Raw genomic sequence first — 190,845 nt, forward strand, 5'->3', positions numbered from 1 at the left:
TGGACGCTTGCTGGACCGTTAGCAGCGTTTATCATTCGCATCCCATTTTCCGCTACCCTTGGTGAGTTACTGGGAGCCTTCGTCGAGATGATCCTTGGCAGTCAGTGGGGAATTGCTGATTTGTTATCCGGCTTAATTCAAGGACTATCGTCTGAGTTAGGATTTGCCGTATTGGGATATAAACATTATGATTGGTTAGGAATCATAAGTACGACGATTACCACCACGGTAATTACGTTTGCTTGGGATATGATCAAAAGTGGATACGCAAATTATCATTTTGGATTTTTACTCCTACTGTTTCTAACCCGGCTTGTATCGGTCTTCTTATTCAGTGGAGTGCTGACTTATTTCATCAGTCGTTTACTAGAAAAAAGTCAGGTCTTAAGCAGATAAGTCGTACCCAATATTTAATTAGGAGATGACAAAATGTCTGATTATCGAATTGAAAGTGACACGCTTGGAGACGTCAAGGTGCCAAAGGATGCTTTGTGGGGTGCTCAAACCGAGCGGAGCCGGCATAATTTTCCTGTCGGTCCCAAGTTACCAGTATTGGTAATTCGCGCTCTCATAAACATTAAAGCAAGTGCCGCCGAGGTGAGCATCAAACAAGACACCATCGATCGAAAAAAGGGTGCGTTGATTGAGCAGGGTGCCCAAAAATTATTGAGTCTTTCCGATGATCAATTAATGCAAAACTTCCCGTTACACATTTACCAAACTGGATCGGGAACTCAGACTAACATGAACGTGAACGAGGTGATTGCCCACGTTGCTAATCAGATTAATCCAAAGATTAATGTTTTACCAAATGATGATGTTAATCATTCCCAGAGTTCAAATGATACGTTTCCAACGGCAATGAACATTGCAAGTCTGGTTGCCATCAATCAGCTGTTACCTGAGTTGGAGCACTTGATTGACGTTATGCATCACTTACAGAAAAAGTATTGGGATGTGGTTAAGATTGGGCGCACTCATTTACAGGATGCCACTCCAATGACATTTGGACAGGAAGTGTCGGGATGGGCTAGCACCATTCAACACGACCTTGATTTTGTGAGGGACAATTCGAAGTCACTCCTGGGGCTACCAATTGGCGGAACCGCTGTCGGAACCGGCCTTAATACGACGGAAGACTTTGATAAGGAAATGGTTCAAACCCTGGGTAATAAGTATCATGAGCCGTTTGAAGTTGAAAATAAATTTTATGGATTAGCTTCCCATTCGGCCATTACCATGACGCATGGGGCTGTGCGGACGCTTGCAACTGATCTGATGAAAATTGCCAATGACATTAAATTTCTAGCGAGTGGTCCTAGAGCTGGTTACGGTGAGATTAAAATTCCCGCTAATGAACCTGGGTCATCGATTATGCCTGGCAAGGTGAACCCGACTCAGGGTGAAGCCATGGATATGGTAGTAGCACGCATCATGGGAAATGATACGACCATCGAAGTTGCTAACACTCAAGGAAACTTTGAAATGAATGTCTATAAGCCAATTATCATATCCTGTTTTCTTGATTCCGTTCAGTCACTGACAGGCATCTTAAGCCACTTTACGGACTTGATGGTCAAAGGGATTGAAGTCAACCAAGATCGCATGGAGGAGTTGGTCCATAATTCTTTGATGACGGTAACGGCATTGTCACCACACATTGGCTATCATCGAGCAGCTGAAATTGCCAATGCTGCTTTAAAGGGAAAGACGAATCTTAGACAGGCGGCCATTGATTCAGGATACGTCACTGGTGATAACTTTGATAAATGGGTTGAGCCATTAAAAATGACTAATTATAAGCGCGAACAATGATCAAGATTATAAATAAAAAAGGTCCAGCAACTAACGTCTCCGTTATTGCTGGACCTTTTGGGTATTTAATTACTTTTTGGAATCATTGGAGTTATTGGCATCAGAATCTTTTGAATTTTGAGGAGCACCATCAGTAGTACTACCAGTTGATTGTGGATTAACGTTACCGTTTTTGCTTCGTTTCATCATTTCTGCCATCAACATTCTGTACTGGGTCCGGTAAGCATTGTAGGCCTTCTGTGAGTCTTCCATGTTCGTTTGGGCGTCGTGAAGACGAGTCCCTAACTGTTGATTAGTGTACCCTGATAAGTTCATCTGAACGTTTAAAGTGGCGTTGTAAGCATGGGTTAGATAATGGTACCCAGATAACGTCGCCTTAGAAATCGTGCTAGCGGCGTGTTTAACCGTTGGCTGTTCACTGAAGTCGTCAATTCCGTTAACAATGGGGTCACTAATGTGTTTGTTCCAGTAGGAAATTAGTGGACCGGCAAAGAAGGCAACGATGATTGATGCAAATCCAACGGGGCCACCAGCAAGGACAGCGGCAATCAAGAAGAGGATATCTTGGATCACACGAGCCGTCTTGTACTTGATGTGTAGTCGTGATGATACAATTGGAGCAATGGCATCATAGGGGGCAACACCCAGATTAGGAGCCATGTAGATTGAACTACCAGCCGTAAATAGGATTAGTCCCAAGAAGGCATTAGCAACGATTACGAAGAAGTTAATCCCCGACGGGAAGATTTGTTGGTAAAATTGAGTGAAAATTTGAATCTCAAATCCAACTAACACCATGTTCATGATGGTTCCAATTCCGATCATGTGACGGTCAAGGAACAAGACAAACACGAAGATTACCAGGTTAGCCAGTAACTGGTACAAACCAAGTGACATGTGCAGATGGTTTGACATACCAATATTAACGGCAGTAAAAGGATCAAGACCTAAAATCTTGCTTGATCGAAGTAACGTGGCACCAAGTGATAACATGGTGATACCAACAAACGACATTAAAACTTTAAGTAATATATTAAATGTTTTACCGTACCAAGTCATTTGTGGTGCGGCAGTATTGCCTGATTGGGTAGAATTACTCATTGAATAGACTTCCTTCTTAATTTGATATTTGTATTATAACTTATTGCATACAGGATTGTAAGGGCTGGGCGGCACAAACGTATTGATACGGGCAATAAATTACAAGAGATGACTAATTTTGAAATATGTATTATAATTCTTGTTAACTTGAACTAATCATTTAAGTTGATTTTGTATTTGGAGGGATTGCTTATGAATATTAAAGTATTAAACAAGCAAGGCGCTCTACCAGTCAAAGACTGGCAACAGCGTGAAAATAACCTTTTTCGAGTTCATCAGCTAATGCACAATAAGAAACTTCAATTGAGTAAATCAGCCAGAGCAATGATTGCACCCATCTTGAAACCGTTAACTTAGTAAATTTTAGTGATTTAATTGCAAGGTGCTGCGGTTTCAACTAAAATGCAATTGTCTAGGAAGTGAGTATAATGGTTGATTCAGATTTGAAACAACAGGTCAAAGATTTATTGGCTCGTAATAAAGAGCTTAAAAGTAAAATTCAAGCTTTGACAAGTGGTACTGACATTTCAGATAAGAGCACTAGTGATTTGAAGTCACAGGTGGTCCAGTTTCAAGACGAATTAAAAAATGCTCTAGATCGAGCTACTCAGTATGAAAATAAATATAATAAAATGAGTACTGAATATATGGAATTATCAAATCAGTATCATGAATTGCAAACGCAACTTGACTCGTTAAAAAATAAATAAGTGTGAGGAGAACATTCTTCACGCTTATTTATTTGCCAAGTTAATCTCTCATGTTTATGGTCGAATGGTGAAAATATGGCAAAAAAAGAAACAGCCAAAAAGAGAATAATTGAAGGAACGTTTGAGATGCTCCAAACTAAGTCTTATCAAGAAATTACGGTGAAAGACATTTCCAAACATGTTGGGGTTTCCCGGATGACGTTTTATCGTAACTTCCATACCAAGGAAGACGTCATCGTTGGTCAATTTCAGGAGACCTTTTCAACCTTTATTAATCGTTTATTAGCGCAAAAGGTCTCTAATTTTAACGGCCTAGCAACGACTTTCTTTACGATTATTAAAGAGAATAAGCGGATGATGGATGTAATCGTTGATAATGATCTGTCTTATTTGCTACTTAAAATCTTAAAAAAATACATTACGAATCTGGTTGACGACGATATATTAGAGTTGCGCGCCAATTCATCGAAAATGCTAATTGCGTTGATTTCAGGTGGTTTAACTGAAGTTTTACTAACGTGGACAGAAGACGGGATGGAAGAGCCCGTTGAAGAACTGGTCATCTTTGCATCGAAGTACATGAACTTTAAGGTTAACTAGTTTTTTAATTTAAAAATATGTATAAAAAAAGAGCTCTGCGATTGCAGAACTCTTTTTGTTTGGCTAAAATTAGTCCATTGGAGTAACGTTAGCAGCTTGGGGACCACGGTCTCCTTCTTCAACGTCCAAAGTAACCTTTTCGCCTTCGTCAAGGGTCTTGAAGCCATCCTTGTTGATAGCTGAGTAATGTACGAATACATCACCATCATCAGTAGTAATAAAACCATAACCCTTGTCAGCATTAAACCATTTAACAGTACCTTGTTTCATAATATGAAACCTCCTAGCGCATAGCGCAATAAATTTTTCAGTGTTGCTTAGTTTGAATCTTAAAAGGAAGTCATTTCATAATAATACAAAACAAGAAACCTTAGAAACTCGAAACCATTCACACATCTATTTAAATATAACATAAATTCTACTGATGTCAATATGATAGACTTATATTAATCAATTAAAAGAAGATGAAGGCATGAAAACATTAATAATCGTTTCACACCCCAAGTTTCAGGACTCAATTACCCAGGAATTTCTAAGAACCAGTCAAGCTGATTTAGCCGATGTTACATGGCACTGTTTAGATGAAATATATGGAAGTGATCCAATTGACGTGCAAGCTGAGCGTGACCTCTTAAATAAGGCTGATCGGATCATTTTTCAGTTTCCACTTTATTGGTATAGTGCCCCCTCATCGCTTAAAGTTTGGGAGGATGAGGTCTTAAGTCGGGCCTACACGTACGCTAATGAAGATGGCCGTTTAAAGGGCAAGAAACTCGGAATCGTGACGAGTGTGGGCTACCCTAAATCATCGTTTGCGGTGGGGGCTAGTCAATCCTTTAGTATTTCTCAAATTATGACACCATACGAAGCCCTTGCTAGACAAGCGGGTATGAAGTTTATGAAACCACTTGTAATTTCGCAATTCGGGTACATGTCGGATGATGAGAAAAAAAAGTTGCTTGTTGACTATCAGATGTATTTGACAGCTAAGTATCCCTTTAACTTTAACGAACGTGAGACGTGGATGGCTTTTCAACTAAAGAAATTGGCAACTGGAAGTATGAAATCACATAAGCAGGATCTGGATTTAATTATTAAAGAAGTGGAAACCAGTCAAGATAATTTAAATGACTTAAAGGAACAAATTAACCTAATTCGGAATCAGGAGGAAGACTAATATGGATGATAATGAAGAATGGACGACTAATAAGATTGATGAATTAATTAAGACCCAGACGTCATTTATTAATCGTGCACTGTTATATGGATGTAAACAGTTAGTTAGAGAACAGGCCAAAAGAAATGAACAGGCTGAAAATGAGATTGATGGAAGAAGTTGGAGTCCCGAAAAATGGTAAGGACTCTTTACGTTGATGGTATTGACAACAAAAGGGACCCGTCGTTAAAGACGAGCCCCCTGTGGGTAGTGTTTGATTTAAAAGCTCCGGTTTGGGAGCTTTTTTATTTATAATACTAAATTCGTTCGCTTCGGTCTGAAATAATGTATTGGTTTATTAAGGCTGCCAGAATCGAACCGACAAGTGGTGCTGTTAGATAAAGCCATAGTGATTTTAATGCTAATCCACCAGCAAAAATAGCGGGGAACAATGATCGGACGGGATTCATTGAAGCGCCGGTTAACTTACCACCAACAATTACCAAAACAAAGATGGTAAAGCCGACGGCAATTGGTGACTGAATGGCATACATATTTGTTTTAGAATGGTTTAAGACTAGGATCACAATTAACAAAGTGGTGGTCAGTAGAACTTCGGTGAAGAAAGCAATTGGAGCGGAGATGTGGGGGAAGACCGTTCCACCTAAATAATTAGTGCTAACTTCCTTGTTCCAACTTTCACCAGTCTTGTTAAGCAGTGAGACGTAGGTTAAAACGACACAAATTTCACCTAAGAGACCGCCGACTAGTTGACTAATTACATAAATAATCGCCTCTTTTCCGGGCATTCTTTTAGTTAAATACATGGTAAGGGTTACGGCTGGATTTAGATGAGCTCCTGAAAGTGGTCCAGTGGCATAAACCAGAATGGATAAGGTGAGACCCCATCCAACCGACGGACCTAACTGGTCAGCGTACGGTCCGCTGAAAATGATGAGGCCTGTTCCTAAATAGATTAATAAGGCAGTCCCAACCAGTTCACCAAAGATTTTTAATTTCATTATTAGGTTCCTCTTTGAACTTCGGCCACGTCATTGATGATTTTAAGAAAGGTATCTGAAGATAATGAGGCTCTTCCAATCAACAGTCCGTCGATATTTGGTGATGAAAAAATGGCTTTGGCATTTTCTGGGGTGACTGCTCCACCGTATTGAATCCTAATCTTTTCGGCAGTGTCATTTCCAAAAATAATCTTAAGGGAGGTGCGAATCACCCGTGCTGCATGTTCAATCTCCGCTAATGAGGCTGTTTTAGCGGCACCGATGGACCACGATGGTTCGTATGCGATGACTAAATGTTCAGCATCCTTTCTGTTGATGCCAGCAAATGAAACGGCAATTTCGGTTAAGGGTGACATCTCCAGATCATCAGGATTATAGGTTGAGGTATCCTCCGAGATTGCCACTACCGGAGTAAGGTGATTGCGAAAGCTGCCCATGATTTTTAATCCAATTGTACCGTTCGTTTCTTTAAACATCTTGCGGCGTTCATAGTGACCAATAATAGAACCATTGATTCCAAGGTCTGATAATGCAACCGGGGACGTTTCTCCGGTGTACGGACCTTCGTCGGCCCAGTGCAAATTTTCGGCAAAAACTTCGATGGGCTCTTTTTGGGATTGAATGAACTGAACCATTTTGTATAGGTAGACATTTTGAGCTGCAATGCCAACTTGAACGAGGTTTTTATCAGGCAACTTACCTTCTAATGATTTTAAGAAGTCCTCAATATTTTTGCTGGTTTTGTTCATTTTCCAATTTGCTAAAATAAGTGGAATTCGATTACTCATTGAGACTAGCCTCCTTTAGTTTCTTTAATTGAGACTGATGGCGGATCTTAAAGTATTCCCTGGTCATGTTTTCTTTAGTTGCTCGATCCCAGCCTAATTGGCGGCTCATTTCATCGATGACCGGCCGCTCGATTTGATCGGTTTTCTCAGAGTCAAATAGGAGGTAGTTCGTTCTTCTAAGTAAGAAGTCGATCGGGCGACTGATCATTTCGTGATCAATTGAGTAGTGAAGAACACTTGTTTCTGCCAAAGTTAAACCTGGCGCAGTGACGCCACTGGCAACGTAGTTAGCGATTAAGGGAGTGTTTGATCCAAACAGGTTAGCAATCGCCATGGCTTCCTTGGTGCTTAAGCCGCGGTTGACTAAGGTGGCAGCATAACTTTTAATGTTGCCGTTAACGTCGTTTGAATCGAAGTGGCCACCAGAGATTTGGTAATTTTTAGAGTCAATTAATGAAACAGGTTGATCAAATTTTTGTTCCAGTTCTTTTTTGACGAGTTTCATCGTGTCTTCGCCCATTAGCCGGTAATCAGTTAATTTACCGCCAGAGACGTTGATGACACCGTCGACCAGTTTGATTTCAAATCCACGTGAAACACTTGAAGCACTTTGGTCGTTTGAAACTACCGAATGAACGTAATTGTTAACGTCGTTGTGGTCAATCTGTTGGTTAAAGTATTGATTGATTTTAGTGTCTAAGTGGTGCAGATCGTCGTCATTTAAGTTTTTGTGCGTGGTATTCCCGTTATAATCACCGGATTCAATCAAAGGACGAATGCCAGCCCAGCTTGCTTCTATATCGTTAGTCGTTAAGTTAGCGTTTGGGAAGTGTTGGTTAACGGCCTTTAAGAGATAGTCAACATCTTTTTGATTAACGGTTGGGTTGCTGTAATCACCATCGTAATCCGTGTCCGTCGTTCCAAAGTAAGTTTTTCCAAATCTTGGGATGATAAAAATCATCCGACCGTCGTCTAACCCAGAGTCTAAGTAAACGGGGAGGGGCACCTTAAGTTTGCTTTGATCAACTACTAAGTGAACTCCCTTGGTAGGTCTGATTTTTTGCTTATGATCGTAATCAAACATTTTAACAATGCCATCGTACCAAGGGCCTGCCGCATTGATGACGATTTTGGATTTAATTGGAAATTCGGTGTTATCTTCTCTATCAATCACGTTTACAATCTTTTGATTGTGATCGTTTTCGATGTTGACTGCTTTAACGTGACTAACTGCAACGGCACCATCACTGACTGCTTGTTTAATGTTTTCGATTGTGAGGCGCGCATCGTTATTTTTGTAATCAAGATAGACTCCCATCCCAACTAAATGATTGTGGTTTAGGTTGGGTAATTTTTTCTCTGCATCCGCTTTTGACAATGTTTGGTGTGCAAAGGGACTGTCTTTTGAAACATTGGCTAAACGATCGTAAATGGCCATGGCGACTTCTGCGCTTAACGGGGTGAAGGTGTCATCCTTATTATCGTAAAGTGGCAGTAGCATTTTAGAAGGACGAGGGATGTGTGGAGCGATATGTTGCACAATGGCTCGTTCCTTGACGGTGTCGTTTACGACGTCAATATCAAAAGTCTTGAGGTAGCGGATTCCCCCATGAACGAGTTTGGTCGAACGACTACTGGTTCCTTCAGCAAAATCCTGCATATCAATTAAAGCGGTTTTGAGACCCGAAGCAGCGGCCTGAACGGCAATGCCTGCTCCAGTGATGCCACCGCCAATGATTGTGACGTCAAAATCATCATTTTTAAGTTGATCAATATCTTGGTTTCGGTTTTTATACGAAAAGTTATTCATTTTCATTCTCCTGAGGCTTAAATGATTCAGTTGCCTTAACTGCTTGTTTCCAGCCCGAATATAAGCTTTCTGCTTCATCTTTTTCCATGTTGGGATTGAAAATGGTTGGCTCAGGCTGAAGTTTTTTAAGTTCGTCAATACTCTTCCAGAATCCAATGGCTAGTCCCGCTAAATAGGCGGCACCACGTCCTGTCATTTCAATGTCTTTTGATCGCACGACTGAGGTCTCTAAAAGATCGGATTGAAATTGCATTAAATAGTTATTTAACGAGGCTCCCCCATCAACATGGAGGTTGGTGACTGGCATATTAGTATCATTTACCATGGCACCCACAACGTCCCGACTTTGATAGGCAATGGACTGTAACGTTGCCTTAACAAAGTCATTTTTGGTGGTTCCACGTGATAAACCGAAGACCGCACCACGCGCGTCTGGATTCCAGTATGGAGCACCTAATCCAGTGAATGCTGGGACGACATAAACCTCATTGTGATTATTAGACTTGTTGGCTAGATTTTCGGTATCGGGAGCCGTTTTAACTAACTGCATGCGATCCCTTAGCCACTGGATGGCGGAACCAGCAATAAACACGGATCCCTCCAAAGCGTAGGTAATTTGACCACCAATTCCATAACCAATCGTGGTTAATAAGCCGTTGTGTGAGTATTTGGGCTTTTTTCCCGTATTCATCACAATAAAGGAACCGGTACCATAAGTGTTTTTAACGTCACCGGAATCAACCGCTAGGTGACCAAACAGAGCGGCTTGTTGATCGCCTGCGATCCCAGAGATGGGAACCGAAGCACCAAAAAAGTTTTCCGGCAGACTCTTACCAAAGACTCCCGATGAATCTTTGACTTCTGGAAGCATGACTTTAGGAATATTGAGAATGTTCAGTAATTCAGGATCCCAGTCGAGATTTTCGATGTTATATAGCATGGTTCGAGAAACGTTCGAATAATCGGTCGCATGAACTTCACCGCCCGTTAGTTTCCAAAGTAACCAACTGTCGATCGTACCAAACAGAAGTTCACCATTTTCGGCTCGTTCCTGGGCACCAGAGACTTGATCCAAGATGTATCTGATTTTAGTGGCAGAAAAATACGCATCGATAATTAAGCCGGTTTTCTTTTGCACCATGCTTTTATACCCGGCATCAATCATTGTTTTGGCTATTGGGGCAGTTTGACGTGATTGCCACACAATGGCCTTAGAAATGGGCAATCCACTTTCTTTGTCCCAAATTACGGTGGTTTCTCGTTGATTAGTAATTCCGATACTAGCGATCTCATTCGGATTAATCCGGCCCTTGATAATGGCGGTTGCCATCACGGCTTGGGCGGTTAACCAAATTTCGTTAGCATCCTGTTCCACCCAACCGGGTTCCGGGAAATACATGGTTAATTCTTTTTGATCGCTAGATACCACGTTTGCGTTTTTATCGTAAATGATAGCGCGAACACTGGTGGTTCCTTCGTCAATTACTAAAATATATTTTTTCATTTTGTCTATCACTTCTTACTTTCACAAATAAACCATATTTCACATAATTATTAAATGTGCCATTTTCCTAGGATTAGCTTGATGGCAGCATTCATAAACTAAAGAAAACGTTTTCTTTAACGGTTAGTATACTACCAATATCAAATTTCACAATAAAAACATCCTGGATAATATCCGGCTTTGAGTAAGAAAATGAGTAATCACGTGGGTTAACATTCGTTAAACTTTATTCATTTTATTATATGTAGTTGATGAATGAACTGATGGAATAAAAAAAGGATTCACATTTTTAGATAAATGTGAATCCAGATGGATTAATTATTTTGATAACGGGTATGAATTAGGCTTTGTTTTCTGATCCAAAGACTCTAATCCGGTCTAGGCACATGTTTTTAAGCGCGTTGGTTCCAGCCTTTAAGAAGATTCGGGGGTCATAATTTTTTCCTTCGAGGTCTTTATCAGAGTGGACGTAGTCACGCATTGCTTGGTGGAAAGCTAATTGTCCCTCAGTATTGACGTTGATCTTAGAGATTCCTAATTGAATGGCCTTTTTGATTTGGTCATCAGGAATTCCAGAGCCGCCATGGAGAACCAATGGGATTTGCTTTCCCGTATTATCATAAAGGGCTTGGTCGATCTTTTTTAGATGAGCAAAGTTGAGACCCTTCCAGTCCTTTGGATACTTACCGTGAATATTACCAATACCAACTGCCAGCATGTCTACGCCAGTCTCGGCCATTTTGACGGCTGAATCAACTGGTGCAATTTCACCATCAGCAATTACTCCGTCCTCTTCACCACCAATGGTTCCGACTTCAGCTTCGACACTAACGTCTTCTGCGTGTGCTAACTTAATTAGGGTCTTGGTTTTTTCAAGGTTTTCGTCTAACGGGAGGGCAGACCCGTCAAACATGATTGAAGTGAACTTGATTCCAAGGGTTTTAATGGAGTCGTAGTAGTTTCCGTGATCGAGATGGATTGAGACCGGTACGGTGATGTTTAGTGCATTGTGCATATCCACGATCAAATCATAGGCTAATCTAAAACTGCCCATGTAGTTGGCCGCACCAGAAGTAACCTGCATAATGACCGGTGACTTGGCTTCTTCACATGCTTCTAAGATGGCTTTCGCCCATTCTAGATTATTAACGTTGAATGCCGGAACGGCATAGTGTTCTTTTCGAGCTTTATCTAACATTTCAGTACTGTTTGTAATCATTTTATTTTCTCCCTTATTCCCAATTTTCTTTTTGAAACGTACTTACATTTCCGTGGACGACGTATTTTGGATTTTGATCATTAGCCTGATTGACGGCATCAATCAACTGGTTAGTTTGATTGCCATATTGGGCAATTTTAATCAAGAATGGAACTAGATCATCTTTCCAAGTCAATCGTTTATCAAATCCGTATTGGATCCACACACTGTTGGTTTTGGTGTCGTTCCAAGCACTGGCACCATGATACGGACGATCATCGATCAGAATTCCACCAACGTAGTGAACGAGACTCTTATCGTGAGTCATTGTGATTTTTTTGTAAAAGGGGCTTCCTTTTTCTTGACCAAAGTAGCGTTGAATCCACGCTACCTTATCCTGCCAAGCACTTGGATTGCTCCACGGAGCAGTAGTGAGGATGTACAAATCATAATATTTTTTTAATTGATTAACACTTTCAATCGCATTTTCGGTCGGATCAAGATCCTTAAAGATGCCGGGGATCCGATCAGGACGAGCTCCGGTTGGTAATGATTTCGCCCGTTGGTTTAGAACAGGGATGGTATTAACTAACACGTTATCCATGTCTAAAAATAATTTTATTGGTTTGTTTGCTTTCATGAAACATAAGATTCCTTTCCTTTTTTGATCAATAAATTAATAATCAAAATTATTTAAGCTTGGATAATTAGAACATACCACATTATGATTAATTTGCCTCAAATGAAAATTGAGCTCAATCCAAAAAAGACGCAAACTCATCCCTTACGTAATGAATTTGCGTCTTACAAATATTAATTCCTAAATTATCTTGCCCAATGATTGATTGGACCATATTTATGACCAACTTGGATCTCGTCTTCGATTGCGCCATCAACGTATTGTTTGGCAATCTTAATGGAATCGGCAACAGTGTGTCCCTTTGCCAGTTCAGCGGTAATGCCAGCTGAAAGAGTATCACCAGTTCCGTTTTTACGGTCGGTAGTAAAATAAGGGCCGTCGATATTAAAATGTTTGCCGTCTTCAAGTAAAACGTAGTCAGAAACCTTGGTCTGACTAGGGTCATCATGGCGTCCTTTGACAATTACGTTACTAGCCCCCATGTCCTGCATGACTTGAGCTGATTTTGCCATAAAGTTGGGATCGTCAACGTCTAAACCAGTCAACTTTTGCGCTTCAAAAAAGTTCGGCGTGAGGACGGTTGCCATGGGAACCAGTTGGTTTTTCATGGCGTCAAAAGCATCCGTTTCTAAAAGCATGGTACCAAATTTGGTGGTGATTACTGGATCAACCACGAGGGGACCAAAGTCATAGAGCTGATAATCTTTTACGACCGTATTAATGATGTTAGCGTCTGATAACATGCCAGTTTTAGCAGCCAAGATGTGAAAATCATCACCGAGGTCTTTAAATTCCTGGTCAATAAAACTAGTCGGCATGTTAACACTATCGTGAATCCCATATGAATTACCCGATACACATGCTGTGATAATCGATGCCCCGTAGACCCGACGGGCAAAGAAAGTGTTTAAATCAGCTTGGACGCCAGCACTACCGTCGCTATCGCTTCCAGCAATCGTTACTGCTTGTGGATAATCTTTAGCCATTTTTTGCGTCTCCATTCTAGTTTGATTTGATTTTTACCTGTTCCATGTATTATAATACTAAGAGCTGATGTATTTAAGGAATTAGACTTAATTGGAAGGAGTTTTTCATCATGAGAATTTGTCATCCAAATGGTGTCCAAGGTCGTCGTCCGATCGACACTAAAAAACGTAAAGCAAAACAAAAAGAAGTAGCAGACTTACAAAAGTTTTTGAAACAAAAACCTGCTAAATAATTGAACTAATTAACTTTTACTAGACGTCTGATTATTGATTTATTTTGATAATTAGTGGTCTATTTTTTTGTGCTTTTTTATTGATAACCATTGAGCAAGGTGTGATAATGATGGTGAAAATTATGGGAATGGGATGATAAAAATGGGAGTTGTAGGTTTCTAACCTAAAATGATTTTTGTAAATGAGTTCTTAATAAAGGAGACTGAAAATCATGACTGATGTGAAAATTCCCGACTATGACAAAAATAATATGCCTAAGACCACTAAAAGTGCGGTCTTAGAAAAAATGTTTGATATTGATATGAAGGACACTAAGTTAAAGAAAATGGGTCCAACCGATGTTTTGATTAAAGTTGTGGCAGTTGGAATCTGTGGTTCAGATGTTCACTACTATGACCAAGGACACATTGGTGATTTTGTGGTTAAAAAACCCTTAATCTTAGGACATGAAAGTTCTGGTGTGATTGTAGCAGTGGGTGATCAAGTAACCGACTTTAAACGTGGTGATCGAGTCGCAATGGAACCGGGTGTTCCCTGTGGTCATTGTGAGGCTTGTCGAACGGGCCATTATAACCTCTGTCCTAACATGCAATTCATGGCAACCCCGCCAGTTGATGGTGATTTAACTCAATTCATCGTTTATCCACAAGACTTTGTTTATCACATTCCTGAAAACGTTTCTTATGAAGAGGCGACTCTAAATGAGCCACTATCAGTTGGCGTTCATGCCACTCAGAAATTGGAAGTTGACGTGGGATCTACTATTTTGATTTCAGGGATGGGACCAGTTGGATTGCTTGCGATCTTAGCCGCAAAGGCCCATGGTGCTGACACCATCATTGTCAGTGATACCGAGCAACTCCGACTTGATACCGCCAAGAAGCTGGGAGCTACTCATGCAATTAACATTAAAAATGCAGATGTTTTAGACGAAGTTAAGACCATCACAAATGGCAAGGGCGTTGATTACGCCATTGACGCTTCAGGATCAGTTCCAGGTGAACAAACTTCACTTCACGCGCTGAAGCGGGGTGGTAAAGTCGCCTACATTGGTGTCCCAACAACCGACCAAACGCCACTGGATGTTCCGTTCATGACTGATCATGAAACCACCATTATGGGGATCTTTAGATACTGTAACAACTACAAGACTGGATTAAAGATTTTAGCTAAAAACACTGATAAGGTTGATAACCTATTAACTAACTTTTATCCACTAGATGAAACGAAAGCGGCTCTTGAAAAATCAAGAACGGATAAATCGAACTCTTTGAAGGTTATCATTTACCCAAACGAACAGCTGCGAAAATAGATTAGAGTTAAGTTCTGCGTTTCTTTAGCGCAGAACTTTTTTTATTTAAAATAATTTGATAAAACAGTAGACAGTTAATTAATAACTGTGTATACTTGTGAACAACAAATTAAGTAATTCATTATTGCTGTGTAGTTCAGTTGGTAGAAACGCTTCACTGTTAATGAAGATGTCGCTGGTTCGAGCCCAGCCACAGCAGCTACAAAAAAGCACCACTCATTTGATTGAGCGGTGCTTTTTTGTGAATTTAGTTAATCAAAAACCCAAATTCAACTCGGGACTTTTGATATTAATGCTTTTTACCCTTTTTAGCTTTTTTTGGTTTACTTTTTTTAGGTTTTGGCATTTGTCTAAGCTGGTCTTTCATGCCTTCAATTTCTTTTGCATGCTCTTGTTTCCATTCTTTGAATGAAGATCCTGAATCAGAATCGGCTGGTTTAAGGCCGGTATCTAACCAGAATAATGCTTCTGATAGACTAGGGAAATTGTGCAACCAAAGCGTCTGACCATTCTCTGAATCGAAAGCAACGTATGAGCGGGAGCGCCGCTTTAAGAAAGTATGCTTTCTAATCTTAAACGCTTCCCTTTTTCTAGTTAAGAAGTAATCTGGTAGAATGTACTTACCGGGAGTCATTAACTTGGGAAAACGTTCATTTTTTTGAGCATGACGGTCCTTGAGCATTGCTAACGCTTGATCAACTGTAATTAATTTTGCAGCTATGTCAGCCATTGTATGAATCCCCTCCTGTATGTTATTTTCGCATAAATATTACAAAATGCAAAACGATATGATTAAATGTAATAATTAATTAAGATTTTAATTCAAATGGAGCTAAAATGGCAAAGAATAAGAAGTATTACGCGGTAAAGCAGGGGAGACACCCTGGAATTTATCCGACGTGGGAACTCACTAAAAAGCAAGTTGATGGATTTACGGGAGCTGAGTATAAAAGTTTTGCAACTAAAAGAGAAGCTGGGGCGTACTTATATGGGGTTCAATTTGAAAACCATCCGGTGAAAAGTAAAGTAGGTAAACGCCCAACCATCATTGTATTTACCGATGGTGGTTCCAGAAATCACGGTAATGTTGCTGGTGGTCACGTCAAATCAAACGATAAGGCGGCGTGGGCATACCTAATTGATGCTCCGACCGGTCAGCACGTTGATTCAGGCGGTGAGTATGGGGTGACTAATAATAGAATGGAGATTATGGCACTCGTGAAAGCTTTGAAATGGTTGTTTGATCATCAGCTTAACGACCAGAGTGTTGGGGTTGTCAGCGATTCAAGATACGTTTTAAACGCCATTACTAAACACTGGATTGACGGGTGGAAAAAGCGTGGATGGAAACGTAGTGGCGGAGAACTTAAAAATAAGGAACTCTGGCAACAATTGGATGATTTATTGAATCAGTTTCCTAACATCCAATTTGGTTGGACGAAGGGTCACGCCACAAATAAAGGGAACGTCTTCGTGGACGAGAAATTGAATCAAACTATGGACAAAATGTAAATTTTCCTAATAATAAGGTTAAGACCTAAAAGGAGTGATTCAATGACGAGTGAAAGAGAAAAAATGACTAAGGGAGAATCTTATAATCAATTTGATAAAGAACTGATTAGTCGAAGGATCCTTTGTCGAAAGCAGTTGCAGGAGGCTAATAATACCCCTAACAATGAGAGGCGGAACCAACTGATTCAATCATTGTTAAAAAAGAGCGGACCAAGATTCTTTGTTGAGACTGGGATGGAGTTTGATTATGGCTTTAATATTTACATCGGGGACAACTTTTACGCTAACTACGGATTAACGCTGCTTGATACGGCTCCAATCACATTTGGTAAAAATTGTTACATAGGTCCTAATTGTGGACTTTATACAAACGTCCATCCTTTGAATGCTAAGGAACGGGTTGCAGATGTTGAAATGGCGGCCCCAATTACAATTGGTGATAATGCCTGGTTTGGCGGTCATGTCACCATTGTTCCCGGCGTGACACTTGGAAACAATGTGGTGGTTGGTGCTGGAGCTGTTGTTACCAAGTCGTTTGGAGACGATGTGGTTTTAGTCGGCAATCCAGCTCAAGTATTAAAAAAGATTGATAATAATTAGTGAATTTTACTTATTATCTTAGTTGTGTATAATGATAGTGAAAGATAAGTAATTATCATTTGTGTGACCTTTACAACGCTATGCAAGTGGCTCTATGAGCACCATACATAGCGTTTTTTGTTGTGAAAAAAGCGTTTGGAGGGATTTCTTTATTTTTAAAAAATTTAATATTGATAAATTCGTCTTTATTCCAACCTTATTAATTTTTGGAATTGGTTCAATCATTCTGATTATTGGTGGTTCCAAGTTGCAAGGAGTACTAGCGGTAGCCTTAAATTGGATCACTAATCAAATGGGCTGGGCCTATATGGTGGTTTACATAATTAACTTCTTATTTTTTATGTGGTTAATCTTTTCAAAGTATGGTGCTATCCGCTTGGGTGAGCCCCACTCCAAACCAGAGTATAGTGATTTGCAGTGGGGCAGCATGGTCTTTGCGACCGCAATTGATGCCAGCATTTTAATGTTGAGTATGGTGGATCCGCTTCGATACTTGCAGCATCCTCCCTTTGGGGCTAAACCATTTTCACAGAGTGCTTATAATTATGCGCACATGTTTGGTCAGTTTAACTGGGGACCAATGGCATGGATGATGTTTGCTCCGGCTACGATTGCCATTGCTTATATTCTATTTGTTAAACACGGAAAGGTACAACGTCTTAGCTCTGCCATTGATTTTATTCAGGGTGAGGCTAGGTGGAAGTATTACACCAGACAGCTAGTTGATTTTCTGGTTGTCTTTGGAATTATGGGTGGTGTTGGATCATCGGTTGGAATGGAAATTCCCATTATTTCTAATGTTTTAAGTCGTTTATTAGGGATTCCAGATAATTTGGAACTTAAAACTGCGCTCTTTGCGGTGCTATTTGTGATCTTTGCCTGGACCGTTTATAAGGGATTAAATGGTGGAATTGATCGTTTGAGTGATGCCCATATTTGGACAGCCATTATTTTCTTAGCCTTTGTCCTGTTAGTTGGTCCAACTATTTATATCTTAAGTTCAGAGACCAACAGTTTGGGACTCTTGGCTGATAAGTTTGTTTCCATGTCGACTAATACCATTCCCAATGGAACTGCGGACGTTGCCAAACTGGAAACGATTTTCTACTGGGGCTGGTGGCTGTCATACATGCCGGTCATGGGACTGTTTATTGCTCGTATTTCTAAAGGACGAACCATTCGTTCCACTTTGATTGGAATGCTTGGTTATGGTTCAGTAGGATGTTTAAGTTTTTATGCAATTCTTGGTGGCTATTCGTTATGGTTACAAAGGACAGGCCAGATTAACTTGGTTCATATTTTGAATACGCAGGGGCAGGCTGCTGTCATTACTGCTGTATTATCCAGTTTGCCCTTTAAGGTAATTGTTTTTGTCGTTTACTGTATTTCGTGTTTTATCTTTCTGGCGACGACCATCTCGTCCTCAGCTTTCATTGTTTCCTCATTTACAAGTTTAGGGTTAAAGGAGGGACAGGAACCAACCCAGTTTAACCGAATGACATGGGTTGTTGTCTTTGTCTTATTCTCGTTTGGACTAGTAGTTGTCGGAGGATTTAGCACCATCCAGACCTTCTGTGCGATTGCTGGATTTCCATTAATGTTCGTATGTATCATGATATTGATATCGATTTACCACATGGTTAAAAATGATGAAGGAATCGTGCTTAAAAATAAAGCAATGGACAATCTAAGAATTAAACAAAAAAAGGAAAAGATGCGTCGTATTCATGCTAAAAAAATGGTAAAAAGTATTGAAGACGCTCAAAATGGTGCTGGTGAAGCGTCGCTACCTGATCCTAATAAAGAATAATGAGTTAATAATAATCAGTGGGTTGCTACTGATTATTTTTTTATTAAAAATCATAAAATTAATGATATGATGTTATTGAAAGGGGATGAAGACAATGGAAAAATTTAAACCATTGACATTTGAAAGGATTTTATTGACAGTTGATCCCGACGATAGTAAGTCAACGCAACGGGCTTTTCGTTACGCAGTTACTATTGCCATTAAGTTTCATGCGGCACTTGGAATTTGCTCGGTGTTAGAAAATAATGATATTAATATTTATGATTCTTTAACACCAAGTAAAATCGAAGCAAAACGGGATCACTTACGAGAAGTGGTTGGTAATTACACCGATCGAGCAAGTGACGCTGGCGTGGAGGACGTAACCCCCATTATTTCGGTTGGTGGGAACATTGACGATGAAATCTTGGATGCCATTGCTCCCAAGTTTAAGGCAGATCTCTTAATTTGTGGAGCTGATGCGACCGGTGAACACGGTAATCGTAGTATTAGTGTTAAACTGGTTAAGCAGTCTAAAATTTCAACGATTATCATTCGTTAGTCTAAAGTTTTTAATAAGAGGTAGGGTAGGTAAGGGTTTTGTCAGATAAGTTAAGAGATTTTTTTAATGAAGGTACCACCGATGAGATTACTAAAAAGATGCTTGGAACGTTACTGGTTTATCATTCTCCAAAGGGGTTGATGAGCGGATACGTTACCGAAGCGGAAGCCTACCTGGGACAAAGAGATTCAGCAGCGCATGCCTATCAGGGGAAAAGGACCCCATCGAACGAAGCCTTGTATGGTGTTCCTGGCACGATTTATATCTACTCCATTCATGGTCGACTTTGTTTGGACGTTGCTGCTCAGGATAAGGACGTACCAGAGGGAATCTTGATTCGTGGAATCGAACCCTACCAAGGGATTGACTTGATGAAACAAAATCGTAAGAAAAATGGTTTTGAATTGACTAATGGCCCGGGAAAATTAATGGATGCCTTGGGGATTTATGACAAGGATATGAACTTGATTGAGCTTGGTAACACCGCCCTTGACTTAGACATTGATCACGTGAAAGTCCCAAAAGAAGTGGTCGAATCGGGACGAATTGGGGTTAGTGACCGAGGAACTTGGACGGACAAGCCGTATCGTTTCTACGTTAAAGGAAACCCTTATGTGTCTAAGATACCTAAGCGTGATATGGATTTAAAAACATACGGATGGAAATAAGGAAGGGATGCTACTTTCATAAAGTAGCATCCCTTTAAAATTGTTTTATTTTTCATTGTACAGGTTTTTTAAACCATGAATGTCACTAAGACCAATCTGATTAGGATCAAGTGAATTATAGTAGGTGTCATTTGGGAACATGATACTTTCTTGAGCGTGATTGTGCTTAAGTCCCATTGCATGACCAAATTCGTGTTCGGTTGTTAGTAGTTGCTGCTTGTAAGTGTATTCCATGTTGCTCATTACCCGCGGATTGAGCGTGATTTTGGCACCTGACTGATAAGTGTGATTTTTAACGTTGACGGTTTTAGTGAGATTTAAAGTAACTCCAGCGTACCGATTGCCCTTCCAGAATCCAGTATTACTATTGGTAGTACCAATGGTTGTCGGAACTTTGGTTTTGGAACGAATCCAGGTAAAAGCATGCGTTTTATTCCAGTTTCTGGCAGCTTGTTCAATGATAGTTTGGTACGATTTGGGAGTCCCTCTCCGAATATAGTATTTGGCGGTGGGGTGTTCATAACGAAAACCAATGTTAGGGTCAACTTTCTGATCAGCTTCAGTGGTCGAGCTCGTGAGAGAACTAAAGGCAATCATTGAAACTAATAATACCATTAGGGTTCCCACAATTTTGATTGATTTTTTCATTTTTGGTCCACCTTTCATCCCTGATTTAGTCTGAAACAAATCCATATTAGCATAGCGAAACAGAATGGAGAACAAAAAAGAAATGGGTCCGAAACTCTTAATGATTTCGGATCCATTTTCATTACTTTTATTTTTTGAACATGTATTTAGCGTCAGCAACGTGATCCTGAGAAGTGAGAATTTTAGGACCATCTTCGGTGATTGCTAAGGTGTGTTCGTATTGAGCTGAGTATGAACCATCTTGGCTAACGTAATAGGTCCAATCGTCTTTTTTATCATAGTCATCTTTGATTTTCCAAGTACCGAGGTTAACCATTGGTTCAATGGTAATGGTCATGCCCGGTCTGAGACGCATTCCATGACCGGCAACCCCATAAGCTGGAACAGCTGGATCCTCATGAATGGAAGGCTGGATGCCATGTCCAATTAATTCTCGGACATCACCCATATGGTTTTCGTCTTCAACGTAGTGTTGAATGGCAGCACCAATGTCTCCAATTCGATTACCAACTTGAGCTTGGTCAATGCCAAGGTAAAGTCCCTTTTTTGTAACTTCCATGAGTTTCTTGATCTTAGGTGAGACTTCACCAACCGCGTATGACCAGCAGGAGTCACTTTCAAAACCATCTTTATTGACACACATGTCAACTTTGACAATGTCGCCTTCCTTTAATTTTAAGCCCCGACGCGGGATTCCATGGGCAACTTCATTGTTGATTGAGATGCAAGTCCCGTAGTTATATCCGTCAAAGCCCTTCTCTGATGGAGTAGCCCCGTGGTCGGTAATGTACTTGTCAGCGAATTCTTCAATTTCCCAAGTATCGACACCCGGCTTAATGATTTTTTTCAAACCATTGTGGACACCGGCTAGCACTGCACCAGACTCGGCCATTTTTTTAATTTCACGATCCGATTTTAAAGTAATCAAGTGAATATCTCCTTTTATTAGTTGGATAAATTGTTTTTTCTTCCATAATTAAAATTAAATAAAGCATAAAAATGATTTTTAATTACCAAGTTTAGTTAAAATCTCACACCTCTAATATATCACTACTGGGCCTATTATTTCTAATCATAAATTAACCGACGTCTTTGTGAAAGAACATCACATTTATTTTTATAAAATTTAAAGATTGATGGGGATCGTGTTACAATATCAATTAATTAAGTGATAAATTAATAATTATTCTAAAATATGAAGCAAGATATCTGGTTTAGTTAACAAGTTGTTGTTAAAGAAGATTACTTTTTATTCTTTGAGATAAAAGAGGCGACGAGTTTGGTAGCAAAAGTTAAATATGTAGGGCTTTTTCTATGCAGCATGGTTTTGTTAGTGTGCCTATTTTCCAGAGTTGTAAGAGCCGATGGGTTAGTTGATTACTCCCAAAATAATGATACCAACGTGGGCCTAAACGTGCAGGGAAGATTTAATGTTCCAATCATCAATCCCTTTACCCCAAGTGAAAATTCCAACATTGGTGCTAATGGAGCGGCTGGTGAGAATAATGATCAAGATGCCGTCGATTATGTCCCCAAAGATTTAACCTTTCAGGCTCTCAGTGACCCACATTTTGCGGATAATCCGTTAACTTCAAGTGGCTCTAGCACGTCTAAAGATGGAAGTCAGAATAACTTTGTGTTTGTCCAAGTTCATGACTTTGGTGATACCGGACCAATGGAGTTAAAGGCCACGCTTGAAGCCGATGGGAATGGAAACGGGTTTGTTAACGGTGATGGAGATGCCCTTCCCGGAGCGTACATTGAATTAAAGAATACCCGACTGTTTCAATATGACATTGGGGATGCTGTGTACAATAATATCTCACAACCAGCGTCACCAGACAACATTGGAACTACCACCATTACGACTGATGCAGATGCTCCGGTAATGTTGTCGAATACTAATAATGGCCCCGCTGATCAGTCAATGACTCCGGTTGGTTCGTTTGGCGTGTATGAATTAGCGTGGACGTTAGGAGATTTCCGCCTGGAAGTTCCGTTTAATAGTAGTAGTTTTACTGGCTATGATAAAGTCCCTAGTCAAGATAATGAATACAACGGCACAATTGATTGGAATTATGCTCCTCAGGTTCACTAAACAGTTAGGACCCTAATTATGAAAAAGTTCGTTAAATCACTATTAATCACGCTGATTGCTTTATTTATGGTGGTAGTCTTGGCCACTTTGACGACTTCGGCTGCTAGTATGAGCAGTACGGCCCCAATCCAGGTCAAGATTGATGACAATTATCATGTATCACATGATAATTCATACTACCAGATTATAACTAACCAAGCACGTGATTATCCAATTGCTTTCTCGTTAACTAACTTAAGTAAAACCAACGCTTGTCAGATTAGCACCCGAGTTGATTCTGCGTCCACATCATCTAAGTTGGCGTTATTTTTTAATAATAATCAAAGTCAGTTTCGTGGATTACCCGTTAACATGCGCCAAGTGGTCTCATTTAATGAGTTAAGTGATCGTGATTTTCAGTTAGCTCCCAGGCAAACTCGGATCGTGAAGATGTCCCTCAACTTAAATAATGATAAGTTTCGCGACTTTAATGGCGAAATTCTTGGCGCAGTGACTTTTACACAAGATGCGCCGGCAGTTAAAGGTGAGATTAATAATCAATTTTCTTACACCATCCCGATTGAGGTTAGAAAAGGGAAACCGCAAGGTAGTGAGATTGAGGCAACCAAAAACGATCTCAAGAAGGATGCCGTCAAGCATGCAATGTTTACTTTTGGACTAGTAAATAAAAAACCGGCCATGTTAGATGACGTGAAGGCTAATGCAACGTTGAAGAACGTGACGCTGAACCGAATTATGACGAGTACCGACGAGATTAGAAGGGGTCAGATAGCCCCCAACAGTGAATTTGCGATCAAACAACCACTAAATAAACAATTATTGCCCGGTAGGTACGTTGCCACCGTTAATCTCAGTGGTAAGAATTCAGTTAATGAATCACCTAGTCACGTTAAATTACAAAGGGAATTTATCGTTAGTCCGGTTGACTACATCAGGACATTTTCAGATCGAACACTCTTGATTATGATCGGAATTATAGTTGCGTTAGGCCTGATTGTCGCAATTTTGGCATCTCTAGTAATATTTAATCATCGAAAACACAAGGTGTAAGCCTTAAATCAGGGAGGAATGAACGGTGAAAAAGGATAAATGGATCCAACGAGTAATTCTCGGTGGAGTGACCATATTATTTATAGTGGCTTGTACGATCCTATTCTTATATACAACGAGTTCAAATCGTTCTGCTTCAGTAAAGGCCGAAAGTAATCCTCAAACAGCTAGTTCATCAGATAGTCATGTTCATTCTGCTAGTCAAAGTAGTTCGTTTAAAAGGACAAGTTCAACTAGTAATAATCCAGATCAGGCGTCATCTGGAAACGACCAGAAGACAAAAACCTTAAGTAACCATGATATGGACCAAAAGAATGGTAAGTACACACAATTAATGCAAGAAAGTCAGAATGACGAAAGTGATTTTAAGGCGGGTAAGTACGTGCCAGCCACCAAGTTGTCGGCTACGCAAATTAAAACGGCTGATTTATCGACTGTCTCGGTGGGCGACTGGAGTAGTTTTGTTGCGGCCATCCAGAATTCAAACGTCGATCATATTTTAATTGCAAATGATTTTGCCGCTCCTGATACCGGAATGCGACAGGTCCAGGCTGCTTCTCGTCTAAGTGGCAATCTGGTGGTCGACGGACAAGTTACCGCTTCTAATAGTAATCCGGACGATCAACACGTTAATGGTCCAACGGTTGATTTAGGCGGTAATAGTTTTGATTGGCATGGAAATAATAGAAGCAATTCGAATGGGACATCCCAGTTTCCAGACGTTCAGGTTAACAACTTGAACGTGTATGGTGGTAATTATTATGGTATGTTTTGTGATAGCAACGGTGGAATTCATGGTGATGTACAAACTTACACCAATTATTCGTATACTGGTTCCCAACCGTTTGTTAACTATGGTGGATTAGACGTTTTAAAGGGCCAAATCCGGTTGAACCAGGTTAATCGGTATTCAGCGATGGGGCGAACTAATACTAATATTTCCTTTGGTGGTCAACAACTGATGGAAGCATGTGCATTGTGGATTGCCGACAGTAATGACAGTTCCAATCCAACTAACGTTAAAACCACCAGTAATAACAATTCTTCTCTTCCTAATTTTGAAATTGGTGACTGGGGAGACGAACGATGGGATCAGCGGATTCAAAATGTTCCCACTAATCCTAATACTGGTCAACCCTTTAATCTGGGTCAGATTGCGATTGGTAACAATGTCAATGTCGATATGGATGCGACCGCTAAAAACTCAGTTGGTGGTGGTAATAGCAACAGTTCAGGTCAAACTTCTGGATTTGATCTGGGGCGTGGAAATAACCAAAATGACTTTAGTATTGGTAATTACTCCAAGGTTAATATTGATATGACGCCTGGTCATACGGCCATCACTTCTTATAATCGAGCAAATAGTAGTGCTCAATCTGGAATTAATATTGGGAGTTCAACCCTAACGGTCAATAGTAATCATGGTTACGGAAGCCCAGCAACTAATCGTCCAGGCATATTTGCTAACGGTGACATTACCTTTGCTCCTAATCAGGTTGCTGAACTTGACCCAGGTTCTGATCAACAGCCAACCTTAAACATTGATAAAAATGTTCAAAATAATGATTCAAGAATGGCAATTCAGTCGCTAACTGGGAACGTTGATTTACGTAAACTGGGGTATGGCGATCTGCGGATGAGTAATTATAGTCATCCGGTTAATGAACCAATTATTTCGGTTAATCGCGGTCGTACAACCGGGAGCGGACAAATTGAGTTTGGTGCTAATCAACCATTCTCAGCTTGGAACTTAATTAATTCTGATAATGACGGTTCGCCTCAGTGGAGTTGGGAACAATCACCGGCTAGTGGCTGGTCGTATCCAAATGATACCTTTCAACCCACTTCGTTTGATCCATATCAATATTCTCGTTTAAAGGTGGGGACTTCCCAGTCCGAAGGTAACCTGCAGTTTGACCATTCCTTAAATGATGCAAGGGATTCGAAGTACTCGTACCAGATTGACGGAACCGTCACGGATGACAACGGTGCTCCTTATGCAAATGCGTATGTTAGTTTAACTGGTGATCCGAATATCCAACCCAATGTTGGCAACAACGATAGTATCCCAAATGATGGTTACGCCTTTGGATATCCAATGTTTCAACCCAAAGCTCCTGATAATATTTCCAAAAGGGAGTACGTCGCTAAGACTGATTCTACCGGGCACTTCAAGTATACGTTGCCTAAAAAGAACGGACAGCAAACCTACCTGACTGCGAACGAAACCATTACGGCTTTTGCCGCTGGATATAATGATTCCAGTTGGTTTTACACGAAGGAGACCCCAGAACCAGTTGATGGTGTTAATAACCCTGGGGTGATTAATCCATATCAACCGCAAACACAGGATGACAATGGCTTTCCACAAAATGTCGATCCGGGTGACCAAGTTGCGGGAGCTAACAACCCTGCTGACAATAATGATCCGGCAATGTTAAGACTCGATGCAGTTCCGCAAAGCATGCAATTTAACATGAACGGTGGGAATGCGTCACCGATTAATGGGCATTTGGCGGTTCCAATTTCTGAGCAGGGGACCTCGTTAGCTTACAATCCAAATAGTTCTGATCCGGGAATCTTTACCCAGTTTACTAATTCTGCTGGTAGCGAAATAAATGATGACGGTTGGAACTTATCGGTTACGGCTACAGCAAATGATAATCAAGGAAACCTGTTAAATGATGCATCGTTACTTTTGGGTGGGTCCCCACTTGGTGATGGTTTTCTCCAAGAATTAAGTACCCCAAGTGGCATGGGACTTACGCAGTGGAATAAAACGGGAAACAATCTTTCCGACCTCATTAACTTTAATGGACAGGAAACCCCGATTGTCTCAAGTAATGATGTGAGTTTAGATAATTCAACCTATCAGACATTTTGGAATTTGGATAACATTAAATTGAACCTAGATGAAGAAGTTTTAAGGGATAATAAAGCGGGTCTTGGTGGCAATTCACAGAACTCTAGTGGAACGCTGACTTGGAACTTGTCTCACGGTCCTTCTGAGGGCGACTAATGATTAAGACGATGATAATTTAAGAATTGTTGTCGTCTTTTGTGCGTAATGAATGATTAAACTTGGAAATTGGAGTGGCGTTATAATGAAAGTAGTTCAAAGATTAATGGTGATGATGGTTGCACTCGGTGCTTTTGTTCTTTTCTTCTTACTTGGAAGTATTTTTACCCAGGCCGATACACAAAATCAGGTCCCACTGGAAGTTCTTCCTCAGATAAAAGATGTGAAAGGCCAACAAAAAAGGGCTGATTATTTCGATATTAAGGCAACTCCTGGGATGAAACAACAGCTAAAAATCCAGTTGATTAACCGAAGCACTAACATGCCATTAAAGGTTAAATTGGGAGTTAATCCCGCTACTACTTCTGGAGCTCCTACGATTAGTTACGCTAATAAAGAGAAAACTAATAACCGTCAATTTCCGATTGAGAAGTTGGTAACTTTTGCTAAAACTTCCGATCAGTCGGTTTCACTTCAACCGCAACAAAAACAAACCGTTGTTTTAAATCTAAATGTTCCAAGTGGAAGGCGATTTCAAGACTTCAAGGGAACAATTCTTGGTGGCCTTTACGTTGTCGAAGATAATGGCAACCAGTCGTCATCACCAGTCAATTCACTGTATTCATATTCGGTTGGAATTCAGTTAAAACACGGAAAACAACCTGCTAACATCAAAATGAATGGAATTAAGATGCTGAATGCTAGTAATCCTAATTTGATGGAAGTCAAGTTATCAAATGACAGGGCGGCGGTGCTTGGAAAAACCAAGATTAAGACTGACGTTACACCGATTAACAGTATGAATGCTTTAGACTCACATACAACTTTTGATGCCGTAATCGCGCCTAATAGTTCGTTTAATTACCTGGTTCCTAAGTCCGCTAACCAATTACCGAACGGACGCTATTTGCTTCACTTAAAAATTATTTCTAATGATCCTCAATTTAAGGGAACTAAGGTCTGGAACTTTACGCGTGGGTTTACTGTCAATAACCCAATTTCAGCGACTCATTCAATAAATAAAGCGGTTTCAAAGAGCATCTTCTGGTTGGTTATGTTAATATTGTTGTTGGGTATCATTGGTATCTGTCTTTATTTCTTTTTTGCCGGAAGAAAACAAGATGAGCTATAAATCTAATAAGACTATGTTTCATACACAATTGTGTATTATTATTTGGAAACCGGTGCTTGCGTGTTCCGGATTTTTTGTGCGGGATTTTTGTGTCACTGGGATTCCTAATTTATGAACAAAGGAAGAGTGATTTTTTGGAAAAAGCAGCAAAGAAAAACATTTTTTTATTTGCGATTGGAATTGCCATTGTTGTAGCTGGTTTTCTTTTTATTGAATTTGGGATCAACGTTGATGGTGTAAAGCGTGGCGAACACACCCCCATTTTATTTGTATCAGACCTAAATAAAACTTCCAAGGCTGCTAATCACCTTACGGTTACTTCTAGTCGTGAGGGCGGCGAGTATGCCATGAAGATTAACGTTTATCCGGACGGTAAGATTTATTACCATCCTAACGGAAATGTACACGCTAAGTATCCGATTATCAAGGTCAACTTTACCGACAATACTGCTTCAACGGTAATTCAGGCGAAGTGGCTGAATGAGATTCTCGTTCATTTAAATCATAAGTACCATTATCAACAATATAATGCTTTAGGATTTGGTTCTGGGAGTCTAACGATTTATCAGAACGCCGTGGCATATGGTCAAGAATCGAATCATATGCGACTGACCAAGTTCATATCAATTGGTGGACCATACAAGGGCATCATGCCGGTAACTGATGTTATGAACCATCGCTACCCGAAAGTTAGTGAATTAAAGGATGCTTCTAAGAGTTTTCCGAAAGGTGTGAGTGTCCTCAACGTTTACGGACAATTGAACAAGACAAATAAATCTGACGGACGAGTTACTACTTCGTCTGCTCGTGAATTAAGAAAGCTTGTCCCGGGCTCTGACTATCAGGAAATTAAAGTAAGCGGAAGATCAGGTCAACACAGTAAGTTATTAAACAATCAGATGGCTTCAAGAATTATTGAAAGATTCCTGTTCGCTGAATAAAAATTAGAAAAGGAGAACACATGAATTTGTGATCTCGCTTTTGTACTTTTTTATAAAAAAGTAACTTTTATGGTAATACAAAGTAAGGAGAATGTTACATTTGTGCAGTAAAGGGAGTAAAAGTGAAAGATTATAAGTATTATCATGGAACTTCATATCAAAGCGCATGTATCATAAAAGAAGAGAAATTTAAAATTTCTAATACGGTTGGTTCTCTAGGACGTGGTGCTTATGCATTTGCAGAATCAGAAAAAAATGCTGAAAGGTTCGCCAGACATCAATGTTTATATGGACATTATAAGAAAGGAAAAAATAAAAGTACAGATGATGTTTTTAAGACAGAATTATCAGTTATTAGTTTTAATATAAATAATTTTGAAAATGTTATAGATTTTAGTGACCCATATATACAAGAGTATTTTGATAAATTTATTCAAGAAAAATGGAAAGATATACAAAGTTATGACATGTATAAAAGGAAAGGTAATTTAGGGAAAGCTAAAAAATTAGATGGGGTTATTGTAGATGCTTTCGTAAAATATGTGCGTTATGATTTGAATCATGATGTTTGGGGAGTATTGGCACCAACTCGTAATATTCTAAATGAACATGCGGTTCCTAAAACACAAATTCCTAATTCTACTGAATTGTGCATAAAAGATAATAAACTGGTTAATTATGATACAATGACGATAGATTTGATACAGGATAGGAGTTGATTTTTATGAAATTTAATGTTTCTGTTGAAGAATTTGGCAAAATGCTAAAAAGTGATGCTTCGAATAAGATTCTTGATCAAGTAATGCATGAATATGGTTTTAAGAAAAAAAGTGTATCCAATATACCTAATTCTTTTATTAAAATATCAACAAAAAATGATTATTTTACTAATAGTGAATCTAATCTTTTTAGTTCCGAAGATTTTAATGGAATTATGAAGAATTTTTCATTAAATAAAAAAAATATCGTAAAGGAACATGTTCATTATTCAAATGAAACTAAATTAGAACATGCAGAAAAAGGGTACAATACTATTTCTAACTCTAACTATTTTAGTAATAAAAATAAATACGAGGGAGCCGCATAATTGAATTCTTCTATGTCAATGCAATTTAAGAATTATTTAGTTGAAAATGTTGAATATTTTAAAAATCCGAAATTCATTCCCCCAAAGAATAAAAATATTACTGTAGAAAATAAATTTCACTCTACGGTTTTGTTTCCTAAAAAAGGTTCTAATTCTAATAAGGGCATGGTAAATATTAAGGTACAAGCTGGAGATTTAGATATTGAGACAGCTCCATTTAGATTGAAAGCTAGTGTAACTGGATATTTTGAATTTTATTTTGATGAGAAATCTTCAAAAAATGATAATAGTGATGAAATAAAAAGAATGCTTGCATTAAATGGTAATGCAATTCTTTTCCCCTATGTTAGAGATATTCTTTCTCACCTGACACTTGATTCGAATGAGTTTCCTGCTTATATCTTACCAACTTTGAATTTTGTAAAAATATTGGAAGAAAAAGAAGAAATAGAATTTAAAGAATTGAATTAATTTTGTAAATATGTAATTAAAAATAAGTATATTAGTAAACTTAATATTTAAATCAAAGAATTTAATAATATGTTATATACAAGGGAATCAAAAAAGATTTGAAAATGTAATGAAACAAAATGATTTTAGAACATCTTTATTCCATAGAATATTTATATCTAAGAATGACTCAAACAATAAACTTGTATTGAAATATTTAAACTAAAAAAGCGAGCACACATTGTGTGCTTGATATGAACCCCTTAAGTTGGACAAAAAATTCAACTTAAGGGGTTTTATTATGACAAAATACAGTTACGAATTAAAAGTAGAAATTGTTAAGCAATATCTTAATGGAGACAGCTCACTCAAACTATGTCGAAAATATGGGATAGGATCATGTAGCTTGGTGCTTAATTGGGTAGATAGGTTTAAACGGTATGGAGCCAAAGGATTGACCGTTCGGTCAACCCCAAGAAAATATAGTAGCTCTGACAAGCAAAACATATTAAACTGGATGAAACTAAACTGTGCCAGTTATCCCGAAACAGCGTTACATTTTGATATCACTTCACCCTCAGTAATTCATCAATGGCAACGCTCGTTTGAATGCGATGGGATTTCTGGCTTAGATAAACAACCAGGGAGACCAATTATGAAACATAAGAAAAAAACTAATCAGCATAATGTCATAGAAGAATATCAAGAAATGAAACGGCTTAAAGACGAAAATATGATGTTAAAGATCCAAAATGAATACTTAAAAAAATTGAATGCCTTAGATCAAGACGAACAGCCCGACAAAAAGCACAAATAATTAATGAGCTAAGGCAGCAATTCTAAGTCAGCTTAACGTTGATTTTAAAAGCTGTTCAGATGTCACGAAGTACTTACTACTATTCGACGAAGTCGAATCAAAGTCAAAAGTTTGAGAGTCCGATTAAAAGAACTATCACGCAAATTAAACAATGTCACCCAAACTATGGTTATCGGCGAGTAACGTTAGCCTTAAAGAATTTAGGCCATCAAATTAATCATAAACGTGTGTTACGCTTAATGAATGAACTTGGCTTATTATCAACGGCGTTTACCAAGAAAAAACGAAAATATAATTCTTATAAAGGAAATGTTGGTCAAACTTGTAAGAATAAATTAAACCGAAGGTTTTTAACGGACAGACCTTATCAAAAATTGGTAACTGATACTACGGAATTACGTTATGGATCGAAGTCCATGTCAGAACGTCTTTATTTAAATCCGGTCTTAGATTTATTTTCGGGTGAGGTACTTTCATATAAATTGTCAGAACATTCAGACCTTAATTCAGTTCTTTTATCGGTAGACCAAGCTTTTAAAAGATTACCAAAATTAAACTACCGAACTACCATTCATACCGATCAAGGTTGTCATTATCAACATCAAAAATTCATTAATTTAGTTAAAAAAGCCACGTTATCAAGAGCATGTCACGAAAAGCAACTTGTCTTGATAACGCAGCTATGGAATCATTTTTCCATATTTTAAAAGCGGAAATGACCCAGTCATACAGAACTAAAGCAGAACTTTCCCAAGCCGTTAGGGCTTGGATTAATTATTACAATAATGATCGGATTAAAGAAAAACTAGGTGGCTTATCTCCGGTTCAATATCGGAAACAAGCCACCTAGAAAAAATTATATAATGTGTCCAACTTTATGGGTTCACATCAACTCGCTTTTTCTATTTACTTAATTAAAGTTGGTTAACGACACCTTTTTCAACGGCACGGCTTAATGCTTGAAGTTCGTTAATCTTTGATTCAATGAGGTATTGACCCTTAACTTCACTCTTGTCTTTAGCATCTTGTAATTGTTGGTCTAAGAATTGAATTTGTTTATCGATATAATCAGTAAGTTTCATATTATACACTCCCATCTGTTCTATTTTTCACTTACATCCTACCAGATTTGAACTCGTTTATCAGGTTTTAAGTACATCTGATCTTTGGCGGTTACGTCAAAAGTTGTGTAAAAGTCATCAAGATTCTTAACTTGAACGGATGCCCGAAGTGGGGCAGGTGCATGCACGTCAATTGATAGTAATAGATTCTGGTATTCTGGGGTGGCTTTCATCCGCCAAATCCGACCCCAGTTGGTAAAGAACTGGTATAAGTCAGTGTCATCACCATTTTTAGCGGCTTCTTCAGCACAGCTAAGACCACCCGCATCAGCGATATTCTCTGAGACGGTCAGTTTACCGTTAACTTTACCACCCGCAAATGGAATGCCGTTGAATTCGTCAATCATTTTCTGGGCTAACTTGGAGAAGTGTTCGTGATCGGACTTGGTCCACCAATTATTCAGGTTACCATACTGGTCGAATAAAGAACCATTATTGTCAAAGGCGTGTGAAATTTCATGAGCCATAACCGCTCCGATTCCGCCATAATTAGCGCTTTCGGGTTGATCTAAACTGTAAAATGGTGCTTGTAGGATGGCAGCCGGGAAGACAATGATGTTTTTAAAGGGATGATAGTAAGCATTCACGGTGTTGGCACTCATTTCCCAACGTTCTCGTTCCACTGGTTTGTTCCACTTTGAGAATTCGTCTTGGTTGGCAATTTTTTCAAAGTTAAGTAGGTTACTTAAAACCGTGCCACCATCTTTTTCCTCGGTAACGTGAAATTTCTTGTAAAGCGGATCTAGTTCATCAGGATATCCGACTTGAACTCCAAGGGTAGAAAGCTTTTTAGTTGCCATCTTCTTAGTGTCGTCGCTTAACCATTGGTTGTTTGAAAGTCGGTTTTTATATACGTCGATCATACTATCAACCATTTGATGAACGTCAGCTTTGGCTTTTTCACCAAAGTATTTTTTACCGTAGTAGTCACCAACCACTTGATCAAAAGTTCCTGATGCAAGGTAGTAGGCGGCCTTCTTTTTATTAGTGGCTTCCTTCTTGCCTGAGAGCGATCTACTATAGGTCCCACCAACTACCCGGAATTTGTCTGAGAGAGCGCCACTGTACCCATTAAGTGTCTTCACAAGCATCCAGTCCTTCATAAGCTGGAAGTGAGATGAAGTTAAAAGTTCGGAAAGATTACTAAAGAATTGGGGTTCGGTGACGATGATCTTTTCAGGAAGGGTACCCACTAATTGGTTAATGGCTTCCTTTAGGTTCAAGGCATTGGTTGACCGAGCTAATTCGTCGGTACTTTCTGGGTTGTACATTTTACTGTAGTCAGCAGCTTCTTCAGCTGACTTGACGTTTGGGGCGATTAAGCGATCAAATTCAACCGCATTTTCAACGATCTTTTGACTGTCGTTCTCACTATATCCAGCCATTTCAAATAACTTGGTGGTCATTTGAATGAAGATTGGCATTAAGGTTTTGGCCGCTTCATTATCTTTTTCGTAGTAAGTTTTATCTGGCATAAAAAGGGAAGGTCCACTCGCAAAGAGGGCGTTCACTTTCGCATTCTTCATGTCAGGATCAAGTCCCAATGAAAATGGGGTTGGGAGTCCAGAAAGGATCCAATCGGGGAGCTGATTGTTTAAATCATTGTAATTTTCCAGATTACTGATTCGGTCAAGGACTGGCTTTAAAGGCTTAACACCATCTTCATCACGCTTTTTGAAGTTATTAGTCATGTTATAGAACTTTTTGTATTCTTCGAGTTCGGGGGTTTTAGCAGGTAACTTTCCACTTGATAGGTCGGCTGAATCCTTCATTAAGGTCTTGTCGATATCATCAACTAGATCCATGAAACCACCGGTTGACGAGTGATCAGACGGAATGGTTGCTTGTTTAATCCATGCTCCATTAATGGCGTCATAGAAGTCGGTTTTTAGTTCCGACTTATCAATTGGAAATTCTTTGTTAGTCATAGTCATTGTCCTTTCGAATTTTTTCTCATAATTAAATGGTATCAAAAAAGTCCCATGAATGTTGTTCATGAGACTCATTTTTTTCGATTATTTATTTTTTTAGGTCTTCAATTGAGTTAACGTTCTTCATGTACTTCGGAACAGCTAAGCCAACTTTAGCCTTGTCAATACTGGTACCAACGATTTCAACGTTGTTTTTGTACTTCTTGTACATCGGTGCCATCGTTGTTGGCAACCAACCAGCAGTTGAAGCGTCGGCCGATCCAGTTGAAAGGGCCGTCCACATTGGTTGAGCTTCCATTGCTGAAAGGGTTGGTTTATAACCTTTCATCCGTAGCAGTTGAGCAACCACGTTGGATGATGACAATTCAGAATCCCAGGAAACGAGGACCAGTTTAACGGGTTGACCGTGTCCCTCAGGAACGCCGTTAAGCCACTGTTTAACTAGTTCGGGGTGTTTATTGATGAATTCTTTTGATGCTTTTTCAGCATTTTCACCCTTATCAATCTTAAACATGACTTCACTCATTAATTCGTCGTTCCAGTGGAATTGTCTGAGAAGTTTTGTTGCTCCAGGATTTTTCTTTTCAAATCCCTTGTGGATGATAGTTTGAATGTGTTCACCCTTACCATAAGCGTTCTTTGGATCTTTTAAGAACTTGATGGGATACTTTTGAAACATCCAGTGCGGGGTCCAACCAGTAATTACGATTGGTTGTTTGTACTTGAGCGCTTTATCAAGAGATGAAAGCATGGCAGCAGTAGAACTAGCTTGAAGTTGCCATTTTTCCTTCTTAAGTCCATAAGTGTTTAGCGCCTTGGTAGTTGATGACATGATTCCGGCTCCGGAATCAATTCCAGTTATTGTGTAGTTAACTTGTGGTCCAACTTTAGCGTTGGGATTGTACTTTGGTGGATTTACACTACATGCGGTTAGAGTTACCGCTAAAAGTAACGCGGAAGTGATTCCTAGAATCCATTTTGTAAATTTTTTATTCATTATTTATTTGCTCTTGCATCAGCTTTATTGGCACCACCAAGGCCTTTACTGATTTTATCAAGAACAATGGCAAGAATAACGATTGCGATACCCGCTGCAAAACCAGTACCAACATCATTTCTACCAACGGCAAAGTAAACGGCTTCTCCAAGCCCCATTGTACCGATCATTGAAGCAATAACTACCATTGAGAGGGCAAGCATGATTCCCTGGTTAATCCCTGACATAACGGTTGGTTTTGCTAGTGGAAACTGAACTTTGAAGAGTTTTTGCCATGCGGTACAACCAAATGATTCCGATACTTCAAGGTATTCACTTGGGACTTGTCTAATTCCAAGGTTGGTCATGTTGACGATTGGTGGAATTGAGAAGATTACGGAAGCAAATACACCAGGAACTTGACCGATTCCGAATAAAGCAACGGCAGGGATCAAGTAAACAAAGGCTGGCATGGTCTGAAGAAATGACATGATTGGACTCACAATGGTTTCCACAATTTTACTTTTAGCCATCCAGGTTCCAAGTGGAACTCCAATGATGACGATTAAAAGACAAGTTGTCAGAACCAAGTCCAAAGTTTGAGTCATGTCACGCCAGTATCCTTGGTTCCAGATTAAAAGGAAGCCAAGAAGTTCAAAGAGCATGAAGCCCCAGTGCTTTGTTTTGCGAAATAAGAACCATGTTCCAAGTAGGATAATGACAATAAACAACCAAATTGGGATAATGTCAAAAACCCATTGGATTCCGTTCATAACGGTATTTAAGAAAAGCGTAATTGCATTAAAGAAACCAGCAAATCCAGTTAACCAAGCAAAAAAGTCATTGACCCACTTGGCAATGGGAATTGCACCAATGCTAGCGATAGATAACAAACTATTCATTAGTTATCTCCTCCTTTCTTCGTAGCCATGGCATCAAGAACGGCACTTCTTAAAATAATACCCTTCAGATGTTTTTCGTCATCAACCACCGCGTATGGGATTGGTGATTTAGAGATGGCATTGAACAAGTCACCGATTGGTGTACTTGGAGCAGTAGTTGGAACATTTGTTTTTAATGCGATGTGAAGATCTTTTTCGTGTTTATCAATCATTTCGTTGACGTCATCAGCGTCGACAATTCCAACGAAGTGGTCTTGTGAATCAACAACAAAGATACTTGAGATTTGGTCTTCCTTCATCCGACGAAGGGCTAACTTAGGACCGTCTTTTTCGATATTAACGGTATTTGGCTTAACCATGACGTTGTATGCGGTAAGAATCTTAGAACGATCAACGTTTTCGATGAATTTCTTAACGTAATCATTTTTAGGATGATCAAGTAAGTCTTCTGGTGTATCAACTTGAATGACGTCGCCATCGTGCATCATCATGATCCGATCACCAACTCTTAGTGCTTCATTTAGGTCATGACTGATAAAGATAATGGTCTTATGCAACTTCCGTTGTAGTTCCAATAATTCATTCTGCATTTCCCGACGATTCAATGGGTCAAGAGCTGAGAAAGCTTCGTCCATCAAGAGAATATCAGGATCATTGGTAATGGCACGAGCTAAACCGACTCGTTGTTGCATTCCACCAGATAGTTCAGTTGGATAACTATCGTCGTATCCGTGAAGACCCACCATCTCTAGTGATTCATGGGCCTTTTTTTCACGTTCTTCTTTGTCAACGTCTTGAACTTCAAGTCCAAAAGCAGCATTTTCAAGGATGGTACGGTTAGGAAGTAAGCCAAAACCTTGAAATACCATACTCATTTTTTTACGACGGAGGTTAAGTAATTGTTTCTTATCAAACTTCATGATGTCTTCTCCATCTAAGTAGATGGATCCAGAAGTAGGGTCAATCAAGCGATTAAACATCCTTAACATGGTTGACTTACCAGAACCAGACAGTCCCATGATAACGAAAATTTCGTTGTTTTTAATTGAGAAGTTAGCATTATCAACTCCAACGGTACTACCAGTTTCTTCAAGAATTTGAGCCTTATCTTCTCCCTTAGATAAAAGTTCTTGTGCTTTTTTAATATGAGGACCAAAGATTTTAGTGATGTGATCAACTTTGATTTTTTCATTATTATTTTGAGCCACAGAACTCCTCCTTTCGATTAACACTGACAATTAAAGTAAAAATATCTACATTAACCAACTTAACAAGTACAACCGTATATGTCAACTTTTCTACCATTTATAAAGCGCGGCACACCGGTTTTTACGGGTTCTATGTCCTTACTCTGATGTAGGTTCTCGTAATGTAATTTTATTTTAAAATTAATGTTAAAAGATGAGAAATGTGTTAGAAGAATTGTCCGATCCCATAGTGAATGATCATGGTAATGATTCCCACGATGACGTTTCTAATTACCGCAATCTTCACCAGACCATTCCCAAGTTCGGCACTTAAGAATCCGGTGATAGCTACAGCAATGATGACAGCGATGATAGTTCCAGGCCACTGAAATCCGACGGGAAGCAGCGTCATGGCAAGTAGTGGGAGAATTCCACCAAGTGCAGCAGAACACAGCGACGAGAAAGCGGCACTCCACGGACTTAGATATTTCCCTAACTGAAGGTCATATTTGACGCTCACTACCGTTTCAAGCGGTTTTTTTGATAATAGATCCTTTGCAATTTCAGTTGCCGTTTCTTTACTAACCCCACGGCTCATGTAAAATTGAACGACACTTGCCATTTCATCATCGAAATTGGTTTTTAAAAGCTTGCTTTCGGTTTTAACGGCCGCTTCCTCAGTGTCACGTTGTGAACTTACTGAAGCATATTCTCCTCCTGCCATTGAAAAGGCACAGGCAAGCAGATCCGATAGTCCGGCAATGAAAATAGTGAGGGGATTCGTAGTAGCTACGGCAACTGAAAAAAGGACTCCAACGACGGTGAGAATTCCGTCATTTGATCCGAGAACGCCGGCACGGAGATTGTTCAATTTCTCATCCATGGTATTGTCGTTATTATCTTTTAGTTGTTTCTTTAAATGAAGACGCATCTGCTTACCTCCTAAAATGCTAATCCGACTAAACGACCAACAAGATAGGCAACGGTCATGGTTACTAACCCCGAAATGACGTTTCGTATTAGTGATTTAGTCCGGTTAGCGTTTCCAAGGATGGCAGCAACGTATCCGGTGATTGAAAGTGCCAAGACGATGGCAATGTAGGTCCCAAGCACGCGATATTGCGCTGGTGCAACGAAAATGGTTACCAGGGGAAGAATTGATCCAGTTGGAAACGAGATCATTGATGCGATGGCAGCGGCATAAGGATTAGTGAAATCATTTCGATCAAATGAATATTTTTCACGAACCACGGTAGTGAGGGGATCCTTTTGCATCATTTCGGAAGTAGCTCTTTCAGCCAGGGCGTTTGCCATTCCGGTTTTAAGGTACTTATTTTTAACGAAGTTAAACTCGTCATCATAATGATTTTTAAGGCCTTGTTTAACAAGATCAATTGCCTGACGTTGTGAATCTTTCTGGGTGTTAACCGAGACGTATTCTCCCATCGTCATGGATACCGTTCCGGCAAGCATTCCCGCTAAACCTGAAATTAGAATTGCCCAATTACTAGTTGATGCACCAGCGACCCCTAGGACAATTCCAGCAACCGATAGGATCCCATCATTGGCACCCATGACACTAGCCCGCAAAACGTTGATTTTCTGGGCAAGTGATGTTTTCATTTTTGACATAACTGACTCCTCCAGTTTATAATGATTATAATCTAGCTCAACTACTATTTTACCGCAATAACTTGACATAGTAAACACGAAAGAGAAATTAGGCATAAAAAAAGCACCATGAACAAATGTCATGGTGATCGATTTTTGAAATAAAATTAGTTTTTTAATTAGTCCTTTGATGAAGTTTTAGATATTTCAACAACTTTTTGGTTGTTGCTCTTGTTTTGACTCTGTTGGTCCTTTTCCTTTGCTTGACATTCTTTACAAATTCCATGAACTTCAACGTTTGAAACTGATGGATCAAATCCAACCTGTTTGGTTGCGTCCTGTAAGTCTTTATCAATTTGCTTGAACTTTGGATCATCAATATCAATAATTTTTCCACAGGTATCACAAATGGCGTGAAAATGGGGATGACTGTAAAAGTCATAGCGATATCCACCATCTGGATTTGGCAATTCAATCACGATTCTAAGCTTTTTAAATAAACGTAAGTTATTGTAAACAGTTGCCATACTTAGGTTGGGAAAGGTTTCTTCCAAAAAATGGAAGATGGTCTCAACTGAAGGATGGTTATTGTGATCGATAAGGTACTTTAAAATAATTTGTCGTTGCGGGGTAATTCGGACATTGTTACTTTTAAGAATGTCCATGGCTTTCCCATACGCTTCTTTCTTCTCTTTTTCATTCATAAATATGCACTCCCATACATTATAATGTTACTCTTTTATTTCAATAATCATTCTAGTAGCTTATGGAACACAATTCAACTGAAATCACTGAAATAATTGAAATCTAGCGGATTTCGGGGATCGGGCTACTTGAGAGAAACCTAATCTTTTTATTATATCTATAAGATTATGCTGATTATTATTTAATAGAATAGAGATGTTTGGCTGTTTTAATTCTTGAAAAGTAAACTTGATCATGTGATTTAATAATTCGGAAATTAGATCCGGAGCAATTCCGACCTCAAAGATAAAGTAAAACTGGGGTTGGTTATTGTCTAAATTACTGATGGCAAAGATTCCGAGTAGAGTGTGAGTGTTTTTGTCCAACACTCCCCAAATCAGAGCCTGAGATTTCATGATTTTACGCATGTCAAGATTAACTAGATCGGCTGTTCTAGTGGGGTTATACTCACCATCCAAGCGAACATTGGCAATTGTGCGACCATTTAAGAGTGAGGTTATTTCGCCAAGATTCATGGTAGTCAGCCAATCCATTTCAAGGTGAGCGGTAAAAATTGGGTGGTAACTTTCAAGTTTCGTCATGGTTTTTCTCCTTTATATTATTCCAAAATTGTTTGATGTCATGCTCGAGTTCATGAGGGTTGTGAGCAATCTGATAATTTTTCCATTGTTGAGGATAAAGGTTTGTGTACCTTTTCTGGGTAAATCTTTGATCCATTAATACAACGATTCCCTGATCATGTTTACCACGGATGAGACGTCCGGCAGCCTGAAAAACGTTGTTTAAGCCCGGTAGTTGATAAGCATATTCAAATCCGTGACCATTTTCTGCATCAAAGTAGTCCCGAATCAGGTTGGTTTCTGGGTTAAGTCCCGGAAGTCCAACCCCGACAATCCCAACTCCAATTAATTTATCACCGACCAGGTCAATTCCCTCCGAAAAGATGCCACCAAGAAGGGCAAATCCGACAACAGGATGGTCGTTTGGTTGATTGAATTGATTGATAAAGCTGGAACGCGCTGCTTCATTCATGCCAGCTTCTTGTTTGATTGTTTTAACCGTGGGGTGTTGTCTGTTAAATTCATCGTAGATTTTTTCTAGGTACACCCCTGATGGAACAAAGATCAGGTAGTTGCCGGCTTTTCCGCTGATCATTTTGTTGACGGTATCAACAATCTTAGGGATGCTTTGGTCACGTTTTTGAAACGTAGTATTGATGTAAGAAGTGATGATGATATTCTGATTTGCTTTTGGAAACGGGGAGGGCAGTTGATACTTCAAACTATTGTCTTCGTCACCGAGAACCTTGGCATAGTAGTTCATCGGTGAGAGGGTGGCCGAAAACAACACTGCTCCGCCACCAAGGTTAAAGGTCTCGGCTAGATTGTGACTTGGATCCATACAGAAGAGACGAACAGTCGTATTCTTACCATTGATGAGGATTCTCGTTTTGTAATTTGGACCATAGTACTCGTTGATTTTGAGGTATCCCGTACACTGAAAGAAAAAATCAAGCACCAAGTCCAGGTCATCACCGTCGTCTTGTTTTGCGATCCATTTCCGGAGGACCTTGACTACGTTAGTGACTGTTTTTGTAAATTTATCCAGTGGATCATCGAGTGCGACCTCGAATTGATGATCTTCCTTTAATGGTTTGGCAATTGCGTTAAATTGACGTTTGAGTGATCGTAACTTGGTTAAGACCTTTGCGTTTTGTTCCTTGTTCTTTGATAGAAGCTTGATAACTTTTTCTAATGGTTCAGATGATAGTTCGGTTGAGTACATGTCACGGGAACGATCGACTAGGTTATGGGCCTCATCAATCAGGTAAAAATTCTGATAGTCTTGCACCTCAAAGAAGCGTTGAAGGTGGACCTGTGGATCAAATAAGTAATTGTAGTCACCAATGATAACGTCACAAAAAAGGCTGATATCAAGCGAGAATTCAAAGGGATCAAGTGTGTATTTTTTTGCGTACTTTTCTACCACGTCACGCGTGATCTGGTGATTATTTTTTAAAATATCCTTTAGGGCTGGTTTTAAGCGATCATAGTAGCCAAGCATATAGGGATTATCCTCTGGTGATTTGTCACGTTCATCATCGAACGTAATCTTGTCCTTAGCGGTAAGGGTAATGCTTCGAAGTCGTAATCCATGATTACTCATGAGATTAATGGCGTCTTCAGCAACTCGTCTAGTACTTTGTTTGGCCGTTAAGTAAAATACCTTTGAAATGAGGTCATTTCCCATGGCTTTAATGGTAGGAAAGAGGGTTGAGATGGTTTTACCAGTTCCAGTGGGAGCTTCTGCCAACAGGTGGCGGTTAGAGGCGACGGTTTTATATACCGCAGCTGCCAGTTCATGTTGACCCGTTCGATACGTTTGGAAGGGAAATTGAACTTTTTTGGCGGTGATTCTTTTTTCTTCATTTAACTGGTCTTTAAGTTCAAGCCATTCCCCAAATTCGTGAATTAAGTTGTCAAAGAAACGTTTGGAATCTTCGTATGTAATGGAACGTTCCTTTTGTGTAATTTCTTCTTCAGGGGTCTGGACGTACGTCAGCCGCATGGTGACTGATTTGATTGAGGGATGTTCCGACATTAGTAAATAGGCATAAGCCTGTACTTGTCCCCAGTAAAGAATCATTTTGTTTTTTGGAATATCGTTAAACTCAATGTCAGAGGTTTTGATTTCTTCGATTGTGGCTGATTTATCACTCATGATGACACCATCGGCACGACCATGAACCATAAAATCAGTCTGATTAACCTGGACTTCTTTTTCTAGGTAGTACTCCTTTTCATAATTACTAGGACGATTTTTTTGAATTTTCCGGTGGATTTTAGTGCCAGCTTGAGCCGTGTTCAGACTACTAAGACTACTATTTAGATCTCCGCTTCGAAGTAAAAATTCAACGAGATCTCTGACTCCAACTTTGTTCACTATTTCCACCTCCTTTTTTCAATAAAAAAACAACTTCAAACGAAGTTGTTTTATTCTTCACGCCAACGATTGAACTCGTTTGCATGAGACCCTAAGTAATTCATTGCCTCTTTGGTTAGCCGATCAACCTCAGTTTTTGTTTGATCTGGCATTACGTGATAGAAATTACAAACATATCCTTCAGCAATGTCTTCGTATTGTTCTCTTCGTCCGTAGCCAGCATCGTTAAATAATTTATCTAATCCTTTGACGTCGTTTTTACCGGCTTCATAGACTTGCTGAGCTAGATTAGTTTTGTTTTCACCTAACATTGTAGCGGCATATTTTATGATAAAATCATTCATATCAATGATGATGTTTTGGCGTTGTTTACGTTCTATTTTCTTCTTCGACATATTTTCACCTCACTATTAGTTTAAAGCATTCGCCCAATAAATGAAAATAGAAAGTGAAAGCTTAAAAAGAACGCAAAATTTATGTTATGATAAGCGCACTAAACTTGGTCGAATCCATACATGTGATAAGATTAAACTGATGTTATTAGAGAAGCGGGTGATTGTTTGGATAATTCAGTTAATCAAGTTGTTAAGGACTTGAAGTATTCGATGAATAACAATTTATTGGTAAATTTGACCCAGCAAAATACAACGGTCTTCTATACTGGTGTGGTCGTTGCCCTTGATGCTGCTGGTGCGATTTTGATCACATACGATGATTACGGGCTTGCTAACGGACTGGTCTACGTCGTCTACGGAGATATTGATGATATTGACTTTCAAAGTGAGGACCTCACCAAGATGGAGGGACGTATCCGAATGTCTCGTCAATTAAAACTGAACGGAACTAAGCAGGAAGTAATGAAGCTTAATTCTAAAAATGATCTATTGACCCAGATTTTGGGCAATTCATTTGTCGACCAACAAGCGGTGATGGTGGTAACTCAAGACGGCAATTCCGTTGAAGGGTTCATTAATTCACTGTCGGACTTTGAATTTTCACTTTCCGTTGTTGATAAATTTGACAACGAAAATGTGACCCATAAGACTATCATTAAACCGTTGGTTCGTTCGGTTGAGTTTCTTGGAACCGAGTTAAAGTTATTAACGGATTCTAAGTCAGTTTTATTTGCCAAACACATTGCCCCAAAAGTCATCGACGGACAATTAGCCATTGAAGCCAACTTGTACTCGGCCATGGAAACAGGGAGAAGAATTGTGATGATACCGAAGATTCATTCTGATTTGTTTTTCATTGGTCAAGTGAAAGCGGTTAATTCTGATTCCGTTATGTTTTCGTTGGTTGATATGATGGGACGATTTGGTGGATATGAACTCATTAAGATTGATGAGATTGATAAATTAGTGATTAAAAGTGATTATTTGCGGCTAATTAATCACTTCGTGTCCATCAACTCGGCTAACGGGGTCTTCGTTCAACCCGTGTTAAATAATGATCGAAGTTTTGATTCGACGATTAATCTATTTGAAGCCACGATTCAAATGGCCATCAAATTTCAACGGGTGGTTAGAATAAAAATGAATGACGGCCAATCTTACCTCGGATTTCCCGTGAAGTACGAACGGGGTCAGATAACCGTTCAAATCGTTGACAAAGCGAAATTATTCGTCGTGAATAATCAACTCATTAATCTTGGAGATATTGACGAGATTGCTTTTGGCTACCTTGACTCATATCTAATTGAGCAACAAATCGGATAAAAAAACGATGGCTTTTATAAAAGTCATCGTTTTTATTTGTTATGAACAATAAACTGCTTAATTATTTTTACTTCATCCTGAGTAGGCTGAATTTGCATACTCTTGATGGCATGAAATCTCTCCACCGTCATGTGTAGGTCAACGGCCATTTGGTTGTCAGGGATGTCATGTTTTTCTTGGAATTTAATTAGATCGGTTGCTACCTGACTAAATTCTTCTCCAATTTTCATTTTGCTTCCTCCTCTACTTCGCTTACTTGACTCTATTATACATTAATTTATTTATTTGAGACAAAGAATACTAGAGCAGAAGCAGAACTACTTGAAGTAAGATGACGTTAAAAACAAAGACGAGCCAGTCCACCTTTGTGATTTTAATGGTCTGATAAAAAGTTCGGGTCTGACCTTCGACAAAACCATGTGATTCCATTCCTTGAGCTAAGTTTTCTGACCAGCGAATTGCTGATAAAATTGCTTTAAAGTATAGGGTCGGTGACCACCAGTGTAATTTAACTCCCCGCATCAAACTAGCAGTTTTAATCTTGTTAACTTCGGTTTGAATTTCTGGTAGAAGGTTGAAAGCCGCCATTGCCCCATAAACAAATTTACTTGGGAGCCGGAGATTTTGCTCTAACGAATTAACCAGTTCGTATAATTTAGTGGTTAACGTGAAGGCCGCTCCATAGACGATGTAAACGTAGATCCGAGTAAATAATAGGATTCCCGCGTGCGTGCTTTTAGCGTATAAAATCTGGGAGATCAGTAACCCGACAGCAGGAATGAAGGCAATAAGAAGGATCCACAAAAGATGCTTGAAGTTTACGTGTTTCACTATGAGATAGGCGAGTCCACAGACGATTAGCACACTGTTACCAACGATACTGGTAGTGAAAGAAACTTCTAGGGCAATGATCAATACCAGAACGAATTTTAGACTAGGATTCATGAACATCCTCCTTGTAAGTTAATCGATGATTGGCAAGTTCAATAAAGAAATCAGCATTTTCGACGAGGTCGGTTCGTTGATGGGAAGCAAAAATAATGGTTTTCCCGTTCTTAGCCTCGTTCTCAAGGATCCGCGAAATAATGACGGTTGATTTTTGGTCAAGACCAGCGAATGGTTCGTCAAGCATGAGGATGGGCGCATCCCGAATCAACATAATCACGATCTGGAGTTTCTTCTTTTGCCCACCACTTAGTGAATAGACAACCCGATTCAAGAGATTATCAAGATGTAGGGCCTTTAAGAGGTCGTTAATTCGGTCATCAGTCCATTGTTTGGTGATGGCATTTTTCTTGGCTAGAGTCAGTTCGTCTTTAAGCGTGATGGTTAAAAATTGGTCTTCTGAATTTTGAAAAATCAGGTTTTCGGACTTCATGAGAGAGGGAAGGGATGATTTTTTAATGTTATGATTCATAATTTTGACGACCCCGTTGTACGAATGGAGGCGAGACAGCGCCTTAAAGAAGGTGGACTTTCCACTTCCATTCTTCCCATTTAGGTAAGTGATTCCAGGATACAGGTCAATGTTTTCTGGTTCAATCAGATTTTGATTACCGTTCGTCATGGAAAAATTTAATAAATTAATCACGGGATCGTTGTCTGACATAATCTTGTAGTGAATCTCTTCTTTAGGGTCGTTTGCAAGTTCATTTTTAATCTGGTCAGCTGGAACCGCATGAACGGAGCCAGCTTGGACGTTAAAGAAATGATCAGCCACGTCGAGATAGTCAGAAAGATTGTGGTCAGAGATAATGATGGTCCGATTACTTTTTTTCTTTAACTGGACTAGACGTTCGATGATGTCTTTTTTGCTATCAACATCAACGTTACTAAATGGTTCGTCCAGTAAAAGGACGGGACGTTTCATCACAACTGTCATGGCTAAGGCAACTTTTTGCTTTTCGCCACCCGACAAGGTGGTAATGGCCCGATTTTTAAGTTCATTAATACCACAAAACTTTAAAGCAGAGTCAATCCGGTTGGGCATTTTAACAGGGTCAACGTGAAGGTTGCCAAGGGCAAAAATGAGTTCTTCTTTGACGGTCTTCATCGCAAACTGATGGTTTGGATCCTGAAATAACATGGCTGGTTTTTCATCCATGTCAATCTTTCCGGTTAGTTGGCCTTTGCTATATTTTGGATACAATTGAGCAATTAGTTTTAAGAGGGTGGTTTTTCCACTACCAGTTGGACCAAACAGGAGATTGATGCTATTTGGTTCGAAATTTAAATTGACTTGATTTAGAATCTTATCCTGTTCGGGATATGAAAATGAGAGATTTTTAATTGTTATCATTGGTTATTCTCCATAAAAAAAGACGTTTCAAGCGCGAGTGCGAGAACGTCCAGCTGATGTATCTAAGCTCAATCTTATCTTCCCTGCGCTGGCATTGTCCAAGTCAGGTTCAACGGGTATAATCTCAGCCACTCGGCACCCCTATGTTTAATTAAACTTAGTATATCAAAGATGGCATAAAAATCAATTTTCAATTAGAATAGGGAAGATAGGAAAATGAAGCGGAGGATACTTTCATGAATTCATGGTGGAATCTTATAGGTGTAGTTGCATGGATAGTTGTGTTAATCGTGTTGATCTTTATGATTAAAAATATTCGATCACGACGAATTAAGATGATTATCGAGGATAAAAAAACTTTTGAATGGCGTAATTTTTTGATATCAATTGGCGAAATTGTTTTTTTTGTTTTGCTGCTGACTTTGATGGTATATACGACTTTCTTCAGAAATATTACTAAAACCAATAATCGAAACGTGATTACGACGTCTCAAGTCGAACCATTGATTATTCAAAGTGATAAGAATGGCTCCTACTACGTAAAGGTTGAAGGTAATAGAGGACCGATCCAGCAGTATTCGTTCTGGCTAAAGAACATTAAGTATCAACTGCCAAGTACGAATGCTCAGGTAGTTACTACGCGTGGAAACGCTGAAGTCACTGGCCGTAGTTACAAGTTGAAGCATAAAAACATCAAGTTAAATGACGAGCATTTTCAAAATGCGTGGGCCAAGGTGGTTACCCTGAGATACAAAGGAAACTTTTGGAACGGTTTGGGGATGCATGCTGGTAAGGATGCTAACCAATTCATCTTAATCAGAGTTCCAAACAAGACATTTGTGCAAAAAGAAAAATAATTAACTAACCACCGATAAGCACGTATCGGTGGTTTTGTTTAAATTGAGGTGTTTAAAATGAGTGAAAAAATTCCAGAGACAATGGATGAAATTAAAAATTTGTTAGACGAACTAAAAAAAGATGGTAAAACGATTACACTGGATGAGCTGATCCTTGATAACATCGGGGAATTAGCTCAAGCCTATCTGGACGCAGCGGAAGAAGGCCATTATGACTCTGTAAAAGTGGTTGATGATAAGACAATTGAATTTGTTAGTATCACTGGGAGAACGGTTGGAAGATACGTTTCTAAAGGACAAAGTTTAATTGACGACTTTAAGGATAATTCGCTAAAGTTAGAGTTGGACCTTGAAGCAAGCGCAAATAAGGTCGCAAATGAATAATTTACTTGCAATTTACTGTGTTTATCGATAGCATAGTATTTGTTAAGCGCCCTTAGTGTAATGGATAGCACATGAGATTTCGGTCCTCATGATCCGAGTTCGACTCTCGGGGGGCGCATATATTATTTGCCGGTTATTTTCAAAACACCTATAGAAAGCAAATGTAAGGGCTGACAAAATTATTAAAACTGGTATACTTAGTTAACGGAGATTAAGTCGCAAAGGAGCCTCACTACTTTTGGTAGTGGGGCTCCTTTTGTGTTTAAATGATCACCCATTCCATTGATTAATTGAAATCTTTTCTAGTGATGATGGAATTGTATAAGAGTTTTTGTTCTTATTAATTTTACTACTATCAACATTTTGAATGCTATCACCAACGGACAAAATTAATGGAGTTTTGTCATCTTGGACTTTCCAGACATTTCCATCACTCATTGTTATGCTTTTATGAGGGTTAATCTTAATTTTACTCCAATTATCGTTATCGTTATCAATTGATTCAGTGATGTTGTTAGCATTATCATCGCTGGAATTCATCAGGGAATTAAAATCAAGTGCTTGACTTGAATCAGCAGGTTTTTTTGAATCGTTTAGTGACTGATATACATTAATTTGATTATCTTCTAAAATCTGGTTTGGTGATAATGGTTGGTTTGAGTTATTAGTAATTTTATACATAAAAATAACTCCAGTTTTTCCATCAGTAGTGTCCCCAGTTGCTTCTTTAATTACTTGTACGACACCCTTAGGAGTGACGATTTTATCCCCATCAAAATGAATCAAATTATTATTTTGCTTTTTAGAGATGGTCGCGTTTGTGTTTTTATTGATTTCTTTACTAATATGTTGGTTTACGTTATTTGAGGCATGATCATCAGATCCTGTCTGTGCTTTAGACACTAAAAAGAATGCGATGATAGATATAATAATTGCTACATATTCCCACCAAACTTTATACCAGACTTTTCTTAATGGGGTTTGTATAGGCTTAACAATTTTTTGCATGAAAGCAAATACTGCTGAAATGATTAAAAGAACTACAGAAACAATTGAGAGAAGTGGTGTAACGAAATAAATTGCATTTCCAATAATTCCTAGTATTGGGGAGACAATTGAATTACCCCAGCGACGATTTTGCTGTAATTGGACGATATGTAGAATTAGTCCTATTACTGCAAAAAGATTAAGTATAACTGCAGTAGTTCCAAGAGATTGTGTACCACCAAATGCATCTGCGAAAGAACTGCCAATTATTAGGAACATTGCACAAAATAGTACAATTGCATTTATAATATCGTCAATTCCTATCCAAACGTTTAATTTTAGTTTCATAAAGAAACCTCCTATAAAGAATTTAAGTATTCAGCTTTTATAGTCATCAGTATTTGGACTTTTGTACATATTATTCTAATTTGTAACATGTATAATATGTTAACATTTCGTTAAGATTATTAAAAGAAGCTTTAAAACTAAGCACAAACATTAAAAAGGTTTGTTTCCTCAAATGGTGGTAAACTTTTATTGAATCAACTTTAGGAGGGAATTTTATGAGTGAAAGTGTAGTAATTTTTGGAGTTGGAAAAGGATTTGGCTTTTCAATTGCCAAAAAGTTTGGTGAAGCTGGCAAGACACCGATTATGGTGGCTCGAGATGCTGCTCAGTTAAAGCAGTTTGTTAAAGATTTGGATCAAGAGGGGATTAAAGCTGATTTTATTGTTGCTGATGTTACCGATCCAGCTCAGGTAACAAACGTATTTAGTAAGATTAAAATGGCATACGGGATTCCTCAGACCATGGTTTATAACGTGGGTGACAAGACTTTAGATACACCATTCTCATTACCACTAGACCAAGTTAAAGAAATGTACAATACCAACGTCTTTGGTGCCGTTACCATCACCCGTCAGTTCGTTGGTCTTTCAGACGATCAAAAGGAAAACCGGAACATTCTGATTACTGGTGGTGGAGCTGCCTTTCATCCTACCAAAGGCAATGTCACTTTAGCAGCTACTAAAGCAGCTTTAAGTGATTACGCCTTTTCACTTCATGATGCGGTTCAAGATGATAATATCTACGTCGGTTTGATTACCATTCAGGGACTATCTGGTAGTAGTGAAGAGATGCAGCCTGATAATGTTGCCAAAGTATACGTGAAAGCCGCTGAAGATCGCTCTGAAAAAGAAATTAAATATCCCGAGAAGCCGTCAGATTTTTAAGAAAGAAGATTAAAAATGGCTGATAAAGAGAAAAGTGCGCTTTTAATCATTGATTACACCAATGACTTTGTTGATGATCAGGGGTCTTTGACCGCCGGGAAGCCAGCTCAAGCGTTAGACCAATCAATTAGCGACTTGGCTGAAAAATTCAAAAATGATGGTCAGTTTGTTATATTTCCAACTGATGTTCATAAAAAGGATGATCCATACAGTCCTGAGACGAAGTTGTACCCAACTCATAACGTGCGAGGGACCTGGGGTCGTGAGCTATATGGGAAGGTTGGAAAATGGTTTGATGAGAATCAAAAGTTAGATAACGTTTGGCAAATGGATAAGACTAGGTACAGTGCGTTTGCTGGCACTGATCTGGATCTTAGACTTCGTGAAAGAAACGTTAAGACTCTCCATCTTGTGGGTGTTTGCACCGACATTTGTGTGTTGCACACGGCAATTGCTGGCTATAACCTTGCTTATAACTTGGTTATTCATAAAAGTGGGGTGGCAACCTTTTCCGATTTGGGTCAGAAGTTTGCGATGAATCACTTTAAGACCGTCTTGGGTGCCAAAGTAGTTGATTAGGATTGTCATGCCAAATTTTAAGGAATATAATAAATTTAATTGAATAGCTGTATGAGGGGGTGCCAAGTGGCTGAGACTATACCCATTGAACTTGAACTGGTTAATACCTGCGAAAGGAATCGTGCGATCTTTAATTAAGAATATAATTGAAGGCTCCTCATTATTATGAGGAGCCTTTTTGTTTGGGAGATGTTAGTAGTTGATGACAAATAAATTCACCGATGAATTGATAAGTAATGCGACAACAATAATGAATCAAATCATGAATTGTGATTATGTTAAAGGAATTCAAAACGGGGAAGTGCCAGAAAAGGCACTAATTAACTACGTCCAACAAGACGAAATGTATCTAGACGGTTACGCTAAACAGTTTCAACAAATTCAAACGGAAACAAGTGATGTTAATTTGAAAAGATTTTTGGCAGGTTGCGTTGATGGAATTAAAAACGAAAGCACACCGCACGAGGTCATGTTAAAAATTGCAAAAGTGACTGATGATGAACTTCAAGATGCCCGCATGTTCAACGTTACCAAGGATTACGTTGAAAGTATGCGTGAAGCCGTGAGCACTAAGTCCATTCTAGTTGGATTGAGCGTGCTCGCACCGTGTATTTGGACTTACTATGTAGTTGCTACTGAACTAAATAAAACCAGTCTTATTAACAATCCATTTAGCGATTGGATCAAATTCTACGCTGATGCAGATGAGGTAAAACAAATTTTTGCTTTTATTGATCTCCAGGCAGAAATTCATCCAAACGAAAGGGCCACCGCAAATCAAGTTTTTCAGAATAGTTGTCATTATGAATTGGATTTTTGGAACAAAATGTATAACGCTTAGAACTTTTTAGGAGGGAACTATGAGTAGTGAAATAAATCAATATCCAGAAGCACTAACAATTGCTGGGACTGATTCTGGTGGTGGAGCAGGGATGGAAGCTGATATTAAAACGATGCAGGCCTGTCAGGTGTTTAGCACCAACGTAGTAGTGGGAGTGACGGCACAAAACACCATTGGTGTTCAGGATACGTATCCACTTCCGAAAAAAATTATTGATGAGCAGTTTGCTTCCGTTTGTGATGATTTTGATATTAAAGCAACTAAGACCGGAGCTTTGTTTGACGAAGCACACGTTCATTTAGTGGCAGATAACATTAAAAAATACAAGTTGGGTCAAATTGTTGTCGATCCTGTTATGGTAGCTAAGGGAGGGTCAGTGCTACTTGAAGCCGGCGCCATTAAAACCTTGATTAACGAACTGATCCCATTGGCCGATTTAGTAACACCAAACTTACCTGAAGCGGAAAAGATTACGAATCAGTCCATTGCATCTGATGAAGCAATCAAAAGGACAGCACGAAAAATTCAAATTGCTGGTGCTAAAAACGTCATGATTAAAGGCGGACATGGTACGGATAAGATCGTAAAAGACTATGTTCTTTTAAAGGATGGATCTGATTTTTGGTTGACTGCCGAGCGGGTGAATACGGTTCGGACTCATGGCACGGGAGACACGCTTTCTTCAGCAATTGTCGCGGCTTTAGCGCGTGGTGAAAGTATGGAAACTGCCATTCGCTTTGGGAAAGATTATCTGGATAAAATTATCAGGGAACCATTAATTATTGGTCATGGACACGGGCCCCTAAATCATGGAATGTGGGAGTAATAAAGATGCAATTTAACAAAAAAATGCTGCAAATATACCTGGTGGCGGGTACCCAAAATTTTGCTGGTTCTGAAACTGAATTTTTGGATCACATTGACCAAGCTTTAGATGCTGGTGTTACAGCTTTTCAGTACCGTGAAAAGGGTGTAGGTTCACTTACGGGTTTGAAAAGGATTGAGATGGGAAAGAAGCTTCGTCATTTAACCACTGAATATCATATTCCACTAATTGTGGACGATGACGTGGATTTGGCTAATCAGATTAATGCGGACGGGATCCACGTTGGTCAAAGTGATGAAAGCGTGCAAAAGGTGATTCATGATAATCCAGAAATGATAGTTGGATTGTCGATCAGTACCAAAGAAGAATTAGAGCGTAGTAAACCCTTCACTGGCATCGATTATTTGGGAATTGGACCGATTTTTCCGACTACTAGTAAGGCAGATGCTGAATCACCAATTGGCGTTTCCGGTTTAGTTCAGCTGCAAAGACAAGTAAATTTACCGGTAGTTGCGATTGGTGGAATTAATGCAGGTAACTGCCAGTCAATTTATCAGGTTTCAAACGCCGGAATTGCGGTAATATCAGCAATTATAGACAGCACTAACGTTGAAAAGACAATTAGTAAATTAGAGAGGAAATGATAGTATGACGTCGATTTTAGAAGAAATTAGAAGGGAAAATCCCGTTGTTTTGGACATTCCTAACATGGTGACCCCACAGAAAGTAGCGGATGCAATTAGTTATGTTGGTGGCTCACCAATTATGTGTGACTCTTCAAATGAGGGTCATGACTTGGTGGCAATTGCTAACAGTTTGGTCCTAAACCTGGGGACGATGAACGATGATAGTATTAAATTAGATATAATTGCTGGTCAAGCAGCTAATAATCGTCGTTTGCCGGTGGTGGTTGATCCAGTTGCTGTGAGTGCCTCAGAATTAAGAACGGAAGTTTTTAAGAAGATTAGTAGTGAAATTAATATTGATGTCTTGCGTGGCAACGTTGGTGAGATTGCCTTTATTGCCGGAATTGACTGGGGCAGTCGTGGAATTGATGCTGCTGATGGTAATGGTGATCGCGTTCAGGTTGCTAAAATGGCGGCCGAACAATTTCATTCCACGGTTGTCATTTCAGGAGTTGACGACGTAATTTCGAATGGAAAGGAAACGTATGTGGTCCACAACGGCAGTCATGAATTAGCAATCAACGTTGGATCTGGAGATGTTTTAGATGGTGTCATTGGCGTGGTTGCCGCTCACCATCAAAGTGTTCATGAAATTGCACTAGGGACGGCTATGGTTGGCATTGCTGGTGAACTGGCGGAGCAAAAATATCCGGATGAGCCGGCGTCATTTGAAGTCGAATTCTTCAATAATTTGTACCGACTGGATGACTATCATCTTTCCGATACAATTAAAATTGAAAAAAGCGATGATTAGAAAAAAGCGACCAATTGTTAACAATTGGTCGCTTTTATTTAGTTTTAAGTTAACGACGACGATGTCTTAAGAACGTAAAGAAGTGAAGCAAGATTGCTAGAAGAACATAGAAAATAACCACAAATGCTACGTAGAAGAGCCAAAATTCTCCGTTAAATTTCAGTCCAAAAACTAATCCTTCAATTAGCATTGTCACTAGTGACATTACTGCAATCATACAAAATAATTCGATATAACGTTTCAAAGTATTATCATCCTTTCGTGGCTTGTTGGCAATCTTTTGTCCCCATCGTTTACACAGTTCAATTTTTTTAGGATTAGGAATTCCCTTACTTCCCCAGGTGTGCGTTCCGATGACCTCTCCAAGTTTGATTAGACCGGCTGCGGTCATGATCTTATCAATGGTCCGAAAGGTTTGATCGGTTATACCGGTAAAGAAATTTTGAAATGAGGAGAGAAAGCAAGTGGTCAGACTAAGGTAGTGTTTGTTTTTAAACTTGCCGGGTAAGGTGTCACCAATACTGTTCATTTTAACCATCCGGTGACGCATGCAATCGAATAGATTTTTGGTAACTCCTGATAAATCAGCAAAATACGTCGGAGATGCAATGATCCAGACGTCCGCTTCTTCCATTTTCTTTTCAATCATGTCAAGCGTTGGATTGGGGTTTTTGAGATTATCTGGTTTAATGTCATAATCTTGCAGAAATAATGTCTCAACCTGCGCGTCCTTTGGAAGACCTGAGATAACTGCGTCAAGGTACTTAGCAGTCAAGCCATCCTTACTTTGTGAGCCTAAAAATGCTAGATAACGCAAATTTATGACCTCCTTTGAAATTAGTTAATTCTTTCTATTTCATGTTATATTTTTGTGAAACTAATATCAATTAAAAAACCCATCATTAATGATGGGTTTTGATTATGTGGTTTTAACGTGTCTCCCAATTGCCTGCTGATGAAAATGATCCGGCTGGATTACTCGGGCAAAAGCGTAAATAAACGGTGCAAACATGTAAGCATTAGTAAGTTGGGTTTCAATGATGCCTTGAACAGCAAGGGCAATTAAAATCACACAAAGGAAATAGTTATCGTCCTGTTTAGCCTTGTAAGCACTAGCAAGAAACAATGCCAGTAGCAACATTAAACCAATGAAACCGGTACTTAATAAGATGAATAGGAACGTGTTATCGACCCACAAGTTTGACCGGGCACCCAACAGAGGCATATTTTGTCCAATTAGCTTTGGCGAATAAAAATATTGAATGACGGTTAACTGTTGTCCGGGACGACCAGAAAGGGCACGATTCAACACGTTGAATAATGGCAGTGATGAACCCCAAGCGACCATGCCGATTCCTACTACGAAAGTCAATGAAACCAGGATCCAGGTGATTTTTGGTAGTAGGTGAGTGATTTTGGGAGCAAAGCTCAAAGCGAATCCGAGTACTAGGATAGCTCCAGCAACCATAAATCCGCGTGAACCAGTCAGGTAGGCAATGATTAAGTAACTAACGAAAATAAAGGCATATACGAAGTACGTCACTATTTTTCGACTGTGTTGTATTAACAAGAGGGCCGAACAGAAAATACTTAAGATGAAACCACTTAAGACGTTTGGATGAGTGAATCCAATTGCATATCTAGTGGATGAGCCTCTTGTAAATGAAATGGCATTTTGTGGTGGAAAGACGTGTAAAATCAAAAAGGCCAAAATTACGACTAGAACAACGAGTTTAGTTGCAAGGTCGATGGTCGCAAACGCATCTTGATTTAGTAAGTCAGCGTTGGCCATGAATAAGAACAATAAAAATAGGGTACTGGTAATCACATTTAAATGAAAAAGATATGACAAGATAAAGATGACTGCCATGATTATGATAATTGTCCACTGTTTAGGGTTATGTCTCCTGGTAAGTAATAGTACGATTTGGATTCCGATGACAATTAACGTGATTACCCCTGCGATTTGCCATTGCAAGAAACTTTTAGCGGAATATACGTTATTAAATTGACTGTTCAAAAGGATTACTGACGACGCCAGAAAAACAACGTAACTTAGCACATACACGAGCTGATATAAATGATTTTTATTGGTTAAAGCCATTAATTAAATTCTCCAATTATTGGGTCATCTTATCGGTGAAGAAGTATTCTGCGATGATCTTAACGATGGATGGGTTCTCGTGAAGCATTGTGTGCTGAGCTTGGGAACTGTTTCCGTGATATACGTAGAGCTTGTAACTTTTGACGTAGCCAGTCACAAGATTCTTCATTGGGATTTCACTTTTCATTGTAACTTCGCCATCCGTTCCAGAATGGTTCATATCGCCAACTAGATTAAGGATCTGAAGGTCTTTTGGTAGGTTTTTTACATCAGGATCGTTTGGAGCATAGTTCGTTGCAAGCGAGATGAACTTTTTAACCTTTGGAACGTTTTTAAGATTGGGATAATGAGCTAGGTAATAGTAAATAATGTTTCCCCCAGACGAATGCCCAATCATGTTAACTGAACGAATGTGGTACTTCTTGTACAGATAGCGCATTACGTTTGGCATTTGAGTTGATTGAAAATAAGGATGATGATTGTCCTGAAAGACAATTTGAACGGTCGGATTATCAGCACCAAACTTATGGAATTGTTTAGTGGTTTTAACGGTACCATCCTTTTTCACATACAGTTGTATGGTTTTGGTTGCTAGGTGGTAACGATTTAGGGTGTCAACCATGTAACCAGTCGTGATGTTATTTCCACCTAGTCCGGGAATGAACACAGTAGCGGTATCGCTTTGATTAACGTCTAATTTACTGAGAAAACTACCATGGTTATGCCAATAATAATAACCGCCACCGGCGAAGATGGCGATCACGATGACGATAAAGAGGGCAATGAATGATTTGGTGTGTTTTCTTTTTTTGATGTGCATTGCAAACATTCCTTTTAATTATTTTAAATTTGTACACTAACATCTAACATCATATAACAATTAACGTGATTCAGCTAGATGGTTGAAATGAATTGATCTTTAAAAGGCAATAAAAAATAGCCAAGCGCAAGGGCTTAGCTATTTTGTTTAAATAAGTCTTAACTATTTGATTGGGGTATTCTCCATGTTGGTTCTAACAATAATCACATCACAGGCGGCATGTGAGTTAACGTATCCTGCAACTGAACCCTCAAGCATGCGGTACAAGCGACCCTTACCAGTCGCTCCCATCATAATTAAATCGGTTTGATGGTCCTTGGGAAATTCGTAAGTAATTACTTCTCTAGGACTTCCAAACCGAGCATGGATATGAATATCGTCAATGCCAGTTTGGTCCTTGACTTTCTTAACCAAATCCTTTAAATAGTTAAGTTCTTCATTAACGATTTGGGTGATAACACTGCCATCAACAACTCCTAGGCTGTATCCATAATTAGTGGTGTTAATCACGTTTAAGACGTCAATTCGGCCTTTATTTCTTTGTGCTACCGCTGCCGCCTTGTATAAAGCAGCCTCTGCTTCTTTTGATCCATCAACTGGTACTAGAATGTGTTTGTATCCATTTAGCATTATGAAAGCCTCCGTTTTAGTTTTTCGCTGGTAAAATTTGTTCGGCACTGGCAAGGACGTGTCCTGCCATTTTTTTCTTTAGTTCATTAAGCCAAAAGCCGTTGGTTAAATCTAGTTTTTGATCCAAGGCGTAAACATGCAACTGATAATCGTGTGGTTTATCGGGAGGAGTAGGACCAATGTAGTGTTGATTTAATTTTGAATCAGTAACGTGTACTAGTCCACCAGCTAAACTATTTTTCCCCAAAGTCATGTTAATTGATTGATCTTGGCTAGCATTTTCTGGTATTTCAGATATATTTGGATCAATGTTAGCAGCCACCCAATGAATGTAAGTAAAACCACAAACTGGGATTGAATCGTCGTCCAATAGGATAACTACTAGTGACTTTGCGTTTTTTGGGATATCAGAGATTTTGATCGGGAATGAAATGATTGGATTACCATCTAACATTTCATCTGGGTCAGCGTGTTTAGTATACTTATCAGGTAAAAATCCATTTTGAAGTGGAGTATTAATTTTCATAATAGTGCCTCCTATACACTTCATTATACCAAATTCATTTGAATATAAAAAAATAAGGAACTATAAATAGTTCCTTATTTAACAAATTGCAAGGTGTAAAAGCCCTGACCATTCCGCTCAATTGTAAAGTTAGAGTAACCAGCTGCTAACCAACTGCTTTGAGTAGCGTGTGCATAGTTTTTAGCGTCTTGAACCGAGTCAAATGATTTTGGTGTAGCAAACATCGAACTAGAATCACTCGTTGAGTTGTTTCCATTGGAATTATTTCCGTTTGATGATTGTGACCCACTTTGATTTGTTGGTGCTTGTTGGTCCCTGTTTACTGACGCTTCCTTGTTGGTCGTGGCTTGTTCCGCCTTATTAAAGTGTTTTGCTTTCTTTTCTGATTGAATAGCTCTGCTACTCTGTTGACTTGTGGAGGATCCATTCATCCGATTCCCACTGCCGCTTGTCAGAAAGTGAATTCCAAAGACTAGCAGGATCACGATTACTACTAGTCCTAAAACCCATGGCCAAGCCTTAAAGTTTTTCTTTTGGTGCTTTGGACCATTTGCGGCATTAAAGTCATAACGTTCGTATCTCGAATCTGGATCTTGACTATTCATAAGAATCCCTCCATCCATTTCAAGAAAAACAAGATGCATACGCATTATAACAAAATCCTTATGATTTTGCATTAACTTAACTAATGGTTGACCTGATCATCATCGACCTGTTCATTGACGCTTTTAGCGTTAAGCATGTTACCAGTGCGCTGATAACTAAAGACACCCCAGTAGAAGAACAGTAATGCAACTACAATAATTACGATAAAATCATATGGGTAATGAATCCAGTTTTGACCACCGAATGGTGCGGATCCGATATACGAAAACGCTGACATAAAGATTAAATAGGCGACCATCCAAGCTCCGCCACGGAACTTGGTCAGGGTATTTTTCCAGCCGTTTTTGTTTTCGTAGAAGAAGTAAAACGGCAACCCCAGCATAATAACAAGGATGACTTCAATAGTAGTAGGCCACATTGCCCAATAGATTGCCAAACTAGCAAGAACAAAGGCAAGTGGTGCCATGATTCCAGCAAAACTAATTTTGACTGGACGTTTGAAATGAGGAGCGTGGAGACGTAATGATCCAAGGGTAACTGGACCAGTCAAATATGCAATTAAGGTTGACGTTGAGATAACACTGGCTAAAACAGCCCAGTTTCTGAACACTGAAACCAAGATACAACTGACAATCCAGTTCACGATCATTGCGATTCTAGGAGTTCCCCATTTTTGGTTAATCTTACCTAAAAACTTTGGCATATGACCATTTTCGGTCATTGCTGCTAGTGTCCGACTAGTTGAAGCAACAAATGATACTCCGGTCCCAAAGGGTGAAACAAAGGCATCTAAATAGAGTAGAATTACTAGCCAGTTCAAGTTCAACATAATGGCTAAATCAGCAAATGGTGAACTGAAATTAAGACCATGCCAACCGTATTTGGCTAAAGTTGACGGGTCAATAACACCAACGAAAGTGAATTGTAACATAACGTAAATGATGATACTGATTAAAAGTGAAATAACGATTCCCCGCCAGATGTTTTTCTTAGGATTGGTAATCTCATCACCAACATTTATAACCGTTTGAAAAGCATTATAAGAGAAGATGATTCCAGATACGGTGGTAGCCGCAAAGATTGGAGCCGTTCCGTATGGGAAAAACCCACCAGTTTGAATGTTGTTAAAGTTTCCGGGATGAAAACCAGAAGCAAGTAGCATAATAATGGTAAGAACAGGAACTACAATTTTAAAAATTGAAGTCAAAGTAGTGAAACGAGTCAGTAAGTTGACTGACCAGTAGTTTAACAAGGTGAACACTAAGATGAAGAGAAAAACGACGAATAACCCTTCGGTAGTAACCGTGCCATTGGCGTAAAACCCGTGAGTCCAGTTGGCCCATGACCAAGGCCATGAACTCATGTATTGAACGGCAGCGACCGCTTCAATTGGAAGCAACGTTACAAGTGAGACCCAATTAGACCATGATGAGATGAATCCTAGAAGAGGGCCGTGGGTATACTGGGCATACTTACTCATTCCTCCGCTTTCTGGGAACATGGTTCCTAATTCGATGTAGTTAAACGCAATTGCACCAATCACAACGGCACCGATGATCCACGAAATGATGGCAGCTGGACCAGCGGTTTTAGCACCCTCCCAGGCACCGAATAACCATCCTGAACCAATGATGGAGCTTAGTGCCAGCATCGTGACACTGAAAAGGCTCATTTTTGGTTTAGTAACATTTTGATTTGAATTGTCCTTCGAATTTTCTTTTTTCATAAGTATCCTTTCTTTTTGCGTATTCGACGAATATAACAAAAATGATTATGGTTGTAAAATTGAAAAACACTATTTGATGGGGATTTTAGCCGGGTTGTATTCCCTTTCATTCCTATCGTTGATACTCTCTAATTTCAATCAAATTTTTATCTGGATCATTGATAAATAGTGAATTCATTTTACCGTTATGTCCCTGACTTTCGATCGGTCCTGCAACTACTTCAATAAAGTAGTTGGCTAAATGTGACTGGATTGAGTCAAGTGGATCCCTTGCAACCACGCTGAAACTGGTAGAACCAGGAGTTGGATTTTCTGGTTTAACGTTATCTTCCTTGTTTGTGACACAAACGAGTCGTTGGTGACCCAGCTGAAATTCAATTCTAGAATCAGTTTCGATCACAACTGGTAAATCTAAAACCTCATGGTAAAAGCGCATCGATTTCTCGATGTCATTTACCAATAGGGTGATGTGATCAATATCTTTGATTTTCATAGGCACTCCTCTTTTTTAAAAATGTACATACAATTATACCACTCAAATTCACCTGATTGACGTTGATTGCGATTCGGTGTTACGGTATAAGTTATGAAATAATGGAGGGAATTATATAATGGCGTTATTAAGTGTATCTAATCTAAGTATGAGTTTTGCCGACAAAGACCTGTACTCGGATGCTACATTTCAGCTAAATAAAGGTGAGCACATGGGAATTGTGGGCCAAAATGGGGTTGGAAAATCAACTTTGATTAAGATTTTGACCAATAAGCAATTACCCTTATCTGGTGACATCAAATGGCAAAAGGGGACCAAAGTTGGTTACCTAGATCAGTACGTTAATATTCCAAAGGGAATGACACTGATTGATTTTTTGCATACTGCCTTTTCAGACCTCTACAACATGAATCAGCATATGAGCGATTTGTACGTAAAATATGCCGACAATATGGACGAAAAGTTACTTGAACAAGCGGGAAGAATCCAAGAACAACTTGAATCTCGTAATTTTTATGATATTGATACTGAAGTCGAACAGGTGATTAATGGATTGGGTCTTGACGACATTGGAAGAGATCAAACCATTTCTGAAATGAGCGGGGGACAACGCTCTAAGATTATTTTAGCGAAATTAATTTTGGAACATCCCGATGTGATTTTACTTGATGAACCGACTAACTATCTGGATACCGCTCACATTAATTGGTTGGAAGATTATTTAAATAGTTTTGATGGGGCAGCGATGATCATTTCCCATGACTACGACTTTCTAGAAAAAGTAACGAATTGTATCGTAAACGTTGCGTTTGGGAAGGTCACTAAGTACCGTGGTGATTTCAAGTCCGCCATGAGACAAAAAGACGAAAAAGAAATGACCCAGCAGCGGGAGTACGAGAAACAACAAGAAGAGATCTCCAAGGCCAAAACTTTTATTCAAAAAAACAAGGCCGGAAGTCATTCCAATATGGCTAAATCACGGGAAAAGATGTTAAAACGAATGGATGTGATTGAGCCACCTTCAAGTAACATCCAGGCTTCTTTTGACTTTCCGTATGCTGATACTGGATCCCAGAACGCACTAGTAGTTGACCAACTGTCAGTTGGTTACGATCAACCGTTACTTAAGCCAGTTACCTTTTCCGTTAATACTGATCAGAAAGTTGGGCTTCAGGGTTTTAATGGGGTTGGAAAGTCAACCTTAATTAAATCAATCCTCGGACAAATTCCGGCAAAGGGGGGAAAGGCTAACTTTTCTCCATCCGCGAAGGTTAACTATTTCAGTCAAGACTTGATCTGGCCGAATAGTAAGATGACACCCCTGCAAATCATTCAGGATAAGTATCCCAAGTTGACACAGAAGGAGATTCGTTCTCAGCTGGGTCGTTGTGGACTCGACGCTGCTAACGCCATGAAACCAATTGGTGAGCTTTCTGGTGGAGAACAAACTAAGGTCAAATTGGCTTTGATGGAATTTGTAAAAAGCAATTTCTTAATCATGGATGAACCGACTAATCACCTGGACGATGAGACTAAAAATGCTTTAAAACGGGCAATTATTAAATTTCCTGGGAATGCCATCATTGTTAGTCATGAAGCCAGTTTTTATGATGGATTGGTTGACAAGACCATTGACGTTGAAAAATTAAGTTTAAACCAAAAATAAAAAGGCACTTCATTTTGAAGTGTCTTTTCGTTTGCTTATTTTTGGTTGAAAGTTCCATTTTCAACTTGTCTAATGAAGTTGGCCAAATGGTCGTAGTAGACGGGGGCATTATCAATCATGTGGTGATGACCACCGTTTGGGGTTGAAACGAATTGAGCGTTTGGAATCATTTTAGCCATTCGTTTTCCGGTTTCCATTGGCATGGTTTCGTGTTCACCAAAAGTGACCAGTGTTGGAACTTTGATGTCCTTTAAATGATCAGTAAAGTTCCAGTCTTTTAACTTTCCAGTGATGACAAATTCGTTATCACCCTGAAAGGCGTTATAGATCGGTTTGCTCATGGTATCAATGACGTGGGCAATTGCAGGGGGTTGCTTTCGATCCACATATTCACGGTTTAAGAGTTCGACCAGTTCCTGATACTTATCGTTATCGTAATCGTTATTTGCTTCGCATTTTTTCATGTACGCTAATTGTTCGGGGGTGAGCGCTTTTTCTCTAATTTGAGCTAAATGGTCAGTATAGTCCCCGATCCGATCAACCATTGAAGAAATAATGGCACCTTTCAGGTGATCACCATATTTAGCGGCGTACATCTGAACTAAAGCACCACCCCAAGATTGACCAATCAAATAAAATTTATCGATTCCGAGTTTTTGTCTAACCTCTTCAACCTCGTCAAGGAAGTAGTCGTAGGTTAAAACCTTGTTAGCTACCTTCGGATCATCAAAATCGGGAGTGTCGGAGTACCACGAACCTAATTGATCGTACATGTGAACTTGGACGTTTAGTCCTTGTTTTTTCAGTTGTTTCGCAGTGTTTTCCCAGTATTCATGTGTTCCACCCGGGCCACCATGAAGGGCGAGAAGATGAATGTCTCCGGTCCCTTGAGTGTTAGTCCATAGGTGGTAACCATTATCTAATGTAATGATTTTAGTTCCTTGTTTCATAACATTCACCTACCTAATTAGTTTAATTATTATGATAACACTTTAAAATGGTAAAAAAAGTGTGGAAGAATCAACGTACCCGTGTGATACACGTTCAAACGTGTACATAACAATTATTCTAGGATATAATGGGAACGGTTTAAAAAGGAGTAGGATCGGAAATGGAGTTCCGTATAAAACGTTTCATTAAAAATGTAAACGTTTGTTATTTTTTGGCTTTTGTGGTCGTAGCCTTAATCTTTATTGGGATGTTTAGTTATGCATCCCCACTTTATTATTTTGATTATTCGCCCGACGTTAACTGTTTCTTTACGGTAGGCAAGGGTATGATGCACGGACTAGTTCCGTACAAGGATGTTTTTGAGCAAAAGGGGCCATACGTTTATCTGCTTTATGGGCTCGCTTATTTAATCAGTCACTATTCGATTATTGGAATTACCATAGCAGAAATAATTGCGTTAGCAACCTCGTTATTTTTGGTTTTTAAAACCGCTCATTTATACGTTAGTAAACCAACTGCTTCAATTTTGGCACTTATAACGCCCTTTTTCTTAATGTTTCAAGAGTATTTTACCTATGGTGGCCTGGCGGAAGAATTCGTCTTTCCGATGATTTTATCGGCTATTTATTTAACTTTTAAAGCATGCCACAATCATTTTGCGATTAGTAACGTGAACTGGTTAGTTCAGGGATTCCTAGTTGGGGTGGTTTTTTTATCTAAATACACGCTGTTGGGCACTTGGATTGCTTTTTACATTATTTTTGCGCTGGTTTATTTGTACCATAGAAAGTTTAGTAGTCTTTTTAAGATGATTCTTTCAAGTGGCGTTGGTTTTTTGGCCGCAATTGTACCATGGGGAATTTATTTTCTCGTTACTAACTCGTTTAAAGCCTTTTACGATGTTTATTTTGTTTCCAACATGACGGTCTATAGCACCTCAGCTAATGGTGGAATTTTCACGAAGATTGCTGGCTCACTAGCCATTTTTAGTGAATTTTTAATTGATAAACCGCAACTCTTTGTTTTGGGTGCAATTCCGTTAATTCTTTTTGTCGTCTTTAACCATGGGGCGGAAAAGAATATTTTTTTGTGTATGATGTTTGTGAGTGCTTTTTTTGCCGTTTACAGCTATACCCCAGACACCCTATACGTCTATTACCAATTAGCGTTTATGCCGTACGTTCTTGTAACGTTGGTCGTTTTAATTGCTAAGGGACTAAATTATAAGCAAATTACATTGCCTAATAAGCGACTTATTTCGACATTTGTTTTGATGACGCTTTTAGTCCTGTTCTTTACCATGGGGGTTAACGGCAATTTTCAAAAATCAAAATTATTTCCGAATAACAATCAGGAAACGCTGGATCCTAGTGATCCGCAGACCGCGCAAAAGAAGTTTGGCAAAATTATTAGAAAAGAGAGTAAGGGAACTCCAACCCTTCTCAACTACGGATATCTTGATCTTGGCATGTACACGGTTTCAGGAGCACTTCCCACGCAGTATTATTTCCAGATCAATAATATCTCGTATGATAAGAACCCTAAAATGGTCGAGTCACAAAATAAAGTTGTTAAAAAGAAGGCGGTTGAATGGATTGTCGTAAAGACCAATCAAGCTGATTCAATCAAAACATACTTTGGCAGACACGATTCTACTAGGCCAGCATCCAAAACCCTGTTAGAGAATTATCGGGTCGTATCCACTCATGAACAAAAGGCTCCCAATAATCGGAAGTCAGTATATTGGTTACTAAAAAGAAAAGCATAATCTTAAAATAAGGTTATGAAGTCTGGCGTCTCCGCGTTTGAGTGGAGGAATGTGGTATAATTGCTTTTATTATTGAGTGTGAGCTTAAATTCTTAATGATTGGAAGAACAATGTATGTTAAAAAAACTAAAAACTAAACCTTATTTATTTGGTTTAACGTTTGTAGTAATGAGTATTATCATAATTCTACTTTTGTCATTTGCTTCACCGTTCTATTATTTTGATACCTCACCCGACAGTAATAATTTTTTCACTGTCGGTAAAGCAATGTTTCACGGAATCATTCCATATAAGGATGTTTTTGAGCAAAAAGGGCCATTTGTTTATTTGCTTTACGGACTAGCCTCACTGATCACAAAACGATCGCTTGTTGGGATGGTACCGTTTGAGATTATTGCGATGATTATTATTATGACCATGTCTTACAAGATTGCTAGATTATACTTGTCACAAAATTGGTCATTTGTAATTTCATTGTTCATGCCAGTTTTTTCCGTGCTTCAGCCATTTTATGACTATGGTGGTTCGGTTGAATTCTTCGTGTTCCCGGCCGTTTTATATTTGATTTATGTTGCTTTAAAGGCTTGTCAAAATGATTTTGATATCAAATGGTGGGAATGGATGATTCAGGGATTCATGGTCGGAGTGGTCTTCTTTTCGAAGTACACTTTACTTGGTCCATGGATTGGATTTTATGTCTTTATGTTTGTCTTCTACGTTTACCATCGTCGCTTTAAAGAAATGTGGCGATTGATTTTCTTTAGTGGACTCAGCTTCTTAATCGCACTTATTCCATGGTTGATTTATTTCTTAGTAACAGGGAGTTTTAAGTCCTTTATCCACGTTTACTTTACCATTAACATGACCGTTTACGGTTCATCGGGAATTGTACCAACTAAGATTCTAATGGCAACTGGATTCTTTATGAAGTTTCTGACGCAGTATCCGATCACGGTGGTCTTTGGTCTCTTGGGCTTAATCTATGTTTTATTTGACCATGAAATCTTTAAAGATGGAATTTCAAAGTCGCTTTTCTTGTTCATGATGATTGTAAATGCGATTGTAGCCGTTTACGGTCACACCTTTGGTAAAATCTATCAGTACTATCAATTAGCTTATTTCCCATTTATCATGGTGACAACGATCTTTGTACTGGTGTTTTTTATCAGACACTTTGAATCTAACAGAAAGCTCGCTCTCCCTTGGACGTTTGTTTTCGTAACGCTATGTATGGCCTTAACCTTTGTCCTTGGATCAAACAATAACTTTATTTACTCGAAGTTGCATCCCCAAAACTTATACGTTACTCTTAATCCTAAGAAAGGTGAGTACCAACAGCCTGCTCAAGTTTCGTTTGGAAAGATTATTAGAGACGAAAGTAAGGGAACGCCGACCCTTTTAACTTACAGTCGTTTAGAAAATGGTTTTTACACCAGTTCTGGTGCATATCCAACTCATTACTTCTTCGAACGTAATAATATTCCTAGCCGCGCTTATCCTAAAATGATGAGATCAGCTAACAAGGTGGTTCGAAAGAAACAAGTTCAATGGTTGGTAATTAGGGTTGATAATACAAGCAACAAGAGTAATGATGAGTTGTACAAGTATATGAGCAGTGGCTCTAGAAAGGGCGGACGTGATGCGCTAATTAGAAATTACAAATTGCGTAGTAGTCATGCCCAAATGTTTGAGGAAAGACGTGCTACTTACTACTTGTTTGAAGCTAGGTCCAAGCCTAACCCCAATGCAAAGAAAATGATAAAAGAACATAAGTTTTATTAAATTAGTGGAGTTTGTCAAATTGGCAAACTCTGCTTTTTTTGAGGGATAACGGAGGTTATATGGAATATTTAGCAGCAATTGGATTGATTTTACTTTCAACGTTGATTTTAGGAGTTTTAAGTCAAAGGATTGGGATGCCGGTGGTGGTAGGAGAGATTTTGGCCGGCTTATTAATTGGACCCGCTGTTTTGCACCTAGTCAGTTTAAATCACCTGGTTTCGGTTGGATCCGAAATTGGGGTCATCTTTTTGATGTTTATCGCGGGACTAGAATGTGATTTCGAGTTGGTCAAGAAGTACTTAAAGCCGGCCGTTAGCGTTGCTATCTGTGGGGTCATTTTGCCGGTGGTCGCTTTTACCCTTTATGGTCAACTACTAGGCCAGGGAATTGAAAGAGCGCTCTTTTGGGGAGTAATCTTTTCGGCCACTTCAGTATCCATTAGTGTCGAAGTGCTTCAGGAGTTTGACAAGTTGAAATCGGTCGCGGGAGCAACCATTTTAGGGGCCGCGGTGGTTGACGATGTGATTTCAATTGTTTTGTTGAGTGTTTTTTCCAGTGTGTTTGGGACGGGATCAGGATCTAAAAATCTGGTTGTCCTGTTTACGTTTCAAATCTTGTTTTTTGGATTGATTTTTGTTGTCATTAAATGGATGGCGCCTTGGCTCATGCGGTTAGCCGACCTTCTTCCTGCCAATTCAGCGGTATCGATTGTGGGAATTAGCATTTGTTTGATCATGGCATATCTGGCAGAAGCGGCCAATCTGAGCACGGTGTTAGGGGCTTTCTTTGCTGGAATTGCAATTGGACGTACGCCGCTTCATGATCAGGTGATTCAAAGTGCTAATCGAATTGGTTATTCCTTCTTTATTCCAATCTTTTTTGCCGCAATTGGGATGGAGATGAGTTTTAAGGGGCTCTCTAGCACGTGGTTGATTGTTGTAGTAATGACGATCTTAGCGGTTCTTACCAAATGGATTGGGTGTGGAATTGGAGCGAAATTAACTGGATTGACCCTAAAAGATGCCAACGTAGTGGGTGCCGGAATGGTATCAAGAGGTGAAATGGCTCTCATTGTCGCTCAGATTGGACTAGCTAGTCATCTGCTTGCTTCTGAACTGTACTCCGAAATTATTATGGTAATTGTACTTTCGACGATTCTTTCACCAATTATGCTTAAGTTCAGTATTAAATCAGTGTAGTTTTTGATTTTTTGGTACAATGAAAGAAACAAATAAATGGGGCATTTTTATGATTAATGAAATTGATGGTGGAACGATTGTTTTTCAACTTAAGGAAAATCAACCACTATATTTACTTTTAAAAAGTGCAACTAGTGATTTTTGGGGATATCCCAAGGGGCACGTCGAGGGAAATGAGACATTACAACAGGCTGCTAAACGTGAATTAAGAGAAGAAACGGGAATTCATGCTGAAATTGATGATGGTTTTGATGTAAAGGTCGAGTATGACATGAAGAATGGCCACCACAAAGTGGTAACTTTCTTTGTGACGGAGGTTCCGGTTGACACTTCGGTTACCAGACAGAAGGAAGAGATTAGTGAAGATCGTTGGTGCACCTACGAAGAAGCTTTGAAGTTAGTCACATACGATAACTTACTTCCACCACTTAAAAAGGCCAATGAATACATTGAGGACCACTATGTCAAATAAACGATTTGTAATTGTGATTACTGGAGCCGCTGGCACTGGTAAGACCACCATCTCGGATTATTTAATGAAAAAGTATGGAATTCCTAAGGTGATTACCCATACGACCAGAGCACCACGGGATCAAGAGCAAGATGGAGTGGATTATTATTTTGAATCACCGACAAGTTTTAAAAAACTTCATCTTTTAGAATCAGTAAGATATTCGGGGCACTGTTATGGATCATCATACGAAGGGTTAGACCGTGCTTTTTTAAAGTCTTCCATTGTTTCAATTGTGTTAGACACGAAAGGTGCCATTACGTACAAGGATCGATTAGGAGTAGAAGCGGTTGTCATTTTTTTGAAAGTTAAAGATCCGGCTGAGCTTAAAAAGCGCATGATTGATCGCGGGGATACTCTGGCTCAGATTCAAGTTCGAATGGAAAGTAAAGAAGACGCGCGTGATTTAAAGCTTCCAGCTGCTTTAAAAAATCGATCCATTGTGATTGATAATGAGAAATGGAGTCAAACTAAGAATCAGATTGATCAAATTGTACTAAATTTAAAAAGACAACTTTAAAGAAATCTTTTATCGACTGGAATAAATTCTTTACTTTTAAGTGCAATAATTAAGTTTCACAAAAGAGAATATACGTTGAGAGGATGATTAAATGCCAAATCGAGTACCACCATTTCTTACTCCATTTGCCATTATTTCAATTTGTTTAGCGTTAGGAGCCACTAATATTGTTGTCAATAAAGCAACCAATACCCACGAGGGTGCTAAAGTCACTACCCATCAAAGCCAGAAACGTTCTATTTTTGACTTTAAGAAGAATGATGATAATAATAATAAGGGTACTAAGAACCAGAACTCGAATTCTAATGACGATAATAGTAAAAATGAATCCAATAGTTCTGGTGCTAAACAAGATAATATGAATAATAACAATAACGATGGCAATAGTAAGTCACCAAATAATGAACAAGGTAAAACAAATTTTGGTGGACAGGAGCAAAATAATTCGACCAGCACGAATGGAAATAATTCGGAGACTGGTAATAACAATCAAAAGACAACTGATAATAACGGTGGAAATGCCGAAAAATCAAGTCAGAGTATCGGAAATAACGGCAATGCTAATAACGGTACGGGGACTACTTCTAACAATACTCAGAATAATACCCAAGCCAATACGACTAATCCTGGGGGTGAACATTAATGTTTAGTTTTCTAGATATTATTAATCATTATCTTGGATATATAACGATTGAAACAAACACTAAAAGCCGAATTTACGTAATTTTAGGAATTCTAGGCGACTTTTACCTTTTGTACGTTGCCTACCGTTTTGTTGTAAATGGCTTTATGATTAGGGGGTTTCTGGTCTTCTTAGTTGTCTTGATTTTAGCGTACTTCTTGTACCTGAACATCATGTATTACTTTACTAAAAAACGGGCGAAGTTTGATGTTACCCCGGTCATTAATAAGGTCTTGCACATTCAGCCCAAGGAAACTGATCAGCAAACCGAGGCTCGTAGTGGAAGTCGTCGTTATCGTAATATTCCGGCCAACGGTTTATTTGATGAAAGAAAAACGATGCCAGCTAAATTGGAATCGACAATTAGTGAGCGCCATAACGTTCATCAGTTGGCCGATACCATGATTACCAAAAAAGTTGCAAGTGATGACTACAATGGATTAGGCGATCGGGCGCTTCTTTCCGAAATTAAAGCTAATCCTAAGCATCGCGTCTACGCTTTGGGTGATGGAGTGTTAATTCCTTACTTCGATTTAAGAGAAGAAAACGGAAAGTATGAAGTCTATGCCGGAATGAATCAGGTTAATTGTGAACCCGTTGGCCACATTGTTAAAGCTGGTTTTGAAGATATTCAAAAAATCGATAAGAATAAAGTCAAGTTGTATCTAGCTGAAGCCTTTTTGGTTGGAGGAAAATATAAGACTTCTGGTCGAGCAGGCTTAATTGATGGAGCTGACGACTATGCGGTTCAGATTAAAATTGCATATCAGAAAAAATAAGAGATCTCGTCTGAGATCTCTTATTTTTTAGCCTTATTTCTTTTGAGAGTAACTTCAAAGTAATAGATTGGAATCCCGAGTGCAACGATTCCCAGTGAGCAAACGACTCCATAGAAGTCTGATCCAATTTCTGAACAGATTACGAAAAGGGATGCCAAAATAGCTACGATTGGTGTAAATGGATATAGTGGAACTGAGAAAACTCGCTTTCGGTCGGGGTAACGTTTTCTAAGGATGAAAACGCCGAAGAACGCCATCACGTAAAAACAATAGACGGTAAAGATACATAGTTCTGAGAGTCGGTCGGCATCAAAGAAACAGATCATGATGATTACGATTACTAGAACAGCAGCAATTGATACCACTGGCGTTCTGGTCTTTGGATTGAGGTAAGCTAACTGCTTAGAGAACGGAAGTTGATTTTCTTTCGCCATGGCATACATGATACGGGGAAAGGTCATGATTTTTCCGTTCATGCAACCGATGATTGAGATGATGATACCGATACTTAAAATCTTCCCACCAATCATTCCAAAATCTTTGTTAGCCATGTATGGAATGGCATTTGTTCCAAGATCATGAATTTTCTCGGGACCAATGCTTTTTAAAACACCGTATGAAACTAGCATATAAATGGCAATGACAATTAAAATTCCGAAGGTAATAGCGCGTGGTAGCATCTTTTTAGGATTTTTGATTTCTCCACCAAGGTTAGCAACTAGGATCCACCCGTCAAAGGCAAATAGAGTGGCTAACATGGCAACTCCAAAACCACCAACTGAGGAGTGGACGTCACTAATACTTTGAGTAAAAGCATCGGCGTGACCAAAGAAAAGTCCGAAGATAATAAGCGCTGCGACTGGGACGAGCTTACAAATTGTGGTAATAATTGAAAAAGCAGCCCCAAATCGATTGGGAAAGGTATTTAATAGACCAACCGCAACAACTGCAATGATAGCTATCGGAATGTTCCATTCTGGTGAAATATGGAAAAAGTCACCTAATAGGATGGCAAGATAAGCTCCAAGTGAAGCGATCATTGCGGGACCATAAACAATAATCTGCATCCATCCAGATAAAAAGCCCCAAAACTTGTTATAAATGACTTCCATGTATGCATATAGTCCACCGGTTTCTGGAATTTGCGAGGCAATCTCGGCAATTGAAAGTCCCGCGGCTAAAGTCAGAAGTCCCCCGGCTAGCCAAGCCAGCATGGCACCATTTGCTGATCCTGCATCGTTTAGAACGGCAGCTTGTCTAACAAAGATTCCAACTCCGATGATGGTTCCAACTACAAGTGAGAGTGCGGACCAAATTCCTAAAGAACGGTTTAACTTTACATTGGACTCTTCTTTTGGTTTCTTCATATAAAATTCCTCCCTTTGAGAATAAAAAAAAGTCCCTGACAACTAAATGTCAGGGACGCAAATTTGCGCGGTTCCACCCAAAATTCTCTGAAATTTTCAGAGCGCTTTTTGTTGCGTATTAATGTGTTTTAAGAGGTGGTTAAATAAAGATTAGTCAGCCAACTTCCAGAATAACGTCGGCTTCTCTTGGGCGGTTTCTTTAAATATTGTTCTCTTAAATTAGTATAGGACCATTTAACCGCGATCCATATTAAATGTCAATGTAATTTTATTAATTAACTTCGTATTTTTGGTATTTTTTGGCCGATGTTTCGGGAAGTTCAACTTTCAACCTCGTTCCCTGATCGGTGTAGTCAGTCTGATAGACCGTTTCGTTTTCATTTAGGTCCGAAACTACTTGGCCACTACTGAAAGGGATGAGGTACGTCTTTTTGACGTAATCTTTAAACAAGTTTTGAGAAATTATGTCGATTAATAAATTAATTGAATCAGGGTCAAGAGCTGACATGATGATGTTATTGCCTTCACGAACGGGATAATTTTCTCCACTCTTATCAGCCTTATTAAAGACCTTAATCATGTTAATGTCGGGGACCCCGATTTCTCTTAGAGTTTTTTCAGTAGTTTGCATCATTAGTTCTTGATTTGGGTCAGAGTAGTCAACTACCTGTACCAAGATATCAGCGTTGCTTGCCTCTTTTAAAGTTGATTTAAAGGCTTGAATTAGTTGATGCGGAAGTTGACTGACAAAACCAACCGTGTCGGTTGCAAGGAAACGTTTATGGTTTGGTAGCTCAATCTTTCGCACGCTGGTGTCTAAGGTGGCAAATAGCATGTTTTTAACGGTAACTTCTTTCTCCTCGTTTTCACCAAATCGTTTTACCAGTTGATTCATAATCGTGGATTTGCCCGCGTTGGTGTAACCAACAAGAGCAATGGTTTTCAAATCGTTTTGTTTGCGCTTTTTACTTTGAGTGTCGTATGATTTGTCAATTTCCTTTAATTCGTGACGAACGTGCGTGATTTGATGTTGAATGGTTCGACGATTCAATTCAATTTGGGTTTCACCCGCACCACGGTTAGCTAGTCCGCCACCAGCAGACTGTTGGTCTAATCGTTGACTAGCACTAGTACGGAGCCTTGGGAGTTGATAGTTTAGTTTGGCAAGCTGGACCTGTAACTTGGCTTCACGAGAACGAGCTCGATTGGCGAAGATCTCCAAAATTAGCCCAGTTCGGTCAATGATTTTAGCGTTGGTTAATTTTTCAAGGTTTCGAATTTGACTAGGACTGAGTTCATCGTTTGCCACAATGATATCTGTCCCAGACGTTTTGACGAGTTGTTCTAGAAATTCAACCTTACCTTTGCCGAAGTAGGTTGCTGGATCAGGGTGATCCAATTTTTGGGTCACGGTTTCAACGCTATGCATGTTGTTCGCGGTGACTAAGTTGTTAAGTTCCTCCATTGAGTACTGAAAATTAGCATCATTTAAATCTAAACCAATTGTAATTACATCAGTAAAGTTGTCGATCATTTATACTCCTTTAGACTGGATCTGAAATGTTGTTATAGTATTTGATAATATAATCGCCATCTTTATAATCAACTTTAGTGACGCTGCCATTCTGAATGGGTTCACTAATATCGATGTCACTAAAACGACTAACGATACTTCGAATGAGAGTTCCATGAGCAGTAATGAGAATATCATCACCATCTTCAGCGTTGTTAACGATTTCGTCCAGCCCAGTTTGAACTCGTTTCCAAAACTGTGAATCATTTTCGGCATCCCCGTATGGATCGGCGTCAGCAATCATGTCGCGGGTCTTTTCCATCGTATAAGTGGCGATCATTTGACTGTATGAATCAGCGCCAGACGGCCCCCCAATGATGTGCCAAACTTGTCCCATGTCATTGCCCTCAAAGTATCCAAAATTCTCTTCTCTGAGGTTTTCCATTTCGATCGGTTCAACTAGTCCTGATGGATTTTCCTTTAGGATTAGTTCGGCGGTGTCACGGGCCCTTTTGGTATCACTACTATATGCCTTGTTGAAATCAACCTTATTAAGGTGTTTTCCAGCATCGATTGCATCGGTGATTCCCTTATCGGTTAAAGCTGAGTCTGCCCATCCCTGTAAACGATGGTAACGATTCAAATATGTTTGGCCGTGTCTGACAAAATATAAATTGATTGAAGTCATTTTTATTTCCCCCTGATTCACTAGTTGCTTAATTCTAGCATATTTTAACGTCCAAGATAAACGGGACGGGTGGAATTGGTATAATTTAGTAATCATTTGAAATAATCATTATATTGTTTTGCGTAAATCATCATGAACCAGATAAAAAATCCACTGACATCATCTTAGTCAGTGGATTAATTAATTTAATTTTGTGATGCTTCCGGGTTAAAATCACTTCTGATTTGAATTCCAGTTCCCTTTTGGGCGGAGAAAATAATTTGATCACCTAATCTTAGGATCGTCTCACCGGTCGGGTGAAGTAGTTTATGGTCGCGAAAGATTTCGTTAATAGTAATGTCACTACTAAAGGGAAGGTCTTTGACTGCTATGTTAGCCAAACTCGGATTAGTTAGTTTAACTTCATGGAGAACTGATTCGTTAGATTCAATCATCTTAAATGTTGACGGGACCTCAATCAACTCTCTTAGCATGGCAATATTAACGGCAAGGTTGTTATATATCTCAACTCCTAGAGAAAGTAGTTCATCTTGATGCTTATCAAGGACATCGCGATTTTCAAAACGAGCGATAACCCGTTTGACGCCATATTTTTTAGCCGACTTGGCCAATTCGTAACTTTTCTCTGAATCAAAGTAGGCCATAACGACGATATCGCAGTCAAAATAGCCGTTGTCAATTAAAAATCTTGGGTCAAGCTTAGAAACAAGATGAACGTTAGCCTGACTGTTATAGGAGCGGTAGTGCTCCTGATTATCAGTGTATACGTTAACGTCGTACCACCCAGTTGAAAGTTGTTGAGCGACTGGGATGGTAGTTAAGTTAACCCCAAAGAAATTAACCTTAATCTTAGGATAGGTTTCTGGTTCGACTTTAAAGGCCTTGTTAAAGACCAGTGGGCCAATGATACAGGTAATAATTGCTGCAAGCAAAAATGCCCCCGACTGTTGAGATGTGATCACTTTCATCCCCTTAGCAACTTGGAGAATTGCAAGAACCATGGTGATGGTTGCACTCGGAAGGGCCATTCCAGCCAGTGAGTTTTGCTTATTGAAACGTAACCTAAAGATGGGATAAAGTCCCAACTTCGCGATGATGTAACTAGCAAAGAAAACAGGGATTAGAACCAAAGTCGCTGGGTTTGACAGCAACTCTTTGACATTCAAACCAACACCACTCATGATAAAGAAGACTGGAATGAAGAGCCCATATCCGATTGAATCCAATCGATCTTTTGTGGTTTCGGATGGTTGTAGTAATTTATAGACCATTCCACCGATGAATGCCCCTAAGATGTCCTCTGATCCAACAAAGACGGCAATCGTTGATAGTAAAACAATGATGAAGAAAGCTAGCCGAATGTCAATCTGAGTGGTTGATTTATTGATTTGGTCTGAAACCTTGAAGAAACGTTTAAACCACCACAATAAAAAACCTGCTACCACAAATAGAATCAGGATGAGCCATAGTGACTTACTGTCGGATCCAAATACCGAGGCGTAGATCGTCAGGGCAAAGATCGGTAAAACTTCACCAAGGGCAGCAATTAACAGAATGGTTTGGCCAAAGGCGCTTCCAGTGACGTCTTTTTCCTTTAAGGCTGCGATGACCACGCCAAGTGAAATGGTAGCAAACAAGATTGAAGCTAACCAGAAGTCACTAAATAGTCCAGTTAATTTACAGAAGTATCCTAGGATTAATGCTAGAATGATAACCGTTGCATACCCCATAAAGGCTAGTTGAACGGAGGAAAATCGTGGAGCAGTTTTGCTTGATTTTTTTTCTAGTTCACTGGGATTTTTGTTTTTGGGTTTAAATAAGGAAAAATCGATTTCCATTCCACTCAAAAACAGCAGAACGATCACACCAATCTTGGAAAGAATGGATAAAATGTTTGAGTCGGAAACGATGTTGAATAAGCTGGGACCTAATATGATTCCAACTAAGATTTCAACGACTGCGGTTGGCAGCATTGAAATGTGGAATCGTGCCATCACTAATGGAGTTATTAGGGCCGCAAGTAGAACAATTACTAATGAGATTGAGTCCATATTACGATCACCTTGGTTTATATATTTTGTTCAGTTGAGTTAATATGTTAGAATATTTAATCAAGTTTAGCAAGCAGGAGGGATTATCCGTTGGAAAATTCAATTAAAGATGAAGAACAGAAACACCTTGATTTTGTTGAAAGCAAAATTGAAATGGCAGAGGTCGATGCTGCTAAAAAAATTAAAAAAGCGAAGGGTGACCAATCGGAAATCCAAAAGAACTTTTTTAACGATGTTCGTTTAAAGACAAGTACATATAGTGGACAGATGGAGACGGGTGTCTCGGTTAGACAGCAACAGCAATTACTTTCGGAACGTGAGAATCGCTGGAAGAACGCCGCAAGGGATCTTGATACGCTAAAACGGCTGGATCAAAATCCCTACTTTGCTCGAATTGATTTTCACGAAGAAGGCGAGAAACACACTGAAACCATTTACATTGGCCTAGCGTCATTTACCGATAATCCTGACGATTATCTGGTGTACGACTGGCGGGCACCTATTTCCAGTATTTACTATGATAGTGGAATTGGTGAAATGACGTATGATTCACCGGCTGGTCCCCAAAAGGTTGACGTCAAGTTAAAGCGACAGATTGAGATCAAGAACGGTAAGATTGAAACCATCTTTGATACAGACGAAGCCCTTGGAGACAACTTACTTCTAGAAAATCTCAGTCATCAGTCTGATACCAAAATGAAGAGCATCGTTACCACGATTCAAAAAGAGCAGAACCAGATCATTCGTGATACTGATTCTGATTTGCTATTTGTTCAGGGAGCGGCCGGATCAGGAAAGACGGCTGCGGTTTTGCAACGAATTGCATACTTACTTTATCGTTATCGTGGTAATTTGAATTCTGGACAGGTAATCTTATTTTCCCCCAACCAACTTTTTAATGACTACATCAATGAGGTCTTACCCGAGTTAGGGGAACAAAATATGGTTCAGATGACGTACTACCAATACACCAACCGACGAGTTCCCCACTTGGAGGTTGAAACCATTGGTGAACGTTTTGTCGAAACTCATGAAAAACACCAACAAAAGGTGGTTGACTTCAAAAACAGCTTGGATTTCTTTGATCTAGTTGGAACGTACGCTCATCATTTAAATAAGGAAAACTTTCAGTTCAAAGACATTAAATTTGAAGATAATATCTTTATTTCTAAGGAAGATATTAGTGAAATCTACTATCGTTTTAACGAAAACTATAACTTACGGAATCGTTTGGAAGCTACCAAGGAAGAACTGAATAAGATTTTAAATCGTCACATTGGGAGTGAGATGAAAAAGAAGTGGGTCGAAGAAACCATTGAAGGACTTGACCAGCAACAACTTCAGGCCATTTACGCTAAATATGGCGAAAGTATGGATAATCCCGATAAGGAATATAACTTTTTGGCTAAAAAGATTGTCCAAAACGCTTTTAGAAACGTTAGAAAGGCCATTACTCGCGGTCGATTTGTTAGTATCAATCGCCAGTTCGTTAATCTAATCAGAAACGTTCCTAGAATTACCGACTTGAGCAAGTATGGAATTGATGAACAAGAATGGAATGACGGGGTTGAAAAATCAATTGAGCGATTAAAGAATGGCAAAATTAGTGATGCTGATATTTCAATTTATCTTTATTTGTATGATTTAATATCTGGGAAACGTCCTGATATTCATATGCGTTATTTATTTGTCGATGAAGTTCAAGACTATACCCCATTTCAGTTGGCTTACCTCAAGTTTAATTTTCCAAGGGCTAAGTTTACTTTACTGGGAGACCTCAACCAAGCGATCTTCACGCATGAGAGTAGTAACAGCCTTTTGCGGGAAATGAAGACGATGTTTGATCCTGAGAAGACCAAGGTAATCGAACTTAATAAGTCTTATCGTTCAACTGAACAAATCACTGATTTTACCAAGCATTTGATCCCAGATGGCAGTAAGATCCAGTCGTTTGCTAGAAGAGGTGAACTTCCTAAGATTAACGTTGTCAAAGATTTTAATAATGGAATAAACGTTTTAAAGAATACGATTCAGGTAAATGATCAGGCGAGTGATACCACGGCCGTCATTGCTAAATCGTTAGACGAGTGTCGACGAGTTCATGATGAGCTAAAAAAAGATGGGATTAAATCCACGTTGATTCAAACCGAAAATCAGCGGTTGGTCAAGGGTGTTATTGTTGTTCCGGCCTATCTAGCTAAGGGACTTGAGTTTGACGCCGTTGTAATGTGGAATGGTTCTAAAGAAGAATATCCAACGGAGCGTGATGACCAGTTAGTGTACACAATTTGTAGTCGTGCTATGCACCGCCTGGACGTGATTTCAGTTGGGGAGTTATCACCAACGTTTAAGGACGTCCCAAAAGATGAGTATGATTTAGTAACCAGGTAGGTGAGTTTTGTTGAAGGATTTCTATGAATTTAGTAAAAATGAATGGAAACAGTTTTATCCAAATGAATCTGCTCCAATTACACAGGCTAATTTGGAAAGATTAAAGGCCTTTAATGATCAGATCTCACTTGACGATGTTTCTGATATTTACATGCCATTGGTACGCTTATTAGAACTGGCTTCTAAACATTACCAAGATTGGGAGCTTACTGAAAGTGATTTTCTAAAACGTAAAACGCCTAAAATTCCATTTATCATCGGAATTTCGGGAAGTGTGGCTGTGGGGAAATCAACCGCAGCGCGTTTGCTTCAATACCTTTTTACCGATTTATTGCCAGAAATGAAAACGCAACTAATCACGACTGATGGTTTTTTGTATCCAACTAAGGTCTTAAAAGAAAAGGGCATTCTTGATCGTAAAGGATTTCCTGAAAGCTATGACATGGAATCATTGATTCAATTTTTGGTTAAGATTAAGGCTGGTGTGAAAGAAGTAAAAGCACCAGTCTACTCTCATCAAACGTATGACATTATTCCTCATCGTTATGATGTCATCACTAATCCCGACATTTTAATCATTGAAGGAATTAACACGCTTCAAATTCCTGATCATCAGAAACTCTATATTGGTGATTTTACTGATTTTTCGATCTATATCGATGCTAATCCAGATCTGATTGAGACTTGGTACCTTAATCGTTTTAAGAAGTTAATGAAAACGGCTTTTCAGGATCCAACTAATTATTACTATAAGTACGCAAAAGAGGAGCCAGAACAGGCGGTTAAAATGGCGGGAAACGTTTGGAAAACCGTCAATTTACCGAACTTAAAGGAGTACATTTTACCAACACGTGAAAGAGCCAACCTTATTATTCATAAAGGTGTGGGGCACATCGTTGATAAAGTTTATCTTAGGAAATATTAAAATAAAAATCGCTCGATCGTTATAATTCAATGATTGAGCGATTTTTTATTGAGAAATAGATTAAATGGTTGCAAAGTTTACAGATGTAGATTATGATTAATATTGAATTTACAGATGTAAACCATGAATTGGAGGTGAATTATTTGGATCAAACCAAAAAAATTGAAGAAATTACGCCCGCTGAATGGCAAATTATGCGGTTGATTTGGACGATGGGAGATAGCTCATCACGAAAAATCATTGACACGATTACGAAAAAACGTGATTGGAAAGAGTCAACGATTAAAACGTTACTTAGTCGATTGGTTAAGAAAGGTTTGTTAACTCGTTCTAAAAAGGGAGGCTATTTCGTTTATTCGCCCACTGTTAACGAACAGAATGCGATGAATCTAAGTGCTGAAGAACTTTTTGAACAAATGTGCGACATGCGTAAAGGCCAGACCATTATGGATTTGATTAACCAAAGTAAGATTAGTAAGAGTGATATTCACAAGTTGGGTGAAGTTTTGAGCCAAAAGCTAAAAACCGCCCCCGATAAAGTGGATTGTAACTGTTTACCAGGCGATATGGGCATGGATTGTCAATAGAAAGGAGCTTTTTAATGAAGGATATGGACAATGGAAAACATGATTCAATGGGGAAAATGAATATGAATCATGATAACCATAATATGAAAAATATGAACCCCAAAGACAATGATAATAGTCAAATGAACATGAAGGGTAATTCTAAAATGAAAATGGACCATGGTTCGATGAAAATGGATCATGGATCTATGAACATGGGAAACGGTTCAATGGATATGGGCGGCGGCCACATGATGAACATGGGAAACTTCAAACGGCGCTTTTGGATTTCATTGATTATTACGATTCCCATCTTATTACTTTCTCCGTTTATGGGGATGAAGTTGCCGTTTCAGATTACTTTTCCGGGGTCTGATTGGATTGTAATGATTCTTTCAACCATTCTGTTCTTTTATGGTGGTCAACCATTCTTTAGTGGAGCCAAAAATGAGTTGAAAAGTCATGCTCCAGCAATGATGACGTTGATTACACTAGGTATTTCAGCTTCGTACTTTTATAGTTTGTATGCTTTTATTATGAATACCTTCATTAATCCAAACGGTCATGTGATGAATTTCTTCTGGGAACTAGCAAGCTTGATTGTCATTATGCTACTAGGTCACTGGATTGAAATGGATGCGGTCATGAATGCTGGGGATGCGCTTAAAAAGATGGCTGCACTACTTCCAAGCACAGCCCATTTGGTTGAATCTAACGGAGAAACTAAGGATATTCAACTAGACCAGTTAAAAGCCGGCGACATTGTTTTGGTTCAACCGGGTGAAAAAGTTCCAGCTGACGGCGTGGTTGATTCTGGAACTAGTGCTGTAAACGAAGCCTTAGTAACTGGTGAGTCGAAGGCAGTGACTAAGAAAAAGGGAAGTAAAGTAATTGGTGGATCCGTCAACGGTGATGGTAGTATGCAAGTCAAAGTTACCGCCACTGCTAAAGATGGATACCTAGCTCAAGTTATTAAAATGGTGCAAGCCGCTCAAAAGGAAAAATCAAAAGCGGAGACGTTAGCTGACAAGGTTTCGCGCTGGTTGTTCTATGGCGCCCTGATCATTGGAATTTTAGCATTGGTCGTTTGGACGATTTTAAGCGGATTAAGTTATGGACTGCAACGAATGATTACGGTCCTGGTTATCGCATGTCCCCACGCTTTAGGTTTAGCCATCCCACTAGTCGTAGCTAGAAGTACCTCAATTGCCGCTCAGAATGGACTGTTAATCAGAAATCGTCAGTCAATTGAAGAGGTTAAACGTTTGGATTACGTCTTTATGGATAAGACTGGGACTCTGACTGAAGGAGTCTTTCAAGTCAATGATGTAATCTCTGATTCCGATATGAGTAACGAAGAACTTCTGACTAAATTTGCTGATCTTGAAGCCAATTCTAGTCATCCTCTAGCAGCTGGAATTCTAGCCAAGGCTAAAAAGGATCAAGTTTCCGTCGTCCCAGCCAAGAACGTCCAAGCCATTCAGGGAGTTGGACTAACGGGACAAATTGACGGAAAAGAGTATAAGATTGTGACGGCTAAGTATCTAACTGATAATCACATGGACTACGATCATAAACAATTTGATAATCTTGCTAGTCAAGGTAATTCGATTAGTTACTTGGTAAGTGATGATAAGGTACTTGGGGTGATTGCCCAAGGAGATGTTCTTCGTCCTAAGTCAATCGACTTAATTAAGGCACTTAGAAGAATGAACATTACCCCCGTAATGCTCACTGGTGATAATGACTTGGCTGCTAAGCGAGTTGCTCATCAATTGGGTGATATTGATTATCGGTCCGAACTACTTCCACAAAATAAGGAAGAAATCATCAAAGAGTATCAGAATAAGGGTAATGATGTCATGATGGTTGGTGACGGTATCAACGACGCTCCGAGTTTATCACGTGCTAACATTGGAGTGGCCATCGGTGCTGGAACCGACATTGCCATCGAATCGGCTGACGTTGTACTGGTTAGAAGTGATCCAGAAGATATCATTGACTTCTTAGACCTTGCCAGAGCAACTAACCGGAAAATGGTTGAGAACCTCTGGTGGGGAGCTGGCTACAATATCATTGCAATGCCACTTGCTGCTGGGATCTTAGCTCCAATTGGAATTATCCTTTCGCCAGCCGTTGGGGCCTTGATTATGTCAGCTTCAACCATCATTGTGGCTGTGAATGCTTTCACCCTTCATATGGGAAAGATTAAAGAATAAACAATTAATTAGTCGATTAAGCAAGAGTGGCTTTCATTTGCCACTCTTTTTTTGTATAATCGATCCATTAAGTAATAAATTAAGTAACAAGGGATGGTGGGTGTTCATGGATCAACAAAAGAAAAAGTATTCCCCGATGATGAAGTTTTCGTTGTTGGCGGTTTCGTTAGTTTTAGCGTCATCACTGTCAGTTTCAGCGGAAGTACCACAATGGCAGCGTGCATTTCCAGGGCATTCATATTCAAGTATTGAGTTAATTGCCACCATGCCAGCTTTAGCAGTGATCATCTTTCTGCTTGGAAGTAGTTGGATTGCTAAAAAGATTGGGGCCAAAAGAACCGTTATACTCGGGTTGCTGGTCAGCGGAATCGCTGGAGTGATTCCTATTTTTGTTACTAATTATTATGTAATGCTTATTTCACGATTTGCTTTTGGAATTGGGCTTGGTTTGTTGAATGGACTGGCCGTTAGTCTGATTGGAACCTTCTTTAAGGGAAAAGAAAAGAATCAACTGATGGGAGTTAGAAGTGGATTTGAGATGTTGGGTAATGCCATTTCAGCGTACGTTGCTGGTGCATTACTAGTTGATTTTGGTTGGCATAGTGCTTTTCTAATTTATACCTTGGCATTTCCGGTTGCCATCTTGTTTTTCTTCTTTGTTCCGTCACCACCAAAAGTGGAACATTATCAAGCGGAACGAAAAAACAAATACTTTCCAAAGATTAATACTGATGTTCTTTTCTGGACCATGCTACTTGCTGGATATCAAATTACGTATGTGGGTGCCACCGTTCGAATTGCTGAATTTATTGAAGGAACCGGGATTGGTTCCACGCAACAGTCAGCGGTTGTTATCAGTATTGCGCCAATCTTTGGTTTAGTTGGTGGTATAGTCTTCAGTATGGCACTGATGAAGTTGAAGAAATATTTATTGCCCGTCGGAATTATTGCTAGTGGATTTTGTCAGCTATGGATTGGGTTATCACACTCGTTCTTTAGTGCGGCGCTTGGCTTTTTCCTAGTAACTTTTCTTGATGCGATTGTGGTTTCCTACATTTTAAACATTGCGACTGAAATTTCATCCAAAGGAACTCTGAACTTAACCACTTCCATCTTGTTGATTGGTAGTAATTGTGGAATCTTTTTAGCGCCGATTGCTTTAGGTGGGATTGATTCGGTATTTAGTTCCAATAAGCCCGCATTAACCTTTGTAGTTTGTGGAATTATTCTACTAGCTATGGGAGCCGTTGGTGTATGGGATATTAAATTTTTACGCAGAAAAATATTTAATTAGGGCAGTGCATTTGATGCATCGCCTTATTTATTTTGGTCAAAGGAGCAAAAAACCATGAAAGTTAATTTTAAAAGTTCTCATACTAGTCCCATATCGCTCAAGGCCTTTTTGAGTCAACATGGGATTAGTCATCGGATGTATGCAGACTTAAAGCGAGCGAAAAATGCTTTTAAGATTAATGCTAAGGCCGTCAAGCCGTCGGTTAACGTTTCCTTTGATGATGTCGTCTCTGTTTTTCTCCCAAATGAATTATCTGATCCACGAATTGCGGTTAGTTTTGAACCAATTAATGTAATTTACGAAGATGAGAATTGGCTAGTGGTTAATAAAGAAGCTGGGTTAACGTCGGTTCCAGGCCCAAGCAACCAATCCGATACACTGGTGAATCGGATTAAAGGCCATTTAATAAACGAAGAGGCCGCAAATTTACGACCGCACATTATTACACGTTTGGATCGGTTTACTAGTGGAGTGGTCTTAGTTGCTAAAAATCGTTTGGCAAATAGTTATGCCAATGAAGAGCTGAATCGTCATGAAATTGATAAGCGATACCTAGCAATCGTTTCTGGCAAAATGACACAAAAGCACGGGCTCATTGACCAGCCAATTGGGCGAATTGGTGATAACTTTGCGAGACGAGTGACTACGTCGGGAAAGGCCGCACAGACGGAATACTGGGTTAAAAAAGACTTAAGTGATGCATCACTATTAGAAATTAAACTTCACACTGGGCGTACCCATCAGATTCGGGTTCACATGACATCGATTGGTCACCAGCTACTTGGTGATGGACTTTATCATGGTCCACTTGATCGGGGAATTAAACGCCAGGCGTTACATGCTTTTACGCTTTCTTTCTTTGATCCGTTTCAAGGACGGCAGTTAAGTTTTGAAGCCAAGTTGCCTGATGATATGGAAAAGGTAATTTCCAAAAATTAGTATGTAAATTTTTTAAAATTTGCTACAATAAAGTTAGTAAAGTAAGGAGAATGTTCCGTGGAAGATAACATCCAGTTAGGTGAAAAATCCTTTGATAAAATGATGTTTGTACTTAATAAGCCGGTGAATGAGAAGAATCACCTTGACTATAAGTTCAAAGATTATGAGATGCAGCAAATTGCTGACGACATTTGGGGAATGCCTGCTTACATGAAAAAAGACGATGATTTTACCATTTTCTTCATTGTCACCAGGGTTAATAGTGGCGAGATTGTGGTAGCAATGACAACTGGTCAGTCTGGTAAAAAGGGTCAGTTTGATCTGTCACGACCAGTTAATACGGGTGCCGGATTAAACGAATTATATAAACACGATCAGGACCAAGCGAAAGAAGCTCTTCATTTTTTGAATTTAATTTCAAAAGCTGGCGAGGGTGAATGGCGAATGGTAGAAGACTAAACAGAAAATAGGAGAGTTAACATGGCTCAAATTTATTTAGCAAGTCCATTTTTTAGTAACGAACAAATTCAAAGAATTGAAGTTGTTGAACACGCATTAGAGGCAAATCCAACGGTGACTGATTTTTATTCACCACGTAAACATCAGGACGCTGAAAATGAACAGTTTACCCTTCCATGGGCGAACGAGATCTATCATCGTGACATGGAAAATCTAGAAGCAGCTAAAGCAGTGGTGGCTGTGGTTGATTTTGGTGGTAGTAATGTTGATAGTGGTACTGCGTATGAGATTGGTGCGGGGGTTCAAATGGGAAAGCCCGTTGTGGTCTTTCAGCAAAAGGATGAACCACTTAACCTAATGATCTCAGAAAGTTTGCATGCTTACCTGAAAAACGGCGAGCAACTCCAGGCTTATGATTTTACTAAGATGCCAGAGAGTCACTATACAGGGAACATTTTTTAAGTCGAATTAAAGGAGAAAGATTATGAATAATGATCAATTATCTGGAATGAGATTTTTCGAAGTAACGGTATTAAATGCAGTCATTACGATTCTTGAATTTTTGGGTGGGATCTTTTCGGGAAGTTTGTCACTTCTTTCGGACGCCTTCCATAATTTGGGGGATTCCATTTCAATTGTATTGAGCTATATTGCTCATCGAATAAGTAAAAAACAACAAACCAAACAGAACACTTATGGCTTTAAACGAGCTGAAATTATTTCGGCGTTCTTGAATTCATTGTTTTTGATTTTAATTTCGCTTTTTTTGATTATTGAAGCTGTTAAGCGAATTTCACATCCAGAAACAATTAATGGGCCAGTAATGCTGGTGGTTGCAGTTGTCGGAACTGTGGCCAACTTCTTTTCTGCTTTTTTGTTAAATAAAGGCGCTAAGCACAACTTGAACATGAGAGCCACCTACCTCCACTTGTTGAGTGATTCGTTGTCATCGCTTGGAATTATCATTGGTGGAATCTTAATTGCTTTCTTGAATTGGACAATTGTGGATCCAATTGTGACCATCCTAGTGGCACTTTACATTATGTGGGAGAGTTGGCCCATCATTAGGAAAACGGTGGGGATTTTGATGGAAAGTGCACCCAAACTGAATTACGCTGCCATTAAAAAAGATCTATTAAAAATTGATGGGGTGACTGGTGTTCACCACGTGCATGCGATGATGGTGGATGAAAACAGCATCGTTTTTTCGGCTCACGTTAATATGAAAAATATGCCCTTAGATCAGGTCCAATTAATTTACGATAAGATTAATAAATTATTGAAGAGTAAGTATCACATTGACCATGTCACGATTCAACCAGAAGTTGACCGGGGAAGACATGATGATTTATTTTACGATAACGGAAAAGACATATAAAAAAACAGTTTCTTTCTACTAGAGAAAGAAACTGTTTTTTTGTGATTTTAAAGTGATCTATAAAGTGCTGTCTGGATCTAATTTATTGGTTTCGTTAACATACCATTCTGACCAATCAGTGGTTGGGTTACCGTTTTCAAAGTAAGTCTGACTTAATTTACTTAAAAGGATTGCGAAATCACCATAGTCAAGTTCAATGATGTCAGCGACAACGTCTCGTGGACTATTATTACTCAGAGTGACGATTTCACGGTTTAAATCAGCAATTACACCAGATTCACCGTCAAAAGTACTCATAACTTCCAGGTTGTTGTTCCTAAATAGTTTGATGTAGAAAGGAACAAAATCGTTAACAACCTTTTTTTGGCCCTGCTCACTTAAATCACTAAACTTTACATTGTCACTCATATTTTTCCTCCTGTATGATACCGTTACAAATCTAATTTAATTATATCTGTCTGGATACCATTCGTAAAATAGTTTTTTGTAACGAAAACTCAATGAGATTTTTTACTTATATTTTGATATGCTAGAAATATTAAAGAAAAGGGGTGAGTCGCATGTTTGGGAAGAATCAACTGGATCCGGATTCGCGTTTTCGTAATTATAGTGACTTGGTCATTAAGACCTGTATGTTGGCGGGTAAAATCATGATTGAAAATGGGTCAGAAATGACACGAGTTAATGACACCATTAAGCGAATCGCACGAAATGCTGGGATGCCAAACTTGAAGACTTACATTACGATTACTGGAATTATGATTTCCGTTAATGATAATTCAGAAACTCAGATTACTGAGATTGATAAGCGGGCTTTTGACTTAAGAAAAATCACGGCTGTGAACGATTTATCGCGACGCTTTGCGGAACACAAGACAACGTTAGAGCAGTTCTATCAAGAATTGCAACACGTTAGTGATCTGGATACTTATTTTCCGTACTGGATGAAAATGTTAGCGGCTGCGGTCCTTTCAGGATCCATTGAAGTGGTTTTTCGTGGTGATTATTCGGTATTCTTTATTACCTGTCTGATTGGGATGTTAGGTTGGATTATTTTTGACTATTTGAATCGTATCGTGAAAGTTGAGTTTATAAACGAATTTACTGCGGCCATTTCAATTGGCATGTTAGCCATGCTAGCCCGAAAGTTGGGACTTGGAAGTGGTGTGGATAATATGATTATTGGGAGTGTGATGCCGCTTGTTCCTGGCGTCCAAATCACTAATGCGGTCCGAGATTTAATGTCTGGCAACCTTGTTAGTGGACCAGCTAGAGCAATGGAAGCCATTATGGGAGCGTGTGCTTTAGGATTTGGAGTGGCACTTGCTTTGAAGTGGTTTGGATAGGGGTGTTTATGATTGAAATTTTAGTGAAAATAATTGGAGTTTACGTTGCCACCCTTTGTTTTGCAATTTTGATCAACGTGCCACCGCGTGCTCTTAATCTAGGTGGATTGGTGGGGGTTGCCAGCTATTTAGTGTACCTAACCTACAATTCGATTTTTGGTGGTTACGTTGGTGGAAACGTCTTTGGAGCGTTTACGATTGGGATCTTGGGAATGCTGGCAGCTCGGTACAAAAAAATGCCAATCATCGTTTTTAACATTCCAGCGTTAGTTCCGCTTGTTCCCGGTGGACAGGCGTATGAAGTTATGAAATACATTGCAACGGGCAACACGCACTTAGCGTTTGTTTACTTAATGCAAGTCGCGATGATTGCAGGAGCGTTGGCGATTGGGTTCTTACTAGCCGAGTTGGCGATTCAACTGTTCTTTCACATCACCCATCTTTTGAAGGGAATCGTATCTTAATTGAAAGTAAAAACCACATTGACAAGCGGCCAATGTGGTTTTTAGTTAGTTTGAAGCTGTTTGACAAAGTCTTGATAATCCTGCTCCTCACCGGTATCGGTGATTTGAATATTATCGAGGTTGGCGTTTCTTAGGTCACTTTCACTAATATTTAACTCATTAGTAAAAGTCGCATTTCCAATCAAATGAAGATCGTAGTGAACCCCACTGCGTTTTATGTGAGTTTTTACCATACCACCTGGATTATAAATATTGACGGTTTCGTCAAAGTCCGAATCATGAGTTAAGATTTCGTAAATTAGACTAGTGGCCGTCATTCCAGTCCCACAGGCATTTGTAAGACCTACACCCCGTTCGAAGGTTCGAACGAAAAGTTCATTTTGATCCATAACGTTAGCAAAACTAACGTTGACGCCGTCCGTAAAGTACTTGTTTTTTCCGTTTAGCATTTTGCCTAGCTTAACTAAATCGTCTGATTTAACTTGATCCATACTCATAAAACTAATGAGATGAGGATTAGGCACTGCGACCGCTGAATAATCTAATCCAGAAATGAAATCATTGACTGGCTGATCTAACAGTGGTGTTTTGATATTTTCAAGGGGCAGACTCTTAGCGTCAAATGAGATTGGTGAGATCTGAACACTAAAGGCGGGAACTCCAGGTGCAATGTCACTCTCTTTTGTCACATCTAGATCTGCATCGTTGGTTTCAACCTTGAAAGCATCCTGACCAAACTTTTGTGACAAGTACCGAGAAACGGTCCGAAGTCCGTTTCCACACATTGAAGCTTCACTACCATCGGCGTTAAAGACTCGCATTTTTCCCAGTGCATTGGGGTGGTTTGATGAATCAACCACCAGGACCCCATCGGCGCCGTTTAAAATGTGATTTTTGGGGTCTGAAATGGTTTGAGCAAGTTTTTTAAGTTCCGAGTCAGTTAGTTTTTGGTCTAATTCGGTTTGATCCAAAATAAAGAATTGATTTTCGGATCCGTGTACTTTAAGTAATTTAGTCATAATTTAGTCTCCTAATAAATTAGTCGGTTGTTGTCAAAGAAGTTTCTGTAGATTAGCTTGACGGCTTTATCTGAATCTTTAATGTCAGTTCCAAGCATCACGGAAATCTTGGAAGCTCCTTGATTAATCATGTGAATGGAGATGCCATTGTCAGTTAGGGGCCGAATGATTTTTTCAATGGTGTGATTATCAGACTGCATTCCCTCGCCAACGATCATGATGATGGCATAGTCATTAATCCAACGAATTTGATCGGGATGAAGGGCATCTTTGATTTCTCTTGTAATTTCTTTGACGATATGGTCATTTAGTTGGGCCTTATCAAAGATAATGGTCAGGTCATCGATTCCAGAAGGCATGTGTTCGTACGACACGTTGTATTTGTACAGAATTTTGAGAATCTTAAGGGTAAAACCCACTTGTTTGTTAAGCAGGTAGCGATGAATGTACAGTGCTGAGAAGTGCTTGGCACTGGCTACCCCAGTAATTACGCGAGTTGGTTGAAATTTATTTTCAGGAACAATCAGGGTTCCGGGTAAATCAGGGGCCGATGTATTTTTCACGTTGATCGGAATTCCGACCTGAATTGCTGGAATGATGGCTTCATCATGAAAGACTGAGAAACCAGCATACGAGAGTTCTCTCATTTCTCTATAAGTCATTACGTCGATAGCTTTCGGGTTTTTAACCACCCGCGGGTCAACCGAATAGATCGCGTTGACATCGGTAAAGTTTTCGTATAGATCAGCTTGAAGCCCACGAGCTACGATTGAGCCGGTAATATCGGAACCACCCCTTGAAAAGGTAGCGATTTGATTATCATCATTGACCCCAAAAAATCCTGGAAAGATCATTTTTTCTTTAACGTCACGAAATCTTCTGATGTTTCCGTAGGTAACGGGATTGATTTGCGCATCGGCAACGTCGCCGGTGACTTTAAAACCAATTTCTTTTGGATCCATAAACCTTGCGGGAATTTTAAGTTGGTTTAAAATCATCGTCAACATTTGCGCGTTGAGGTATTCTCCCTGAGCTTTAAAGGTACTCATTAGATGAGCAGAATCCAGAAACGATTGATTAGGTAATTCTCTTAACTGTGAGACAATTTGGGTAATCTGTTTCGTCTGAACGTTAAATGATTCACCAATTTCTTGATAGCGATCAATAATTTGATTAAGAATGTCAGAAAAGTCTTCATGGTCAAGAACTTTGTTAGCATACTCGATTAATAAGTCGGTAACTTTCACGTCACCTTTGAAGCGAGTCCCGGGAGCAGAAACAACGACTGCCTTCCGATCTGGATCTGATTTGATGATATTAATTACCTTTTGAAATTGGGCTCCGTTAGCTAGTGAGCTCCCACCGAATTTGGTTACTTTCATGAATTATTCATCCTTAAGAATTTAATTAAATTGAATTGTAGCATTAATTTTTAATTTATCAATCTTGGAATCCAAAATATGTGAAATAGTTATTAATTTAGATGATATTAATTGACGAACAGGTCAAAATGGGTTATATTTTTAACAAATTTAAATAGAGGTTGCAGGTAACAAGATTAGCTAATGGAGATTTACTCGTCGAAGAAGTTAGTGAAAGGGTTGTTTGCCGAAGCACTCTGTCAGAGTAGTGGCACTGGTGCTGGGACGTGATTTAATAAATCGCGGACTGTCGCAGATATTCTGCGGGGAGCTATTCAAGAATATTTGATCAAATAATGTCAAATTAATTATTTTTAGATCTTTTTGTTCAACTCCTGAGCAAAAAGATCTTTTTTTATAAATTATTTAAGAGGTGCGAGATGAAGTCGGTTATTGATAAGCAAGATATAAGAAATCATGATTTGTACATTGGTGGGATTAAGGCCAGTGATTTAGCAAAAGAATATGGAACACCCCTAGAGGTTTATGACGTTAGTAAGATCAGGAGTCAAATTGAAAAATTTAAACGGGTTTTTGAGGACCGTAAAGTTAAATACTCGGTTAATTATGCTAGTAAGGCGTTTGCCACGGTTGGAATGTATCAAATTGTGAAGCAAGAGGGAGCTGGAATTGACGTAGTTTCCGGTGGTGAGTTGTACACTGCGCTTCAAGCTGATTTTCCGATGGCACGGGTCAGTTTTCACGGCAACAATAAATCAAAAGACGAACTAACGATGGCTGTCAAAAACGGAGTGGGAACGATTATGTTGGATAATTTCCATGAAATTGAGTTACTCCACGACGTGCTAGAAGAGCAAGATAAAAACATCGACGTGATGTTACGGATTACCCCTGGTATTTCAGCTCATACTCATGAGTACATCCAAACGGGTCAGGTCGACAGTAAGTTTGGGTTCGATCTGGCATCGGGACAAGCTGATGAAGCTTTACAAAAGGTCCTTTCTGAGAAGCGAATGAATATGAAAGGGGTTCATGCTCACATTGGGTCTCAGATTTTTTCACCCGAAGGCTTTGTGGGAGCGGCCGATAAACTTGTTGATGTAATGAAGCACTGGCATGACAATTTTGATTACACGGCGAAGGTAATCAACGTTGGTGGTGGTTTTGGTATTCAATACACCGATGAAGAACATCCCGTCGCCCCAGAGGACTTCGTCTCAGCCATTGTGGATGAGATTAAACAAAAAACAACTGAGGCTGATTTACCAATTCCATCAATTTGGATTGAACCGGGACGTTCAATCGTCGGGTCAGCGGGTTATAGTTTGTACACGATTGGTTCCAGAAAAGATGTCCCCGGGATTAAGTCGTACGTTTCCGTTGATGGTGGGATGGGTGATAACATTCGGCCAGCTTTATATGAAGCAGACTATGAAGGCGCTCTTGCAGGCAATGTTGATGGAAAGCCGGTTGAAACCGTCCGAATTGCCGGGAAATACTGTGAATCAGGTGATATCTTGATTAAGAATCAACCGCTCCCAAAGAGCCAACCGGGAGACATTTTTGTAATCTTCAACACCGGGGCTTATGGCTATTCAATGGCTTCCAACTATAATCGAAATCCACGGCCAGCCGTTGTGTTTGTTGAAAATGGTAAAGCACAGCTAGCGGTCCAACGTGAGAGTTATGCGGACCTGATCCACTTAGATAAGAAATTAAAGGAGAACTAGAAGATGGCACAATTAGATGCACAGTCAATCATTAAATTTATTTCTAACTCAGACAAAAAGACCCCAGTCAAGGTTTATTTGAAAGGCAAGTTAGGAAAAATCAAATTTCCTAGGGAAATTGAGAATTTTACCACTAACAAAACTGGTGTCATTTTTGGTGACTGGACCAACGTTTCAAAATTTCTTAAAAAGAATAAAAAATTAATCAGTAGTTATGAAATTGAAAGTGATGCACGAAATTCTGCCGTTCCATTACTTGATACCAAGAACCTAGACGCTCGGATCGAACCTGGTGCTATTATTCGTGATCAGGTCTCAATTGGAAAGCATGTTGTCATAATGATGGGAGCTTTAATCAACATTGGAGCTGAGATTGGTGATGATTCTATGATTGACATGGGGACCATCCTGGGTGGTCGTGCGATCGTTGGAAAGCATTGTCACATCGGTGCTGGTGCTGTTTTGGCCGGTGTGATTGAACCAGCTAGTGCTAAACCGGTTCGAATTGACGATAACGTCTTAGTTGGTGCTAATGCGGTTGTGATTGAAGGCGTTCATGTTGGTGAGGGTGCAGTGATTGCTGCTGGCTCAGTGGTTTTGCATGATGTTGAACCTAATACCATGGTAGCCGGGGTTCCTGCTAAAAAGATCAAGGACATCGACACTCAGACCAAGTCTAAGACTAAACTTGAAGACGACTTAAGGAAGTGATGAATGTGTCAAATAACCCGACCAAGTTGAGTGACGATGATCTCCTTGAAATTTATCGTCATCTTCACCAAATTCCAGAATTAGCAATGCATGAATTTCAGACCCATGAATATCTAAAAGAAGTCATTGATAAGTTTAAAACGGACTACATGGAAGTTAATGTACCAGAAAAGTTACCAACGGCGATTTTGGTGCTGGTCCAGGGAACTGATCCCAAGCGCACCATTGGATACCGAACGGATATTGATGCGTTACCAGTTAAGGAAAAAACGAATTTAACGTTTGTGTCAAAAAATGATGGTGTGATGCATGCGTGTGGTCATGATATCCACATGACGGTTGCGTTGAGTATCCTGAATTACTATGTTGCTCATCAACCCCAAGATAATTTGTTAGTTTTTTTTCAACCAGCTGAAGAAAGTGAAAATGGCGGTAAAGTGGCATACGAGGACGGTATTTTTACCGGGAAGTGGCATCCAGATGAATTTTATGGTCTACATGACAACCCCCAGCTTCCTGTTGGGGCAATCGGTTGTCGGATGGGTACACTGTTCGCTGGGACAACCGAGGTCAACGTTGACCTGATCGGAAAAAGTGGTCATGCTGCTTATCCGCAGGATGCAAACGACATGATTGTGGCCGCCAGTCAGTTTATTAATCAGGTTCAGACGATTGTATCAAGGAGTGTTGATCCGATTGAAGGCGGGGTTGTTACCTTTGGAAAAATGGAAGCCGGTACCATTCGAAATGTGATCGCTGGTCATGCTCGAATTGAAGGAACGATTCGGGGTCTGACCCAGAAAATGATTGAGTTGATTGATAAGCGGTTAAAAGAAGTCGCTAATGGGATTTCAGTGAGTTACGACTGTCAGGTTAAACTCAACCTGAATCAGGGCGGTTATTTGCCAGTCGAGAATAATCCGAAGTTAACCAGTAATTTTATTGATTACATGGAAAAGCAAAAAAACGTTGATTTTATTAACACGATGCCCGCAATGACGGGAGAAGATTTTGGTTATTTGTTGTCAAAAATCTCCGGAACAATGTTTTGGTTGGGAATTGGTGACCCAAAGTCTCAGCTTCATGAGGCGACGCTTACCCCCAATCCAAAGGCAATTGCGATTGGAAGTAGAGCCATTATCGGATTTTTGAATTATCGAATGCAACAAGGAACAAAAAAATAGGGGAGATCATAATCATGGTAGAAAAAGCAGATTTATTAACGGCCATCGTCACCCCGTTTGGCAATGACGGTGAGGTTGATATTACACGGCTTAAGAAGCTGATTAAACATTTGGTTGATACGGGGACCAATGGATTTGTGGTCGGCGGAACGACTGGTGAAACTCCGACATTATCTGAAGACGAAAAATTAAAACTGTACGGTGAATTTGGCAAGATTGTGGGCGATCAGTATCCGGTAATTGCAGGGACTGGTTCAAACAATACCCGACAAACGGCTGAGTTTAACCAGAAAGTGATGGAATTAGATGGGATTGATTATGGCTTGGTGGTTGTGCCTTATTACAACAAACCCGACCAACGGGGCATGAAGGAACACTTTAAGTACGTTGCCGATCATTCAGATAAACCAATCATCATCTATAACATTCCTGGACGAACGGGCGTGAACATGAATAAGGAAACGGTCGTGGAATTATCCGAATACAATAACATTGCTGGAATTAAGCAGTGTGGCTCACTTCCTGATATGGAATACATCATTTCCAACACTCCAGATGATTTTCTGGTTTACAGTGGTGAAGATCCACAAGCACTAGCAACTAAGATGCTTGGTGGTGATGGAGTGATTTCGGTTGCTTCCCATGTCTATGGTAATCAATTAAGGGGAATGTACGATGATTTAGATCAGGGGGATTACAAAGCAGCTGGCCAGCTTCAACGTTGGTTAACACCAAAGATGCAGGCGCTATTTATGTATCCTTCACCATCACCGACTAAAGCAGCTTTAAATGCTAATGGTTTAAATGTGGGTGGTTGTCGTTTACCAATTGCAACCCTAAATCAAGATGAGAAAAAAGAATTGGCAAAAGCACTAGACGTTGATTCTTTAGGAGACATTTTAAATGATTAAAGTATTAGTAGCGGGCTTTCGTGGCTCAATGGGCCAAAAGGCCGTTAAGATGATTGAAAAGAATGGTGATTTTAATTTGATAGGCGTATATGACCCGAAAGCGAACGATTTGAGTCCTGAAAGTTATGATTTACCAAAAGACGTAAAAGTTTATAACGATTTTAATCAGATTAAAGGGCCAGACGTAGACGTTTGGGTTGATTTTACGGTTCCAAAAGCAGCTTATCCCAACACTAAATTTGCCCTGGATAATGGGATTCATCCGGTTATTGGAACCAGTGGGTTAAGTGATGATCAACTAGCTGAGTTGCAAAAATTAGCGAACGATGAAAATGTGAGTGGGATTATTGCCCCTAACTTTGGAATTTCGGCGGTATTGTTAATGAAATTTGCTAAAGAGGCAGCTCAATATTTCCCTGATGCTGAGGTGATCGAGATGCATCATCAGGATAAAAAGGATGCTCCGTCTGGGACCGCTATTAATACCGCAAAGTTAATCAGTGAGGGAAGAAAAAAACAACCAGAATCCGTTTCAACCGACGAAACCCTAAAAGGTGCTCGCGGAGCTGAGTATGATGGAGTTCCGATTCATTCCGTTCGACTTCCTGGATATGTTGCTCATGAACAGGTGCTGTTTGGCGGAGATGGTGAAGCACTCACCATTCGTCAAGATTCCTTTGATCGTGATTCATTTATGAATGGTTTAAGGGTTGCCATTGAGAGAGTTGACGGTTTAGATGGGTTAGTTGTTGGATTAGAAAATATTTTATAGAGGGGCAAGTAGTAATGAAAGAGTATAATGTCGCAATTTTAGGTGCCACTGGCGCCGTTGGAACACGTCTCATGGATAAGTTAGCTGAATCAAGTATCCCGGTTAAAAGTCTGAAATTGTTGGCTTCTAAAAGATCCGCTGGGAAAAAGCTCGAGTATCAAGGTGACGAATTAACCGTTGAAGAGGCCACTCCCGACTCATTTAACGGTGTTGATTTAGTCCTTGCTTCAGCCGGAGGTTCGGTTTCCAAAAAATTGTTACCAGAAGCCGTGAAGCGTGGTGCTGTTGCGGTTGACAACACGAGTGCGTTTCGAATGGACCCGGATGTTCCCTTAGTTGTGCCAGAAGTGAATCCAGATGCTTTAGAGAATCATCACGGGATCATTGCCAATCCAAACTGTTCCACTATTCAAATGGTAGTAGCGTTAGAGCCGATTAGAAAGCAGTTTGGGTTAAAACAAATTATTGTTTCTACTTATCAAGCTGCTTCAGGTGCCGGTCAGAGTGGACTTGATGAATTAAAAGATGAAGCGCAAGAACACCTTGATGGCAAAAAGATGGATGCTCACATTTTCCCAGTCAAAGGTGAAAAGGAACATTATCCGCTAGCGTTTAACCTCTTACCCCAAATCGATGTGTTTGAAAAAGACGGTTATACTCACGAAGAGTGGAAGATGATTCACGAAACGAAGAAAATCATGCTGAATGATATGGATTCTGGAGATATTAAGGTGACCGCTACCTGTGTCAGAGTTCCAGTGGAGATTTGTCACGGTGAGTCAGTTTATTTCACGGTCAAGGATGAAAAAGCCGCCAGTCGTGAAAAGATCCAAAGGATTTTAAATGATGCTCCTGGAGTAACTCTTAAAGATGATCCCAAAAAACAACTCTACCCACAACCAATCGACGCTGCTGGCAAAGAAGATACATATGTCGGAAGAGTTCGACCGGACCAAGAAAATGGTGATGCCTATAATATGTGGGTCGTTGCGGATAATTTATTAAAGGGTGCTGCACTGAATACGGTTGAAATTGGCGAAGAATTAGTTAAAAGAGATTTAATTTAATGATTGAATTTCTTGACGATGACGATAGGGAAGAGGATTAACATGCCTACTTTAAATGAAAACTTGCAAATTCGGTTTAACAAGAATTTAACTCAACTGCAACCATCAGCAATTCGAGCTTTTTCGGAGTCGATATCTGATATTGACGGGTTGATTATGCTATCAGTGGGAGAACCAGGATTTAACACCCCTGAACACGTTAAAAAAGCAATGATGAAGAGTATTGAAGATAATCACTCGCATTATTCTCCTCATAAAGGAATCAAATCTTTAAGAGATGCCATCAGCAACTTTATGGCAAAGAAATATAATTTAAAGTATGATTCTGATACTGAAGTAATGGTTAATATGGGAGCAACCGAAGCGCTTGCTTCGTCGATTCTTTCCACGGTTAATCCTGACGATGAAGTTTTGATTCCAGCACCCTTCTATCCCCTATACGAGTCATTAGTACGTTTTGCTGGTGGGAAACCCGTGTTTATTGATACGTCCACTTCTGATTTTGTTTTAACACCTAAAGAATTGGATGAGGCACTCTCAAATCATCCCAGTGTTAAAGCGTTGATCTTAAATTATCCAAATAATCCAACGGGGGTTGAATACACACCAGAGCAGTTAAAAGCACTTGTTCCAATTCTTAAACAACATTCACTCTTTGTGATTACCGATGAGATCTATAGTGAGTTAACCTATGGTATTAAACATCATTCACTGGCAGAGTATTTACCTGATCAAACGATTGTAATTAATGGAGTGTCTAAATCTCACGCAATGACTGGTTATCGACTGGGGTTCACGGTTGGACCCGCTGAATTTATCACTCAGGCTAATAAGATGCATGGTTATTTAGTTTCTTCACCATCAGACCCTGCTCAGTATGGTGCACTTGAGGCACTTAAGAATGGGATGGATGATGCTTTTTCGATGCGAGATGAATACCAAAAGAATCGGGATGAGGCCATTTTCCGGCTAAAGAAGATGGGGCTTGATCCGATTGATCCTACCGGAGCGTTTTATATTTTCGTAAAAATTCCAGCAAATTATGGAAATGATGACGTTCGTTTTGCCAAGGATTTAGCGCAAAACGCTAAAGTTGGTGTAATTCCCGGATCAGCGTTTGGTGACTGTGGTAAAGGCCACGTTCGGATTTCCTACGCTGCTTCTAGTGACGATTTAAAGGAAGCACTAAGTCGGATGGAAAATTATTTAAGTTAATGTAATTATTAAAAAAGCGGAATTAGACATTTGTCTAATTCCGCTTTTGTTTAAAATTGTTTAAAGATGCAGGTAAGTTCCAAGGAAAAAACTAATCATCAAGATGATGAAGACGATGGTAGTAATGATGACGTACATCTTATCGTGTTCTTTATAGAATGAATAGATTGATACGACCACCCTTAGAACCGGCGTTAGGATCAAAGCAAAAACGCCTAACATCATGATGGAATAGGGTTTTAATTGAATGATTCCCTTTAGTAGTTGACCAAAGGAAGTTAGGTAATAGTGACTGCCAAACCCCGTTGTTCCGGTAACAAGGTACAAGAAAAGTCCAAAGACCATGATGATGACGGAAATAATCACGCCGATACGCATGATTTTTCCGATAAGTTTTTCGATTCGAATATTTTCAGCTTCTTGATTTTTTTCACTTTGATTTACATTATTTTGAGTGCTCATGATAAGAAGTTCACCCCAAATCCTTTAAGAATCATTTGAACGCCAAGGTAAATTAGGATGGGAATAAAAATAATTCGAATTAACTTGGAAGGCATGATTTGCATCACACGTGACCCGACGGTGGCTCCAACGATAATTCCGAGCGCCAGTGGGACGGCAATCTGAGGCAAAATTGATCCGTTAAAAAAGTAAATGGTGGCACTCGCTGCTGCCGTGACCCCCATCATTAAATTACTGGTGGAACTTGATGGTTTGAGTGGCATCTTCATGAAAGTGTCCATCGCAATCACCTTAAAGGCACCTGATCCAATTCCCAGTAAACCACTGGCAATTCCAGCACCAAACATTACGGTTAAACCAGCTGGAACGTTTGTTACCTTATAGTCAATCTGCTTTTTTAGGTTTTTATCGTAGTAAGAACCATTTAGCTTGAGTTCTTTTGCAATTTTATCTTCACTGGTTGTATTCGTTTGAACCTGTTTGCCCCAAATCTTTTTAACCATATTTAAACCGGAAAAGAAGAGTAACAGGCCAAATAAAATGTAGAGAAAGATTGGATTGATCACTCCAGTTAGTAAAGCACCGGCAACGGCCCCAATGGAAGTAGCAATTTCTAGAAACATGGCTACCCGTAAGTTTAAGACGTTGTCTTTTAGATAGGCGATTGTTGCTCCTGAACTGGTAGCAATCACGGCAATGATACTTGCACCAATCGCATACTTAATGTCGAGATTAAATCCGATGGTTAAAACCGGTGTAATGATCATCCCACCACCGATTCCTAGGATTGAACCCAGAACACCCGCAAAAACTCCTACCAGTAACATGATAATAAGGCTATGAATCATTAATAAAACTCCAATCTGTAAAATTCATGGTGCAATTATATCACACTAATCACGGCGATTTTGGTGCTTCTCTCAATCGGCTAATCGATATTATGTTATACTTTTTTTATATGAATTCTTGGAGGTATGGCATTTATGATGATTGGAAGGGACGTTAGTCGTCCGTACAAATTAACAATTGCGTTTCTCTTATCGTTAATCCTGACGATTGGAGTCAAAATGAGTTTTGGCTACGTTGACTTTTTAGATTCAATGATAATTGGAACCATTCAAGGGTACCCGTCTTCATTTGAAGAAACCATTTTCTCAATGATTAGTTTTGTCGCGAGTCCCAAGATGGATATTGTGTGGATACTTATAATTGCTGTTTTGTTGTGGTGGTTTAAGTATAAAATACCGGCATTCTTTTCGTTGGTACTGGTTTTTGGTGGAGATGCCATTGGATTTGTGATTAAACACATCGTAGCCAAGCCCCGTCCTTCAATGCATTTGCCGGGGGACACTGGCTTTAGTTATCCTAGTGGACATGTTTTAGGAGCTTTTCTAGTGATTAGCGTCCTGTGGATCATAGTGGTTCCAATGATTAATCGACAATCAACTAAATGGATTATTAGAACTATTTTAGCAATTGTTCTTTTCCTAGTGATGATCTCACGGGTTTATCTGAATGCCCATTTTCCTTCAGATACCGTTGGTGCCGCCTTAATTGCTTACACATGGCTTCAAGTTTGTGAATATGGGTACGTAAAGTGGGCCAAGGAGCTAAGTACAACAAAGATTTTTCAGAATACAATTTACTAATTTCATGAAAGTGATTGATAATCGTTAACTTATCACTTATACTTTACTTATAATGAAATATGAATTCTAAGAAGAGGCGCGACTTTTATCAGTAATTTGCCAGAGATTCACTTAATCGATGAGGGCTTATGAAAGGGAAAGTTGCCGAAACTGATCACGTGGTAAATGATTGGTTGGGTTTTGATTTAATAAGTCAAGGACTGTCGTGTGTTGCACGGAGAGCTTTCTAAGATTACGATTAGTAAGAATTTGTGGACTCTTTTGGAAGTTATTCAAGAGGGTCTTTTTCTTTGTCGTTTTGTTATTGGGTTTCTTCTTAATTATTTAGGAGGAGAATTTATGTCTGAAAAAAATGGAAACGGACAGGTGAAGCGGGGATTAAAGTCTCGTCATGTGTCTATGATCGCCCTTGGTGGTTGTATTGGAACCGGTCTTTTTGTGACTAGTGGTGGAGCAATTCACAATGCTGGTCCCGATGGTGCGTTAGTAGCATATGTATGTATGGGAATCATGGTTTATTTTTTGATGACTAGTTTGGGAGAAATGGCCACTAATATGCCAGTCTCTGGATCATTTGCTACATATTCAGCTAAGTACGTTGATCCAGCTTTAGGGTTTGCAATGGGTTGGAACTACTGGTTTAACTGGGCAATTACGGTGGCGGTTGACGTTAGTACGGTGGCAATCGTCATGCAATTCTGGCTGCCACATTTTCCGAGTTGGATTTGGAGTTTAGCGGCTCTGTCACTGATTTTGTTGATTAACATCTTGTCCGTCAAGGCGTTTGGAGAAACTGAGTTCTGGATGTCTTTGATCAAAGTGATCACGATTTTTATCTTTCTAGCCGTCGGAATTTTGACCATTTTTGGAATTATGGGTGGTCACTTTATTGGAATGAGGAACTTTACCTATAAGCAGGCTCCCTTCGTAAACGGGATTCCCGGCATTCTGAGTGTTTTCGTAATTGCTGGATTCTCATTTCAAGGAACTGAGTTAGTTGGAATTACAGCTGGAGAGTCAGAAAACCCGCGGGAGACGGTTCCAAAAGCGATTCATGAAGTATTTTGGCGCATCATTTTATTCTATATTCTGGCAATTGTTGTGATTGCTGCAATTATTCCATATACTAGTCCCGATTTGTTGGGATCAAGTGCTTCAGATGTTGCCATTAGTCCGTTCACGATTGTGTTTGAACGTGCCGGATTAGCTGGAGCTGCAAGTATTATGAACGCGGTCATCTTGACCTCCGTGATTTCTTCAGCCAACTCTGGGATGTATGCCTCAACGCGAATGTTGTATTCGATGGCCGATGAAGGTTATGCTCCAAAAGTTTTTGGCAAAGTATCTAAGCGTGGAATTCCAGTGTTAGCGCTCCTAGCAACCATGGTGATTTCGTTGTTGACTTTTATGACAAGTATCTTTGGATCTAAGATTTACATGTGGTTAGTGGCTGCTTCCGGGTTGACTGGATTTATTGCTTGGTTCGGGATTGCTCTTTCACATTATCGGTTTAGAAGGGCGTTTATAAAACAAGGACACAAAGTTTCAGAACTTAAATACCATGCGACTTGGTTCCCGGTCGGTCCAATTATCACTTTAATCCTGTGTATCGTTGTTATTTGTGGTCAAGATATTGGTGCCTTTGCTCACTTCAACTTATTTGAGATTGCGGTCACGTATATGAGTGTTCCGTTGGTTATCATCTTGTATTTTGGGTACAAATTTGTTCATCATACCCATATCATTCCTCTCGATAAGGTGGATGTCTCACCTTCAGAAGATTATACGGATGAAATTAAAAAGAATGAAAGCTAGTCTTAAATTCATGATTTTTAAATGGTACAATTACAATTGCAAATTCTTTAAATTAGTCTAAGGGGATCAAATAAATGATTGTATTATCAGGAACTATTGGAGCAGGGAAGACCACGTTAACGACATTATTGGCTGAGAAACTAAACTCACCAGCATATTACGAGTCCGTTGATGATAATAAGATTCTTCCGTTGTTTTACAAAGACCCAAAAAAGTATGCTTTTTTGCTTCAGATTTATTTTTTAAATAAACGTTTGGACAGCATTAAAGAAGCTTCTTCTGATAAGTACAGTGTGATGGATCGTTCAATCTTTGAAGATTCATTACTGTTTCATCTAAATGCTGACCTTGGTCGAGCAACTGAAACAGAAGTTCAAATTTATGATTCTTTATTAAAGAACATGATGGAACCGATCCCTAACGGTAAATATAAGAAAATACCGGACCTACTGATTTATATTGATATTTCTTTTGATACGATGCTTAAAAGAATTAAAAAGCGTGGAAGAAAATACGAACAGATCGATAATGACGCTAGTTTGTATGAATATTATCGTGAGTTAAACCAGAGATATTCGAAATGGTACGAGGATTATAACTTATCTCCTAAGATTAGGATTAACGGGGATAAGTATGATTTTGTCGAAGATGCGGACGCCAGAAACAAAGTTTTAAAGAGACTTTCTGACAAAATTCAAGAAGTATTAGGATAATTTAAGAGATTATTGTATAATTGACGCAACAAATAAACGTGACGTGCCCATTAAGTAGAATCACAGAGAGACAATGTTGGTGAAAATTGTCATTTGAAAATTCCAGCACGTATTTCGGGCGGCCAATCCCGCACGGCAATTACCGTTATTAATTAATCGAGTGCCTTAATTGGAACTTGGGTGGTACCGCGAAAAGACTTTCGTCCCAATATGACGAGGGTCTTTTTGTGTCTTTTAAGGGAGGAAATTAAGATGTTAGATATGAAGTTGATTAGAAGTAATCCAGACTGGTATAAAGGAAAGCTAGCCGAGCGAAATGTGCCTGGCGAAGTGATTGACAATTTACTTAGAAAAGATTCAGAACGGCGTGATCTAATCGTTAAAAGTGAGTCGCTTAAAGCGGAACGAAATGAGGTATCTGAGAAAATTTCACAGCTCAAGCGCAATAAAGAGGACGCAAATGATCAAATTACCAGAATGCGTGAAGTTGGAAAAGAGATCAAGGCGCTGGATGAAAAGCTAGAAACTATCAAAGCCGAACAACATGATATTGAGGCTCATTTACCCAATGTTCCTGCTGATGAAGTTCCCGTTAGTCTCACCGAAGAGGGTTCAAAAGAGTTAAGACGAATTGGTGAACCACGGAAGTTTGATTTCACCCCTAAACCCCACTGGGAAATTGGCGAAGACTTAGATATTTTAGATTTCAAGCGAAGTGCTAAGGTATCAGGAAGTCGCTTCGTATACTATCTAGGTGCAGGAGCCAAATTAGAACGTGCGGTATATAATTTCTATTTGGATCAAAACACCGATGCTGGATACACCGAAGTCTTACCCCCATACATGGTTAATTCTGATTCAATGTTTGGGACCGGGCAGTTTCCTAAATTCCTAGAAAATAAGGCTGGATTTGAGATTAAAGATAGTGACTTGACCATGATTCCGACTGCTGAAGTTCCACTGGTTAATTTCTATCGCGACGAAGTCATTTCTGAAGAGAAGTTACCAGTGAAATTCACCGCCTTGACCCCAGCGTTTAGATCAGAAGCAGGAAGTGCCGGAAAAGATACCCGGGGCTTAATTCGATTGCATCAGTTTAACAAAGTTGAAATGGTTCAGTTTACCAAGCCCGAGGAGTCTTGGGATGCTTTAAAGGAAATTACGCATCAAGCAGAGACATTACTTCAGAAACTCGGTCTGCCTTATCATGTCATCACGCTAACGTCAAGTGACATGAGCTTCACTGCCGCTGAAACTCATGATCTTGAAGTATGGATGCCAGCTCAAAATCGGTACCGCGAAATTTCAAGTTGTTCTAACACGCTTGATTTTCAGGCAAGACGGGCTCACATTCAGTACAGAGATGAGAACGGCAAATTGCAGTACGTTCATACGTTAAATGGTTCTGGCTTAGCCGTTGGTAGAACGGTTGCAGCTATCCTTGAAAACTATCAAAATGAAGATGGAACGGTGAATGTGCCCGAAGTTCTTCAACCTTATATGCATGGGATGAAGAAGATTGTAAAAAATGAAAAATTTTAACAAAAATAGTAGAAATCAATAAGACATTCCGGTATAATAATATTTGTTGCATGACTGGCTTGAGAAGGATTGATCGTTGAAGCGTAACCAATTTGTTCTTGACGCTTAAACATCAAAATGATATTATTTAATAGTTGTCGTTGCGCTTTATCGCAATGATATCTATCAATGGAGGATTAGCTCAGCTGGGAGAGCATCTGCCTTACAAGCAGGAGGTCACAGGTTCGATCCCTGTATCCTCCATTTGAGCCGTTAGCTCAGTTGGTAGAGCATCTGACTTTTAATCAGAGGGTCGGCGGTTCGAACCCGCCACGGCTCATTGCCAGTAACACATTATTATGCGGGCGTGGCGGAACTGGCAGACGCGCTAGATTTAGGTTCTAGTGTCTTAGGACGTGGGGGTTCGAATCCCTTCGCCCGCATTGATTTTTCGCCGACTTAGCTCAGTTGGCTAGAGCGCTTCACTAGTAATGAAGAGGTCGTAGGTTCGAATCCTATAGTCGGCATATGCGGAAGTAGTTCAGTGGTAGAACGCCACCTTGCCATGGTGGAGGTCGCGGGTTCGAATCCCGTCTTCCGCTTTTTTTGTTATCATACTGCCGGAGTGGCGGAATTGGCAGACGCACAGGACTTAAAATCCTGCGGTCAGTGATGACCGTACCGGTTCGATCCCGGTCCCCGGCATTTAAAATTTAAAACAGTAAGAGAGTCCTATTACTAGGACTCTCTTTTTTATTTAAAATATTGATTCAAGGTAGAAATACGGGTCCGACAGCGCTATCATAGAGTTAAATTGATGTTGTGATGTGGGTAATAAGTTGATTTCCATTTACATGACAAGTTAGAATTACGATAACGGTATGATTGATCAAATAAAGGAGAAGCGATATGAAACTCGAGAAAAAATCGCCTTATGGGCTTAATAACGTAAGTGCTTTACTTAATGACGTTTCAATGAATGATGATCAATTAATTCATGTTGGTGAGAAGATGAGTAATGATGCCAACATGGAAGCCATGCGGAATTTCAAAGCTAGAAAGCGGGACATTAAACCAATTTTGACTGAGCGTGATTCACTGCTACTTAGTGGACTTCTAGGATTAAAACGAGAACGAATGGCCAAAAATCCATTTTCTTTTTATCGCGGAAGCGTTGAGCTGATGAATCATGATTTAGGTACTATTCCCATGAGTGATATCAATCTGTTGATTGCAGGTGACGCTCACCTTGGCAACTTTGGTTTTTATGGTTCTCCAGAGCATCAACTTTTGTTCGATTTAAATGATTTTGACGAATCTCACGTAGGTCACTTTGAAGATGACTTATTACGTTTTCTGGTAAGTGCTTTACTTGTTGCTAAGCAACAAGGATTTGACATCACAAATGAAGTTAATCCGTTTTTAAGGGATGTCTTGGAGGCTTATCGTAGTGCCTTGGTCAGGATGACGGAGATTCCAGCCATGGATAAACTGACATTGCCTAATTCCATCAGAAATATTTCTAAGATTTTTGGTACATTAAAAGACGGTGAGAAGCATTTTAAAAAATCGTTTCAAAAAATTACCGCTAAGAGTATTAACAAGGCCCTTAGAAGTACTTCTGACTACGCTGTGGAAAAGTATACAACCGTTCTTAAAAACGGGGAACGGCGCTTTATTGATAATGAACCGGTTACGGTTCACATTGGGAAAAAAGATTATCAAAAAATTAGTGATGGACTCGATCGTTACTACAATCATACTAAAAGTGATATCCGTTTCTTTCTCTCTAACTTCCAGATCGTTGATATTGTAAGACACAGTGTGGGAGTGGGAAGTGTTGGCACCCTTTGCTTTTTAGTTTTACTAGAGGACGCTAACAATAATTACTTGGTTTTGCAGATTAAGCAAGCCCTTCCAATTTATAAAAACAATGTTATTGGTATGAACAAAAATGATTCATTGGGTGAAAATATTGTTGATTGTCAGCTGATTCTTCAAACTGCCTCGGACCCATTTTTAGGGTGGTTTAATACTAGTAATAAGAGTTATTACGTTCGTCAGTTTAAGGACATGAAAGGTTCCGTAAATCTTAATAAGTTGGATTTAGACGCTTTTAAGGATTACGTGTTAGTTTGTGTGATTTTACTTGCACGAGCACACAGTCAATCACCAACGTTTCCGATGATTATCGGGTACCTAAAAAATAGCGACAAGGTCAAAAAGTCATTCATTGAGTTCGCCAATGAATACATGAAACAAGTTGAGATTGATTATGATACGTTTATTAAGGATTTGAAATAACATGAAGAGAAATGAAGAGTATGTTGACTCGTGCTATAACCGGGATTTGAGTTGGACTTTATTTAATCGAAGAGTGATTAATCTAGCCACTGAATCGTTCACTCCGTTTTTGGAAAAGCTGAAGTTTTTAGCAATTGGGTCAAATAATTTAGATGAATTTTATAGTGTAAGAGTTCCAAGCGTTCAAGGGCAAATGGAGCTCAGTGATAATGGGATTGAAAGAAAGTCTGGACTTCACTATAGTCAGATCCTGGATCAGATTCATGATCGTAATGATGAAAATTTTAAGATCCAATACAATGATTACGATAAATTAAATCAAGAATTAAAGGAGAGAAATGTTTGTTCGATTGAGTCTTATGCAGACCTTAATGACAAACAAAAGGATCAAGTCAATCAATACTTTATTAAGAAGATTCAACCATCACTTTCCTTTAAAGAGTTTGATGAAAATTATGATTTAAAGTTTCTTTCTAACAAGCAAATTGCGATTGGAGTCTTAGTCAAAGGTGATGATAAAAAAGCCATTCGGATTATTCCCATTCCTTCTAAGTTTGACCGCTTGCTTTCGGTTAAATCGAACGGGATTGATACGTATATCTTACTTGAAGATTTGATTAATCATAACCTCAAGCGTCTCTTTAATGGAAAAGAAATTACTGGAACGGTCGTCTTTAGAGTGACGAGAGACCTTGATGCCACCTTAGATGTTGAAAAAGAGGATAATAATTTTGAAACAATTTCTCGGATGCGTCAGTATCTTGTTGACCGGGAAAAAGGAAAGGTAACCCGATTTGAAGTTGAGGAATTTGATGGTAATACTGACGATGATTTCTTAAATGATTTTATTGACAAGTTTAAGATTGAAAAGAATGCTATTTTTAAGATTCCTGGTCCGGTTGATTTAACTTATCTATTTGAGATCGTCAGTAAGTATTCACCTGATTATCCAGAATATTGTTACGCAAAATTTAATCCTCGAACTTGGCCGACTTCCGCCTCAATCCTTTCGTACTTGGATCAAAAGGATCTCCTTATCCAATATCCATATGATTCGTTTAGTCAGTTTTTGCAGTTCTTAAAAGAAGCGGTCGAAAATCCTAAAACAGTTGCGATTAAACAAACCCTGTATCGGGTTTCAAAACACTCTGAAGTGGTTGATTTACTAGCAAAAGCCGCTCAAAAGGGAATTAAAACCACCGTTGTGGTTGAATTAAGAGCTCGTTTTGATGAAAAGAACAACTTGAAAGTAACTGAAAAACTGAAGAATGCTGGTGTTCATGTTATTTTTGGAAAAAAAGACATGAAAGTTCATAGTAAAACTTGTTTGGTGTTAACAAAAGAGGGCAATCACCCCGAGGGCTATATCCAGGTTGGAACGGGAAACTACAACATGCAAACCGCGAAGGGATTTGTTGATCTAAGTTTCTTTACCAGTAAGGACGATTATGTTCAAGACCTATCAAAATTTTTCGATTACTTGCAAGCTCCAGATGCCGCTCAACCCAGTTATCAAGTTTTATCAGCTTCTCCCCATCAAATTCAAGATCAAGTGATTGATGGGATCCAGGAAGTTAAAGAAAGTTATTTAAGAACCGGCAAAGGAGCAGTCTTTTTAAAGATTAACTCGTTGACTGATGTAGAAGTGATTTCAGCCATTTATGATGCGGCCAGAGTGGGTGTACCATTTAGGCTCGTTGTTAGAGGAGCTTGCTGTCTTAAACTTGGAATTTGCGGGAAAAAAGAAAAAATCGTGGTTTCAAGCATTGTTGGTGAGTTTTTGGAACATAGTCGAATTTATGGATTCTTCACTCAGGATGATTCTAAATTGTGGATATCTTCTGCTGATTTAATGACAAGAAACATGGATAACCGTGTCGAGCTAGCGGCGCCAATTCTCGATCCAAAACTAAAACAACAGCTTTTAAACATCATCGACATTTACGCTCAAGATGATGTGGATGGGAGCTTTTTAAAGCCTGATGGGGAGTACTTTAAATTCAAGCATCCCAAAGGGAAGTCCGCACAACAGACCTTCTTAAAGATTATCGATGATCCCAAATTAAATAATAAAAAGCACGTTTCTAAACGTCATGACATTCGGATTAACGTTAAAAACGATTCCAAATTAAAAAACGAGTGGTTTTATGTTTCGATTCTAGTCGTTACGATTATCGTAGTAGTGGGCGTGCTATTGTGGTGGTGAAAATAACCAGATGTTTCTGGTTATTTTTTTATTTTTCTTTTCCAAAATCGGATACTTCTGGTATAATAATATATGTTCGCTGATGAATGTGAACGTTTAATGCTTATATGCACCTATAGCGCAATTGGATAGAGTGTCTGACTACGAATCAGAAGGTTGTAGGTTCGACTCCTACTAGGTGCATTCATCGGGAAGTAGCTCAGCTTGGTAGAGCACCTGGTTTGGGACCAGGGGGTCGCAGGTTCGAATCCTGTCTTCCCGATTTTTATATACTTTTTAATATTTAAGCATCGGGAAATAGCTCAGCTTGGTAGAGCGCCACGTTCGGGACGTGGAGGTCGCAAGTTCGAATCTTGTTTTCCCGATTTTTTTATTACCTTGGTTTCCAAGAGTATTTACTTGGAATTTACAAATCTTCTTTGTATAATAATAGTCAACATTAGTCAGAGATGAGATGAGTTTATGGCAAGCCGTAATATATCGGACATTATTGAAGATTATTTGAAGGATATGCTAGGTGATAATGATCAAGAACGAGTCGAAATTCGTCGATCAGACATTGCCAATCATTTTGACGTGGTGCCCTCGCAAATTAACTATGTAATTAAAACACGTTTTACGTTGCGTAATGGTTATTTAGTTGAGAGCAAACGTGGTGGTGGTGGTTACATCAGGATTGAAAAAATCAACTTAATGGATAATTCGGATGTCCTAGACAGTTTGATTGATTCAATTGGTGATGAAATTTCCGAAAAGGATGAAGAATCAATTTTAACCACCTTATATGCTAATGGAGTCATTACCGAGAAAGAGGAGAACATGATTGCTGCTATTTTAAAGAAAGAGGCAATTAGACTGCCTGATCAAGCAATGGAATATCAGGTTAGAGCGAGTGTTTTAGAGGCTTTACTTTACCGGCTTAAATATGAGTGTTAGTTTGATTATGGATTATGATTTAAAGAGAAATGAAGGGAGATTTGCATATGCATAATTTATTTACCCCTAGTGCAAAAAACGTTTTGGTAATTGCCCAAGAACAAGCTAAGAGTTTCCAGCATCAAGCTGTCGGAACCGAACACATGTTACTGGCACTTACCATTGAGAAGAATGGGATTGCTTATCAAACTCTCCAACAACTTGCCGTCAGCGAGGCGGACGTTAGAGAAGAAATTGAGCAGTTGGCTGGATACGGTAATTTAAAGGTCGATGGAAACACGTATCTGCCGTATTCTCCAAAGATGAAAGAAATTTTAGCTTTAGCTGGAAAGATTGCCAAGCAGTATGGATCAACTAAAGTGGGTACTGAGCACATTTTGCTAGCTTTAACTAGTGATGATGCGATGCTCTCTTCAAGAATTTTGACTAACTTGGGAGTTAGCCCAGAACAAGTCCGAAAAGTAACGATCCGAAAGATGGGGGTTGCAGATACTAATATGGCTTCTGAAAATAATTCGAATGGTGAGTCAGAACAAAGTGAAACTCCAACTTTAGATTCACTGGCACGTGATTTGACTAAAGCTGCTCGAGATAATCAGCTCGATCCAGTGGTTGGACGCACCGCTGAAGTTCGTCGTGTCATCCAGGTTTTAAGCCGAAGAACTAAAAATAATCCAGTTTTAATTGGTGAACCTGGTGTTGGTAAGACTGCCATTGCTGAAGGTTTAGCGGAAAAAATTGTGAATAAATCTGTTCCTGCGGATATGCAAAATAAGCGGGTAATGGAATTAGACATGGGATCACTGGTTGCTGGCACTAAGTATCGTGGCCAATTTGAAGATCGTTTAAAGAAGGTCTTAAAGGAAGTCGAAGATAGTGGCAATGTCATTCTCTTTATTGATGAGTTGCATACCTTGATTGGTGCTGGTGGAACTGAGGGATCAGTTGATGCTTCAAATATTTTAAAGCCATCTCTTGCTCGTGGTCAGGTTCAAGTTATTGGTGCTACTACCTTAGATGAATATCAGAAGTACATTGAATCTGATGAAGCATTAGAACGTCGTTTTGCAACGGTTGAAGTTGAAGAACCAAGTAAGGATGAATCACGTAAGATTCTTAAGGGATTACGTCCCAAATACGAAGAACACCATCACGTTCAAATCACCGATGATGCCATTAATGCAGCCGTTGATTTATCTAGTCGTTACATTAGTGATCGTTACCTTCCTGACAAAGCAATTGACTTGATGGATGAAGGTGCAGCTAAAGTTAGACTGGATTCAACTGGAAAAGATGACAAGTTAGCAAGCGCTGAATCAAAACTTAGTTCCGTTAAAAATGATAAGGACAAAGCCATTGAGGAACAGCGCTTTGAAGATGCGGTTTCAATTCGTAAGCAAGAACAAAAGTTACAAAAAGAGATTGCTGATTTAACCCAAAAACAGCGTATTAAAGAAAATGACGCTAACAAGACCCATAATTATCAATTAAAAGAAAATGCTGAAGATATTGCTCAAATTGTTTCTGAATGGACCGGGATTCCCGTTACTCATTTGAAACAGTCTGACAAGAAGCGTTTGGTAAACTTGGAAAAGATTTTACACGAACGAGTTGTGGGACAAGATGAAGCTGTTTCGGCAGTTGCAAGAGCAATTCGTCGGGCACGAAGTGGACTTAAAGATCCAAACCGTCCCATTGGGTCATTCATGTTTCTTGGGCCAACCGGAGTTGGTAAAACTGAACTTGCCAAGGATTTGGCAAAAGCAATGTTTGGTTCTGAAGATGACATGATCAGAGTTGACATGAGTGAATTCATGGAAAAATATTCGACTAGTCGAATGGTTGGGTCTGCCCCTGGTTACGTTGGCTATGATGAGGGTGGTCAACTTACCGAAAAAGTTCGAAAGCATCCCTACTCAGTTGTTCTACTTGATGAGGTTGAAAAGGCTCATCCTGACGTCTTTAACTTGCTACTTCAGGTTCTAGATGATGGGTACTTAACCGATGCCAAGGGCCGAAAGGTAGACTTTCGAAACACGGTTATCATTATGACTTCCAACATTGGTGCCACCGAGCTTCAATACAAGAACACCGTTGGATTTGTCGCTGAAAAATCGGGTAATGATGATAATTACGATGCTATGAAGGCCACGATTCAAGAACAGTTGAAGAAATTCTTTAAACCAGAATTCTTGAACCGAATTGATGATACGGTGATCTTCCATTCCTTGACTAAGTCAGAATTACACCGGATCGTTAAGTTAATGTCTCAAGAACTGATTGATCGTGCCAATGGATTAGGTTACAAAGTTAGAATGACTCCAGCTGCCATTGATTTAGTTGCTGAAGTTGGCTACAATCCAACCTATGGTGCTCGACCAATTCGAAGAGCTTTGCAGGATAAAGTTGAAGATCCATTGAGTGAAGACTTGCTAGCGGGCAAGTTCAAACCCGGTGATCAGATTACGATCGGTGCGCATAAAAACAAGATTACGATCAATAGACGTGAAGTTAAGAATCCCAAAGAAGAAATTCTAAGTAAATAACGTTAAAACTCTCAGTAAATTTTTACTGAGAGTTTTTGTGCATATTAATTGACTTTTACTTTGATTCTTTGTATTATGTGTAGAGTATGCAACTGGGAATTGAAATGAGTCGTTGCGATCTATTGTCCGTGATGGCGTTTATAAGAACCAAAAGTAAGATTTAGATCTTATTTTTGGATTTTTTTTGCTCAAAAACCAGCAATATGGCTTTTTGTAACAAAAACGTAACATTTCTTTTTCGTGGAATTTTAGGGAGAGGTGAATAACTTGGCAGGACACATTGTAAAGTATGGAAAACACAGGACCCGTAGAAGTTATTCCAGAATTAAGAAGGTATTGGATCTTCCAAATTTGATTGAGATTCAAACAAATTCTTATAACTGGTTCTTAGACGAAGGTTTGCGTCAAATGTTTAAAGATATTATGCCAATTGAGGATTTTCAAGGAAAGCTTTCACTAGATTTCGTTGATTATAAACTATTGGAACCTAAGTACACGGTTGATGAAGCACGTGCTCATGAGGCAAATTATTCAGCCCCATTACACGTTACTCTCAAGTTAACCAACCATGAAACCGGTGAGATTAAGACTCAAGATGTTTTCTTTGGTGACTTTCCACTTATGACTGACCAAGGAACTTTCATCATTAACGGTGCAGAGCGTGTTATCGTTTCTCAATTAGTGCGATCACCAGGTGTTTATTACCATAAAGATCTCGACAAAAATGGTCGTGAAATTTACAGTTCAACTGTGATCCCCAACCGTGGTGCTTGGATGGAATTTGAAACTGATGCGAAGAATATTTCATACGTTCGAATTGATCGTACTAGAAAGATTCCTTTGACTGAATTAGTTCGTGCCCTTGGTTTTGGCTCAGATGATGAAATTACTGAGATTTTTGGAAATACTAATGATAGTCTCTCACTTACCCTTGAAAAAGACGTTCATAAGGATGCCGATGATTCTCGTGTTGAGGAATCATTAAAGGATATTTACGAACGCTTGCGTCCTGGTGAACCAAAGACAGCTGAGTCAGCAAGAAACTTGTTAACCCAAAGATTCTTTGATCCAAAACGTTACGACATGGCACCGGTTGGTCGTTACAAAACAAACCAAAAATTGAGCATGAAGACTCGTTTAATGGGATTAGCTTTGGCCGAAACCCTAGCTGACCCAGATACTGGTGAAATCATCGCTAACAAAGGTGATGTGATTGACAAAGAATTGATGGAAAAGTTGAAGCCGTACTTGGCTAACAAAGATTTTAAGGCTTACACCTTTAATCCTTCCGATCAAGCTGTCGTAACTGATCCAGTTACTGTTCAAGTAATTAAAGTATATTCAAATACAGATCCAGACAAAGTCGTTCCTGTAATTGGTAATGACAATATTGATCTGGACTATAAACACATTACCCCAGCGGACATCTTGGCTGAAATCAATTACTTCTTGGATCTTCAAGAGGGAATTGGATCTGTTGATGATATTGACCACTTGGGGAACCGTCGTGTTCGATCAGTTGGTGAATTACTTCAAAACCAATTCCGAATTGGTCTTTCACGGATGGAACGAGTTGTTAGAGAAAGAATGTCCATTCAGGATGCTTCAACGGTAACGCCGCAACAACTAATTAATATTAGACCAGTGGTGGCCTCTGTTAAAGAATTCTTTGGTTCATCACAGCTTTCACAATTCATGGATCAAACGAACCCGTTAGGTGAATTGACCCATAAACGTCGATTATCTGCTTTAGGACCTGGCGGTATTACTAGAGACCGTGCTGGATATGAAGTTCGTGATGTTAACTACACTCACTATGGTCGAATTTGTCCAATTGAAACTCCCGAAGGTCCTAACATTGGATTGATTAACTCACTTTCAAGTTATGCTCGGGTTAACAAGTATGGATTTATCGAAACCCCATACCGTCGTGTTGATTGGACTACTCATAAGGTTACCGACAAGATTGATTACCTAACTGCTAATGATGAAGATAAATACGTGATTGCACAGGCGAACTCTCCATTAAATGAAGACGCAACCTTTCAAGACGATCAAGTTATGGCACGTGATAAGTCCCAATACGTTGAAACTAATTCAAAGAACGTTGACTACATGGACGTTTCACCAAAGCAAGTTGTTGCGGTGGCAACGGCATGTATTCCGTTCCTAGAAAATGATGACTCAAACCGGGCCCTAATGGGTGCTAACATGCAGCGTCAGGCTGTTCCTTTGATCAGACCACACGCACCACTTGTTGGAACTGGGATGGAATATCAAGCTGCTCATGATTCTGGAGTTGCTAAGATTGCTAAGTATCCTGGAACCGTTGAATATGTTGATGCAAGAGAAATTCGGGTAAGACGTGATAATGGCACTTTAGATACGTACAAATTGATGAAGTTTATGCGTTCTAACGGTGGTAAAAACTATAACCAAACTCCAATTGTAAAAATTGGAGATCATGTTGATGCTGATGAAATTATCGCTGATGGCCCAGCAATGGAAAATGGTGAATTGGCCTTAGGTCAAAACCCAACCGTTGCCTTTATGACATGGCAGGGTTATAACTTTGAAGATGCCATTGCCATTTCCGAACGACTAGTTAAAGATGATGCTTACACTTCAATTCATATTGAAGAGTATGAGTCAGAAACTAGAGATACCAAACTGGGACCTGAAGAAATGACTAGAGAAATTCCTAACGTTGGTGAAGATGCACTAAAGGATCTTGACGAAGATGGAATTATTAGAGTCGGTGCCGAAGTTCATGACAACGATATTTTGGTTGGTAAGGTAACCCCTAAGGGTGTTACTGAATTATCTTCTGAAGAGCGACTACTTCACGCTATCTTTGGTGAAAAGGCTCGAGAAGTTCGTGACACGTCACTTCGAGTACCTCATGGTGCCGGTGGAATTGTTCAAGACGTTAAAGTCTTTACTAGGGAAAACGGCGATGAATTAAAGCCCGGTGTAAACAAGATGGTTCGAGTTTACATTGCCCAGAAACGTAAACTTCAAGTTGGAGATAAGATGGCTGGAAAACATGGTAATAAAGGTACTGTTTCCGTCATTATTCCTGAAGAAGACATGCCATATATGCCAGATGGTACCCCAATCGACATCTTATTGAGCCCCATGGGTGTTCCATCACGGATGAACATTGGACAGGTGCTTGAATTGCATCTTGGAATGGCTGCTAAGAAGCTTGGAATTCACGTTGCCACCCCAGTCTTTGATGGTGCTCGTAGTGAAGATATTACCGACGCTTTAAAGGAAGCTGGTATGCCAGCTGATGGTAAGACGGTTCTGTATGATGGTAGAACCGGTGAACCATTTGACAAACGAATTGCTGTTGGAGTTATGGGTTACTTGAAACTTAACCATATGGCTGAAGACAAGATTCATGCAAGAGCCATTGGACCTTACTCACTAGTTACGCAACAACCACTTGGTGGTAAAGCTCAGTTTGGTGGACAGCGTTTTGGTGAAATGGAAGTTTGGGCTCTTGAAGCTTATGGTGCCGCACACACCCTCCAAGAAATCTTGACTTACAAGTCAGATGATGTTGTCGGACGGGTTAAGACCTACGAAGCAATTGTCAAAGGTGATCCAATTCCTAAACCAGGTGTTCCTGAGTCATTCCGAGTATTAGTTAAAGAATTACAAGCATTGGGACTGGACATGAAGGTTCTCGATGCCGAAAACAAACAAATTGATTTGCGTGACATGGACGATGACGAAGACGTTGTTAACGTGAACGCATTGAGTAAGTTTGCTCAAAAACAAGATGATAAAAATGAGAAGGATAAAGAAAAGAAAGATGAAAATGAGAAACAAACTCCAACTTCATCTGATGCCGACTCAAAAAATGATACAAATGACGACAATAAATAATAAAGGAGGGTACGCCAATGGTTGATGTTAATAAATTCAAAAGTATGCAAATTGGTTTAGCTTCACCTGAGACCATTCGTAGTTGGTCATATGGAGAAGTTAAAAAACCAGAAACGATTAACTATCGAACTTTAAAGCCTGAAAAGGATGGATTGTTTGATGAAAGAATTTTTGGTCCAACTAAGGACTGGAAATGTGCCTGTGGAAAATATAAGGGTGTCAGATATAAGGGCATCGTTTGTGATCGCTGTGGTGTTGAAGTCACTCGTTCAAAAGTTAGACGTGAACGAATGGGACACATCGAATTAGCAGCTCCTGTAACCCACATTTGGTATTTCAAGGGAATCCCTAGTCGAATGGGACTAGTTCTTGACATGAGTCCACGGGCTCTTGAAGAAATCATCTACTTTGCTTCATACGTTGTTACCGATCCAGGTAACACACCAATGGAGAAGAAGCAGTTGCTTTCAGAACAAGAATACCGTGACAAAAAGCGTGAATACGGCAATCGTTTCCACGCTGAAATTGGTGCGGAAGCTATCAGAACTTTATTAAACGACGTTGACATCGATAAAGAAGTCAAAGAGTTAAAAGATACGCTTAAGAAAGCAACGGGACAAAAGCGAACTCGTGCCGTTCGTCGTCTAGATATTCTTGAGGCCTTTGCTACTTCTGGCAATCAGTTGTCATGGATGGTAATGGATGCAATTCCAGTTATGCCGCCTGACTTGCGACCAATGGTTCAACTTGAAGGTGGTCGTTTTGCTACTTCTGATTTAAATGATTTATATCGTCGGGTTATTAACCGAAATAACCGATTAAAACGATTGTTAGACCTGAACGCTCCTGGCATTATTGTTCAAAACGAAAAGAGAATGCTCCAGGAAGCTGTCGACGCTTTGATTGATAATGGTCGTCGTGGTCGTCCTGTTGCAGGACCTGGTAACCGTCCCCTTAAATCACTTTCTCACCTATTAAAGGGTAAACAAGGTCGATTCAGACAGAACTTGTTAGGTAAGCGTGTTGATTATTCTGGTCGTTCAGTTATTGACGTTGGTCCTAATTTAAAACTAAGTCAGATGGGTCTTCCAGTATCAATGGCATTGGAATTATTTAAACCCTTCATTATGCATGCGCTAGTTAAACGTGGTCTAGCTTCTAACATTAAAAACGCTAAACGTCAGATCGAACGTCAAGACGACGCTGTCTTTGAAGTTCTCCCTGATGTCATTAAGGAACATCCAGTTCTTTTGAACCGTGCTCCTACTTTGCATCGACTTGGAATTCAGGCTTTTGAACCAGTTTTGGTTAGTGGGAAATCAATGCGTTTGCATCCATTAGTTTGTGCTGCGTATAATGCTGACTTTGATGGTGACCAAATGGCCATTCACGTTCCACTATCTGATGAGGCTCAAGCTGAATCAAGATTATTGATGGCTGCTGCTGGACACATTTTGGCTCCTAAAGATGGTAAACCAGTTGTTACTCCTTCACAGGATATGGTTATTGGTAACTACTATTTAACCCTTGAAGAAGCAGGGGCTGAAGGTGAAGGAATGGTATTCAACGATCCTGATGAAGTTGAATTAGCTTACCGTGATGGAAAGGTTCATTGGCATACCAGAATTGGTATTCCAGCGAGCGCCTTCCCAGACAAACCGTTTACTGACGATCAAAAAGATAAGATTTTAGTAACGACGGTTGGAAAGGTTATTTTCAATGGGATTCTTCCAAAGAAATTTACCTATTTGAACGAACCAACTTCAACTAACTTGCACGGATACGTTCCTGACAAGTATTTCTTGAAGCCTGGTGAAGACATTCATGAACACTTGAAGAACGCTGAATTGGTTAAACCGTTTAAGAAGGGCTTTTTAAGTGACATCATTGCTGAAGTTTACAGTCAATACCAAGTTACTGAAACTTCAGAACTTCTTGATCGAATCAAAGATTTAGGTAATGATAAATCAACTAAGTCTGGTTTGACGGTTGGTATTTCTGACATTACTGATTTAAAGGAAAAGCCAGAAATTGTTGCTAACGCCCATAAGAAAGTTGATACCATCACTAAACAATTCCGTCGTGGTTTAATTACTAACCAAGAACGTTATGAACGAGTTGTTAGTGTTTGGAATGATGCCAAAGACGAAATTCAAAACAAATTAATGAAAAACTTCGATCCCCAGAACCCAATCTTTATGATGAGTGACTCTGGTGCTCGTGGTAACATTTCGAACTTTACTCAGTTAGCTGGGATGCGTGGTTTGATGGCTTCACCTAATGGTGAAATCATGGAACTTCCAATTACCTCTAACTTTAAAGAAGGACTTTCAGTCTTGGAAATGTTCATTTCAACCCACGGTGCTCGTAAGGGTATGACCGATACGGCACTTAAGACTGCTAACTCTGGTTACTTGACTCGTCGACTTGTTGATGTTGCCCAAGATGTCATTGTTAGAGAAGAAGACTGTGGAACTGACCGTGGTCTTGTTGTTCGTGCCATTACCGAAGGGGACGAAATGATCGAACCATTGTATGACCGAATCCTTGGTCGTAACGCAATGAAGACCGTTAAGAACCCTAAGACTGGTAAAGTGATTGTTAAAAAGAATGAAATGATCGATGAAGACGTTGCTCAAGAAATTGTGGACGCTGGAATTGATTCAGTTGAAATTCGTTCCGCCTTCACATGTAATACTGCTCATGGTGTTTGTGAGAAGTGTTATGGTCGAAACCTTGCTACTGGTGACGAAGTTGAGGTTGGTGAAGCTGTTGGTACCATTGCGGCCCAATCAATTGGTGAACCAGGTACTCAGTTAACTCTTCGTACTTTCCATACCGGTGGTGTTGCAAGTAGTTCAGATATTACCCAAGGACTTCCTCGTGTTCAGGAAATTATGGAAGCACGTAATCCTAAAGGTAAGGCAATCATCAGTGAAGTTACTGGTACGGTTGAATTAATTGAAGAAGATCCTGCTGAAGGTATCAAGGAAGTTACCATTAAAGGGAAGTCCGATACTCGTAAATATAAGGTTCCAATTAAGGCCCGAATGAAGGTTTCAGAAGGCGATCAGGTTCGTCGTGGTGATGCTTTGAACGAAGGTTCAATTGATCCTAAGGAATTGCTTAAAGTTCGAGATGTTTTGTCAACTGAAACTTACTTGTTAACTGCGGTTCAAGAAGTTTATAGAAGACAGGGTGTTGAAGTTAACGATAAGCATGCCGAGATCATGGTAAGACAGATGTTGCGTAAGGTTCGTGTTATGGACCCAGGTGACACTGACATCCTCCCTGGTACTTTGATGGATATTGATGATTTCAAGGATCGTAATAAGGATGCTGTGATTAGTGGTAAAACACCTGCAACGGCCCGTCCGGTATTACTTGGAATTACTAAGGCTGCACTTGAGACTAACAGTTTCTTGTCTGCTGCATCATTCCAGGAAACCACTCGTGTTCTTACTGATGCCGCAATTCGTGGTAAAGTTGATCCATTAGTTGGTTTGAAGGAAAATGTTATCATTGGTAAGTTATTACCTGCTGGTACTGGTGTTGGGAAATATGAAAACATTGAACCAGAAGAAGAGGGTAAGACTGATACCAAGGGTGTTACTTCATTAAGTGATGTCGAAAAAGAAATGCAACAAAAAGATTCAAGTAAAAACTAGTTATTAAACTAAAAAGGGAGTTCATCATTGATGAACTCCCTTTTTGATACATATTAATCAATCTTTTTTAAAACTTACTTCATTATTATCAAGGGATGAAATACGAGCAAGCGATTCTAAGTGAATGCCATGATCCTTGATCCACTTAGCGCCCGGTTGAAATGATTTTTCAATTACAATGCCGACTCCAACTAGATTGGCTTGAGCTGCTTCAACGATCTTAATCATCCCTTTAGTGGCTTCGCCATTTGCTAAGAAATCATCAATGATTAAGACGTTATCGTCAGGTGAAAGGAATTTTTTCTCAATAAAAATGCGGTTAGTTTTTTGTTTGGTGTATGAATATACGTCAGCCGAATAGGCTGCATCGTTTAAAGTTGATGGCTTTTTCTTTCGCGCAAAAACGACGGGAACACCCAATACTAAGCCAGTCATAACGGCTGGAGCAATTCCCGATGATTCAACCGTGATGACTTTAGTAATATTATCGTTTGAGAAGCGTTTGAAGAATTCTTTGCCAACTTCGTACATCAAATTAGGATCAATTTGATGATTTAAAAACGAGTTGACCTTTAAAATATTTCCAGGAAGGACTTGGCCTTTATTTTTGATTGCTTCTTCTAATTCTTTCATGATTACTCTCCCATTTAAAAAGACCCTAATATAGAAGTTTAGGGTCTTTTTTCCTAATAGTTTGGAATTATGGTTCCAAGTAGAGACTGTCGACCCATTACGACTATATATTAGAGCTTCACTTATTACGTTAATCATAATTTAATTTCTAACTTTAAGCAAACCAAATTAATATAATTAGAGTGGCAATGTAAATGAATGGAATAAAAGCAATCGCACGTTTTTTAAATAAGATGGCATAAATGATCGCTATGATTGACCCGGTTAAAACGACTAGATTGGTAACCGTAATTCCGTATGCAATTAAAAGGATTAAGAAGAGATCCAAATCCCCGTTGCCAATGAAATGGAAGTAATGATTTATTATTATCAATATTAAATATCCAATAATATAAATTCCAGTTGTCTTTGTTAGAGGATTAGAAATTATAAGAGCTATCATTACTGCAATCAGTGAATATGCCGTAGGGAAATGGTAGGTTAATAAATCAAAAGTTGCCATAACCTGCATGAGTAAAAGTAGCGATAAATTTTCGAGGTTATCTAAACAAACAGGTGGAAATATAGTAAAAGCGGTGGCTCCGGTTACTTCAAAATACAGTAAATAAAGTGGTAATCGAGTTGAACATGTCCGACACCTTCCGAATTGAATCATGTAACTCACGATCGGGATGAGTTCGTACCACTTTAGAAACTTGCCACAGTTACTACATTTAGAATGACCGAAGATAAAGTTTTCGTGCGTAATGGTTCGATCAACCATAACGTTTATAAAAGATCCAACGATGCTCCCTACAATAAACCAATAAATTTTCATTAACAAAACCTCCACTAAAAAGTACGGAAATTAATTGAAGTCTTATTGACACGTCTTTTTCTACGTGGTATTCTACTTATTGTGCTTATAAACAACTAAGCGATTTTTTTAACTTCAAAAAAGAACCGCCTGGATGTGTGGACTTAAAAAATATATTATATTAGGAAAGGGAGGACTTTTTAGATGCCTACAATTAACCAATTGGTTCGTAAAGGTCGTAAATCTAGAACTTCTAAATCAAAATCCCCAGCTTTAGGCTTCGGATATAACAGTTACAAAAAGAAAAACACACAGAACCCTGCACCTCAGAAACGTGGAGTTGCAACCCGTGTTGGTACTATGACTCCTAAAAAGCCTAACTCTGCTTTACGTAAGTATGCTCGTGTTAGACTTTCTAACTTGATTGAAGTTACTGCATACATTCCCGGAATTGGACATAACTTGCAAGAACATAGTGTTGTTTTAATTCGTGGTGGACGTGTTAAGGATTTGCCTGGTGTTAGATATCATGTTGTTCGTGGTGCATTAGATACTGCGGGTGTAAGTGATCGTCGCCAAGGTCGTTCTAAATACGGTACTAAGAAACCTAAGGAATAGACAATTAATTAAGTTATTATTGAGGAGGACTTTTACATGCCTAGAAAAGGAAAAGTGCAAAAGAGAGAAATCCTTCCTGATCCAATCTACAACTCAAAGTTGGTTTCTAAATTAATTAACCATTTGATGTTAGATGGTAAAAGAGGGACTGCATCAGAAATTTTATATGGTGCATTTGACATGATCAAAGAACAGACTGGTAACGATCCAGTTGATGTGTTTGAAGAAGCAATGAAGAATGTTATGCCAGTTCTTGAAGTTAAGGCCCGTCGTGTTGGTGGATCTAACTACCAAGTTCCAATCGAAGTTCGTCCTGATCGAAGAACTACTTTAGGCTTACGTTGGATTGTTAACTATGCAAGACTTCGTGGTGAACATACTATGACTGAACGTCTTGCAAAAGAAATCATCGATGCTTCAAACAACACCGGTGCAGCAGTTAAGAAGCGTGAGGATACTCACAAAATGGCCGAAGCTAACCGTGCCTTTGCGCATTATCGTTGGTAATCAGCTTTTAGTTTTTAACTGTAAGTGGGTGGCTAAAGCGATTTAGCCACTTTTTTAAAATAATGAAATTGTGAATGATTGAGAGGAGTTAAATAATGGCTAACAAGCGAGAATTTCCGTTAGACAAAACTCGTAATATTGGTATTGTTGCCCATATTGATGCCGGTAAAACTACTACTACTGAACGTATCTTGTACTATACCGGTCGTATCCACAAAATTGGTGAAACCCATGAAGGGGATTCACAAATGGACTGGATGGAAGAAGAAAAGGAACGTGGAATTACTATTACCTCAGCTGCTACCACTGCTGAATGGAAGGGTTACCGTGTTAACATCATTGATACCCCAGGACACGTTGATTTTACTGCCGAAGTTGAGCGTTCGTTGCGTGTACTAGACGGTGGTATTGTTGTTTTGGATGGTCAAGCCGGTGTTGAACCACAGACTGAAACCGTATGGCGTCAGTCATCAGACTTTGCTGTTCCACGGATTGTATTCATTAACAAGATGGATAAAGTTGGTGCTGACTTCGATATGTCAGTTAAAAGTCTGCACGACCGTTTAGGTGCTAATGCTCAGGCCGTTCAAATGCCAATTGGTGCTGAAGCTGACTTTGCTGGTGTAATTGATTTAATTACCATGCAAGCCTATGTTTATGATGAAGATAAGGAAGGTTCAGAATGGGATGTTGATGAGATTCCAGCTGACATGCAAGAGGAAGCTCAAAAGCGTCATGATGCTTTGATTGAAGCCGTTGCAGACGTTGATGACGCCGTAATGGAGAAATTCCTTGATGGTAAAGAAATTTCACAAGAAGATCTTAAAGCTGGAATTCGTCGTGCCACTTTAAATCTTGATTTCTACCCAGTCTTTGCTGGTTCAGCTTTCAAGAACAAGGGTGTTCAGATGTTGATGGATGGAGTGGTTGACTACTTACCATCACCACTTGATGTTCGTCCTTACACTGCTACTGACCCAGATGATGACGACAAACAAGTTGACATCCGTGCTAACGATAAGGAACCATTTGCTTCATTAGCATTTAAGATTGCTACCGATCCATACGTTGGTCGTTTAACTTATATCCGTGTCTATCGTGGTACCTTAAAGGCTGGTTCATACGTTTTGAATGCTACGAATGGCAAACGTGAACGTGTTGGTCGTTTACTACAAATGCACTCCAATAATCGTCAAGAAATCCCAGAAGTATTCTCAGGTGATATTGCAGCTGCAATTGGTTTGAAGAATACCACTACTGGTGATTCTTTAACCGATCCAGACCATCCATTACGTCTTGAATCAATGGAATTCCCAGAACCAGTTATCCAAGTTGCCGTTGAACCTAAGACTAAGGCTGATCAGGATAAGATGAATGATGCTTTGCAAAAGTTATCTGAAGAAGATCCAACTTTTAGAGCTGAAACTAATCCAGAAACTGGCCAAACTTTGATTGCCGGAATGGGTGAACTTCAGTTAAACATTTTGATTGAACGGATGAGACGTGAATTTAATGTTGAAGCTAACATTGGTGCTCCCCAAGTTGCCTACCGTGAAGCATTTACTAAACCAGTTAAGGCCGAAGGTAAGTTTATTCGTCAGTCTGGTGGTAAAGGTCAATATGGTGATGTTTGGATTGAATTTACACCAAATGACGAAGGAAAAGGATTCGAATTTGAAGACGCCATCGTTGGTGGAGTTGTTCCAAGAGAATTCATTCCTTCAGTTGAACAAGGTCTAAAAGAAGCCATGGAAAATGGTGTATTAGCCGGATATCCATTGATTGATTTGAAAGCTAAATTATATGATGGTAGTTATCATGAAGTCGATTCAAGTGAAGCTGCCTTTAAGATCGCTGCTTCCATTGCTTTGAGGGAAGCTGCTAAGAAGGCTGATCCAGTTATTCTTGAACCAATCATGAAAGTTGATATTCGTGTTCCAGAAGAATACATGGGTGACGTCATGGGACAAGTTACCGCACGACGTGGAAACGTTGAAGGTATGGAAGCTCAAGACAAGGCACAAAACATTCATGCAATGGTTCCACTATCAGAAATGTTTGGTTATGCTACCGATTTACGTTCTGCTTCTCAGGGACGTGGAACATTTGTTATGAGTTTTGATCATTACAGTGCTGTTCCTAAGAGCATCCAAGAAGACATCATTAAGAAAAATGGTGGAAATAGTAAAGAAGAAAAGTAATTTTTTGTAAAAGTTCTAGAAATTGAAAAAGTTTCTGGAACTTTTTTTATACTTAATGTGATGAGAAGCCTTGAAAAATAAGAGAATATCGGGTATGATAGTTAAGTACTCGGTTTTGGGGGGGATAGACTGTCCAAAATTAGTACAACATTTAGCTTTGATGTGGGAGGTTGCGACACACCCGGCCGCTTTGCCATGCGAGGATGTGCCGGTAATTTCCACGGAGCTAGTCTTATTTTGAAAATAGACGAAGGAGGGAAAAACATGGCAAAAGAGAAGATTCGTATTCGTTTGAAAGCTTATGAACACCGTATTTTAGATCAAGCTGCTGACAAGATTGTGGCAACCGCACAACGTACTGGTGCTACTATTTCTGGTCCAATTCCATTACCAACGGACAGAACTCTATATACCGTATTGGCATCACCATTTAAGTACAGTAAAGCTCAAGAACAATTTGAAATGTTAACTCACAAGCGTTTGATTGATATTTTGAATCCAACACCTAAAACTGTTGATTCATTAATGAAGTTAGACTTGCCAAGTGGTGTTGACATCGAGATCAAACTATAATAATTACAGAATATCGGAGGTGTACTCATGGCTAAAAAAGGAATCTTAGGTAAAAAAGTCGGAATGACTCAAGTTTTTACTGATAACGGAGAACTCGTTCCAGTTACTGTTGTTGATGTAACTCCTAATGTTGTCTTACAGGTTAAGAACAGCAAATCAGATGGTTACGATGCAATTCAACTTGGATTCGATGACAAGCGTCCAGTATTAAGCAACAAACCTGAACAAGGTCATGTTAAAAAAGCAAAAACTACTCCTAAGCGCTTCATTCGTGAAATCAGAGATGTTGACTTGGGAGATTACAAAGTTGGAGACGAAGTTAAAGCTGACGTATTTCAACCAGGTGACGTCGTTGACGTAACGGGTACTACTAAAGGTCATGGTTACCAAGGTAACATCCACAAAAATGGACAACGTCGTGGACCTGAAACCCACGGATCAAGATATCACCGTCGTCCCGGTTCATTAGGTGTCATTATTAACCGAGTTGTTAAAGGAATGAAATTACCAGGACGAATGGGTAACAATCGCGTTACCATTCAAGACCTTGAAATCGTTAATGCTGACGTTGATAACAACGTACTATTAATCAAGGGTAACGTTCCTGGTGCAAACAAATCATTAGTAACAGTTAAAACATCTGTTATTGAATCAAGAAAATAAGAAAGGAGGAACCGTAGATGGCAAGCGTAACATTATACAAACAAGATGGTAGTAAACAAGGAACAGTTGATTTAAACGATGCTGTTTTTGCCGTTGAACCAAATGAAAACGTTGTTTATGACACTGTCGTAATGCAAAGAGCATCACAACGCCAAGGTACTAATGGTGTTAAATCTAGAGGTAAAGTACGTGGTGGTGGTAAGAAACCATGGCGTCAAAAGGGTACTGGTCGTGCTCGTCAAGGTTCTATCCGTGCCCCACAATGGGTTGGCGGTGGAGTTGTCTTCGGACCAACTACTCGTTCATATGCATATCACCTTCCAAAGAAGGTTACTAGATTAGCTGTTAAGTCAGTTCTTTCTGAAAAAGTTGCCAATGGTGATTTAGTGGTAGTAGATTCGTTAGACTACAAGGCTCCAAAAACTAAAGACTTATCAGATCTTTTGAAGAAACTTGATGCTGCAACTAAGACATTAGTAGTTTTGGAAGATAACAATGAAAATGCTGCACGTTCTGCAAGAAACATCGAAAATGTGCAAGTTATTAATGCTAAAGGTGTTAACACACTTGATGTATTAAACAACAATAAGGTTGTTATTACAAAGGCTGCTCTTTCTCAAGTAGAGGAGGTGCTCGCATAATGGAAGCACGAGATATCATTTTACGTCCGGTAGTTACTGAAGCTTCAACTGATGTAATGGACGACAAAAAATATACTTTTGATGTTGATGTACGAGCAACTAAGACTCAAGTTAAAAATGCTGTTGAAGAGATTTTTAACGTTAAAGTTGTTAAAGTTAATATTATGAATGTAAAAGGTAAGAAAAAGCGACAAGGTCAATATGTTGGACGTACTAAGAAACGTCGTAAGGCTATTGTTACTTTGTCCAACGATTCTGACGAAATTAAAATTTTCTCAGAAGAATAATCTTTGAATAGGAGGGAAATAACGTGGCTCTAAAAAAGTACAAACCAACTACTAATGGCCGTCGTAATATGACTAGTATTGACTATAGTGAAATTACTACTAACGTGCCAGAAAAAAGTTTAGTTGAGTCAAATGCTCACAGCGGTGGTCGTAATAGTCAAGGTAAGATGACTGTTAGACATCGTGGTGGCGGAAACAAGCATCGATACCGTCTTATCGATTTCAAACGTGATCATGATGGTGTTCCTGCAACCGTTAAAACCATCGAATATGATCCAAATAGAACTGCAAATATTGCTTTAATCGTTTATGAAGACGGAATTAAATCATACATCATTGCACCTAAAGGATTAAAAGTCGGAGACGTTGTTGAATCTGGTAAGGATGCTGATATTAAGGCTGGTAACACCCTTCAATTAGCTGATATTCCTGTCGGTTCAACCATCTTTAACATTGAATTGAAACCTGGCAAAGGTGGACAACTTGTTCGTTCTGCTGGAGCTTCAGCACAGTTACTTGGTAACGAAGGAAAGTATGCATTAGTTAAATTACCATCTGGTGAAGTTAGAATGGTACTTTCAGTTTGCCGAGCTACTATTGGTAGTGTTGGTAATGATGAACATGGATTAGTTGTATGGGGTAAAGCTGGTAGAACTCGTTACCGTGGTCAAAGACCTCACGTACGTGGATCTGTTATGAACCCTAACGATCACCCACATGGTGGTGGTGAAGGTAAGGCTCCAGTTGGTTACCCAAGTCCATTGTCTCCATGGCATAAGAAGACAACTGGTAAGAAGACTAGATCAAAGAAAGCACGTTCAAACAAGTTTATTGTTAGACACCGTAAAGGTTCAAAGATGTAGTCTGAATTATTTATTTATTGAGTAATCGCAGAGGAGGTTTCATAATGAGTCGAAGTTTAAAAAAGGGACCTTTTGCCGATCAATCATTATTAAAAAAGATCGATGCACAAAAAGATCAAGATAAAAAATCGGTAATTAAAACATGGTCACGTCGTTCAACCATTTTCCCAAGTTTTATTGGATACACCATTGCTGTTTACAATGGTAGAAAACATGTCCCAGTTTATATTCAAGAAGACATGGTGGGCCACAAGCTCGGAGAATTCGTACCTACGCGTACTTTCCATGGACATGGAAATGGCGACGCAGATAAAAAAACAGTTTAAGCAAGGAGGATAACCAATGGCTGAACAACAAGTTACATCAGCAAAAGCTACTGCAAAGACTGTTCGTATCGCCGCTCGTAAGGTTCGCCTTGTTGTAGATCTTATTAGAGGTAAAAGCGTATCAGAAGCTACTGCAATTTTGAAATTCACCCCTAGAGGTGCTTCACCAGTTGTAGAAAAGGTTTTGATGTCAGCTGTAGCAAATGCAGAAAATAATTTTGATTTAGATCGTCAAGATCTAGTTGTTAGTGAAGCATATGTTAACGAAGGACCAACTTTAAAACGTTTCCGTCCCCGTGCTAAGGGTTCTGCTTCACCAATCAACAAAAGAACTAGTCACATTACAATTGTAGTGTCAGAAAAGTAGGAGGGATAAACGTGGGTCAAAAAATTAATCCAAATGGTTTACGAATTGGCGTTAACCGTGGTTGGCAAGCTAAATGGTATGCTAACGACGATAAATTCGCTTCATACTTAAACGAAGATTTAAAAATTCGTAACTATCTAGCAAAGAGACTCGCTGATGCTTCTGTATCAAGTGTTGACATTGAGCGTGCTGCAAAACGTGTTAATGTTTCTATCCATACTGCCAAGCCAGGAATGGTTATCGGTAAAGGTGGAGCAGAAGTTGAAAGTCTTCGTAAAGAATTAAACAAATTGACGGGACGTCGGGTTCATGTCAATATTGTTGAAGTTAAAAAACCTGATTTAGAAGCTGATCTTGTTGGTGAAAACGTTGCAAGTCAGCTTGAAGGTCGGGTAGCATTCCGTCGTGCAATGCGTCAGGCAATGCAAAGAGTTATGCGTTCTGGAGCTAAGGGTGTTAAAGTTCAATCTTCAGGTCGTTTAAATGGTGCTGATATGACACGAATTGAAAGATATTCAGATGGAAGTGTTCCACTTCATACACTTAGAGCTGATATTGACTATTCATGGAATGAAGCAGATACTACTTACGGTAAAATCGGTGTTAAGACTTGGATCAACCGTGGTGAAGTTTTGCCCGATAAACCGGAGGAAAAAACTGAAAAAGGAGGGAAATAAGCATGCTAGTACCTAAACGTGTTAAGTTCAGAAGACAGCACAGAGGTAAGTTGCGTGGTCACTCAAAGGGTGGAAACACTGTTACTTTTGGTGATTATGGTTTGCAAGCACTTGATTCACATTGGATCAGTAACCGACAAATCGAAGCTTGCCGTGTTGCCATGACTCGTTATATGAAACGTGGTGGAAAAGTTTGGATCAAAATTTTCCCTCAAAAATCATATACTGAAAAAGGTATCGGTGTTCGAATGGGTAAAGGTAAAGGTACCCCAGCTGGTTGGGTTTCAACCGTCAAGCGCGGAAAGGTTCTTTTCGAAGTTGGTGGTGTTTCCAAAGAAACTGCTGAAGAAGCTTTACGTTTAGCTTCAATGAAGTTGCCTGTTAGAACCCGAGTTATTAAACGTGAGGAAGTAGGTGGCGAATCAAATGAAGGCTAAAGAAATTAATGAATTAACCACTGATGAAATGCGGGCTAAGGAACAAGATTACAAGAAGGAATTGTTTAATCTTCGTTTTCAATTAGCCACTGGTCAATTGGAAAATACTGCTAGATTGAAGACTGTCAGAAAGACAATCGCTAGAATCAAGACAGCACTTAGACAACAAGAACTGAAGAAATAGAATACGATAGAAAGGAAGGTTAATACTTTATGAGCGAAGAACGTAACGAACGTAAAAGTTACAGAGGTCGTGTGGTTTCAGATAAGATGGACAAAACCATTACTGTTGTCGTTGAAACTTACAAGACTCATCCAACTTACGGGAAACGTATTAAATATTCTAAGAAATATAAAGTTCAAGATGAAAATAACGAAGCAAAAGTTAACGATATTGTTGACATCATGGAAACTCGTCCATTGTCTAAGACTAAGCGCTTCCGTCTAGTAGACGTTGTTGAAAAGGCAGTTATTATCTAGCTTTTTTATCTATCGTATTCTGATTTTAAGTTGAAGGGAGGACACTAACCATGATCCAACAAGAGAGTCGTTTAAAGGTTGCTGACAACTCTGGAGCACGTGAACTTTTGACTATCAAAGTTTTAGGTGGTTCAAGAGTTAGATATGCAGGTATCGGTGATGTGATTGTTGCTACTGTTAAACAAGCAACACCAGGTGGCGTTGTCAAAAAAGGAGACGTCGTTAAAGCCGTTGTAGTCAGAACTAAGTCTGCTGCACATAGAACTGACGGTTCATATATTCGTTTCGACGAAAATGCCGCTGTTTTGATTAACGATGATAAGAGTCCTAAAGGTACCCGTATTTTCGGTCCGGTAGCTCGTGAATTACGTAGTAATAATTTTATGAAGATCGTTTCATTAGCGCCTGAAGTACTTTAATACTATTGGAAAACAAGGAGGTGCCAGGATTATGTTCTTGAAAACTGGTGACAAAGTTCGTGTTATTAGTGGTAAAGACAAGGGTAAAGACGGCAAAGTCGTTAAAACCATTGCTGCTAAGAACCGTGTAGTTGTTGAAGGAATCAACAAGATCAAGAAACATCAAAAAGCTTCACAAGACAATCCCCAAGGTGGAATTGCTGACGTTGATGCTCCAATTGATGCTTCAAATGTAATGTTAATTGATCCATCTACTAACGAACCTACAAAAGTAAGCTTCGTGGTTAAAGATGGTAAAAAAGTTCGTATTTCAAAAAAATCACAAAAACCAATCGATTAGATTGGAACTGAAAGGAGGAAATTAATCGCATGGCAGCTCGCTTAGAAGAAAGATACAAAGAAGATATTCTCCCAACGCTCGTTAAGAAATTTGATTACTCATCAGTTATGGAAGCCCCAAAACTTGACAAGATCGTTTTAAACATGGGTGTTGGTGATGCTGTAACAAATTCTAAAAACCTTGATGAGGCGGTTCATGAATTAAGTTTAATTTCTGGACAAAAGCCTATCGTAACTAAGGCTAAAAAATCAATTGCCGGTTTCCGTCTTAGAGAAGGAATGCCAATTGGTGCCAAAGTTACATTAAGAGGAGAAAGAATGTATGACTTCTTGGATAAGTTAGTTAATGTTTCATTGCCACGTGTTCGAGATTTCCACGGTGTAAGCAACAAATCATTTGATGGTCGTGGAAATTACACATTGGGTATCAAAGAACAACTAATTTTCCCAGAAATTAATTACGATGATGTTAACCGTGTTAGAGGTTTAGATATCGTACTTGTAACAACCGCTAATACGGATGAAGAATCACATGAATTGTTAGCTCAATTCGGAATGCCATTCGCTAAATAGGAGGTTTAATATTGGCTAAAAAATCATTAATTAAAAAAAGTGAACGTCCAGCTAAGTTCTCAACACAGAATTACACTCGTTGTGAACGTTGTGGTCGACCTCGTGCGGTTTACCAAAAGTTTCACTTATGCCGAATTTGTTTAAGACAACTTGCCCATAAGGGTCAAATTCCTGGCATGAAAAAAGCTAGTTGGTAAAATAATAAAACTGAAAAGGAGGTTTCACGTTTATGTCCATGACAGATCCAATTGCAGACTTTTTAACTCGAATTCGTAATGCCAATATGGCAAGACACGATTCAGTTGACGTTCCTGCATCAAAAATCAAAAGAAACATTGCCGAAATTTTGAAGCGTGAAGGCTTTGTACGCGATGTGGAATACATCGATGACGATAAACAAGGTGTTATCCGTGTATACCTTAAGTATGGAAAAGATAATCAACGTGTAATTACTGGTTTGAAGCGAATTTCAAAGCCAGGATTACGTTCATATGTTAAATCAGATGATGTTCCTAAAGTTTTAAACGGTTTAGGAATTGCTATCATTTCAACTTCAGATGGTGTTATTACTGATAAAGAAGCTAGAGACAAAAAAGTCGGTGGCGAAGTATTAGCATACGTTTGGTAAAAATTAAAAAAGAATTGGAGGTGTTAATATGAGTAGAATTGGTTATAAAACTGTTGATCTTCCAGACGGTGTTGAAGTAAATCATAGAGGTACTAACGTAACTGTTAAAGGACCAAAGGGTACTTTAAATGCTACAATTTCACCAGAAATTAAAATGCAAGTTAAAGGTAACGAAGTGAACTTCACTCCAACTGGTAAGTATGACAACAAAGAACGTGCCCTACACGGTACAACACGTGCTAACTTCAATAACATGGTTGAAGGTGTTACAAATGGATTCCACAAGACACTTAAGCTAGTTGGAGTTGGATATCGTGCTCAATTAAAAGGTAGTACTTTGACTCTAAACGTTGGTTACTCAAACCCCGTTGAAGTTCAAGTTCCAGAAGATCTTACCGTAGCTGTTCCAGATAACACTACTATTAACATTAGTGGGATCAACAAGCAACATGTTGGTGATTTTGCTGCCGAAGTTCGTTCATACCGTTCACCAGAACCTTACAAGGGTAAAGGAATTAGATATGAAAATGAACATATTACCCTCAAGGAAGGTAAGACTGGTAAGTAATTTAACAATATAAAAAATAAGAGGTGACTATTTTGATTTCCAAACCAGACAAGAATAAAACACGTAAAGTTCGTCATAATCGTGTTAGAAGTAAAATTTCTGGTACTGCTGAGTGCCCACGTTTGAACGTTTTCCGTTCTAATAAAAACATTTACGCTCAAGTTATTGATGACGTAAAGGGTGTAACGCTAGCTAGTGCCTCAACTGTTGACAAGGAAGTTTCCGGAGACAACAAATCAGAACAAGCCGCAAGCGTTGGTGCTTTAGTTGCTAAGCGTGCAGTTGAAAAGAATGTTAAGAATGTTGTTTTTGATCGTGGTGGATACTTATATCACGGACGTGTACAAGCCCTTGCAGATGCAGCACGTGAAAATGGACTTGAATTTTAAAAAAGGAGGAATATAACGCACATGGCAAAGTTTATTAATCCAGACAAACTGGACTTAGAAGATAACGTTGTTGCTATCAACCGAATTACTAAGGTTGTTAAGGGTGGTCGTCGACTACGTTTTGCTGCATTAGTTGTTGTTGGTGACAAGAATGGCCACGTTGGCTTTGGTACTGGTAAAGCTCAAGAAGTTCCTGAAGCGATCAGAAAAGCCGTTGATAGTGCCCAAAAGAACTTAATTGAAGTTCCAATCGTTGGAACTACTATCCCTCACGAAGTTATCGGTCGTTTCGGCGGTGGAAAGATTATGTTGAAGCCTGCTGAAGAAGGTTCCGGAGTTGCTGCCGGTGGTGCCGTTCGCTCAGTTATGGAATTAGCTGGTGTAAACGATGTTACTAGTAAGCGTTTAGGCTCTGATACACCTGTAAACGTAATTCGTGCAACTTTTGAAGGTCTTAAGGAACTTAAGAATGCTGAAGAAATTTCATCATTACGTGGTGTCTCATCAGATCACTTAACCGAATAATAAGGAGGGGTTAGAAGATGGCTCAATTAAAGATTACTTTAGTTCATAGTGCTGCTCACCGTCTCCCTAAACAACGTAAGATTGTTAAGGCCCTTGGATTGGGACGAGTAAATAGTAGTGTTATTAAACCTGATAATGAAGCAACTCGTGGAGCTCTATTCAAGATTGCTCATTTAATTAAGGTTGAACAAGTTGATTAATATTCTTTAAAAGATAGGGAGGTGCAATTTAATGAAGTTAAATGAATTAAAAGCTGCTGACGGTTCACGTTCATCAAGAACTCGTTTAGGTCGTGGTCTTGGTAGTAAAGGTAAGACTTCAGGTCGTGGCCAAAAAGGTCAAAAGGCTCGTGGCAAAACTCGTGTTGGTTTTGAAGGTGGCCAAATGCCTTTATACCGTCAAATTCCAAAACGTGGATTTACCAACTTCAACAGAAAAGTTTTAGCGATCGTTAACTTAGCTGATTTAGATAATTTTGATGATGGCTCAGAAGTAACTCCAGATGTATTGATTCAAGCTGGAATGATTAAGGGCTCAAATGATGGCGTTAAAGTTCTTGCAGATGGCAAGTTAACTAAGAAGCTCACTGTTAAAGCTAACAAATTCTCAAAGAGTGCTGAAAAAGCAATTGAAGATGCCGGCGGTAAAGCTGAGGTGATTTAATGTTCACTACCTTAAAGAATGCCTTTGAAGAAAAAGATATTAGAAAAAGGATTTTATTTACCCTTTTTATATTGGCAGTTTTCCGTTTAGGTGCTTACATTACTGTGCCTGGAATCAATGCGGAAGCTTTGCAAAGTGTTGCATCCTCAGGTTTAGTTAATGTATTGAATATGTTTAGTGGTGGTGGATTAACTAATTACTCATTATTTGCAATGGGAGTTTCACCATACATTACTGCACAAATTGTTGTTCAGTTACTTCAGATGGATATCGTTCCTCGATTCGTTGAATGGGGGAAACAAGGTGAAGTCGGAAGGCAAAAACTGGATCAGGTAACAAGATGGTTAACGATTGTTTTAGCATTTGTCCAATCAATTGGTATTACTGCTGGATTTAATGCTTTGAGTAGTCTTCATTTAGTTAAGAACCCTGGAATGGGAACTTACATTAGTATTGGTTTAATTTTGACTGCTGGTACAATGCTCACTACGTGGATGGGCGACATGATTACTGACAAAGGAATTGGTCAGGGAGTTTCAATGATCATCTTTGCTGGAATTGTTGCTGAAATGCCAAGTGGAATTATGAGTGTTTATCGTCAATACGTTGAAGGTACACCAATGAATGAAATTTGGAAGCCAGCTCTTTTCATTATTGCCTTGATTATTGTAATTTTGATTATTGTTACCTTTGTTACTTGGGTACAACAAGCTGAACGTAGAATTCCAATTCAATATACTAGAAGAACATCAGGTTCACCAGACAGCAGTTACCTTCCCTTGAAGGTTAACGTCGCTGGAGTTATTCCAGTTATTTTCGCAAGTGCATTTATTTCCACTCCTCAAACGATTTTGATGTTTTTCACCAAAAACTTTCAAGGATCCGGATGGTATGAATTTTTAAGTAAGTTGTTTAACATGCAGACCCCACTTGGAGCTGCGTTTTACACCTTCTTAATTGTTGTATTTACTTTCTTCTATGCGTTTGTTCAAGTTAATCCACAGAAATTGTCGGAAAATTTACAAAAACAAGGTAGCTACATTCCGGGAGTATGGCCTGGTCGTGAAACTCAGTTATATATTTCTCGATTGTTGATGAGACTTAGTACCGTTGGTGCTTTGTTCTTGGGTGTTGTTTCTCTAATCCCGTTGATTGCACAAAATGTTTGGAACTTAAACGAATCAATTGGACTAGGTGGTACTAACCTCTTGATTATTGTTGGAGTTGCTATTGAAACCATTCAACAAATTAGAGGATTAATGATGAGAAAAGAGTACGTTGGATTTATTCAAAGTACTCCGGATGATAACAAGTAGTGGAGGAATTTAAATGTCAATGAATTTATTACTAATGGGTCTTCCAGGAGCTGGAAAAGGTACTCAAGCTGAATTCATTGTTGAAAAATATGGGATTCCACATATTTCAACTGGAGACATATTTAGGGCAGCAATGAAAAACAAAACTCCCATGGGAATTAAGGCTCAACAATACATCGATAAGGGTGAATTAGTTCCTAATGATGTTACCTGTGGGATTGTTGAGGATCGTCTTAAACAACCTGATACTGACAAAGGTTATTTGTTAGATGGTTTTCCTAGAAACATTGATCAGGCTAAAAGTCTTGAGGAAATGACTAGGAAAATGAGCAAAGAGTTGAATGCAGTTATTAATATTGAAGTCGATCCAAGTGTTTTAATCAAACGTTTGTCGGGTCGTTTCATCTGCAAAAACTGTGGCGCAACTTATCATAAATTATATAAAAAACCTATAGTTGATGGTACTTGTGATGTTTGCGGTGCTCACGTCTTCTATCAAAGAAGTGATGATAAACCTGAAACTGTCAAGAATCGTCTGAAAATCAATGAAAAGAGTAATGCTCCTTTAATTGACTTTTACAAGGATCGCGGCATTTTGCATTCAGTTAAGGGTGATCGAGATATTGCAGACGTTAGTAACGACATTGAAAAAATTCTAAGCAATTTAAATTAGTAAATTGTCGTTTGATTGCTGGAATGTCAGTGATGTGGTATATTATAGTTTGTATGTCTATTTGTAAGTGATACTTACGAGTTTAGTAATTTTGGAGGATTATTCGTGTCTAAAAATAATGTAATTGAAGTTGAGGGTAAGGTTTCAGAGACTTTACCTAATGCAATGTTTAAGGTCGAGCTTGAAAATGGTCATGAAATTTTGGCACACGTTTCTGGCAAGATCAGAATGCATTACATTCGGATCCTACCAGGAGATCGTGTAACCGTTGAAATGTCACCGTATGATTTAACAAAGGGTCGAATTACTTATCGATTTAAGTAAACCCTTCATATAGGAGGTTATAAAAAATGAAAGTACGTCCATCAGTAAAAAAAATGTGTGAACATTGTAAGATTATTAAGAGAAAAGGCCGTGTGATGGTGGTTTGCCCTGTAAACCCTAAGCACAAGCAAAGACAAGGAAAATAAATAAATTAAAATTATAGGAGGTGGACTTTAATGGCTCGTATTGCCGGAGTTGATTTACCACGTGATAAGCGAATTGTTATTGCGTTAACATACATTTATGGTGTTGGAAACACAACTGCTCAGCAAGTTTTGAAAAAAGCTGGGGTATCAGAAGACGTTCGTGTACGTGATTTAACACCTGATCAAGAAGATAAGATCAGAGAAGCTCTTGATGGTTACACAATCGAAGGTGACTTACGTAGAGAAGTTACTATGAGTATCAAGACTCTTCAAGAAATCGGTTCATATCGTGGGATGCGTCATCGTCGCGGTTTACCTGTTAGAGGTCAACACACGAAAAATAACGCACGTACAAGAAAAGGTAAGAAAACCACAATCGCTGGTAAAAAATAATAAAGAAGGAGGCTATCAGTTTCTATGGCTAAAACTAAAAATACTCGTAAGCGTAAAGCAAGAAAAAACGTTGAGTCTGGTGTAGCACACATTCACTCAACCTTTAATAACACTTTGGTTATGATTACCGATGTTCAAGGGAATGCTATTGCTTGGTCATCAGCTGGTGCATTGGGATTCCGTGGAAGTCGTAAGTCTACCCCATTTGCTGCTCAAATGGCTGCTGAAGCAGCTGCTAAGACTGCAATGGAACATGGAATGAAATCAGTAGAAGTTGCTGTTAAAGGTCCTGGATCTGGTCGTGAGTCAGCTATTCGTGCTTTACAAAGTACTGGTTTGGAAGTTGCTGCAATTCGTGATGTAACTCCAGTTCCACACAATGGTTCTCGTCCTCCAAAACGTCGTAGAGTTTAATATTTAATGAACGTTAAAGTTTTAAATTACTCAATGCGTTTTGAAAGGGGTAGAGACTACAATGATTGAATTTGAAAAGCCAAACATTCACAAAATTGAAGAAACAGACAACTATGGTGAAATAGTTGTAGAACCACTCGAAAGAGGATATGGTACCACTTTAGGCAATTCACTTAGACGTGTCTTGTTGGCTTCATTACCAGGAGCTGCGGTTACTAGCATCCAAATTGATGGCGTTCTACACGAATTTTCAACTGTAAAGGGTGTAGTTGAAGATGTTACTCAAATTATCTTGAACGTTAAAAAGATTAATTTGAAAATTAACTCAGATGACAATGAAACAAAGTCAATGAGTATTAATGTAACTGGACCAGCCGATGTAACCGCAGGTGATATCGTAACTGATAGTGATGTTGAAATTTTAAATCCGGATTTACACATTGCAACGGTTGCTGACGGAACTACATTCCACATGAACATGACTGCCAACAAAGGTCGCGGCTACGTTTCTGCTGAAGAAAACAAAGCCAAAAACGATGGTATGCCAATTGGTGTTCTACCAGTTGATTCTATTTATACCCCAATCGAACGTGTTAATTATCAAGTAGAAGATGCACGTGTTGGTCAACGTGATGATTACGACAAATTGACGTTAGACGTTTGGACTAATGGTTCAATTACACCTTCTGATGCAATTAGTTTGGCAGCTAAGATCTTAAATCAACATTTCCAATTATTTATTGATTTAACTGACAGAGCAAAGAATGCCAATGTTATGGTTGAGAAGGAAGAAAGCCATAAAGAAAAAATGCTTGAAATGTCAATTGAAGAATTGGATCTTTCAGTTCGTTCTTACAATTGTTTGAAACGTGCTGGAATTAATACTGTTCAAGAATTAACTGATAAGTCTGAAGCTGACATGATGAAGGTTAGAAATCTTGGCCGTAAGTCACTCGATGAAGTTAAAGAAAAATTAGCAGCATTAGGACTATCTTTACGTAAAGAAGACTAAAAAGGAGGATATCCGGTTATGAGTTATCGCAAATTACAACGTACGAGTGCTCAACGTCGTGCTTTGCTTCGTAATTTGACTACTGACTTAATTGTTAACGGTCAAATCAAAACAACAGAAGCTCGCGCTAAGGATGTTAGATCATTAGCCGACAAGATGGTTACCTTGGGCAAGAAGGGTGACTTGAATGCTCGTCGTCAAGCTGCAGCTTACTTGCAAAACACCATTGCTGATGTAAAAGAAGACGGAGATAGTATCAAAGTAACTAGTGCATTGCAAAAGTTATTTGACGAAGTAGCACCAAAGTATGCGGACCGAAACGGTGGTTACACACGTATTCTTAAAACAATGCCTCGTCGTGGTGACGGTGCACCAATGGTAATCTTGCAATTTGTCGAATAATTTCGATATTTGTTAAGAATAATAAATATTTCACTATAGGAATCACTAAGGTTAAAGGTATAAAGTGTTACGATGATGGATTTTCCAAGTCTAGCTTGAATGTGGTTAACTCCATGCGCCTTAATCTTTTAGTGATTTTTTTATACATAATTTTAATAATAGGAGAGCTGATTCCATGAATCCAATCATTAATGTTTCCAATCTTTCTTTTAGGTATAATAATGAAGATGATCATAAGGTATTAGATGATGTCTCTTTTCAGTGCGAAAGGGGTGAATATATTTCATTAATCGGTCGGAACGGGAGTGGTAAAAGTACCATTGCCAAACTGGTTGATGGTCTTCTAACTCCTAGTGAGGGAGAAATTGTGGTAGATGGGATCAGGTTGGACTCTCATGGTAATGACCGCGAAACAAGAAAAGCAATTGGCTTAGTTTTTCAAAATCCAGATGATCAATTTGTTGGTGCCACGGTAGCAAGTGACGTTGCGTTTGGACTTGAAAATCGGGCGGTTCCAAGAGAAGCGATGAAGCCAAAAGTTAAATCGGCGTTAGAAAAGGTAGGAATGTGGGAATATCGAGACGAGATTCCTAGTAGTCTTTCTGGTGGACAGAAGCAACGGGTCGCAATTGCAGGAGCAATTGTGCTTGATCCTAAAATTTTAATTCTAGATGAAGCGACAAGTATGCTAGATCCTTTAGCTACTAGACAAATTCATCAAGTTGTCAACAAATTAAATCAAAAACAAAATATGACAATTCTCTCCATTACGCATGATATCAATGTGACGGCTAAATCCGATCGGATATTAGCACTTAATAATAATAAAATTGTATTTGACGGAAAACCAAGTGCTTTCTTTCAGAAGCATCAATTAATTGCTGATATGGATCTAGATCTTCCTTTTAGTGAGAAGTTAAGGCAGAAATTCCTTGATGCAGGATATGACATTACTGACAAGTACATGGATGATGAGGGGATGAGCCAATGGATAAGCACATTATTTTAAGTAACGTTGATTTTGTCTATCAACCCGGTCTGCCATCAGAAAGACAGGCTTTAAGTAATGTCAGTTTAAAGATTAATAAGGGTGAATTTTTGGGTGTTGTTGGAAAAACTGGTAGCGGAAAGTCAACGTTAGTTCAGATGATTAACGGATTATTGAAACCGACTTCAGGGAGTGTTACCGTTGGCAAAATCAAAATTAACAGTGAAACTAACAACCATAACCTAAGTGAGCTCAGAAAAAAAGTCGGGATGATTTTCCAGTTTCCGGAAAAACAACTGTTTGAAGATAATGTTCTAAAAGATGTATCTTTTGGTCCACTTAATTTTGGCGAAAATGAAGCAGTTGCAAAAAAGAGAGCCATTCAGGCGCTTTCGATTGTTGGCATTAATAAAGAACTGTATTCTCGTTCACCCTTTGAGTTGTCTGGCGGTCAAATGCGTCGGGTCGCAATTGCTGGAACGATTGCATGTGATCCAACCGTTCTCATTTTAGATGAACCAACGGTGGGATTGGATCCTAGTGGCAAGACTGAGATATTAAAGATTATCAAGCAACTAAACAAAAATGGAGTAACCATCATCATGGTTACTCACGATATGGATGTGGTGGCACAAAATGCTACCCGTGTTGTGGTTATGAATGATGGAAAAGTGTGTTCTGATTCAACTCCTAGGGAATTATTCAGCAATTACAAGTTAATCGATCAAAATTCATTAGCGCTTCCTGATTCTGTTCAGATATACTATGATTTAATTAATCGAGGCATCAGATTAAAAAAGATTCCGTTAACAGCGGATGAAGTTGTTAACGAAATTACGCAAAAACGAAGTGGAGTGAAGTAGAATCGATCAATTTGTGTTTGGAAAATACTTTCCTGGAAATTCATTCATTCATCGTTTAAATCCAGCTTTTAAGATTTTAGGCTCCGTTATCATTATTACGCTTATTTTGATGTGCAATAATTGGGTAAGTTATGGATGTATGACGCTTTTTACATTGGTACTGATATACTTATCTCATTCTCGAATTAAGATGCTTCTAAAGGGGATCAAACCCATTCTGTGGCTAATTATTTTTACGGTCTTGATTCAAGTGTTTTTTGGTCATGGCGGAACGGTTTATTTTCATTTATGGTTTATTTCCATCACTTCGTCAGGAATTATTAATGCGGTCATGATATTTATTCGATTGGTTCTCATTATCACGATTGCTACTATTTTGACCATCACAACCAGTCCATCGATGATTGCACTTGGAGTTGAGACGATTCTGAGACCGCTTAAGTGGGTTAAGGTTCCCACTGAAACGATTGGGATGATGGTTTCAATTGCACTGCAATTCATCCCCACCCTCATTGATGAGTTAAATGACATTATGAACGCTCAGAGAGCACGGGGCGTCGATTTTGGTAAGGGTAAATTAATGAAAAGGGCTAAAAGCCTAATATCGCTGATTATTCCTTTGTTTGTTTCTTCTTTTCGTCATGCTGAACACCTTGCAGATGCCATGGAAGCTCGTGGATATTCTGATGAGGTCAAGCGAACTCATTATCAGCTCGTCTCTTGGACGGTCCTTGATTGGGTTGCTTTAGGGGTCATGATGGTTTTAACGGTTGTAATTATTTTAGTGAGGAATTAGATGAAAACTCGGTATAAAATTACATTTGCATATGATGGGACTAAATTTGCTGGCTTTCAAATGCAGCCAAAGCAGCGAACGGTGGAAGGAACTTTAACTAATATTATTAACAAAATGGCCCAAAAAAGTGGCAAGCATGTTTTACTTTATGGATCTGGCAGAACTGACGCAGGTGTTCATGCCCTAGGTCAGGTTGCCCATTTTGATTTTCCCTATGATTTAGGTGAGGAAAGTATGTTAAAGGGGTTAAACAGTATGTGTCCTTTGGATATTGAAATAATAAGTGTGCAAAAGGTTAATGCTGACTTTCATGCTCGTTATGATGTAACGGGGAAAAAGTACTTGTATCGGTTGGATTTAGGGCGCTTTACCAATCCATTTAAAAGAAATTATACTGCTCATTGGCGTTTTCCCGTTAATTTCAATTGGATCGAAGAGGCCATTCATGATTACGTTGGCAAACATGACTTTTCGTCTTTTGTTGCTTCTGGTGCAAAGGAAGGAAGTCGGGTTCGTACAATTTTCTCGGTTGATGCTAACTTAGATAAAGTTACTAATGAGATGCAGTTCGAGTTTTATGGTGATGGTTTTATGTATAATCAAATTCGGATTATGGTTGGGGTGCTGATGGAGATTGGACGGGGAAAGCGGCCAGTTCATGATATCCAACGATTGTTCAAAGTGAAGGATCGAAACGAAGCACGTTTAACAATGCCAGCTAATGGCTTGTACTTAAAAAGGGTTTATTATCCAGGAGATGATCCAAAACATTCGAAACGAAAACATCATCCAGATGATTAAAATGAATTTGACTTTCAGAAGAAATGTTAGTACTATTGTAACTGGTATTGTTTGCCCCACGATAAGCCCCGGAAACTTATTAGGTGTCGAACAAACACGGAAACATGGAGGAATTAAAAGTGCATACAACATATATGGCTAAACCCGGCGAAGTAGATCGCAAGTGGTACGTTATTGACGCAGATGGCGTTGAATTAGGTCGTCTCTCAAGTGTCGTTGCTTCTATTTTACGCGGAAAAAACAAACCTACATTTACGCCAAACGTAGATACAGGTGACAATGTTATTGTAATCAATGCATCTAAAGTTGCATTGTCTGGTAAGAAAGCTAGTGGCAAGATTTATTATCACCACACATCTTACATTGGTGGACTTAAGTCAATTACTGCTGGTCAAATGAGAGCAGAGAAGCCTGATCGACTTATCGAAACTTCAGTTAAAGGTATGCTTCCTCACGGTACATTAGGTCGTCAAATCGCTAAGAAACTTCACGTTTATGCAGGTGAAGATCACACTCATGAAGCTCAAAAACCAGAAGTTCTTGATATTAAGAACCTAATTTAAGGAGGAAACACAATTGGCTAAAGTACAATATACCGGCACAGGTCGCCGTAAAGATTCAGTTGCTCGTGTACGCTTAGTACCAGGTACTGGAAAAGTTGTAATCAATGACAAAGATGTTGAAGATTACATTCCATTTCCTAATTTAAGAGAAATCATTTTACAACCATACAATGTTACTGAGACACTTGGTAACTATGACACATTAGCTAACGTTAATGGTGGTGGATATTCAGGACAAGCTGGTGCTGTTCGTTTAGGAATTGCACGTGCTTTACTTGAAGTTGATCCAGACTTTAGAGAATCCCTCAAGAAGGCTGGTTTATTAACACGTGACCCTCGTATGAAGGAACGTAAGAAACCCGGCCTTAAGAAAGCTCGTAAGGCTGGTCAATTCTCAAAACGTTAATCAGAAGATTATATTTTGTCGCTCATGTCCGCATGAGCGCTTTTTTATTAAATGGGTGAATTTAAAATGAAAAAGACACGAAATTATCATATTGCAATTTTGTCAGTTTTTATTGCCATTATTTTGATTCAAAATTTTGTTCCTATTTTAGGATATATTCCGGTTGGTCCACTAAGCATTACGTTAATTCCCATTACCGTGATTGTGGCAACCTTAGTGCTTGGTTTAAAGGATGGCTTTATTCTTGGCACGCTCTGGGGTGTAATTGTGTTTGTCAGGGCCTTTACGTGGCCTACTAGTCCAATTGCTCCACTTGTCTTTGAGAATCCGATTACGGCCATTTTACCGCGGGCCCTAATTCCGGTAGTTGCTTACTTTTCCTACAAATGGTTAAAAAAATTACTTAATAATAAGCTTTCACTTGTGATTGCATGCGCTTTGGGTTCCATGACCAATACAATTTTAGTGCTGTTATTTATTTATATTTTTAATCGAAAGCAAGCTCCAATCCTATACCATGTGAGTGTTGACAAAATTATCTATGCCTTATTAGGGGTAGTTGGAACCAATGGTCTGATAGAAATGATTATTACAGCAATTGTTTGTCCAATTATCATTATTTCGTTAGATAAAGTAATCCAAAAATAAAAAGCAGATCATTACGATCTGCTTTTTGTTACTTTGATGCGTCCGATGATTTTTTGTCACCATCTTGTTTTGAATCGTCATCTGGTCCCTCATCAGGATCTTTTTGAATTCGTGGAGCTTGCTTAATCATTTTAAGATCTTTGTGATTAATAACGGTCTTGTTATGATACTTATCAATTATTTCTGGATCATCAGATTCAAATGTAATCAAAAAGGCATTATTGTAAGCTTTATCGATATAACCAGTAAAATCATTCTTTTCAAGTTTAAACGATACTTCATCGCCAACTTCAAAGGGTGATTTTTCGGTCTCCGTTTGTTCATCGTGTTTCTTTGCCAAACTGACCACCTCCAATTGTATTCAACTAATGAAATATAAACGAATAATTAACATTTGTCAATTTTTAACATTTTTGTAGTACAATTTAAACAGTAAATTTATTTGTAAGGAGGGTTAGTTTGGCTAGGAAAAAGAAGCAAAAGCAAAATAAGTTAGTTGCTTATGTCCTGACCGTGCTAATCCTGTTAGTCATGTTCGTTGGTGCTGTGATGATTTTAGGCAATTCTCATTTTAACCCGCAGTATGAACAAAATAATGTTAGTGTTCAACATAAGGAATTTATCAACAAGATTCTACCAAAGTCAGTTGAGATGCAACGGAAGTATAAAATTTTGACTAGCATTACCCTTGCTCAGGCTATTTTAGAATCAGATTGGGGCCAGAGTACTTTGGCTTCAAAGTATAATAATCTTTTTGGTGTTAAAGCGGGTGCTGGACAAAAGAGTGTCACTTTGGACACGACTGAATATACAAGTGGATCACCTGCAATGGTTCACGGAAGTTTTCGCGTTTACGATAATTGGGATGAGTCAATTGAAGATCATGCTGTTTTACTAGCTCATGGCACAGACTGGAACCCCATGCAATATAAAGAAGTTGTGTCGGCGGACAATTACGTTGATTCTGCCAAGGCGCTCAGTACCGATGGATATGCAACAGACCCGGCTTATGCAGACAAAATAATTAAAATCATTAAAAAGTATCATCTTAATCAATACGATAAACAATGATGTAGCAAAAGATTTATTGGAGGTTAAACTATGGATTCAGTATTACTCTACCCAGGAAGCACAATTGGAATTATTGGTGACTATTTTAGTAGTACGCAACTAGTTAACGTGGCCCGCGACGCGGGATTGAAAATTGCCACCTATAGTTCCAATTCAGATAGCGAGATCGCTAGACAATCTGATTACGCATTTACAGGTGACGTTAATGATGTTGATACTTTAAGGGAATTTTCTGAGAAGTGTGATTTAGTTACATACGTTTCAAATGACATTGATCCTCAGGTTATTAGTGAAATCGAAAAGTATACTTATGTTCCTCAAGGCGAATCCCTTTTAGAGATTAGTCAGGACCGTGTGATGGAAAGGGCCTTTTTTGATCAAATTAACGTCAATACGTCACCATACGTCACTATTATTAACTTGGAAGATATCTATCAAGCAATTGATTCAATTGGATATCCTGCAATTTTAAAGCCAATTCAGCGACACATGACTAATAACCAACAACTAGTTATTAACGAATCAAATGATATTGCACTTGCTTCTGATATGTTAAAAAGGGGTCCATATATACTGGAATCTTACGTTCCTTACCGTTTCGAATACGCAATTATTGCTACTAAATCAGTAAAAGAAGATTTACAACAATTTCCCGCCGTTAAAACCAGTTATTTAGGGAACATGCTCCAAACGGTAAGTACTGATACTTCCAAAACAGATTCTAACGTTATTAACGAAATGATTAGAATTGTTAATCAAATCGGCAAAAATGTTAAATACGTTGGTTCATTTGAGGTATCGTTCGGTGTAACGGCTGATCAAAACATTTACGTTACAAACATTGATCCAACCGTTAATAATGCCGGTTTTTTGTTTAATTTAGCTACTGATATCAGCGAGTATGATCAACATCTTCGGGCCATTTCAGGGTTGCCATTAGCTAAGATTAATAAGATTAGTGATGTGGTTGCTCGTTTGTTTACGAAAAAGCAATATGAACAGGTTCTTAGACAACGAATCCTTCAACCAAACTGGCAATTTTATTTTAATTATCACAATAATGCACGTGATGATGATGTGGTTGGAGTGATTTTAATTCCAACCAATTCGGTCGAAGAGACGTTTAATCGAATTGTGAATACAGGAATTTGGACCAAAAATTAAATGTTATTAAAATTGAAGAGTCGGCAATTTGTCGGCTCTATTTTGCTATAATTAATGATGGATTTACAAAGCGAGAGGATTGGTTAACGTGTCAAAGACAGACCTACTAAAGACAATGAACGATAAGCAACAAGAGGCGGTAGAACAAACTGAAGGTCCACTTTTGATTATGGCTGGTGCTGGAAGTGGTAAGACCAGGGTGCTCACTCATCGAATTGCTTATCTAATTGAGAAAAAAGGTGTGATGCCATGGAATATTTTGGCGATTACATTCACCAACAAAGCTGCTCGCGAAATGAAGGAACGTGTTAGTAAATTACTTGGCGTTGGTGGTGACGATGTTTGGGTATCAACTTTTCACGCACTTGGCGTGAGAATCTTGAGACGTGACATTGATAAATTAGGTTATAATCGTGCTTTTTCTATCACTGATTCAGGAGAACAAAAGACCCTTGTAAAACGAATTTTAAAAGACTTAGATCTAGACCCGAAAAAGAATGATCCAAGGGCTATTTTAAGTGCCATTTCAAACGCTAAGAATAATTTACAGACTCCACGAGATTATCAAAAGTCACATTCAGCTAACAGTCCATTTGAAGAAGTGGTTTCACAGGTATATTTCGAATATCAAAAGCGACTTCAAGAAAACCAAGCTGTCGATTTTGATGATTTGATTATGCTTACGATTAGATTGTTTAAACAGTATCCAGAGGTTTTGAATTATTATCAAGATAAGTTTCATTACATCCATGTCGATGAATATCAAGATACCAATGAAGCACAGTATAAATTAGTATCAATGCTTGCCAAAAAGTATCAAAATTTGTGTGTAGTGGGTGACGCTGATCAGAGTATTTATGGTTGGCGTGGTGCTAACATGAATAATATCTTGGATTTTGAAAATGACTATAAAAATGCACACGTTGTGAAACTGGAACAGAATTATCGTTCAACTAAGAATATTTTAAGTGCCGCAAACGACGTTATTCAAAACAATGCCGAGAGAAAAGATAAGAATTTGTGGACGGAAAATGATACTGGCGAAAAGGTAACGTACTATCGTGCTCAAAGTGAGGCTAGTGAGGCCCATTACGTGGTGTCTAAGATTAAAGATGAGGTCAGTAAACATCATTATTCTTATAATGATTTTGCGGTCTTGTACCGGACGAATGCCCAGTCGCGTGTAATCGAAGAGACCTTCTTGAAATCAAATATTCCGTACACGATGGTTGGTGGGCATAAATTCTACGACCGTAAGGAAATCCGGGACATTCTTTCGTATTTGACTCTCATTGCTAATCCCAGTGATTCATTAAGTTTTGAACGGGTTGTTAACGTTCCTAAGCGTGGAATTGGCAGTTCGAGTGTGGAAAAGTTGAGAATGTTTGCAGCAGATAATGGATGGAGTCTACTAGAAGCAGCTCAAAATGTTGACTTGGCCAATAATATCTCCAGTCGTGCTCGAAATGCCATTGCTAATTTTGCTAATGTCATATCAAACGTTCAAAAAAAGCAAAAGGATATGACCGTTACGGAAATTACCGAAGCCCTTTTAGATCAATCTGGATATATGGCTGATCTAAAGAAAACCAATTCACTGGACTCACAGACACGGATTGAAAATATTGAAGAATTTCTTTCTGTCACAAAAGATTCTGATTTAAAGTATGATGAACAGACTGGTAGTAGTGATAGTCGTTTGACAGATTTTTTGGCGGATCTGGCCCTTGTATCGGCTCAAGACGATGTTGATGAATCGGCTAAAAAGGTGACTTTAATGACTTTGCATGCTGCTAAGGGACTTGAATTTCCAGTCGTTTTTATGGTTGGGATGGAAGAAGGAATTTTTCCTCTTAGTCGAGCTACTGAAAGGGAAAGTGAGTTAGAAGAAGAACGACGGTTAGCCTATGTAGGAATTACGCGGGCTCAGACTAAACTCTATATGACAAATGCATACTCACGAATGTTATATGGTAGAATGCAAAATAATCCCGAGTCACGATTTATGGATGAAATTAATTCGGATGTATTGGATAATGAGAGTTCAATTCCAACGGGACCTAAGACTCCATTTGACACCAGTAGTGAGTATAATAAACGAACCAATCGAGCCTTTAGTGAACCATATCATCGCCCTAACAAACGAGTTGAAAAACCCCAAGGAACTGGTGCTGATAAGAAGTCATGGAATATTGGTGATAAAGTCAAACACAAGGCGTGGGGAACTGGAACTGTTGTTAAAATTAATGGAACCGGTGAAGATATGGAACTTGACATTGCCTTTCCAGAAAAAGGAATTAAACGTCTATTAGCTGCATTTGCACCCATAACAAAAATTCAATCGATTAAGTAAGGGAGTGGTAAGATTGTTTAAGATTCCAATGGATCAGGTTAATGAAAGTGAAGCAAAAAAAGAGGCCTCAGAACTAAGACCAAAGTTAATTAAGTGGGGAAAACAGTACTATGAACAGGATCAACCAACCGTAGAAGATGCGGAATATGATCGAAACTATGCTCGCTTGCAGGATCTGGAAGCCAAGTTTCCAGCAATTATCACTCCTGATTCACCGACTCAGCACGTTGGTGGGGCAACTTCGAATGAATTTACAAAGGTCAATCACGAGATTCCAATGCTTTCACTAGGTGACGTATTTTCACCCCAAGAGCTTAAGGATTTTGTGGTTCGACTCAAGCACAATTATCCTCAAGATACTGAGTATAATTGTGAGTTGAAGATCGATGGACTAGCTATTTCACTTCGTTATGAGCATGGGGTGTTCGTGCAGGGATCGACTAGGGGAAATGGACAAATTGGTGAGGATATCACTGAAAATTTAAAAACCATCCCATCAATCCCTAAAAGATTAAGTCGACCCATTGATATTGAAGTACGTGGCGAATGTTATATGGGAAAAGAAGCCTTTTTAAAGTTAAATGAACGACGACAAAATGACGGAAAACCAACGTTTGCTAATCCGAGAAATGCTGCTGCCGGGAGTCTTCGACAATTGGATCCAAAAGTTACTAAGGATCGCCACTTAAGTACTTTTATGTATAACGTTGCTAATTATGACGATTTAAAGGCTACCACTCAAAGTGGACTTTTAGAGGAACTAAAAGAATTAGGCTTTACCATCAATGAGCATTATCAAGTGGCTGACAATATGGATCAGATTGATGCTTACATTAAAAAGTATTCAGCAGCAAGAGATAATCTCACCTTTGGTATCGATGGCATTGTGATTAAGACCAATTCGCTTCCTTTACAAATGGAAATTGGGCATACGGTTAAAGTCCCGAAGTGGGCGATTGCTTACAAGTTTCCGCCAGAAGAAGTTCATACTAAAATTAAAAAGATTGAGTGGACCATTGGAAGAACGGGAGTGGTAACTCCTACCGCAATCATGGATCCAGTGCAATTGGCCGGTACTACCGTTTCAAGAGCGTCACTTCATAATCCTGATTATATTGAGAAAAAAGATATCCGTGTCGGCGATACAGTTGTTTTGTATAAAGCTGGCGACATTATTCCAGAGGTTGAAAGGTATCTTCCTGATCTAAGGCCAAAAGATTCTAAGCCATATGTTATCCCAGATCGTTGTCCTTCATGTGGTGCTAAATTAGTCCACTTAGATGGTGAAGTTGCCTTACGTTGTATTAATCCGAAGTGTCCAGCACAGCTGGTGGAACAAATTAATCATTTTGCTTCTAGAAATGCAATGGATATTGATGGTTTGGGTCCTAAGATTGTGAAGCAGTTGTTTGATAAAAAAATGGTCTCGGATGTGGCCAGCTTGTATCACCTTAGTTATGATGAACTACTCACTCTTGATAAGTTTGGTGACAAGTCTGCTAACAATTTACTTTCTGCCATTGATAGTAGTCGGAGCAATTCACTTGAAAGATTGCTTTTTGGATTAGGCATCAGACACGTCGGTGCTAAAGCAGCGCGATTAATTGCTGCCCACTTTAAAACCATGGATGCTCTCATGAAATCAAGTGTCGAAGAAATCGCCTCAATTGACACCATTGGTCAAGTTATTGCTGATAGTGTTCATACTTATTTTGAAAACGCTGATAGTAGAGAATTAATTGGCGAACTCGTTGATGTTGGTGTTAATATGGACTATGTAAATAATGAAGAGATAGTACAACCAGATAACTTTTTCAATGGTAAACGAGTTGTATTGACCGGAAAGTTGGTTGATTTAACTAGGGGTCAAGCCAGTGAATGGCTTGAAAACCATGGAGCGGATGTCACAAGTAGTGTTTCTAAAAATACCGACCTAGTAATTGCGGGAGAGGATGCAGGTAGTAAGCTAACCAAAGCTCAATCTCTTTCGGTTCCGGTTTGGGATGAAGATCATTTTAAAAATGAAATGCAAAAAGAATGATAAGAAGTCGGAGGAATTTAAGTTGAGACGCTTAAAAGTAATTTTAATGGTGGCGGCTAGCGCATTAATGTTAGTAGCTTGTGGGAGTACTAACAAGAGTACCACTAATACAAATAATAAGAATACACAATTAACCGGGGAAACTGGTGGTAAGAATTATCAGAGTGTTATTAAGGATGGACATTATCAAACTAGTAAATCGCGTGGAGTTGACATTCAACAAAATGATAATCAGTTTAACTTGAAAGGATTTCAGAACGGTTTGCTTGGAATTTCCAAGCAGAATTTTTCGACTGATAAGTATGTTTTTCAGGAGGGACAATACATCTCTACTGACACTGCCGAGAAGTGGCTTGATCGTAAGTCAAAGCAAAACCCGGAGGGACTAAATCCATCGCAACAAAAGGGAAAAGTAACCCCAATGTACTTGCAACAAATGGATGAACAAGACTTCTTAGTTCCAAATGGTAATAAAATGACCATGAAGGGTATGACCATTGGCCTTGGGATCAATTCAGTGTACTACTACACTAAACAGAAGTATGGGAGCCAGTATCAACAGAAGATCCCCGATGATGTGGTTGAGAAACAAGGTAAGGAGATGGCTAACACGATCCTTAAACGATTGAGACAGAATAAAGAATTAAAGAATATTCCAATCGTGATTGCATTGTACAAGCAAGCTCCAAACGATAGTTTGACTGGTGGTAATTTCTTTGCCTCATCGGTTAACAATCCGGGCACGACGTCTGTAAACTCATGGAAACCAATTAATGAAAAATCATATGTGTTCCCGATTGCCAATGGTTCTAAGGGACCTAATACGAATGATTTATCTGCGTTTAATCAATTTAAGTCACAGGTTCAAAATTTCTTCCCTAACTTGAGTGGGATTACTGCACAGGCTCAATACAAGGGTAAGCAACTTCAAGGAATGCACATTAACATTACAACTCAATTTTATAGTCAAACTGAAATCATCAGTTTTACTCAATACCTACAGAATGCTGCTCAAAAATATCTTCCTGGCAGTGTACCAATTGATATTACCGTAAAATCAACTGATGGAATTCAAAGTTATTTGAACCGAAATGCGGGAGGAAAGTCCTTCAGTTCGCATGTGTTTAATAGCTATTAAGATTTAGTGATTTAGTAAAAGAGGGGATAAAATGGCTGATAAGATTACGGAAGAACAAACCCAACATATTGCTGGGTTAGCTAAGCTTGAATTAAAAAAAGATGAATTACCTGAATTCACCCAACAATTAAATGATTTGTTGAAAATGTTGGATACACTTGAAAAAGTTGATACATCGGGTGTTGAGCCCACTTATACGGTAACGGATCGAATTGACGTTACTAGAAAAGACGTGGCAGAAGATTGGCACGAACAAGATGCTTTGTTAAAGAATGCTCCTGATATTCAAGATGACTTAATTAAAGTTCCAGTAATTATTGACGGAAGTGAGGATGAATAATAATGAACTATTTAGATAAGGATTTGCGTTCACTTCACCAGATGTTAGTAAATAAGGAAATTTCGGCCGTTGACTTAGTAAAAGAGACCATGGACAACATCAAAACTACTGACCAAAACATTGATGCTTTTAATAATCTAAATGATAAAGCGCTTGAAAATGCTAAAGCCATTGATGAACGTGGGATTGATCCTAATAATATTTTAGATGGGATTCCGTTGGCTTTGAAAGATAACATCGTTACTAAAGAATTACCAACTACTGCATCTTCAAAAATGCTAGAAAATTTCACTTCAATTTATGATGCAACGGTGGCCAAGAAACTTTCTAATGCTGGTACCATTAACGTTGGTAAAACCAACATGGATGAATTTGCAATGGGAAGTTCAACTGAAAATTCAGCCCTTAAAACCACTCACAATCCATGGGATTATAGCAAAGTTCCTGGCGGTTCGTCCGGTGGTTCGGCTGCCGCAGTTGCTTCCGGTGAAGTTCCAGTTGCACTTGGATCAGATACCGGAGGTTCAATTAGACAACCAGCTTCATTCACGGGAATTGTTGGAATGAAGCCAACCTATGGTCGAGTATCACGTTTTGGACTTATTGCGATGGCTTCAAGTTTTGATCAAATTGGACCTCTTACTAGAAGTGTCTTTGACAATGCTCTGGTTTTAAACGCAATTTCAGGTCATGACGAACACGATTCAACTAGTTCAAAACAGGAAGTTCCTGATTTCACCGAACACATTAAAGATGGGGTCGAGGGGATGAGAATTGGCATTCCCAAGGAATACGTTAATAAGTTATCTCCTGATGTTTCAAAAGCAATCAAAAATGCCGCAGAAACGTTTAAAAAATTAGGTGCAAAGGTTGACTGGGTTTCGATGCCTAATTCTAAATATGGTGTTATTGCTTATAATGCGCTTCAAACCGCTGAAGCATCTTCTAACCTAGAAAGATTCGATGGAATTCGTTATGGATATCGAGCATCAGATGCTCAAACACTTGATGAATTGTACGTTAAATCACGATCAGAAGGGTTTGGGGATGAGGTTAAGCGACGGATTATGCTAGGGACATTATCGCTTTCTTACGATAATGTTGATAAATATTACAAACAGGCTGCTAAAATTCGGACTTTAATCATCAATGATTTTAAAAAGGTTTTTGCTGACCATGATTTAATTTTGAGTCCAACATCTCGAGTTACTGCCTTTACAATTGGAGTAGAAGATCAAGATCCCATTGAAATGTATATGAATGATATTTTGACGATCCCAGCCAATATGGCTGGAGTTCCTGCTATGTCTCAAATTGCTGGATCCAGTAATGGTTTGCCAATCGGAATGCAATTAATGGGGAAACCGTTTGATGAGAGTACCATTTATAAAGCAGGATACGCTTTTGAACAGAATACTGATTTTCACAAGCAAACACCAAAGATGGGAGGTAAATAGTCATGAATTTTGAAACGACCATTGGTCTAGAAGTCCACGTTGAGCTTAAAACTAATTCAAAAATTTATAGTCCATCTGCTGCACAGTTTGGGGACAAGCCCAATAGTAATACTAACGTGATTGACTGGGGTTATCCTGGAACGCTCCCAGTCGTTAACAAACAGGTCGTTGCGGATGGTATCACCGCGGCTCTAGCTTTACATGCTCATATTGAAAAGCACCCTCATTTTGATCGTAAAAATTATTTCTACCCGGATAATCCGAAGGGGTATCAGATTACTCAAAACGAGAGACCCACTGCTAGAAACGGATGGATTGAAGTCGAGACCGAAAATGGTAAGAAAAAAATTGGAATCGAAGAGATGCATATTGAAGAAGACGCTGGTAAGAATACCCATGAACAAAAATATTCTTACGTTGACTTAAACCGTCAGGGGACTCCGCTTATTGAAATTGTCTCTAAGCCCGAGATGACAACTCCGCAACAAGCATATGATTATCTGGAAGGATTAAGACAACGGATTCAATTTACCGGAATTTCTGATGTCAAGATGGAAGAAGGGTCAATGCGGGTTGATGTTAATATCTCAGTTCGACCCATTGGTAGTAAAGAATTAGGTCAAAAGATTGAATTAAAGAACTTGAATTCATTTAATCATGTTAGAAAATCACTTGAGTACGAAGAACAACGTCAACAACAGGTGTTGATGTCCGGCGGTCAGATTAATTCTGAGAGTCGTCGTTTTGATGAATCTACTGGTAAAACTGAGTTAATGCGTGTCAAAGAGGGAAAAGATGATTATCGTTACTTCCCAGAACCAGATCTTCCAACTTTGAGTATTTCTGATGAATGGATTAATGAATTAAAAGAATCCATGCCAGAGATGCCTATTAAACGTCGTAATCGTTACGTTAATGAATTAGGGATCACTGATTATGATGCAATGGTTATCACTCAGACCAAAGAAATGTCTGATTTTTATGATAAAATGGTTAAATTAGGTGCTGATCCTAAATTAGCCGCTAACTACCTTCAAGATAACGTCAATGCGTACTTGAACGATAATCAAGCTAACTTGGAAGACACCAAAATCACGCCTGAAGCGATGGCTACCATGATTAAAATGATTATGGACGATACCATCTCAAGTAAAATGGCTAAAAAAGTATTTAAGGCAGTTACTAAGGGGCAAGATCCAAAGAAATTCGTTGAAGAAAAAGGACTGGTCCAATTATCTGATCCTAAAAAACTGCAACCAATTATTGATGGGGTCTTAAAAGATAATCAACAGTCAGTTGATGATTATCATAATGGTAAAGATCGAGCTGTTGGGTATTTGGTTGGACAAATTATGAAACAAACTCATGGACAAGCTAATCCGCAAGTTGTAAACAAATTATTGAAAGGTTCTTTAGATAAATAGGGTGATGTAAGAATGGTCAAAAAAGCACGAGTAATTTACAATCCAACGTCTGGACGTGAAATGTTAAAACCGCAGTTGGTTAATATTTTGGATGTTTTGGAGAATGGTGGATATGAAGCCAGTGCTTTTGCGACCACTCCCAAACCACATTCAGCACGTGATGAAGCCGCCCGTGCATCTGAAGAGGGATTTGATCTCATCGTTGCGGCAGGTGGAGATGGGACCATCAATGAAGTAATTAATGGCATTGCTCCACGTGATTATCGACCACAATTAGGAATCATTCCCGCTGGAACTACCAATGATTTTGCGCGTGCATTGCACATTCCTCGAGATGATTACGTTGAAGCTGCTAAAGTGATCACTAAGGGCAATGTTTCAAAGATGGACGTTGGTAAAGCATACAATGATGAAGTGACTAATTATTTCATTAATATTGCGGCTGGTGGGTTTATGACAGAATTAACTTACAATGTTCCTTCTGATTTAAAGACTATTTTTGGGTATCTTGCATACCTGGTAAAGGGAGCAGAAATGTTGCCAAATGTGAAGCCAGTTCCGATGTTATTAAAGTATGATGGTGGAGAATATTGTGGGAAGGCTTCAATGTTTTTTTTAGCCATGACTAATTCAGTGGGTGGTTTTGAACAAATTGTTCCAAACGCAACCATGGATGATGGTAAATTTACCATGATTATTGTTAAAACCGGTAATTTAGTTGAAATGTTGCAATTAATTGCTAAAGCGTTTAATGGCGGTCGGCACATTGATGATCCTAGGATTATATACAAAAAGACCAATACATTTGAGGCTTTTCCTGGGGATGATAGTCGCTTACAGATTAATCTTGATGGCGAATACGGTGGTGATGCTCCGATGAAGTTTGTCGATCTAAAGCAGCGAATTAGTATTTATTCCAACCTTAAGACTGATGATATCAGTGAGTCGGCTAGTGTCGCTCCTCAGGTCAAAAATGTTGAAAAGAAGTTTGTCAGAAAAGTCGATGAACTTCCATCTGATAGTAAAAAATAAGTTTTGCCGTGTAACGGCAAAACTTTTTAGTAAGGAGAACAAATGAGCGCTAAAAAAGAAGCTCCAGTACAGAAAAACCAAGACCTCACGGTAAACGTGATTGATTTGACTTACCAGGGAATGGGGGTTGGTAAGGTTTCCGATTTTCCGATTTTCATTGAGGATGCTCTTCCAGGTGAGAAAGTCCAGATCAGGGTGATTAAAGTTAAAAAGAACTTCGCCTTTGGAAAATTAGAAAAGATTATCGAACCAAGTCCCAATCGAGTTCAAGCAATTGATCGACGGTATACGCAGTCTGGGATTGCTCCATTACAACACCTTGCATATCCAAAACAATTAGAGTTTAAACAACATCAGATTGAGGAATTGTTTAAGAAGGCTCATTTAAACGTTGCTGTTGCTCAAACAATTGGAATGGATAATCCATCAAAATACCGAAATAAGGCTCAGATTCCGGTTAGGAAGATGAATGGTCAATTGGAAACGGGTTTTTATCGGCGCCACAGTCATGATTTAATTCCAATTGAAGATTTTTACATTCAAGATCCTCACATCGATGAAGCCATTATTAAGGTTCGGGATGTTTTACGAGCTTATCATGTTAGTGCTTACAATGAGGCAACTCACAAGGGTTGTATTAGGAATATTATGGTCCGTTATGGAAAAGCAACCGGCGAGATGATGGTAGTTTTGGTTACCAATGGTAAAAACTTGCCACATAAAGATGAAATTATTAAATCCATTAATGATCAGTTGCCTGATTTAGATAGTTTAATTCAAAATGTTAATGATTCTCACGGGAATCGACTGATGGGGGACACGAACATCCTGTTATCAGGTAAAGCTTACATCAAGGATGAACTCTTAAACACCAAGTTTTTGATTTCACCAATGTCGTTTTACCAGGTTAATCCGGTTCAGACTGAAAAACTTTATTCTTTGGCCATCGATAAGGCGCAATTATCGAAAAATGATGTGGTGGTTGATGCGTATTGCGGGATTGGGACAATTTCACTGGCAATGGCACCAAAAGTTAAGCATGTGTACGGAGTTGATGTGGTTGCTGAGGCAATTGAAGATGCCCGAAAGAACGCTAAATTAAATCATATTGATAATGTTAGCTTTGTGGTTGCAAAGGCTGAGGATCAGATGAAAAAATGGGCAGAGCAGGGCATTCGACCAGATGTCGTGGTAGTTGATCCGCCAAGAAAGGGCCTTGATCCAACCTTTATTGCTAGTGTCTTAGAGATGAAGCCAGAGCGATTAGTATATGTTTCGTGTAATCCCGCCACTCTTGTACGGGATTGTCAGGCTTTAATTGATGGTGGCTATGAAATTAAACAACCTATTCAACCAGTGGATCAGTTTCCACAAACACCGCATGTTGAAAGTGTAACGGTGTTGGAAAAGAGTAAATAAAAAGAATCTAGCTCGCTAGATTCTTTTTATTTTTCAGTTGAAGTTTTGTTTTTCATCATTTTATGCCAGTAATAAACTGGAATTCCTATTAAAGTGGCTATGATACCAATGATAGCCAAAACGGTTTGGGTCAGGATCGTTGAAACTAAGATAAAGATTCCCCCGGCTAGTGCGAGAATTGGGACAATTGGATACCAAGGTACTTTGTATGGGCGAACCAACTCCGGTTCACGCTTTCTTAAGATGAATAAAGCAACGAACAAAAGGCAATTAAATATCCACATCACGAAAACTAACATATCAGTTAGCATATCAAAACTACCCATGAAAATCATAACGACAGCGATCATAAACATAAATAATCCCGAAATATAGGGGGTAGCAGTGTGTTTAGAAAGTTTTGCAAAGTATTTACTAAATGGTAATTGATCGTCTTTACCCATTGCATACGGAACTCTGATCCCGGTTAAGATGTAACCATTCATAGCGCCATAAACGGAAATTAAGATGCCAATGGTCACTAGTTTTCCGCCAATGCCACCAAATAGTTTCATGGCAACTTCATAGGCGGTGTTTTGGTTTCCTGCAATTTGATCAAGTGGCATATTTTTTAAGAAAACCCAGTTTACCAAAACGTAGATGATCATAATAAAAGTTAAACCCAAAATAATGGCCTTAGGAAGGTCCTTTTGGGGATTTTTCATTTCGCCAGCGATGCTTCCGATGTTGATCCATCCATCGTAGGCAAACATTGTGGCCAGTAATCCGCCACCAAAAGCAGTTAATAGGTTAGTGGAGCCATGGTTCTGGATTGGAGGCCAAAAAGATACGTCAACGTGACCCGGGAGTAATAGTCCAGCAATTACAATGATAAAGATAGGAATTAATTTGACAATTAGTGTCAAAGATTGGACTCTTCCGGCTACTTTTGATCCTAAAAGGTTAATTAACGTAACACTTAATGCACAAATAATTGCAATGGTAATTGAGAGTGATGTTGATAAGTGAAACAAATTAATTAGTTGAGTGGAGAAAACAATTGAGAGAGCCGCTAAGTTGGCCGGAAAATACACAAGGATTTCGGCCCATCCCAGTAGGAATCCAGTTAGCGGTCCATAAGTATACTTTAAGTATTGAATGGTTCCTCCAGTTTTAGGAATGGCCGCAGCCAATTCTGAAACCGTTAGTCCACCACAAATTGTTAAAAGGCCACCAATGATCCATGCTAGGATGGTGAGAGTGACAGAATGAGTATTAGATACGACACTGGCAGTTTTGAAAAAGACTCCAGCACCGATCACGGTTCCCATGACAGTTGACAGGGCAGCACCGATTCCAATGTTTTTCTTTAAGTTGCTTTGAGGCATTTGATCCACTCCTTTTGCGTAATGGTTAATTATAGCATGGGGCCAAATCGAAGTCAGTACATAAAATAAAAAAGCATCCAATTGGATGCTTTTTAGTGATATTGATTTAGTCTTCGTCTTTTGGACCGGTTTTCCAATCATTTTCATGTTCACGTTGGTAATTAGCAATGTTCTTGTATTCTGGTTGAAGATGACGGCTTAGACGAATGTAAATTGGGATCAATTCACGATAAGCTTGGTAATTCTTTGGATTTGGCTTATGAGTGTTGGTAACCCCAACAAACTTACTGACGTCGTAAAGGCTGTCAATCATGCCTAAACTGTACATTCCAAGGGTAGCAGCTCCAAGAGCCGTACCTTCGAAGCTTTCTGGGATGTTGACGTCTTGTTCAAAGATGTCGGCTAACATTTGGCGCCAAAGTTCTGAACGAGCAAAACCACCAGTTGCTTGAATACTCTTTGGTTCGCCAACAACTTCTTCAAGGGCTAACATAACGGTGTAAAGGTTATACACGATTCCCTCAAGAGCAGATCGAATCATGTGGGCACGAGTGTGTTTTCTGGTCAAACCGAAGTATGTTCCACGAGCGTCAGCATCCCAGATTGGAGCTCTTTCACCACCCAAGAACGGTAAGAAGATTAACCCTTCGGATCCTGCTGGAATCTTAGAAGCAATTTCAGTTAGAAGATCGTAAGCATCAATATTCATCTGTTCGGCAGTGACTTTTTCTGGCAAGCAAAGTTGATCACGAACCCAACGGAAGACAATTCCACCGTTATTAACGGGTCCACCGACAACCCACATATTCTTAGCTAGGTAGTAACAGAATACACGACCCTTAGGATCAATCGTTGGCTTGTCGTTAACGACACGAACGGCACCAGAAGTTCCAATTGTGACAGCTACTACACCTGGTTTAATGGCGTCTACCCCTAAGTTAGCCAGAGGACCGTCAGAAGCACCAATGATAAATGGTGTATCTTTATCAATTCCAATTTTATTGGCGTATTCTTCGTTTAAGCCCTTTAATTGATAAGTGGTGTCTACTAATTCAGGCAGTTGATCACGCTTGATGCCAGCAACTTTTAATGCTTCATCGTCCCAGTCCATGTCAAAAATATTGAATAGGCCAGTTGCATTAGCGATCGAATAGTCTTCTTTTAGAACCCCAAATAATTTATAGTTGATGTATTCTTTAACACCAACAAAATAACGGGCTTTTTTAAACAATTCAGGCTTTTCATTTCTGAGCCACATGGCCTTTACAAGTGGTGTCATTGGATGAGTTGGAACACCAGTCTTTTTGTAAAGTTCCATTCCAATGCCGTTTTCTTTTAATTTATCTGCGTATTCAACGGCACGATTATCTGCCCAAGTGATTGCGCGGGTGAGTGGCTTGTGGTTCTCATCCAAGAGGATCAAACTGTGCATCGCACACGAATATGAAACTCCCTTGATGGTGTCTTTTTTAGGGTCTACTTTTTTAAGAACATTTTGTAGACCTTGAATCATCGCTGAGAAAATCTCCTCTGGATCTTCTTCTGCCATGTCGGCAGTGTCTTGATACAAAGTATATCCATCGTTTGAATAACCTTTAACTTCACCTTTGTCATCGTATAAAACGGTTTTGACACTTGTAGTTCCGATGTCGACCCCAATTACGTTTTCCATTATAATCTTTCCCTTCCATGCTAGTTGATGCACTCTATGACAGATTTCATGCCAACTTTATTAAGTGATCGAGTAAAAAAATTATACTACTTATAACGCTTTCATTATATTGAAATCAACGTTTGAATTCAAGCGAATATCAATAAATAGTGATAATATTGATTTATAATTATACTAATTATAAGAAATGATTGAGGAGGTCCAAATGACTGAGATTAACCGGTCCAACCTTCGAAAAAAAGCAAGAAAAGAAAAATTAACTAGGTGGGCATTAATTGGACTGGTTAGTGTACTGCTACTAGTTATCGTTATTTCCATTTGGATGTACTTTGCTCATAAAAATCGTGATCGCGAATTACTTTTGAAAAAGTATCCAGTTCAGGGTGTGACGGTAAATCAAGACGATGGGTACATCGATTTTACGGCACTTAAACAGAAAGGCCAAAAGTTCGTGTACATTCGTTCTACTCAAGGAGCAAGCTTTGCTGACGATAATTTTGACAATAATTACAATCGCAGTCAGGGATCTGGTTTAAAGATTGGGGTTTATCATACCTATGGATTTAAGAGTAGTATTGAAGACCAAGAGAGTAATTTTATAACTCAAGTCAAAGATAATACCGGGACACTTCCAATCGTCATTCAAGTTCAATATTACTATCCGTATGATGAAAACAACGTGAATTTAAAGCAACAAAAGAAACGGATTAATGAATTTGTTCAGTTTTTGTACCAGAGATACGATCGACCTGTTATTATTAATACTAACGAGAAGATGTACCGAGAATTTAGATCAATTCCACACGCCGCTTTTTGGTTAAATAATGAAAGCGATGCAAAGAAACCGCACGTGCGCTTTATCAACATGAATTCTTCCGATCATTTAAACATTGATGGGCAGAAGGGAAGCTTTGATTCCGTAGCTTTTAATGGGAACCAGAAGCAGTGGAATCAGTATCTAGGTCAGGTAAATATTGTGAATAATGAAGAAGTACAATGGGAGAATTACAATGATTAAATTAGGAATAATTGGAACTAACTGGATCACACAAAAGTTTGTTGATGCTGCTGTTAGTACTGGCAAGTATAAGTTGAACGCTGTTTATTCAAGAAAATTAGATACGGCGCGGAAATTTGCTCAGCCAAATGATTGTGACAACATTTTTGATGATTTACAGGTTTTCTTTGAATCTGACAAATTCGACACCGTTTATATTGCTTCACCAAATGCCATTCACTATCAACAAGTCATTGAAGCACTTAAGCATGACAAGAATGTCATTGTTGAAAAGCCTGCTTTTATTGGACCATATCAATTCCAGTCTGCCATCGACACGTTAAAGCAACATCCCAAAGCTCGCTTAATGGAAGCAGCACGGAACATTCACATGCCCGCTTTTAAAGCAGTTCAAGATCAAATTGATGATATTAAAATTGATGGGGCAGAATTTACTTTTAGCAAATATTCTTCTCGCTACGATAAGGTTCTTAAGGGTGAAGTTCCGAATGTCTTTAACCTTCAATTTGGTGGCGGAGCTCTGGAAGACTTAGGAGTTTATCCTGTGTATGATGCCGTTGCTCTATTTGGATTACCAAGAACACAGATGTACTATCCTAAATTCATTGAAACCGGAGCTGATGGTGGTGGAGTAGCTGTTTTAAACTATGGTACTTTTGATGTTACTTTAAACTTTAGTAAGGTGATTACTTCGTATCAACAATCAGAGATCTACTGTGGAAAGCAAACGGTCTTAATTGATAATGCTGGTGAGTTTACGGCAGCTAAATTAATGAATGAGGGTAAAGAAAGTGAGATTTCTCCTCTTTATACCGACAATCCGATGATTCCAGAAGCAAATGATTTTGCTGAAGTCATAAATCATCCAGGGAATCCTGTTTACGAAAATCGATACGTTGGAGGACTGAATTTAATGCAGAAAGTTAATGCTTTAATGGGACGTCTTGCTGATAGTGCTGGAATTCATTATTTACAAATAGGAGAATAGTGTGCTCGAACAATTTGTTAAGCGTTTTGAAAAATTAGGATATGAAAAACAGACCCCAATCCAAAAAGCAGTCTATGCACCGATGATTGAGGGTGAAAATGACATTGTCGCACTATCACCAACTGGTTCTGGCAAAACCGTGGCGTTTACAATGCCGATTTTGGCTAATTCGATGCCAGGGGTTGGCACACAGGTCATTGTGATCGAACCTACTCAAGAACTTGCGATGCAAGTGGCAGGTGTGATTAGAGATTGGGCGGTTCCTTTTAAAGTGAAAATTTTGTCATTGATTGGTGGAGCAAACGTTAAACGGCAACAAGAACAGTTAAAAAAACATCCAGAGATTGTTGTGGGAACTCCCGGAAGAATTCTTAGCTTGATTAATGAACGAAAATTAAAGGTTAATGACGTTGAAACAGTGGTCATTGACGAAGCTGATGATTTGCTCAACGATACTTCTTTAGATCAGGTTAAAAATATTATTGCTGCAGTTCCAAGAGATGCTCAGGCTGCCTACTTTTCTGCTACAGACACTGATGTTTTGTATCATCTAAAGGAAAAAATGGGTAAAAGTGCCGACATAATTGACGTTAGGGATATTGATCAAACCAGGGGTAAGGTAACCCATGGCCTCTTTCAAATCTCACGAGCCAAGCGAAATGAAATGTTAAACCGGTTATCTAAAATGCAAGGTTTTAAAGCATTAGTATTTTTTAATCAGACTGATACGCTTAATCGGGCTTTTAATTTCTTCAAACACGAGGGAAATGGCAAGGTACAAAAATTAGCCGCAGGTGAAAGTAAACAGAGCCGCAAAAAGGCGCTGGATGATTTTCGTTTGGGAAGAATTAAATTATTATTAACGACTGACGTGGCTGCAAGGGGACTTGACATTGCAAAATTACCAGCTGTGATTAATTATGATTTGCCAAATGAATCGAATACCTACATTCATCGTGTTGGTCGAACAGGTCGAATGGGTGAGCCAGGGTTAGTAATTAATTTTGGAGATGACCATGATCTTCGCGATTTAAAGCACGTTTTAGATAATAGTGAATATGAATTAAAACCAATTTATTATTTCAATGGGGAGATCGTTGATCACATTGATGACTCACAGTTAGAGCATCAAAAAGAAATCAAACAACAGGCACTGACTAAAAAAAGACAGGTGCACGAAGCTATCCAGGCTAAACCAAAAAAGAATAAACACCGAAAACGAAAACAAAAAGATAAGGGTAAACCAAGTAGTCATAAAAATCACCATTAGTTTGGTTCTTTACTAAATTTTTTATTCGTGAGAGAATAGAAAATGTTTTTGGCCCCATAGCACAACTGGATAGGGCAACCGCCTCCTAAGCGGTCGATCTCAGTTCGAGTCTGAGTGGGGTCATCTATAAGCGTTAAAACACTTCATTTAAATGAGGTGTTTTTTATTTGGGCAAATGTTGGTGATGACAATTAATTAATTGATTTTTGGGCTTATGGGCGATTATAATGAGTTCTACACGGATTTACATTTTAGGAGGAAATTATATTGAATATTTTAATTGCTTTACTCCCAGCGTTAGGGTGGGGGCTCCTTCCTATTGCAACTGGGTTAATCGGTGGTAAGCCAGTTAATCAGTTGATGGGAACTACATATGGAGCGTTAATCATTGCCATCCTTGTGTTTATTTTTAAACAACCAGTGATCACCATGCAGGACTTTTGGTGGTGTTTACTTTCAGGGATGGCTTGGGCAGTTGGTCAAATGACTCAGTACATGGCCTTTACTCAAATTGGTGTATCACGAACGATGCCAATTTCAACTGGTTTGCAGTTAGTTGGTACTTCAGTTACCGGAGTGATTTTCTTTGGTGAATGGGCTGGCTTAATTCCCAAGCTAGCTGGTTTTGGATCAATTATTTTGATTATCATTGGGGTCTTACTAACAACTTTGAAAGACAATGGCAGTAATGAACCCAAGACGGCTGAAGAGAATGCCGCTCAGCATACTCGGAATGGTTTAATTCTGTTAGTAATTGGCATGTTTGGCTATATTGGATACTCTGATTTTCCAAGGATTGCTAATACCAATGGTTGGTCAGCCTTTCTGCCCCAGACGATCGGAATGGTCATCATGGGAACGATCTTTGTTATTATTAGTGCTTATAAAACCAAGGTTAATCCGTTTAAACAAGCTGTTTCATATAAAAACATTATTACCGGATTTTTGTTCGGATTTGGTGCCTTCTTCTATCTAATTTCGACTGAATTAAACGGAGTGGCCACTGGATTTACGATTTCACAGATGTGTGTTGTCATTTCAACCTTTGGTGGAATTATAATTCTTCACGAACACAAGACAAAGAAAGAACTAGTATTTGTCACACTTGGAATGATTTGTGTCATTCTTGGTGGTGTCATTACAAGTTTTATTTAAAATTTTATCTTTTCAAAAAAGGACACATTTAAGGACACATTTAGTGTCCTTTTTTTGTGAATTTGAATATCGGTTTGATTTAAAAGGGAGTATATTGAACTTGAAGAGAATGGTTAGAAATTATTTTAATTCGGGGGATTAAGTTTGAATATTTTAATTGCATTATTACCAGCGATTGCTTGGGGTATTTTACCAATTTCAATCGGTTTGCTAGGTGGAAAGCCAATTAATCAACTAATGGGTTCTACATATGGAGCCATTTTAATTGCTGTTATTGTCTATTTCATTAAGCAACCAGTGATTTCAAAAGAAGTTTTTTGGCTTTGTCTTCTGTCTGGTATGGCATGGGCAATTGGACAATATACTCAGTACACGGCATTTTCACTGATGGGAGTTTCGCTATCCATGCCAGTGTCAACTGGTCTTCAGTTGATTGGCAATTCATTAACTGGAGTAATTGTTTTTGGTGAATGGGCGGGTTTGATTCCAAAGTTAGCTGGATTCGGATCGATTATTTTAATCATTTTGGGTGTTTTACTAACTACCAAAAAAGACAGAACGTTAGCACCAAAAACTGAGGAAGAAAAGCAACAGGTTAATATTAGAAAGGGTGTTTTAGTTTTAATCATCGGAACTTTTGGGTATGTTGGCTATTCGGCATTCCCAAAAGTTGCTAATACTAATGGATGGGCAGCGTTTCTCCCTCAAACCATTGGAATGGTCGTGATGGGAACTATCTTTGCCTGCTTTATAATATTTAAAACCAAGGTTAATCCGTTTAAAGAAGTGGCTACCTATAAAAATATTATCAGTGGTTTCTTGTTTGGATTTGGTGCTTTAACCTATTTGATTTCAACCGAATTAAATGGAGTAGCAACTGGATTTACAATTTCGCAAATGTGTGTTGTCATATCAACCTTTGGTGGAATCATCTTTTTACACGAACACAAAACTAAAAGAGAACTTTTATATATTACCATTGGAATGATTTTCGTCATTATTGGCGGAGTCATTACTAGTTTTATTAAGTAAAAGAAGAGGTGGCCGATGCTATTTTGAAGCTTAATTTTAAAAGATGGTGTTGAAAACTGGCATGAAACCGTATACAATTAATTTATAGCGTTGTTTTAATTTAATAATTGGAAAGAGGAAAAGAAATGTCATACATGCCCTTCATAGTGTTGATTTTAGGAATCGCACTTCTCCTTTTCATGATCATCAAACTTAAGCTAAATACTTTTGTTTCCTTGATCATCACAGCTATTTTAGTTGCGCTTGGATTAGGAATGAACCCAGCATCAATTGCCGATGCCATTAAGACTGGTATTGGTAGTACATTAGGTGAATTGGCCATCGTCTTCGGATTCGGTGCCATGATCGGTCGTTTGGTTTCTGATTCTGGTGGTTCGTATCGAATCGCCAAGACGCTGATCGACAAATTTGGAAAGAAGCGATTACAGATTGCGATCGTAATTGCTTCGTTCATTATCGGAATGTCATTGTTCTTCGAAGTTGGATTGGTATTACTTACCCCAATCGTCTTCGCGGTTGCCCTTGAAGCCGATGTACCATTTGTTTATCTAGGAATTCCAATGGCGGCTGCATTGTCAGCAACCCAGGGATTCTTACCACCACAACCTGCTCCAACTGCTGTTGCCACAGCCTTGGGCGCTAATATTGGTGAGGTATTGCTCTTTGGTATCATTGTTGCAATTCCAGCTGTTTTAATTGCGGGTCCTGTCTTTACGAAGTTTGCTGAGAAGTTTGTTCCGAGCGCGTTCGTAGTCAAGAAGAGCCTGCCAGCTTTTGGTGAAGTTAAAGAATACAAGTTAGATGAAACTCCTAGTTTTGGTCTTTCGGTTTTAACTTCATTATTACCAGCTATTTTCATGGCGGTTAATACCATTTACCAGTTAGTTTTCCATGGCGGGAAAGCAGTTGCTAAGCCGTCAGGATTTGATGCTATTATCTCGATGTTAGGTAACCCTATGATTGCCATGGTAATCGCTTTAGTATTTGCCATCTGGTCAATGGGCTTCCATCGTGGTAAGAAAATGAGTGACGTTTCTAAGAGTATTGAAGCCTCCGTTAAATCAATTGCCATGCTTCTATTGGTTATTGGTGGTGGTGGTGCCTTCAAGCAAGTCTTGATTGATGGTGGTGTTGGTGATGCCGTTAAGAACATCATGATGCACTCATCACTATCTCCAATCATCCTTGGCTGGTTAGTTGCCGTTATTCTTCGTGTATCGCTAGGTTCAGCTACGGTGGCTGGAATGACTGCTGCCGGACTTGTTATGCCACTGATGTCTTCATTGAACGTTAACCCAGTAATGATGGCATTAGCCATTGGTGCTGGATCACTTGCCGCATCACACGTTAACGATGCCGGATTCTGGATGTTCAAAGAATACTTTGACTTAACTATGAAACAAACTTTCTCAATTTGGACGGTGTTAGAAACCGTGATTTCAGTTGTGGGGCTAATAATGGTCTTGATTCTGAATGGAATTCTGGGAATGTTCTAAGTTAGTTAATAAATTCAAAAAGACTTCACATCATAAAGTGAAGTCTTTTTTGTATAAAAAAGCCACCTATAATTTATAGGTGGCTACCGGTTAAACTATGCTTCGTCCTTAATGATGTACTGAGGACGGTGTTTCGTTTCTAAATAAATTTTTCCAATGTATTTTCCTAGAATGCCCAAACAGAAGAGTTGGATTCCACCGATTAGGAGAATAATTGATACTAAAGAAGGCCAACCAGATACGGCTCCTCCAAAGAATAATGCTCTGATAACGACAAAAGCAATCCCAACGAGTGAGAGTAAAAATGAGATTATTCCAACGTAAGTGGCAAAGGTTAGTGGGGCATCAGAGAAATCAATAATTCCTTCCATCGAGTATTCTACCAATTGTGAGAAAGACCAATGAGTTTCTCCAGCAGCCCGAGGGACCCCCTGATACTCTAAATATTTGGTGTTAAAACCAACCCAAGCAAAGATTCCTTTTGAGAATCGATTGTATTCTGTTAGTTCATTTACTGCATCGACGTAACGTCGAGACATTAAACGATAATCTCGAACGTTAGGTTTAATTTTAACGTCTGACATTTTATCGATGACTTTATAAAACATCGAAGAGCAGAAAGCTCGAACTGGATTCTGCTTTCTGCTTGTTTGGACACACCCAACGCAATCATAGTCCTGGGTCTGAATAATTTTGAGCATTTTAGGAAGGAGTTCCGGCGGATCTTGGAGATCAACGTCCATTAATGCAATGTAATTGCCTTTGGCATTTCTTAGCCCAGCAGCCATTCCAGCTTCTTTCCCGAAGTTTCTTGAAAATGAGATGAAGTGAACGGTGTCAGGATGTTTTTCGTGAAGATTTTTAATGATCTTAAAGGTATTGTCACTTGATCCATCATTTATAAAAAGGTAATCAGGCTCATACTTTTCACCGTCTTTATTCATTTGTGCAAAAACCTTTTCCACAGTTTTGTAGAAAAGTTCAATTGATTCCTGTTCATTATAACAAGGAACAATCAGACTAATTTTTTCCAAAATTAATTACTCCTTAGTACTTGGCAATTAAACTTTTAAATTCAAAAATACATTACCAATTATTTACAGATTGTTTAATATCATTTTATCATTATTTAAAGTGGTTTGGCATCGGAATTGGGTAAATCTTTTGATATACTTAAGGTACTAGGCAAATGGGAGGGATTAAGTGTGACCAGACCAATTAAAGTTATGACTGTTTTTGGAACTCGACCGGAGGCCATTAAGATGGCTCCAATTATTTTAGAGATGAAGCGAAATCGAAACAAGTTTAAACCAATCACAGTGGTCACGGGTCAACATCGTGAAATGCTTAAGCAAGTTCTCGATATTTTCAAAATCACTCCTGATTATAATTTAAACATTATGAAGAATGATCAAACACTTGGAGATATTACTGTTTCTGTGATCACTAAGTTAGGTCCAATTATTTCTAAAACTAATCCAGATATTATTCTAGTTCATGGTGATACTACGAGTACGTTTGCCGCTTCAGTGGTTGCTTTTTATCATAAAAAAATGTTAGGTCACGTTGAAGCAGGACTGCGTACTCATAATAAATATTCCCCATATCCAGAGGAAATGAATCGTCAATTAACGGATGTTTTAGCTGACTTGTACTTTGCACCCACGGAGTTAAGTAAGCAAAATTTAATAAAAGAGAATCATCCGGGGCCAAACATCTTTGTTACAGGAAATACTGCCATTGATGCTCTTCATCAAACGGTGAGTGATGATTATCATCATTCGATCTTAGATAACATTGATGATGGACAGCGGATCATCTTACTTACAATGCATCGGCGCGAAAATCTAGGTGAACCAATGAAACGAACGTTTCAGGCAATTAAACAAGTTGTTGATTCACATCCTGATGTGGACGTGGTTTACCCGGTTCATCTTAATCCAGTGGTTCAAAAGATGGCCCAACAGATTTTTAAGGGCGATTCTCGGATCCATTTGATTGCACCTTTAGATGTGGTTGATTTTCATAATATGGCTGCTCGGAGTTATTTTATTATGTCTGACTCTGGTGGGGTTCAAGAAGAAGCTCCTTCACTTGGAAAGCCCGTTTTGGTTCTTAGAGAATCGACTGAACGCCCCGAAGGAGTTAAAGCGGGCACTTTGAGATTAGTTGGGACTGATCCTAAGGCCATTAAAGATGCGATGGAGGACTTACTTGATAATCCAGATGAATACCGAAAGATGGCTGATGCTCATAATCCTTATGGGGATGGAACGGCAGCTAAGCAAATTTTATCTGCAATTGAGGCAACTTTTAAAGGAGAGTCCTAGCTTGTGGAACTAAAAACAAATCAAAAAGTAATTTCATTTGTTAAGTTAGTTATGAAACATTTTAAGATGGGAAACGTTTCTGATTCTGCCATCGTCTTGGCGTATTATTCCCTCTTATCACTGTTTCCAATTTTAATTATGATTGGTAGCATCATTAAACTTTTACATGGAGATCCTAATGATATCTTAATGTATATCAGAACCGCGGTTCCGTCATCGATTTATACGATGCTTTTGCCCATGATTAAGTCAGCTTTTGATAATAATAATAGTGGTGGTAGCTTATCGATTGGGTTGTTGCTGGTAATTTGGTCAGCTAGTCAGGCGATGGCAGCATTTCAACGAACGGTTAACCGAACTTACGGAGTAGCTGACACTCAGAATGCCATCACGAATCGTTTAATTTCATTTGTGTGGATGCTTTTACTGGTACTCTTATTGATTGTTTTAATGATTTTGCAAGGGTTTGGTCAAGAAATTATCACGTACTTGAGACCAATTCTGCATCTTTCAACCATTGCAACGCAAGTGGTTGCATCCATTCGAATTCCATTTATTATTTCTGGGTCTTTCATAGTTGTGATGCTTTTGTACTATTTTGTGCCAAGTGTTAAGACCAAGATTCGTTATACAATTCTAGGATCAGCGATATCTGTGCTTGGTTTAATGATTTTGTCACAAGCTTTTTCGCTAATCATTGAGTACTTTTTTAGAAATATTACCGCTTATAAGACGTTAGGAACTTTTATAGTAGTGATGTTGTGGTTATATTTTATTGGACTCGTGCTGATGTTTGGGGCCGTTATTAATGCCAGTATACAAGAGTACTTTACTGGTAACATTGAATCAACAAACGGATCCGTTCGGTCTATTATTTCTAGTGCACGTAAATTTCGTTCCAAAAAGAAAAACACCACCTAGGATTAGGTGGTGATGTTTTTTGCTAAATTATTTTTCGGTGGATTTTACCAGTTCACGAGAAAACTGGTCAAGAACTTTGATGTCATCTTCATCAGGTTCAAGATTGATTTTGACGCTTTTAGCTCCTTGAGTAGCGTTAGTTTTCCTTAAAGCTTTGGTAAATGCGTCGACGGCAACGTTATAATATTCTTGATAAAAAACGTCTCCAGAACCAGCCACTCCAAAAACTTTTCCTTTTAGGTTCAGTGAATCTAAATCTTCAAAAAAGTCCATCCCTTCTTCAGGGAGAGCTCCTTCGTCGTAGGTGTATGGACATATAACAATAATATCGGTATCTTTAAGTTCGTCCGCGTCGGTTTGAGAAATTTCAGATTCTTCGACATCTACGCCAAGGTCCTCAAGTCCCTCGGTGACGATATCAGCAACGTCTTCGTTATTACCAGTAATGGTGGCGTAAATCACGTGTGCTTTTGGCATGAGTGAAACCACTTCCTTTGTAGTGTTTTCAAATAAGTATATCAGAATAGTTTCAAATTGTTAATTTGATGGGAGTTAGCGCTGATGGATAAGCAAAATGCAAATAAATTAAGGGTCACAAAAATTGTTTCGCAAAAAAGACTGGGGAGATATAACGTATACATCAATGATCATTATGCTTTTCCTGTGAGTGAAGAAGTAATGATTCAGTTTGGGATCTTTAAGGGATCTGAGTTAAGCCAAGGTAAGATTGACAAAATTAAGGCGGCGGACGATGTTTCAAAGTTATATAATAAGGCTATTGATTTTATTTCGTATCAGACTCGTTCAAAAAAAGAGGTTAGAGATAAGTTAAAATCATATTCAGACAACCTTGAAGCAGTCGATGAAGCGGTTGAAAAACTAGAACAGATTAATCTACTTAATGATGAACATTATGCTGACACCTATGTCAAAGGAATTGTTGAACAACAGAATAAGGGTCCCATGGCTGTTTCAAGGTATTTAAAACAAAAGGGAATTGCAGATGAATACATAAATGAGGCAATTTTAGTTAATTATTCGAGCGAAATGACGCTTAAAAATGGTAAAAAGCAGGCCCAAAAAATCTTTGCTCATAATCAGCGATATCCCTTTAACAAACGGATGCAAAAAACTAAGACGGCTTTATACCGAAAGGGATACTCATTTGATGATATTGATACAATCATTAGTGAATTAGACTTTCAAGGTGATGTCGATCATCAAAATGAGTTACTTGCTAAAGAGGGTAACAAGGCTTGGAATAAGTATAAGAAGTATAATGATATGAGTCGACGTCAGAAAGCCAAGCAGTCGTTATATCGTAAGGGCTTTGATCTTGATGATATTGATCAATTCTTGGACACAAAAGAAAATTAATTGGAGTGAATCAAATGAATAGATTTAAAAATTCGGCTTTATTTTTTTGGACGGTTGAGATTCTGATTGCAGTTGGAATCGTTTATTTATGTTCCAAAATTAGTTTTGTTTTTTCGCCGATTGTAATTTTTGTGTCAACGATCTTCGTTCCACTCTTGTTAGCGGGATTCTTGTATTACATGTTGAATCCGATCGTTAACCTTCTGATGAAAATAAAAATCACAAAAACAAAACACATTAATCGTACCTGGGCCACCGCCATCGTATTTTTGATTGTGATTGGGGTTATTGTTTACATGGCGTTTTCGTTTGTACCACGGTTGATTACTCAGGTGGCTAACATGGTAGGGGCAGCGCCTGAATTTGCTAAACAAGGGCAGACATTACTAACTAAAATCACACGTTATGGATTTTTAAAAAAAGTGGACTGGCGTCCCATTGTTGACAAGATTCAGTCCTCATATTCATCGTATTTGAAAACAGTTCTGGCTAATTTGACGAATAGTGCGGGAACGATTATTTCGATGGCAACGAACGTGGTTATCACGGCAATTACAGTTCCTGTCATTCTGTTTTACATGTTAAAGGATGGAAACAAACTACTTCCAAGCATTGAAAAGTTAACTCCCGGACTTTCCAAACACCACAGGAAACAAACGGTAACGCTACTTAAAAAAATGAATCATACCCTCTCACGTTACATCGGTGGCCAAGTCATTGAGTGTCTGTTTGTTGGAACGTTTACCACTTTAGGATACTTTCTGATCGGACAAAAGTATGCTCTTTTGCTCGGGGTCTTTGCCGGATTATGTAATATCATCCCATACGTTGGTCCCTACATTGGAATTATTCCATCACTTTTTGTTGCTTTTTCAGATAATATTATGCAAGTTATCTGGGTAATTGTGGTAGTCATTATTGTTCAACAAATTGATGGAAACTTGGTGTACCCGAATGTGATTGGGAAATCGTTAAAGATTCATCCACTAACTATTATTATCATTTTACTTGCAGCTGGTCACATTGCTGGGTTGTTTGGGATGATTCTAGCCATTCCAGTTTATGCGATTGCGAAGGTTGTGATTGAATATTGTTACAATATTTGGTTAGTTCAACATGACGATTCGAACTCCACGAATTCAGCAAAAACTAATTCATCTGAAAATGAGCCAAATTAAACTTTAGTTATGGATCGTGAATTTTATTGACGATAATGGAAGATATGCTAACATTTAGTTGTTGATAAATAGGAGTATTAATTATGGTCTTCTGACAGGAGATATTATGACGAAAGTAATTACGTATGGCACATTTGATCTGCTTCACAAGGGTCATGTGCGTTTATTAAAACGTGCTCGTGAATTAGGTGATTCATTGACGGTAGGTCTTTCGACGGATGAGTTTAATGCCGTAAAGGGGAAACGTGCTTATAATTCTTATGAGGATCGTAAGTACATTTTAGACGCTATCCGCTACGTTGACGAAGTAATTCCTGAAAAGGGATGGAACCAGAAGATTCAAGATATTAAAGATCATAAGATTGATATCTTTGTGATGGGTGACGATTGGAAGGGTAAGTTTGACTTTCTTAAAGAGTATTGTAAAGTAATTTATTTGCCGCGAACCCAAGGAATTTCAACGTCTAAGATCAAGTCTGATTTAGGCGTCACGAGCCAAAAGGATTGGAAAGATTAGTTTGAGTCCAAGGATTCTTCGTTTTATTTCTTAGAATGTTTTAGTTTAAGGGGAGCAAAATGAAACAAGCACTTTTTTTGGTAACTTCAGTTCATGGAGCTGAAAAGCCCCGATTTAAAGAACGATTGGAAAGAATGATCGATGACGGGAATTCAGTTAAAGTTGTAATTTCCATTTTAAACTATGATCAATCACAGTACGTGGCCACTTTGATTAGGAAGTTATCTGATTCTTTTCATCAGCAAGTGCAATTAGAAATCATCCAATTGTTTGACGTTTTTAGTAAACAACGTGGAATTTTTGATCAAAATCATGATTTAAATAACGATTTAACCCAATTTGACGTTCACGACAGAGTGGTTAAGGGTCAGTCCGTTCAAGTCTACAGTGACCATAATGGGGTGGTTCGAGCTGAACGAAAGGAAATTTTGGCTGGGTCAGGTTTATTCAAAGTGATCTTTTATGATGGGCCCTACGTTAGTAAAACGATTTATTATGACAATCATGATAACGCTACTGCTGTTTTCAAACGGATTAATGATGAACATCAAGTAATTAAATTTTTAAATCAACATGGTGACGTGGCATGTCGGGTGGATCAAAGTAACGGTGGAGCAGCTCAGATTTTTTATCTTAGTAAAACCTCGGTTGTTTCACCTCCAGAAACAAGTTTAAAGATTGCTAGACCAACTAGTGATTTAATCGATTATGATGTTAATCTTGGTAATTTGAAGTATTTGTCTAAAGGTTCAGATGCTCGATCATATGTCATTTCAGACTATGGCAATGCAAGCCGTTATAGTGATATTTCAGCATTTAACGTTGCTTTAGTTAATAAGTATGCTGAAGGTAAGGAGACTACCATTTTTATCGATTTGGATGATATGGTTAACTTTTCTAAATATCTTGGTCAAAACGTGATTTTCAACTATTAAGGAGAAATAATGCGAGCAATACTTTCTAACGTTATACCAAAACAAACAAAGTTGAAAATTGAATTTGAATTAATTAATCCTAGTTACGCTGATGAAGATGCAACTGTTACTTTGATTGAAAAAGAAAGCTTAGCTTCAATCACCGTTCCCATTCTTAAAGGGGACGTAAGTGGCAATGAAGCAGCAATTATAATTGATCCAAATAAATTTCACTTTGACTCCGTGGGGCAGGATGAATTTGAATGGCAACTCTATTATTCGTGTGGAAATCGTGACCACCGGACCATTATCCAAGTTGAAGGTGAATATGTAAGCGCCGTTCGACGGATGGGGTCAAACGCATATTATCAATATGAGATTGACCCCTCTGGCATGGCGGTCTTTTATGTCAGAACGAACCGATCTAAAAAGCAATTTGTGATGAACTCGGTTAATTTGCTTGGTGGCGGTAATTTACGATTAACGGGGTTTAACCACATTGACGGTAAAAAACTTGATCAGATGGCAATTGTAATTAAACAAGCAAGTGATCAAAGCAAACGACTTTATCCGATTACCGATTCACCTTTTCAAGGGATTTTTGCGATTACCATTCCGCTTAAAGAGCTAAAGGATGAAGATACATATCGTTTGTATATCAGGTATGACTATCATGGTAAGCATTTTCAGCAAAGATTGGTGATGGATGTTTCGCTTTCATCGTTTAAAACCGTTTCTCACTTAGGTGATAATCGTGAATTAGTATTAAAAGAGGGAAAGCAAGGTCAACTTCGTGTTATTAAAAGAAGACGGCCGTCTCCTACAAAAAGACTTACTAAGTTTTACGGAAAAGCTAAGCATTTGTGGAAATCGTTTAAAATCTTATTAAGTAAAGTTAATCGTTTGCGCTTACGAAAGTTGTTTAAACGGGGGCATACACCATTTGCTACTACGACGATCGTGTTTGAGAGCTTTGGTGGACGTCAGGTGAGTGATAGTCCTTATGCTATCTATCAGGTGTTTAAAAAATTACATCCTAAGATTAACTTTGTGTGGTCCATTCAAAAGTCACAAAAGCAATTTTGTAAGGATCATAACATTAACTATGTAATTAAAAATACGGGACGTTGGGTTCGTACCATGGGAAAGGCTAAGGTATGGATTAGCAATGCTAGATTTCCTGCCTGGGTCGTTAAACCAGACTATGTAACGTATGTTCAAACTTGGCATGGCACACCATTAAAGAAGTTAGGGTTAGATATTGAACGAGTTTCAATGCCTGGTACGACAACCAATAAGTACCATGATAACTTTGTTAAAGAAGCTAATCGTTGGGATGCATTGATTTCACCAAATGATTTTTCAACCAAGGTCTTTAGAAGTGCCTTCGGGTATGAAAACAAGATTTTAAAGGTGGGATATCCAAGAAATGATGAATTGATTAACGGGAATAATCCTACTGAGATTAATAAGATTAAGGATCGATTGGGAATCCCACGGGACAAGAAAGTTGTCCTATATGCTCCTACTTACCGAGATAATCAGTTTGAGAGCAAGGGGAAATATACTTTTAAGCTACCGTTTAGTTTGGAAGAGTTCAAACAACACTTTGGAAGTGATACTGTCCTAATTCTACGGATGCACTACTTGATTTCGAATGCATTAGACGTCTCTGATTACAAAGGGTTCGTCTATGACCTATCGAACTATTCCAACATTTCTGATTTATATTTAATTTCAGATTTGCTGGTAACCGACTATTCCTCAGTCTTTTTTGACTACGCCTACCTTAAACGGCCAATTTTGTTCTATCCTTATGACTATCACGTGTATAAGGATGAGTTGCGTGGCTTTTACTTGAATTATGAACGAGATTTGCCTGGAAGGATCGTCTATGATTCTGATGAGTTAATGAAGGGAATCTCAACTGATTTAAAAGACGAAAACGTTGAAAACGATCCTAAATTTATGCAATTTTACAATCGCTTCTGTCGGATTAACGATGGACTTAGTTCGATTAAGACGATTGATTATGTGATGCAACAAATTCGTTAAAAAAATCCGGAGTTTTCCGGATTTTTTGTTTGTTTGATGGTATACAATTAATCTATAACAGAAAGGAAGTAAAGATGAAAAAAGCAGACCTAGAAAAAGAAGTCGATAAACGAAGAACGTTTGCCATTATTTCCCATCCTGATGCTGGGAAAACCACTATCACCGAACAGCTACTCCTCTTTGGTGGGATTGTTCGGGAAGCTGGAACCGTTAAGGCGAAAAAAAGTGGAAATTTTGCTAAGTCAGATTGGATGGAAATTGAACAGAAGCGTGGAATTTCAGTTACTAGTTCGGTTATGCAGTTTGATTATCAGGGAAAAAGGATTAATATTCTTGATACACCGGGACATGAAGATTTTTCAGAAGACACATACCGAACTCTTATGGCAGTGGATTCTGCCGTGATGGTGATTGACGCCGCTAAGGGAATTGAACCGCAAACTAAAAAGTTATTTAAAATTTGTAAAATGCGTGGAATTCCAATTTTTACTTTCATGAATAAGCTTGATCGTGATAGCAAGGATCCCATGGAATTAATTGATCAATTGGAAGATGTACTGGGAATTGAGGCTTATCCGATGAACTGGCCCATTGGCTCTGGTCGAATTTTAAAGGGGCTGTACGACCGTTATGATCATCGAGTTGAACTTTATAAGCCAGAAACGGATGGTCAGAACTTTATTAAACTAGATGATGCTGGCAATCTTATTGGAGATAACTCACTAGCAGACGATAGCATTTATCAAGATGCTAGAAGTGAAATGGATTTAATCTCTGAAGCTGGGAATCAATTTAGCAGAGAAAAAATTGCCAAGGGTGATCAAACACCAGTCTTCTTTGGCTCAGCGTTGGTTAACTTTGGGGTTAAAACTTTTTTAGACGCTTATTTGAAGCTCTCACCAGCTCCAGGTCCTCACAAAACTCTTCAAGGAAATGAAATTGAACCAACGGCACCAGAATTTTCTGGATTCGTGTTTAAGATTCAGGCTAATATGAATCCACGTCATCGTGATCGAATTGCCTTTGTACGAATTTGCTCTGGTGAATTTCAAAAGGGCATGGATGTTACCCTTGATCGTACCCAGAAGCCGATCCGTTTATCAAACGTTACTGAATTTATGGCTAATACGCGTGAAAACGTTCAAACAGCGGTTGCTGGAGATATTATTGGTCTTTATGATACTGGTAATTTTCAGATTGGCGACACCATTTATACCGGCAAAAAACCGATTGCGTTTGAAAAGCTGCCACAGTTCACTCCAGAACTATTTATGAGAGTTTCAGCCAAAAACGTTATGAAGCAGAAGTCGTTTCATAAGGGCATTCAACAATTAGTACAAGAGGGAGCCATTCAGCTCTACACTAATTACAGTACGGGACAGTATATCTTGGGAGCAGTTGGTCAGCTTCAGTTTGAAGTATTTCAGTTTCGAATGAAAAATGAATATAACTCAGATGTTGTGATGGAACCAATGGGGCATAAAATTGCCCGGTGGATTGACCCTGACCAGCTGGACGAAAAGATGTCTTCGTCTAGAAATATTTTAGTACGGGATCAAATGGGGGATCCGTTATTCCTTTTTGAAAATGAGTTTGCAGAACGCTGGTTTAAAGATAAATATCCTGATGTCAAGTTAACTGCCAAGCTTTAGGATTGAATTGACGTAATATTCGATATAAACTAGTTTTTGTGAAAGGTGGATATGAATTATGAAAAAGTTAAGTGCTTGTACCAGTGTGATGGTTGGTAAGGACGCTAGTGTTGATGGGTCAACGATGATTTCTAGAAATGATGATACCTTTTTACCATTAACTCCTCAAAGTTTTTATGTTCAACCTGCATATCATAACGAGGACAAAGTTTGGAAATCCAACCAAAACGGCTTTACTGCTCCAATGCCAAAGTCGGGTTACCGAATTTTGATGACACCGAACGCTGACGTTAAAAAAGAAGGCGTTTATGCTGAAAGTGGATTTAATGAAAAGAATGTTGCAATGAGTGCCACTGAAAGTGTTTATGGAAACGAGCATGCTTTAGCTCATGATCCGCTTGTTCAGCATGGATTAGCTGAAGATTCTTTACAATCGATGGTTCTCCCTTACATTAATTCCGCGAGGGATGGAGTTGCCTATCTTGGAAATTTAATCAAAAAGTATGGTTCACCAGAGGGAAATGGGGTCCTTTTTAGTGACAAGAACGAAGTCTGGTATATGGAGATCGTTACTGGTCACCACTGGGTTGCACAACGAATTCCTGACGATTGTTATGCGGTCGTAGCAAATGAGGTTGCGATTCAACAGGTTGATTTTGATGATCCAGAGAACTTTATGTATTCCGATGGGTTACAAGAGTTTGTTGAAAAGTACCAGTTAAATCCTGATAAAGAGGGATTTAACTTTCGACATATCTTTGGGACTCATAATGAATTTGATCACCATTACAACACACCTCGAGTTTGGTATGGTCAAAGGGTGCTGAATCCCGAGATTGAGCAGGAGCCAACCTCAAATGATCTCCCGTTTATTAGAAAAGCAAGCCGTAAAATTGAAGTTAGTGACGTTCAGTTTATTTTGAGTTCTCATTATAACGAGACCAAATATGATCCATTGGCTAAAGATCCAAAAGAATCGAATACTCAATTTAGACCAATTTCAATGAATCGAACCCAAAATTCACATGTTCTGCAAATTAGAAATGATGTAAGTGATAAATGTTCGGCAATTATGTGGCTAAATTTTGGAATTCCCGCCTTTAGTCCATATGTTCCTTTTTTTGCTAACGTTGACGAGACTGATCCAAGTTATGAGGTTACCCCTCTCACGATGGATGATAAGAGCGCATACTGGATGTATCGTAAACTATCGATGATCGTTGAATCTCATTACAGTAATTTTATTCAACAGGATCGTGATTTTAAGAAACATGCTAACGAGTTATTTTTAGGGCATATATCAGATACGATGGGTCAAGCTGCTAATATGAATGATCAGGACGCATCTGAATTTTTGAAAGATCAGAATCAGCAATTGGTCAAAGAAATGAGGAGTCGAACCTATCAATTTATGCATGAATTGATGGAAAAGGGTCTTACACTCTCTAAATTGACGTATAACATGGATAAAAATTTGTAAAAAATCCCACTCAATAAGAGTGGGATTTTTTTAGGTTAGACGTTTGTCATTGTTATGGGTACGAATCGTGGATCGCTTTTTGATCCATTGTGATCCGCCAAGATTTAACCAATCATCTTGATTAGTTCGAATTTCTGTAAAGACACGCCAAGTTGATCCAGCTGGTAAAATTTGATCGTATCTTTGCTTTCGCACCGGTGAATCATAAACGGAAGTGGGGATTTTCATTTTGACTAAATAATTGACTGACTGAACCACTTTCCAGTTAGAACGTCGGTAATATAAGATGATATTTTTGGTTTTATTTGTGAATTGACCGGTTAAGTCACCAACCGATAGGTGAAGCTGGTAGTTAGGAATCACAGGAGCCTTTAGTGTAAACTGCTGGTTTAATGGACCATTCACGATTTTGGGAGGGAGAAGCAAGCGAAATGAATCAAAATCAAAGCAGTAAACGCTAACTGGTTGGCCTAACTTAGGGATGTAATGAAACTTGATTAGTTGTTTTTTTGCTTGCATTTTTTTAGTCATTCCATCAACACTAACTAATATGTAGTTTTTTATTTTGGGAACGATGAAATTAATTGGATCGCCAACTGAACCACTAATGATTTCAGTTGATTTTAATTGATTCCCGTTTTGATCGACAAATTCCATAAAAACTGTACTTGGGGTTCTGATAACCTCTTTTTTAGGAGTTGATTGATGATTTTCGGCAGGTAATGGGGTGGTGGTATGAATTGATTTTGGCTTGTTTAAAGAAATTTCGGATGGATCTATGGAGGTTGTCGTCTTTTTAACGTTGTTTTGTCTGATTGGTCTTTTCATCCGATGTTTTGAATGCTTGTAGTTATGATTATTTTTTGAAAAGATTTTTTTCATCCAATTAAACATAATTTTCCTCCAAAGATGGTTTATATTGATTTTACCATTTCTGGAAATAAAAAAAGACCTAGATTAGAATTCTAATCTAAGTCTCTTTCACTACTTAGTACTAATAACGATATTGTTGTTCTTGTCTGTATCAGCAACAAGATTGTTAGTTTCTGGATGATTCAAGAAGTAGTCGGCCGTTTGGTTTTCTAACTGTTCTTGAATTACTCGTCGAAGCGGACGGGCACCCATTGACGGATTGTAACCGAGTTCGACAATTTTTGCTTTGGCCGATTTGGAAACATCAATGTGAACGTTTCTTGACGCTAACATGTTATTCATATCTTTAATCATCAGATCGACAATTTGATTTAAGTTATCTTTAGAAAGCTGGTTGAATTCAACGATGTCATCAAAACGATTGAGAAATTCAGGCTTGAAATAAAGTCCTAATTTATCCATCACAGAATGAGTTTTACCAGTTGCTTCTGGTGTAAACCCAACGCTTGCTTCGGCATCGCTTCCGGCGTTACTAGTCATAATGATGACAGTGTCCTTAAAGGAAACCGTTCGACCTTGTGAGTCAGTCAAACGACCGTCATCTAAGATTTGTAAGAATGTGTGAAGAACGTCTGGATGAGCTTTTTCAACTTCATCTAACAGAATCAAGCTGTAAGGATTACGACGGACTTTTTCGGTTAATTGGCCAGCTTCATCGTATCCAACGTAGCCAGGCGGTGAACCAATCAATTTAGCAACTGATTGTGGTTCACGATACTCTGACATGTCAAATCGAATCATTGAATCTTCGGATCCAAATAATTCTTTGGCAAGTTGTTTAGCCATCTCAGTCTTACCAATCCCAGTGGATCCAACGAATAGGAATGAACCAATCGGACGACCGCTACCATTAAAACCAATTCGATTTCGTTTAATGGCTTTAGCAACTGAATCAACAGCCTTGTCCTGTCCGATCACATGTTGCTTTAAATTTGGAGCTAAGTCCTTTAATTGTTGTTGTTCTTTGGTTTGTAGTTCTCCAACTGGGATATTGGTCATTTCTTCAACAACTTGTTGCATATCCTTTTCGGTAACGGTGTTGTGTTTCTCACTTGTAGCACCCTTATCCTTATTTTGATGAAGTCGTTTGATCTTATCACGGTAGTAAGCGGCCTGTTCGTAGTCTTCTTTATCTAAAGCCGTCTTCTTTTCGTTTTCAGCACTGTCAATCTCTTTGTCAATTGTTTTTGGATCAACAATGTTTAAAGTTAAATTCTTTCTGGAACCAGTTTCATCAAGTAAATCAATTGCCTTGTCCGGAAGGTAACGATCACTGATATAACGATCGGAAAGGGTAGCTGCCGCTTTCACTGCTTGATCGGTATACTTGACTAGATGATAGTTTTCATAACGATTTTGTAGACCCTTTAGAATCTTGATGGACTGATCAACCGTTGGTTCTTTGACCATGATTGGTTGAAGTCGTCTTGAAAGAGCAGAGTCTTTTTCAATGTCACGGTATTCTTTTAGAGTGGTTGCTCCAATTAATTGAAAGTCCCCACGAGCAAGAGCGGGTTTTAAGACGTTACCTGCGTCCATGCCACCTTCAGCATTACCTGCCCCCATGATTTCATGAATTTCATCAATGAATAAGATGATGTTACGGTTTGACTGAACCTCTTTAATTAATTGTTGCATTCGTTTTTCAAATTGACCACGAATACCTGTGCCTTGAACCATTGAAACCATGTCTAATTGAATTACCTGTTTGTTTTGAAGTTTTTCTGGAACAGTACCATCAGCAATTTTTTGAGCGAGGCCCTCAACAATTGCTGTTTTTCCAACTCCGGCTTCACCAATCAAGACCGGGTTATTCTTGCCTCTACGATTTAAAACTTCGATTGCTCGAGCCGTTTCTTTATCACGACCGATTACTGGGTCAAGTTTTCCGGCTTTAGCTTTTTTAGTTAAATCAGTTCCGTAAGTTGAAAGAATTGATTTTGAACCATTTCGGCCATTGCCGCGTCCACTTTGTGGTGGAACTTGATAATCATTGACTTGGCCATTTTGCATGGCACGAAGAAAGTCATCTAGACTACCAAATCCGTATGAACCTTGTCCTTCCATAGTTTAAGCCTCCCTTTGCTTAACTAAATTGTCAGACGAAAGTCTGACCTTTATTGACCATTCATGAATATTATACGCACTAATAACATTCAATCAAGTATTTTGACTGATCTAGAAATTATTTTAATGTGGTAACATTGAAACCGATTAGGAGGCAATAATTATGGATAAAAACGAAAATGACTTTACCGAACTCTTAAACCAATTAAAGGATGGAAAAATCAAAGATTTGACGGTTGAACCAAAGGATTTTCCGAAATTTCAGCAGGCTTTTATGAGCTTTCCAACACGGAAAAGAATCGTAGGGAAAGCCAGCGAAAAGGGCATTTTAACCTATCATTATTCGTCTGAAAATTAGCGTCATAACAATTATGTAAGCGATTTATGATAATTACTTGTTTTTTAGATGATAAATTGATATTCTTAAACTGTAAATAGAGTTAAATAAACGATTAAAGGAGTGCGTTCATTATGGAGAAACGTCAATTCAAAATCACGGCAGAAACTGGCATTCATGCTCGTCCAGCAACTTTGTTAGTTCAGACCGCTAGCAAATTTGATTCAAATATTAGTCTTGAATATGGTGATAAATCTGTAAACTTAAAATCAATCATGGGTGTTATGTCATTAGGAGTTGGCCAAGGTGCTGATATTACTATTTCAGCCGATGGTGACGATGCTAAAGAAGCCCTTGATGCAATTGCTAAAACCATGAAAGATGAAGGATTGATCGACTAATATGACTACCTTTAAGGGTATTGGTGTTAGTGATGGGATCGCATTTGGAAAAGCTTATTGTTTGACTAAACCAGATTTAACTTTTAATAAAGAAGCCTTTTTGGGTATAGACGAAGAAAAAGCACGCCTTAAAAAAACGTTTCAAGATACCAAAACTACTATTATAAAAATCAAACAAAGTAATAGAGTTGAAATGGCTAAAAAATATCTTGATATTTTAGATTTTTATTTAGAAGTTTTATCTGATCCAGAGTTGATTAATGAGGTTAAAAGAGTCATAACAGAAGAAAAAAAGAATGCTGCATTTGCATTGAATCGTGTATTCAATCAATATGCAGCTATTTTTTTGAATATGAATGATCCGTATTTAAGGGAACGGGTTCATGATATTGAAGATATCAGAGACCAGCTTTTGGGACGTCTACTTGGCGTCGATACTCCCGATCTATCACTTATTAACCAGCCAGTTATTATTGTTGCTAATTCCATTTCTCCAACTCAGATTGCACAAGTTCAAAAGAAAAATATTAAAGGGATTGTTACAGCTGTTGGAACCAAGAATTCTCATGCAGCCATTATATCTAGAAGTATGGACGTTCCAGCTGTACTAGGATTGCAGGACAGCCTAAATCATTTAAAAAATGATGAACAATTGATTGTTGACGGAAGTAGTGGAAACGTTATTGAAAGTCCCAATTCAGATGAAATCGAGAAATTCCAGACAAAGCTTGAAAAATTTAGAAAACAAAAAAGGTCATGGGAAAAGTTCAAGGGCCAATCGACCAAGACATTAGATGAGCACCCTCTGCTATTGGGGGCTAATGTTAGTAACGAAAATGAAGTTGATAATGCTTTAGAAGTTGGGGCTGATTCAATTGGATTATTTCGTACCGAATACATTTACATGGATTCTGACCATCTCCCGAGCGAAGACGAACAATTTTTGATGTACAAAAACATTGTTTCAAAAGTAAAAGGAAAGCAGTTAACTTTTAGGACAATGGATGTTGGTGGAGATAAACTAGTTAATTATTTGCCTAATATTTCCCATAATGAGACGAATCCCTTTCTTGGCTATCGTGCCATTCGTTATAGTTTAGGTGAAAGCAAGGTTTTTCGCACTCAAATCAGGGCACTCCTTAGATCTTCATCTTATGGACCAATTCGGATCATGTTTCCTATGATATCAACGGTCTCAGAGCTGGATCAGGTTCTTTCGATTTACACTGAAGAACGCCAGAATTTGATTGATAAAGGAGTTAAACTTGGAGATGTTCAATTAGGAACGATGATTGAAGTTCCGGCGGCAGCAATTATGATTGATAAGATCATTTCAAGAGTAGATTTTGTAAGTATTGGCACTAATGATCTAGTTCAGTACACGGTTGCCGTTGATCGTTTAAATGAGCGTGTCTCCTATTTGTACCAAGCTTGTGATCCAGCCGTGCTTCGTTTAATTGAAAGGGTCGTTAGGATCGTTCATAGCGCTTCTAAGGCCGTGGGTGTTTGTGGTGAGGTTGCGTGTGATCCACAAGTGATTCCTTTTTTGATTGGGTTAGGAGTGGATGAATTATCAGCCACTCCAACTCAAATTTTAAAAACTAAAGCATACATTAGTAAAATTAATTCGAAATCAGCAAGTAAGTTAGCTGATAGTGTCATTAAAAATGCAGATACCACTAGTGACGTTAATAAGATGATTGATGACTTTATCTCTAAGATGCCAGAGTAGATGGTTTACTTAGGTTTGAGTAGTTAGGCACAAAGTTGCAAACCATGCGGGAAACCCATATAATTACATTTGTTTAACGTTAAAGAGAGAGGGGAAAACAACGTGAATATTGGTTTGTTTACAGATACTTATTTTCCACAAGTTAGCGGAGTTGCTACGTCAATCAAAACGTTAAAAGATGAGTTAGAAAGGCGTGGAAATCATGTCTATATTTTTACTACAACTGATCCTAACGTTGAAAAAAATGATGACGATGAAAAAGACATTTACCGTTTTTCAAGTGTTCCCTTTATTTCTTTTACCGAAAGAAGAATCGCCGTCAGAGGAATATTTCAGGCTTATCAAATTGCTAAGCAATTAAAATTAGATATCGTTCATACCCAAACTGAATTTTCACTTGGAATTATCGGGAAGTTCGTTGCTAAAAATTTGAATATTCCTTGTATTCACACTTATCACACAATGTATGAAGATTATTTGCACTATGTTGCTAACGGCAAATTATTAAAACCAGTGCACGTAAAAGAAATGATGTTAGCTTTTTGCCATCACATGGACGGTGTGGTGGCACCAAGTAAGCGTGTCTTGGACAAGCTTACTGATTATGGGGTTAAGAGTCCCATTCGAATTATTCCAACTGGGATTGACGTTAAGCATTATGAAGAAAATGACCATGTTGATATTAGAAAAAAATTAGGCATTAGTGATGAGACCCCATTGATGGTTTCCGTTAGTCGAGTTGCGTATGAAAAAAACATCTCCGAAATGATCGATGCACTACCTAAAATTTTGGATCAAGTTCCAAATGCTATGCTTGTAATTGTGGGTGAAGGACCTGCCGAAGATGATTTAATGAAGCAAGTGTCTGACATGAAACTTAACGACCATGTTATTTTCACCGGGGAAATTAATAATAATCATGTCAATGATTATTATCGAATGGCAGATGTTTTTGTTTCTACGTCTAATTCTGAGTCTCAGGGGTTAACGTACATTGAAGCAGTTGCTGCTGGCACCAAAGTTGTCGTTGCAAGAAGTCCGTACACCGATGACTTAATTGATGATAAATCAATTGGAATGACGTTTGAGTCAGAAGAAAGGTTTGTTTCTGAAACGGTGGATTATTTGCAACACCGAGGTGAATACCCCGATTCCGAAAATGTCCGTGAAGAGAAATTACACGAAATTTCAGCTGAGTATTTTGTGGATCAGATGTTGAGCTTTTATGATGATACAATCAAAGAGTTTGATCGAACTAAAGCTAAGCAAACTAACACATCTGACTGAGGAGTTTTGTTGATGTTAAAGATCGATATGTTTTCAACTGCTGACAAAGTAAAAGGTCAAGGAGTTGGTAGTGCATACATTGAGTTAATTAAGATGTTAAAGAAACATTTTCCAAACGAGTTTGACATTGAGATTAATAAATTTAATCAAGCGAACATTAGTCATTATCACACCATTAATCCAACGTTTTATTTGTCTACATTTTCAAAAAAAATGGGACGAAAGATTGGATACGTTCATTTTTTGCCGGAAACGCTTGAGGGGAGTTTAAAAATTCCTACTCCATTTCGACAAATTTTTTATAAGTATGTAATTGCCTTTTATAAACGGATGGATCATATTGTCGTTGTAAATCCAACTTTTATACCTAAACTTGAAAAATATGGGATTGATAAAAAGAAAATTACATATATTCCAAATTTTGTAAGTAAAAAAGAATTTTATCCGGTTTCAAAGAGCCAGAAAGAAGCTCTTAGAAGTAGTTATGGTTATCAAACAAAACGGTTTACGGTGCTCGGAACCGGTCAAGTTCAGACCAGAAAGGGCGTTCTTGATTTTGGTAAATTAGCAATGCAAAATCCAAACGTTCAATTTGTTTGGGCAGGAGGATTTTCATTTGGAAAAATGACAGCTGGATATTCTGAGTTGAAAGAATTGGTTGATAATCCACCTCAAAACCTGAGTTTTCCCGGAATCGTTGATCGTAAAGAATTAGTAAATTATTATAATATGGCTGATTTATTTCTTTTACCGTCGTATAATGAGTTATTCCCGATGTCTGTCTTAGAGGCATTCTCGTGTGGAATTCCTGTTATGTTGCGGGATTTATCCCTTTATAAAAAAATTATTGACGGGTATTACATTTCAGCAAATAATGAGGCTGAAATGGATAAAAAACTTAAGATGTTGTTAAATGATCCTAAGCTTCTGAAAGCATATGCTGAAAAATCACTTAAAGCATCTGATTATTATTCCGAGGATCATCTAGCCAAGATTTGGCATGATTTTTATTTTGACCAGGCGAAAAAGGGGTAATTGAATGTCCAGGAGAAATAAAGTCTCACTACTTATCATGATTGCCCTTGGATTACTTATTTCATGGTATGCAGCTAGAGACATTAAGTTTAGCGTTCTTATAAGAGATATTGTTGAGATTAATCCATGGTGGTTATTAGTTGCTTTAGGGTGCATTTTGCTTTATTTTGCTCTTGAATCCGTGATTACTTACATGTTAGTTCGAAATAGTGATCCTAATTTTACTTTTCGGGATGCAATCCGGGTACCTTTAGTGGAGCAACTTTTTAATGGGATCACTCCGTTTTCATCTGGTGGTCAGCCGGCTCAACTATTTGTTTTAATTCAATCGGGAGTTGATGGTGGTCGGGCTAGTTCTGCACTACTTATGAAGTTTGTTGTTTACCAAGCCATGATAGTAATTAATTTTTTTATTGCGTTAATAATCGGTTTTAACTACGTTATTGATAAAATGCACGCTCTGGCATGGTTTGTTGTGTTCGGATTTGGCATTCACATGTTTGTGATCGTCTCACTACTTATGATCATGTATTGGCATTCATTTACTAAAAAATTTGTTAATATTTGTATCAAACCAGTGAAATGGTTTGTAAAAGATGCTACATTTTATAAGTTAGTAAATACATTAAATAAGAAGATTGATAACTTTTATAAAGAGAGTGTGAGAATTGGTCACCAAGGGAAGTTGATGGCTAAAATATTCATAATCACTTTTTTTCAATTGCTTTTTTATTACTTAATTCCCTACTTTATTATGCTTTCGTTAGGTTATACCAATGCTAATGTGGTAATGGTAACCAGTCTCCACATTTTGATTGTGATGATTATCTCGATTTTTCCCATTCCTGGAGGAGCAGGTGGAGCTGAGTATAGCTTTGAGATGATTTTTAGAAGTTATATTACTAATGGAAGTAAGCTAGTACTTGCGATGATCCTGTGGCGGATTCTTACGTATTACTTAGGTTTGATTTTGGGAGCCTTTGCCCTCGTGATGAAGCCAAGTAAAAAGGCACAAAAGAATAGGAAAATACTTAAAAGCGAAAGTCATAAGAGTTTTGGAGGAAACTAGAATGTCTCGAATATTAAAAAGCATTCGTAATTTTTTTAATACTACTATCGGTTTCTTCGTGCTGGTAGTCGTTTTATATTGGATAACTACTTTGGTTGTTTATAACGTCGACTTTAGTTTGGGTGTTAAGGGTGGCATGCAAACCTTTTTGATGATTGTTAATCCAATTCCATCAGGACTGCTCTTGTTTGGGATTGCTTTATACTTTCGCGGCAAGCTTTCTTATTGGCTGATGCTGATAATTGATTTTCTACAGTCGACTTGGATGTTTGCTAATGTTTTATATTATCGAGAATTCTCTGACTTCTTGTCAATTGGTATTATTAAAGGAACCGGAGACGTCCAAAATAATTTGGGCAAGAGTATGATGGAAATTCTTCATCCAACGGATTTTTTGATTTATTTGGATGTTGTGGTTTTAATCTTACTATTAGTCTTCAGGATTATTAAAATTGATTACCGTCCCTTTAAGTATCGCTATGCCATTGGAATTACTTTACTTTCGATTTTGCTTATGGGGGGAGAATATTCTCTTGCTAATTCGGATCGGAGTGGTCTTTTAACTCGGACGTTTGATAATAATTATATCGTTAAGTATTTAGGCTTAAATGAATACGCTGCTTTTAATGCATATCAAACTCACCAAGAGAGTTCTACGCGAGCAAAGGCGAAAGCTTCAGATTTGAATAGTGTCAAGAAATTTATTAATCAACATCAGACGTATCCAAGCGTTAAATATTTTGGGAAAGAAAAGGGTAAAAACGTTTTTATTATTCATTTGGAGAGTTTTCAACAGTTCTTAATCAACTATAAAGTTGATGGACAGGAAGTTACTCCGAATATTAATAAGTTTTATAGTGATAAGCATACTATTTCGTTTGATAACTTTTACCATCAAGTTGCTCAAGGTAAGACTTCAGATGCTGAAATGATGCTTGAAAATTCATTGTATGGATTGCCCCAGGGATCTGCGATGGTTACTTATGGTTCGCAGAATACTTTCCAGGCGGCTCCAGCAATTTTAGACCAAAAGGGTTATTCGACGGCTGTCTTTCATGGAGATGTTCCGAGCTTTTGGAATAGAGATAATACTTATAAGTCTTGGGGATATCAGTATTTCTTCGATAGCAACTACTATAAGAAGAAACCTTCGTATAATGTTGGATATGGAATGAAAGATAAGATTATGTTTAAAGATTCAGTTCCTTATCTTGAAAAGCTACCACAGCCGTTTTATGCCAAAATTATCACTTTGACTAATCATTATCCTTATGAATTAGATAAACAAAATGTTTCTTTTCCTGCTCTTAAAACGGGGGATAGTACCGTTGATCCTTATGTCCAAACGGCTCATTATTTAGATCAATCTTTTGGTGAGTTTGAAGCATATCTAAAAGCAACGGGATTAATGAAGAATAGTGTCATTGTTTTATACGGTGACCATTATGGGATTTCTAATAATCATCGTCCTGCAATTGCTAAGATGTTAGGTAAAAAGTCGGTTAATAACTATGATTTGGCTAACTTTCAGAAGGTGCCATTTATGATCCATGCTGATAATTTGGATGGGCACGTTGATCATACTTATGGTGGAGAAATCGATGTCTTACCAACGCTGCTTCATTTATTAGGAATTAAGAATGATGATATGATCCAGTTTGGACATGATTTGTTGGGGAATAATCCTAATCAAATTGTTCCATTTAGGGATGGAGATTTTGTAACTCCTAAATACACTAAGGTTGGGGGAACAATCTATGATTCTAAGACTGGTCAAGTTATTAAGCCGAATAAGCAACAACAACAGGAAGTAGATGGAATTCAGAACTATGTAACTAGTGATTTGTCTCTTTCTGATAGAGTTATCTATGGTGATTTACTTCGTTTCTATCATCCTAAAGGATTTAAGCCTGTGGATCGAAAAGACTATAATTATAAGCCGAAGAATGCAATGGAACAGTTGGATAAGGCTGACAAAGAACGTAAAACTGATCTAATTGATCAGAATGGTGGCAAATCCACGGTTCCGATGTATCATACTGATGCTCCTGAACTAAAATAATTAGAAAAAGCATTTAGATAAAGATCTAAGTGCTTTTTTTGTAAAAAAGTCTTGACGTAATTTTGTTTCCTTGGTATAGTAGTTCTTGTCGTTAAGTGCGCCAAAACAATTTGGTTAAAATTAGTCAAACTTTTCTATTGACAATAAATTAACCACATGGTATATTATTACATGCGGCGTTGAGGTACAATGAGACGACGTTGCGTCAGAGTAGATCTTTGAAAACTGAACAAGATTTTGATTACAAGTGTAAGGTAATTTTAAGTTGTAGAACTTAAAATTAA

The 190,845-nt window shown here is 38.8% G+C and carries 192 protein-coding genes, 12 tRNA genes, 1 pseudogene and 5 riboswitches (1 of these 210 only partly in view); of the genes and pseudogenes, 151 read left to right on the forward strand and 54 right to left on the reverse strand.

Translation table 11 applies throughout. The features are described 5' to 3' along the window. Positions 1–396, forward strand: the 3' portion of a protein-coding gene (locus AC6UDA_RS01900) for an ECF transporter S component (RefSeq protein ID WP_500696470.1). Its footprint begins 168 nt before the window's first position; only the last 396 of its 564 coding nucleotides appear in the window; its start codon lies off the left edge, out of view; its stop codon occupies positions 394–396. Between the two features lie 33 nt (positions 397–429). After that, the gene (locus AC6UDA_RS01905) at positions 430–1,815 is read left to right on the forward strand and encodes a class II fumarate hydratase (RefSeq protein ID WP_500710723.1); all 1,386 of its coding nucleotides are present in this window, start codon (positions 430–432) and stop codon (positions 1,813–1,815) included. Between the two features lie 69 nt (positions 1,816–1,884). Here the strand turns inward: AC6UDA_RS01905 and AC6UDA_RS01910 are convergent, their stop codons facing one another. Beyond that, the gene (locus tag AC6UDA_RS01910) at positions 1,885–2,916 is read right to left on the reverse strand and encodes a YczE/YyaS/YitT family protein (RefSeq protein ID WP_500695320.1); all 1,032 of its coding nucleotides are present in this window, start codon (positions 2,914–2,916) and stop codon (positions 1,885–1,887) included. Positions 2,917–3,108: 192 nt separating this feature from the next. On the opposite strand from AC6UDA_RS01910, the gene AC6UDA_RS01915 reads away from it, so the two are divergent. The 3 genes from AC6UDA_RS01915 (at position 3,109) to AC6UDA_RS01925 (ending at position 4,226) form a co-directional block, all read left to right on the forward strand. Next, positions 3,109–3,273 carry a hypothetical protein gene (locus AC6UDA_RS01915; RefSeq protein WP_500693440.1) on the forward strand — a complete coding sequence of 55 codons (165 nt, stop codon included), beginning with the start codon at positions 3,109–3,111 and terminating at the stop codon, positions 3,271–3,273. Between the two features lie 71 nt (positions 3,274–3,344). After that, positions 3,345–3,626, forward strand: coding sequence for a hypothetical protein (locus tag AC6UDA_RS01920; protein WP_500693441.1), 282 nt, complete (start codon positions 3,345–3,347; stop codon positions 3,624–3,626). A 75-nt stretch (positions 3,627–3,701) separates the two neighbouring features. Continuing rightward, the gene (locus tag AC6UDA_RS01925) at positions 3,702–4,226 is read left to right on the forward strand and encodes a TetR/AcrR family transcriptional regulator (RefSeq protein WP_500695318.1); all 525 of its coding nucleotides are present in this window, start codon (positions 3,702–3,704) and stop codon (positions 4,224–4,226) included. A 69-nt stretch (positions 4,227–4,295) separates the two neighbouring features. On the opposite strand, the gene AC6UDA_RS01930 is transcribed toward AC6UDA_RS01925, so the two are convergent. Continuing rightward, entirely contained in the window at positions 4,296–4,496 is a 201-nt protein-coding gene (locus AC6UDA_RS01930) for a cold-shock protein (protein WP_010022560.1), read from the reverse strand. A gap of 202 nt (positions 4,497–4,698) precedes the next feature. Here AC6UDA_RS01930 and AC6UDA_RS01935 point away from each other — a divergent pair, with 202 nt between their 5' ends. Together AC6UDA_RS01935 and AC6UDA_RS01940 are read left to right on the forward strand one after the other, a co-directional pair. After that, positions 4,699–5,403: an NAD(P)H-dependent oxidoreductase gene (locus AC6UDA_RS01935; protein WP_500708075.1), complete on the forward strand. Its 705-nt coding sequence runs from the start codon at positions 4,699–4,701 to the stop codon at positions 5,401–5,403. Between the two features lies 1 nt (position 5,404). Beyond that, positions 5,405–5,584, forward strand: a complete 180-nt coding sequence (locus tag AC6UDA_RS01940) for a hypothetical protein (RefSeq protein ID WP_500695314.1) — start codon at positions 5,405–5,407, stop codon at positions 5,582–5,584. Between the two features lie 115 nt (positions 5,585–5,699). Here the strand turns inward: AC6UDA_RS01940 and AC6UDA_RS01945 are convergent, their stop codons facing one another. The 7 genes from AC6UDA_RS01945 to thiD (AC6UDA_RS01975) form a co-directional block, all read right to left on the reverse strand. Further along, positions 5,700–6,404: an MIP/aquaporin family protein gene (locus AC6UDA_RS01945; protein WP_500693445.1), complete on the reverse strand. Its 705-nt coding sequence runs from the start codon at positions 6,402–6,404 to the stop codon at positions 5,700–5,702. Between the two features lie 2 nt (positions 6,405–6,406). Continuing rightward, on the reverse strand, positions 6,407–7,192 hold the full coding sequence (gene tpiA, locus AC6UDA_RS01950) for a triose-phosphate isomerase (protein ID WP_500710726.1): 786 nt from the start codon (positions 7,190–7,192) through the stop codon (positions 6,407–6,409). Then, positions 7,185–9,002: an FAD-dependent oxidoreductase gene (locus AC6UDA_RS01955; RefSeq protein WP_500710728.1), complete on the reverse strand. Its 1,818-nt coding sequence runs from the start codon at positions 9,000–9,002 to the stop codon at positions 7,185–7,187. The genes tpiA and AC6UDA_RS01955 overlap by 8 nt, the downstream gene beginning before the upstream one ends. Further along, positions 8,995–10,506 carry a glycerol kinase GlpK gene (gene glpK, locus AC6UDA_RS01960; protein ID WP_500710731.1) on the reverse strand — a complete coding sequence of 504 codons (1,512 nt, stop codon included), beginning with the start codon at positions 10,504–10,506 and terminating at the stop codon, positions 8,995–8,997. The genes AC6UDA_RS01955 and glpK overlap by 8 nt, the downstream gene beginning before the upstream one ends. A 340-nt stretch (positions 10,507–10,846) precedes the next feature. Then, positions 10,847–11,725: a class II fructose-1,6-bisphosphate aldolase gene (gene fba, locus AC6UDA_RS01965; protein ID WP_500696478.1), complete on the reverse strand. Its 879-nt coding sequence runs from the start codon at positions 11,723–11,725 to the stop codon at positions 10,847–10,849. 13 nt (positions 11,726–11,738) lie between these two features. Beyond that, entirely contained in the window at positions 11,739–12,308 is a 570-nt protein-coding gene (locus tag AC6UDA_RS01970) for a 5' nucleotidase, NT5C type (protein WP_500710733.1), read from the reverse strand. 221 nt (positions 12,309–12,529) lie between these two features. Next, positions 12,530–13,330, reverse strand: a complete 801-nt coding sequence (thiD, locus tag AC6UDA_RS01975; protein WP_500706271.1) for a bifunctional hydroxymethylpyrimidine kinase/phosphomethylpyrimidine kinase — start codon at positions 13,328–13,330, stop codon at positions 12,530–12,532. Between the two features lie 110 nt (positions 13,331–13,440). On the opposite strand from thiD (AC6UDA_RS01975), the gene AC6UDA_RS01980 reads away from it, so the two are divergent. From AC6UDA_RS01980 to AC6UDA_RS01990, 3 genes are all read left to right on the forward strand, one after another. Continuing rightward, the gene (locus AC6UDA_RS01980) at positions 13,441–13,563 is read left to right on the forward strand and encodes a hypothetical protein (RefSeq protein ID WP_010022570.1); all 123 of its coding nucleotides are present in this window, start codon (positions 13,441–13,443) and stop codon (positions 13,561–13,563) included. A gap of 212 nt (positions 13,564–13,775) precedes the next feature. Then, the gene (locus tag AC6UDA_RS01985) at positions 13,776–14,876 is read left to right on the forward strand and encodes an NAD(P)-dependent alcohol dehydrogenase (RefSeq protein ID WP_500710735.1); all 1,101 of its coding nucleotides are present in this window, start codon (positions 13,776–13,778) and stop codon (positions 14,874–14,876) included. Between the two features lie 125 nt (positions 14,877–15,001). Beyond that, positions 15,002–15,075, forward strand: a tRNA-Asn gene (locus AC6UDA_RS01990). 90 nt (positions 15,076–15,165) lie between these two features. Here AC6UDA_RS01990 and AC6UDA_RS01995 read toward each other — a convergent pair. Further along, positions 15,166–15,606: a hypothetical protein gene (locus tag AC6UDA_RS01995; RefSeq protein WP_500693453.1), complete on the reverse strand. Its 441-nt coding sequence runs from the start codon at positions 15,604–15,606 to the stop codon at positions 15,166–15,168. 107 nt (positions 15,607–15,713) lie between these two features. On the opposite strand from AC6UDA_RS01995, the gene AC6UDA_RS02000 reads away from it, so the two are divergent. The 5 genes from AC6UDA_RS02000 (at position 15,714) to AC6UDA_RS02020 (ending at position 20,007) form a co-directional block, all read left to right on the forward strand. Continuing rightward, positions 15,714–16,388: a ribonuclease H family protein gene (locus AC6UDA_RS02000; protein ID WP_500706272.1), complete on the forward strand. Its 675-nt coding sequence runs from the start codon at positions 15,714–15,716 to the stop codon at positions 16,386–16,388. A gap of 42 nt (positions 16,389–16,430) precedes the next feature. Next, complete coding sequence (locus AC6UDA_RS02005) at positions 16,431–16,988, forward strand: sugar O-acetyltransferase (RefSeq protein WP_500696482.1); 558 nt, start codon at positions 16,431–16,433, stop codon at positions 16,986–16,988. 94 nt (positions 16,989–17,082) lie between these two features. Continuing rightward, complete coding sequence (locus AC6UDA_RS02010) at positions 17,083–18,798, forward strand: BCCT family transporter (protein WP_500693456.1); 1,716 nt, start codon at positions 17,083–17,085, stop codon at positions 18,796–18,798. 94 nt (positions 18,799–18,892) lie between these two features. Beyond that, entirely contained in the window at positions 18,893–19,339 is a 447-nt protein-coding gene (locus AC6UDA_RS02015) for a universal stress protein (RefSeq protein ID WP_500693457.1), read from the forward strand. A gap of 38 nt (positions 19,340–19,377) precedes the next feature. Next, a complete protein-coding gene (locus tag AC6UDA_RS02020) occupies positions 19,378–20,007 on the forward strand; it encodes a DNA-3-methyladenine glycosylase (RefSeq protein ID WP_500710737.1) in 630 nt (209 codons plus the stop codon). A 45-nt stretch (positions 20,008–20,052) separates the two neighbouring features. On the opposite strand, the gene AC6UDA_RS02025 is transcribed toward AC6UDA_RS02020, so the two are convergent. Next, complete coding sequence (locus AC6UDA_RS02025; RefSeq protein WP_500695299.1) at positions 20,053–20,655, reverse strand: matrixin family metalloprotease; 603 nt, start codon at positions 20,653–20,655, stop codon at positions 20,053–20,055. 127 nt (positions 20,656–20,782) lie between these two features. Continuing rightward, positions 20,783–21,583: a type I methionyl aminopeptidase gene (map, locus tag AC6UDA_RS02030; RefSeq protein WP_500695297.1), complete on the reverse strand. Its 801-nt coding sequence runs from the start codon at positions 21,581–21,583 to the stop codon at positions 20,783–20,785. A gap of 351 nt (positions 21,584–21,934) precedes the next feature. Here map and AC6UDA_RS02035 point away from each other — a divergent pair, with 351 nt between their 5' ends. From AC6UDA_RS02035 to AC6UDA_RS02075, 9 genes and pseudogenes are all read left to right on the forward strand, one after another. Further along, positions 21,935–22,753, forward strand: a complete 819-nt coding sequence (locus AC6UDA_RS02035; RefSeq protein WP_500710740.1) for a hypothetical protein — start codon at positions 21,935–21,937, stop codon at positions 22,751–22,753. A gap of 18 nt (positions 22,754–22,771) precedes the next feature. Then, the gene (locus AC6UDA_RS02040) at positions 22,772–23,803 is read left to right on the forward strand and encodes a WxL protein host-binding domain-containing protein (RefSeq protein ID WP_500710742.1); all 1,032 of its coding nucleotides are present in this window, start codon (positions 22,772–22,774) and stop codon (positions 23,801–23,803) included. A gap of 25 nt (positions 23,804–23,828) precedes the next feature. After that, positions 23,829–26,822: a pectate lyase-like adhesive domain-containing protein gene (locus AC6UDA_RS02045; RefSeq protein WP_500710744.1), complete on the forward strand. Its 2,994-nt coding sequence runs from the start codon at positions 23,829–23,831 to the stop codon at positions 26,820–26,822. 85 nt (positions 26,823–26,907) lie between these two features. Next, positions 26,908–27,954 carry a WxL protein host-binding domain-containing protein gene (locus AC6UDA_RS02050; RefSeq protein WP_500710746.1) on the forward strand — a complete coding sequence of 349 codons (1,047 nt, stop codon included), beginning with the start codon at positions 26,908–26,910 and terminating at the stop codon, positions 27,952–27,954. 134 nt (positions 27,955–28,088) lie between these two features. Continuing rightward, entirely contained in the window at positions 28,089–28,895 is an 807-nt protein-coding gene (locus AC6UDA_RS02055) for an alpha/beta hydrolase (protein WP_500710748.1), read from the forward strand. 122 nt (positions 28,896–29,017) lie between these two features. After that, positions 29,018–29,614, forward strand: coding sequence for a hypothetical protein (locus tag AC6UDA_RS02060; RefSeq protein WP_500710750.1), 597 nt, complete (start codon positions 29,018–29,020; stop codon positions 29,612–29,614). Between the two features lie 5 nt (positions 29,615–29,619). Next, positions 29,620–29,982: a hypothetical protein gene (locus tag AC6UDA_RS02065; protein ID WP_500710752.1), complete on the forward strand. Its 363-nt coding sequence runs from the start codon at positions 29,620–29,622 to the stop codon at positions 29,980–29,982. Then, positions 29,983–30,453 carry a protein-export chaperone SecB gene (locus tag AC6UDA_RS02070; RefSeq protein WP_500710754.1) on the forward strand — a complete coding sequence of 157 codons (471 nt, stop codon included), beginning with the start codon at positions 29,983–29,985 and terminating at the stop codon, positions 30,451–30,453. It abuts the gene before it with no gap. A 280-nt stretch (positions 30,454–30,733) separates the two neighbouring features. Beyond that, positions 30,734–32,099 (forward strand): annotated as a pseudogene (locus AC6UDA_RS02075) (IS3 family transposase). A 64-nt stretch (positions 32,100–32,163) separates the two neighbouring features. Here AC6UDA_RS02075 and AC6UDA_RS02080 read toward each other — a convergent pair. The 11 genes from AC6UDA_RS02080 to AC6UDA_RS02130 all read right to left on the reverse strand — a co-directional run bounded on the left by AC6UDA_RS02080 (position 32,164) and on the right by AC6UDA_RS02130 (position 43,020). After that, complete coding sequence (locus tag AC6UDA_RS02080) at positions 32,164–32,331, reverse strand: hypothetical protein (RefSeq protein WP_010022596.1); 168 nt, start codon at positions 32,329–32,331, stop codon at positions 32,164–32,166. Between the two features lie 38 nt (positions 32,332–32,369). Then, positions 32,370–34,298: a M13 family metallopeptidase gene (locus tag AC6UDA_RS02085; protein WP_500710756.1), complete on the reverse strand. Its 1,929-nt coding sequence runs from the start codon at positions 34,296–34,298 to the stop codon at positions 32,370–32,372. 91 nt (positions 34,299–34,389) lie between these two features. Beyond that, complete coding sequence (locus tag AC6UDA_RS02090; RefSeq protein WP_500693467.1) at positions 34,390–35,298, reverse strand: glycine betaine ABC transporter substrate-binding protein; 909 nt, start codon at positions 35,296–35,298, stop codon at positions 34,390–34,392. After that, complete coding sequence (locus tag AC6UDA_RS02095; protein ID WP_500693468.1) at positions 35,298–36,179, reverse strand: ABC transporter permease; 882 nt, start codon at positions 36,177–36,179, stop codon at positions 35,298–35,300. Before AC6UDA_RS02095 ends, AC6UDA_RS02090 begins: the two co-directional genes overlap by 1 nt. Beyond that, positions 36,179–37,387 carry a quaternary amine ABC transporter ATP-binding protein gene (locus AC6UDA_RS02100; protein ID WP_500696488.1) on the reverse strand — a complete coding sequence of 403 codons (1,209 nt, stop codon included), beginning with the start codon at positions 37,385–37,387 and terminating at the stop codon, positions 36,179–36,181. Before AC6UDA_RS02100 ends, AC6UDA_RS02095 begins: the two co-directional genes overlap by 1 nt. Positions 37,388–37,592: 205 nt before the next feature. Then, a complete protein-coding gene (locus tag AC6UDA_RS02105; protein ID WP_500710758.1) occupies positions 37,593–38,297 on the reverse strand; it encodes a VIT1/CCC1 transporter family protein in 705 nt (234 codons plus the stop codon). An 11-nt stretch (positions 38,298–38,308) separates the two neighbouring features. Beyond that, entirely contained in the window at positions 38,309–38,998 is a 690-nt protein-coding gene (locus tag AC6UDA_RS02110; RefSeq protein ID WP_500700839.1) for a VIT1/CCC1 transporter family protein, read from the reverse strand. A gap of 158 nt (positions 38,999–39,156) precedes the next feature. Then, positions 39,157–39,681 (reverse strand): Fur family transcriptional regulator, encoded by a 525-nt coding sequence (locus AC6UDA_RS02115; protein WP_500707238.1) that lies wholly within the window; start codon positions 39,679–39,681, stop codon positions 39,157–39,159. An 84-nt stretch (positions 39,682–39,765) separates the two neighbouring features. Further along, the gene (locus AC6UDA_RS02120; protein WP_500710760.1) at positions 39,766–40,263 is read right to left on the reverse strand and encodes a GNAT family N-acetyltransferase; all 498 of its coding nucleotides are present in this window, start codon (positions 40,261–40,263) and stop codon (positions 39,766–39,768) included. Beyond that, positions 40,250–42,628: a helicase C-terminal domain-containing protein gene (locus AC6UDA_RS02125; protein WP_500710870.1), complete on the reverse strand. Its 2,379-nt coding sequence runs from the start codon at positions 42,626–42,628 to the stop codon at positions 40,250–40,252. The genes AC6UDA_RS02120 and AC6UDA_RS02125 overlap by 14 nt, the downstream gene beginning before the upstream one ends. 47 nt (positions 42,629–42,675) lie before the next feature. After that, positions 42,676–43,020 carry a hypothetical protein gene (locus AC6UDA_RS02130; RefSeq protein WP_500693474.1) on the reverse strand — a complete coding sequence of 115 codons (345 nt, stop codon included), beginning with the start codon at positions 43,018–43,020 and terminating at the stop codon, positions 42,676–42,678. 165 nt (positions 43,021–43,185) lie between these two features. Here AC6UDA_RS02130 and AC6UDA_RS02135 point away from each other — a divergent pair, with 165 nt between their 5' ends. After that, a complete protein-coding gene (locus AC6UDA_RS02135) occupies positions 43,186–44,343 on the forward strand; it encodes a hypothetical protein (protein WP_500693475.1) in 1,158 nt (385 codons plus the stop codon). Positions 44,344–44,375: 32 nt separating this feature from the next. On the opposite strand, the gene AC6UDA_RS02140 is transcribed toward AC6UDA_RS02135, so the two are convergent. From AC6UDA_RS02140 to AC6UDA_RS02150, 3 genes are all read right to left on the reverse strand, one after another. Beyond that, entirely contained in the window at positions 44,376–44,573 is a 198-nt protein-coding gene (locus AC6UDA_RS02140; protein ID WP_500693476.1) for an LBP_cg2779 family protein, read from the reverse strand. A 70-nt stretch (positions 44,574–44,643) separates the two neighbouring features. Continuing rightward, positions 44,644–45,288: an energy-coupling factor transporter transmembrane component T family protein gene (locus AC6UDA_RS02145; RefSeq protein ID WP_500710762.1), complete on the reverse strand. Its 645-nt coding sequence runs from the start codon at positions 45,286–45,288 to the stop codon at positions 44,644–44,646. Next, a complete protein-coding gene (locus AC6UDA_RS02150) occupies positions 45,278–46,642 on the reverse strand; it encodes an ATP-binding cassette domain-containing protein (protein WP_500710764.1) in 1,365 nt (454 codons plus the stop codon). Before AC6UDA_RS02150 ends, AC6UDA_RS02145 begins: the two co-directional genes overlap by 11 nt. Before the next feature lie 63 nt (positions 46,643–46,705). Next, a riboswitch (TPP riboswitch) is annotated at positions 46,706–46,795 on the reverse strand. Positions 46,796–46,878: 83 nt separating this feature from the next. On the opposite strand from AC6UDA_RS02150, the gene AC6UDA_RS02155 reads away from it, so the two are divergent. The 3 genes from AC6UDA_RS02155 to AC6UDA_RS02165 all read left to right on the forward strand — a co-directional run bounded on the left by AC6UDA_RS02155 (position 46,879) and on the right by AC6UDA_RS02165 (position 48,001). Next, positions 46,879–47,499, forward strand: a complete 621-nt coding sequence (locus AC6UDA_RS02155) for an LVIS_2131 family protein (RefSeq protein ID WP_500695281.1) — start codon at positions 46,879–46,881, stop codon at positions 47,497–47,499. 57 nt (positions 47,500–47,556) lie between these two features. Further along, positions 47,557–47,883, forward strand: a complete 327-nt coding sequence (locus tag AC6UDA_RS02160; protein WP_500710766.1) for a hypothetical protein — start codon at positions 47,557–47,559, stop codon at positions 47,881–47,883. Between the two features lie 46 nt (positions 47,884–47,929). Continuing rightward, positions 47,930–48,001: transfer RNA gene (locus AC6UDA_RS02165), tRNA-Arg, on the forward strand. A gap of 152 nt (positions 48,002–48,153) precedes the next feature. Here AC6UDA_RS02165 and AC6UDA_RS02170 read toward each other — a convergent pair. Further along, a complete protein-coding gene (locus tag AC6UDA_RS02170; RefSeq protein ID WP_500710768.1) occupies positions 48,154–49,218 on the reverse strand; it encodes a DUF4352 domain-containing protein in 1,065 nt (354 codons plus the stop codon). A gap of 215 nt (positions 49,219–49,433) precedes the next feature. Here AC6UDA_RS02170 and AC6UDA_RS02175 point away from each other — a divergent pair, with 215 nt between their 5' ends. The 6 genes from AC6UDA_RS02175 to thiM all read left to right on the forward strand — a co-directional run bounded on the left by AC6UDA_RS02175 (position 49,434) and on the right by thiM (position 53,788). Continuing rightward, on the forward strand, positions 49,434–50,102 hold the full coding sequence (locus AC6UDA_RS02175) for an SDR family NAD(P)-dependent oxidoreductase (protein WP_500700831.1): 669 nt from the start codon (positions 49,434–49,436) through the stop codon (positions 50,100–50,102). A 15-nt stretch (positions 50,103–50,117) separates the two neighbouring features. Further along, complete coding sequence (locus tag AC6UDA_RS02180) at positions 50,118–50,681, forward strand: cysteine hydrolase family protein (RefSeq protein WP_500700830.1); 564 nt, start codon at positions 50,118–50,120, stop codon at positions 50,679–50,681. 45 nt (positions 50,682–50,726) lie between these two features. Then, positions 50,727–50,817, forward strand: a riboswitch (TPP riboswitch). A gap of 66 nt (positions 50,818–50,883) precedes the next feature. Further along, complete coding sequence (locus tag AC6UDA_RS02185; RefSeq protein ID WP_500710771.1) at positions 50,884–51,522, forward strand: TenA family protein; 639 nt, start codon at positions 50,884–50,886, stop codon at positions 51,520–51,522. A 19-nt stretch (positions 51,523–51,541) separates the two neighbouring features. Further along, entirely contained in the window at positions 51,542–52,348 is an 807-nt protein-coding gene (gene thiD, locus AC6UDA_RS02190) for a bifunctional hydroxymethylpyrimidine kinase/phosphomethylpyrimidine kinase (RefSeq protein WP_500706287.1), read from the forward strand. A gap of 5 nt (positions 52,349–52,353) precedes the next feature. Continuing rightward, on the forward strand, positions 52,354–52,992 hold the full coding sequence (thiE, locus tag AC6UDA_RS02195; RefSeq protein WP_500710774.1) for a thiamine phosphate synthase: 639 nt from the start codon (positions 52,354–52,356) through the stop codon (positions 52,990–52,992). 4 nt (positions 52,993–52,996) lie between these two features. Beyond that, positions 52,997–53,788 carry a hydroxyethylthiazole kinase gene (gene thiM, locus AC6UDA_RS02200; RefSeq protein ID WP_500710776.1) on the forward strand — a complete coding sequence of 264 codons (792 nt, stop codon included), beginning with the start codon at positions 52,997–52,999 and terminating at the stop codon, positions 53,786–53,788. 49 nt (positions 53,789–53,837) lie between these two features. Here thiM and AC6UDA_RS02205 read toward each other — a convergent pair whose 3' ends face one another. The 8 genes from AC6UDA_RS02205 to AC6UDA_RS02240 all read right to left on the reverse strand — a co-directional run bounded on the left by AC6UDA_RS02205 (position 53,838) and on the right by AC6UDA_RS02240 (position 60,693). Continuing rightward, positions 53,838–54,605 (reverse strand): flavodoxin family protein, encoded by a 768-nt coding sequence (locus AC6UDA_RS02205; protein ID WP_500710778.1) that lies wholly within the window; start codon positions 54,603–54,605, stop codon positions 53,838–53,840. 102 nt (positions 54,606–54,707) lie between these two features. Further along, positions 54,708–55,892 (reverse strand): O-antigen ligase family protein, encoded by a 1,185-nt coding sequence (locus AC6UDA_RS02210; RefSeq protein ID WP_500695266.1) that lies wholly within the window; start codon positions 55,890–55,892, stop codon positions 54,708–54,710. A gap of 16 nt (positions 55,893–55,908) precedes the next feature. Beyond that, entirely contained in the window at positions 55,909–56,712 is an 804-nt protein-coding gene (locus tag AC6UDA_RS02215; protein ID WP_500710780.1) for an alpha/beta fold hydrolase, read from the reverse strand. A gap of 162 nt (positions 56,713–56,874) precedes the next feature. Further along, positions 56,875–57,342 (reverse strand): universal stress protein, encoded by a 468-nt coding sequence (locus AC6UDA_RS02220; RefSeq protein ID WP_500693489.1) that lies wholly within the window; start codon positions 57,340–57,342, stop codon positions 56,875–56,877. A gap of 16 nt (positions 57,343–57,358) precedes the next feature. Further along, positions 57,359–57,868: a YbhB/YbcL family Raf kinase inhibitor-like protein gene (locus AC6UDA_RS02225; RefSeq protein ID WP_500710782.1), complete on the reverse strand. Its 510-nt coding sequence runs from the start codon at positions 57,866–57,868 to the stop codon at positions 57,359–57,361. A 74-nt stretch (positions 57,869–57,942) separates the two neighbouring features. Next, positions 57,943–58,473, reverse strand: coding sequence for a hypothetical protein (locus AC6UDA_RS02230; RefSeq protein WP_500696503.1), 531 nt, complete (start codon positions 58,471–58,473; stop codon positions 57,943–57,945). A gap of 80 nt (positions 58,474–58,553) precedes the next feature. Then, positions 58,554–60,200: an APC family permease gene (locus AC6UDA_RS02235; protein WP_500710784.1), complete on the reverse strand. Its 1,647-nt coding sequence runs from the start codon at positions 60,198–60,200 to the stop codon at positions 58,554–58,556. Positions 60,201–60,312: 112 nt separating this feature from the next. Next, positions 60,313–60,693 (reverse strand): VOC family protein, encoded by a 381-nt coding sequence (locus tag AC6UDA_RS02240; protein WP_500693493.1) that lies wholly within the window; start codon positions 60,691–60,693, stop codon positions 60,313–60,315. Positions 60,694–60,811: 118 nt separating this feature from the next. Here AC6UDA_RS02240 and AC6UDA_RS02245 point away from each other — a divergent pair, with 118 nt between their 5' ends. Further along, the gene (locus AC6UDA_RS02245) at positions 60,812–62,359 is read left to right on the forward strand and encodes an ABC-F family ATP-binding cassette domain-containing protein (protein WP_500693494.1); all 1,548 of its coding nucleotides are present in this window, start codon (positions 60,812–60,814) and stop codon (positions 62,357–62,359) included. Positions 62,360–62,394: 35 nt separating this feature from the next. On the opposite strand, the gene AC6UDA_RS02250 is transcribed toward AC6UDA_RS02245, so the two are convergent. Further along, on the reverse strand, positions 62,395–63,309 hold the full coding sequence (locus AC6UDA_RS02250) for a proline-specific peptidase family protein (protein ID WP_500695260.1): 915 nt from the start codon (positions 63,307–63,309) through the stop codon (positions 62,395–62,397). Between the two features lie 161 nt (positions 63,310–63,470). Here AC6UDA_RS02250 and AC6UDA_RS02255 point away from each other — a divergent pair, with 161 nt between their 5' ends. The 7 genes from AC6UDA_RS02255 (at position 63,471) to AC6UDA_RS02285 (ending at position 70,551) form a co-directional block, all read left to right on the forward strand. Next, complete coding sequence (locus AC6UDA_RS02255) at positions 63,471–65,078, forward strand: ArnT family glycosyltransferase (RefSeq protein WP_500706294.1); 1,608 nt, start codon at positions 63,471–63,473, stop codon at positions 65,076–65,078. A gap of 114 nt (positions 65,079–65,192) precedes the next feature. Then, a complete protein-coding gene (locus tag AC6UDA_RS02260; RefSeq protein WP_500710786.1) occupies positions 65,193–66,860 on the forward strand; it encodes a glycosyltransferase family 39 protein in 1,668 nt (555 codons plus the stop codon). A 59-nt stretch (positions 66,861–66,919) separates the two neighbouring features. Then, on the forward strand, positions 66,920–68,059 hold the full coding sequence (locus AC6UDA_RS02265) for a cation:proton antiporter (RefSeq protein WP_500710788.1): 1,140 nt from the start codon (positions 66,920–66,922) through the stop codon (positions 68,057–68,059). A 49-nt stretch (positions 68,060–68,108) separates the two neighbouring features. Continuing rightward, entirely contained in the window at positions 68,109–68,531 is a 423-nt protein-coding gene (locus tag AC6UDA_RS02270; protein ID WP_500707298.1) for a bis(5'-nucleosyl)-tetraphosphatase, read from the forward strand. Beyond that, on the forward strand, positions 68,521–69,090 hold the full coding sequence (locus AC6UDA_RS02275; protein ID WP_500707215.1) for a guanylate kinase: 570 nt from the start codon (positions 68,521–68,523) through the stop codon (positions 69,088–69,090). The genes AC6UDA_RS02270 and AC6UDA_RS02275 overlap by 11 nt, the downstream gene beginning before the upstream one ends. 91 nt (positions 69,091–69,181) lie before the next feature. Further along, positions 69,182–69,733 carry a hypothetical protein gene (locus AC6UDA_RS02280; protein ID WP_500710790.1) on the forward strand — a complete coding sequence of 184 codons (552 nt, stop codon included), beginning with the start codon at positions 69,182–69,184 and terminating at the stop codon, positions 69,731–69,733. Next, positions 69,733–70,551 carry a DUF6681 family protein gene (locus tag AC6UDA_RS02285; RefSeq protein ID WP_500710792.1) on the forward strand — a complete coding sequence of 273 codons (819 nt, stop codon included), beginning with the start codon at positions 69,733–69,735 and terminating at the stop codon, positions 70,549–70,551. The genes AC6UDA_RS02280 and AC6UDA_RS02285 overlap by 1 nt, the downstream gene beginning before the upstream one ends. Before the next feature lie 20 nt (positions 70,552–70,571). On the opposite strand, the gene AC6UDA_RS02290 is transcribed toward AC6UDA_RS02285, so the two are convergent. The 4 genes from AC6UDA_RS02290 to AC6UDA_RS02305 form a co-directional block, all read right to left on the reverse strand. After that, positions 70,572–71,918 carry an APC family permease gene (locus AC6UDA_RS02290; protein WP_500707212.1) on the reverse strand — a complete coding sequence of 449 codons (1,347 nt, stop codon included), beginning with the start codon at positions 71,916–71,918 and terminating at the stop codon, positions 70,572–70,574. A gap of 271 nt (positions 71,919–72,189) precedes the next feature. After that, positions 72,190–73,452, reverse strand: coding sequence for a GTPase HflX (gene hflX, locus AC6UDA_RS02295; protein ID WP_500707211.1), 1,263 nt, complete (start codon positions 73,450–73,452; stop codon positions 72,190–72,192). Positions 73,453–73,462: 10 nt separating this feature from the next. Continuing rightward, on the reverse strand, positions 73,463–74,119 hold the full coding sequence (locus tag AC6UDA_RS02300) for a histidine phosphatase family protein (protein ID WP_500693505.1): 657 nt from the start codon (positions 74,117–74,119) through the stop codon (positions 73,463–73,465). A 185-nt stretch (positions 74,120–74,304) separates the two neighbouring features. Further along, on the reverse strand, positions 74,305–76,170 hold the full coding sequence (locus AC6UDA_RS02305; protein ID WP_500693506.1) for a cation:proton antiporter domain-containing protein: 1,866 nt from the start codon (positions 76,168–76,170) through the stop codon (positions 74,305–74,307). A gap of 90 nt (positions 76,171–76,260) precedes the next feature. Here AC6UDA_RS02305 and helD point away from each other — a divergent pair, with 90 nt between their 5' ends. The 9 genes from helD to AC6UDA_RS02350 all read left to right on the forward strand — a co-directional run bounded on the left by helD (position 76,261) and on the right by AC6UDA_RS02350 (position 86,341). After that, entirely contained in the window at positions 76,261–78,561 is a 2,301-nt protein-coding gene (gene helD, locus AC6UDA_RS02310; RefSeq protein WP_500710794.1) for an RNA polymerase recycling motor HelD, read from the forward strand. Positions 78,562–78,571: 10 nt separating this feature from the next. Then, positions 78,572–79,486, forward strand: a complete 915-nt coding sequence (gene coaA / locus AC6UDA_RS02315; protein WP_500693508.1) for a type I pantothenate kinase — start codon at positions 78,572–78,574, stop codon at positions 79,484–79,486. Between the two features lie 134 nt (positions 79,487–79,620). Further along, a complete protein-coding gene (locus AC6UDA_RS02320; protein WP_500699327.1) occupies positions 79,621–80,073 on the forward strand; it encodes a CopY/TcrY family copper transport repressor in 453 nt (150 codons plus the stop codon). 14 nt (positions 80,074–80,087) lie between these two features. Further along, positions 80,088–82,271: a heavy metal translocating P-type ATPase gene (locus AC6UDA_RS02325; protein ID WP_500710796.1), complete on the forward strand. Its 2,184-nt coding sequence runs from the start codon at positions 80,088–80,090 to the stop codon at positions 82,269–82,271. A 106-nt stretch (positions 82,272–82,377) separates the two neighbouring features. Next, complete coding sequence (locus AC6UDA_RS02330) at positions 82,378–83,565, forward strand: MFS transporter (RefSeq protein ID WP_500693510.1); 1,188 nt, start codon at positions 82,378–82,380, stop codon at positions 83,563–83,565. Between the two features lie 54 nt (positions 83,566–83,619). Beyond that, positions 83,620–84,504 (forward strand): RluA family pseudouridine synthase, encoded by an 885-nt coding sequence (locus AC6UDA_RS02335; protein WP_500710799.1) that lies wholly within the window; start codon positions 83,620–83,622, stop codon positions 84,502–84,504. Between the two features lie 57 nt (positions 84,505–84,561). Then, positions 84,562–84,963 carry a hypothetical protein gene (locus tag AC6UDA_RS02340; protein WP_500710801.1) on the forward strand — a complete coding sequence of 134 codons (402 nt, stop codon included), beginning with the start codon at positions 84,562–84,564 and terminating at the stop codon, positions 84,961–84,963. Positions 84,964–84,984: 21 nt separating this feature from the next. Beyond that, positions 84,985–85,425: a nucleoside 2-deoxyribosyltransferase gene (locus AC6UDA_RS02345; RefSeq protein ID WP_500693513.1), complete on the forward strand. Its 441-nt coding sequence runs from the start codon at positions 84,985–84,987 to the stop codon at positions 85,423–85,425. A 22-nt stretch (positions 85,426–85,447) separates the two neighbouring features. Continuing rightward, positions 85,448–86,341: a cation diffusion facilitator family transporter gene (locus tag AC6UDA_RS02350; protein WP_500693514.1), complete on the forward strand. Its 894-nt coding sequence runs from the start codon at positions 85,448–85,450 to the stop codon at positions 86,339–86,341. Positions 86,342–86,398: 57 nt separating this feature from the next. Here AC6UDA_RS02350 and AC6UDA_RS02355 read toward each other — a convergent pair whose 3' ends face one another. Beyond that, positions 86,399–86,749 carry a hypothetical protein gene (locus tag AC6UDA_RS02355; RefSeq protein ID WP_500695246.1) on the reverse strand — a complete coding sequence of 117 codons (351 nt, stop codon included), beginning with the start codon at positions 86,747–86,749 and terminating at the stop codon, positions 86,399–86,401. 152 nt (positions 86,750–86,901) lie between these two features. On the opposite strand from AC6UDA_RS02355, the gene AC6UDA_RS02360 reads away from it, so the two are divergent. Beyond that, positions 86,902–87,687, forward strand: a complete 786-nt coding sequence (locus AC6UDA_RS02360; protein ID WP_500693516.1) for a threonine/serine exporter family protein — start codon at positions 86,902–86,904, stop codon at positions 87,685–87,687. Between the two features lie 8 nt (positions 87,688–87,695). Then, positions 87,696–88,151 (forward strand): threonine/serine exporter family protein, encoded by a 456-nt coding sequence (locus AC6UDA_RS02365; RefSeq protein ID WP_500693517.1) that lies wholly within the window; start codon positions 87,696–87,698, stop codon positions 88,149–88,151. Positions 88,152–88,192: 41 nt separating this feature from the next. On the opposite strand, the gene dapF is transcribed toward AC6UDA_RS02365, so the two are convergent. Continuing rightward, entirely contained in the window at positions 88,193–89,170 is a 978-nt protein-coding gene (dapF, locus tag AC6UDA_RS02370; RefSeq protein WP_500710803.1) for a diaminopimelate epimerase, read from the reverse strand. Positions 89,171–89,181: 11 nt separating this feature from the next. Next, positions 89,182–90,552, reverse strand: a complete 1,371-nt coding sequence (locus tag AC6UDA_RS02375) for an aspartate kinase (protein WP_500707203.1) — start codon at positions 90,550–90,552, stop codon at positions 89,182–89,184. 147 nt (positions 90,553–90,699) lie between these two features. After that, positions 90,700–90,873, forward strand: a riboswitch (Lysine riboswitch). 98 nt (positions 90,874–90,971) lie between these two features. Here AC6UDA_RS02375 and lysA point away from each other — a divergent pair. The 7 genes from lysA to AC6UDA_RS02410 are packed head-to-tail and all read left to right on the forward strand — an operon-like array spanning position 90,972 to position 98,142. Then, entirely contained in the window at positions 90,972–92,282 is a 1,311-nt protein-coding gene (lysA, locus tag AC6UDA_RS02380) for a diaminopimelate decarboxylase (protein ID WP_500710805.1), read from the forward strand. 3 nt (positions 92,283–92,285) lie between these two features. Next, the gene (dapD, locus tag AC6UDA_RS02385) at positions 92,286–92,993 is read left to right on the forward strand and encodes a 2,3,4,5-tetrahydropyridine-2,6-dicarboxylate N-acetyltransferase (protein WP_500710808.1); all 708 of its coding nucleotides are present in this window, start codon (positions 92,286–92,288) and stop codon (positions 92,991–92,993) included. Beyond that, positions 92,993–94,177, forward strand: coding sequence for an N-acetyldiaminopimelate deacetylase (locus AC6UDA_RS02390; RefSeq protein ID WP_500710810.1), 1,185 nt, complete (start codon positions 92,993–92,995; stop codon positions 94,175–94,177). Before dapD ends, AC6UDA_RS02390 begins: the two co-directional genes overlap by 1 nt. A 14-nt stretch (positions 94,178–94,191) precedes the next feature. Next, positions 94,192–95,088 carry a 4-hydroxy-tetrahydrodipicolinate synthase gene (gene dapA / locus AC6UDA_RS02395; protein ID WP_500710812.1) on the forward strand — a complete coding sequence of 299 codons (897 nt, stop codon included), beginning with the start codon at positions 94,192–94,194 and terminating at the stop codon, positions 95,086–95,088. Further along, positions 95,081–95,860 (forward strand): 4-hydroxy-tetrahydrodipicolinate reductase, encoded by a 780-nt coding sequence (dapB, locus tag AC6UDA_RS02400; protein ID WP_500710814.1) that lies wholly within the window; start codon positions 95,081–95,083, stop codon positions 95,858–95,860. Before dapA ends, dapB begins: the two co-directional genes overlap by 8 nt. Before the next feature lie 14 nt (positions 95,861–95,874). Next, positions 95,875–96,927, forward strand: coding sequence for an aspartate-semialdehyde dehydrogenase (locus AC6UDA_RS02405; RefSeq protein ID WP_500700806.1), 1,053 nt, complete (start codon positions 95,875–95,877; stop codon positions 96,925–96,927). A 42-nt stretch (positions 96,928–96,969) separates the two neighbouring features. Then, on the forward strand, positions 96,970–98,142 hold the full coding sequence (locus tag AC6UDA_RS02410) for an aminotransferase class I/II-fold pyridoxal phosphate-dependent enzyme (RefSeq protein WP_500710816.1): 1,173 nt from the start codon (positions 96,970–96,972) through the stop codon (positions 98,140–98,142). 60 nt (positions 98,143–98,202) lie between these two features. Here AC6UDA_RS02410 and AC6UDA_RS02415 read toward each other — a convergent pair whose 3' ends face one another. Together AC6UDA_RS02415 and AC6UDA_RS02420 are read right to left on the reverse strand one after the other, a co-directional pair. Beyond that, complete coding sequence (locus tag AC6UDA_RS02415; protein ID WP_500707195.1) at positions 98,203–98,604, reverse strand: DUF1634 domain-containing protein; 402 nt, start codon at positions 98,602–98,604, stop codon at positions 98,203–98,205. Further along, the gene (locus tag AC6UDA_RS02420) at positions 98,601–99,452 is read right to left on the reverse strand and encodes a sulfite exporter TauE/SafE family protein (protein WP_500693528.1); all 852 of its coding nucleotides are present in this window, start codon (positions 99,450–99,452) and stop codon (positions 98,601–98,603) included. Before AC6UDA_RS02420 ends, AC6UDA_RS02415 begins: the two co-directional genes overlap by 4 nt. Before the next feature lie 135 nt (positions 99,453–99,587). On the opposite strand from AC6UDA_RS02420, the gene AC6UDA_RS02425 reads away from it, so the two are divergent. The 19 genes from AC6UDA_RS02425 to rpoC all read left to right on the forward strand — a co-directional run bounded on the left by AC6UDA_RS02425 (position 99,588) and on the right by rpoC (position 119,859). Continuing rightward, on the forward strand, positions 99,588–100,253 hold the full coding sequence (locus tag AC6UDA_RS02425; protein ID WP_500695236.1) for a phosphatase PAP2 family protein: 666 nt from the start codon (positions 99,588–99,590) through the stop codon (positions 100,251–100,253). A gap of 63 nt (positions 100,254–100,316) precedes the next feature. Then, positions 100,317–100,486, forward strand: a riboswitch (Lysine riboswitch). A 106-nt stretch (positions 100,487–100,592) separates the two neighbouring features. Next, positions 100,593–102,068 (forward strand): amino acid permease, encoded by a 1,476-nt coding sequence (locus AC6UDA_RS02430; RefSeq protein ID WP_500710819.1) that lies wholly within the window; start codon positions 100,593–100,595, stop codon positions 102,066–102,068. 74 nt (positions 102,069–102,142) lie between these two features. Next, positions 102,143–102,781 (forward strand): deoxynucleoside kinase, encoded by a 639-nt coding sequence (locus tag AC6UDA_RS02435; RefSeq protein WP_500696526.1) that lies wholly within the window; start codon positions 102,143–102,145, stop codon positions 102,779–102,781. A 252-nt stretch (positions 102,782–103,033) separates the two neighbouring features. Beyond that, complete coding sequence (gene serS, locus AC6UDA_RS02440) at positions 103,034–104,323, forward strand: serine--tRNA ligase (protein WP_500693532.1); 1,290 nt, start codon at positions 103,034–103,036, stop codon at positions 104,321–104,323. A gap of 170 nt (positions 104,324–104,493) precedes the next feature. Next, positions 104,494–104,566 (forward strand) — tRNA-Val (locus AC6UDA_RS02445). Between the two features lie 3 nt (positions 104,567–104,569). Continuing rightward, a tRNA-Lys gene (locus tag AC6UDA_RS02450) sits at positions 104,570–104,642 on the forward strand. A 21-nt stretch (positions 104,643–104,663) separates the two neighbouring features. Beyond that, positions 104,664–104,745: transfer RNA gene (locus AC6UDA_RS02455), tRNA-Leu, on the forward strand. Positions 104,746–104,755: 10 nt separating this feature from the next. Then, positions 104,756–104,829: transfer RNA gene (locus AC6UDA_RS02460), tRNA-Thr, on the forward strand. Positions 104,830–104,832: 3 nt separating this feature from the next. Further along, positions 104,833–104,904: transfer RNA gene (locus AC6UDA_RS02465), tRNA-Gly, on the forward strand. 17 nt (positions 104,905–104,921) lie between these two features. Continuing rightward, positions 104,922–105,007: transfer RNA gene (locus AC6UDA_RS02470), tRNA-Leu, on the forward strand. A gap of 204 nt (positions 105,008–105,211) precedes the next feature. Continuing rightward, on the forward strand, positions 105,212–106,606 hold the full coding sequence (locus AC6UDA_RS02475; protein ID WP_500693533.1) for a DUF2252 domain-containing protein: 1,395 nt from the start codon (positions 105,212–105,214) through the stop codon (positions 106,604–106,606). Position 106,607: 1 nt separating this feature from the next. After that, positions 106,608–108,812 carry a polyphosphate kinase 1 gene (gene ppk1, locus AC6UDA_RS02480; protein WP_500710821.1) on the forward strand — a complete coding sequence of 735 codons (2,205 nt, stop codon included), beginning with the start codon at positions 106,608–106,610 and terminating at the stop codon, positions 108,810–108,812. Positions 108,813–108,921: 109 nt separating this feature from the next. After that, a tRNA-Arg gene (locus AC6UDA_RS02485) sits at positions 108,922–108,995 on the forward strand. A 5-nt stretch (positions 108,996–109,000) separates the two neighbouring features. Next, positions 109,001–109,074 (forward strand) — tRNA-Pro (locus AC6UDA_RS02490). Between the two features lie 29 nt (positions 109,075–109,103). After that, a tRNA-Pro gene (locus AC6UDA_RS02495) sits at positions 109,104–109,177 on the forward strand. Between the two features lie 97 nt (positions 109,178–109,274). Then, entirely contained in the window at positions 109,275–109,748 is a 474-nt protein-coding gene (locus AC6UDA_RS02500; protein ID WP_500693535.1) for a CtsR family transcriptional regulator, read from the forward strand. A 47-nt stretch (positions 109,749–109,795) separates the two neighbouring features. Continuing rightward, on the forward strand, positions 109,796–112,294 hold the full coding sequence (locus tag AC6UDA_RS02505; RefSeq protein ID WP_500710824.1) for an ATP-dependent Clp protease ATP-binding subunit: 2,499 nt from the start codon (positions 109,796–109,798) through the stop codon (positions 112,292–112,294). Positions 112,295–112,552: 258 nt separating this feature from the next. Then, positions 112,553–116,191: a DNA-directed RNA polymerase subunit beta gene (gene rpoB / locus AC6UDA_RS02510; protein WP_500695232.1), complete on the forward strand. Its 3,639-nt coding sequence runs from the start codon at positions 112,553–112,555 to the stop codon at positions 116,189–116,191. 17 nt (positions 116,192–116,208) lie between these two features. After that, complete coding sequence (gene rpoC, locus AC6UDA_RS02515) at positions 116,209–119,859, forward strand: DNA-directed RNA polymerase subunit beta' (protein WP_500693538.1); 3,651 nt, start codon at positions 116,209–116,211, stop codon at positions 119,857–119,859. A 57-nt stretch (positions 119,860–119,916) separates the two neighbouring features. Here the strand turns inward: rpoC and AC6UDA_RS02520 are convergent, their stop codons facing one another. Further along, the gene (locus tag AC6UDA_RS02520; protein WP_500710826.1) at positions 119,917–120,492 is read right to left on the reverse strand and encodes a xanthine phosphoribosyltransferase; all 576 of its coding nucleotides are present in this window, start codon (positions 120,490–120,492) and stop codon (positions 119,917–119,919) included. 37 nt (positions 120,493–120,529) lie between these two features. Further along, a riboswitch (purine riboswitch) is annotated at positions 120,530–120,625 on the reverse strand. 21 nt (positions 120,626–120,646) lie between these two features. Next, positions 120,647–121,309: a prepilin peptidase gene (locus AC6UDA_RS02525; RefSeq protein WP_500706315.1), complete on the reverse strand. Its 663-nt coding sequence runs from the start codon at positions 121,307–121,309 to the stop codon at positions 120,647–120,649. A 183-nt stretch (positions 121,310–121,492) separates the two neighbouring features. Here AC6UDA_RS02525 and rpsL point away from each other — a divergent pair, with 183 nt between their 5' ends. From rpsL to AC6UDA_RS02720, 39 genes are all read left to right on the forward strand, one after another. Next, a complete protein-coding gene (gene rpsL / locus AC6UDA_RS02530; protein ID WP_010022704.1) occupies positions 121,493–121,906 on the forward strand; it encodes a 30S ribosomal protein S12 in 414 nt (137 codons plus the stop codon). A 36-nt stretch (positions 121,907–121,942) separates the two neighbouring features. Further along, positions 121,943–122,413, forward strand: a complete 471-nt coding sequence (gene rpsG / locus AC6UDA_RS02535; RefSeq protein WP_500693541.1) for a 30S ribosomal protein S7 — start codon at positions 121,943–121,945, stop codon at positions 122,411–122,413. A gap of 95 nt (positions 122,414–122,508) precedes the next feature. Beyond that, the gene (fusA, locus tag AC6UDA_RS02540) at positions 122,509–124,614 is read left to right on the forward strand and encodes an elongation factor G (RefSeq protein WP_500693542.1); all 2,106 of its coding nucleotides are present in this window, start codon (positions 122,509–122,511) and stop codon (positions 124,612–124,614) included. A gap of 264 nt (positions 124,615–124,878) precedes the next feature. Next, on the forward strand, positions 124,879–125,187 hold the full coding sequence (rpsJ, locus tag AC6UDA_RS02545; protein ID WP_500693543.1) for a 30S ribosomal protein S10: 309 nt from the start codon (positions 124,879–124,881) through the stop codon (positions 125,185–125,187). Positions 125,188–125,214: 27 nt separating this feature from the next. Next, entirely contained in the window at positions 125,215–125,850 is a 636-nt protein-coding gene (gene rplC / locus AC6UDA_RS02550; protein ID WP_500693544.1) for a 50S ribosomal protein L3, read from the forward strand. Positions 125,851–125,867: 17 nt separating this feature from the next. Continuing rightward, positions 125,868–126,491, forward strand: a complete 624-nt coding sequence (gene rplD, locus AC6UDA_RS02555) for a 50S ribosomal protein L4 (protein WP_500696533.1) — start codon at positions 125,868–125,870, stop codon at positions 126,489–126,491. Then, positions 126,491–126,778, forward strand: a complete 288-nt coding sequence (gene rplW / locus AC6UDA_RS02560; RefSeq protein ID WP_500693546.1) for a 50S ribosomal protein L23 — start codon at positions 126,491–126,493, stop codon at positions 126,776–126,778. Before rplD ends, rplW begins: the two co-directional genes overlap by 1 nt. Before the next feature lie 23 nt (positions 126,779–126,801). Further along, on the forward strand, positions 126,802–127,641 hold the full coding sequence (gene rplB / locus AC6UDA_RS02565; RefSeq protein WP_500693547.1) for a 50S ribosomal protein L2: 840 nt from the start codon (positions 126,802–126,804) through the stop codon (positions 127,639–127,641). 44 nt (positions 127,642–127,685) lie between these two features. Continuing rightward, entirely contained in the window at positions 127,686–127,967 is a 282-nt protein-coding gene (rpsS, locus tag AC6UDA_RS02570) for a 30S ribosomal protein S19 (RefSeq protein WP_010022714.1), read from the forward strand. 16 nt (positions 127,968–127,983) lie between these two features. Continuing rightward, entirely contained in the window at positions 127,984–128,334 is a 351-nt protein-coding gene (rplV, locus tag AC6UDA_RS02575; protein WP_010022715.1) for a 50S ribosomal protein L22, read from the forward strand. Positions 128,335–128,345: 11 nt separating this feature from the next. Next, the gene (gene rpsC / locus AC6UDA_RS02580; protein ID WP_500693548.1) at positions 128,346–129,011 is read left to right on the forward strand and encodes a 30S ribosomal protein S3; all 666 of its coding nucleotides are present in this window, start codon (positions 128,346–128,348) and stop codon (positions 129,009–129,011) included. A gap of 2 nt (positions 129,012–129,013) precedes the next feature. Then, positions 129,014–129,448: a 50S ribosomal protein L16 gene (gene rplP, locus AC6UDA_RS02585; protein WP_500693549.1), complete on the forward strand. Its 435-nt coding sequence runs from the start codon at positions 129,014–129,016 to the stop codon at positions 129,446–129,448. Then, a complete protein-coding gene (rpmC, locus tag AC6UDA_RS02590; protein ID WP_010022719.1) occupies positions 129,438–129,632 on the forward strand; it encodes a 50S ribosomal protein L29 in 195 nt (64 codons plus the stop codon). The genes rplP and rpmC overlap by 11 nt, the downstream gene beginning before the upstream one ends. Positions 129,633–129,661: 29 nt before the next feature. Beyond that, entirely contained in the window at positions 129,662–129,928 is a 267-nt protein-coding gene (gene rpsQ / locus AC6UDA_RS02595; protein WP_039144781.1) for a 30S ribosomal protein S17, read from the forward strand. A 50-nt stretch (positions 129,929–129,978) separates the two neighbouring features. Continuing rightward, positions 129,979–130,347 carry a 50S ribosomal protein L14 gene (gene rplN, locus AC6UDA_RS02600; RefSeq protein ID WP_039144780.1) on the forward strand — a complete coding sequence of 123 codons (369 nt, stop codon included), beginning with the start codon at positions 129,979–129,981 and terminating at the stop codon, positions 130,345–130,347. A gap of 31 nt (positions 130,348–130,378) precedes the next feature. Then, positions 130,379–130,687 (forward strand): 50S ribosomal protein L24, encoded by a 309-nt coding sequence (rplX, locus tag AC6UDA_RS02605; protein ID WP_500693550.1) that lies wholly within the window; start codon positions 130,379–130,381, stop codon positions 130,685–130,687. 29 nt (positions 130,688–130,716) lie between these two features. Beyond that, a complete protein-coding gene (gene rplE, locus AC6UDA_RS02610) occupies positions 130,717–131,259 on the forward strand; it encodes a 50S ribosomal protein L5 (RefSeq protein WP_500693551.1) in 543 nt (180 codons plus the stop codon). A gap of 11 nt (positions 131,260–131,270) precedes the next feature. Further along, on the forward strand, positions 131,271–131,456 hold the full coding sequence (locus AC6UDA_RS02615) for a type Z 30S ribosomal protein S14 (protein WP_010022727.1): 186 nt from the start codon (positions 131,271–131,273) through the stop codon (positions 131,454–131,456). 32 nt (positions 131,457–131,488) lie between these two features. Then, entirely contained in the window at positions 131,489–131,887 is a 399-nt protein-coding gene (gene rpsH / locus AC6UDA_RS02620) for a 30S ribosomal protein S8 (RefSeq protein WP_010022729.1), read from the forward strand. 28 nt (positions 131,888–131,915) lie between these two features. Next, positions 131,916–132,455: a 50S ribosomal protein L6 gene (rplF, locus tag AC6UDA_RS02625; protein WP_500693552.1), complete on the forward strand. Its 540-nt coding sequence runs from the start codon at positions 131,916–131,918 to the stop codon at positions 132,453–132,455. A gap of 32 nt (positions 132,456–132,487) precedes the next feature. Next, complete coding sequence (gene rplR / locus AC6UDA_RS02630) at positions 132,488–132,844, forward strand: 50S ribosomal protein L18 (RefSeq protein WP_500693553.1); 357 nt, start codon at positions 132,488–132,490, stop codon at positions 132,842–132,844. Positions 132,845–132,865: 21 nt separating this feature from the next. Continuing rightward, positions 132,866–133,369 (forward strand): 30S ribosomal protein S5, encoded by a 504-nt coding sequence (gene rpsE, locus AC6UDA_RS02635; RefSeq protein ID WP_500693554.1) that lies wholly within the window; start codon positions 132,866–132,868, stop codon positions 133,367–133,369. 17 nt (positions 133,370–133,386) lie between these two features. After that, positions 133,387–133,569: a 50S ribosomal protein L30 gene (gene rpmD, locus AC6UDA_RS02640; RefSeq protein ID WP_500693555.1), complete on the forward strand. Its 183-nt coding sequence runs from the start codon at positions 133,387–133,389 to the stop codon at positions 133,567–133,569. A 31-nt stretch (positions 133,570–133,600) separates the two neighbouring features. Next, on the forward strand, positions 133,601–134,032 hold the full coding sequence (gene rplO / locus AC6UDA_RS02645) for a 50S ribosomal protein L15 (protein WP_500699278.1): 432 nt from the start codon (positions 133,601–133,603) through the stop codon (positions 134,030–134,032). Then, positions 134,032–135,348: a preprotein translocase subunit SecY gene (secY, locus tag AC6UDA_RS02650; RefSeq protein ID WP_500700796.1), complete on the forward strand. Its 1,317-nt coding sequence runs from the start codon at positions 134,032–134,034 to the stop codon at positions 135,346–135,348. The genes rplO and secY overlap by 1 nt, the downstream gene beginning before the upstream one ends. A 13-nt stretch (positions 135,349–135,361) precedes the next feature. Next, complete coding sequence (locus AC6UDA_RS02655; protein ID WP_500693558.1) at positions 135,362–136,021, forward strand: adenylate kinase; 660 nt, start codon at positions 135,362–135,364, stop codon at positions 136,019–136,021. Positions 136,022–136,126: 105 nt separating this feature from the next. Then, positions 136,127–136,345 (forward strand): translation initiation factor IF-1, encoded by a 219-nt coding sequence (gene infA, locus AC6UDA_RS02660; protein WP_010022742.1) that lies wholly within the window; start codon positions 136,127–136,129, stop codon positions 136,343–136,345. Positions 136,346–136,371: 26 nt separating this feature from the next. Next, positions 136,372–136,491 (forward strand): 50S ribosomal protein L36, encoded by a 120-nt coding sequence (gene rpmJ / locus AC6UDA_RS02665; protein WP_010022743.1) that lies wholly within the window; start codon positions 136,372–136,374, stop codon positions 136,489–136,491. 30 nt (positions 136,492–136,521) lie between these two features. Further along, positions 136,522–136,884: a 30S ribosomal protein S13 gene (gene rpsM / locus AC6UDA_RS02670; RefSeq protein ID WP_500693559.1), complete on the forward strand. Its 363-nt coding sequence runs from the start codon at positions 136,522–136,524 to the stop codon at positions 136,882–136,884. 24 nt (positions 136,885–136,908) lie between these two features. Beyond that, the gene (gene rpsK, locus AC6UDA_RS02675) at positions 136,909–137,298 is read left to right on the forward strand and encodes a 30S ribosomal protein S11 (RefSeq protein WP_010022745.1); all 390 of its coding nucleotides are present in this window, start codon (positions 136,909–136,911) and stop codon (positions 137,296–137,298) included. Between the two features lie 61 nt (positions 137,299–137,359). Beyond that, on the forward strand, positions 137,360–138,310 hold the full coding sequence (locus AC6UDA_RS02680; RefSeq protein ID WP_500693560.1) for a DNA-directed RNA polymerase subunit alpha: 951 nt from the start codon (positions 137,360–137,362) through the stop codon (positions 138,308–138,310). Positions 138,311–138,328: 18 nt separating this feature from the next. After that, entirely contained in the window at positions 138,329–138,712 is a 384-nt protein-coding gene (gene rplQ, locus AC6UDA_RS02685) for a 50S ribosomal protein L17 (protein WP_500700794.1), read from the forward strand. 175 nt (positions 138,713–138,887) lie between these two features. Then, positions 138,888–139,721, forward strand: coding sequence for an energy-coupling factor transporter ATPase (locus AC6UDA_RS02690; RefSeq protein ID WP_500695228.1), 834 nt, complete (start codon positions 138,888–138,890; stop codon positions 139,719–139,721). Then, positions 139,700–140,563 (forward strand): energy-coupling factor transporter ATPase, encoded by an 864-nt coding sequence (locus tag AC6UDA_RS02695; RefSeq protein ID WP_500695227.1) that lies wholly within the window; start codon positions 139,700–139,702, stop codon positions 140,561–140,563. Before AC6UDA_RS02690 ends, AC6UDA_RS02695 begins: the two co-directional genes overlap by 22 nt. Positions 140,564–140,576: 13 nt before the next feature. Beyond that, positions 140,577–141,359, forward strand: coding sequence for an energy-coupling factor transporter transmembrane component T family protein (locus tag AC6UDA_RS02700; RefSeq protein WP_500708844.1), 783 nt, complete (start codon positions 140,577–140,579; stop codon positions 141,357–141,359). After that, positions 141,360–142,160 carry a tRNA pseudouridine(38-40) synthase TruA gene (gene truA / locus AC6UDA_RS02705; protein ID WP_500699286.1) on the forward strand — a complete coding sequence of 267 codons (801 nt, stop codon included), beginning with the start codon at positions 141,360–141,362 and terminating at the stop codon, positions 142,158–142,160. Positions 142,161–142,279: 119 nt separating this feature from the next. Beyond that, positions 142,280–142,723 carry a 50S ribosomal protein L13 gene (rplM, locus tag AC6UDA_RS02710; protein ID WP_500693566.1) on the forward strand — a complete coding sequence of 148 codons (444 nt, stop codon included), beginning with the start codon at positions 142,280–142,282 and terminating at the stop codon, positions 142,721–142,723. A gap of 13 nt (positions 142,724–142,736) precedes the next feature. Beyond that, positions 142,737–143,129 (forward strand): 30S ribosomal protein S9, encoded by a 393-nt coding sequence (gene rpsI, locus AC6UDA_RS02715; RefSeq protein WP_010022758.1) that lies wholly within the window; start codon positions 142,737–142,739, stop codon positions 143,127–143,129. A 66-nt stretch (positions 143,130–143,195) separates the two neighbouring features. Next, positions 143,196–143,777 (forward strand): ECF transporter S component, encoded by a 582-nt coding sequence (locus AC6UDA_RS02720; RefSeq protein ID WP_500696540.1) that lies wholly within the window; start codon positions 143,196–143,198, stop codon positions 143,775–143,777. A 28-nt stretch (positions 143,778–143,805) separates the two neighbouring features. On the opposite strand, the gene AC6UDA_RS02725 is transcribed toward AC6UDA_RS02720, so the two are convergent. Continuing rightward, on the reverse strand, positions 143,806–144,117 hold the full coding sequence (locus AC6UDA_RS02725; RefSeq protein ID WP_500693568.1) for a DUF2187 family protein: 312 nt from the start codon (positions 144,115–144,117) through the stop codon (positions 143,806–143,808). A 119-nt stretch (positions 144,118–144,236) separates the two neighbouring features. On the opposite strand from AC6UDA_RS02725, the gene AC6UDA_RS02730 reads away from it, so the two are divergent. The 10 genes from AC6UDA_RS02730 to rlmD all read left to right on the forward strand — a co-directional run bounded on the left by AC6UDA_RS02730 (position 144,237) and on the right by rlmD (position 157,216). Beyond that, positions 144,237–144,848: a glycoside hydrolase family 73 protein gene (locus AC6UDA_RS02730; protein WP_500693569.1), complete on the forward strand. Its 612-nt coding sequence runs from the start codon at positions 144,237–144,239 to the stop codon at positions 144,846–144,848. Positions 144,849–144,878: 30 nt separating this feature from the next. Beyond that, positions 144,879–146,012: an ATP-grasp domain-containing protein gene (locus AC6UDA_RS02735; RefSeq protein ID WP_500707186.1), complete on the forward strand. Its 1,134-nt coding sequence runs from the start codon at positions 144,879–144,881 to the stop codon at positions 146,010–146,012. Between the two features lie 88 nt (positions 146,013–146,100). Then, positions 146,101–148,365 carry a DNA helicase PcrA gene (pcrA, locus tag AC6UDA_RS02740; protein ID WP_500710829.1) on the forward strand — a complete coding sequence of 755 codons (2,265 nt, stop codon included), beginning with the start codon at positions 146,101–146,103 and terminating at the stop codon, positions 148,363–148,365. A 22-nt stretch (positions 148,366–148,387) separates the two neighbouring features. Next, positions 148,388–150,406, forward strand: a complete 2,019-nt coding sequence (gene ligA / locus AC6UDA_RS02745; RefSeq protein ID WP_500710872.1) for an NAD-dependent DNA ligase LigA — start codon at positions 148,388–148,390, stop codon at positions 150,404–150,406. Further along, positions 150,387–151,544, forward strand: a complete 1,158-nt coding sequence (locus AC6UDA_RS02750) for a CamS family sex pheromone protein (RefSeq protein WP_500699295.1) — start codon at positions 150,387–150,389, stop codon at positions 151,542–151,544. Before ligA ends, AC6UDA_RS02750 begins: the two co-directional genes overlap by 20 nt. A 31-nt stretch (positions 151,545–151,575) precedes the next feature. Next, positions 151,576–151,884 (forward strand): Asp-tRNA(Asn)/Glu-tRNA(Gln) amidotransferase subunit GatC, encoded by a 309-nt coding sequence (gene gatC / locus AC6UDA_RS02755; protein WP_500710831.1) that lies wholly within the window; start codon positions 151,576–151,578, stop codon positions 151,882–151,884. A gap of 2 nt (positions 151,885–151,886) precedes the next feature. Continuing rightward, positions 151,887–153,341: an Asp-tRNA(Asn)/Glu-tRNA(Gln) amidotransferase subunit GatA gene (gatA, locus tag AC6UDA_RS02760; protein WP_500693574.1), complete on the forward strand. Its 1,455-nt coding sequence runs from the start codon at positions 151,887–151,889 to the stop codon at positions 153,339–153,341. Between the two features lie 2 nt (positions 153,342–153,343). Beyond that, complete coding sequence (gatB, locus tag AC6UDA_RS02765) at positions 153,344–154,765, forward strand: Asp-tRNA(Asn)/Glu-tRNA(Gln) amidotransferase subunit GatB (RefSeq protein ID WP_500693575.1); 1,422 nt, start codon at positions 153,344–153,346, stop codon at positions 154,763–154,765. Between the two features lie 12 nt (positions 154,766–154,777). After that, entirely contained in the window at positions 154,778–155,797 is a 1,020-nt protein-coding gene (locus AC6UDA_RS02770) for a diacylglycerol kinase (RefSeq protein WP_500710833.1), read from the forward strand. A gap of 42 nt (positions 155,798–155,839) precedes the next feature. Continuing rightward, on the forward strand, positions 155,840–157,216 hold the full coding sequence (gene rlmD, locus AC6UDA_RS02775; protein ID WP_500710835.1) for a 23S rRNA (uracil(1939)-C(5))-methyltransferase RlmD: 1,377 nt from the start codon (positions 155,840–155,842) through the stop codon (positions 157,214–157,216). Between the two features lie 26 nt (positions 157,217–157,242). Here the strand turns inward: rlmD and AC6UDA_RS02780 are convergent, their stop codons facing one another. Then, the gene (locus tag AC6UDA_RS02780; RefSeq protein WP_500700787.1) at positions 157,243–158,583 is read right to left on the reverse strand and encodes an APC family permease; all 1,341 of its coding nucleotides are present in this window, start codon (positions 158,581–158,583) and stop codon (positions 157,243–157,245) included. A 106-nt stretch (positions 158,584–158,689) separates the two neighbouring features. Next, positions 158,690–160,255 carry a gluconokinase gene (gntK, locus tag AC6UDA_RS02785; protein ID WP_500696546.1) on the reverse strand — a complete coding sequence of 522 codons (1,566 nt, stop codon included), beginning with the start codon at positions 160,253–160,255 and terminating at the stop codon, positions 158,690–158,692. 205 nt (positions 160,256–160,460) lie between these two features. Here gntK and AC6UDA_RS02790 point away from each other — a divergent pair, with 205 nt between their 5' ends. From AC6UDA_RS02790 to AC6UDA_RS02820, 7 genes are all read left to right on the forward strand, one after another. Further along, complete coding sequence (locus AC6UDA_RS02790) at positions 160,461–161,273, forward strand: GH25 family lysozyme (protein ID WP_500706323.1); 813 nt, start codon at positions 160,461–160,463, stop codon at positions 161,271–161,273. Further along, positions 161,266–162,261: a Gfo/Idh/MocA family protein gene (locus tag AC6UDA_RS02795; protein WP_500695215.1), complete on the forward strand. Its 996-nt coding sequence runs from the start codon at positions 161,266–161,268 to the stop codon at positions 162,259–162,261. Before AC6UDA_RS02790 ends, AC6UDA_RS02795 begins: the two co-directional genes overlap by 8 nt. A gap of 1 nt (position 162,262) precedes the next feature. After that, positions 162,263–163,531, forward strand: coding sequence for a DEAD/DEAH box helicase (locus tag AC6UDA_RS02800; RefSeq protein WP_500710837.1), 1,269 nt, complete (start codon positions 162,263–162,265; stop codon positions 163,529–163,531). 50 nt (positions 163,532–163,581) lie between these two features. Next, positions 163,582–163,654: transfer RNA gene (locus tag AC6UDA_RS02805), tRNA-Arg, on the forward strand. A 144-nt stretch (positions 163,655–163,798) separates the two neighbouring features. Further along, complete coding sequence (locus AC6UDA_RS02810) at positions 163,799–164,686, forward strand: GRP family sugar transporter (RefSeq protein ID WP_500693583.1); 888 nt, start codon at positions 163,799–163,801, stop codon at positions 164,684–164,686. Positions 164,687–164,830: 144 nt separating this feature from the next. Further along, entirely contained in the window at positions 164,831–165,718 is an 888-nt protein-coding gene (locus tag AC6UDA_RS02815) for a GRP family sugar transporter (RefSeq protein WP_500696550.1), read from the forward strand. A gap of 134 nt (positions 165,719–165,852) precedes the next feature. Beyond that, positions 165,853–167,214: a gluconate:H+ symporter gene (locus tag AC6UDA_RS02820; RefSeq protein ID WP_500693612.1), complete on the forward strand. Its 1,362-nt coding sequence runs from the start codon at positions 165,853–165,855 to the stop codon at positions 167,212–167,214. 95 nt (positions 167,215–167,309) lie between these two features. Here the strand turns inward: AC6UDA_RS02820 and AC6UDA_RS02825 are convergent, their stop codons facing one another. Continuing rightward, positions 167,310–168,248 carry a glycosyltransferase family 2 protein gene (locus AC6UDA_RS02825; protein WP_500695212.1) on the reverse strand — a complete coding sequence of 313 codons (939 nt, stop codon included), beginning with the start codon at positions 168,246–168,248 and terminating at the stop codon, positions 167,310–167,312. A gap of 192 nt (positions 168,249–168,440) precedes the next feature. Here AC6UDA_RS02825 and wecB point away from each other — a divergent pair, with 192 nt between their 5' ends. Both wecB and AC6UDA_RS02835 read left to right on the forward strand, forming a co-directional pair. Continuing rightward, positions 168,441–169,544, forward strand: a complete 1,104-nt coding sequence (gene wecB, locus AC6UDA_RS02830) for a non-hydrolyzing UDP-N-acetylglucosamine 2-epimerase (RefSeq protein WP_500710874.1) — start codon at positions 168,441–168,443, stop codon at positions 169,542–169,544. A gap of 3 nt (positions 169,545–169,547) precedes the next feature. Then, entirely contained in the window at positions 169,548–170,465 is a 918-nt protein-coding gene (locus tag AC6UDA_RS02835; RefSeq protein ID WP_500710840.1) for a YihY/virulence factor BrkB family protein, read from the forward strand. 27 nt (positions 170,466–170,492) lie between these two features. On the opposite strand, the gene AC6UDA_RS02840 is transcribed toward AC6UDA_RS02835, so the two are convergent. Further along, entirely contained in the window at positions 170,493–170,942 is a 450-nt protein-coding gene (locus AC6UDA_RS02840; RefSeq protein ID WP_500693587.1) for a flavodoxin, read from the reverse strand. Positions 170,943–171,026: 84 nt separating this feature from the next. Between AC6UDA_RS02840 and recX the strand changes: the two genes are divergently transcribed. From recX to AC6UDA_RS02875, 7 genes are all read left to right on the forward strand, one after another. Continuing rightward, the gene (gene recX, locus AC6UDA_RS02845; RefSeq protein WP_500710842.1) at positions 171,027–171,842 is read left to right on the forward strand and encodes a recombination regulator RecX; all 816 of its coding nucleotides are present in this window, start codon (positions 171,027–171,029) and stop codon (positions 171,840–171,842) included. 14 nt (positions 171,843–171,856) lie between these two features. Then, a complete protein-coding gene (locus AC6UDA_RS02850; protein WP_500693589.1) occupies positions 171,857–173,020 on the forward strand; it encodes an AI-2E family transporter in 1,164 nt (387 codons plus the stop codon). A gap of 106 nt (positions 173,021–173,126) precedes the next feature. Further along, complete coding sequence (gene tagD, locus AC6UDA_RS02855; protein ID WP_500693590.1) at positions 173,127–173,537, forward strand: glycerol-3-phosphate cytidylyltransferase; 411 nt, start codon at positions 173,127–173,129, stop codon at positions 173,535–173,537. 59 nt (positions 173,538–173,596) lie between these two features. Beyond that, on the forward strand, positions 173,597–174,472 hold the full coding sequence (locus AC6UDA_RS02860; protein ID WP_500710844.1) for a hypothetical protein: 876 nt from the start codon (positions 173,597–173,599) through the stop codon (positions 174,470–174,472). 9 nt (positions 174,473–174,481) lie between these two features. Next, complete coding sequence (locus AC6UDA_RS02865; protein ID WP_500710847.1) at positions 174,482–176,506, forward strand: CDP-glycerol glycerophosphotransferase family protein; 2,025 nt, start codon at positions 174,482–174,484, stop codon at positions 176,504–176,506. Positions 176,507–176,580: 74 nt separating this feature from the next. Further along, positions 176,581–178,158, forward strand: a complete 1,578-nt coding sequence (locus AC6UDA_RS02870) for a peptide chain release factor 3 (RefSeq protein WP_500710849.1) — start codon at positions 176,581–176,583, stop codon at positions 178,156–178,158. Between the two features lie 58 nt (positions 178,159–178,216). Then, positions 178,217–179,638 carry a C69 family dipeptidase gene (locus AC6UDA_RS02875; RefSeq protein WP_500710851.1) on the forward strand — a complete coding sequence of 474 codons (1,422 nt, stop codon included), beginning with the start codon at positions 178,217–178,219 and terminating at the stop codon, positions 179,636–179,638. Positions 179,639–179,668: 30 nt separating this feature from the next. Here the strand turns inward: AC6UDA_RS02875 and AC6UDA_RS02880 are convergent, their stop codons facing one another. Together AC6UDA_RS02880 and AC6UDA_RS02885 are read right to left on the reverse strand one after the other, a co-directional pair. After that, positions 179,669–180,532, reverse strand: a complete 864-nt coding sequence (locus AC6UDA_RS02880; RefSeq protein ID WP_500706333.1) for a MucBP domain-containing protein — start codon at positions 180,530–180,532, stop codon at positions 179,669–179,671. A 90-nt stretch (positions 180,533–180,622) separates the two neighbouring features. Then, positions 180,623–182,638, reverse strand: coding sequence for an ATP-dependent Clp protease ATP-binding subunit (locus AC6UDA_RS02885; protein WP_500710853.1), 2,016 nt, complete (start codon positions 182,636–182,638; stop codon positions 180,623–180,625). A gap of 163 nt (positions 182,639–182,801) precedes the next feature. On the opposite strand from AC6UDA_RS02885, the gene ykzS reads away from it, so the two are divergent. From ykzS to AC6UDA_RS02920, 7 genes are all read left to right on the forward strand, one after another. After that, positions 182,802–182,996 (forward strand): protein YkzS, encoded by a 195-nt coding sequence (gene ykzS, locus AC6UDA_RS02890; protein ID WP_500699312.1) that lies wholly within the window; start codon positions 182,802–182,804, stop codon positions 182,994–182,996. A gap of 113 nt (positions 182,997–183,109) precedes the next feature. Continuing rightward, positions 183,110–183,376: a phosphocarrier protein HPr gene (locus AC6UDA_RS02895; RefSeq protein WP_500693598.1), complete on the forward strand. Its 267-nt coding sequence runs from the start codon at positions 183,110–183,112 to the stop codon at positions 183,374–183,376. A gap of 1 nt (position 183,377) precedes the next feature. Then, positions 183,378–185,108: a phosphoenolpyruvate--protein phosphotransferase gene (gene ptsP / locus AC6UDA_RS02900; RefSeq protein ID WP_500710855.1), complete on the forward strand. Its 1,731-nt coding sequence runs from the start codon at positions 183,378–183,380 to the stop codon at positions 185,106–185,108. A 102-nt stretch (positions 185,109–185,210) separates the two neighbouring features. After that, positions 185,211–186,395 carry a glycosyltransferase family 4 protein gene (locus AC6UDA_RS02905; protein ID WP_500693600.1) on the forward strand — a complete coding sequence of 395 codons (1,185 nt, stop codon included), beginning with the start codon at positions 185,211–185,213 and terminating at the stop codon, positions 186,393–186,395. A gap of 12 nt (positions 186,396–186,407) precedes the next feature. Beyond that, positions 186,408–187,430 (forward strand): glycosyltransferase family 4 protein, encoded by a 1,023-nt coding sequence (locus AC6UDA_RS02910; protein ID WP_500693601.1) that lies wholly within the window; start codon positions 186,408–186,410, stop codon positions 187,428–187,430. 4 nt (positions 187,431–187,434) lie between these two features. Continuing rightward, positions 187,435–188,499: a lysylphosphatidylglycerol synthase transmembrane domain-containing protein gene (locus AC6UDA_RS02915; RefSeq protein WP_500693602.1), complete on the forward strand. Its 1,065-nt coding sequence runs from the start codon at positions 187,435–187,437 to the stop codon at positions 188,497–188,499. 1 nt (position 188,500) lies between these two features. Beyond that, the gene (locus AC6UDA_RS02920) at positions 188,501–190,561 is read left to right on the forward strand and encodes an LTA synthase family protein (protein ID WP_500693603.1); all 2,061 of its coding nucleotides are present in this window, start codon (positions 188,501–188,503) and stop codon (positions 190,559–190,561) included. Positions 190,562–190,845: the final 284 nt, after the last annotated feature.

It is taken from the genome of Fructilactobacillus sp. X8R4C1, from assembly GCF_059900905.1.

What these genes read in the sequence shown, in the direction of transcription:
- AC6UDA_RS01905 (WP_500710723.1), top strand. Translation starts at nt 430, where the DNA reads ATGTCTGATTATCGAATTGAAAGTGACACGCTTGGAGACGTCAAGGTG.
- AC6UDA_RS01910 (WP_500695320.1), bottom strand. Translation starts at nt 2,916, where the DNA reads ATGAGTAATTCTACCCAATCAGGCAATACTGCCGCACCACAAATGACT.
- AC6UDA_RS01915 (WP_500693440.1), top strand. Translation starts at nt 3,109, where the DNA reads ATGAATATTAAAGTATTAAACAAGCAAGGCGCTCTACCAGTCAAAGAC.
- AC6UDA_RS01920 (WP_500693441.1), top strand. Translation starts at nt 3,345, where the DNA reads ATGGTTGATTCAGATTTGAAACAACAGGTCAAAGATTTATTGGCTCGT.
- AC6UDA_RS01925 (WP_500695318.1), top strand. Translation starts at nt 3,702, where the DNA reads ATGGCAAAAAAAGAAACAGCCAAAAAGAGAATAATTGAAGGAACGTTT.
- AC6UDA_RS01930 (WP_010022560.1), bottom strand. Translation starts at nt 4,496, where the DNA reads ATGAAACAAGGTACTGTTAAATGGTTTAATGCTGACAAGGGTTATGGT.
- AC6UDA_RS01935 (WP_500708075.1), top strand. Translation starts at nt 4,699, where the DNA reads ATGAAAACATTAATAATCGTTTCACACCCCAAGTTTCAGGACTCAATT.
- AC6UDA_RS01940 (WP_500695314.1), top strand. Translation starts at nt 5,405, where the DNA reads ATGGATGATAATGAAGAATGGACGACTAATAAGATTGATGAATTAATT.
- AC6UDA_RS01945 (WP_500693445.1), bottom strand. Translation starts at nt 6,404, where the DNA reads ATGAAATTAAAAATCTTTGGTGAACTGGTTGGGACTGCCTTATTAATC.
- tpiA (WP_500710726.1), bottom strand. Translation starts at nt 7,192, where the DNA reads ATGAGTAATCGAATTCCACTTATTTTAGCAAATTGGAAAATGAACAAA.
- AC6UDA_RS01955 (WP_500710728.1), bottom strand. Translation starts at nt 9,002, where the DNA reads ATGAATAACTTTTCGTATAAAAACCGAAACCAAGATATTGATCAACTT.
- glpK (WP_500710731.1), bottom strand. Translation starts at nt 10,506, where the DNA reads ATGAAAAAATATATTTTAGTAATTGACGAAGGAACCACCAGTGTTCGC.
- fba (WP_500696478.1), bottom strand. Translation starts at nt 11,725, where the DNA reads ATGATTACAAACAGTACTGAAATGTTAGATAAAGCTCGAAAAGAACAC.
- AC6UDA_RS01970 (WP_500710733.1), bottom strand. Translation starts at nt 12,308, where the DNA reads ATGGATAACGTGTTAGTTAATACCATCCCTGTTCTAAACCAACGGGCG.
- thiD (WP_500706271.1), bottom strand. Translation starts at nt 13,330, where the DNA reads ATGGCTAAAGATTATCCACAAGCAGTAACGATTGCTGGAAGCGATAGC.
- AC6UDA_RS01980 (WP_010022570.1), top strand. Translation starts at nt 13,441, where the DNA reads ATGAGAATTTGTCATCCAAATGGTGTCCAAGGTCGTCGTCCGATCGAC.
- AC6UDA_RS01985 (WP_500710735.1), top strand. Translation starts at nt 13,776, where the DNA reads ATGACTGATGTGAAAATTCCCGACTATGACAAAAATAATATGCCTAAG.
- AC6UDA_RS01995 (WP_500693453.1), bottom strand. Translation starts at nt 15,606, where the DNA reads ATGGCTGACATAGCTGCAAAATTAATTACAGTTGATCAAGCGTTAGCA.
- AC6UDA_RS02000 (WP_500706272.1), top strand. Translation starts at nt 15,714, where the DNA reads ATGGCAAAGAATAAGAAGTATTACGCGGTAAAGCAGGGGAGACACCCT.
- AC6UDA_RS02005 (WP_500696482.1), top strand. Translation starts at nt 16,431, where the DNA reads ATGACGAGTGAAAGAGAAAAAATGACTAAGGGAGAATCTTATAATCAA.
- AC6UDA_RS02010 (WP_500693456.1), top strand. Translation starts at nt 17,083, where the DNA reads ATGAGCACCATACATAGCGTTTTTTGTTGTGAAAAAAGCGTTTGGAGG.
- AC6UDA_RS02015 (WP_500693457.1), top strand. Translation starts at nt 18,893, where the DNA reads ATGGAAAAATTTAAACCATTGACATTTGAAAGGATTTTATTGACAGTT.
- AC6UDA_RS02025 (WP_500695299.1), bottom strand. Translation starts at nt 20,655, where the DNA reads ATGAAAAAATCAATCAAAATTGTGGGAACCCTAATGGTATTATTAGTT.
- AC6UDA_RS02040 (WP_500710742.1), top strand. Translation starts at nt 22,772, where the DNA reads ATGAAAAAGTTCGTTAAATCACTATTAATCACGCTGATTGCTTTATTT.
- AC6UDA_RS02050 (WP_500710746.1), top strand. Translation starts at nt 26,908, where the DNA reads ATGAAAGTAGTTCAAAGATTAATGGTGATGATGGTTGCACTCGGTGCT.
- AC6UDA_RS02065 (WP_500710752.1), top strand. Translation starts at nt 29,620, where the DNA reads ATGAAATTTAATGTTTCTGTTGAAGAATTTGGCAAAATGCTAAAAAGT.
- AC6UDA_RS02080 (WP_010022596.1), bottom strand. Translation starts at nt 32,331, where the DNA reads ATGAAACTTACTGATTATATCGATAAACAAATTCAATTCTTAGACCAA.
- AC6UDA_RS02085 (WP_500710756.1), bottom strand. Translation starts at nt 34,298, where the DNA reads ATGACTAACAAAGAATTTCCAATTGATAAGTCGGAACTAAAAACCGAC.
- AC6UDA_RS02090 (WP_500693467.1), bottom strand. Translation starts at nt 35,298, where the DNA reads ATGAATAAAAAATTTACAAAATGGATTCTAGGAATCACTTCCGCGTTA.
- AC6UDA_RS02095 (WP_500693468.1), bottom strand. Translation starts at nt 36,179, where the DNA reads ATGAATAGTTTGTTATCTATCGCTAGCATTGGTGCAATTCCCATTGCC.
- AC6UDA_RS02105 (WP_500710758.1), bottom strand. Translation starts at nt 38,297, where the DNA reads ATGCGTCTTCATTTAAAGAAACAACTAAAAGATAATAACGACAATACC.
- AC6UDA_RS02110 (WP_500700839.1), bottom strand. Translation starts at nt 38,998, where the DNA reads ATGTCAAAAATGAAAACATCACTTGCCCAGAAAATCAACGTTTTGCGG.
- AC6UDA_RS02115 (WP_500707238.1), bottom strand. Translation starts at nt 39,681, where the DNA reads ATGAATGAAAAAGAGAAGAAAGAAGCGTATGGGAAAGCCATGGACATT.
- AC6UDA_RS02120 (WP_500710760.1), bottom strand. Translation starts at nt 40,263, where the DNA reads ATGACGAAACTTGAAAGTTACCACCCAATTTTTACCGCTCACCTTGAA.
- AC6UDA_RS02130 (WP_500693474.1), bottom strand. Translation starts at nt 43,020, where the DNA reads ATGTCGAAGAAGAAAATAGAACGTAAACAACGCCAAAACATCATCATT.
- AC6UDA_RS02140 (WP_500693476.1), bottom strand. Translation starts at nt 44,573, where the DNA reads ATGAAAATTGGAGAAGAATTTAGTCAGGTAGCAACCGATCTAATTAAA.
- AC6UDA_RS02145 (WP_500710762.1), bottom strand. Translation starts at nt 45,288, where the DNA reads ATGAATCCTAGTCTAAAATTCGTTCTGGTATTGATCATTGCCCTAGAA.
- AC6UDA_RS02150 (WP_500710764.1), bottom strand. Translation starts at nt 46,642, where the DNA reads ATGATAACAATTAAAAATCTCTCATTTTCATATCCCGAACAGGATAAG.
- AC6UDA_RS02155 (WP_500695281.1), top strand. Translation starts at nt 46,879, where the DNA reads ATGAATTCATGGTGGAATCTTATAGGTGTAGTTGCATGGATAGTTGTG.
- AC6UDA_RS02160 (WP_500710766.1), top strand. Translation starts at nt 47,557, where the DNA reads ATGAGTGAAAAAATTCCAGAGACAATGGATGAAATTAAAAATTTGTTA.
- AC6UDA_RS02170 (WP_500710768.1), bottom strand. Translation starts at nt 49,218, where the DNA reads ATGAAACTAAAATTAAACGTTTGGATAGGAATTGACGATATTATAAAT.
- AC6UDA_RS02175 (WP_500700831.1), top strand. Translation starts at nt 49,434, where the DNA reads ATGAGTGAAAGTGTAGTAATTTTTGGAGTTGGAAAAGGATTTGGCTTT.
- AC6UDA_RS02180 (WP_500700830.1), top strand. Translation starts at nt 50,118, where the DNA reads ATGGCTGATAAAGAGAAAAGTGCGCTTTTAATCATTGATTACACCAAT.
- AC6UDA_RS02185 (WP_500710771.1), top strand. Translation starts at nt 50,884, where the DNA reads ATGACAAATAAATTCACCGATGAATTGATAAGTAATGCGACAACAATA.
- thiD (WP_500706287.1), top strand. Translation starts at nt 51,542, where the DNA reads ATGAGTAGTGAAATAAATCAATATCCAGAAGCACTAACAATTGCTGGG.
- thiE (WP_500710774.1), top strand. Translation starts at nt 52,354, where the DNA reads ATGCAATTTAACAAAAAAATGCTGCAAATATACCTGGTGGCGGGTACC.
- thiM (WP_500710776.1), top strand. Translation starts at nt 52,997, where the DNA reads ATGACGTCGATTTTAGAAGAAATTAGAAGGGAAAATCCCGTTGTTTTG.
- AC6UDA_RS02210 (WP_500695266.1), bottom strand. Translation starts at nt 55,892, where the DNA reads ATGGCTTTAACCAATAAAAATCATTTATATCAGCTCGTGTATGTGCTA.
- AC6UDA_RS02215 (WP_500710780.1), bottom strand. Translation starts at nt 56,712, where the DNA reads ATGCACATCAAAAAAAGAAAACACACCAAATCATTCATTGCCCTCTTT.
- AC6UDA_RS02220 (WP_500693489.1), bottom strand. Translation starts at nt 57,342, where the DNA reads ATGCTAAATGGATACAAACACATTCTAGTACCAGTTGATGGATCAAAA.
- AC6UDA_RS02225 (WP_500710782.1), bottom strand. Translation starts at nt 57,868, where the DNA reads ATGAAAATTAATACTCCACTTCAAAATGGATTTTTACCTGATAAGTAT.
- AC6UDA_RS02230 (WP_500696503.1), bottom strand. Translation starts at nt 58,473, where the DNA reads ATGAATAGTCAAGATCCAGATTCGAGATACGAACGTTATGACTTTAAT.
- AC6UDA_RS02235 (WP_500710784.1), bottom strand. Translation starts at nt 60,200, where the DNA reads ATGAAAAAAGAAAATTCGAAGGACAATTCAAATCAAAATGTTACTAAA.
- AC6UDA_RS02240 (WP_500693493.1), bottom strand. Translation starts at nt 60,693, where the DNA reads ATGAAAATCAAAGATATTGATCACATCACCCTATTGGTAAATGACATC.
- AC6UDA_RS02245 (WP_500693494.1), top strand. Translation starts at nt 60,812, where the DNA reads ATGGCGTTATTAAGTGTATCTAATCTAAGTATGAGTTTTGCCGACAAA.
- AC6UDA_RS02250 (WP_500695260.1), bottom strand. Translation starts at nt 63,309, where the DNA reads ATGAAACAAGGAACTAAAATCATTACATTAGATAATGGTTACCACCTA.
- AC6UDA_RS02255 (WP_500706294.1), top strand. Translation starts at nt 63,471, where the DNA reads ATGGAGTTCCGTATAAAACGTTTCATTAAAAATGTAAACGTTTGTTAT.
- AC6UDA_RS02260 (WP_500710786.1), top strand. Translation starts at nt 65,193, where the DNA reads ATGTTAAAAAAACTAAAAACTAAACCTTATTTATTTGGTTTAACGTTT.
- AC6UDA_RS02265 (WP_500710788.1), top strand. Translation starts at nt 66,920, where the DNA reads ATGGAATATTTAGCAGCAATTGGATTGATTTTACTTTCAACGTTGATT.
- AC6UDA_RS02270 (WP_500707298.1), top strand. Translation starts at nt 68,109, where the DNA reads ATGATTAATGAAATTGATGGTGGAACGATTGTTTTTCAACTTAAGGAA.
- AC6UDA_RS02275 (WP_500707215.1), top strand. Translation starts at nt 68,521, where the DNA reads ATGTCAAATAAACGATTTGTAATTGTGATTACTGGAGCCGCTGGCACT.
- AC6UDA_RS02280 (WP_500710790.1), top strand. Translation starts at nt 69,182, where the DNA reads ATGCCAAATCGAGTACCACCATTTCTTACTCCATTTGCCATTATTTCA.
- AC6UDA_RS02285 (WP_500710792.1), top strand. Translation starts at nt 69,733, where the DNA reads ATGTTTAGTTTTCTAGATATTATTAATCATTATCTTGGATATATAACG.
- AC6UDA_RS02290 (WP_500707212.1), bottom strand. Translation starts at nt 71,918, where the DNA reads ATGAAGAAACCAAAAGAAGAGTCCAATGTAAAGTTAAACCGTTCTTTA.
- hflX (WP_500707211.1), bottom strand. Translation starts at nt 73,452, where the DNA reads ATGATCGACAACTTTACTGATGTAATTACAATTGGTTTAGATTTAAAT.
- AC6UDA_RS02300 (WP_500693505.1), bottom strand. Translation starts at nt 74,119, where the DNA reads ATGACTTCAATCAATTTATATTTTGTCAGACACGGCCAAACATATTTG.
- AC6UDA_RS02305 (WP_500693506.1), bottom strand. Translation starts at nt 76,170, where the DNA reads ATGGACTCAATCTCATTAGTAATTGTTCTACTTGCGGCCCTAATAACT.
- AC6UDA_RS02325 (WP_500710796.1), top strand. Translation starts at nt 80,088, where the DNA reads ATGAAGGATATGGACAATGGAAAACATGATTCAATGGGGAAAATGAAT.
- AC6UDA_RS02330 (WP_500693510.1), top strand. Translation starts at nt 82,378, where the DNA reads ATGGATCAACAAAAGAAAAAGTATTCCCCGATGATGAAGTTTTCGTTG.
- AC6UDA_RS02335 (WP_500710799.1), top strand. Translation starts at nt 83,620, where the DNA reads ATGAAAGTTAATTTTAAAAGTTCTCATACTAGTCCCATATCGCTCAAG.
- AC6UDA_RS02345 (WP_500693513.1), top strand. Translation starts at nt 84,985, where the DNA reads ATGGCTCAAATTTATTTAGCAAGTCCATTTTTTAGTAACGAACAAATT.
- AC6UDA_RS02350 (WP_500693514.1), top strand. Translation starts at nt 85,448, where the DNA reads ATGAATAATGATCAATTATCTGGAATGAGATTTTTCGAAGTAACGGTA.
- AC6UDA_RS02355 (WP_500695246.1), bottom strand. Translation starts at nt 86,749, where the DNA reads ATGAGTGACAATGTAAAGTTTAGTGATTTAAGTGAGCAGGGCCAAAAA.
- AC6UDA_RS02360 (WP_500693516.1), top strand. Translation starts at nt 86,902, where the DNA reads ATGTTTGGGAAGAATCAACTGGATCCGGATTCGCGTTTTCGTAATTAT.
- AC6UDA_RS02365 (WP_500693517.1), top strand. Translation starts at nt 87,696, where the DNA reads ATGATTGAAATTTTAGTGAAAATAATTGGAGTTTACGTTGCCACCCTT.
- dapF (WP_500710803.1), bottom strand. Translation starts at nt 89,170, where the DNA reads ATGACTAAATTACTTAAAGTACACGGATCCGAAAATCAATTCTTTATT.
- AC6UDA_RS02375 (WP_500707203.1), bottom strand. Translation starts at nt 90,552, where the DNA reads ATGAAAGTAACCAAATTCGGTGGGAGCTCACTAGCTAACGGAGCCCAA.
- lysA (WP_500710805.1), top strand. Translation starts at nt 90,972, where the DNA reads ATGAAGTCGGTTATTGATAAGCAAGATATAAGAAATCATGATTTGTAC.
- dapD (WP_500710808.1), top strand. Translation starts at nt 92,286, where the DNA reads ATGGCACAATTAGATGCACAGTCAATCATTAAATTTATTTCTAACTCA.
- AC6UDA_RS02390 (WP_500710810.1), top strand. Translation starts at nt 92,993, where the DNA reads ATGAATGTGTCAAATAACCCGACCAAGTTGAGTGACGATGATCTCCTT.
- dapA (WP_500710812.1), top strand. Translation starts at nt 94,192, where the DNA reads ATGGTAGAAAAAGCAGATTTATTAACGGCCATCGTCACCCCGTTTGGC.
- dapB (WP_500710814.1), top strand. Translation starts at nt 95,081, where the DNA reads ATGATTAAAGTATTAGTAGCGGGCTTTCGTGGCTCAATGGGCCAAAAG.
- AC6UDA_RS02405 (WP_500700806.1), top strand. Translation starts at nt 95,875, where the DNA reads ATGAAAGAGTATAATGTCGCAATTTTAGGTGCCACTGGCGCCGTTGGA.
- AC6UDA_RS02410 (WP_500710816.1), top strand. Translation starts at nt 96,970, where the DNA reads ATGCCTACTTTAAATGAAAACTTGCAAATTCGGTTTAACAAGAATTTA.
- AC6UDA_RS02415 (WP_500707195.1), bottom strand. Translation starts at nt 98,604, where the DNA reads ATGAGCACTCAAAATAATGTAAATCAAAGTGAAAAAAATCAAGAAGCT.
- AC6UDA_RS02420 (WP_500693528.1), bottom strand. Translation starts at nt 99,452, where the DNA reads ATGATTCATAGCCTTATTATCATGTTACTGGTAGGAGTTTTTGCGGGT.
- AC6UDA_RS02425 (WP_500695236.1), top strand. Translation starts at nt 99,588, where the DNA reads ATGATGATTGGAAGGGACGTTAGTCGTCCGTACAAATTAACAATTGCG.
- AC6UDA_RS02430 (WP_500710819.1), top strand. Translation starts at nt 100,593, where the DNA reads ATGTCTGAAAAAAATGGAAACGGACAGGTGAAGCGGGGATTAAAGTCT.
- AC6UDA_RS02435 (WP_500696526.1), top strand. Translation starts at nt 102,143, where the DNA reads ATGATTGTATTATCAGGAACTATTGGAGCAGGGAAGACCACGTTAACG.
- serS (WP_500693532.1), top strand. Translation starts at nt 103,034, where the DNA reads ATGTTAGATATGAAGTTGATTAGAAGTAATCCAGACTGGTATAAAGGA.
- AC6UDA_RS02475 (WP_500693533.1), top strand. Translation starts at nt 105,212, where the DNA reads ATGAAACTCGAGAAAAAATCGCCTTATGGGCTTAATAACGTAAGTGCT.
- ppk1 (WP_500710821.1), top strand. Translation starts at nt 106,608, where the DNA reads ATGAAGAGAAATGAAGAGTATGTTGACTCGTGCTATAACCGGGATTTG.
- AC6UDA_RS02500 (WP_500693535.1), top strand. Translation starts at nt 109,275, where the DNA reads ATGGCAAGCCGTAATATATCGGACATTATTGAAGATTATTTGAAGGAT.
- AC6UDA_RS02505 (WP_500710824.1), top strand. Translation starts at nt 109,796, where the DNA reads ATGCATAATTTATTTACCCCTAGTGCAAAAAACGTTTTGGTAATTGCC.
- rpoC (WP_500693538.1), top strand. Translation starts at nt 116,209, where the DNA reads ATGGTTGATGTTAATAAATTCAAAAGTATGCAAATTGGTTTAGCTTCA.
- AC6UDA_RS02520 (WP_500710826.1), bottom strand. Translation starts at nt 120,492, where the DNA reads ATGAAAGAATTAGAAGAAGCAATCAAAAATAAAGGCCAAGTCCTTCCT.
- AC6UDA_RS02525 (WP_500706315.1), bottom strand. Translation starts at nt 121,309, where the DNA reads ATGAAAATTTATTGGTTTATTGTAGGGAGCATCGTTGGATCTTTTATA.
- rpsL (WP_010022704.1), top strand. Translation starts at nt 121,493, where the DNA reads ATGCCTACAATTAACCAATTGGTTCGTAAAGGTCGTAAATCTAGAACT.
- rpsG (WP_500693541.1), top strand. Translation starts at nt 121,943, where the DNA reads ATGCCTAGAAAAGGAAAAGTGCAAAAGAGAGAAATCCTTCCTGATCCA.
- fusA (WP_500693542.1), top strand. Translation starts at nt 122,509, where the DNA reads ATGGCTAACAAGCGAGAATTTCCGTTAGACAAAACTCGTAATATTGGT.
- rpsJ (WP_500693543.1), top strand. Translation starts at nt 124,879, where the DNA reads ATGGCAAAAGAGAAGATTCGTATTCGTTTGAAAGCTTATGAACACCGT.
- rplC (WP_500693544.1), top strand. Translation starts at nt 125,215, where the DNA reads ATGGCTAAAAAAGGAATCTTAGGTAAAAAAGTCGGAATGACTCAAGTT.
- rplD (WP_500696533.1), top strand. Translation starts at nt 125,868, where the DNA reads ATGGCAAGCGTAACATTATACAAACAAGATGGTAGTAAACAAGGAACA.
- rplW (WP_500693546.1), top strand. Translation starts at nt 126,491, where the DNA reads ATGGAAGCACGAGATATCATTTTACGTCCGGTAGTTACTGAAGCTTCA.
- rpsS (WP_010022714.1), top strand. Translation starts at nt 127,686, where the DNA reads ATGAGTCGAAGTTTAAAAAAGGGACCTTTTGCCGATCAATCATTATTA.
- rplV (WP_010022715.1), top strand. Translation starts at nt 127,984, where the DNA reads ATGGCTGAACAACAAGTTACATCAGCAAAAGCTACTGCAAAGACTGTT.
- rplP (WP_500693549.1), top strand. Translation starts at nt 129,014, where the DNA reads ATGCTAGTACCTAAACGTGTTAAGTTCAGAAGACAGCACAGAGGTAAG.
- rpmC (WP_010022719.1), top strand. Translation starts at nt 129,438, where the DNA reads ATGAAGGCTAAAGAAATTAATGAATTAACCACTGATGAAATGCGGGCT.
- rpsQ (WP_039144781.1), top strand. Translation starts at nt 129,662, where the DNA reads ATGAGCGAAGAACGTAACGAACGTAAAAGTTACAGAGGTCGTGTGGTT.
- rplN (WP_039144780.1), top strand. Translation starts at nt 129,979, where the DNA reads ATGATCCAACAAGAGAGTCGTTTAAAGGTTGCTGACAACTCTGGAGCA.
- rplX (WP_500693550.1), top strand. Translation starts at nt 130,379, where the DNA reads ATGTTCTTGAAAACTGGTGACAAAGTTCGTGTTATTAGTGGTAAAGAC.
- rplE (WP_500693551.1), top strand. Translation starts at nt 130,717, where the DNA reads ATGGCAGCTCGCTTAGAAGAAAGATACAAAGAAGATATTCTCCCAACG.
- rpsH (WP_010022729.1), top strand. Translation starts at nt 131,489, where the DNA reads ATGTCCATGACAGATCCAATTGCAGACTTTTTAACTCGAATTCGTAAT.
- rplF (WP_500693552.1), top strand. Translation starts at nt 131,916, where the DNA reads ATGAGTAGAATTGGTTATAAAACTGTTGATCTTCCAGACGGTGTTGAA.
- rpsE (WP_500693554.1), top strand. Translation starts at nt 132,866, where the DNA reads ATGGCAAAGTTTATTAATCCAGACAAACTGGACTTAGAAGATAACGTT.
- rpmD (WP_500693555.1), top strand. Translation starts at nt 133,387, where the DNA reads ATGGCTCAATTAAAGATTACTTTAGTTCATAGTGCTGCTCACCGTCTC.
- rplO (WP_500699278.1), top strand. Translation starts at nt 133,601, where the DNA reads ATGAAGTTAAATGAATTAAAAGCTGCTGACGGTTCACGTTCATCAAGA.
- secY (WP_500700796.1), top strand. Translation starts at nt 134,032, where the DNA reads ATGTTCACTACCTTAAAGAATGCCTTTGAAGAAAAAGATATTAGAAAA.
- AC6UDA_RS02655 (WP_500693558.1), top strand. Translation starts at nt 135,362, where the DNA reads ATGTCAATGAATTTATTACTAATGGGTCTTCCAGGAGCTGGAAAAGGT.
- rpmJ (WP_010022743.1), top strand. Translation starts at nt 136,372, where the DNA reads ATGAAAGTACGTCCATCAGTAAAAAAAATGTGTGAACATTGTAAGATT.
- rpsM (WP_500693559.1), top strand. Translation starts at nt 136,522, where the DNA reads ATGGCTCGTATTGCCGGAGTTGATTTACCACGTGATAAGCGAATTGTT.
- rpsK (WP_010022745.1), top strand. Translation starts at nt 136,909, where the DNA reads ATGGCTAAAACTAAAAATACTCGTAAGCGTAAAGCAAGAAAAAACGTT.
- AC6UDA_RS02680 (WP_500693560.1), top strand. Translation starts at nt 137,360, where the DNA reads ATGATTGAATTTGAAAAGCCAAACATTCACAAAATTGAAGAAACAGAC.
- rplQ (WP_500700794.1), top strand. Translation starts at nt 138,329, where the DNA reads ATGAGTTATCGCAAATTACAACGTACGAGTGCTCAACGTCGTGCTTTG.
- AC6UDA_RS02690 (WP_500695228.1), top strand. Translation starts at nt 138,888, where the DNA reads ATGAATCCAATCATTAATGTTTCCAATCTTTCTTTTAGGTATAATAAT.
- AC6UDA_RS02695 (WP_500695227.1), top strand. Translation starts at nt 139,700, where the DNA reads ATGGATAAGCACATTATTTTAAGTAACGTTGATTTTGTCTATCAACCC.
- truA (WP_500699286.1), top strand. Translation starts at nt 141,360, where the DNA reads ATGAAAACTCGGTATAAAATTACATTTGCATATGATGGGACTAAATTT.
- AC6UDA_RS02720 (WP_500696540.1), top strand. Translation starts at nt 143,196, where the DNA reads ATGAAAAAGACACGAAATTATCATATTGCAATTTTGTCAGTTTTTATT.
- AC6UDA_RS02735 (WP_500707186.1), top strand. Translation starts at nt 144,879, where the DNA reads ATGGATTCAGTATTACTCTACCCAGGAAGCACAATTGGAATTATTGGT.
- AC6UDA_RS02750 (WP_500699295.1), top strand. Translation starts at nt 150,387, where the DNA reads ATGAAATGCAAAAAGAATGATAAGAAGTCGGAGGAATTTAAGTTGAGA.
- gatC (WP_500710831.1), top strand. Translation starts at nt 151,576, where the DNA reads ATGGCTGATAAGATTACGGAAGAACAAACCCAACATATTGCTGGGTTA.
- gatA (WP_500693574.1), top strand. Translation starts at nt 151,887, where the DNA reads ATGAACTATTTAGATAAGGATTTGCGTTCACTTCACCAGATGTTAGTA.
- gatB (WP_500693575.1), top strand. Translation starts at nt 153,344, where the DNA reads ATGAATTTTGAAACGACCATTGGTCTAGAAGTCCACGTTGAGCTTAAA.
- AC6UDA_RS02770 (WP_500710833.1), top strand. Translation starts at nt 154,778, where the DNA reads ATGGTCAAAAAAGCACGAGTAATTTACAATCCAACGTCTGGACGTGAA.
- rlmD (WP_500710835.1), top strand. Translation starts at nt 155,840, where the DNA reads ATGAGCGCTAAAAAAGAAGCTCCAGTACAGAAAAACCAAGACCTCACG.
- AC6UDA_RS02780 (WP_500700787.1), bottom strand. Translation starts at nt 158,583, where the DNA reads ATGCCTCAAAGCAACTTAAAGAAAAACATTGGAATCGGTGCTGCCCTG.
- gntK (WP_500696546.1), bottom strand. Translation starts at nt 160,255, where the DNA reads ATGGAAAACGTAATTGGGGTCGACATCGGAACTACAAGTGTCAAAACC.
- AC6UDA_RS02790 (WP_500706323.1), top strand. Translation starts at nt 160,461, where the DNA reads ATGACTGAGATTAACCGGTCCAACCTTCGAAAAAAAGCAAGAAAAGAA.
- AC6UDA_RS02795 (WP_500695215.1), top strand. Translation starts at nt 161,266, where the DNA reads ATGATTAAATTAGGAATAATTGGAACTAACTGGATCACACAAAAGTTT.
- AC6UDA_RS02820 (WP_500693612.1), top strand. Translation starts at nt 165,853, where the DNA reads ATGCCCTTCATAGTGTTGATTTTAGGAATCGCACTTCTCCTTTTCATG.
- wecB (WP_500710874.1), top strand. Translation starts at nt 168,441, where the DNA reads ATGACTGTTTTTGGAACTCGACCGGAGGCCATTAAGATGGCTCCAATT.
- AC6UDA_RS02840 (WP_500693587.1), bottom strand. Translation starts at nt 170,942, where the DNA reads ATGCCAAAAGCACACGTGATTTACGCCACCATTACTGGTAATAACGAA.
- recX (WP_500710842.1), top strand. Translation starts at nt 171,027, where the DNA reads ATGGATAAGCAAAATGCAAATAAATTAAGGGTCACAAAAATTGTTTCG.
- AC6UDA_RS02850 (WP_500693589.1), top strand. Translation starts at nt 171,857, where the DNA reads ATGAATAGATTTAAAAATTCGGCTTTATTTTTTTGGACGGTTGAGATT.
- tagD (WP_500693590.1), top strand. Translation starts at nt 173,127, where the DNA reads ATGACGAAAGTAATTACGTATGGCACATTTGATCTGCTTCACAAGGGT.
- AC6UDA_RS02860 (WP_500710844.1), top strand. Translation starts at nt 173,597, where the DNA reads ATGAAACAAGCACTTTTTTTGGTAACTTCAGTTCATGGAGCTGAAAAG.
- AC6UDA_RS02865 (WP_500710847.1), top strand. Translation starts at nt 174,482, where the DNA reads ATGCGAGCAATACTTTCTAACGTTATACCAAAACAAACAAAGTTGAAA.
- AC6UDA_RS02870 (WP_500710849.1), top strand. Translation starts at nt 176,581, where the DNA reads ATGAAAAAAGCAGACCTAGAAAAAGAAGTCGATAAACGAAGAACGTTT.
- AC6UDA_RS02875 (WP_500710851.1), top strand. Translation starts at nt 178,217, where the DNA reads ATGAAAAAGTTAAGTGCTTGTACCAGTGTGATGGTTGGTAAGGACGCT.
- AC6UDA_RS02880 (WP_500706333.1), bottom strand. Translation starts at nt 180,532, where the DNA reads ATGTTTAATTGGATGAAAAAAATCTTTTCAAAAAATAATCATAACTAC.
- AC6UDA_RS02885 (WP_500710853.1), bottom strand. Translation starts at nt 182,638, where the DNA reads ATGGAAGGACAAGGTTCATACGGATTTGGTAGTCTAGATGACTTTCTT.
- ykzS (WP_500699312.1), top strand. Translation starts at nt 182,802, where the DNA reads ATGGATAAAAACGAAAATGACTTTACCGAACTCTTAAACCAATTAAAG.
- AC6UDA_RS02895 (WP_500693598.1), top strand. Translation starts at nt 183,110, where the DNA reads ATGGAGAAACGTCAATTCAAAATCACGGCAGAAACTGGCATTCATGCT.
- ptsP (WP_500710855.1), top strand. Translation starts at nt 183,378, where the DNA reads ATGACTACCTTTAAGGGTATTGGTGTTAGTGATGGGATCGCATTTGGA.
- AC6UDA_RS02910 (WP_500693601.1), top strand. Translation starts at nt 186,408, where the DNA reads ATGTTAAAGATCGATATGTTTTCAACTGCTGACAAAGTAAAAGGTCAA.
- AC6UDA_RS02915 (WP_500693602.1), top strand. Translation starts at nt 187,435, where the DNA reads ATGTCCAGGAGAAATAAAGTCTCACTACTTATCATGATTGCCCTTGGA.
- AC6UDA_RS02920 (WP_500693603.1), top strand. Translation starts at nt 188,501, where the DNA reads ATGTCTCGAATATTAAAAAGCATTCGTAATTTTTTTAATACTACTATC.